The organism is Pseudomonas sp. YQ_5 (assembly GCF_043103305.1).
GTDB classification, from domain to species: Bacteria; Pseudomonadota; Gammaproteobacteria; order Pseudomonadales; family Pseudomonadaceae; genus Aquipseudomonas; species Aquipseudomonas putida_Y.
In genome coordinates this window covers 1-173,753 of record NZ_JBICJS010000066.1, presented here as the reverse complement: position 1 = coordinate 173,753, position 173,753 = coordinate 1, and the positions used below count along the sequence as shown (strand labels likewise).

Here is a 173,753-nt window from a genome sequence, read left to right as displayed (position 1 = left end):
TGCCCGCGAATACGGGCGAAGCCCGTGCCATCCACCGCGGTGTCTTCTTCGCGGGTAAACCCGCTCCTACAGACCGCCAAGACTAGCTTAAGCCTTGCTGATCAGGTTGCCCGCATGCAACCCGCATTCCTTCTGCGTCGACTCTTCCCACCACCAGCGCCCTTCACGCTCATGCTGGTTTGGCAGCACCGGGCGGGTGCACGGCTCGCAGCCAATGCTGATGAAACCGCGCTCGTGCAGGCTGTTGTACGGTAGCTCGAGCATGCGGATATAACCCCATACCTCTTCACTGCTCATCTGTGCTAGCGGGTTGAACTTGTACAGCGTGCGCTCAGGCGTGGAGAAGGCGCTGTCGATCTCCAGTGCCGCCACCTGGCTGCGGGTGCCCGGGCTTTGGTCGCGGCGCTGGCCGGTGGCCCAGGCGCTGACGGTGGCCAGCTTGCGTCGCAGTGGCTCGATCTTGCGAATGCCGCAGCACTCACCATGGCCGTCCTTGTAGAAGCTGAACAGGCCCTTTTCCTTGACGAAAGGGTCGAGCTTGGCGCGGTCTGGGCTTAGGATCTCGATCGGCAGGTTGTACTGTTCGCGTACCTGGTCGATGAACCGGTAGGTCTCCGGGTGCAGGCGCCCAGTGTCGAGGCTGAATACCTTTACCTGCTTGTTCAGCTTCCAGGCCATGTCGACCAGCACCACATCCTCGGCGCCGCTGAAGGAAATCCACAAGTCATCACCGAAGTGCTCGAAGGCAAGCTTGAGAATGTCCTGCGGGGACTTGTTGGCATAGGTCGCGGCGAGGGCGGCGACGTCGAAGGGTTGGCTCATCAGGCGGTTTCCATCTTGGCTGTGGCGCTGTGCGCTCGTAGTAGGGGGATGGTAACAAAAAAATGCGGTCTGGAAGGGCTCACAAGCCCTGCAGGGTCTGCATCAGCACCCGCACTTTGGCTATCGACTCTTCATACTCGGCCTGCCATTGCGAGTCGGCTACCACCGCGCCGCCGCCCCAGCAACTGACCTGGCCATCTTTGATCAGCAAGCTGCGAATGGCGATCGAACTGTCCATTTCGCCGCGTACATCCACATACAGCAGCGAGCCGCAGTACAGTGCGCGGCGCGATGGTTCCAGTTCATCGATGATCTGCATGGCGCGAATTTTCGGTGCGCCGGTGATCGAGCCGCCTGGGAAGCTGTCACCGATCAGGTCCAGCGCATCCTTGCCGCTGGCCAGCTGGCCGGTGATGCTGCTGACCAGATGGTGCACGTTGGGGTAACTCTCCAGGCTGAACAGTTCCGGCACCTTCACTGAGCCGATCTCACACGTGCGCCCCAGATCGTTGCGCAGCAGGTCGACGATCATCAGGTTTTCCGAGCGGTCCTTCGGGCTGTGCAGCAGCTCTTGGGCATTACGCTTGTCTTCAGCCGGGTCGCTGGCGCGTGGGCGGGTGCCTTTGATCGGCCGGGTTTCCACCTGGCCTTGGCTGACGCGGATGAAGCGCTCGGGCGAAAAGCTCAGCAGGGTACTGCCGTCGGCCAGTTGCTGGTAGCCGGAGAAGGGTGTCGGGCAGGCTTGGCGCAGGGCCTGGTAGGCCCGCCATGGATCGCCTTGGCAGGGCGCGCGAAAGCGTTGGGTGAGGTTGATCTGGTAGCAGTCACCGGCCTGAATGTAGCGTTGTACCTGGTCGAACGCTGTTTTGTACTGCTCGGGCGCCAGGTCGCCGGCCATCGGTGCGAGCAGCCGGAAGTCGCCGATGGTAGCGCTTGTGTTCTGGAACAGGCTGATCAGGCGTTCGCGTTCGTCACCTGCCAGGCTCGGATGGAACACCAGCTGGCTGGTGCCAAGCAGATGATCACTGACCAGTGCCCAGGCATACAGCCCCAGTTGTGCGTCAGGCAGGCCGAGGTCGTCCACAGCCAGGCTTGGCAGATGTTCCAGGCGGCGGCCGAAGTCGTAGCTCAGGTAGCCGATCAGGCCGCCGGCGAAGGGCAGTTCTACACCGTTGGGCAAGTTGGCGTGGCCCAGTTGTGCCAGGCCAGCGCGCAGGCGCTGGAGGAAGGCGCGGCCATCTTCATCGGGCTGCGCCTTCAGGTGTTGCAGCGGCCAAGCGCTTATCAGGTCGAAACGACCGCGCTCGGCGCCGGGGCGGGCGCTGTCGAGCAGGATCGCACCGGGTGCCTGGCGCAGGTGGGCGAAATAGGCGGCAGGGTCGGGCTGGTAGGGCAGGGGGTGTAGCGTGCAGGTCGGCATCAGTATGGACGGCGATGTAAAAGCGAGGAGGGCGATTGTAGACCTGTGCAGGAAAAGCGCCTAGCGCTGGGTACGACATTCAACATTGTGTTTGGCCCGTACGCAGCACAAGGTAGCGCCTGCAGGTCGAGCGAAGCGCTTGAACCCAGTGCAGTGCTTGCAGGCGCTACCTTGTGCTGCGATGGGCTGCAAAGCAGCCCTGTATTTCAGCGGTTAGGCACATGCCCGAACAGACCCTGTGCTACCCGTACCCGCTGTTCGGCGTCTTCGGTCACACCGTCCTTGGCCAGTGCTTCGATATGCGCCTCGATGGCATGGGTGCGCTGAGTCAGGCCGCAATCGTTGGCAATCTGGATGTTCAGCCCCGGGCGGGCGTTGAGCTCCAGAATCAGCGGGCCCTTGTCCTGGTCAAGCACCATATCCACGCCGATATAGCCCAGGCCACACAGTTCATAGCAGCCAGCGGCCAGCTTCATGAAACCGTCCCAGTTCGGCAGTTGTACGCTGTCGACCGCGTTGGTGGTGTCCGGGTGCTTGCTGATGATGTTGTTCAGCCAGGTGCCGCGCAGGGTCACGCCGGTGGCCAGGTCGACACCCACGCCGATGGCGCCCTGGTGCAGGTTGGCCTTGCCGCCGGACTGGCGAGTCGGCAGGCGCAGCATGGCCATCACCGGGTAGCCCATCAGCACGATGATGCGGATGTCCGGCACGCCTTCGTAACTGATGCTCTTGAATATCTGGTCCGGGGTCACGCGGTACTCGATCAGCGCGCGGTCGCGGTGCCCGCCGAGGGAGTACAGCCCGGTGAGGATGCTGGAAATCTGGTGCTCGATTTCCTCGTGGCTGATGATCTTGCCCGACACCGTGCGGTAGCGGTCCTCGAAGCGGTCGGCGATTACCAGAATGCCATCACCGCCGGCGCCTTGCGCCGGCTTGATGACGAAATCGCTGCGCCCGCCAATGATCTGGTCGAGCTTCTCGATCTCTTTTTCAGTCTCGATGATGCCGTACATTTCCGGCACATGGATGCCGGCTGCCAGTGCGCGCTCCTTGGTGATGATCTTGTCGTCGACGATCGGGTACAGGCTGCGCTTGTTGTACTTCAGCACGTAGTCCGCGTTACGTCGGTTGATCCCCATGATGCCCCGGGCCTCCAGGGCTTTCCACGTCTTGATCAGACCAAACATCAGGAGTCAGCCTTATTCAGGAAGGCTTTGAAGCGCACGAGCTCGGTCAGGCGGTAGCCGCGATAGCGGCCCATCGCCAGCATGAAGCCCACCAGGATCAGCAGCACCGCCGGGAAGGTGAACACGAAGTACACCAGCTCCGGCACCATCATCAGCAGGTGTGCCAGGGAGGCGGCGAACAAGGTGCCGATGGCCACTTTCATGGCATGGCCGCCACCACGCTCTTCCCAGGTGATCGACAGGCGTTCGATGGTCATGGTCAGGATCACCATCGGGAACAGCGCTACCGACAGCCCGCGTTCAAGGCCCAGCTTGTGGCTGAACAGACTGATGGCGGCAATCAGCACCACGACAAAGGTCAATACCACCGACAGGCGTGGCAGCATCTGCAGCTTGAGGTGTTCCAGATACGAGCGCAGCGACAGGCCCAGGGCAGTGATCACCGTAAACAGCACAATACCGAAGCCCAGCTGGGTTTCGCGGAACGCCAGGGCGATCAGCACCGGGGTGAATGTGCCCAGTGTCTGGATGCCGATCAGGTTGCGCAGCACCAGAATTACCAGCACGCCGATCGGGATCATGACCATGATCATGAAGGTTTGCTGGGTTTGCAGCGGCAGGCCGTACAACGAGTATTCGAGGAAGTCGGCGTCGGTGTTCTCGTCGGTCAGCTTGGCCAGGCGGATGGCGTTCATCTCGCTGTTGTTCATGCTGAAGGTGACGTTGGCCTTCTTGCCGCCATCGATGGTGATCAGGTTGTCGTCACCGGTCCACCACAGCAGGCGGTCGCTCGGCAGGCCTTGCTCACCGGTGTCCGGGTTGAAGTACAGCCAGTCGTCGCCGTTGAAGCTGCGCAGCCACAGTTCCGGGGTTTGCGGGGTGTCGGCCAGCAGGCGGATGGTGTGCACTTTCTCCATCGGCACGTGGGCGATCGACAGCAGCAGGTCGATGACCTGGGCCTTCTTCATCGCCGAAGTGTCGCCGGCCAGCAGCAGCTTGACGTTGTCGTCGTTGAGGTTGTTGACCCGTTTGATGGTCTCGCTGACGAAGGTCTCGACGTCGGCCGAGTGCTGACGTATAGGCGCCATCAGGGCTTCGGCGGCGATCTTTTCGGGGCCTTCGACGGCCAGGCTGTCGCGGAAAGTCGGGCCTTTGACCTTGGTCTTCTCGCTGCTATAGCGTTTGGTCAGTACCAGGCGGTAGTAGAGGGTCTGGTTGCCGCTGGCACGACGTGCCGACCAGGTAACCTTGCGGTTGCCGTCGGCACGGTTGATGCTCACCCCGTAGTTGTTGGAGATGAAGCTCTCGTTGAGGCTGACATAGTCGCGGTTCAGCGGTGGCACGAACATCTGCACCTTGACCGGGTCCTTGCTGTTGGCCACGAACTCGACCTTGGCGTCGATGTTCCACAGGTCGTCGGTTTCATCCTCGGTCACCGGGATGCCGAGCACGAAGATCTGATAAGCCGTGACCGCCACGCCCAATAGCACCAGCACGGTGATCAGGACTTTCAGATGGAGGGTAAGAGAGCGCATCGGGATTACTCTGCTTTGGGAGCGTCGGTGGCACAGGCAGGTTTGCCGGCCGCGTATTTAAGGCTTGGGTCAACCAGTGCATCGAAGTGCTTGAGCGCCTCGGAGCCGATCAGCAGCGGGAACTGGAAGGCGCTGCGGTCGGTGAGGTTGACTTCGATGGTGCGCCTGGCCTGGCCCATGCAGATTTCGAGTTCGATGACCGGGCGGGCCGTGTAGGCCTTGCCCGATTCGGCATCATAGTCGCCGGCTCGGCGCTTGATCTTGCTGACGCGTGCCAGTGGGCGTTCGATCGGGTGCGAATGGGCCGCATCGATGGCGAGGTAGAAGCGTACCCAGCTTTCGCCATTGCGCTTGAACCGCTTGATGTCGCGGGCACTGAGCGACGCGGTCTTGGCACCGGTGTCGAGCTTGGCGGCCACTTCCAGGTCCAGGTCGCCCAAATGCGCGTATTCGTTGAGACCATACACGGTCTTGCCCGCAGCCTGGCCAAGGGCCGGCAGCAGGGTGAGGCACAGCAGCAATAAAACGGGTGTAAGTCTCATATTCCTGGCGCGGTGCATTGCAAGGTTCTAGGCAAGGTTCAGGTCAAGGTGACTGGCAATTACTGCGCAAGCTTCCTCGTTTATCTGTCAGCAAGCATGAATGCATGACAGACAGGCTATCCATACCCCATCGGAGGCGCGGCATTCTATCACGCCGACGTCTTGACGCCAGCGGTGCGCGATCTGACAGCGTTGACGTGGTGTTAGTTCGCGATTAGACGATTGTCGACAATTTTCATTTTGTCTTTGACTTGCTGGTCTTGATTGGCTAGTTTTTGACGAAGAGTTTTAAAAGGTGTCGACAATATGCAGGACCTTTCCACCCCCGGCCCGGTGCTGACAGACGAAACGGAAACCCTCTCCGAAAACGTCTTCCGGCGCATCCAGGCGGCCATTGTCAAGGGTGAGATCGCCCCCGGCAGCAAGATCTCCGAGCCGGAACTGGCGCGCACTTATGGCATCAGCCGCGGGCCGCTTCGCGAGGCTATCCACCGCCTTGAAGGCCAGCGCCTGCTGGTGCGTGTGCCGCATGTGGGCGCGCGGGTGGTATCGCTCAACCACGCCGAGCTGATCGAGCTGTACGAAATCCGCGAGTCGCTCGAAGGCATGGCCTGCCGCCTGGCCGCCGAACGCATGAGCCAGGCCGACATCGACGAACTGCGCCGGGTGCTCGACACCCATGAGCGCGATGCCGCGTTCCAGGCCGGCCTGGGCTACTACCAGCAGGAAGGCGACTACGACTTCCATTACCGGATTATTCAGGGTAGCGGCAACCAGACCCTGGTCAAGATGCTCTGCGGCGAACTGTACCAACTGGTGCGCATGTACCGTATCCAGTTCTCCGCCACGCCCAACCGGCCACGCCAGGCCTTTGCCGAGCACCATCGCATTCTTGATGCCATCGCCGACCGTGACGGCGAACTGGCCGAACTCCTGATGCGTCGCCACATCGGCGCGTCCAAGCGCAATATCGAGCGTCACTACCTGGACGCCCACAACAACAGCACACGAGGTGAGAAATGACAGTCAAGAGCACCCCCGGTCAGCGTTTCCGTGACGCCGTTGCCGCTGAACATCCGCTGCAGGTGGTTGGCGCCATCAACGCCAACCATGCGTTGCTGGCCAAGCGTGCCGGCTTCAAGGCCATCTACCTGTCTGGTGGTGGCGTGGCCGCCGGCTCCCTGGGTTTGCCAGACCTGGGCATCACTGGCCTGGACGACGTGCTCACCGACGTGCGTCGTATCACCGACGTGTGCGACCTGCCGCTGCTGGTGGATGTCGACACCGGCTTCGGTGCTTCGGCCTTCAACGTTGCCCGTACCGTGCGCTCGATGAGCAAGTTCGGCGCTGCCGCCATCCATATCGAGGACCAGGTTGGCGCCAAACGTTGTGGCCACCGTCCCAACAAGGAAATTGTCAGCCAGCAGGAAATGGTCGACCGTATCAAAGCTGCCGTCGATGCCCGCAGCGATGACAGCTTCGTGATCATGGCGCGTACCGACGCGCTGGCCGTCGAAGGCCTGAACGCCGCCCTGGACCGTGCCGAGGCGTGCGTCGAGGCTGGTGCCGACATGATCTTCCCGGAAGCCATCACCGAACTGCAGATGTACAAGACTTTCGCTGATCGGGTGAAGGCACCGATCCTGGCCAACATCACCGAGTTCGGTGCCACGCCGCTATACACAACCGAAGAGCTGGCCTCGGTCGACGTGTCGTTGGTGCTGTATCCGCTGTCGGCGTTCCGTGCCATGAACAAGGCGGCCGAGAACGTGTACACCGCGCTGCGCCGTGACGGCACACAGAAGAATGTGATCGACACCATGCAGACCCGCATGGAGCTCTACGATGCCATTGGTTATCACGCCTTCGAGCAGAGCCTCGATGCACTGTTTGCCCAGAAGAAGGGCTAAGCGCCAGCGCCCGAATTAGCCAGAAAGCATCCATAACAAATTCAAGAAAGGAGAAACACCATGGCCGAAGCAAAAGTACTCAGTGGCGCAGGCCTGCGTGGCCAGGTGGCCGGCCAGACTGCACTGTCGACCGTGGGCCAGGCCGGTGCCGGGCTGACTTACCGTGGTTATGATGTGCGCGACCTGGCCGCCGGTGCCGAGTTCGAAGAAGTCGCCTACCTGCTGTTGTACGGCGAGCTGCCAACCCAGGCCGAGCTGGCCGACTACAAGCACAAGCTCAAGGGCCTGCGTGACCTGCCGCAAGCCTTGAAGGAAGTGCTTGAGCGCATCCCGCGCGATGCCCACCCGATGGACGTCATGCGTACCGGTTGCTCGGTAATGGGCACCCTTGAGCCAGAGCTGACCTTCGAAGCCCAGCGCGACAAGACTGATCGCCTGCTGGCGCTGTTCCCGGCCGTGATGTGCTACTGGTACCGCTTTACCCACCATGGCGTGCGCATCGACTGCACCAGTGATGAAGACACCCTGGGTGGTCATTTCCTGCACCTGCTGCACGGCAAGAAGCCGAGCGAGCTGCACGTCAAGGTCATGAACGTGTCGTTGATTCTCTACGCTGAACACGAATTCAACGCCTCGACCTTCACTGCCCGTGTCTGTGCCTCGACCCTGTCTGACTTGTACTCCTGCGTTACCGCAGCCATCGGCTCGCTGCGTGGACCGCTGCACGGCGGTGCCAACGAGGCAGCGATGGAACTGATCGAACGCTTCCAGAGCCCGCAGGAAGCCACCGCCGAGCTGCTGCGCATGCTCGAGCGCAAAGACAAGATCATGGGCTTTGGCCATGCCATCTACAAAGAGTCCGACCCGCGCAACGAGGTGATCAAGGGCTGGTCGAAACAGCTGGCTGACGAAGTGGGTGACAAAGTGCTGTACCCGGTTTCCGAAGCCATCGACAAGACCATGTGGGAGCAGAAGCGCCTGTTCCCCAACGCCGACTTCTATCATGCCTCGGCGTACCACTTCATGGGCATTCCGACCAAGCTGTTCACCCCGATCTTCGTTTGCTCGCGGCTGACCGGCTGGGCGGCGCACGTCTTCGAGCAACGCGCCAACAACCGCATCATCCGCCCGAGCGCCGAGTATGTCGGCGTCGAGCAGCGCCAGTTCGTGCCGATCGAGCAGCGCTGAATAGCTACAGAGAGGCAGCCCGTTTCCCTTGTGGGAGCGGGCGTGCCCGCGAATGCGCCCGACCGGGCAACCCTATTGCACCTGCTGACGCATTCGCGTGCACGCCTGCTCCCACAGGTACGGTGAAACCTTCCGATTCCTGTGACCGAGCCTGATTCCATGATGAACACTGCATACCGCAAGCACCTGCCAGGCACCGACCTGGACTACTTCGATGCCCGCGCGGCGGTCGAGGCGATCAAGCCCGGCGCCTACGACGGCTTGCCATACACGTCACGCGTGCTCGCCGAGAACCTGGTGCGCCGCTGCGACCCCGCTACGCTCGATGCCTCGCTGAGCCAGCTGATCGAGCGCAAGCGCGATCTCGACTTCCCGTGGTTCCCGGCCCGCGTGGTGTGCCATGACATCCTCGGTCAGACTGCGTTGGTCGACCTTGCCGGCCTGCGTGACGCCATTGCCGACAAAGGCGGCGACCCGGCCCAGGTCAACCCGGTGGTGCCGGTGCAACTGATCGTCGACCACTCGCTGGCCGTCGAGTGCGGTGGTTACGACCCGCAGGCCTTCGAGAAGAACCGCGCCATCGAAGACCGCCGCAACGAAGACCGCTTCCACTTCATCAACTGGACCAAGAAGGCGTTCAAGAACGTCGACGTGATCCAGCCGGGCAACGGCATCATGCACCAGATCAACCTGGAGAAGATGTCACCGGTGGTCCACAGTGACCACGGCGTCGCCTACCCGGACACCTGCGTCGGCACCGACAGCCACACGCCGCATGTCGATGCACTGGGTGTGATCGCCATCGGCGTAGGCGGCCTGGAAGCCGAAAACGTGATGCTCGGCCGCGCCTCCTGGATGCGTTTGCCGGAAATCGTCGGCGTCGAGCTGACTGGCAAACTGGCCCCGAACATCACCGCCACTGACCTGGTCTTGGCCCTGACCGAGTTCCTGCGCAAGCAGAAAGTGGTCGGTGCTTACCTGGAGTTCCATGGTGAGGGTGCACGTGCCCTGACCTTGGGCGACCGCGCCACCATTTCCAACATGGCCCCGGAATACGGCGCCACTGCGGCGATGTTCGCCATCGACCAGCAGACCATCGACTATTTGCGCCTGACTGGCCGTGAAGAGCAGCAGGTCAAACTGGTGGAAACCTACGCCAAGGCCACCGGCCTGTGGGCCGACAGCCTGGGCGCTGCCGTCTATGAGCGCACCCTCAGCTTCGACCTGTCGAGCGTGGTGCGCAACATGGCCGGCCCGTCCAACCCGCACGCCCGTGTCGCCACCAGCGACCTGGCCGCCAAGGGCATTGCCGGCAACTGGGAAGAGGTGCCGGGACAAATGCCTGATGGTGCGGTGATCATCGCCGCCATCACCAGCTGCACCAACACCAGCAACCCGCGCAACGTGATCGCTGCAGGCCTGATTGCACGAAATGCCAACAGGCTGGGCCTGGCCCGCAAGCCGTGGGTCAAGTCGTCGCTGGCGCCAGGCTCCAAGGCCGTGCAACTGTATCTGGAAGAAGCCGGCCTGGAAAAAGAGCTGGAGCAACTCGGTTTCGGCATCGTCGCCTTCGCCTGCACCACCTGCAACGGCATGTCCGGTGCCCTGGACCCGGTGATTCAGCAAGAAATCATCGACCGCGACCTGTATGCCACCGCCGTGCTGTCGGGTAACCGCAACTTCGACGGGCGTATCCACCCGTATGCCAAGCAGGCCTTCCTCGCCTCCCCACCACTGGTGGTCGCCTATGCCATTGCCGGCACCATCCGCTTCGACATCGAGAAGGATGTGCTGGGCGTGGTCGATGGCAAGGAAATCCGCCTGAAGGATATCTGGCCCAGTGATGAAGAGATCGATGCCGTGGTGCGTGCAGCGGTCAAGCCGGAGCAGTTCCGCAAGGTGTACATCCCGATGTTCGCCATCGAGGAAGACCGTGGGCCGAAGGTGGCGCCGCTGTACGAGTGGCGCCCCATGAGCACCTATATTCGTCGCCCTCCCTACTGGGAAGGCGCCCTGGCCGGCGAGCGCACGTTGCGTGGCATGCGCCCGCTGGCGGTGCTGCCGGACAACATCACCACCGACCACCTGTCGCCGTCCAACGCCATCATGCTCGACAGTGCCGCCGGTGAATACCTGGCGAAAATGGGCCTGCCGGAAGAGGACTTCAACTCCTACGCCACTCACCGGGGTGACCACCTGACCGCCCAGCGCGCCACCTTCGCCAACCCCAAGCTGTTCAACGAAATGGTGCGCAACGACGATGGCAGCGTGAAGCAGGGCTCGCTGGCGCGTATCGAGCCGGAAGGCAAGGTTACCCGCATGTGGGAGGCGATCGAGACTTACATGCAGCGCAAGCAGCCGCTGATCATCGTTGCGGGTGCCGACTATGGCCAGGGCTCGTCGCGCGACTGGGCGGCCAAGGGCGTGCGCCTGGCGGGTGTCGAGGCAATTGTCGCCGAAGGCTTCGAGCGCATTCACCGCACCAACCTGGTAGGCATGGGCGTGCTGCCGCTGGAGTTCAAACCGGGCACCGACCGCAAGACCCTGGGGCTGGATGGCAGCGAGACCTATGACGTGCTGGGTGCGCGTACGCCACGGGCGACCCTGACCCTGGTGGTTACCCGCGCCAATGGCGAGCGCCTGGAGGTGCCGGTGACCTGCCGTCTGGACACCGCCGAGGAAGTGTCGATCTACGAAGCGGGTGGGGTGCTGCAGCGCTTTGCCCAGGACTTCCTCGAAGCGACCGCCTAACCAAGAGCAGCGCGGTCCTGTGTAGGCGCGGTCAAACCCGCGCCTACAGAGGCTGTGCAAGACAGGAATTGAACATGGCACATGTACCGCAAGTGAAAATCCCCGCCACCTACATCCGCGGCGGCACCAGCAAAGGCGTGTTCTTCCGCCTGCAGGACCTGCCCGAGCAGGCGCAAATTCCAGGTCCTGCCCGCGATGCGCTGCTGTTGCGGGTAATCGGTAGCCCCGACCCTTACGGCAAGCAGATCGACGGCATGGGCGGCGCCACGTCGAGCACCAGCAAGACCGTGATCCTGTCGCAAAGCATCAAGCCCGAACACGATGTCGACTACCTGTTCGGCCAGGTCAGCATCGACAAGGCCTTCGTCGATTGGAGTGGCAACTGCGGCAACCTGTCCGCTGCGGTCGGTTCGTTTGCCATCAGCAGTGGCCTGGTCGACCCGGCGCGTATTCCACGCAACGGTATCGCCACGGTGCGTATCTGGCAGGCGAATATCGGCAAGACCATCATCGCCCACGTCCCGATCACTGAAGGTGAAGTGCAGGAAACCGGTGACTTCGAGCTGGACGGGGTCACCTTCCCAGCGGCCGAGGTGCAGCTGGAGTTTCTCGACCCTGCAGCCGATGAAGACGGCGGTGGCGGTGCCATGTTCCCCACCGGCAAGCTGGTCGATGACCTGGAAGTGCCGGGGGTCGGCACGTTCAAGGCTACCTTGATCAATGCCGGTATCCCGACCATTTTTGTCAATGCTGCCGATATCGGTTACACCGGTAGCGAACTACAGGACGCCATCAACGGCGACCCGCAGGCGCTGCTTCGTTTCGAGACCATCCGCGCCTATGGCGCCGTGCGCATGGGGCTTATCGACAACGTCGACCAGGCTGCCGGGCGTCAGCACACGCCGAAAGTGGCGTTCGTCGCACCGCCGAGCACCTACACTGCGTCCAGTGGCAAGGCGGTGCAGGCCGGTGATATCGACCTGCTGGTGCGGGCCTTGTCGATGGGCAAGCTGCACCATGCCATGATGGGTACGGCTGCGGTGGCAATTGGCACCGCGGCGGCCATTCCGGGCACGCTGGTCAACCTCGCCGCTGGCGGGGGCGAGCGCAGCGCTGTGCGTTTCGGTCATCCTTCGGGCACCCTGCGGGTCGGGGCCGAGGCGCGCCAGGTGAATGGTGAGTGGACGGTAACCAAGGCAATCATGAGCCGCAGTGCTCGCGTGCTGATGGAGGGCTGGGTTCGCGTGCCTGGCGACAGCTTCTAACGCACCACTGGCGCTCGGCTTTAGTTCGTTGGGGCCGCCAAGCGGCCCTTCGCGGGCTTGCCCGTTCCCACAGGGTAACCACAGGTTCTGAATGCCGTGGTCAACCTGTGGGAGCGGGCAAGCCCGCGAAGGGCTGCACAGCAGCCCCGGCAATTCTGAAGGGAGCTGGATATGAGCGCCAACGTAGACCTCAACGACCGCCCGGATTACGACCGGGTGCTACAAACCCTGGCCGATTACGCCCTCGGCTACCGGGTCGAATCCCGCGAGGCCCTGGACACCGCGCGCAACTGCCTGATGGACACCCTCGGTTGTGGCCTTCTCGCCTTGCGCTTCCCTGAGTGCACCAAGCTCCTTGGTCCTCAGGTGGAAGGCACGCTGGTCCCGAATGGTGCTCGCGTCCCCGGCACCTCTTATTGCCTCGATCCGGTCAAGGCCGCCTGGGACATTGGCTGCACGGTGCGCTGGCTGGACTACAACGATACCTGGCTGGCCGCCGAATGGGCTCATCCCTCGGACAACCTCGGCGGTATCCTGGCAGTGGCTGACCACCTGTCACAGAAGCGTCTTGCTGCGGGTGAAAAGCCACTGCCGATGCGTGACGTGCTTGAGGCCATGGTCATGGCGCATGAAATCCAGGGCGTGCTGGCGCTGGAAAACGCCTTCAATCGCGTCGGCCTCGATCATGTGATTCTGGTGAAGGTCGCCTCGACCGCCGTGTGCGCCAGGCTGATGGGGGCCAATCGTGAGCAGATGCTCTCGGCCTTGTCCCATGCCTTCGTCGACGGCCAGGCCCTTCGTACCTATCGCCACGCGCCCAACGCCGGTTCGCGCAAGTCCTGGGCCGCCGGTGACGCCTCCAGCCGAGGTGTGCGTCTGGCTGACATCGCCTTGCGTGGGGAAATGGGCGTGCCGGGCGTGCTCACGGCTTCGCAGTGGGGGTTCTACGATGTTTCGTTCAGCCATACCAACAAAGACCTGGCGCTCAAGCCCGCCGGGCAGTACGAGTTGCGTCTGCCCCAGGCGTTGGGCAGCTATGTGATGGAAAACGTGCTGTTCAAGGTCAGTTTCCCTGCCGAGTTCCATGCCCAGACCGCCTGTGAGGCAGCAGTCACCCTGCACCCACTTGTGCGTAACCGTCTGCATGAAGTCGACCGCATCGTCATCACCACCCAGGAATCAGCGATCCGCATCATTTCCAAGAGCGGCCCGCTGGCCAATGCCGCCGACCGTGACCACTGTCTGCAGTACATGGTGGCCGTGCCGCTGATCTTTGGCCATCTGGTGGCCGAGCATTATGAGGACGCCTTCCATGCCAATCACCCCAGTATCGACCGCCTGCGCGAGAAGATGGAGGTGGTGGAAGACCCGCGCTTCAGTCGTGAGTACCTGGAGCCGGACAAGCGCTCGATCGCCAACGCACTTCAGGTGTTCTTCAAGGATGGCAGCAGCACCGAGCAAGTGGTGGTGGAATACCCGATCGGGCATCGCCGGCGGCGCGGGGAGGGGATACCGTTGCTGGAGGCCAAGTTCAGGGCCAACCTGGCGACCCGCTTTGCCCGGCAGCGGTGTCAGCAGATTTTCGAACTGTGCAAGGACCAGCAGAAACTGGAAGGCATGGCGGTGCACAGGTTCGTGGATTTGTTTGTGATATGAGGTGGCCTGTGCCGGCCGCTTCGCGGCTAAAGCCGCTCCTACAGGGGCATGCGCAGGTCTGGAGCACCGTGGGAGCCCTGTGGGAGCGGCTTTAGCCGCGAAATGGCCGGCACAGGCCCAAACAACAAAGCCCCGGCATCGCTGCCGGGGCTTTGCTTACAACCTGTAACTCAGCTTACGCCTGGACCACTGGGATCTTGGCGTTGGCTGCCGCTTCGCGGAACTCGGCGATCTGGTCGAAGCTCAGGTAGCGGTAAACGTCGGCAGCCATGCTGTCGATGTCTTTCGCATACTGCATGTACTCTTCGACGGTCGGCAGTTTGCCGATGATCGAAGCGACAGCGGCCAGTTCGGCCGATGCCAGGTACACGTTGGTAGCGTCGCCCAGACGGTTCGGGAAGTTACGGGTCGAGGTGGAGACCACGGTCGAACCGGTCTGCACTCGTGCCTGGTTACCCATGCACAGCGAGCAGCCTGGCATTTCCATGCGAGCACCGGCCTTGCCGTAGATGCCGTAGTAGCCTTCTTCGGTCAGCTGGTGAGCGTCCATCTTGGTTGGCGGAGCCAGCCACAGACGGGTCGGAATGCCACCCTTGACCTTCTCCAGCAGCTTGCCGGCCGCGCGGAAGTGACCGATGTTGGTCATGCACGAACCGATGAACACTTCGTCGATCTTCTCGCCTTGTACCGAGGACAGCAGGCGGGCATCGTCCGGGTCGTTCGGCGCGCAGAGCACAGGCTCTTTGACGTCGGCCAGGTCGATTTCGATGATTTCGGCGTATTCGGCATCGGCGTCAGCCGACAGCAGCTCAGGCTTGGCCAGCCAGGCTTCCATGGCCTGGGCGCGGCGCTCCAGGGTGCGGGCATCGCCGTAGCCTTCGCCGATCATCCAGCGCAGCAGGGTGATGTTGGACTGCAGGTACTCGGCGATGGCCTTTTCCGGCAGCTTGATGGTGCAACCGGCAGCGGAACGCTCGGCCGAGGCGTCGGACAGCTCGAAGGCTTGCTCGACGGTCAGTTCGTCCAGGCCTTCGATTTCCAGGATGCGGCCGGAGAAGGCGTTTTTCTTGCCTTTCTTCTCGACGGTCAGCAGGCCCTGCTGGATGGCGTAGTAAGGGATGGCATGAACCAGGTCACGCAGGGTGATGCCTGGCTGCAGTTTGCCCTTGAAGCGCACCAGGATCGATTCTGGCATGTCCAGCGGCATGACGCCGGTGGCGGCAGCGAAGGCCACCAGGCCGGAACCGGCCGGGAACGAGATGCCGATCGGGAAGCGGGTGTGCGAGTCGCCACCGGTACCTACGGTGTCAGGCATCAGCATGCGGTTCAGCCAGCTGTGGATGATGCCGTCGCCCGGGCGCAGCGACACGCCGCCACGGGTGCGGATGAAGTCTGGCAGGGTGTGGTGGGTGGTGACGTCGATCGGCTTCGGATAGGCCGCGGTGTGGCAGAACGACTGCATGACCAGGTCAGCAGAGAAGCCCAGGCATGCCAGGTCTTTCAGCTCGTCGCGCGTCATCGGGCCAGTGGTGTCCTGGGAGCCGACGGTGGTCATTTTTGGCTCGCAGTAGGCGCCTGGGCGTACGCCCTGGCCTTCTGGCAGGCCACAGGCACGGCCGACCATTTTCTGCGCCAGGGTGAAGCCCTTGCCGGAATCGGCAGGCTGCTCTGGTTTCTTGAACAGGTCGGAAGCACCCAGGCCCAGCTCGGCGCGGGCTTTTTCGGTCAGGCCACGGCCGACGATCAGCGGGATACGGCCGCCAGCGCGGACTTCATCCAGCAGCACTTCGGTTTTCAGCGCGAAGGTGGTGACCAGTTCGTCGCTGTCGTGACGGCGTACTTCACCTTTGTATGGGTAAACGTCGATGACGTCGCCCATGCCCAGGTTGGTGCAGTCGAATTCGATCGGCAGGGCGCCGGCGTCTTCCATGGTGTTGTAGAAGATCGGGGCGATCTTGGTGCCGAAGCAGAAGCCACCGGCGCGCTTGTTCGGCACGTACGGGATGTCGTCGCCGAAGAACCACAGTACCGAGTTGGTAGCGGATTTACGCGAGGAGCCGGTACCGACCACGTCGCCGACATAGGCAACCGGGAAGCCCTTGGCCTTGACGGCTTCGATCTGGGCCAGCGGGCCGACCGAACCAGGCTGCTGCGGTTCGATGCCGTCGCGGGCCATTTTCAGCATGGCCAGGGCGTGCAGCGGAATGTCAGGGCGCGACCAGGCGTCCGGGGCAGGCGACAGGTCGTCGGTGTTGGTTTCGCCAGGCACCTTGAACACGGTCAGGGTGTACTTGTCGGCGATGGCCGGACGCGAGGTGAACCACTCGCCGGCAGCCCAGGATTCCAGGACGGCCTTGGCGTGAGCGTTGCCGGCCTTGGCTTTTTCGGCCACGTCGTGGAAGGCATCGAACATCAGCAGGGTGTGCTTGAGCTGTTCGGCCGCGACGGCGCCCAGTTCGGCGTCATCCAGCAGTGCGACCAGCGTTTCGATGTTGTAGCCGCCCTGCATGGTGCCCAGCAGTTCGGTGGCGTGCTTGCGGTCGATCAGTGGGGACTTGGCTTCGCCCTTGGCGACGGCGGAGAGGAAAGCGGCCTTGACGTAGGCAGCTTCGTCGACCCCTGGCGGTACGCGGTTGGTGATCAGGTCTACGAGGAAGGCTTCTTCGCCGGCCGGCGGGTTTTTCAGCAGCTCGACCAGGCCTGCAGTTTGTTCGGCGTTAAGCGGCTGGGGAACGATACCCAGGGCGGCGCGCTCTTCGATGTGTTTGCGGTAGGCTTCAAGCACAGTTATTTCCCTCATCAGTGGTCCCTAAAGGGGGTCCGGGACGCTTATCCAGCATTCAATGCACCCATGCGCTGCCGCGGCTTTGTGGGCCGCCCAGCCAGGGTCGCAAAGAATCCTTACAGAAGCTGCTTTCAAAGTTTTACGCCTGCAGAACGGGGGCTGATGAGGGCTGGCGCGGGCATGCGAGGGATGCATGGCCCGGGCCAACGCCGTTCTACCGGATCAACTGTGCTCGTGACGCTTTGAAAACAGCTTCCAACGGACATTGTTGCCTTTGAAAAGGCCGGGTGATTCTACGGTAAAAAAAGCCCGAAGGTAAGGCGGTGTACGCGACTTTAACGAGTGACCCTGGTTAGACAAAGGGCTAACATGGGCCTGTGTTCCATCGCCAAGCTGTTGTTTTTCATGTCCAACAAGTCCATCAAGACCCCTTGCGTCGGCCTGTGCTCCACGGTGTACGGAGACACGGTGTGCCGTGGCTGCAAGCGTTTTCACCACGAAGTGATCAACTGGAACGGCTACGACGATACGCAAAAGCGCGCCGTGTGGTTGCGCCTTGAACAGCTGCTGGTGCAGGTGATGATGGCCAAGCTTGAGGTGTTCGACAAAGGTCTGCTGCGCCAGCAACTGGAGCAGCGCTCCATCCGCTTTGTCGAGCAGCAGTCGGAATATTGCTGGGCTTACCAGCTGATTGCCCGCGGGGCGCGGATGATCCGCGACCTGGAGGCCTATGGCATGGCGTTGCTGCCGGAGTTCCGTGACTGGGAACTGCCACAATTGCGCGATGCGATCGATCGCGAGTTCTTCCTGCTTTCAGAGGCGCACTACCAGCGCTACATTGCCCCCGGCTTCCTGCGCGATGCCATGGGCAGCGCGCAAGGCCAGTGAGCCGGGCGAATCAGTCGCCGGTGTATTCGCAACCGCTGGTGCAGGTTTCGTGGATGCGAACCTTGGACAGTTCTGGCATCAGTGGCTTGACCTGGTCCCATATCCACTTGGCGATCACTTCGCTGGTGGGGTTTTCCAGGCCGGGGATGTCGTTCAGGTAGTTGTGGTCCAGCTGATCATAGATCGGCTTGAAGATCGCCTTGACCTCGGCGAAGTCGCGGATCCAGCCCGTGTGCGGATCGAGCGGGCCGGTCAGGTGCAGGCCGACCTTGAATGAGTGGCCATGCAAACGGCCGCATTTGTGCCCTTCAGGGACGTGGGGCAGGCGGTGGGCCGATTCGAATGTGAATTCCTTGAAAATTTCCACGCTGTCATAACTCTGTGTGAATCAATAATGCGCGCAGTCTACCAGCATGGCCGCTACAAGGCTTGCAGGCGTTCATGCAGCCGCCCGGTGGCGGTCAGTTCCAGAAGTTCATCACCCAGGCGCTGGCTTTCGGCGATGGCCTTGTACCAATAGCGCTTGCGCCCTGGCGCATCGCCCATGAAGCGCTTGAAATCGTTGCGGTCGGGCAGTTTGCCGTAGGGCAGAGCGGCCAGGTATTGCGGCGAAGGCGTCATCAGCAGCACGTTTTGCAGGCGGGTGGCATCGCCCTTGCGCCAGGGCAGGGCCTTGTCGAACCAGCCGGGTACCACCTTGTCGGTGAAGTGTGGGTACAGCACCAGGTCGTCACCGCGGTAGGGCAGGTCGAGGTGGTAGTCGAGCAGGCCGCCGTCGCGGTAGGTGCCGGCGCCGGCACCGGGGATGTCTTTCACGCCCTGCATGACCATCGGTATCGACCCGGAAGCGAGCAGGGCATGGCGCAGGTTGGCCAGGTCCAGCGGCAGGTAGCGCGAGGGGAAGTCGGTCAGGGTGTCGAGCGGAGGGGCGGCGCGCCCATCGTGCAGAATGATGCGCTCGAAGTGGCGGGCCAGGCGCGAACGGCCCAGGAGGTTGCTGGCAACCACCGAGCCCAGGCCCAGCCCCAGGCGGCCGCGATGGTCGTGAGCGAGCTGGCCATGGCTTTTCACCACCAGAATGTTCAGGCGGTAGTGCGGGTTGGCCAGCAGTTGGCCGTCGCGGCCTTCCAGCAGGTCATCGAGCATGCGTTGGCAGCTGCGGCTGATTTCGGCCGGAGTGACGCCCTTGGCAAAATCCTGCTCGGTGTACAGCTCGCCCAGGCGGCGGATGCCGGCGATCGGGTCGTCGAGGCAGGCGCTGGCGAAGCGCCAGGCACCGATCGATGCGCCGATCAGGGCACGCTGACGGGGTGCCGAGGGTAGCCACTCGCCGAACAGCGCCAGGTCAAGGCCCTGGATGCCCAGCGGCTTCGGCCCACCCGCCGCGCCCGGCAATACCCCGACATCGGCCGCCTGCAGGCCGCGCTCGCGGATGTGTCGCAAGGCACGCCGGCCGGCCTTGAAGGTGAGGGCGGGGTATTTGATGTGGATGGCGCTCATGGCGGGTCTCTTGGGCATAGGAGCAGCCTTGTGCTGCGAGGGTCCGTTACAGATAACATAACTGCATGTGCCTGTATTGGCCCTTTCGAAGCACAAGGCCGCTCGTTGAAGGTTGCCGAGCCTGGCTAGCGCCGTAACTGCGCTATCATGCCGCCAGCTGTTTTCAGGTTGAATTAAGGACCGGTGGTTAATCTTAACCCCGTAGACAACTTGTACAGTTCTCAGGAGAGAAGAACGATGAAAACCTTGACTGCCCTGATCACCGCCGCTGCCCTCGCCCTGGGCGCCAATGTCGCCTTCGCCAAGGACGTTCAGCCTGACGAAGTGGTGAAACTGGTCAACGCCAAGACCATTAAGTCGCTGGACGAGCTCAAGGCCGCTGCCGTGGCCAAGCACCCAGGCGCCACCGTCACTGACTCGGAACTTGAAGACGAGTACGGCCGCTACATCTACAAGGTCGAGCTGCGTGATACGCAGAACTTCGAATGGGACGTCGACATGGATGCCAAGACCGGTGAGGTGCTCAAGGACGAACGAGACAGCTGATGATCCATGTATCCCGGACGGCACGTTACCTGGCGCTCTCGCTGCTTGCCGTCTGCTCCCTGGCTGTTGCCCGCGACCTGGACCAGGATGAAGCCCTGAAGCTCCGTCAGAAGGGCATCATCCTGCCGCTCGAGCAACTGCTCGAGACCGCCCTGGGGCGTCACCCCGGGGCGCGTCTGCTGGAAGCCGAGCTGGAAGAGGACGATGATCGCTACGAATATGAAGTCGAGTTGCTGACGACTGAAGGTGTGGTGCGCGAGATCAAGCTCGATGCCAGCACCGGCGCCCTGCTCAAAGACGAGGAAGATGACTGAATGCGCCTGTTGCTTGTCGAGGACAACGTACCGTTGGCCGATGAACTGACCGCCGGCCTGCAGCGCCAGGGCTATGCCGTGGACTGGCTGGCTGATGGCCGTGACGCGGTTTACCAGGGGCAAAGCGAGCCTTACGACCTGATCATCCTGGACCTCGGCCTGCCTGGCTTGCCCGGCCTGGACGTGCTGGCCCAGTGGCGCGCGGCTGGCCTGGCCACACCGGTATTGATCCTCACCGCCCGCGGCTCCTGGGCCGAGCGTATCGAAGGGCTGAAGGCCGGGGCCGACGACTACCTGAGCAAGCCCTTCCACCCCGAAGAGCTGCAGTTGCGCATCCAGGCCTTGTTGCGCCGCGCCCGTGGCCTGGCCAATCAGCCGAAGCTGGAAGCGGCCGGCCTGCACCTTGACGAAAGCCGTCAGTGCGTGAGCCGCGAGGGTGTGGATGTGCAACTGACCGCCGCCGAGTTCCGCCTGCTGCGCTACTTCATGCTTCACCCGCAGCAGATCCTGTCCAAAAGCCACCTGGCCGAGCACCTCTACGACGGTGAAACCGAGCGCGACTCGAACGTGCTGGAGGTCCACGTCAACCATTTGCGTCGCAAGCTGGGCCGCAGTGTTATCGAAACCCGACGCGGGCAAGGCTACATCTATGCCGGGAGCGGTGAGTGAAGTCGATCCAGGCGCGCCTGAGCCTGGGCCTGGTGGCGGTGCTGGTGGTGGTCGGCGTGGTGCTGGCGCAACTGACCTTGTGGCTGTTCGAAGCCGGCCTGCAACGTTATCTGGAAAACGGCCTGCGCAAGGAAAGCGAGAACCTTCTGGTGGCATTGGTGCGTGGGCCTTCGGGCCTACAGCTGGATGAGCGGCGCATCTCGGCTGCCTATCAGCGGCCGTTTTCCGGTTACTACTTCCGCATTGACCTCGACCAGGGTACCTGGAGGTCTCGTTCGCTATGGGACCTGGACATGCCCAAGCCCGCAGCGCCCGGGCTTTCCGATAGCCATGAACTCGGCCCGGAAGGCCAGCAACTGCTGACCCTGCGTGCCGACTACCGGCGCCTGGGCCAGGACATTTCGATCAGTGTGGCTCAAGACTACTCACCGGTGCGCGAAGGTTTCCGGCGCTTGCAGCAAATCGGCCTGGGCATGGGGCTGGTGGCGCTGATCCTGATTCTGGTGCTGCAGCGCATCACGGTCACCCGCTCGCTGCGGCCGCTGGAACGGGCACGCCAGCAGATTGCCCAGTTGCAGCAGGGGCAGCGCTCGCAGCTGGATGCCGAGGTGCCCAGCGAGTTGGTACCGCTGGTGGGGCAGATCAACCACTTGCTTAGCCATACCGAAGACAGCCTGCGCCGCTCACGCAACGCCCTTGGTAACCTCGGCCATGCGCTGAAGACGCCGCTGGCGGTGCTGCTGAGCCTGGCTTCCAGTGAGCGCCTGCAGGGGCTGCCGGAGGCACGCGCGCAAATGCGCGAGCAGTTGCAGCAGATTCAGGAGCGTCTGGCGCGCGAGCTGAACCGTGCACGCCTGGCAGGGGATGCGCTGCCGGGCGCGCAGTTCGATTGTGATGCCGAACTGCCGGGGTTGCTCGGGACCTTGGGCATGATTCATGGCGAGGGCCTGCTGTTGGCAAGTGATGTGCCGCCCGGGCTGTTGTTGCCATGGGACCGCGAGGACGTTCTGGAACTGTTGGGCAATCTGCTGGACAACGCCTGCAAGTGGGCTGACAGCGAGGTGCGCGTGGGTATCGCGTCGAACGCCGAGGTCTACCGGCTGTGGGTCGATGACGATGGCCCGGGTATTGCGCAAGACCAGCGGCAGCAGGTGCTGGAGCGAGGTTCACGGCTGGACGAGCAGGTGGCTGGGCATGGGCTGGGGTTGGGCATCGTGCGCGATATCGTCGACGCATGGGGCGGGCGACTGGCCTTGCTGGAGAGCCCGCTGGGCGGCCTGCGGGTGAGCATCGACCTGCCGCGCAAGGCCCGATAATGCCGGGGCCGCTGCGCGCCACGAGGGTGTCAGTACTACAAAAAAATTGCAGTACAGGCGCATTTTTTTGAATTAGCCCAATCCCGCTGCGCCCGGCAGAATCTCCCTCACGAAACCCTGCGGTTTCCATCTCTCCACGGACGGAACCCCTTGTGGTATTGCATGCGCAATACGAGGCCCAGGCCAGCTCGGCTGGGCTTTCTTTTTAATCAGAAAAACCAAAGATCCCGATTGCCCAAATGTCTGCCTCGCGTTCCGAAAGTCGTCTGCAGCGGCTGCTGCCGGCCCCCCTGAACATCCCCCCCAAAGAATGGTTGCGTGCCGGTATCGGTGCGCTACTGGGCCTTTTCCTCGCGGGCTGGCTGACCAGCATGGCCTATGGGCCCAGCATCGCCCTGCACCTGCTCGGCCCGCTGGCTGCTTCAGCGGTACTGGTGTTTGCCGTGCATTCCGGCCCATTGGCCCAACCTTGGCCGGTGTTGGGCAGCTACGCCCTGGCCGGCGCTGTAGGGCTGGCGATGCGCGAAGGCTTCGGCCCCGAGCTGTGGGTGGCTGCTGCGGCGCTCGGTATCTCGATCCTGGTCATGTGCCTGTTGCGCTGTCTGCACCCACCGGGTGGCGGGGTGGCGGTGAGCGCGGTGCTGGCCGACACGGGGTTGACTGCCATGGGCGATCACCTGCTGGAGCCGGTACTGCTCAATGCGCTGATCCTGGTGAGCGTGGCAATCGCCTACAACCGCCTGACGGGTGTGCGCTACCCGAAAGGCGCGGTGCCGCGCAAAGACCTGCACCATACCCATGACCCGCTGCCCGGCGAGCGGGTCGGCATCCGCGGTGAAGACCTGGACCAGGCCCTGGAAGAGCTGGGCGAGTTTGTCGACGTCACCCGCGACGAGCTGGAGCGCATCATCCTTGCGACCGAGCAGCACGCCCTGCAGCGCAGCCTTGGTGGTATCACCGCAGCCTCGGTGATGTCCCGCGATGTGCAGTTCGCCACGCCTGATACCACGCTGGAGCAGGCGTGGAAAATGCTCGCCAGCCATCAGCTGAAAACCCTGCCTGTCCTGCAGCACGGCAAGCTTGTGGGCATCGTCAGCCTTAGCGACCTGGTTGGCCCGGCCATGCAGCGTGGCCGTTGCGGCTGGCGCGGCCTGTTCGGCCGCAAGGCAGTGCGCATGGCGCAAGTGATGAGCACGCGGGTTGTAAGTGTCAGCAGCCAGCACCCGTTGGAACGCCTGCTGCCCTTGTTGTGCGAACAGGGCCTGCACTGCTTGCCGGTGCTTGATGGCGACAAGCTGGTGGGGGTGATCACCCAGACCGACCTGATCGCGGGCCTCAAGCGCCAGTTGCTCAGCAAGACCGAGGCTTCAGATAACCGGGTCCCAGCGTTGTGACCAGTCGCTGGCGCCGGCAGCTACCAGCCGACGCAGGATGGTGAAGGCCTGTTGCAGGGCTTCGCTGTCGCGTTTGCGTGGGTACACCAGGAAGGTCGGGTAGGTGAACTCCGGTGCCTGCGGTACCCGCTCGAACACGCCGCTGTCCAGATAGGCCTGCACCACCCGCGTGCGAAAGTAGCCACTGCCGCCTTGGTCGAGTATGAACTGCAGGGCCAACGGGCCAAGGTTGAAGCTTAACGCCGGGCGCGCGCGGTCGGGCAGGGCCGCATCATGCTGGCGGCGGAAGGCCTCGCCCCAATCGATGTAGATGTATGGTTCGGGCCGATCGACCCGGCGCACGCGAATCAGCTTTTCTTCCATCAACTGCTCCACCTGCAGGCCTGGGCCATAGGCCGGCTGGTAGACCAGCGCGGCGTCCAGCAAGCCCATCTCGACCTTGCGCAGCAGCGACTCTCCATCGCTGACCTCGCTGCGGATGGCATGGCTGGGCAGTTCGCGGTGCAGGGCACTTACCCAGTCGAGCATCATCGGGTTGCCCAGGCTCACCTCACCGCCGACATGCAGCACCTGCTGGCAACCTTCAGGCAACGGCAGGTCGCGGCGCGCGGCTTCCCAGGTTTGCACCAACTGGTTGGCATAACTGACGAACGCTTCGCCATCGCTGGTCAGGCTGGCGCCGCTGCGGCTACGCACGAACAGCTGGCAACCCAGTTGCTGCTCCAGGCGCTGCACGCGCGCGGTGATCGCGGTTTGTGACACGAACAGGCGTTCGGCTGCGGCGACCAGGCTGCCGCAACGCACAATTTCCAGGAAGGTACGGGCCTGATCGATGTCCATGGGCTGCTCGGTGTTTGAGGGGGTGCCTATTCTAGAGGCTTTGCACTGTTATGGGGCGTTATTGCGTTGTCTGCAAATTTGCAGGTCGGTTGTGACTTTAGTCCCATGGCAGGGTGGGTGTAGCGGTCCATACTCAAGTTTCGCCCTTCAATAACAACAAATACCGGGTTTCTGACGACATGAGCTACCAGCACAGCTACGCCCATTCCATTTCCGACCCTGCCGCTTTCTGGGCGGAACAGGCTGCACACCTGGCCTGGCACCGCAAGCCTGCCCTGACCCTGCAAGACAACGCCGACGGGACCCACCGCTGGTTCGCTGATGGCCGCCTCAACAGCTGTTACCTGGCCCTCGATCACCAGATCGAGCAGGGCCGGGGCGAGCAGTTGGCGCTGATCTACGATTCGCCAGTGACCGGCGTGCAGCAGACTTACACCTACAACCAGTTACGTGATGAGGTAGCACGCCTGGCCGGCTTGCTGCGCCAGCTGGGGGTGAACAAGGGCGATGGGGTGATCATCTACATGCCCATGGTGCCGCAAGCGGCCATGGCGATGCTGGCCTGCGCGCGGATCGGCGCGGTGCATTCGGTCGTGTTCGGTGGCTTTGCCGCCAACGAGTTGGCCCTGCGCATCGATGACGCCCGCCCTACCTTGTTGCTGACGGCATCGTGTGGGCTGGAGTTCGACCGGGTCATTGCATACAAGCCGCTGGTTGACCGCGCCCTGCAACTGGCCCGGCACCAGCCGCGCAACGTGTTGGTGCTGCAGCGGCCGCAAGCGCACGCTGAACTGCTGCCAGGCCGTGACCTGGACTGGCAGGCGGCCTTGGCCGGTGCCGAGCCGGTCGCTCCCGTCGAGCTGAATGCCGGCGACCCGCTATACATCATGTACACCTCAGGTACCACCGGTAAGCCCAAGGGTATCGTCCGGGAAAACGGCGGCAATGCCGTGGCGCTGTGTTATGCCATGCGCCATATCTATGGCATGCAGGCCGGCGATGTGTGGTGGGGCATTTCCGACGTCGGTTGGGTGGTCGGCCATTCACTGATCGTCTATGGGCCGTTGATGAGCGGCTGTACCACGGTGTTCTACGAAGGCAAGCCGATCCGCACCCCGGATGCTTCGGCCTATTGGCGGGTGGTGGAGCAGTATCAGGTCAACGCGCTGTTCTGTGCACCGACGGCCATGCGCGCCATCCGCAAGGAAGACCCGGAGGGCGAACTGATCCGCAAACATGACCTCAGCTCGCTGCGGCAACTGTTCCTGGCGGGGGAAAAGCTGGATTCCAGCACCCATGAATGGCTGGAACGGGTGAGTGGCAAGCCGGTGCACGATCACTGGTGGCAGACCGAGACCGGCTGGCCGGTCACCGCGCCTTGCGTCGGGCTGGAGGGCAGCGCGGCGAAGCCAGGGTCGAGCAACCGGGCGGTGCCTGGCTACAACGTTCGCGTGCTGGATGACGAAGGCCACTTGCTCGGGGCCAACCATCAGGGGTCGATCGTGATTGCCCTGCCATTGCCACCCGGTTGCAGTCAGACACTGTGGGGGGATCACGAGCGCTACCTGCAGGCCTATCTGCGCACGTATCCGGGTTACTACCACACGGGCGATGGCGGCTATCTGGACGATGATGGCTTCGTCTACATCATGGGGCGCACCGATGATGTGATCAACGTTTCCGGTCATCGCCTGTCCACCGGCGAAATGGAAGACCTGGTCGCCCGCCACCCGGCGGTCGCGGAGTGCGCAGTGATCGGCGTGCATGACGAGATCAAGGGCCAGGTACCGCTGGCGCTGGTGGTACTCAAGGATGGCGAGGGCATTGCCGAGGCGCAGTTGCTGGTGGAGCTGGTGGGCAGCGTGCGCGAGGAAATCGGCCCGCTGGCCTGTTTCAACCGGGTTCGGCTGGTGAAGCGCCTGCCCAAGACCCGTTCCGGCAAGATTCTACGGGCGGTGCTGCGCAAGATTGCCGATGGGCAGGATTATGTGCCGCCTTCGACCTTGGATGACCCGGCAGTGCTGGGCGAGATCGAAGCGGTGCTGGCGGATTTGCCCAGGGCGGGTTGATGGTTTGACCTCGATGGCCCTTTCGCGGGCGGGACACGCAACGGTGGTTCGGCAGAGGCCGTCGTAGGAGCGGGTTCACCCGCGAAAGGGCCGTCTCAGGCACTGCAGGCTCAGGGGGCAATCTGGTGCAGTTGCCCCAACCGGCTGCGGGTACGCATCAGGTCGGCCAGTGGGCCGCCCAGGCTCTCTTCCAGCGGTCGTTTACCGATCACAACCACCCGCCGATCCTGGTCATACAGCACATCTACCAGGTTGACGAAGCGCTGCTGAGCCGCCAGCGAACACTCCGAGAGGTCATCCAGCCCATCGATGACCCACTCGTCATAGTCCCTGGCCAGCACCAGGTAGTCGATGACCGCGGTGGCCTTCTCGCACAGATCGTCAAAACCAAGCACTACCCGCCGGCCATCGACGGCCAGCGCCCGCAGCGGGCGCTTGTTCACTTCCAGTATCACCGGGTGTTCGTTCGGCACGTTCAGCGCCTGGCGCTGCGCCGCATCACCCGGCCAGACATAATGGCCCTGGGTAAAACGCTGATGCTCGCGGTTGGCCGGCAAGCTTCGAAAATCGGTGTCGCCACCGACTTCGAGCACGTGCATCGAGCTGTTGATCAGGCGAATGACCGGCAGAAAACGCTCGTGATACAGCGGGTTGGGCAGCAACCCTTCGGGCGCGTAGTTAGAGGTCACCAGCACGTACACGCCTCGGGCGAACAAGGCGTTGAACAGCCGGGTGAGCAGCATGGCATCGCCTATGTCATGCACGTGGAATTCGTCGAAGCACAGCACCTGGCAACCGCCCACCAGCTCGTTTAGCGTTGCGCCCAGCGCGTCGTCCAGCGCCTGGTGGCGGTGCATGCCCTGGTGCAGGCGTGCAAAGAAGTCATGAAAGTGCAGGCGCAGCTTAGCGGTTATCGGCACGGCCTGGAAAAAGCCATCGAGCAGCCAGCTTTTACCACGGCCGACCGAGCCATACAGGTACAGGCTGCGCGGTTGGCCTTGTTCAAGCTGCGTCAGTTGTTCGGCCATGCAGTGGATTACCCGCCGCTGACCGTCACTCAACTGATAACCGCGGCTGCGCGCCTTGTCCTCGAACCAGCCGAGCAGCTCGCTCTGTTGATTGGCGGTGCCGCGCAAGCGTTGGCCAAGCTGGCGCAGGGGGGTAGGGATCCAGGCAGACAAAAGCAACGCTCCTTGGGCGATGGTGGGGCAGCCTGCAGCTTGCCCGAGGGCGGCCATTTTGACTAATAGAGAAAGTGCCGGGCAATCATCACTTCTTGCGATAGGTCTGACCGCCTGTTGTACCTGTACAGGCTATGCCTTGCGCTCCAGCTGGCGCTCGATCATGTACTTCACCGCCAGGCGACGCTCCTTGAGGTGGCGCAGGTCTTCGTCGACGAAGTTACCGGCCGAAATCGATTCGGCAGCCAGCACCTGGTTGTCGATGTCCACGTACTCGTCCAGCAGGCGGTCCAGCGCCTTGTCCTGCTGGCGGCGCTGCTGGACGATTTCGCGCGGGTAGTGCAGGTCCTGGTAGAGGTCGTGAGAGACAGGCATGGGGTCCTCCTTGGTCAATGCAATGGGCTTACCTGATTGGAAGTGCGGAATGCGATTGTGTTGAAGCGAGGCAGGCGGAAACCGACGGACGGTCGCTGCACCAGAGCCGAAATGACTAACTCGCTGTTTTTTGGCAATTTTTTTTATCGGGGGGGTTCACAGACCGAAAGTTTGTTGTTAAAGTGCCGCGCATTCCAAGACAACAACCCAGTTGTCACTCACTTGGAATTGTCAGGGCAGCAAATGCTGCATCCGATACAGGGGCGTCGCCAAGCGGTAAGGCAGCAGGTTTTGATCCTGCCATGCGTTGGTTCGAATCCAGCCGCCCCTGCCATTTTTCAGATTCAAACGTATTTCACCCAGTGCCAGGAAAGATGAGCACTGGGTTTTCGCGTTTGTGTGGTTTGCGCGCCACCGCGCCTCCTGAGCGCGGTTCGTGCCGTACCAGGTTACCCGGCAATCCCCAGCATTTCGTTCAGCGCCCTGGCCAGTTCATCAGCCTGCACCGGCTTCTGGATCACCAGGCTGCCCGGCAGTTCCAGCCCCTGCAACTCCGCATAACCGGTAAGAAACACCACCGGCACGTGGGGGTACCGTTCGCGGGCCGCCAGCGCCAGTTGTGCACCGTTGAACTCGGGCATGGCGAAATCAGTCAGCAGCAGGTCGATATCGTCATCCAGCAAGGCCAATGCCTGTTCGCCGCTGTGCGCCTGGCGCACCTGGTAGCCGTATTGGCGTAACACATCACCCAGCATGTCGCGCACCAGATGGTCGTCGTCCACCAATAGCACCGTGCGGTTATGGCCGCTTTCGCTGATCGGCTGACTGACCACTGCTGCTGCAGGTTCGTTCACCATCTCCTCTTTTACCGCTGGCAGGTATACCGCCACTTCGGTACCGCGACCGAGTGTGGTGTCGATGCGCACGCCGCCACCGGACTGCTTGGCGAAGCCGAATACCTGGGCCAGGCCCAGCCCCGAACCTTTGCCGATGTCCTTGGTGGTAAAGAAAGGCTCGAATACCTTGGCCTGCACGTCTTCGCTCATGCCGCACCCCGTATCGCGGATGCTCAGCATCACGTACTCGCCAGGGTCCGGGTCTTCCGGACGTTGCGGGCGCTTGTCGATACGGGTGTTGCGCGTTGTCAGGGTCAGTTGGCCGCCGTCGGGCATGGCATCGCGGGCATTGATCGCCAGGTTGAGGATGATCATCTCGGTCTGGGTGGGGTCGGTCAGTGCCTGCCACAGGGCCAGGTCAAGGTCCAGGCGCACCGAGACGTTGCCGCCCAGGGTGCGGCGCAGCAGCTCTTCCAGGCCGGCCAGGGTACGATTGAGGTTCAGCGGCACCGGCTCCAGACGCTGGCGGCGGGAGAAGGCCAGCAGTTGCGAGGTCAGCTTGGCGCCACGCTCGCCCGCCTCGCGGATATGGGTGAGGCGAGTACGGGCCTTTTCCAGGTCGGCCTTGGCCAGATCGCGCTCCAGAAAGCTGGCACCGGTGAGTATCACCGTCAGCAGGTTATTGAAGTCGTGCGCCACGCCAGCCGTCAGCTGCCCGACCGCTTCCAGCCGCTGCATCTGCTGCAGAGCGGCCTCGATGCGCTCGCGCTCGTTGATCTGTTCGCGCAGCCGGGCGTTGGCATCTGCCAGGCCCAGGGCGGCTTCGCGCTCGCTGGTGATGTCGCGTGCCACCACGTACAGCAGGGTGTCCTCCGGCACCACCACCCACGACAGCCAGCGTTGCTGGCCGCCGGCATGCAGAATGCGACCGACAAAGCGTGCGCTGGTGCGGCCATGGGAGAGGGCGGCCAGTTCGGTGAGTAACTGTTCCTGGTCGTGTTCCGGCAGCAGGTGCAGCAAGGAGGACTGGCTCAGGCGTTCGCGTGAGAAGCCCAGGCTGGCTTCCCAGGCGGGGTTCAGCGCGACCGGGGTCAAGTCTTTGTTCAGCACGGCCAGCAAATCTTGCGACAGCTCCCAGGCACGATCGCGTTCGCGGGTACGGCGCTCGACCCGCTCGCCGAGCATCTCGTTCAGCTGACGCAGCGCCTGGGTAGCCTGGCGTTGCGTGTGGATGTCCTGCAGCACGCCTGAGAAGCGAACGCACTGATCACCGACGAACTGGCTCTGGCCGCTGCTCAGCAACCAGCGGGGCTCCAGGCCATTGGGTTGCGCGATCCGAAACTCCACGCGGTAATGACCGTCGCTTTCCGGGCGCATGGCATGTTCCACCGCCTCGCGCACCAGTGGCAGGTCGTCGGGGTAGATGCCGGCGTAGAACACTTCAAGGCTCATTTCGGTGCTGGTGGGCAGGCCGAACAAGGTCTTGCAGCGGTCATCCCAAAGCAACAGGCCCTCTTGCGGGCGCAGGTCCCAGGTGCCCATGCCGGCGGCGTCGATGGCAATGCGAGCACGTGCTTCGACGTCCGCCAAGGCCTCTTCGGCGCGGCGACGGCGCTGGCGTTCCTGCACTTCGCTCAGGGCTCGGCGCACGGCTTTGGGCAGTAGTGGCAGGTTCTTCTTCAACACATAGTCGGTCGCGCCCAGGCGGATCATTTCCACCGCGTGCTCTTCGCCATAAATGCCGGACAGGAATATGAACGGAATATCGGGTGCCAGGCGTTGGGCGATGGCCAGCACTTCGGTACCGGACGAGCCTGGTAGCACGCAGTCACACAAGATCAGGTCGTAGTGGGCCTGGCGCAGGGCATGTTCGACACCCGCATGGTCGAACACCAGCTGCGACTGTACATGCAGCCCGCTGCGCTCCAGGCGCATCAGGGTCAGCTCGGCGTCCATCGAGCTGTCTTCGACCATCAGTAGTTTCAACGGCGTTTGATGCATCGTCGCGGCGGCCTCAGTTGCTACCGCGACGGTTCAGTCGCAGTGAGCCGGGTGGCGGTTCGTTTAGCACTGCCCAGAATACCCCGAGGTCGGAGATGGCGGCGACGAATTCCTTGAATTCCACGGGTTTGACCACATAAGCGTTTACCCCCAGCTCGTAGGCACGCAACAGGTCGGGCTCTTCGCGCGAGGAGGTCAGCATTACGGTGGGGATGCTGCGCAGTTCGGCAGTGGCGCGCACTTCCTTGAGCACCTCCAGGCCGTCGACCTTGGGCAGTTTAAGGTCGAGTAACAGCACGGCAGGATTGCCGTCATCGCGCTCGGCATAGACGTTGCGGCGCAGCAAGTAGTCGAGCGCATCGGCGCCGTCACGCAGCACGATGACCTCGTTGGCCAACTGGCTGCGCTCCAGGGCCAGCAGGGTCAGCTCCAGGTCTCGGGGGTTGTCTTCGACCAGCAGAATGGGCTTGAGCATGATGGTAGCGATGCCTCAGGTAACAGTGTTTCGGGGTAGGGTGAAGTGGAAGCTGGCGCCCTGGTCGATCTGGCCAGTGGCCCAGACTCGACCGTCATGGCGCTCGATGATGCGGCGTACGCTCGCCAGGCCAATGCCGGTGCCTTCGAAATCTTCCATGCGGTGCAAGCGCTGGAAGACGCCGAACAGCTTGTTGGCGTAGGCCATGTCGAAGCCCACGCCATTGTCGCGGATGCAGACCTCGGTTTCGCCGGGGTGCTGTACGGCACTGATGCCGATGCGAGCAGGGTTGCGGCCGCGGGTGTACTTGATGGCATTGGCTATCAGGTTGTGCAAGGCCATGTTGATGAATGCCGGGTCGCCGATCACCTTGGGCAGCGGGGCGATGTCCCAAACGATTGCGCGGCCTTCGTAATCGGGGGCCAGTTCGCTGCGAATGGCCTCGACCAGGGCGTTCAGGTCGACGTCTGACAGGCGCAAGGCCGAGCGGCCCATCTGCGAGAAGTTGAGCAGGTTGTCGACCAGGCTGCCGGCAAAATGCGCCGCCTCACCGATATGCTGCAGAAAGCGCTTGCCGCGTTCGCTCAGGCCCTCGCCTTCGATTTCGCCAAGCAGTTCGGTATAGCCGGCGATGTGCCGGAGCGGTGCGCGCAGGTCGTGGGAAACACTGTAGGAAAACGCTTCGAGCTCCTTGTTGGAGCGGCGCAACTCGCCAGCCAGTTGTGCCAGTTCTTCGGCCTTGCGCAGGACAATGCCCAGCACAGCGGTGCGCAGCTCCATCACACCCTCGATCACCAGTGGGTCCCACGCCTGACAATAGCCGCGCAGTTCTTCCTGCCAGCGTTCAAAACTGTGCCGCGGGTCGAGGGTGCCCTGTGGCCCGACCTGTTTGGTCGGCTGGCCGGCCCAGTTGACCGTGCGTATCTGCTCGGGACGGAACCACAGCAGGTAGTGCGAGTGGATCTGCGAGATGGCCACCGCCAGCACCCCGCCAGCATGGTTTGCCAGCTCGGGCAGCTCAGTGATGTCGCGCCGCAGGTTGTCGCTGTGGAACACGCTGTCTTCGTCACGTTGGCCGAGCCAGTGCACCAGCGCGGTCACCTGTGCCTCAGGCGGAGTCTGGCCGATCAGGTCACAGCGCTCGGCCGAGATCACCGCCGCGCCCTGGGCGTCGGCAAAGGCCAGCAGCACGTGGGGCAGGTCGCGCAAGCCGTCACTGACACTGTCGTGGTCGGCCATGGACGAGATCATGCGTACGATGTGCTGGCGCAGCGCCAACAGCTTGCGCGTGCTGGTGTGGGACTCGCGGGACTCCACCTGCAACGACAGCACGCTGGCCAACAGTTCGCAGGCCGTGCGGGTGCGCAAGTCCACCGGGCGTGGCTGCTGATGGTGGCAGGAAATCAGCCCCCAGAGCTCGCCGTCGACCACGATCGACAGTGACATCGAGGCCAGCGTGCCCATATTGCGCATGTACTGCAGGTGCACGGGCGACACGCTGCGCAGTACAGCGAAACTCATGTCCAGCGCCTTGCCGGTGCGTGGGTTGGTAGCAGGCAGCAGTGGCGAGGGCTGATAGTTTGCATCCTCGATCACGCGGATACGGTTGACCCGGTAAAGCTCGCGCGCCTGGCGCGGGATGTCCGCAGCCGGGAAGCACAGGCCCGCGTAGCTGGGGTAGCCCGGGTCGGCTACCTCGGCCAGCACCTGGCCGTTGCCTTCGGCATCGAAACGGTAAGCCTTGACGCGCCCAAACCCCGTGATGCGCTTGAGCTGCAACACCGTTTGCTGCAGCAGGTCTTCGATACTGCTGGCCAGTTGCAGACTGGCGACAAAGCTGCGGACCAACGGGTAATAGTCGCCTTGCCCGGCCAGGTCTACTGGCAGGCGGGGTGGTTCGAACTCGGCTATCAGCACCTGATCGTGGCAATGGACCAGCAAGTGCAGCAGGGCACTGACGGGTGCGCCCTGGCGCAAGCACACGTCGCCAATGTGGAACGGGAAGACTTCATCTTCGGGAAGCCGTGAGAGGTGTGCGTGCAGGTCAAAGCCATCGTGAACCAGGTCGGAGAAGTGGCAACCGATCAGTTCACGGGCTGGCAAGCCCAACCAGTGCTCGACATTTTCACTGGCCTGCAGTACGCACAGGTCGGTGGCATCCAGCACCAGCAGAAAGCCGTGAGGCTGGATGCTGCCCGGAACCTGGATCGGTTCCTGGGCACAGCGCTCCATGGCGTCTGCCAGTGAGTTGTCTGCAGTCATGATTGAAAAAGCTCCTGTCATGTCCGTCCGTGTACGGCACAGGTGTCTGGCGCAGGACGAGTACGATTCACCCTAACAGAATCCCGGCCCATTTACCGGCTCCTGGCCATTGGAGGCACGGGTTGGCCATGGGTTCTGTGCAGCACAGGCTTTTTTTGAGGCAACGATACCGCTTTGTCGCTAATACAAAAAAATGGCTTTATGCCACTTCGCTTGTGCCGCCTCACTGCTACGCTCAGTTCAGGACGTCTCGATAAGGATAACAAGGTGACGGAGCGCATGCTGGCCGCGCTGTTCGGCCTGTTGTTCAGCGGAAGTACCGTGGCTGCGGATTTTCTCGTGGAAGTGCGGGTGCTGGTGCAGCGTGGCTGCATGCTGGTCACCCAGACCCGCGATGCGGGAGCCCAGGCCCTGGGGCAAATCGACCTGGGTGCGACGGCGCGCCTGGATGGCCCTGGCGCTCCCTTGAGCGGCGTGCTGCTGACCCAGCACCCGCCGCGCCTTGAGTGCAACCCGGATACGCCCTATCAGGTGCGCGTCGATGGTGGCCAGCATGGTGGCGTCGGCGAGCTGCGCTACCTGGCCAGCCACGACCGCACGGCGCGGCCCATTCCTTATCGCTTGTACCGTGATGCTGCCTGGCGTGAGCCTCTGGCGGTGGGGGTAGCCCTGTCGGCGCGTGTGCCGGGCAGCGGTTCGGCTGAATTGCCGTTGTACGCACGTATCGACAAACTGGCCTGGGTGCCGGATGCAGGGGTTTATGCCGACCTGCTCAAAGTCACCGTCACCTGGTAGGGACGCCACCATGCACAAGGACGCCAGGCCATGAACCGCACTTCGATCCTGTTGCTCACCCTCGGCCCGCTGCTGGTCCCCGGTGGTGTGGCGCATGGCAGCACCACCGGTTTCATCCAGGCGCGGCTGGTGATCAGCGCGTCTTGCCAGATCAGCAGCAACGAGACGCAACCGGCCGTGCTGGGTGATCCAGGCGTAATGGACTTTGGCGAGCGCGGCCCGAACTGGAACCAACCGTTGCGCAGCCAGGTGGACGAAGTGGGTGGAGAGGGCAGCCTGCAGATCAGTTGCACGCCTGAAGTTCGGGCCTTCAACGTGCGTATCAATGGTGGTCTCTATGGCGACGATGGCATACGCCGCCTGAGCAACGGCCGTGAACTGATTCCTTATCAGCTGGCGGTCGACCCAGGTGGCAATAGCCGCTACGGCATCGGCCAGGTGCGGACCTTCACCATTCGCAGCAGCCAGCAAGTACCGATTCCCATCTACGGTGTGGTAGTGGCGCAACCGCGTGCGCTGCCGGCCGGGCTTTACCGCGACACCCTCAGAGTGACCCTGGACTGGTAAACACGCAAGGAGACTCCGATGCGCACGAACCTTTCATGCTGTGTCCTCGCAGGCCTGGGCCTGGCGTTGGCTTCCCAGGCACAAGCGGCCACCACGGTGACCGGGAGTATCAGCTCGACCCTGACGCTGATTGCGGCGTGCCAGGTCAATGGCACGTCGGGCACGTCGGGGCTTGACTTCGGTGCCTTGGACTTCGGTACCCATGATGCCTTGTTTGTCACCGCCGAAGCCCAGGTGCTGGGAGGCGGGGGGGGCGCCATGAGCGTTCTGTGCTCTGCAGGTACGGTGCCTGTGATCAAAGTGCGGGCAGGCCTGCATGACGGCCAGTCTAGTGGTGGCTCCCGTGCGCTCGCCGATGGTTCTGGCAACTATGTGCCGTATGACCTCTATACCGACGCTGGGCGTACGACGTTGCTGGCGGTCGACGACACCATCACCCTGCCGACCAGTACCGGCGCCGCCCAGACCGTCAACCTTTACGGCAAGGCGGGCCTGCCCGCAGGGGTCTACAGCGATACGATCTCGGTCGAGCTGTCGTTCTGACCCATGCGCGGCTGGCTGGCAGGTGGCCTGACTGGCGTAAGCATGCTATTGACCGCGCCATTGGGGGCAGTGACCACCAGTACCTTCACGGTGACGGCGCAGGTTGTCGCCGGGTGCCTGGTGGTAGGTGGTGTCACCAGTTACGGCACGCTCGATTATGGCTCGCAGTCGGCGCTGTCCACGGGGTTGCTCAGCACATCGCTGGGTGGTTCTACCGTGACGTTCCAGTGCACGCCGGGCGTGGCCATGAGCATGAGCCTGGACGGCGGGCAAAACAGTGCCAGTGGTACACGCAACCTGAAGCGCACCAGTGGCACGCAAGTGCTGGCCTACCAGTTGTACCGGGACGCGGCCTATACCCAGGCCTTGGGAATTGGCCAGAGCGTGGCGGTGAGCTATGCCGACCCGACAGCGATCAAGCTACCGGTGTACGGCCGGGTCCAGCTGACCGGTACGCAGCCGGCAGGGACCTACACCGATGTGGTGCAAGTGACGGTGACCTGGTAAACGCCAGCGCCACCCATGACAAGTGTCTAAGGAGAGCTGCATGCGGGCAGGCGCGAAGTGGACGCGTGGTTTGACTGGATTATTGTCGCTGGCAAGCCTGCCGGCCTGGGCGGCCACTTCGGTGCTGATCTGGCCGATCGACCCGGTGCTGGAGGCCGACCAGAAGGCAGGTGCGTTGTGGCTGGAAAACCGTGGCACTGCGCCGGCAAACCTGCAGGTGCGGGTATTCGCCTGGCGCCAGGGTGATTATCAGGAGCAGTACCAGGCGCAGCGCGAGATTATCGGCAGCCCGCCGGTCGCCAACATTGCACCCGGGCAGAAGCAGCTGATCCGCCTGACCCGCACCGGCCCTTCACCTGCCGGCCAGGAGCAGGCGTACCGCATCATCATCGACGAGATTCCGCCTGCCATCCCGGTCGACAAGGCCGAGCCTGGGGCTACGGCGGCCATTCGTTTGCAGATGCGCTATTCGGTGCCGCTGTTCGTCTACGGCGAAGGGCTGTGGGGCAAGGCTGACCCTGAAGGCAAACGCAATGCCGAGGGCGTGGGCAAGCCGCAGCTCAGTTGGCGCCCGGTGACGGTGCAGGGCAAGCCCTACATTGAACTGCGTAACACGGGCCCAGTGCATGCGCGGCTGACCGATGTGGTCGTGCAGCAAGGCAGTCAGAGCAAGCCATTGGCTGAAGGCCTGCTGGGTTATGTGCTGCCGGGTGCAAGCATGCGCTGGCCAGCCCCCGTGGCATCCGGCAGTGGCAGCGTGCTGAAGGGCAGGGTCAATGGTCAGCGCTCGGCGGACGCCATCCGCCAAGGCCAATGAGCCAGCGACCGAATGCAGGGCAGGCGTCAGGGAGGACCCGGCAATGGTTGGAAACCGTGTGTGAAATGGCTCCCGGCGACGACGTGCCGCTGGTGCCTGGGGCTGGCCATGGTCAGCTCCGCGCTGGTGCTGGCCGACGACTTGCCCCCACCGCCCACGGAGATGTCCGCCATCGCCGAGGCTACCCTTTACCTCGACCTGGTGGTGAACCAGATGCCCAGGGGTGACCTGATACCGGTGCAGCAGCGGGCCGGGCGGTTGTTCCTGGACAGCGACGTATTGCGTGCAGCCGGCGTTTCGCTGCCGGGCAACCCCCAGGGGGAGGTGGCCCTGGACAGCATCGCGGGGCTGCACACCGACTACGACAGTCAGAACCAGCGCCTGCTGCTGCAGGTTCCGCCAGCCTGGTTGCCAGAACAGCAAGTGGGTGATCGCAACCTTTACCCGGCCAGCGATGCGCGCAGCAGTTTTGGCGCCTTGTTCAACTACGACCTGTATCTCAACGACACCGATGAAGGCGGTACCTACCTGGCCGCCTGGAACGAGCTGCGCCTGTTCGACAGCTGGGGTACCTTTTCCAGTACCGGCCAGTGGCGCCAGTCTTTCAATGGCGCACAGACGGACGATACGCGGCGAGGCTTCATGCGTTACGACACCACCTGGCGCTTCACCGACGAGCAGCGCCTGCTGACCTACGAAGCCGGTGACTTCGTGACGGGCGCCTTGCCCTGGAGCAGTTCGGTGCGAGTGGGCGGGGTGCAGCTGTCACGCGATTTCGCGGCGCGTCCGGATCTTGTCACTTACCCCTTGCCTGCGTTCGCCGGCGAAGCGGCGGTGCCGACGTCGCTCGACCTGTTCATCAACGGTTTCAAGTCCAGCACCACCGAACTGCAGCCGGGCCCGTACACCCTCACCAACGTGCCGTTCATCAACGGTGCCGGGGAGGCGGTGGTGGTCACCACTGATGCCCTTGGCCGGCAGGTGTCGACCACCTTGCCGTTCTATGTCACCAGCAGCCTGCTGCAGAAGGGCCTGTCGGACTACTCGGTGGCCGCCGGCAGCCTGCGCCGTGATTACGGCGTACGCGATTTCAGCTATGGGCCGGGTATCGTCTCAGGTAGCCTGCGCTATGGGCTCAGTGACATCTTCACCCTGGAAACCCACGCCGAATCGGCTGAATCGCTGGTGCTGGGTGGGCTGGGTGGCAACATGCGCGTGGGCAACTTCGGCGTGCTCAATGCTGCCTTGGCGCAAAGCCGGTTCGAGGGCGACAAGGGCCATCAGGTCGCCCTTGGCTACCAGTACAACAGCCAGCGCATCGGCTTCAGTTACCAGCGCCTGCAACGCCATGGCGACTATGCCGACCTGAGCCGGGTGGGCTTCCCGGATATGCAACTGAGCAAAAGCAGCGAACAGGTCACTCTCAGCTTCAACCTGAACGAGTACGGCAGCATTGGCGCTGGCTACTTCGACGTGCGCGCCGGTGACGGTACGCGTACGCGGTTGATCAACCTGAGCTACAGCAAGCCGCTGTGGGGCAGCAGCAGTGTGTACCTGTCGGCCAACCGTGAAGTGGGTGACAGCCAGTGGGCGGTGCAGGCGCAGTTGGTGATCCCGTTCGACCTGCACGGCACCCTGGCACTGAGCATGGAGCGCAGCAATGAAGGCGAGACCCTGCAACGGGTCAACTACAGCCGTGCGGTGCCAGCCGGTGTCGGCGTCGGTTACAACCTGGGCTATGCCGCAGGCAGCGACCGTGATGCCTATCGCCAGGCCGACGTCACCTGGCGCCTGCAATCGGTGCAATTGCAGGCCGGTGTGTATGGCAGCAGCGGCGACATGACCCGCTGGGCCGACGCCAGTGGGTCTCTGGTGTGGATGGATGCCGGCGTGTTCGCCGCCAACCGTATCGATGATGCCTTCGTGGTGGTCAGTACCGCAGGTTACGCCGATGTGCCGGTGCGTTATGAAAACCAGGAGATCGGCCGCACCGATGCCAAGGGGCACTTGCTGGTGCCTTACAGCAGCGGTTACTACCGGGGCAAGTACGAGATCGACCCCATGAACCTGCCACCGGATGTCCTCGCACCGGACGTTGAGCAGCGTGTAGCGGTGCGACGGGGCAGTGGCTACTTGCTGGAATTCCCCCTCAGGCGCGTCATGGCGGCCAGTGTCGAATTGGTGGATGGCAACCAGCAGGTGCTCAAACTGGGTAGCCGTGTCACCCACGCAGAGAGCGGCACCCAGGCGGTGGTGGGGTGGGACGGGTTGGTGTACCTGGAGAACCTGTCGTCGCATAACCACCTTCAGGTAGTGCTTGACGGGGGTGGAAATTGCGAAGTGGAGTTCGATCTGCCTGAAGCACAAGGCTCGATCCCTTTGATTGGTCCGCTGGTGTGCCGATGAAGGCCTGGCTGCGCGGCCTGGGGGCGAGCGTGCTGCTGTTGCCGAGCGCTTCGGCCTGGGCGCTTTGCTCGTCGGTGGCCACGTTGCCGGCAGCGTTTGGCAGCCTTAATTCAACGCAGGTTCGCAACACCGTACAGACGGCCTCCAGCCTGAACTCCGGGTTGCAGTGCACCGGTTCACTACTGACCTTGCTCAGCAGCGGTGATCACTTCTACGCCACGATCACGCCAGCCTCGGGTGGGCTGGTCGGCCCGACAGGCGATGTCATTCCCTACACGCTCTATGCCGACAACACCACCCGCTACCCGATTACCCGGGGTGTGGCCTACGACTTCGCCCGCAACGGTATCCTCGACTTGCTGGGGCTGCTCGGCGGTACCACGCCCAAGGCGGTGCCGATCTACATGCGCACCCAAATTGGCAGCAATGTCGCGGCCGGGTTGTATCAGGAGGCCCTGACCGTGGCCTGGAGCTGGGATTATTGTTCGGGTATTGGCGCGTTGGGGATATGCCTTGGGCGTGACACCGGCTCGGGTAGCCAGATCTTGAACGTGAGCCTGACGGTGACCAACGATTGCCAGATCACCACCCCTGACATCAGTTTCGCCAGTGCGCCGGTGGTGGCGGGGTTCGGCACGGTGAGCCAGGGCATAAACGTGTCATGCACCAAGGGCAGCAGCTACACGGTAGGGCTGGATGACGGGCAGAACGTTTCCGGTGGGCGGCGGCGGATGAAGTCTTCGGCCAACAACTACCTGGCCTATGACATTTTCAAAAGTGCCGGGACCGTGCGCTGGGGGGCGTCAGGGGCTGCCAGGCGTTCCAGTACGGATGCCGACATCAACCCCGGCGTGGGTACCGGCACGGGTAGCCAGGTGTTCAACTACAACGCCAAGGTCTATACCGATCAGGCGACACCGCCGGCTGCGACCTATACCGACAGTGTGATACTGGATGTGCAATTCTGAACCTGTCGTCCTTCCGGTGGTTCATACCCCCTGAAGGAGCCGCCGTGTGTCGCGACGTGCTGCTCCTGCAGGGGCTGCGCAAGGCGAGGTTCAGCGCAAATCGCCTACCATGCTTGCCAGGGTCTCCAGTACCGCTCCGGCCAGTGCCTTCGAACGCGCCCCCGACCACCCGGTGACGACATCGGGTGCGTCGTCATGGTCCTTGAACGGCATCTCCAGCGTCAGCGACAGGCAGTCATGTGCCATGCCCACCGCATTGCAGGCCAGCGTCGTGTTCGCCTGTCCGGGTTCGTCACGGGTATAGCCATGCACCGTCTGGAAGTCGCGGGTCAGGCTGCACAAGGTGCTACGGAACTGCTCTTCGAGCTTGGCCAACCGAGGGGTGTAACCCGGGTTGCCCTCGCATGCGGCCGTGAACACGTGCGGGATCTCTTCGTCGCCGTGCACGTCGATGAAGGCATCCACACCGTACTGCTTCATCTGCGCCTGTGCAAAGAACACTTCCGGGCTGAATTCGACGCTGGCGTCCTGCCAGGCGCGGTTGAGGTCCTTGCCCTTGAAGTTGGTGCGCAGGTGGCCGAGGAAGGCGCCGTCGGGGTTCATGTTGGGGATCAGGTAAAGGTCGGCCTTGGCCAGTAATTGCTGTATCACTGCGTCGTTGGTCTGCAGGCGGTCGATCACGCCTTCCATGAACCATTCGGCCATGTGCTCGCCCGGGTGCTGCTGGGCAATCAGCCACAGCTTGCGTTTGCCTTCGGCACCGTCACCTGCCCGCAGCAGCGGGATATCGCGGCCCTGAATACTGCGACCGCAGGCCAGCAACTCGACCCCCGGGAGTTGGCGGGCACGTTCGATCAGCTGGTTGTGGCGGGCACGCGGGTAGGGCTCGAAATAGGCGAACCAGATCTGGTCCTGTTCAGCCGTGACCTCGAACGATAGCGCCGCACCGTCGAACTGGCTGGGCACGCGGAACCAGCGCTGCTGGTCGTAGCTGGCGACCGCGTTGTAGCCGCTCCACGCGTTCTTGTACGAGGAGCCAGAAGCGTTGTCCAGGCTGAAGCGATGGACCTGCCCCGGTGTCAGCCCGCTGACCTTGAAGTGGAACCACTGGTAGTGGCCGCTGTGGGTGTCCGGGCGAATGGCCAGGTGTACCTGGGCCGGGTTGCTGGCATCCAGTACCTGTATGTTGCCGGAGTCGAAATCGCAGTCGATCTGCAGGGGGGACAGCGTCACGGTCATGTGCCGGGCTCCTTTGCGGGCATTGTTGTAGGGGTACTGTATACGGCTTGGCGGGGATGCTGTGCAAGATCAGGCAGGGCGAGCCGTTAGCGGCCGCCCTTATGCAGCAAGCTGGTGACCGGTAAATGTGTGGACTTCAGGTTATTTGAAGAACTGGCTGGGCGTGGTACCGAACTGGCGCTTGAACATGCTGGCGAAGGCACTTGGGCTGTCATAACCCAAAGCCCCCGCCACATCGATGATTCGCTCGCCCAGCGCTATCCGCTCCAGTGCCTGCATCAGCCGCGCCTGCTGGCGCCACTGGCCGAAGGTCATACCGGTTTCCTTGCGGAACAACCGCTGGATGGTCTTTTCGTCCACCCCCAGTCGCAGGCCCCAGTCGGCAACGGTGGCGTTATCCTCGGGCTGTTCTTGCAACGCCGTGCAGATCACACTCAGTCGCTTGTCGCTGGGTTGCGACAGCTTCAGCGGCAACGTCGGCAGTACGCAGATTTCGTCGAGGATCAGGCGCATGACCCGGGCTTCTCGCGAGTCCTCGGCAAACGGAGCGGTGAAGCCCACCGAGGTCTTGATCAGCTCGCTGAGCAGCGGCGAGATGCTGATGGCCTTGCTCTGCAGGGGCAGGCCTGCTGCCGCGTCGATGCGCACGAACACACTGCGCATCTTCACGTCGCCGACACAGCGAATGGCATGCACCTGGCCGCAAGGCATCCACACGCCGCGGCTGGGTGGCACAGTCCAGCATTCGTTGCCGGACTCGACGATCATCAGGCCTTTGATGGCATAGATCAGTTGATGCTTGGTATGGCTATGGGGCTCGATGAACCAGTCGCTTGGGTAGTCTGTCGCACGGCTACCGACTTCCCAGGTCCACTCATCGACCTCCACCAACAATTCACGCTGCGGCTTTACCATCGTGACCTCATATCGGAGCAGCCTGGCAGCGCCACTTTAGCAGCAACGACCTGGGCGGGCCCGCGAGTGGGTGGCCGGCAGCAAGGCGGTGGCCAACCCGAGCAGCGGCAGGAACGCGATGGCCTGGTACACCCATTCGATGCCATGCCGGTCGGCCAGTGTGCCCAGGCCGGCTGCACCCACGCCGCTGATGCCGAACATCAGCCCGAACATCACCCCCGAAACCATGCCGACCCGGCCTGGCACCGCCTCTTGGGCATACACCACCAGGGCAGCGAATGCCGAGGACATCACCAGGCCGATGGCCACCGCCAGTACGGCTGTCCAGGCGAGGTTGGCATGGGGCAGGGCCAGGGCGAAGGGCGCCACGCCGAGGAACGAGACCCAGATCACGGCCTTGCGCCCGATGCGATCACCCACCGGGCCACCGGCAAAGGTGCCCAGCGCAACGGCTGCGAGGAACACGAACAGGTACAGCTGGCTGTGCTGCACACTCAGGCCGAAATGCTCGATCAGGTAGAAGGTGAAGAAGTTGGTGAACGAAGCGATGTAGACGAACTTGGCGAACATCAGCACGGCGATCACCACCACCGCGCGCCACATGGCACCCCGCGACAGGCCAGGAGCCTGTTGGCCTGCGAAACTCTTGAGCTGGGCCTGGCCGTGGCGCACGCTCCAGCCCGTCACCCGCAGCAGCACCAGAACAGCCAGCGCAGCGGCCAGCATGAACCAGGCAATGGCCGGTTGCCCGTGCGGAATGATGATGGCAGCGGTGAGCAGCGGGCCGAGGGCCGAGCCGGTATTGCCGCCGACCTGGAAGGTTGACTGCGCGGTGCCGAAGCGCCCGCCGGAGGCCATTCTGGCCACCCGCGAGGCCTCTGGGTGAAAGGTGGCCGAACCCACGCCGACCACGGCGGCAGCCACCAGCAGCATTTCATAGCTGCCAGCAAAGGCGAGCAGGGCGATACCCACCAGCGTCACCAGCATGCCGGCAGGTAACAGGTAGGGTTGTGGGTGCTTGTCGGTGAACATGCCGACCCAAGGTTGCAGCAGGGAAGCGGTTACCTGATACACCAAGGCGATCCAGCCGATCTGGGCAAAGCTCAGCGCGAAATCGCTTTTCAGCATGGGGTAGATCGATGGCAGTACGGCTTGAATCAGGTCATTGAGCAGGTGGGCGAATGCAGCCGCACCGACGATGCGCACGACAAAGCCCTGAGGCTGGTCGGCAGGCGTGGCGGCGGCTATGGAGGCGGCGGAGGTTGTCATGGGCAAGGTTCTTCTATGGCAAGGGAGCAAGGCATTGCCGTAGCAGGTTATCCAGTGCCCAGGTGGCCTGTCTCACGCCGAACAGGCAGCCAATGTCGCGTTTCGGGCATCCTTGCCTGCAGCCTGAAAAGAGAACGGAGGCGCCCGGCATTCCATCATTACAGCGTGAGGAAGACAGAGGTGTATCGGGCGCGGCCCGTGTGCAGGAACGGCCTTGTGTCGCGATGGGCCGCTCCAGCAGGTGATGCGATCAGGCCATATCGGCTGCGGTCCTGCCGGCGACCTTGCTGCGCCCGCCCAGCCATACCAGCAACAGTCCCGCAGCCGCCAGCACACCCCCGGCCATTGGCACGGCGGCGTAGCCCAGGTTCAGGCTGATAACCGCACCACCCAGCGCCGCGCCCACGGCGTTACCCAGGTTGAACGCACCCACGTTGATCGACGATGCCAGGCCCGGTGCCTCGATGGCGGCAGTCATTACGCGCATTTGCAGCGGCGGTACCACGGCGAAGGTGAACATGCCCCAGACCAGCAGGGCGATGGCGGCGCCGATGTGGCTACCCAGTACCAGGGGCATCGCCAGCATGATCAGCGCCAGCACGGCGAGGAAGATCTTCGCCGCGCCATCCAGCGACCAGTCGGCCAGGCGGCCACCCAGGCTGTTGCCAAGGGTGAAGCCAACCCCGATCAGTACTAGCCCCAAGGTTACGAAGCTGTCCGAGGCGCCGGTCAGTTCGGCCAGCACCGGCGCCACATAGGTGTACAAGGTGAACATGGCGCCGGCACCGAGCACGGTGGTGGCCATTGCCAGCAACACGCTGGGGCGGGCAATGACCGCCAGTTCCTTGCGCACATGCGGCACGCTGCCGCGTTCACCCTTGGGCAGGGCGTACCACAGTGCGGCCATGGCCAGCAGGCCGAGTACGGCGGTGCCGGCAAATGCCATGCGCCAGCCAATCTGCTGGCCGATCCAGGTGGCGGCCGGCACGCCGCCGATGTTGGCGATGGTCAGGCCCATGAACATGGTGGCCACGGCGCTGGCCTGTTTCTCCTTGGGCACCACGCTGGCTGCCACCACGGCTCCCAGGCCGAAGAACGCACCATGGTTGAGGCTGGTGACCAGTCGCGAAGCGAGCAGGGTGTAGTAGTCCGGCGACAGCGACGACAGCAGGTTGCCAACGGTGAAGATGGCCATCAATGCCATCAGCGCAGCGCGCCTCCCAAAGCGGCTGAACAGCAAGGTCATGATCGGTGCGCCGACCATCACGCCAATGGCATAGGCGGTGATCAGCATGCCGGCGCTTGGGATACTCACCTCCACGCCCTGGGCGATGACCGGCAGTAGCCCCATCGGGGTGAACTCAGTAGTACCGATGCCAAAGGCGCCAATGGCCAACGCGAAAAGCACGCGGCCGGGTCTCATTGTTTGAGCAGTCATCGGTGTCAGTCCCAGGTTGGCGCCAGGCCGTCAGGGCTGACCTCGCGGCCATTGCGCTCCAGCTTGGCGATGCGTGCCATGTCGTCGCTGTCCAGCTTCAGGCCACGGGCAAGCAGGTTGCTGGCCAGGTTTTCACGCTTGGTCGATGACGGGATCACGGCATAGCCCAATTGCAAGGCCCAAGCCAGGGCGACCTGGGCGACGGTAGCCTTGTGCTTGGCGGCGATCTGGGTCAGCACCGGGTCTTTCAGCACTTTGCCGTAGGCCAGGGTCATGTACGAGGTCACGGTGATCCCTTGTTCCTGGAGGAACGCGGTCAGCTTGCCGTTCTGCAGGTACGGGCTGAGCTCGATCTGGTTGGTGGCGATTTCCCCTTTGCCGACCACGGCAATGGCTTGCCTGGTCAGTTCGATGTTGAAGTTGGAAACGCCGATCTGGCGAGCCAGGCCTTGCTGCTTGGCGTCGGCCAGGGCCTTCATGTACTCGGGCAGCTCTACGCCGTTGCCCGGCGCTGGCCAGTGGATCAGCAGCAGGTCGACGTAGTCGGTGCGCAGCTTCTGCAAGCTGTCACGCAGGCTGGGGATCAGCTTGTCGGCGGCGTAGTTGTCGACCCAGATCTTGGTGGTGATGAACAGCTCGCTGCGCGGCACGCCGCTTTCGGCGATGGCCTGGCCCACTTCGGCTTCGTTCTTGTAGATCTGTGCGGTATCGATGACGCGGTAGCCGACTGCCAGGGCAGACTTGACCGAGTCGATGACGGTTTGGCCGGTGAGGCGGAAGGTGCCGAGGCCGAAGGAAGGAACGCTCATGGGGTTGCTCCTGAATAGGGGGAGGATCATGTGGTGCCCAGTGTGCAGGTTTGAACGGCAGCGAATAAGCCGCTATGGCGCCAAAGTCATTTGACCTGTAGTCACAAATACATTTTCAAGCTGTGCATTCACTACATAAATAGGGCCCGAGGGGATTGGAACCTTGTTCAGCTAGCGCTTTTTTATCAAGCGTTGAGGCTGCCCATGACCCCTTCCGTAATACCTGCCGATTCCATCGATGCGCTGATTGCCCGTCAGCTGCCAGGCTGGCTCAAACGCGCGTCTGCCCAAGAGCTGACAGGGCTGCGCGCCGCTGCTTTGCGCCAACAGCGGGCGCAGGACCAAGTCGACGCCTGGTTAGGGGCCATAACCCCCTTGGATGAGTTCGCCGAGTCGTTGCTCAAAAGAGCACTTGAGGCCCATTCGATCAGGCAGGTAGAGCTGCGCCAGGCACAGCTCAGGCTGGTGACGCTGCAGCCCAAACCGTCGATATCTCCTGCTTTACCAAGCACTTCGACACGCATCGTCAGCACCCAGACCCTGCTCTCGGCGGCACTGCATAACTTCCACGAAAAGGAAATGCAGCCTGGCTGGTTCGCAGCCGGGTCGCAGTTGGTCACTGCTAGCGGGCACCTGCTGCCGCTAAGTGCGCAAGCCTTTGTCCGCCTTTGCAGAGACCTTGATATCGGCAGGCGTTATCAAAGCCATTTGCAAGCGAAGCTTGAAGGCGAGGGGGTGGCCGTCGAGAGCACCCTGGAGGAGGCGATGAGCGCCAACCTGGCGCTTGCTGCAATCGCCGCAAGGATCAAGGGTGAAATCGATGAGCAGACCTGTCAGTGGATCAACCAGGTGGTGGGCACAGCGTCTTTCCTGCCAGCCGACGACACCGTGTTGAAGTGTCACACCCTGAGGCTGTTGGGCAAGGAAGTCATTGGCGCACTGGTGATCGAAGTGCGTCAGAACGCCCGCCTGCTTGGCGTTATCGCGTGGTTGCCTGAGGACCCGTATGCCCCGGTGAGTTGGCACACCAGCTGGGAACTGCTGTACATGACCCTTGGCATACGCTTGCGTAATGAAGCGTATCGGCGCTACTTCCAGCGCTTCGTCGCAGAGCGTGATCGCGTCGCCTTCTGCGTGACGCTGAACGCGCTGCTCAACCACGGTAATACTGTTCTTCCGCTTGAGCTGGATGGCCGCTGTTTTGCGATCGAGGGCGACGTGTTCGTCGCGCTGCGCCAAGCCCGGATCGACAAAATGCGGGATGACGCGCGGGTACTGGCGGTATCGACAGAGGATGAGGATATCGCCGACCGCCGCGCACGTTTGCAGGGTTATCTGGACTTGGGCTTGAGCGTGGCAGGCTTGGCAGCGCTGTTTGTGCCTGTGTTGGGGCAGGCCCTGCTGGGGCTTACGGTGGTGCAACTGGCGGGTGAGGTGTACGAAGGCTACCAGGATTGGCAGTTGGGTGATCGCGACGCCGCATTGGGCCACTTGTTCAACGTGGCCGACACGGTCGTGATAGCGGCGGTGACGACGGCCGGGGCGGCGGCACTTGGCAAGCTGGCACAGCGAGTGGCGCGGGTGGATGCCATGGTGCCGGTAAGCCTGGGCGATGGCCAGTTGCGGCTGTGTGATCCGTCCTTGTCGGGCTATCAGCGTGAGGGCGTCGATCTGATGGTAGGACAGGCCGTGAATGAAACTGGCCGTTCGCTGAGGCGCCTGCACGATGCTGTCTATGAAGTGAGCGAAGGGGACGATGGCGCATGGCGTATTCGTCATCCATCAAGGCCGGGGGCGTATTCACCGGCACTTGAGCACAATGGTGCCGGGGGATGGGTGCATGAGTTCGAGCAACCGCAGCGCTGGCATGACCCCGCCAGCATGGTGCGCCGCCTTGCCAGCCGCACGGCGCAGGTGCCCGATGAGGCGGTATCCGTAGCGCTGCAGGCAACCGGTTTCGATGCTGACTGCCTGCGCCGTTTGTTACTGGAAAATGCGCCCCCGCCGGCACGCTTGCTCGATGCCATCGAGCGCCAGCAATTACACCGTGATTTTCCGGCGTTGCGAGGTGAAGCTTTCGAGGAGGTCTTCAACGAGCGACAGATCAGCCCGCAAGCAGCGGACCGGGTCTTGATGCGGGACTTCCCAGGCCTTTCCCACCGCTGCGCACGGGAAATCGTCGAGGGAGCCAGCAGTGTCGAGATGGAGACCCTGACTGGCGCAGGCCGGGTACCCCTGGCCTTGGCGGAACGTGCACGCTGGGCAATACGCGACAGCCGAATAGACCGTGCCTGTGCAGGGTTGCGCCAGGCCGCTGCAGAAAATGACGATACCGGCAAGCTCGCGCTGGGCCTGATCGATGCCATCGCCCCTTGGTCGACCGGGGTCAACGTTGAGCTGCCTGCCGCGGGCAGGGGTGGGTTGCTGCAGACGTTGAGACAGCAACTGGACAGCCGTCAGCGACAGTTGCTTGGTATGAGCCAGATGACGGATGACGCACTGGGTGAGCGGCTTGGGCGTGAGGCACTCGCAGACCGTGAGTCGGCGGCCCGGATGATTGGGCTGGCCCGTGTGGGGCAGGGGATTCGCCCTCCTGTGCGGTTGTTCGATGGGCGTTTGGGCTACCCGCTCAGTGGCCACCTGACAGGGACCCGCCAGGCACTGCGCCGCACGTTGAACCACGTGTATCCGGTGATGAGCAGTGAGCAACTGGAGGTCTACCTGCAAGACCTGGCGCAGCGGGGGGTGGATCCGTGGAACCATGTCAGCCAACTGCTACAGGCCAAGGTCAGCCTCAAGCAGGCATTGCAAGCCTGGCGAAATGACGCAGGGCTGAACATTGTCCGCCGCCTGCGTCGTATCAAGGTTGTCAGGCGCATTACGGCAAGCTGGCAGCGCTTTACCCCTGGGGAGATGGCGGGTGACTACCACCTGACCCTCGTGGGTGAGCGGGTGGGTGACCTGCCGGCTTTGCCTGAAAATGTGAGCTTTGACCACATCACGCACCTGACCCTGCGCGATATGCAGCTGACGAGCCTTGATGCGGGCTTTATTGGTCGCTTCAGCAAGGTGCGCAACCTGGACTTGCGGAACAACCGGCTGACTCGCCTTCCTGCAGGTATCGAGCAACTGACCGAATTGAAAAACCTGCGCCTTGGCGGCAACCAGATCGTGCTTTCCAGCGAGGATAACCTGCGTTTGAGCCAGCTTGTGGAGCTGCACCGTTTGGAGCTCAACGGCAACCCGGTCGGTTTGCTGCCACCCTTGGCGTCTTTCCCCCTGCTGCGCCGGCTGTCCTTGCGCAACACCGGGCTGGGCGAACTGCCCGCTGATCTGGCCAGGCACGGTAATCTGGAGTTGCTGGACATGCGTGACAACCAGATCCAGACGCTGCCTGAAGCGTTGTCTCTAGTGCCGCTGCGCTTGTTGCGGGGCCTGGAGCTGCACGACAACCCACTCTCGGACGAAACCCTGCAGCGCTTGCAGTTGGCCAGGGCGTCGGCCGGGGCTGCTGAGCGTCGACGTGCAGCTCATGCCACTTCGATCCCGAACGCTGCAGCCCCTTGGTTTTCAGGGTTCACGCCAGCCCAGCGCGAGGTGCGATTGGCGAGCTGGAACCGCTTGAGCCAGGAAGCCGGGGCACAGGATCTGTTCCGCTTTTTCTATGATTTACGCGCCCTGCGTGAATACGACGCACAACCGCGCGACCTTCAGGCGCGGGTGTGGCATATCCTCGAAGCCTGCGAGCAGCACGCTGAAGTACGCGCGAGCCTGTTCGAGCAAGTTGCCCGGCCGCGCAGTTGCAGCGACGAGTTGCTGCTGACGCTCAGCGAGCTGGAGATTGGCGCGATGGTCGTCAGGGCCGGAACAGCCGGTACCGGGTTGCAGAAGGAGCGGGCGCTGGTCAGGCTGGGGCGTTCGTTGTTCCGCCTGGACAAAGTCAACGCAATTGCCGCGCGGCATATTGCGGATTACTTTTCGAACGATCCCGTTGAGGTTTACTTGACCTATCGCGTCAGGCTGGCGGATAGCCTCGACCTTCCCGTGCAGCCCAGCCATCTTTCGTATGAGAGTTTCAGCGGCGTTGGCCGTGAAGACCTGGACGCCGCGCGCAGCGAGGTGCTGCGGCAGGAAACGCCACAAGCCTTGGCTCAGGCGCTGGCAGATCGATCCTTCTGGCAGGACTACCTGCACGAGCAGCAAGCGGCGCGCTTCAGCCGCCTGGACGAGCCTTTTCAGCAGCGCCTGGATGCGTTGCTCGAACAATCGAAAACGCTGAGCGATGGCGACTATTTTGCCCAAGTCGAGCATATCTGCGCAGAGCGTGAGGCAGCGAAACGGCAGCTTTTGCTTGAGTTGAGCCGAGAGGCAATTCAACGCCACGGCCTATGAACGAAACAGCCCGCCGAGAGGCGGGCTGTTCGCTGGGGCGGGACGATCAGCGGCGGCGGAATAGCGGCAGCGGTTCGTCGGTGGCGGCCTGGTAGGTCACCGAGAAGTCCTTCAGGCTTTGCAGCGCGTCTTCCGGGTCCTTGTCGGCACGGATGGCGAATGCGTCGAAGCCGCAGCGGGCCATGAAGAACAGCTGGTCGCGCAGCACATCGCCGATGGCGCGCAGTTCGCCTTTGAACTTGTAGCGGTCACGCAGCAGGCGCGCATTGGAGTAGCTGCGGCCGTCGGTGAATGCCGGGAAGTTCAGGGCGATGACCTGGAAGTGGTGCACGTCTTCGCCGATTTCCTCCGCTTCCTGGTCGCTGTCCAGCCATACACCCAAGCCACCATCGCGGGCCTTGAGCACATGGGCATGGTCGCGCCACATCTGTAGCGGGACGATGTAGTCGTCGCAGTTGGTCAGCTCGTCGAACGAGGTTTCCTTGGGCAGCAGGTGCCAGGTTTCGTCGACGATCTGGTTGTTCTTAATGATTCGCTGCATAGACGCGTTCCTTGAAGGGGTCGATGCCGATACGCTGGTAGGTGTCGATGAAACGCTCTTCCTCGGTACGTTGCTCGACGTACACGGCGATCAGCTTCTCGATCACATCGGCCATGTCATCCTGCGCGAAGGACGGGCCAAGGATCTTGCCCAGGCTTGCGCCGCGCGCGGCGTTGCCACCCAGCGACACCTGGTAGAACTCCTCACCCTTCTTGTCCACGCCGAGGATGCCGATGTGGCCCACGTGGTGGTGGCCGCAGGCGTTCATGCAGCCGGAGATGTTCAGGTCGATTTCGCCGATGTCGAACAGGTAGTCCAGGTCGTCGAAACGGCGCTGGATGGACTCGGCAATCGGGATCGACTTGGCGTTGGCCAGCGAGCAGTAGTCACCACCCGGGCAGCAGATGATGTCGGTCAGCAGGCCGATGTTCGGGGTGGCGAAGCCGCCTTCGCGCAGTTCCAGCCACAGCGCGTGCAGCTGGCGCTGCTCGACGTCGGCGAGGATGATGTTCTGCTCGTGCGAGGTGCGCAGGAAGCCGAAGCTGTAGCGTTCGGCCAGGTCGGCCACGGCGTCCAGCTGCTTGTCGGTCAAGTCACCCGGAGCAACACCGGTCGGCTTGAGTGACAGGGTCACAGCCACGTAACCCGGGCGTTTGTGGGCACGGGTGTTGCGCGAGCGCCAGCGGGCGAACCCTGGGTACTCGGCATCCAGTGCGGTGTAGTCGACGTTGTCGAGTGCGAGGTACTCGGGGTCGACGAAGTGGCGCGATACGCGCTGCACTTCGGCTTCGGTCAGGGTGGTGGTGCCGCCACGCAGGTGGACCATTTCGGCCTCGACCTTTTCGGCGAACACTTCCGGGGTAAGGGCCTTGACCAGGATCTTGATCCGCGCCTTGTACTTGTTGTCACGGCGACCGTAACGGTTGTACACGCGCAGGATGGCGTCGAGGTAGCTGATCAGGTCCTGCCACGGCAGGAACTCGTTGATGAAGGAGCCCACCACCGGGGTACGGCCCAGGCCACCACCGACCAGCACACGGAAGCCCAGTTCACCGGCAGCGTTGCGCACCGGCTCCAGGCCGATGTCGTGCACTTCGATGGCGGCGCGGTCTTCCTGCGAGCCGTTGATGGCGATCTTGAACTTGCGTGGCAGGTAGGCGAATTCCGGGTGGAAGGTGGTCCACTGACGGACGATTTCACACCACGGGCGCGGGTCGACGATTTCGTCTGCGGCCACACCGGCGAACTGGTCGGTGGTGGTGTTGCGCAGGCAGTTGCCGCTGGTCTGGATCGCGTGCATCTGCACGGTGGCCAGCTCGGCGAGGATGTCGGGGATGTCCTCCAGCGCCGGCCAGTTGAACTGCACGTTCTGGCGGGTGGAGATGTGGGCATAGCCCTTGTCGTAGTCGCGAGCGATCTTGGCCAGGGTGCGGACCTGATTGGCGTTCAACTGGCCGTACGGCACCGCGACACGCAGCATCGGCGCGAAACGTTGGATATAAAGGCCGTTCTGCAGGCGCAGAGGGCGGAATTCTTCTTCGCTCAGCTCACCGGCCAGGTAGCGGCGGGTCTGATCACGGAACTGCTTGACGCGGTCCTCGATGATCCGCTGATCGTACTCGTCGTATACGTACATAAAAGTCCTGTCTCAGGCATGCAGCTATTCGCGCGCACGGCCGCGCACTCCGGTACGGAGCCGGGAAACGATATCAGGTTGCGGTTATGCGCTAAAGTGATGTTTTTGCATATGAAAAGAACCAAATGGACTATGTGAGATTGACTGCCATTTGTGCGTTGAGCGTCGCCAGGCGTTTATAATCCGGCGTTTGCTTCGCAGAGATGTGACCCCATGCTCAAGGCCCTGTGCCAAAGCTTGTGCCTAGCCTTGCCACTGGTGGCAAATGCGCAACCGGCTTCGGTAGTGTTCCTCAACCCGGGGCTGTCCACCGAGACATTCTGGACCAGCTATACCCGCTTCATGAAGGCCGCCGCGGACGAGCTGGGCATGTCCCTGCAGGTGCAATACAGCGAGCGCCGTGCCGACCTGATAATGACTCAGGCCCGGACGATCCTGAACGCGCCGCAGCGGCCGGATTACCTGGTACTGGTCAACGAGCAGTACGTGGCACCGGAAATCCTGCGCCTGTCGCGTGGCACCGGGGTGAAACTGCTGCTGGTCAACAATGGCCTGACCGCCAGCCAGCGCCTCAGCATCGAGGCTCAGCCCGACAAGTATGCCGAGCCGCTGGGTACCTTGATAAGCAACGACGAGCAGGCGGGCTACCAGATGTTGCACTCGATGCTCGCACAACTGCCTCGCAACGCAGGGCCGGTGGATCTGCTTGCCTTTGCCGGGGTCAAGACCACCCCGGCCTCGCAGTTGCGCGTTGAGGGCATGCGTCGCGCCTTGGCCGATTTCCCTCAGGTGCGCTTGCGGCAGGTGGTATACGGCGGCTGGAGCCGCCAGCGCGCCTACGAGCAGGCGCAACAGTTGCTGGAGCGTTACCCGGCCACCCGCCTGGTGTGGTCGGCCAATGACCAGATGGCCTTTGGTGCCATGCAGGCGTTCGAGGAGGCCGGGTATACGCCGGGGCGTGATGTGCTGTTCGGTGCCGTCAACAGCTCGGCCGAAGCCTTGCGCGCGCGTATCGATGGGCGCTTGAGCGTGCTGATGGGGGGGCATTTCACCCTTGGCGGTTGGGCCATGGTGATGCTGCACGATGATGCCCATGGGCTGGCGTTGAACCGCGACGGCCTGCGCGAGCGCCGTGTTCCGGTATTGCAGGAAATCGATCAGGCCAAGGCCAGGCGTTGGTTGAAGCTGCTGGAAAGGGACGACTACGGCGTCGATTTCCGGCGTTACAGTGCCGAAGGGCGGCCGCCCGGTTACCGTTACCCGTTTCTTGCGTCACCGGTCGAATATTGAATGACCCTGCTTGAGGGAAGGACATTGCTCGTCTTAACTGCTGGTGGTGAAGTGCATTCCCATAACCACTACAAGAGGCAATGCAATGGGAAACCCAACCAAGGTCCGCAAAGCTGACAGCAGTGTCGACGCCTGGGCGATCCTCTGCCTGATCGTTCTGGTGGTAGTCACTGCCGTGTATTGGGTCAGCCACCAGTGACTTGAAACTCAAGACCGTGATGTAGCAGGAGCGCCTGCGGGAGGGAATCTCGCAGGCGCTTTATTATTGCCTGTGCCCGCCTCTGCGCAGTGGAAACATCTGCCTTGAGAATGACGCAGGACCGTTGTAGGCGCGGGTTTACCCGCGAAGAGGCCGGCACAGGTTAGCGGGTCAGGTGCAGGGCCAACTGCACCAGGCCGATCAAAATCGCGATGAACACCAGGGTGAACAACGCCCCCAGCGCAATGAAGTGGCTGGCTTTGCCGTGGGTGAAGTCGCGTGCGCGGTTTTTGCCGCTTTGCACGCCGAAGGCGGCGGCGAGGATGCTGTGCAGCATCTGCCAGAAGGTCGGGGGTTTGCCCTGGCTGGAATCGTCCATGGTGGCTCCTGGGGAAATCAGAGGCAATCAGGGACAGTGTAGGCAATGGTTGCGAGGTTGCCTGTGTCGGCCTCTTCGCGGGTATACCCGCCCCTACAGGTAAATCACGGCCCTTGAGGCCTGTTTCATACCTGTGTGGGCAAGCCCGCGAAGAAGCCAGCGCAGTCGTTTAGCTGTCATACCCCAGGTTAGGCGCCAGCCAGCGCTCGCTTACGCTGATGTCCTGGCCTTTGCGCGCGCTGTAACGTTCGATCTGGTCCTTGTCGACCTTGCCGACGGCAAAATACTTCGCCTGCGGGTGGGCGAAGTACCAGCCGCTGACCGCCGCCGCCGGGAACATCGCGAAGTGCTCGGTGAGGTACACCCCGCTCGGCCCGGTTTCACCAATGGCGGTGCCATCGAGCAGGCGGAACAGGGTTTCCTTTTCGGTGTGGTCAGGGCAGGCCGGGTAACCAGGAGCAGGGCGGATGCCGCTGTACTGTTCCTTGATCAGCGCCTCGTTGTCCAGGTGCTCGTCGCGGGCATAGCCCCAGTGCTCTTTGCGCACCTGCTCGTGCAGCCATTCGGCACAGGCTTCGGCCAGGCGGTCGGCCAGGGCCTTGACCATGATCGAGCTGTAGTCGTCGCCCTTGTCCTGGTAAGCCTTGGCTACTTCCTCGGCACCGATGCCGGCGGTGGTGATAAAACCACCTACATAGTCGGTCACGCCGCTGTCTTTCGGGGCGACGAAGTCGGCCAGCGACCAGTTGGGCTTGCCGTCCGGCTTGATGGTCTGCTGGCGCAGGTGGTGCAGGGTGGCCAGTGCCTGGCCATCTTCGCCGTAGACTTCGATGTCGTCATCGGCCACCTGGTTGGCCGGCCAGAAGCCGAATACCGCGCGGGCGCTGATCAGCTTCTCGTCGATCAGCTTGTCGAGCATCTCGCGGGCATCCTTGTACAGCGCCGTAGCAGCCTCGCCAACCACCTCGTCGGTGAGGATGCGCGGGAATTTGCCGGCCAGGTCCCAGGAGATGAAGAACGGGGTCCAGTCGATGTATTCGGCCAGGGTGCGCAAATCGATGTCCTCCAGCACCTTGACGCCGGTGAAGGAAGGCACCGCTGGCTGGTAGCCGGCCCAGTCGTATTGCGGCTTGGCGGCGATAGCCTGGGCGTAGCTGAGGCGCTCGGTGCGGGCGCTGCGGTTGGCGGTGCGCTCGCGCACGTCCACGTATTCCAGGCGGGTTTTCTCCACAAAGCCCGGCTTCAGTTCTTTGGACAGCAGCTGGGTGGCCACGCCGACCGCGCGCGAAGCGTCGGTGACGTAGATGACCGCGTCGTTGCTGTACTTGGGCTCGATCTTGACCGCCGTGTGCGCCTTGGAGGTGGTGGCGCCGCCGATCATCAGCGGCAGTTCGAAGCCCTGGCGCTGCATTTCGCGGGCAACGTGGACCATTTCGTCCAGCGACGGGGTAATCAGGCCGGACAGGCCGATGATGTCGCACTTCTGCTCGCGGGCCGTCTGCAGGATCTTCTCCGCCGGCACCATCACGCCAAGGTCGACGATGTCGTAACCGTTACAGCCCAGCACCACGCCGACAATGTTCTTGCCGATGTCGTGGACGTCGCCTTTTACCGTGGCCATCAGAATCTTGCCCTTGGCTTCCGGCTTGTCGCCTTTTTCGGCCTCGATGAACGGGATCAGGTGAGCAACGGCCTGTTTCATCACCCGGGCCGACTTGACCACCTGCGGCAGGAACATCTTGCCTGCGCCGAACAGGTCGCCGACCACGTTCATGCCGTTCATCAGCGGGCCTTCGATCACTTCGATGGGGCGCGCGCACTGCTGGCGGCATTCTTCGGTGTCTTCGACGATGAATGCGGTGATGCCCTTGACCAGCGCGTGCTCCAGGCGTTTTTCCACCGGCAGCGAGCGCCACTCTTCGTTTTCCACTTCCTTGGTTGCGCCGCCGCCCTTGTAGTCGTCGGCGATGGCCAGCAGTGCATCGGTGCCATGCGGGGTGCGGTTGAGCACCACATCCTCGACCTTCTCACGCAGCTGGGCCGGGATCTCGTCGTAGATTTCCAGCTGGCCGGCGTTGACGATACCCATGGTCAGGCCGTTCTGGATCGCGTGATACAGGAACACCGAGTGGATCGCCTCACGCACCGGATTGTTGCCGCGGAACGAGAACGACACGTTGGACACACCGCCCGAGCTCAGGGCGTGGGGCAGGTGGTCGCGGATATAGGCACAGGCTTCGATGAAGTCGACGGCGTAGTTGTTGTGTTCTTCGATACCGGTGGCGACGGCGAAGATGTTCGGGTCGAAGATGATGTCTTCTGGCGGGAAGCCCACTTCGTTGACCAGGATGTCATAGCTGCGCTGGCAGATTTCCTTCTTGCGCGCGGCAGTGTCGGCCTGGCCGACTTCGTCGAAGGCCATGACCACCACGGCAGCGCCATAGCGCTTGCACAGGCGGGCGTGGTGCTTGAACTGCTCGACGCCTTCCTTCATGGAAATGGAGTTGACGATGCCCTTGCCCTGGATGCACTTGAGGCCGGCTTCGATCACTTCCCATTTGGACGAGTCGATCATGATCGGTACACGCGAGATGTCCGGCTCACCCGCGATCAGGTTGAGGAACCGGACCATGGCCGCCTGGGAGTCGAGCATCCCTTCGTCCATGTTGATGTCGATTACCTGGGCGCCGGCCTCGACCTGTTGCAGGGCGACTTCCAGGGCTTCGGTATAGTTCTCTTCGCGGATCAGCCGGGCGAACTTGGCGGAACCGGTGATATTGGTGCGCTCACCGACGTTGACGAACAGCGACTGGCGGTCGATGGTGAACGGCTCCAGGCCCGACAGGCGGCAGGCCTTGGCGATTTCCGGAATCTCGCGCGGCTTGTACTTGGCCACGGCTTCGGCAATGGCCTGGATGTGCCCCGGCGTGGTACCGCAGCAGCCGCCAATGATGTTGAGGAAGCCGCTGGCAGCGAATTCCTCGACCACCGCAGCCATCTCGGCCGGGGTTTCGTCGTACTCGCCGAAGGCATTCGGCAGGCCGGCATTGGGGTGGGCGGACACATGGGTATCGGCCTTGGTCGCCAGCTCTTCCAGGTATGGGCGCAGGTCCTTGGCGCCCAGGGCGCAGTTCAGGCCCACGGAAATCGGCTTGGCGTGACGCACCGAGTTCCAGAACGCTTCGGTAGTCTGGCCCGACAGGGTACGGCCGGAGGCGTCGGTGATGGTGCCGGAGATCATGATCGGCAGTTCGACGTTGTCGTCCTCGAACACTTGCTGCACGGCGAAGATCGCCGCCTTCGCGTTGAGGGTGTCGAAGATGGTCTCGATCAGGATCAGGTCGGCGCCGCCCTCGATCAGGCCGCGGGTGGCCTCGATGTAGTTTTCTACTAACTCGTCGAAGGTGACGTTGCGGAACCCTGGGTCATTGACGTCCGGGGAAATCGAGCAGGTCCGGCTGGTTGGGCCGAGCACGCCGGCGACGAAGCGCGGCTTGTCCGGCGTCTCCAGAGTCTTGGCATCGGCAACCTGGCGAGCGATGCGCGCGCCTTCGACGTTCAGCTCGTAAACCAGCGACTCCATGCCGTAGTCGGCCTGGGAAATCTGCGTGGCGTTGAAGGTGTTGGTTTCGAGAATATCGGCACCGGCATCCAGGTAAGCCTTCTCGATGGCGGCGATCACGTCCGGGCGGCTGAGCAGCAACAGGTCGTTGTTACCCTTCACATCGCTTGGCCAATCGGCAAAACGCGTGCCACGATAGTCGTGTTCCTCTAGACGGTAGCTTTGGATCATAGTACCCATGCCGCCGTCGAGGATCAGGATGCGCTCTTTGAGTGCGTTCTGGAGTGCTTGGAGACGAGCGCTGCGGTCGGACATAGGAACTACCTGGTCGGGCAAATATCAGAAGGTGCCGAATCATAACAAAGCTGCGCGGTTTTTAGGCATGTCGCCCATTTGCATGAAAACTGCTCATGTTGAGCGGGCGCTGACAGCGCAAAGCACCCAGGATGACCAGGCAACAAATCGTGATGGCTTTCAAGAACCAGGACTTTCCGCACATGGTGCATCGTATCCTTGCTGGCGCCTTCGCCCTGCTCATCAGCGGCGTGGCATTCGGGCAAGCCCCCCAGTCGAGCCCGGCCATTTCCTACACCCGGGACATTCAACCGATCTTTACCGAGAAGTGCGTGGCCTGCCATGCCTGCAACGACGCCGCCTGCCAGCTGAAGCTGGAAAGCCCTGAAGGCGCTGTACGCGGGGCCAGCAAGGTCCCGGTGTACCAGGGCGAGCGGAGCAAGGCGGTGCCCACCACGCGGCTGTTCTACGACGCACACAGTGAAGAGCAATGGCGCAAGAAGGGCTTCTACTCGGTGCTCGACAACCAGGGCAGTCAGGCCGCGCTGATGGCGCGCATGCTGGAGTTGGGCCACAAAACCCCGCTTACGCCCAACGCCAAGCTGCCCGAAGAGATCGTCCTGGGCCTGAGCCGCAACAACATGTGCCCGTTGCCCGATGAATTCGACGCCTATGCCGGCGCACACCCCAAGGAGGGCATGCCGTTGGCGGTGACCGGGCTGACCGACGACGAATACACCACCATGCGCCGCTGGCTGGCGGCCGGTGCGCCGGTGGAGTATCAGCCGATCCAGCCTAGCGCGGCCGAGGCCAGGCAAATCGCAGAGTGGGAAGAACTGCTCAACCGCCCGGGTTCCACTGAGGCGCTGGTGGGCCGCTGGCTGTACGAGCACCTGTTCCTGGCACATATCTACTTCGTTGGCGGCGAGCAGGGCCACTTCTTCCAGTGGGTGCGCTCGCGCACGCCAAGTGGCAAGCCGGTCGATATCATTGCCACCCGCCGCCCCAACGACCCGCCGGGCACGGACTTCTACTACCGGTTGATCCCGGTGCAGGGCGTGATCGTGCACAAGACGCACATCACCTACCCGATGGGGCCGCAGAAACTCAAGCGCGTGAAGCAGCTGTTCTACGCTGGCGACTGGCATGCCACCGCGCTTCCGGGCTATGGCCCGCGCCACCGGGCCAACCCGTTTGAAACCTTCGAGGCGATCCCGGCAGTGGCGCGCTACCAGTTCATGCTGGATAACGCCGAGTACTTCGTGCGCACCTTCATCCGTGGCCCGGTGTGCCGCGGGCAGATTGCCACTGACGTGATCCGCGACAACTTCTGGGCGCTGTTCCAGGAGCCGGCCTTCGATCGCTACATCACCGATGCCGAGTATCGGGGCAAGGCTACGCCCTTGCTGGCCATGCCTGGCCAGATCGATGACGTGGGCAGTGTGCTGAGCCTGTGGCACGCCTATCGTGACAAGCGCAACGACTACGAGAAACTGCGCCGTGAAGCCTATGCCGAAATGCCGGCACCGAGATGGTCGACGCTGTGGGCCGGTAACGACAATGCGCTGCTGAGCATCTTCCGCCACTTCGACAGCGCATCGGTGACCAAGGGCCTGGTGGGGGATGTACCGCTGACTGTGTGGTTGTTCGACTACCCGTTGTTCGAGCGCACGTATTACCAGTTGGCGGTCAACTTCGATGTGTATGGCAACGTTTCGCACCAGTTGCAGACGCGCCTGTACTTCGACCTGATCCGCAATGGCGCCGAGATCAACTTCCTGCGCCTGATGCCGGCCGACCAGCGCAAGGCGATCCTTGGCGACTGGTACCAGAACAGTGGCAAGGTGAAGATGTGGATGGATTATGAAGACATCGACACCGACACTCCGAGTGGTATCAAGCTCGACTCGCGCAACCCCAAGCGCGACTTTGGCCTGAAGCTGCTGCAGCGCACCGGCAGCCTGAATGCCGCGCCGGACCCGATCAATCGCTGCCAGGGCGCGTTCTGCTCACGGCCGCAGATCAGCGAAGAGTTCCGCAATGCCGAGCAGTCGCTCAGCCGACTGGTGTCGCGCCCGGCGGCCGGGCTGAAGGTGATCAACCAGTTGCCCGAGGCGACCATGCTGCGTATCGAGGGGCAGGACGGCCAGCGTCAGGTGTACAGCCTGCTGCGCAACCGCGCGCACAGCAACGTGGCGTTCCTGCTGGGTGAGGCGTACCGCTACCAGCCGGGGCTGGATACCCTGACCCTGTACCCGGGTGTGCTCACCAGCTACCCGAACTTCATCTTCAACATCCCGACCAAGGATGTGCCGGAGTTCGTCGAGGACATGGAGTATGCGAAAGATGACGCGGCGAAGTTCGAGCGCATTGTCATGCGCTGGGGGGTGCGCCGCAGTCACCCAGCGTTCTGGCACTACTTCCACGACCTGAACAGCTATATCAAGGAGACCGAACCGGTCGAGGCGGGCGTGTTGGACATGAACCGCTACGAGAACCTCTGATCGGGTTGGCTGACTTTTCCGAGTGCCCTGCGGTCGGAAACGGTGGGTGGTCTTGATCGATTGCAAAGGGGCTGCTTTGCAGCCCTTCGCGGGTATGGCGCTGCCATCAAGGCTGGCGCTGGCCTCTGCACTCGATAAGGGCCTCAATGCACCGCCAAGCGCAGGGTATTCCATGCTGTATTCGCTTCAGGCATTGCGGGCGTTCGCCGCCTGGGTGGTGGTCTGCCACCATTTCATGCAGATCTTCTTCGACTTCCACGCCACCGGCCCCATCGGCCAACTGCTTACCGACCGTGGCGCGGTGGGCGTCGACATCTTCTTCGTCATCAGTGGGCTGGTCATCTACCTGTCGACCCGTGACAAAGCCATCGAACCGCGCCAGTTCCTGCTCAACCGGGCGCTGCGCATCGTTCCTGCCTACTGGTTCTACACCGCCCTGATGGCCATGTTGCTGCTGGCATGCAGCCAATGGATGCCACATCAGGCGTTTACCTGGCCGCACCTGTTGCTGTCACTGCTGTTCATCCCGGCGGAAAACCCAGGTGGCTACGGCCTGTACCCGACCCTGAACGTGGGCTGGACGCTGAACTTCGAGATGTTCTTCTACCTGCTGTTCGGCCTGGCGTTCCTGGTACGCCAACGGCATCACCTGCTGCTGGTGACTGCCGCACTGTTGCTGGTCAGTGAGGTACTGGGGCGCATGGGCGTGGTCAGCCGCTTCTACAACAACGACATCATCTACGAGTTTCTGCTGGGCATTGGTGTCGGCGTACTGTACCGCCGCGGACTGATCCGCCAGGGCCGGTGGTTGCCGCTGGCGTTGCTCGGTGTGGCGGGCCTGGCGATCTACTATCTGGACGCTTCCCAGCGCTTGCTGCACTGGGGTGTGCCGAGCGCGATGATTGTGCTGGCCTTCGTGGCCATGGAGCCGCTGTTCCAGGGCAATCGGCTGCTCAAGGCCCTTGGCGACTGTTCGTACTCGGTGTACCTGATTCATGTGCTGGTGCTGTATGCAGGCTGGTTCGCCAGCCAGCGGCTGCAGCTGAACCCGTTCCTGACATTTGCCCTGTGCGTGCCGTCCATTGGACTAATGTCGTGGTTCAGCTACCAGTGGCTGGAGCGCGGCCTGTACCGGCGAATGCAGGCCTGGCTGACGGCGCAACGGGGGGCGGCCCCGGAATATGCGCTTTCCCGAGTCAATTGCTAGGACTTTGTTCAAGGGCCGGGTTGGCGTACACTTGGCCGCAAGTCTGTGAGGAACCTACATGAGCGCTATAACCATTACCGACGCCGCCCATGACTACCTGGCCGATCTGCTCTCCAAGCAGAATACGCCCGGCATCGGCATTCGCATTTTCATCACCCAGCCGGGCACCCAGTACGCCGAGACGTGCATCGCTTACTGCAAGCCGGGCGAAGAGAAGCCTGACGACACCGCCGTGGGTCTGAAAAGCTTCACCGCCTACCTGGACGCCGTCAGCGTACCGTTCCTGGAAGACGCACTGGTTGACTACGCCACCGACCGCATGGGCGGCCAGCTGACCATCAAGGCGCCGAACGCCAAGGTGCCGATGGTCAACGAAGACAGCCCGATCAACGAACGTATCAACTACTACCTGCAGACCGAGATCAACCCGGGCCTGGCCAGCCATGGTGGCCAAGTGAGCCTGGTGGACGTGGTCGATGACGGCATTGCCGTGCTGCAGTTCGGTGGTGGCTGCCAGGGTTGCGGCCAGGCCGATGTCACCCTGAAGGAAGGCATCGAGCGCACCCTGCTCGAGCGTATTCCGGAGCTGAAGGGCGTGCGCGACGTGACTGACCACAGCCAGAAAGAAAACGCCTACTACTGAGTTGAAGGCGGCTCTCTTAGCAACAAAGTGTTACGGTTTCAACCCCTGCGACAACAGGCCGCAGCCCGTATTCAAAGGGCTGCAGGCCATCCCCGCGTTGGTCGGGTAGAACCCCTCTGGGTGTCATGCCAGAATGCCCCGGTTTTTCGACCGGCCCGTCCCGAGGGCCGGCACCTTCCCTGTAAAGGATGGTTTCATGAATGATCTTTTGACCCGGCGTGCGGTTGTCGCCGGCATGGGCGTTCTCGGGCTTGGCCTGCTGGCAGGCTGCAGCCCGGCCCGGGGGCTCGAGTTCAAGTACGGCAAGAACATGAGCAACGAAATCCTCGGGCGCAAGTTCAGCCTCAAAGACCCGCAAGGTAACGTGCGCACCCTGTCGAGCTTCTACGGCAGCATGCCGATGGTCTTCTTCGGCTTCACCCAGTGCCCGGCTGTCTGCCCGACCACGCTGGCGCGTGCGGCGCAGATTCGCAAGCTGCTGAGGGGCCGCGACCGCGACCTGTTCCAGGTGGTGTTCATCACCCTGGACCCTGAGCGCGACACGCCCGAGGTGCTCGATGCCTACGTCAAGGCCTTCGACCCGACGTTCACCGCGCTGACCGGCACCCCCGAGGAAATTGCCGCGGTGGCCAAGGAATTCAAGGTGTTCTACGAGAAGGTTCCGGCCGGAGACACCTACACCATTTCTCACTCGTCCACCAGCTACGTCTACGATACACGTGGCACCCTGCGCCTGAGCCTGGGCCATTCCCTGAACGCCAAGGAATGTGCCGAAGACCTGGTCACCCTGATGGAGATCTGCTGAATGTCGATGCAACCGATCAAACGCGGTTTGGCTGCCCTGGTACTGATGGGGCTGGCCTTGCCGGCCCTGGCCCAGACCACCGTGAGTGATGCCTGGGTGCGTGCCAGCGTGCCGCACCAGCAGTCCACCGGTGCTTTCATGGTCCTGACCGCCAGCAGCGACAGCAAGCTGGTAGGCGTGGCTTCGCCCGTGGCCAAGACTGTGCAGGTGCACGAGATGACCATGAACGGTGACGTGATGGGCATGCGTGAGGTCAAGGCTGTCGAATTGCCAGCCGGCAAGGCAGTGACCCTGGACCCGAATGGCCTGCATGTCATGCTGATGGGCCTGCACAATCAGGTGAAGGAGGGTGACAAAGTGCCTCTGACCCTGACCATCGAGGATGCCAAGGGCGCCAAGGAAACCCTGGAAGTTCAGGCACAAGTGCGTGCACTCAACGCCGACGCGGGTGGTGGGCATGATCACATGCACATGAGCCACTGACAGATCAAAGGGCCGCGTTCAGCGGCCCTTTTCTTTTTCAACTGTGCCTTTCAGCTACGAAAGCGCGGCAGCGGTCTGTCGAGGGTCAGCGACGTCAAGGTCTTTCGAACCTGAGCCTCATCGGCCTCCAGCGCCTTAAGGCTAGCGCGGATCTTGCCAGCGGCGGGCACATCGCCCTGCCGGTCGATCCAGTCGGCAATCTCCTTGCAGGCACTGCTCAGACAGGCCTGGCGCTGGTTCATCAGCGACAGAAGGGTGGTGAGCTCTCTTTCGGACATGGCAGGATCCTCCATTCAGCCTTGTCAGTGTAGCAGAGGGTTGGCCAGGCCCTTACGGCCTTTGCAAGGCGCGCTGCGACAGCTGCAAGTGGCTGCTCTTGCGGCGCAGTAACAACTCGTTACTTATAAACAGCATGTTTAAAGTTGATGCTCGTGCCGTGCAAGGGATTCAGGGCTCGGTATCTGAAAGTGCCTGTTGAAGCGCTCAACTGCACAATCTGGTAGCTGCTGGCGGGTCTGCATTCTCGAGAGGGCGCTGCCTCTCACGCGCGTAGAGCAGAGTGAACGCAGGCTTGCCGATAGGCCCCCGGGGTCACCCCATAGGCTTGCTTGAACTGCCGGCTCAAATGGCTCTGGTCGGCAAAGCCGAGGTCGAACGCCACTTGCGAAGCGGCCAGGCCGTGCTTCAGCATTTCGCGGGCGCGGGCCAGGCGGCGTTGCTTCAGCCAGGCATGGGGTGGCAGTCCGGTGGCCTGGCGGAACACCCGGGCGAAGTGGAACGGCGACAGGTTGACTGCTGCCGCCAGCGTTTCCAGTGAGGGCGGGTCGGCCAGTTGGCTTTCCAGCAGTTCGCGGGCGCGGGCTACGGCCAGGGGTTCGTGGCCAGGGGCCGAAGGCTCGGCGCACTGCCCGTGCCGCTGCACCAGGGCCAGCACCGCCTGGCGCCAGGCCGTCTGCTGCTGCAAGGCGCTGGCGCTGGCTTCAGACAACTGATGCAGCTGGCTGAAAGCGAGGGCCAGGGCCGGGTCATGGATCACGCTGTCCTTGAAGCTGGGCATGCCGTGGCGGCCCAGTTCCAGTTCGTCAAGCACACCGGTCACCCGCTCGTGCTCGGGATAGAAGCCGCGATAACGCCAGCCGGCTTCATGGGCCGTAGCGCCGGTATGCAGTTCGTCGGGGTTGATCAGCACCATGCTGCCGACCGGTGCCAGGTGCTCGCTGCCGCGGTGCCAGAAGCGCTGGGCGCCCGACTCGATCACGGTGAATACATAGCCCTCGTGCACATGCGGGGCAAAGCGCTGCTGATAGTAGCGAGCGTGCAGCATCTCGACGTCGCCAAGGGCTGGCGCCTGCCAGAGGTGTGTCTGCTCGGGCAAGGGTGTGCTCATGCCAGCCAGCTGCGCAGAAGGAAGAAGATCAACATGCTCACCAGCATGCTCAGCAATACGCTGCGGGTCAACAGCACCAGGGCGATGGCCACAAGGGAGCCCAGCAGGTAGGGGTTGAGCAGGCTCAGGTTGAGCTGGTGGTCAGCCATGAAGATGATCGGGCCGCAGATGGCGGTGAGCATGCCCGGCACGGCAAAGCCGAGAAACTGCCGGGCATTCGAGCTCAGGCGCAAGGGCAGGCGCGGCTCCAGGAATGCGTAGCGGTTGAGGAACACGATGGCACCCATGGCGAAAATCAGGATCCAGGTCATGCGCGGGCTCCGGCAAATTTCTGGCAGATGAACCCGGCGCTCATGCCCAGCAGGCCTGCGACCACCAGGGCGGTTTCCCAGTGCCAGTAGCTGAACAGCACCGAACAGAACAGCGACACGGCTACGCACACCACTGTGGCCAGGTTGCGCACCAGCGGCGCGATCAGGGCGACGAAAGTGGCGACAATGGAGAAATCAAGGCCGAATTGGTCCAGGTGTGGAATGTTCTGGCCCAGCAGTATGCCGGCCAGGGTGAACAGGTTCCAGGCGATGTAGAAGGTCAGGCCCACCCCCAGGGCATACCAGCGGTTGAACTGCTGCTGGTCGTACTGGCTGGTCAGGGCGAAGAATTCGTCGGTCAGCAGAAAGCCCAGGCCGAGCCGCCAGCGCAAAGGCTGGCTGGACAGCACTGGGCGCATCGACAGGCCATACAGTAGGTGCTGCGAAGTCAGCAGCAGGGTGGTGAGCAGGATAGATGCCAGGTTGGCCCCCCCTTTGAGCATGCCAATGGCCACCAACTGCGCGGCACCGGCGAAGACGATGGCTGACAGCCCTTGCCCTTGCCAGGCACTGAGGTTGGCCTCAATGGCCATGGAGCCGGCCAGCAAGCCCCAAGGGGCAACGGCCAGGGACAACGGGATAATGGCAATGGCGCCGTGAAGAAAGGCTTGGCGGGCGATGTGGGGCATGATGGCTGCATTACGGCTACGTGGCAGGCCAGCATGACAGACGGGGCAGGGGATGGCTTGAACGATCTTGCTGGTCGACGTGTGTTCGCCTCAACCTCAGCGGCCACCTGACAACAGGGCCGCAAAGCGGCCCCGAATGCACCTGGGTTATGGGCGGCTGGTCAGCAGCTGTTGCGCCGTTGCGCAGCCATTGATGTCTACGGCTTTCTGCAACAGGCTCGTGCGCTGCTGTGGGTCGAGGTCGCCAAGCAGGCGGTACACCTCGGCCTGGTAGTCGCGCTGTCGCCCCCATAGCATTTCCAGGCCTTGTGGCCGGCTGCGGTTGCAGGCCAGGCGTGTGGCCGGTTGCGGGTAGTAGGGGGCGTACACGGTGGCCATGCTGGGGATGGCCTCCAGCGCTGTACGGTACTCGCTGCTGACGTTGTAGGGCCGGCACCAGGTGGCGATGGCTGGCGCGGGTGCGGCAAACCCCTGCTTGAGGCTGGCTTCGAGCAACGGGCAGGCGGCATCCGGGATTTGCGCGACGGGCAGGTACGTCATGTAGTACAGCGCCAGGCGGTACTGCGCAACCGGGTGGCCAAGCGCTACCGATTTTTTCAGCAGGGCTACCGCTGTCGGCAAAGTGTGGGCCATGGCCTGGCCCTGGCGGCTAAGCTCGGGGTCGCCGCCCACTGCGGTGCGCAGCGTGCTGGCAGCATCGCCCTGGTCATCGGCCTGCTCCAGCAGCGGCAAGGCCTGACGGTAGAGCAAGTCAGCATGAGGGTCAATGCGTACCTCCAGCGCTTGCGCGGCCAGTGGCACCAGCGCAGCCAACAGCGGGGGCAGGCGTCGCACAAGGCTCACAGGCGAACCCCATGGATGGCCAGGTACGGATGGACGGCTTCGGTGTTCATGGCGGTCAAGCGTGCGCCTCGGGCAAATCGTAACGACGACGTATTCTACCCATCCAAGAGGGGTGGCCGAAAGACCACTCGGCAACTGTCAGACGAGCTTGATCGGCGTGACCTTGCGCTGGGCATGTTTTTCCTGGGCCAGCCCAAGCTTGGCGGTGATCACCTTGGCCAAGGCATTGTTGCCCAGATCGTTCAGGTGCAGGCGGTCGATGAACAGGTCGGCGCCGAACACTGGCGAGCTGTCGAGCATGCAGTTCATGTCGTAGCAGGGCACCGGGTCGGCCTGGCTTTTGATGCGGCGGAAAAATGTCGAATGCAACTGTCTGTCGAATGCGCCCTCCAGCAGCCGGTCGAAGTTCGCCGGTTGTTGCTGAAGCGCGGTCAGCATGGCTTGCTCACCGGCGGGCAGAGTATCCCTGCACCAGGGCAGCAAGGGTTGCAGGATGAAGGTGAGCGTGGCGTGGCTGTCTGCTAGCAAGCGGTCCCATTGGCGCAAGGTACGGCCAATGTTGTCGGCGGCACGGGCCAGCCGTTTTTCCGGGGGCGACAGCGGCCAGCTGACCGGGGCCGCGGCCGCAGGAGGCGCCAGCGCCTGGCCGATACGCCGCCACAGCGACTGCCGACGGGGTGGTGCGCAGGGCTGCAGGCCTTCGCTGAAACTGTTGAGAAAGGCCTGGTAGGCCTTGGCATGCTGCGGGTCGTTAGTACCTGTGAGGACTTCACACAGGGCTTCGTGGGCCAGGCTGTTGAGGCCACTGAGCACCACCACATGGCCGAGCTGGCCAAGGCGGTGCTGGTGGGTCAGGAACATCATCAACTCCTGGGTGGCATTGAGCCCGCAGCCGGCCAGGCTCAGCCAGACTTCGCCGGTGAGCATCGACAGGTGCGAGGCCACCGTGTGTTCGTCGGAGCTGGCGCCGATGCCCAGGGCTGTGGAGCCGCCGACCAGCAGGTTGATGCGCGACGCACCACCGTGCTCGGCCGCCGAAAAGCGCTTGCCGGCGCAATGGCTGTAGCGCAAGCCAAGGGCATCGGTGTTGATGGTGCCGGAGCGGTAGCCGGTTTCGTGCACATGCAGGGTATAGGGCGCACGGCGACTGCCCAGCAGGAGAAAACGCTGGTAGTCCTGCTGCAGCGGAGAAGGAGACGGGCGCGTGTCAATCGTGGTCATGGTCTCTCCTTCGCCGATGCCAGGCGCGGTGCAGCAGATTCAGGCCGCCAGTTCCTTGAGGTTGTAAAGCAAGCCGCCGGCGGCGATCAGCAGCAGGGCAACGCCCGAGGCCAGGCTGATGACGCGGTTGCTGCGCTGCGAGGCGATCTTGCCGATGGCGAAGATGTACAGGCTGAGCACGGCGAAATCGATGGCCACCCACAGTAGTGACAGCACCACCATGCTCTTGCCGAATGATTCGGTGATCTGGATGAACTGCGGAAAGAAGGCGATGAAGAAAATGATGTCTTTCGGGTTGGAAATGCCCACCATGAAGCCTTGCATCAGCCCGCCGCGCCCAGCCTTGGGGGCCTCGCTCGCCGCGTCTGACGCGGGTGCGTGCAGGGCGTCCCTCAGCGTGCCGATGGCAATGTAGCCGATGAACAGGCAGCCCAGCAGGCTCATGGTGCTGAGCCATGCCTTGTCGATGGCGGCACTGGTGAGGATGATCCAGGCTGCGGCGCCGATCAGCACCAGTGAAGCCCAGTTGGTGCCGACGGCGGTGAACATGGCCTTGCGCGAGCCGGAGGCGGCCGCAGTGTTGACGATCAGTGCCACCACCGGGCCGGGAGTGGCGATCAGTAGCAGCACGGTGAGGGCATAGGTGGCGGTGAGTGCGGTATTCACGGTCAGTTCTCGATCAGTATGTCGGGTGTCGCCTGGTGTGCGGCATGGGCGTGGAACGGGCAGCGTGACGGGTTGAGCGAGCCTGTCTCCTGCAGTTGATACTGCTTCCACTCGTAGTTGTCGGTATCGCCGAAAAAGCCAAGGGTGTCGGGCACAACGCCGTCGTTGTAGTGATGCACGCGCTCGCGAATGCGCTCGCGGATGCGCTTGCCACTCTCGGTGTTGGCGTTGGCCACTTCGTCGAAGTTCTCCCGCGGGTTGATGACGAAGGTGATGTGCTGGCCCAGATTGCGGCTTTTCATCTGCTGATGACCGGGAAAGTTCATGTTGATGAACAGTGGCATGCCGGCATAGCAGAACGACCAGCCGGCATCGTCGGGATCGGTCGGGATGCTCTGAGGCCAAGGGTGTGGGTCGCGTGCGTGCACGCCGCGCAGTACCTTCCAGGCCAAGGCCTGCTGCTCGGCCAGGCTGCTGCCGGCTGCGGTTTCGAGAAACACCACCAAAGGGCTGCCGATGCGCTGCTTGGGGGCGATCGGTGCGACGGTGCGCACATAATTGGCCAGGCCCTGTGCGATGTCATCGGCCAGTTGCTCGGCGCGGGCGAAGAGAATGTGGCAGGTTTCGCCGTTTACCGCCTTGCGGCCGAACAGGCAGGGGAATTCGGGGTTGGCAAGAATGCTGCGGAAGTGTTCTATGGTTTTGAACGTCCAGTGTTGCATGTTGTAACCATGTTCGGCGGCGAGCTCCAGCGCATCCAGGCGATAGCAATTTCCATATCCCGTAAACATGATTTCCCCAGGCGTTGATTTAAGTGAACGTTCCAGTCACATGCAGGCAGGATCTTGGTGATGTTTGTTATTTAACTGCATTTTCCGAGACGCTCCTGTCGTTGTAAAACGCGTGGAACTATGACCTACTATTAGTCTTACTCATGCTCGGGACGCCGCCATGTCGGAACGGATTCAGGCCTTGCACGCACTGCGTGCCTTCGAGGTGGCCTCTCGCTATGGCTCTTTCACCCGTGCGGCTGAAGAGCTGGCCCTGACCCAGGGCGCCGTCAGCCACCACATCAAGACCCTCGAAGCCCTGTTCGGCTGCGACCTGTTCGAACGTCGGGGGCCGAAACTGAGCCTGACCGAGCACGGCCGCCTGCTGGCGCAAGAGCTGAAGGTGGGCTTCAAGATCATCGAAAATGCCTGCGCACTGCTGCGTCAGGATCGCTACGGCCTGCGCCTGAAGGCGCCGTCCACGCTTACGGTGCGCTGGCTGCTGCGGGCGCTGGATGCGTTCAAGAAGGTCGAGGACAACTGCAGCGTGCAGCTATCCAGTGTGTGGATGGATATCGACAGCGTGGACTTCTATTCCGAGCCCTACGACTGCGCCATTCTCCTGGCCAGCGGGCGTTTTCCCGCCGATATCGAGAGCTTCAAGCTGTTCGATGAATGGCTGATCCCGGTATGTCATCCGGATTACATGACGCAGGCACATCCGCAACTGTCTGACCTGCCCCGATGCGAGTTCCTGCACCCGTCGCCCGACCGGCGTGACTGGCGGCGTTGGCTGGCGCGAATGGATGCGCTGGACATCAGCATCGACCAGGGGCAGGTGTTCGATACCCTCGACCAGGGCATATCGGCCGCCCAGCAAGGCCTGGGCATTTCAGTGGTCGATCTGGTACTGGCCAGTACCGACCTGGCCGCCGGGCGTTTGGTCACGCCTTTCAAACATGCCGTGGCCACCGGCGACGGTTACTACATGACCTGGCTCAAGGCCAGCCCAAAAGCGCGGCAGATGCACAAGCTGCGTGACTTCCTGCTCGGCCGGGTACCGCCGCTGGTCTACAAGGACATCAACTACCTGTACGGTTGAATACCCGATCGAGCATCAGTCGGCGAGGATGCACCGGCTGCGTAACAGGCGCTAAAACACTCATGCCAGGCACGACACAGGTAGAATAACGCCATCTACAGACAATCCAGAGGTCGACGCAGTGGAGTTGCAGCAGGGTTTTGTCCTGACCCGGCACTGGCACGATACGCCGGAAGGCACCTGCGTGGAGTTCTGGCTGGCCACCGATGCCGGGCCGCGGCTGTTGCGGCTGGCGGCGCAGGAGTCGGTGGCTTTCATTCCTCAGGCGCAGGCCGAGCATGCCCGTGTGCTGCTGGCCAACGAGGCAGGGACCAAGCTCAAGCCACTGCGCCTGAAGGACTTCGAGCATCGCCCGATGCTCGGCCTCTATACCCGCCAGCATCGCCAGTTGATGCAACTGGAGCAGCGTCTGCGCACGGCCGGTATCGACGTGTTCGAGGCCGATATCCGCCCGCCGGAGCGTTACCTCATGGAGCGCTTCATCACGGCGCCGGTGCAGTTCACTGGTCAGCCGGATGCGCAGGGCGTTTACCGGGAAGCCCAGCTCAGGCCGCTGCCAGGCTATCGCCCGGCGCTGCGTCTGGTGTCGCTGGATATCGAGACCAGCGAGCGTGGTGAGCTGTACAGCATCGCGCTGGAGGGCTGTGGCCAGCGCCAGGTGTACATGCTCGGCCCGGCCAACGGCGATGCCAGCGGGCTTGACTTCGACCTGGAGTATTGCGCCGATCGCGCCGCCTTGATCACCCGGCTCAACCAGTGGATGGCCAGGCATGACCCGGACGCGATCATTGGCTGGAACCTGGTGCAGTTCGACCTGCGCCTGCTGCATGAGCACGCCAAGTCGTTGCAGGTGCCTCTGGCCCTGGGGCGCAACGGTGCGGTCATGACCCTGCGCAGCCATGCCGGCGGCGGCCATGTCTTCGCCGATGCGCCGGGGCGGCTGCTGATCGATGGCATCGAGGCGCTGCGTTCGGCTACCTGGAGTTTTCCCTCGTTCAGCCTGGAGAACGTTGCCCAGACCCTGCTGGGTGAAGGCAAGGCCATCGACACGCCGTACCAACGCATGGACGAAATCAATCGCCGCTTCGCCGAAGACAAACCGGCCCTGGCGCGCTACAACCTGAAGGACTGCGAACTGGTCACGCGCATTTTCGCCCATACCCGGCTGCTCGACTTCCTGCTCGAACGTGCGTCGGTGACGGGGTTGGCCGTGGACCGCAGCGGTGGGTCGGTAGCCGCGTTCTGTCACTTGTACATTCCACAGATGCACCGCCTTGGCTTCGTCGCGCCCAGCCTTGGCAGCCGCCCGGACGAAGCCAGCCCCGGCGGCTTTGTCATGGACTCGCGGCCAGGGCTTTATGACTCGGTGCTGGTGCTGGACTACAAGAGCCTGTACCCGTCGATCATCCGTACCTTTCTGATCGACCCGGTCGGGCTGATCGAAGGCCTGCGTCTGCCTGACGACGCACATTCGGTCGAGGGCTTTCGCGGTGGGCGTTTTTCACGCACACAGCACTGCCTGCCAGCCATCGTCGAGCGGGTGTGGCAGGGCAGGGAAGCGGCCAAGCGCGAGGGCAATGCGCCGCTGTCACAGGCCTTGAAAATCATCATGAATGCCTTCTACGGAGTGCTTGGCTCCAGCGGTTGCCGTTTCTTCGACCCGCGCCTGGCGTCGTCGATCACCATGCGCGGCCACCAGATCATGCGCCAGACCAGGTCCTTGATCGAGGCGTGCGGCTACGATGTGATCTACGGGGACACCGACTCCACCTTTGTCTGGCTCAAGGGCGCCCATGCCGAGGCAGACGCGGCGCGCATCGGCCGCGAGCTGGTGGCAAAGGTCAACCAATGGTGGCAAGCCCATCTGCACGAAACCATGAACCTTCAGAGTGCGCTCGAGTTGCAGTTCGAGGTGCATTACCGGCGCTTTCTGATGCCCACCATCCGCGGTACCGACGAAGGCAGCAAGAAACGCTATGCCGGCCTGGTGCAGCGGCCCGACGGTGCTGAAGAAATGGTTTACAAGGGCCTGGAATCGGTGCGCACCGACTGGTCACCGCTGGCCCGGCAGTTCCAGCAGGAACTCTACGGCCGTGTGTTCCGCAGCGAGCCCTACCGTGATTACGTGCGCGAGTATGTGCGGCGAACGTTGGCGGGCGAGCAGGACGAACTGCTGGTTTATCGCAAGCGCCTGCGTCGCCCGTTGGCCGATTACCAGCGCAACGTGCCGCCGCATGTGCGTGCCGCGCGCCTTGCCGACGACTACAACAGGCGTCTGCAGCGCCCCCTGCAGTACCAGCGTGGGGGCTGGATCAGTTACGTGATCACCACCGCTGGCCCTGAGCCGCTGGAAAACCTGCAGGCACCGATCGACTACGATCACTACATCAGCCGTCAGCTCCTGCCGGTGGCCGATGCCATCCTGCCCTTTGTCGGTGATGATTTCGCGCGTCTTACCGACCATCAGTTACTGCTGTTCTGAGCGGGTGGTAGATAGCTAGGCGTCAGCATGACGCTGCAGTCTTCAAACTCGGTCCTCCATGTCGTCGCGGAGGCAGAGATGCAGAACAATAGCAGTCAACCATCGGCTGTGGTCGATACCCTTGCCATGGCACAAGCATGCCAGGATCACTACATTGCACAGCGGCTGCCGGCCTGGATGAAGCGGCTGAGCATGGCCGAATTCACCCTGCTGAGCGAGGCGCTGCCTGAACTGCTGGCCTGCCGCGCAGGCTTGTCGTCAGCGCTGGCGCGGCTACGCAACCTGAATGCATTTACCCAGCCCTTGCTGCAGCAGGCGCTCGGTGCCCACGGTGACCTTGACGCCGATCGCCTGTACTTTCGCCAGTGGTACACCTTTACCTCGCCCACGATCCATTATGTAACCAGTCGGCTTCCAGTTGTTGGCAGCGATTACTACGACATCCCTCTGCTCGAGGCCGCCTTAGGCAATTTCACCGCAGAACAGCAGCGCGACCAGCCACAGGGCAATTGCCTGGTCGATGTGCGCGGCGCAAAGCGTAGTGAACTGTCTGCACCGGGCTTCGCCAGGCTGTGTCGAACGCTGGATCTTGGGCAGAAATACCAGGCGCATCTGGATTCGGTACTCCAGCCCGAAGTCAGAGGATTGCTGACACGACGGCAACGCTACAGCATGCTGGTGGATGCCCTGCAAGCCAGGGCTCAGGGCGTATTGAGCGCAGAGGAACTGCAGTGGGTGGTGGCGCTCTGCACCAAGGACACGCTCGGCAAGCTCGAAGGCGCATCGGTTCGCGTGCGACAGTTGGCGGTGTTCGGCTGCCGCTTGCAGCAGATCGTTGTGCTGGACGTAATCGACGCGGGCCTGTTGTTCAACACCAGCAAGCGCGTGTTGGTCTATGTACCGGGTGACCCGCACGGCCCCTGGAGCGTGCGCAGCGACCTGGAAGATTACGCCCGCCGGGTGCTTGGCAAACGCCTGCGCGAAGATGACTACCGGCGTTTCTTCAACCGCTTCGTACGCCGGCGCGATAGCCAGCGATTTTTCTCGGCCGTCAGTGAGCGCCTCGATGACGTGCCCGGCTGGGCAACCCGGGACCTTGATGAGCAGACCTTTGCCTATCGCCTGCCACTGTTCGAACACCTTGCTGACGACTGGATTGCGCGGATCAAGGACGATGCTGCGGTCATCGCCCCGCCCGTGGCCTTGCTTGATCGCGAGGTCCAGGCCGAACACGCCCGCCGTTTGCGCGCTGAAGGCTGGACCCTGTTGGGTGTTGCAGGGTTCTTCGTTCCGGGCATCGGCGCGGTGTTGCTGGGGGTGATGGCCTGGGAACTGCTTGAGCAGACGTTCCAGGCTGTAGGGGACTGGCAGGACAACGAACGCAATGCGGCACTGGCGCATCTGCTGAATGTAGGCAAGGGGCTGCTGGCTGTCGGGGCAACCGTTGCCGTCGTTGCCACGGCCCGGCGCGCCTGGAGCGTGGTGGACAAGCTGGTGCCCGCGCAGCTGGAAAACGGTGAGGAAAAACTGTGGAACGCAGACCTCAGCCCCTATCGCTGCGAAAGCCCGCCAGACACGGCGGAGCCGGACATGGAGGGTATGCACCGCCTGGGCGAGCGCCGCTGGATCAGCATGGACGGGCACTGGTATGAGATGACCTGGCACGACCACGATGAACAGTGGCAATTGCTCCCTTATCAGGGCTATGCGCCGCCGCTGCGTCACAATGGGGCCGGTGCCTGGCGGCTGTGGTGCGAGCAGCCTGCCGAGTGGGGCGACACACGCCAGTTGTTCCGCCGCCTGGGCGGGCCATTCAGCGACCTTGACGATGCGCAGATCGACCGGTCGCTGGCGATCCATGGCCTCGATGATCAGCACCTGCGAGCTTGGCATGTGTATGGCCGACCGCCGGAGGCAGCGTTGGTCGACACCGTCACGCGCGTGCGGCTCGCTGGCAGGATTGATACGTTGGTCAACCAGTTACGCGAGGGCGGTGTAACCGCAGACCCGCAACTGCTGCAGCGGGTCGTGAGCCTTCCACAGGCGGCCGGCAAGAGTGGGGCAGCGTTGGCCGATGTGGCGTGGGCCGGGCGACGAGAACTGCTACAGGCGATGTACGAGGAGCAGAATCCTGACACGGACACTGGCCGCCTCTTACGACAGAATTTTGCCAGCCTGCACCGCTTGGCCGCTGATGAGGTGTTGCGCGATGCCAGCGAGGATGACCTGCAGCTTTTACGTGAGACGGGGCGCGTGCCGTTGCTGGTGGCTGAGGCTGCAAGGTTGCAGGTTGCGCGAATCCGAATGGCGCGGGTGTATGAGGCGCTGTGCATCGATACGCCGCAAAACCTCGATCTGGCGCGTGTGGTCTTGAATATGCTGGTGCATGTGCCGGGGGCTGGCGGGCCCGGGTGGCGGTTGTTCGACGGTGATGCTGGCGAGCCGTTGTTGACGGTCGAGGGATCGGGGCAGACATTTGACGTGCTTCATCGTCATGGGCTGTTCCGCCTGCGTGCCCGAACGCAAACGGATATCGGTGAGACAGGCGAGTTGTTCGAGACCTTGGCCGCAGCCTATGACGGCGCCTCGCAAGCGGCCATCGGCCAAGGCCAGCCCTTTGTGCCTGCGCTGCGCCAGGCGCTGACCAACCTGGCTTTCGACCAACGCCAGACTGTGGTGAATCTGCTCAGGCTGGAGCAGCCGAGCGGCTCGTTTCTCGCGCCGCAACGTCTGGCTGATGGCCGGATTGGTTACCCCATGGCGGGCGGCAGGCTCTGGGGGGCGTCAGGTCGAAACAGGCCAAGGGCGCTTCAGGCCCGGTTGCGAGACCTGTATCCGGCCTTTACCGACGAACAGATCGAGCGCTGGTTGGCCTCAAGTGACGCACAGGCCAGGTTATCTATGCTGGAGCAGCAATATGGGGTGCTCAAGAGGCACTTGACCCAGTGGGCACGCAGTGCCTTGCTGTCACCAGAACTGGCCGCCCGGCGTGAGTTCAGAAAGGGGCTGATCAACTGCTGGCGCTGTCTTGTGCCGGAACTGCAAGGGCAAGCAGCACTGGAGGACGGGCGTTTCATGCTGACCCAGACCATCAGCCGTTTGCGCCAACTGCCGGCCCTGCCCGCGCAAGTAGGCTTTCCCCACGTTTCGATCCTGGCCTTGCGCGCCATGCGTGTGGAGCACGTTCCGGACGAGTTTCTGCGGGCGTTTCCCAACTTGCGCAACCTGGAAATCACCCATTGCCGCCTCACGCGTTTGCCATTGCCTATGATGCTTGCCCAGAAACTGGAGGTACTCGACTTGTCTGGTAACCAGATCTCGCTCGACCAAGGCCAGGCGTTGGTCTTGGCAGATTGCCGGTCCCTGGTGTACCTGAACCTTTCGGACAACCCGTTGCGCAGGGCATTTTCCGTCCAGGCAATGACCGAGCTGAATGCCCTCTACCTGTCGAACACTCAGTTACCCGAGTGCCCCTACGGGCTGATGGACGCGCCAGAACTGCACACCCTGAACCTCAGCGACAACCGTATTTCTGAATTGCCCGAGGGTTTTCATCAGTCGCAGTTGTGGCGTTCGGGCAGGGTCGAGCTTTCCGGCAATCCGCTAGGGGGCGCGCATGACGGGGTTTCAACCTGGCATTTGCTTGAGGCCAATCGCGTGCCTTACCGGTTGCGCATTCTGGATGCGTTGCCTGGCGACCGTCGAGATGAAATGGCTGCACTGTGGGCCCATCTGGAGGCCGAGGAGCAATCGGAAGAGTTTTTCAATACCCTGTCGATGTTGACAGAATCCGGTGCCTTCAGTTTCTCATCGACTGCATCCGCGCTGGCGGCCCGTGTGTTCGACATGCTCCAGGCGATGTCTGAGCATGATGCCCTCAGGCAAGAGCTGTTCGAGCACGCAGCTGCGACCGGTTGCCAGGATAATGCCACCGCGCGTTTCGCCGACTTGGAACTGCGAGTGATGATATGGCGCACGAGGCACAGCGGATCTGCCCGGCCTGAACGGGCCTTGCTGAAGCTCGGTGCCCGGATGTGGCGGTTGGCGGTGCTTGAGCAAATTGCCGCTGAACATGCTTATCGGGTGGGGGCGGGTGCTGAATCGATCGAATTCGCCTTGGCCTATCGAATCGGCTTGAGCAAGTCTCTGGACTTGCCTGCCCAACCCGATGAAATGCTTTATGCAGGGATCCCCGCCTTGAGTAATCAGGACCTTCTCCTGGCCCGTGAAAGGATCCTGGCGCGACAGACTCGGGAGGGCATTGCTGATTACCTGTCACGCCAGTGGTTCTGGCAGGATTACTTGCGCAAGGCCTCCGCGGTTCGCTTGCAAGTGCCCCAATCCATGCACGCTGAGCTGGAACGGCTGATGGCGCTGGGGAATCGGGACGAGGAAATCGCGCGGCTGCAGATCCGCAATCAGCAACGCGAGCATGCGGTGTTGCTGCAGTTGACGCTGGAGGCGCTGGACCGGAACACGGTGCAGCGTCCGCTCCGCTAGCGGGTTGGCGGTTGTCTGAACGCAGGCATTAGCTATATAGCGCCTGGCGGGGAGCAGGCAACTTAGTCTGGCCTCTTTGCATGAAGAGGCCCCCGCTATGGACACCACTTTGCCGTCAGATGCGCAGGCCGCCATCGACGCTTTCCAGGACGGTATCATCGGCAGGCGCCTGCCACCCTGGTTGCGTCATGCACCTGCTGAGCAACTGCCTGAGATCGGCCGGGCATTGGCAAACAGCCTTCGCTGCTGTGAGCAAGTGAACACGGTGCTGCGAGGTATCGAGGGCATCGACAGTTTCGTCGCATCAGCCCTGGGGAAGGCCCTCGACGAGCGTTATGGGCTTGGCCGTAACCCTTACTCGCTCAGGTTTCTGGAAGGCCGCCGGGAAGCTGTGATCAATAGTCAGCCGGTGGGCGCGCACCTGACGGCCGTGGTCTATGAAGAAAAGCCGCTGCTCGAAGTGGCATTGCGCAACTTCACGGCCGCCCAGGCACAGGAAGGTGGCCAGCCGCGCGGTAACCGATTGCTGCTTCCACGCCACGGTACGGTCAAACCCCCTACGAGCATCGAGTTTGCCGGACTGTGTCGTGAGCTGGACCTGGGTGAGCGCTATCAACGTCATCTGGATGCCATCCTCACGCCCGCTGGCAGTGCCGAGCGCCTGGTGTCTCAGCTTGTAGATGCCAGGCGCTACACCATGCTTGTGGACGCCTACAAAGCCAGGCAGGAGGGAACGCTGGATGCCAGCGAACTCAATGTGATGGTTGCTGTGTGCGAGAAGGGTGAGCTGCCGCGCTTGGCGGGCGACCTTGTGCAGGCCAGGCAACTGAAGTTGCTGGGCTGCCAGATTGAGCAGGTGACTGTGTTCGTTGTAGTTGAGCAGGGCGTTTTGTTCAACACGACGCGTCGGGTGTTGCTTTACGTGCCTGGGGACCCTTTTTCGCCTTGGCGCGCGTTCGAGAGCCTCGACAAACTGAACCGCGAACTGGGCCGCCGCTTGCGAGACAAGGCCTATCAGCGCTTCTTCCGCCGCTTCGTGCTGCGGCGTGACAGCCAGGCTTTTTTTGCCCAGGTCGCGGAGCGCTTCGATGATCTGCCGAGCTGGGCTTTTCGCGATCTCGAACCGAGTTTGCAGGCTTACCCGCAGCCGTTGTTCATCAGCCTGGCGCAGGCACGTATCCACCAGATCAAGGAAGATGCGGCGATGATCGCGGTCCCTGTGGCCAGGCTGGATCGTGAGGTTCAGCGTCAGCATGACCTGCGCCTTGCCGCCGAAGGATGGGCGCTGCTCAACCTGGCCAGTTTCTTTGTGCCTGGGGTTGGCCTGGCGCTGCTGGCCGTGACGGCCTGCGAACTGCTGGGCGAGGTCTACCATGGCGTCGAGGCCTGGCAGGAAGGCGATCGCCAGGAGGCGCTCGACCATTTGACCCATGTGGCGACAGACCTTGCCGTGCTGGCGACCACGGTCGCCGGGGTGGGTGTGGCTCGACGGGTTTGGGCACGCTCTGCGAAGGTCGATGCCATGGTGCCGGCTCGGCTGGAGGACGGCACTGAGAAACTCTGGCAACAAGACGTGACCCCGTTTCAAAGCCAGGCACCCGTTGCCGCCTCAAGCCCGGACGCCTTGGGTATTCGGCGTCAGGACGGGCGGGCCTGGATCGAAATGGACGGGCATCACTATCGCGTGACCGAGGCAGGTGATGATCAATGGCAGTTGTATCCAGTCGACGGCCACGGGCCGTTGCTGCGCCACAATGGCGCAGGTGCCTGGCGGTTGTGGAGCGAGCAACCGGCTCGGTGGACTGACAGATACCGCATGTTCCGGCGTTTGGGTGAGCCCTTCAATGGGCTGAATGACGAACAGATTGATCAGGTTCTGCTGTTCCATGGCCTTGATGGCGACGATGTGCGGGGCTTGCATGTACACGCCCAGCCTCCGAGCCCCGGGATGATCGACAGTGTGGAGCGGGTCAGGCTTGATCAACGCATCCGCAGCATGATTGGCCGTCTGCGCAGCGGCGAGCCGGTAGAAGATGCAACAGTGCTCGATCACGCTCGGCGCTTGCCAGGCGCGAGTGGCCTGACAGGTCAGGCACTGGCCGCGCTGGCATGGACGCAACGCCGAACACTGCTGCAGCACCTTTTCGAAGCCTTGCAGCCCAGCGACACCCCTGGCAGCGCGGCGCTGCGTCGGGTGTTCCCGGGGCTGAGCGCGCGCACTGCGCAAGCACTGGTACAGGCCGCCAGCAGCATTGATCGCACGCGGCTGCTGTCCAGTGGCAGGGTTGCATTGGGGCTGGCCGAGGCGGCAAGGGGCAGTGTGCTGGCGACACGCCAGGCTCGGGTATTTGAAGCGTTGTACCTTGATACCCCGCAGCAAGCAGACCTGGCACGGGTGGCCTTGGGCTTGCTGCGGTATCTACCCGGAGGCGACCAAGGTGTGTGCTGGCGTCTGTACGAAGGTAGCCTGGGCGGGCCGATGCTGGCGAAGACTGAGCAAGGGCCGCGGGCGTTCGATCTGGTACACCTGAACGGCAGGTTTCAACTGCATGGCAGCCAGGGCACGGCGCTGGGTGAGGCAGGTGAGTTGTTCGACGTCATGGCGCCTGCCTATACCGAAGTGCAACGGCAGGCGATGGGGATCGGCGATCCATTCGCGCACAACCTCAGGGTGATGCTGGCGCGCGAAGCGGCACGCCATCGTGATGAGATCTGTCGTTTGCTTGGCGCGGTACGCCCAGGTGCTGTCCGAGGGCCCATGCGCTTGGCCGATGGACGTATTGGCTACCCGCTGGGTGGTGGCGGAGTAGGTGGTTTCGCATCAAGGGGCAGTGCCCTGAGGGCAACGCTGCGTGATCTCTTTCCGTGGTTGAGTGATGAGCAGGTCGAGACCTTCGCCGATGACGCCAGGCGTTCAGGACATCAGATTGAACACGTACTGGCTGACCTTCGCAATGAGTTCGCCATCCTGCGTATGACACTGAATACCTGGGTGGCACGAGGGCAGGGCGATGTCAGGGAAGATCGAGAGGCTTTACGCCAGACGTTGTTCAATTGCTGGCGACGGTCGGTAGGCGTGGGGGAACTGCAAATCAATGCACAGGAAAACCTCCATGTCATGTTCTGCAATTTCAGATCGAGCGGCTTGCCCAACATACCCGCACAGGTCAGCTTCAGAGGTGTGACCAGCCTGTCGCTGCTGCACCTTGACCTTCTGGAGGTGCCCAGCAGCCTGTTGCTGGCTTTCCCTAACCTGCAAACCCTCGATCTGGGTGGGAACCTGTTGACACGCCTTCCGCAGCCGTTGCTGCAGATAGCGCAGCTGCGGCATCTGAGCCTGACCAACAACCGGATCGTCCTGAACATTACACAAGCCGCCACACTGGCCAGTTGCACGAGCCTGCAGTCTCTCGACCTGTCCCACAACCCCCTGGGGAGCAGGTTCACGTTGGCGGGCTTGGCTGAGTTGCGTTGGCTGAACTTGCGCGACACACAGATCTCGCAGTTTCCACTGGGCGTGTTCGACAATGCTCAGTTGGTATCCGTTGACTTGCGGGATAACCGGATCAGGCACATTCCAGAGGGTTTCTACCAGTTGCCCGTGTGGCAGCGGCGGCGGTTCCGCTTGAATGCGAACCCCTTGGGCGAGGCCCAGACGTTACGCTTGCAGGCTTCGTTGAGTAGCGTCGATCCGGCCCTCGACGAGGAGCAAGTGCTTCTGCGGCTGCAGCACGCGCGTGAAGTATGGGGGGATGCCGTGGCCCCGGAGCATCGCGGCTTGATGCTTGCTGCCTGGGACTCGCTGGATTCAGGGCAGGACGCCGAGCGTTTCTTCCGGGTGCTTCGCCAGTTGTTGCTGTCCGAAGACTTTCGTGTCAACGCGCGTGCACTGGGCAATCGGGTCATGGCGGTATTGCAAGCGATGGCCATTACGCCAGAGCTGCGGCAGAACTTGCTGTCAGTGGCCAATGATGAGTGGGGGTGCCAGGATGGTGCAACCTGGTGCTTGAGCAACCTTGAACTGAACCTGCTGGTTTGGCAGGTTGAGCACGCGGCTCAGGGAGAAAGCGAACGTGCTTTGCTAGACCTGGGCAGACGTTTATGGCGCCAGGATGCAGTCGACATGTTCGCTACCCGATGGGCGCTACAGCATGGCAGGACGCTGGAAGGAAGCGAGGTGGGGCTGGCTTTCAGGGTCGGGCTGAGGGAGCGTCTCGACTTGCCGCTGCAGGTGGGAGAAATGAGCTTTCTTGCGATCTCAGGCGTCCTGGATGCGGACCTTGTAGAAGCGGAGGCTGCGGTGCGGGATGCAGAAACGCCGGAAGAGGTTGCCCGCTCCATGGTTGACCGTGAATTCTGGCAGGCGCACCTGGAGCGTTCTCACCCTGAGCGATTCGCTGCGGTCGACCTGCCGTTCAGAAGGCAACTTGAAAGCGTGCTTGACGACGAAGCGCTGAGCGAAGGGGCCATGATCGACCAGGCGGATGCCATTCGTGATGCACAGCGCGCTGCACGCAGAGGGCTGATGCTGGATATGACGATTCAAGCGATGGAAGCTGGACCCAAGGGGCCATCGATCGATGTGCGTTGACATGCGCTCAGGGCAAGGGGGGGGGGCCTGGCCCTGCCACAGCGGCTTTGGGCTATGCTCAATCAAGCTGACAGTGGTTTTACCAGCGCCGTAGTCTTGGCTTCAGGTGGCTCGGAAATCGACAGTTACTTTTGCACACCCCTTTCTGGAATGAAGTGGTTTAGGCTCCCTGTCGGATTTTTCTCCGTGATCTGTAGTCATTGGTATATCGAGACAATAAGGAGATACGCATGCTTGTCCGGTCACTGACCCTCGCAACCTTGCTTGCTGTTGCCGGCCCCCTGTTTGCCGCAGACAGTGATGCGCCTCTAGCCAAGGAACTGGGCAAGGCCAGACCATTGGTGGTTATCGCTCCCAGCAGTGCCGACCCGACGTTGCGAGGGTTGAACAAGGCGCTCGAGGACCCGGCCACCCAGGCAGCGTTCAAGGAGCGCAACCTTGTCCTGTACAGCGTCGCCAACATGATGGGCAAGCGAGAGGACAAGAACCTCGAGCAGCAGACCACAATGGCCCTGATTCGGGAGCTGAAGCTGGGTGCGAGCAAGGGTACCAAGGTGATTCTGGTGGGCAAGGACGGTGAGCGGCACATGCTCAAGGACGACGACAGCGGCGAGGCCATCGACCCGCAGGTGATCTTCAAGGCGGTCGATGAACTGCCCGCCAGTGAAAAGGCACTGGCGGCGCCCGAGCCCGTAGCGGCGACCCCGCAAGCCAAGGCCAAGGACAGCAAGCCGGCCAAGCCCGCAGCCCCGCCCAAACCGCTGGAAGACTAAACACGGCTCATGGCCCCAGGGCACCTTGGGGCCCGTTGCCGGGTGGTGTGTATCGCACTGTATCTGCCTGTGCTGCAGACCTACTGCCATACAAAAGCGCGCCTGGCACGATACATCCCCGACAAACCGCAACGGCCTAATGGCTCCACTTTCCAACCCAGTGGAGCTGCATCATGACTCAAGCAAAAAACACCCTCGGCTTGCTCGGCGCCGCCCTGATCGGCAGCATGGCATTGAGCAACAGTGCGTTCGCCGTCGAGCCGCTGGCCCAAGGTTACCAACTGGCTTCGGCCAAAGTGGCCGGCGAGGGCAAGTGCGGTGAAGGCAAGTGCGGCGGCAGCGGCAAGGCTTCCCAAAGCGAAGGCAAGTGCGGTGAGGGTAAATGCGGCGCCGGCGCCAAGGCCGGGGCTGAGGGCAAGTGTGGTGAAGGCAAGTGTGGCGACGCCTCGTTCGCCAAAACCGACAGCAATCACGATGGCAAGGTCTCGCGCGATGAGTTTTTGGCGGTGGCCAAGGACCGTGCCCGTGATTTCGACATGATCGACCGCAACCATGACGGTTTCATCTCCGAGCAGGAAGCGGCGGATCATCTCAAGGCGATTTATCAGGCCAATGGCAAGGCCATGCCTGATGGCTTGTTCAGCCACCTGACCGGCAAGCCCTGACTTTCTACCCCATGAAATGCCACAACGCTCCTCCTGCTGGCCAGGTGGGGCGTTGTGCCTGTTGGAGAGCTTTTATGTTTCCCGCAATGTTGAACATCGGGCTAGGCCTGCGTCGCGGCCTGTTGCCGGAACTGCTGGCCATGGAGGCGGGTGCAGTGGACTTTCTGGAGTGTGCGCCGGAAAACTGGATTGCCGTGGGCGGCGCCTACGGCAAGGGCCTGGCCCAGCTGGCGGAGCGCTTTCCTGTCACCTGTCATGGGTTGTCTTTATCGCTGGGTGGCAGCGCGCCGCTGGACCGCCATTTTCTTGAGCAGACCCGGCAGTTTCTCGACCGATACCAGGTGCGACTGTACAGCGAGCACCTGAGCTATTGCAGTGATGACGGGCACCTGTACGACCTGATGCCCATCCCGTTCACCGATGAAGCCGTACGCCATGTGGCCGCGCGCATACGCCAGGCTCAGGAGCAGCTGGAGCGGCGCATTGCCGTGGAGAACATCAGCTACTATGCCGCGCCGTATCAGGCGATGAGCGAACTCGACTTCATCCGGGCGGTGCTTGATGAAGCTGATTGTGACCTGCTGCTGGACGTCAACAACGTCTATGTCAACGCCTGCAACCATGGTTACGACGCCCGGCAATTTCTTGCAGGCCTGCCCCAGGCGCGCGTGACCGGTATGCACGTTGCCGGGCATTACGATGAAGCGCCGGACCTCAAAGTGGATACCCACGGGGCCGCCGTGAAGGAAGATGTCTGGACACTGTACGCCACCGCTTGTGCGCGCTTCGGCGTACGGCCGACGGTGCTGGAGCGTGATTTCAACTACCCGCCCTTGGCCGAACTGTTGGCCGAGACGGCGCGTATGCGTGCTGTGCAATGCGCTGCCGGAGGGCAAGCAGATGAATGAGACCTTGCGTGCGCAGCAGTATGCCTTGGCCCGTCACCTGCGCGACCCGCAGCGCCATGCCCCGCCGCCCGGCATCGAGGCCCGCCGCCTGAGGGTTTACCGCGAATTGTTCTATGGCGCCATCGAAGGCTTGCTGGCAGGCAGCTTCCCGGTCATGCGCCAGGCGTTGGGCGAGCAGCGCTGGCATGCGCGAGTAGGTGATTTCTACGCCAGTTACCGTTGCCAGACGCCATTGTTTACCGAAATTGCCGAAACGTTCGTCGACTACTTGCAAGGTGTGGCGCTGGACACCCCTTGGCAGCTGGAGCTGGCGCATTATGAGTGGGTCGAGGCGCAGCTGTACCTGAGCGACGCCGAGGACCCGGCGCATGACCCTGATGGTGACCTGCTGGATGGGCAGCCGTTGTTGTCTTGTGTGGCGCGCGTGTTGGCCTATCGTTGGCCGGTGGACAGCATTGGCGTGGACTACCAGCCAACGGCTACCCCGGCGTCGCCAACCTTGCTGCTGGTTTATCGCGATGCCCGGTTGCAGGTGCGCTTTGCCCGGTTGGCCCCTATGGCGTACCGGTTGCTGGTGGAGCAGGGGACTGGAAGAGAGCGGCTGCAGGCATTGGGCGGGGATGTGCAGCAAGGGTTGGCATTGTTGCAGGCATTGCGCGAGCAGGGTGTCATTGTCGGAACCGTTTGAAGGCATTGGGGGCTGCGCAGCAGCCCCCGGTCCTTATCTGCCGAACCGCGTGCCAAGCCAATGATCGAGGCTAAGGCGCCCGGCGCCCTTGAGTAGCAGTGGCAGCAACGCTATCAGGTAGATCAGCGGCAATTTGTAATTGCCGAAGCCCTGGTCGGTAATGGCATAGCCTTGGGCCAGCTCCGCCAGGCCCGACCAGTGCGCCGGCCAGTGCACTGCCGCTATCGCTACAACGGTCACCACCATCAAACCCAGCGATGCCAGCCGGGTACCCAAGCCCAGCAACAGCAGCAGCGGCAGTACCAACTCGGCCCACATCGACAGCTGCCAGTTCAGCTCTGCGGGCAGCAGGTTGAAGGGGAACGGGAAGCTGGACTGCAGGTCGGCGAACCAGTTGCTGCCGTTGAATTTCTCCAGGCCGGATTCGAAAAACTCCCAGGCCAGAAATACCCGTAATGGCAAGTCGGCGCTCCAGCTGCCGATGCGATCAACGGTGGTCAGGGTACGGGTCAAGGTCGTCATGTGCGGTGCTCTCTTCAGGCAAGGGCGCGGGTGCTGCGGCGTTGTTTACGGGCCACTTTGGCGGTGAGCTTGACGGCGATGGCGCTGAACATCAGGGCGAACGCCAGCGGGTACCAGCCCCCCATGGGAATGCGTTTGTAGAACGACAGGCAGAACACCCCAGCCAGTACCCACATGCCGCTGCTGTGCAGCGCTTGCCAGGCACGGCCGCCCAACAGCCGCATGGGCGCCTTGAACGAGGTGGCGGTGAGCAGCAGCAAGAACAGGTAGCCGACCGTACCGGGCAGGCTGGACGTGAGCGTGCGGCCTGCCCAGAACAGTTCGGGGAACTGCTGGGCGTAGCGATAAATCAGCACGCCATGCACGGTGTGGGAGAACGCGAATGCCAACCCCAGGTAGCGTCGCTCCTGAAGGATGCGGCGGCTTGAGGTGCCAGGCAGCAAGGTCACCAGCGACGAGGCCAGGAACGCCAGCAAGAACAGTGCGAACGAGCTGCGTGCGGTGGCACGAATGGCACTGCGCAAGCCGTCCGGGTCAGGTTGGCTGGCCAGGACCACGGCGCTCATCGCCAGGGTCAGGCCGGCAAGGGCGGCGAACAGCTTCCAGCCGGAGGGCAAGGTGAAGGCTTTCATGAGGGTCTCCCGGGGTGTGGTTGTGTGACCGGGAGTGTCTCGAGGCGGGGTATCTGCAGTGTGTCAGGGGGATGCAGTTGTGTATCTGTTTGTAGAGGCGACCTCGCTTTTTACAGGAGCGGCCCGATCGAGATCCAAGGCCGTTCCTGCCAGCGATCGCAGATGCACTTCAGGTGAGTTCGATCTGCGCGCACAATCCGCCCTGTTCGCGGTTGCTCAGTGTCAGCCGCCCCCCCATGGCCTGGATCAGCTGGTGGGCAATGGCCAGTCCCAAGCCGGTGCCACCCGTGCTGCGATTGCGTGAACCTTCCACCCGGTAGAACGGCTTGAGCACTTCATCCAGCTCGTCACCGGGTATCCCTGGCCCGTTGTCGAGCACGCGGATGATGGTGGTACTGCCCTCGCAGGACACATGCAGCTCGGCAGCACCTGCAAACTTCAGGGCATTGTCGACCAGGTTCACCAGTACCCGACGCAGCGCATGCGGGCGGGTTTCCAGCAGGGTACCGCTGTTGCCGTGGCGTTCGACCTGGGCGCCGCTGTCCTGGTAGTCGAATACCAGGCTGTCGAGAAAGGCATCAAGGTTGACCCGGCATGTCGCTTCGGTGCTGCTGTCCATGCTGCGGGCATAAGCCACGCCTTCGCGCACCAGGTGTTCCATTTCATCCAGGTCGTTCCAGAACTTGTCCCTTTCGACCCCCTCATCCATCACTTCGACCCGCAACTTCATGCGAGTGATCGGTGTTTGCAGGTCGTGGGAAATGGCCGCCAGCAACTGCATGCGTTCCTTGAGGTGGGCAGCAATGCGCGCCTGCAGGGCGTTAAAGGCCACGGCAGCGTAGCGCACTTCGCGTGGGCCGCTTTCATCCAGTTGCACGCCGGGCTGGTCCGGGTCGAGGTTGTCCACGGCCTGGGCCAGACGGGTTAGCGGGCCGATGGCCAGGCGTACGGCCAGCCAAGTGCACAGCAACAGCACAGCGAGCTGAATCAGCAGCACCACGGGCAACCAACGGGCTACCGGGACCGGTGTTGGCGTTACGTCGATGGTCAGGGGCGCGCCGTCGGCCAGGTTCAGGTGTGCCTGGAAATGCGCATTGGGCCCAGGGATTTCCAGAAAGGTCAGGCGGTAGTCGCTGCCAATGGCCTTGACGATCGACGCGGCGGTCATCGGTGGGTCACTGCTCGGCATCGCTTCGCCGGCCAGGCCCTGGTCGAGGCGATAGCGATAGGTGCGCCGTTCCAGGCGCGGCAGCCAGGCGGCACGTTCGGCTGCGGGCAGGCGATCAAGGATGGCAACCGAGGTCGCCACGTCCTGCTCGAGGTTGCTGAGCATCATCGAGCGGCTGCTGATATAGCGCTCGTAGGCCTGCAGGCCAAACGACAGACCATAGGCCAACACCAGGCCGGTGAAGAAGATCAGTGCCAGGCGCGAGGCCAGGGTGCGTGGCCATTTCATGAGGGGGACTCGAGCAGTTGCACCGGCAGCGAGAACACGTAGCCCTCGCTGCGCACGGTCTTGATGCAGCTGGGCTCGCGGGCATCGTCACCCAGGCGCTGGCGCAGGCGGCTGACCAGCAAGTCGATGGAGCGGTCGAAGATGTCGGCTTCGCGGCCCTGGGTCAGGTTAAGCAGCTGTTCACGGCTGAGCACCCGCTGCGGGTGGTCGAGGAACACCCGCAGCAGGCGGTACTCGGCGCCGCTCAGGGCCACCAGGGTGCCTTCGCTGTCGAGCAGGTGGCGCGCGGTGGTGTCCAGGCGCCATTGACCGAAACCCAGCAGGCGGCTGCTTTCACTGATGGTCAGGTTGGGTGGCAGCATGCGTGTGCGGCGCAGCACGGCGTTGATGCGGGCGAGCAGTTCGCGGGCCGAGAACGGTTTGGTCAGGTAATCGTCGGCGCCCATTTCCAGGCCGATGATGCGGTCGGTTTCGTCATTGCGGGCGGTCAGCATCAGCACCGGCGTGTTGCGGTGCTTGCCGGCGCGCAGCTCGCGGCACAACAGCAGACCGTCGTCGCCGGGCATCATGATGTCGAGCACGATCAGGTCGACGCTGTTGGCTTCGAGAAAGGCGCGCATCTGCCGGCCATCGGCAACGATGCTGGTGCGCAGGCCGTTCTTCTTCAGGTAATTGCCGACCAGTTCGCGGATCTCGCGGTCGTCGTCGACGATCAGGATGTGATCGACGTGTTCCATGCGCTGGATTCCTGTGCAAAGGGGGTTGGGCGCAGTGTACCGAGCGCGTTCGCCCTTGCCTGCGGGAGTTTGTATTGCAGTGTATCTGGCACGGGCAGGGATACAGCAGGAAGCACATCACAACGCTGGACGACACATGCGCGATACCTGGCAGGCGTGAAATGGCTCTCGACCGGGGAGCAACACTCCCCCCCAATTGTTACTCAGGAGAGATGCCATGAACGTCAAGACTATCGCCAGCGCCAGCCTGTTCGCCGTGCTCAGCTTCGGCGCCATCGCTGCCCAGGCCAGCACTGCCCCGATGCAGGATGGCGGGGTCATGCAGTACCGCTACGGTGAGCCTCTGGATGTGAAGAAAGTGCTGTCGGTTCAGGATGACCAGAGTAACGCCTGTGGCCTGGTGAATACCCGAATGGACTACCTTGACTCCCATGGCCAGCGGCAAAGCGTGCAGTACCGCACCTACGCCACGGGCGGTTGCCATGACAACTGATCGCCGCCGGATGCTCAAGGCAGGCGGTTTTGCGCTGGCGCTGACGGGTCTTGGATTGGCTGGGCACCTGAAGGCCCGCGACAGCTACGGCGCCATGCCGTCGCTGTCCGGCGCCAGCCAGTGGTTGAATTCGGCGCCGCTGGATGCCCCGGGGCTCAAGGGCAAAGTGGTGCTGGTGGACTTCTGGACTTGGGACTGCATCAACTGCCGGCGCAGCCTGCCGCATGTGAATGAGTGGGCGCGGCGCTATGCCGATCAAGGGCTGGTAGTGGTGGGGGTGCATACGCCCGAGTACGACTACGAGCATGATGTCGGCACTTTGCGGAGCAAGGTTGCCCGGTTGGGTATCGGGTATCCGGTGGCGGTAGATAACGACTACAAGGTGTGGAATGCCTGGGGCAACCAGTTCTGGCCGGCGCATTACTTTGTCGACCGCAAGGGGCAGGTGCGCCATGTGCACTTTGGCGAGGGGGATTATGGCGGGCAGGAACAGGTGATACAGGCTTTGCTGGATGAAAAAGAGTGATTCTCCTGTTCCGGCCTCTTCGCGGGCATGCCCGCCCCCACAGGGAGAGTGCAATCAGTAACGTTTTCGCAGTACCTGTGGGAGCGGGCGTGCCCGCGAAGAAGCCAACACTGTTCTATCAGGTGAAACTGGCAAAGTGCGCCTGCATTCGTGCCGCATCCGCCTGCCGCCCGCTGAACAGCTCGAATGCCTTCACCGCCTGGAACACCGCCATGTTGCTGCCATCCAGCGTGCGGCAGCCCAGTGCCCGGGCCGCGCGCAGCAGTTCGGTCTCCAGCGGGAAGTAGATGATCTCGGCCACCCACAGGCGGGCATGCAGCAACTCCACCGGCAGTGGCGTGCCCGGTAGCTTGGCCATGCCCACTGGCGTGGTGTTGACCAGCCCGTCCGCCTCGGCCAGGGCTGTGGCCAGGTCGGTGCCAAGCACGGCGCGCCCTGCGCCGAAATGGCCGTTCAGGTTATCCACCAGCGCCTGCGCACGGGCTGCGTCCACTTCGAACAGCACCAGCCGCTCTACCCCTTCACCCAGCAGGGCATGGGCCACGGCCGAGCCAGCGCCACCAGCCCCCATCTGCACCACCTGGCGCCGTGCCGCACCGGGCAGGCCACGGCGCAAGCCTTCGGCAAAGCCCAGGCAGTCTGTGTTGTGGCCGACTCGCTTGCCGTCCTTGAGCACCACGGTATTTACCGCGCCGATACCACGGGCCTCGTCGGACAGTTCGTCGAGCAACGGCAGGATCGCCTGCTTGAACGGGTAGGTAATGTTCAGCCCGGTGAAGCCGGTATGTTGCGCGGCTTCGAGCAGGCCGGGCAGGGCGCTGTCGTCCAGTTGCAGCTGGTCGGCGTCGATCAGCCGGTACAAGTAGCGCAGGGCCTGGGCGTCGCCTTCGTGTTCATGCAGGGCCGGCGTACGTGACAGTTGAATGCCGCGGCCGATCAGGCCGGCGAGGATGGCTTGCTGGCTCATGCCGTACGCTCCTGCAGCAACTCGGCGAAGTGGCTCAGCGCCATGCGGTAGCCGTGGCTGCCCAGGCCGCAGATGACACCGACGGCGATGGACGATACGAACGACAAGTGACGGAACGGCTCGCGTTTGTGCACATTGGAGAGGTGCACCTCGATCACCGGCAGTTCGCTGGCCACCAGGGCATCGCGGATGGCCACCGAGGTGTGCGTCCAGGCGCCAGGGTTGATCACGATGCCGGCGCAGCGACCACGGGCAGCGTGGATCCAGTCGATCAGTTCGCCTTCGTGGTTGGTTTGGCGAAACTCGATTTCCAGGCCGTGGGCGTGGGCAGTATCGGCACATCCCTGAGCCAGGTCAGCGAGGGTTTCGTGGCCGTACTGGGCAGGCTCGCGGGTGCCCAGCATGTTCAGGTTGGGGCCGTTGAGCACGAGAATAAGGGGCTTCATGACGGGCATCGCTTTGTTGTTGTTGAATGCACGTAGTTTTGTACTGACTGGTTAGTTCCGTCAATTGGACAAGATCGTCGCACCGGGAAAGTGGGCGATTATCGAACTTCTTGGGCGTTCACCGTCCTGTGCCCAGCAGCACAAGGCTGCGCCTGCAAAGCAACGCAGCGCGTCATTACAAAATTGTAATCTTGCCGCCACCGCCCCGATAACAGGCCCTTTCTACAGTCCCTCGCCAATGCTTCGCCGAGAGGACCTGTGTCGTGCCCATCCCCCGCAAGATCGCCTTGCTCTGTCTGTTGCTGGCCAGTGCCACCGGCGCCCAGGCCAGCCAGGCGCTGAGCCTGCCCCAGGCGCTTGCCGCCGCTTTCGCCCAGAACCCGGAGCTGGCTGCAGCCGGCCGTGAAATTGGCATTGCCGATGGCGAATGGCGCCAAGCCGGGCTGATCCCCAACCCGGAGCTGGCCTGGGAGGTCGAGGACACCCGTCGCGACACCAGCACCACCACCGTCACCCTCAGCCAGCCGCTGGAACTGGGCGGGAAGCGCGGCGCGCGTCTCGCCGTGGCGGGGGCCGGCCAGGTCATTGCCCAGCTCGACCTGGAGCGCCAGCGCAACGCCCTGCGGGCCGATGTGGTGCAGGCTTTCCACGCTGCCTTGCGTGCGCAGACCGCGCTGGAGCTGGCGCAGCAGTCGCAGGCATTGACTGAACGCGGCCTGCGGGTGGTGCAAGGGCGGGTTACGGCAGGCCAGTCATCACCGGTGGAGGCCACCCGTGCCCAGGTGCAACTGGCCCAGGCCCAGACCGAAGTGCGCCGCGCGAAAACCCAGCGCAGCGTGGCCTACCAGGCCTTGGCCCGGTTGACGGGCAGCCCGCTGGCAAGCTTTGACCGGTTACAGGCGGCCAACCTTTCGCCAGGCATCGCGCCGGGTGCCGACACCTTGCTTGAACAGGTCGAACAGACCGTTGAATGGCGCCTGGCCGCTGCCCAGGTCGAGCGCGGCGATGCGTCCCTGGGTTCGGAAAAAGCCCAGCGTTTCCCCAACCTCACCGTCAGCCTTGGCAGCCAGTACAGCCGCGAAGACCGGGAGCGGGTGAACGTGGTTGGCCTGTCCATGCCGTTGCCGCTGTTCGACCGCAACCAGGGCAATGTCCTGGCGGCTGCGCGCCGTGCCGATCAGGCGCGCGACCTGCGCAATGCCGTGGAGCTGCGTCTGCGAAGTGAAACCCGCAGTGCCATCAGCCAGTGGGAGACGGCGATGCAGGACGTTGAAGCCTATGACCGCACCATCCTGCCGGCTGCGCAGCAGGCCGTGGACACCGCCACCCGCGGTTTTGAAATGGGCAAGTTCGCTTTTCTCGATGTACTCGACGCCCAGCGCACGCTGATCGAGGCACGCGGGCTGTACCTCCAGGCGCTGGCCTCGGCGACCGACGCGCGCGCACACGTGGAGCGGATCTACGGCGATCTTGATGGCCTGAGCAACAAACCCGATAGCAGGAGCAACAATGACTAACCCACGCAAGCTAGCCCTTCTGGCCACTGCCGTTGCGGCGCTTGGCCTCGCTGGCCTGGCCTGGACCGGCACCCTCGGCCAGGCGTCCAAGGCTCAAGCCCCCCATGACGACCATGGTCAAGACAGCCACGGCCACGCTGCAGAGCAGGCCGCCGAAGGCCCTGCAGAGGAGGGGCATGGCGAAGAAGAGGGCCAGTTGCACCTGTCTGTCGCGCAGATCGAATCGGCTGGCGTGCAACTGGCTGCCGCTGGCCCCCGTGAGTTGGGCACCGCCATCAGCTTCCCGGGTGAGATCCGCTTTGACGAGGACCGCACCGCACATGTGGTACCCCGCGTGCCGGGTGTGGTCGAAGCGGTGCAAGCCGAGTTGGGCCAGGCGGTCAGGCGCGGCCAGGTACTGGCGGTGATTGCCAGCCAGCAGATCTCCGACCTGCGCAGCGAACAGCAGGCCGCCCAGCGTCGTCTGGAACTGGCGCGGTTGACCTTTCAGCGGGAGCAACAGCTGTGGCAGGAGCGAATCAGCGCCGAGCAGGATTACCTGCAGGCGCGCCAGGCCCTGCAGGAGGCCGAGATCGCTCTGGCCAACGCTCGGCAGAAGGTCGCGGCGGTGGGCCCGGCCGGTGCCGGCAACCGCTATGAACTGCGCGCACCCTTCGATGCGGTCGTCGTGGAAAAGCACCTGACCGTGGGTGAGGTGGTCGACGCGACCAGCAACGCGTTCACCCTGTCCGACCTGAGCCGGGTGTGGGCCACCTTCGCCGTGGCCCCTCGTGACCTGGACAAGGTGGTGACCGGCCGCGATGTCAGGGTCAGTGCGCCGGACCTGGGCGCCGAGGTCCAGGGCAAGGTCAATTACGTCGGCAGCCTGCTCGGCGAGCAGAACCGCGCCGCCACTGTGCGCGCCACACTTGCCAATCCCAATGGCGCCTGGCGCCCCGGGCTGTTCGTCAACGTGGCGGTCAGCGTCGACCGCTTCGAGGCCGCCGTGGCGGTGCCGGAAAGCGCCCTGCAAACCTGGGAGGCGCAGACCGTGGTGTTTGCCCGCACTGCGGAAGGCTTCGAGGCGCGCCCGGTGAAGACTGGCCGCCGCGATGCTGGCCAGGTGGAAATCACCAGCGGCCTGGCCGCCGGTACTCAGGTTGCGGCCGCTGGCAGCTTTGTCCTCAAGTCGGAACTGGGCAAGGGCTCGGCCGAGCACAGCCACTGATCACGGGGACACCTGCATGTTCGAACGCCTGATTCAATTTGCCATCGAGCAGCGCCTGGTGGTGATGCTGGCCGTGGTCCTGATGGCCGCGGTGGGTATCCACAGCTACCAGAAACTGCCGATCGATGCTGTGCCGGACATCACTAACGTCCAGGTGCAGATCAACACCGCCGCCCCCGGCTATTCGCCGCTGGAGACCGAGCAGCGCATCACCTTTGCCATCGAAACCGCCATGGCCGGCCTGCCAGGGCTCAAGCAGACCCGCTCGCTGTCGCGCTCGGGCCTGTCGCAAGTCACGGTCATTTTCGATGATGGCACCGATATCTTCTTCGCCCGCCAACTGGTCAACGAGCGCCTGCAGGTGGCCCGCGAGCAATTGCCTGAGGGCATCGAGGCGGGCATGGGGCCGATCTCCACCGGCCTGGGGGAAATCTTCCTGTGGACGGTGGAAGCCCAGGAGGGGGCGCTCAAGGAAGACGGTACACCTTACACCCCAACCGACCTGCGGGTGATTCAGGACTGGATCATCAAGCCGCAGCTGCGCAATGTGCCGGGTGTGGCCGAGGTCAACAGCATCGGTGGCCATGCCAAACAATACCTGATTGCACCAGAGCCCAAGCGCCTGGCGGCCTACAAGCTCACCCTCAACGACCTGATTGCAGCGCTGGAGCGCAATAACGCCAACATTGGCGCTGGCTATATCGAGCGTAATGGCGAGCAGTTGCTGATTCGCGCGCCTGGCCAGGTGGCCTCGGCCGAAGACATTGCCAACATCGTTATTTCCAGCGTCGACGGCACGCCGATCCGCGTCAGCCATGTCGCCCAGGTTGGCCTTGGCCAAGAGCTGCGCTCGGGGGCAGCCACCGAAAACGGTCGGGAAGTCGTGCTGGGCACGGTGTTCATGCTGATTGGCGAGAACAGCCGCACGGTGTCGCAGGCGGTCGCTGCAAAACTGGTCGAGATCAATCGCAACCTGCCCAAGGGCGTAGTGGCAGTGACGGTGTACGACCGCACCCACCTGGTGGAGAAAGCGATCGCCACGGTGAAGAAGAACCTGATCGAAGGTGCAATCCTGGTGATTGCCGTGCTGTTCCTGTTCCTCGGCAACATCCGTGCTGCGCTGATCACGGCCATGGTTATCCCGCTGTCGATGCTGTTCACCTTTACCGGCATGTTCAGCAACAAGGTCAGTGCCAACCTGATGAGCCTGGGCGCGCTGGACTTCGGCATCATCGTCGACGGCGCGGTGGTGATCGTGGAAAACGCCATCCGTCGCCTGGCCCATGCCCAGCAGCGCCACGGTCGCATGCTGACCCGCGCCGAACGGTTCCATGAGGTGTTTGCCGCCGCCCGCGAAGCACGCCGGCCGCTGATCTATGGGCAGTTGATCATCATGGTGGTGTACCTGCCGATCTTTGCCCTGACCGGGGTCGAGGGCAAGATGTTCCACCCCATGGCCTTCACCGTGGTCATGGCCCTGTTGGGTGCGATGGTCCTCTCGGTCACGTTTGTTCCGGCGGCCATTGCCCTGTTCGTCACCGGCAAGGTCAAGGAGGAGGAAGGCCTGGTGATGCGTACGGCACGTCAGCGCTATGCCCCGGTGCTGGCCTGGGTGCTGGGCCGGCGCAAACTGGCGTTTGCTGCTGCCGCTGCCCTGGTGCTGTTGTCCGGCGTGGTGGCCAGCCGCATGGGCAGCGAGTTCATCCCCAGCCTCAGCGAGGGTGACTTCGCCCTGCAGGCCCTGCGAGTGCCGGGCACCAGCCTGTCGCAGTCGGTGGACATGCAGCAGCGTCTGGAGCAGGCGATCATCGCCCAGGTGCCCGAGGTGGAGCGGGTGTTTGCCCGCACCGGCACTGCCGAGATTGCCTCCGACCCGATGCCGCCGAACATTTCCGATGCCTACGTGATGCTGCGCCCGCGCGAACAATGGGTTGACCCGGGCAAGCCACGGGATGAACTGATCGCCCAGGTGCAACGTGCCGCTGCCAGTGTACCGGGCAGCAACTATGAGCTGTCGCAGCCCATTCAGCTGCGCTTCAACGAGCTGATTTCCGGGGTGCGCAGCGATGTGGCGGTGAAGCTGTTCGGAGATGACATGGAGGTGCTCAATCGCACAGCCGCGCAGATCGCCACCAGCCTGCAAGGGGTGCCAGGCGCGTCCGAGGTGAAGGTGGAGCAGACCACGGGCTTGCCGGTACTGACCATCGACATCGACCGCGACAAGGCCGCCCGTCATGGCCTGAATGTGGGCGATGTGCAGGACGCCATCGCCATTGCCGTGGGTGGCCGCACCGCCGGTACGCTGTATGAGGGCGACCGCCGCTTCGACATGGTCGTGCGCCTGTCGGAGACCTTGCGTACCGATGTCGACGGGCTGGCCAGCCTGCTGATTCCCGTACCGGCCAGTGCTGCTGAGGGGGCCGGGCAAATCGGTTTCATCCCGCTGTCGCAGGTAGCCACGCTGAACCTGCAGCTGGGCCCGAATCAGGTGAGCCGCGAGGATGGCAAGCGTGTGGTGGTGGTCAGTGCCAACGTGCGTGGACGCGACCTGGGCTCGTTTGTGCAAGAGGCCGAGCAAGCCCTGATCGACCAGGTGCAGGTGCCACCGGGGTACTGGACGCGTTGGGGAGGCCAGCTCGAGCAGTTGCAGTCGGCGGCCGAGCGCTTGCAGGTGGTGGTACCGGTAGCCTTGCTGCTGGTCATGGCACTGTTGCTGATGATGTTCAACAACCTCAGGGACGGCCTGCTGGTGTTCACCGGCATCCCCTTTGCCCTGACCGGCGGGGTGCTGGCGCTGTGGGCGCGTGATATTCCGCTGTCCATTTCTGCCGGGGTCGGGTTCATTGCATTGTCGGGAGTGGCAGTGCTGAACGGGCTGGTGATGATTGCCTTTATCCGCGGGCTGCGCGAGGAAGGGCGCACGCTGCGGGCGGCGGTCGAGGAGGGTGCGCTGACCCGATTGCGGCCGGTACTGATGACGGCGCTGGTGGCCTCGCTGGGGTTCATTCCGATGGCCTTGGCCACCGGGACCGGTGCGGAGGTGCAACGGCCACTGGCAACGGTGGTGATTGGCGGGATCTTGTCCTCTACAGCGCTGACGTTGCTGGTGTTGCCGGCGTTGTATCAGTGGACGTATCGGCGGGAAGAGCAGCAGGAAGGCTGAGCAGTCGGGGCTGCAAGGCAGCCCCGGAAATTTCAGACGGTGTTTCGGGTTCCGGCCCGCACACCGTCCATGCTCATGTCCTCATGCAAAGAAATCCGCGAAGTTTCCGGCAACGCCAAGCCGCCCACCAACGCCACCAGCGCAATCACCACCAGGTAGAACGCCGGTGCCAGGCTGCTGCCGGTTTGGCCGATGAGCCAGGTTGCCACCAGCGGCGCAGTGCCGCCAAATAGCGTGTAGGCCACGTTGTAGGTAATCGCCGAAGCGGTATAGCGGGTACGTGTAGGGAAACTTTCCGACAGCAATGCTGCGGTAACCACCCCACTGCACAGTGCCCCCACCGCTAGCAGGATCACCCCCAGCAACGCACCCGACATCGAGCCAGAGCTGGCCAGCCAGTACGCCGGGAACACGCTAAGCATCATCCACAGGCAGGTAAAACCGATGGTCTTGCGCCGCCCCACCCGGTCCGAAAATGCACCGGCCAGCGGGCAGCCCACGGCGGCGAACAGCAGGGCCACGGTGGTCACCAGCAGTGACTGCGCGCGGGTCAGGTTGCCGACCAGTTGCAGGTAGGTGGCGAAGTAGGTGGTGAACATGTAGAACGACAACGCGGTCAGCGAAATGAACGCCCCCAGGTTGCGGATGACCCGGCCATGGTGGCGCAGGGTTTCCTTCAGCGGTGAATGCTCGTGCTCCTTGCCTTGGGCGACGGCTTCGCGGAACGCCGGGGTTTCCTCCATGCGCCAGCGCAGGTACAGGCCGACCAGGCCCAGCGGTGCGGCAATCAGGAACGGAATGCGCCAGCCCCAGGCATTCATCGCCTCGGTCGACAGGCTGGCCTCCAGGCCATAAGCGATCACCGCTGCGCAGGCAAAGGCGGAAAAGGTCGACACAGGTACGAAGCTGCCATAAAAGGCGCGCTTGTCGTCAGGCGCGTGCTCCATCAGGTAGGCGCAGGCCCCGGCATATTCGCCACCGGCAGAAAACCCCTGCAGGCAGCGGGCCAGGGTCAGCAGCGCCGGGGCTGCCAGGCCGATGCTGGCATAGGTCGGCAGCAGGCCGATCAACGTGGTGGAGCCGGCCATCAGCAGGATGGTCAGCGACAGGATGCGCTTGCGACCCAGTCGGTCGCCCAAGGCACCGAAGACGATGCCGCCCAAGGGGCGCAGGGCGAAGGCCACGGCGAACACCGCGAAGGTTTTGAGCAAGGCCACGCTGGCGTCTTCGCTGGCAAAGAACTGGCTGGCGATCAGCGTGGCGAGAAAGCCGTACACGGCGAAGTCGAACCATTCGACGAAGTTGCCGATGGCCGAAGCGGCTATCACCCTGCGCAGGGTGGCGGGGGATACCTCATGATGTGCGGACATGCGGGAGCTCTCCGGTTTCCTTTGGCAGCCATGATGAAAGTGGCGCGGTAGGGCCGCGCCATCGTTATTGTGCTTGCCAGTAGATAGCCGGGCGCTGCAAGGCGCTTTGTCGAGGGCGACCTCGGTATACCTGATTCAACCGATGCAGCAGGTTACAGCCGGAGTGGCTCAAAAGGCCTGTCAGGCCGCACGCTCAAGCACATCCAGCAAATCGACAAATTCCAGGGCCAGTTTATGCCGTGGCGCCAAATGCACCAATGGCACCGAGGCATGGTGCGATTCACGCATCTTGATCGAACTGCTCAGGTACACCGGCAGCACCGGCAGGCCTTCGCTGCGCAGTTGATCGACCAGAGTCTGGTGCAGTGCGGTGCGGCCGGCGAACTGATTGACCACCACACCTTCCACCTGCAGCGCGGGGTTGTGGTCCTGGCGCAGTTCTTCGACCTCGGCCATGACACTGTGCAGGGCCTGGCGCGAGAAACTGTCGCAGTCGAACGGAATCAACAGACGCTCGGCCGCCACCAGCGCGCTGAAGGTGTAGAAGTTCAGTGCGGGCGGGGTGTCGATGTAGATCCGCTCGTAGTCCTCGCCCAGCGTCACCAGCAACTTGCGCAGCTTGTTGATCTTGAACTTGCTCTCCAGCTTGCTTTGCAGGTCGCTGAGGTCAGGGCTGGCGGTGACCAGGTGCAGGTTGCTGTAGCGGGTTTCGGTGATTGCCACGCGGTGCTTCTTGCCGGCGGCAGTAACCGGCGACAAGGTCTGGCGGAAGAAGTCGGCGATGCCGGCAGGAATGGTGTCGTTGGCCAGCCCGGTCAGGTAGAAGGTGGCATTGGCCTGTGGGTCGAGGTCGACCAGCAAGGTTCGGTAGCCCTCGGCGGCACTGGCTGCGGCGAGGTTGCAGGCAATGCTGGATTTGCCAACGCCACCTTTCTGATTGAAAACCACACGACGCATGAGACGCTCATCCATGAAGTGAAAATGTCAGGTCGGGGTCAATCCTATGACTGAAACGCTGCAGTTTTATGACAGGAATTGTTACAGGGCAGCGATGCATCGCTGCCTGTATCGGCATTTTCACGGGCGAGCCCGTTCCATGGTGACAACACAAGGCGTTCAGGCAAAAGCGACCCGGTTGCGCCCCTCTTGCTTGGCCCGGTAAAGCGCCCGGTCAGCCTCGCCCAATGCGTTCATGGGCTCGCCGTGCGTCTCGCCATCCCAGTGCGTCACCCCCAGCGAAATTGTCACTGCCCCCACCGGTTCCACCGGCATATCCTGTACGGTCACACGCAACCGTTCGGCCACTGCGGCCGCCACATTCAGGGTTGCCCCAGGCAGCAATATCAAGAACTCCTCGCCGCCGGTGCGACACAACAGGTCGCCCTCGCGGCAACAACGGCGCATGAGCTCCGCCAGCTGGCGCAGCACCTGGTCGCCCACTTCGTGTCCATGGCTGTCATTTATCCGCTTGAAATGGTCGATATCCAGCGCAATGGCTGCAAACTCCCGGTTTTCAGCTTCCAGTAACGACAGGCTGAATTCCAGGCTGCGGCGGTTGCCCAGGCCGGTCAGCGGGTCGGTCTGGGCGTCCCGATTGAGCCGGCCGATGCGTTCTTGCAGCAAGTTCAGGCTGAACAGCAATGCGCGCTTGAGCTCTGCCGCCTCGAAGTACCATGCCCGCACCTGATGCAAGCGTTCGGCGGTACCGGCGCGGTCCATCGTGCGGGCACTCGCGGCCAGTTTCCACAGCGGCCGGGCGATGGTACGAGCCAACCACCACAGCAGCAGGCTGCCAACCAGCGCCAAAGGCGCCGAACTGGCGACCACGTTCAGCACCAGATGGTTCAGCGGCGTCACCGTTTGCGCCAAAGGCTGCTGCGCTACCACGCCCCAGCCGGCGCTGGGTACAGTGGCGAAACCGGCGAGCATTTCCACGCCCAGGCTATTGGTTAGCTGCCGGGTACCGCTGTCCAGTGTCGCCAGCTGGTCAACCAGCGCATTGCCCTCCACCACCGTGCCTACCCGCTCGCTATTGGGGTGGTACAGCAGGCGTCGGTTGCGGTCGACCACATACAGGTACGAACCGTCCTTGTAGAAATGCTCGCCCAGCAGGCTGTTGAGGATGTTGTGTTCACGCAGGTACAGGCTGCCACCCACATACCCCAAGTAGCGGCCGTTGTTGTCGAAAATAGGTTGCGAAAGCACCACCACCAGGTTGTCGGCCGCCGACAGGTAGGGCGTGGAAACCAGTGGACGGCGTTCGTGCAGGGCTTCCTGAGCGCCGGGCGACTGCACGTGGGTGCCGATCAGGTGGCGTAGCGGGGCGGGGGATACTGCCAGCAGTACCCCGTTGGCATCGATCACGAAGGTGGAGTTGAAGGCCATGCTCTGGCCCAGTACGCGGTCAGTCTCTACCTGCAGCGCTGCGGTGTCGCTCAACTGTCGGCTTTGTACACCGGCGCTGAACATCAGTTGCTGCAAGGCGCTGCCAATGAAGGTTTCGGTGATGCTGGCCAGCTTTCTCGCGTACACCCGGTTGGCTTCCAGGGCATTGTCGATCAGTAGCTGGCGCTGCACCCGGTAGCTGGCGAAATAGCTGGCGCACAGCATGACCACTGCGGTCAGGGCGCAGAGCACCAGAATGAGTGTACGTAGATCCAGGCGCAATCCATGCTTGGTGTGTGGCAATCCTGACCTCGGGTGATCGTAAAGGGTTGCTGAACGGGAGTTACCTTAGCGGGTGGCGCTCAAGAGCCTGCCTTGTCCAGTGCATCAAGCTCATCTTCCACCTGTTGCATGCGCTGTTCGACCAAGGCCTGCACGCTCACATCGCGGGCGGTTTCGCGCATCAGCGCGGTGAGTTTTTCGCTCAAGCGTTTGCCGGCTTCGGTGTCTTCCAGGGCGCGCGCTTTGGCGGGGTCCTGGGTGGCGGCGACGATGGTGGCGAATTCGGCGTCGCTGAAGTTCTTTTCGCTGTACAGGCGGAACAGGTCCCGGCGCTGGTCCTCGACGGTCAGGTGCTTGCGCAGTACGTCCTGGATGGTCGCTTGCGACAGCTGCGGGTGAGTGCGGCCCAGCAGCGCGGACATGCGCTCGATGTTGTGCGTGTAGGCGTCCTGCAGCGGCAGCTGGGCGAGGATCTGTTCTTCACGGGAGGGTTTCTGGTCGCAGGCGGTGAGTGCAGCAGCCAGCAACAGCGGTAACAGCAACTTCGGGAGGCGAGGCATGGTGTGGCCTGGTCGGGCAGTGAAGACTGCCGATTATAGCGATGTCCGCCGTGCCGCGACGAGCCCTGTGATTTGCCTTGAGCGGCACACTGCGGTAGAACCGTGCGCTCCCGATCACACTGGCAACCGCCCGATGCCGAACTGGACCCTGCAACCTGTAGCGCGTGACGCCATTGCCGAAGTGCTGGCGTTTGTCGACAGCGCTCGCCGCGCGCTTTTTCCGATGCTCGCCAATGCACCCTTGCCGCGTGACCTTACGCATTTCGCCGACACTTACCTGGACGGCGCGGGTTGTTTTCTGGAAGCCCGTGAGGGTGAGCGGCTGGTCGCGGTGATAGGTTACTTGCCCTATGACCAGCGCTTTGCCCAGCTTGATTACCGCGCAGAGCGGGTAGTCGAGGTGGTGCGGCTGTTCGTGTTGCCGGCCTACCGCAGGCATGGCCTGGCGGCTGCCTTGTTTGGTGCCTTGCGCGAACGGGCGATGCAAGCGGGCGTCGACTGCCTTTACCTGCATACTCATCCGTTTCTGCCGGGCGCCATTGCGTTCTGGGAGCGGCAAGGGTTCACGCTGGTGGATGTGGAGCAAGACCCGGTGTGGCAGACCACGCACATGCAGTTGCGATTACGCTGACCTGTGGGAACGTGCCTGTTGGCAATGACGCAACAGCATGGGCAGGGCTACTTGGTTCAGGGGGCGCGAAAGCGCAGGATGCGCGCGCCGTCGAAAGGGTCGGTGAGGTAGTGGGCGTGGACGCCGAAGGTGCTCAGCAGGCGCTTGGGGGTAAGCACCTCGAAGGGTTTGCCGAGGGCGATCAGGCGGCCTTTGTCAAGAACCGCGACACGGTCGCAGGTCAGCGCCTGGTTGAGGTCATGCAGCGCCACCAGGGTGGTTACCGGCAGCGCCTGCACTTGTTGCAGCAGGCTTAGCTGATGCTGGATGTCCAGGTGGTTGGTCGGCTCGTCCAGTAGCAGCACCTGCGGCCGTTGGGCCAGCGCGCGGGCAATGTGTACACGCTGGCGCTCGCCACCGGACAGCGACCCCCACAGGCGCGTGCGCAGGTGCAGGGCATCGAGGTCGGTCAGGGCTTGCTCGACGATGGCGCGGTCCTGCCGCGAGAACGGTGCCAGGGCCGAGAGCCAGGGTGTGCGGCCCAAGGCAACCGCGTCGAACACGCTGATCGCATCGAGGGTGTCGGCCTGTTGCTCGACCAGCGCCAGCGCTTGGGCAACACGGCGGCGGGGCATCTGTGCCAGCGGTTCACCCAAGAGCTGTACGCTGCCGCAGGCCGGTTTGCGCAACCCTGCCAGCACCTTCAGTAGCGAGGATTTGCCCGAGCCGTTAGGGCCGACGATGCCCAGGGTTTCACCGGCGACAACGCTGAGGTCGATATCGCTGAGCACGGTATTGCCGGCCAGTTGCAGCCCCAGCCCATGGCAGGCCAGCGGAGGGATGCGAACTGCTGTCATGGCGGTCATGGGCGCCCCCGACGGCTGACCAGAATCAGCGCGAATACGGGGGCACCGATCAGCGCAGTCACCACGCCCACCGGGATCACCTGGCCGGTGATCAACGTGCGTGAAAGAATGTCTGCCGCAATCAGGAACAGCGCACCGCCCAGTGCGCTGGCGGGCAACAGACGGCTGTGCCCGGGGCCGAGCAGAAGGCGCAGAGCATGGGGTATAACCAGCCCGACAAACCCGATGGCGCCGACAATGGACACCATCACAGCTGTCACCAGCGCTGCACAACTGATCAGCAGCAACTGGGTGCGCCGCACCGGGATGCCCAGCGAGGCGGCCGAATCGGTACCGAAGGTGAAGGCATCCAGCGCACGGCGGTGCCACAGGCACACCAGCAAACCGAAAATCGCCACCGGCACAGCCAGCCACACCGAAGGCCAGCGCACGCCGCTCAGGTTGCCCAGCAGCCAGAACAGGATGCCGCGCGCCTGCTCGGCGGTGGCCGACTTGGTGATCAGGAAGGCAGTCAGTGCATTGAACAGCTGCGAGCCGGCGATACCGGCAAGGATCACCTGGGCGTTGTTGCTGCTTGGGCCGGCCGCGCGAGCCAGCACCAATACCAAGGCGAATGCGGCCACGGCACCGATGAAAGCCCCTGCGGACATGCTTAATGCCAGGCTACCCAGGCCCAGCAGGCCGACGAGTACCGCGCCGGTCGAGGCACCGGCAGACAGCCCCAGCAAGTAGGGCTCGGCCAGTGGGTTGCGCAACATCGCCTGCAGGATGACACCGCAGGTGGCCAGCCCGGCGCCACAAGCGGCTGCGACCAGGGTGCGGGTCAGGCGGTAGTTCCAGACGATGCCGGCGTCGATCGGGTCCACCGGGAAGTCGGCTTGCCACAGGTGGTTGGCCAGCACCTGGCCGACCACGCTGGGCGACAGGCTGGTTTCGCCGATGGCGGTGCCGGCCAGCAGGGCAGCCAACAGGGCGGCCAGGGCAACGGCGATGCAGGGTAACAGGCGAATCATCACTGGGCTGCTTTACCGCTGGCGAAGGCCGTGGACAGCGTTTGAACGCCGCGGAACAGGCGGATACCGGCCTGCATGGCGTCGGCGTCAAGGATAATGATGCGGTCGTGCTTCACTGCGTCCATGTTGCGGGTTACCGGATCACTGCGCAGGAATTCGAGCTTTTTCTGGTAGTCGTCGGCGGGGAAACGGCGGCGGTCCATGCGCGCGATGATCAGCCAGGTCGGATTGGCCTTGGCCAGGGTTTCCCACCCTACGCTTGGCCATTCTTCGCTGGACTCGACCACGTTGCGCACACCAAGGGTGCGCAGCATGAAGTCGGCGACACCCTGGCGGCCGGCCACATAGGGGTCGATGTGAAGGTCGGCGCTGGAGAACCAGAACAGCGCCGAAGTTGCCGACAAGTCCTTGCCGGCCAGCCGCGCCCTGGCGCTGTCCAGATGCCCTTGCAACTCGGCGTTCAGGGCCGCACCGCGGTCCTGAACGTCGAAGATCTCGGCCAGTTGACTGACGCTCTTGTAGATGCTGTCTACCTGGAACGCTTGCAGGCGGGTGCCGTCTGCACCGACCAGGTTGTCCTTGCCTTCGCAGTCCGATGGCAGCACGTAGGTGGGGATCTTCAGTTCATCGAACTGCTCGCGGGTGGCGACCGAGCCCTGGGCACCGACCATCCATTCGAACTGCACCGCGACCAGCTGCGGGTGCTTGCCGACCACCGCCTCGAAGCTGGGTTCGTTGTCGGCCAGGCGTGGAACCTTGGCGTTCACTGCCTGGTATTCAGGCAATACGTTGTTGAACCACAGCGCGGTGCCCGCCAGCTTGTCACCCAGCCCCAAGGCATAGAGCAGCTCGGTACCGGCCTGGCCGATGGTGACGGCGCGCTGCGGTGCCTGAGCAAAAGTCTGCGGCTTGCCGCAGTTGTCGACCGTCAGCGGGTAGTGGGTGGCAGCGGCCTGGGCCAGGCCGGTGAGGCCTAGGCCCGCGAGCAGGGTGGCGAAACGGGGCAGCATGCTGGGCGATCTCCTATCGGACAGTTCTGGTGAGGAACGCACGGACAGGCATCGCCGAGCCCCAGCGGGTGGCTGGGGCAACACTGACGGCCAATCCCGGACACCCCGCCGGTTGGTGAATGCAGGCCGGCAGGTCTCCTGACTGGTGCGTCATGGCCTGGCTCCGGCCTTCCCGGGCGGTAGGCCCAGTGGCATGGGTGGAGCAGGCTCGGCACCTACAGTTGCGGGGGCAGTTCCGTTTGGCCCGTATTGGCGGGCCTGGGATTCCCTGTTAGTTCCGTGGTGGAAACCGGCGGCCCGCATGGTAGACCATCGCGGCGCCGGGGGAAAACGCTTTTCAGAAGTACTTCATCCAGCTGATGTCGCGGCGGCGCTGCTTCAGCCGGGCGAACCCGCGCACCGGCAGGTACAGCGAAACCGCCAGCAGTACCGCGCCCAGCCACACCGCTGCAATACCGTCGAAACCGAAGTAGTCGCCATGGTTGAGCCCGAACAGCGCCACGCAGGCCAGGTACAGCAGCTTCAGCACATACAGGTGCAGCAGGTAGAAGAACATCGGTGCCGCACCGAACACCGCCAGTGCCGTGATCCAGCGCACTTGGCCGGCCCGCTCGAAGGCGCGTAACAGCAGCAGGCCACAGCCCAGGGTCAGGGCCAGGAACAGAAGCGACGGTGGGTACTTGGTGATGTTGAAGAAGCTCATCAGGGTTTGCGTGAAGGTTGGATAACCGCTCCACGGCGCCTCACCGTAACCGTTGAACATGCGCAGCAGGGCAAAGCCAAGCAGCGCGAGCAAACCGGCTACCAGCAGGTGTTGCTGGCGTTGTCCGGCATCGCTGCCACGGGCGAACCAGGGCCCCAGGCCGTAACCCAGGGCGATGACGCCGATCCACGGCAGCACCGGGTAAGACGTGCGCAGGTGCAGGGTCTCGGAAAACACCAGCCAGCCACGATCATGCAGGATTGCCCACGGCACATGCAGGGCTGACTCTGTGCCAAAGTGCACCCCGTCGAGCAGGTTGTGGCCGGCGATGATGATGGCGCCCAGGGCGAGCAGCGCGGCGCGTGGCAGCCACACCAGCAGCGACAGGGCGATCATACTGACGCCGATGGCCCAGATCACTTGCAGGTAGATCACGCTGGGGGGCAGCTGGAAGGTCCAGGCGAAGTTGACCAGGGTGAACTCCAGCACCACCAGGAACAGCCCGCGTTTGAACAGGAACGCCGAGACGTCGCCACGGCCCTGATACTTCTCGCCATACAGCCAGGCCGACAGGCCGGTCAGCAGGACGAACACCGGCGCACACAAGTGGGCGAGGGTGCGGCTGAAGAAAAGCGCCGGTTCCGTGGTGTCGATGGCCATGGGGTCGCTGACCTGGTGGTGCAGGAAGAAAGTCTCGCGGACGTGGTCCAGGAGCATGAACAGGATCACCAGGCCGCGCAGGGCATCGATGCTCTGCAGGCGCTGGGTGATCAGCGTGGGCGTGGCGCTGGCACTTGTCATGGGGTATCTAACAGGAATTAATTTCATGTGAAACGTTATCGTATAACATGGAGATAAAAGGGGACAGAGGTTTTTGTGTGGCCTGTGCCGGGCTCTTCGCGGCACAAGCCACCCAGATCAGAAGCTGTAATCCAGCGTCGCGAAGTACGACCGCGGCATCCCCATCAACCACTGCTGCCCGCTGAACGCCGACTGCACATACTCGCGATCGAACAGGTTGTTCAACTGCACCCCCAGCTTCACATCCGGCAACACCTGCCAGGCGATGTTGGCATCGACCACGGTGTAGCCGGGGGCGTTGTGGTTATTGGCGGTATCGGCATAACGCTCATCCACATAACGCGCCCCCAAGCCGGCCTCTACCTGCTGGCCGAAGCCTTTGCTCAACCAAAGGTTGGCGGTACGCCGTGGCACGTTGGCCGGCCGGTTGCCTGCGCGGTCCTGCGGCAGACCGCCGACCATTTCGTCGAAGTCGTCGTACTTGGCGCGTACCAGCGATGCATTGGCCGACACCTGCCACTGATGGGCCAGGGCCAGCTCCAGCGTCGCTTCCAGGCCATCGGAGGTCTGCTGCCCGGCTTGTTGCTTCTCGTGCGTGATCGGGTCGTCGACCAGCAGCTTTTTCTTGACGATGTGGTAGGCGGCAAGCGTCCATTCGCCACGCCCCTCCCAAAAGCGCTGCTTGATGCCGGCCTCGGTCTGCTTCGCCTTGGTCAGGTCATAGTGCATCTGCGCGGGGCTGAGGCTGATGAGGTTGTTGACCCCGTCCTCGCTGGTTGAGTACTGGCCGTACAACGACAGGTCGTCGTTGAGTGCATACACCAGCCCCACGCGCCAGTTGCCACCTTGCAGGCTACGATCGCTGCGGCTGTCGTTGGTCAAGTTGTTGCGGTCGATGTGGTTCTGGTCGCGACGCACGCCGGTAACCAACGACAGGCGATCGCTCAATTGCAGGCGGTTTTCGGCAAACAGGGCAAAGGTATGGGTGGTCGAGAGCGTTTGCGGCCGCAACGGCGAGGCGCTATGGAACCCGCCGGGCTGTGGCTGCCACGGGTCGACGTAGTCGCCGCCGACATCGTTGTAGGGGGAATTGCTGTCGACGTTGAAGCGCACCTTGTTGTACTCGGCACCGAGCACGGTCTTGCTGGCCAGGCCGAACAGGGTGTGGTCGAAGGTGAAGGTCTGGCGGTCGCCGAACTGCTCCTGGTTGTGCTTGATCTCCAGGTAGCTGCCGCGCAGCAGTTGCTGACGCTCTGCGTCCCAGCTGTAGTCCTCGGCGTTGCGCCAGTGGCGGCGGCTTTTGATGTAGTACAGCTGGTTGCTGGCGCTGATCTGGTCGTTCAGCGCCCAGTCGGTTGTCAGCCGGGTCCATTCATCAACGTACTGCTGCACGTCGTTCTGTACGTTGTAGTTCTTTTTGCGCAGGCTGCTGCGGTAGTGGCCGTCGATCAGCGGGGTGCCATAGTAGTTGGCAGGTTGTGCATCGCCGCGGTCATGGGCCAGCGTGAAGCTGAGGTCATCACTGGCATCGAAACGCAGCGCGGCGCTCATGGCCAGGCTACGTGAAGCGGTGCGGTCGACCCAGCCATTGCCGGCCTGCTGGTTCAGCGTCAGGCGGTAGCTCAGGCGCTCGCTGAGGCTGCCGCCGCTGTCCAGGCCGAGCTGCTGGCGGTCCCACGAGCCGTAACCCAGGCGCAGGTGGTTGCGCACTTCGCCGGCAAAAGGTTTTTTCGGGATCACGTTGATCACCGCGCCGGTGGCGCCTTCGCCATGCAGTACCGAGGCCGGGCCGCGAATCACCTCGATGCGTTCGACCATCCACGGGTCGACCGGGAAGGTTTGGGTGCCGGCACCGGTGTACAGGCGCGCGCCGTCGAACAGGGTCATCACCGAGCTGTGGCCGGCAAAGCCGCGGGCAGACAAGCCTGTACCGCCGTCCCCCGGGGAGCCGACGAAGGTAATGCCCGGCGAGCGGGTCACTGCATCCTGCACTGTGAGGTTGTTGCGCTGCTGAATCTGCCGTTCGCTGATACTGCTGGTGCTGGCCGGCGTCTCCAGGGCACTGAGGCCAAGGCGCGAGCCGGCCTGGGTCGGCGTGGCCAGGTCGATGGTGCGGCTGTCGAAGGTGTCGGTGATGGCCGTGGAAGGCAGGGCCAGAGGCTGCGGGTCGCGGTCATCAGCCAGCGCCGGCAGGGTGACGGCCAGGCAGGCCGCCAGAGGGTGAAGCTTGAACATACGGGACATGTCGTTCCACTGCTGCAGGAATGAATGGATCCCGGTGGAAAACACGCAAAGGCGAACCATGCAGGCAGGCGCGCGCACGGATTCCGGCCTGCGCCCGCCCACCGCGGGTTGCCAAGTGAAGCTCCAGGCCGGTCTCCGGGCTTGCGAGGGGCATGAAACCTTCACCTTCCCATGCCTGAGCACAGTGGTATCTCGAAGGGTTCGCTCGCTTACCGTTGCGGGGGCAGCACCGGACTTGTCGTGGGCAACACGACGCACCGGTTTCCCGTTTCACCCTGCGCGCGGCGGCGCAGGGCACCTGAAACTGGCGCGCATCTGACCATTGAAAGGCTGGGGCGTCAAATGTGGGTGTGCTGTGAGTGTCGCGAAAAAATCAGGTTGTGAGTTTGAAGGCAGGTTTGCCTGAACAGGCTAGCGCCCGCGGCGCCGCGATACCCGTGCCTCGATGTTCTTGCGCCCGATCAGCAGCGGCGGCTTCTCCACCACCGGCTCATCCGCCAGCCATTTGTACATCACCAGGCAGTCCACCAGCCCCAGGCGGGCATGACGGTAGGCCTTGGGCAAACGGCCGACTGTTTCAAAGCCCAGCTTGTGCCATAGCGCCACGGCCACTGCGTTGGTGGCTACCACCGAGTTGAACTGCAATGCCAGAAAGCCTTCCTGGCGCGCCAGCTTTTGCGAGTGCTCGCACATCAAGCGCGCCACGCCCCGGCCGCGCGCCTGTTCGCAGACCATGTAGCCGCAATTGCCTACATGCGCACCAGGCCCGGCAGCATTGGGCTTGAGGTAATAGGACCCCAGTAGCTCGCCATCTTCTTCGGCCAACAGCGTGTGCAAGGGCAGCTCCAGCCACAGCTGGCGGGCCTGCTCGAAGCTCAGCGCCGGGTCGAAAGCGTAGGTTTCACGGGCTTGGACAATGGCCTGGAAGGTGGGCCAGAAACGATCAAAATCGTCCGGCATCATGGGGCGAATGTGGATCATGCGGGTTCCTGCGCGGGGTGAGCCGCCCAGTCTGGGTGGCGCGGCGCCGTCGCGCAAGGGCGACGACGCCGTTTGTGCTCAACCGTTGGCCTTGCCCACCGCGTCCATTGCGCGGGCCGAGTACACCAGCGCGGCACCGGCGTTCATGGCCACGGCCACGCCGAGGGCCTCGGCAATTTCCTCGCGGCTGGCACCCTCTTTGACGGCTTGCTGCGAATGCACGGCGATACAGCCGTCGCAGCGGGTGGTCACAGCCACGGCCAAGGAGATCAGCTCGCGGGTCTTGGCATCCAGGTGGTTGGTTTTGGCGCCTGCACCGCTGGCGGTCATGTAGCCGGCTACGGTGTCGGGTGAGAGTTGCTTGAGATCGCCGATGCCGGCCATCAACTGCTTACGGTAGGCGTCCCAGTCCATCATGCTCATCGTCTTCACCTTGGGGTGGTTGCAAGTGGAGCTTTCAGGCTAGTCGAAGAGTTGCACGTGTGAGGCGGTACTTTGGTTGGTAAACGCAGGTCACTCGTACAGTGGCCTGCGTTGAGCCTTCAGATGTAGATGAACACCAGCACCAACGCCGCGACCACTGCCCATTTTTCCAGGTAGTAGCGCATGCGGTTGCGCTTTTTCAGCGCCTTGCCACGCTCGCGGATCTTGTAGATGCGGGTGAACAGGCGGTTGATGCCACCGGTCTTGTCGCTGGCGTCGTTGGGCGCAGCGGCAGCGGCCATCACGTTGCGGCTGAACCAGCGGTTGAACGCAGTTGCCCAGCGGTACTTGAGCGGGCGTTCGACGTCGCAGAACAGGATGATGCGGTTGTGCTCGGTGGTGTTGGCCGCATAGTGGATGTAGGTTTCGTCGAAGATGACCCCCTCACCATCGCGCCACGCGTATTTCTCGCCGTCCACATCGATGTAGCAGCCGTCGTCATTCGGTGTGTCCAGGCCCAGGTGGTAGCGGTAGGAACCGGCATACGGGTCACGGTGGCGCACCAGCTTGGCACCAGGTGGCAGGGTGGCGAACATGGCCGCCTTGACCGTGCCGATGCCTTGCAGCAGCTCGGTCGTGCGTGGGCAAAGGGCCATTGCCGACGGGTGGCTTTCGCCATACCACTTCAGGTAAAAGCGCTTCCAGCCGGTCTTGAAGAACGAGTTGAAACCGACGTCATCATAATTGTCGGACTTCTTGATTTCACCCACGTGCAGCAACTGGCGGCCTTCCTCGCGGATCTCCTGCCAGTGGTCCTGCAGCGGTTTCAGTTCTGGAAAGGCCTCGACCGGCAGGTAAGGCTTGGCCGGGTGTTTGGAGAACAGGTACAGGAAGCTGTTGATCGGGGCCAGGAAGCTGGAGTGGTCGCCCAGCTGGCGAGTCAGCTTGTGGCGAACCCGACCGCGCAGGTGAACATAGGCGATCGAGAGGACGAAGATGAGTACGAGTGCAATTTTCATGGACGTTTACTGGTCGAAGAATGGCCATGCGCCATGGCATGAGCCCGCCAGCATAAACAATCATGGGGGTAGTTTGTACTGATTGTTACGAAACTGTGGGGCGACATTGGTGTAATACCCTACAGTCTTGCGCAAACGTTTCATGTCAGGGAGTTGGTATGGTTCAGGATATACGCCCCAGTGGTAGTCCGTTCAAGCGGCTGTTCTTCGCCTTGCCGGTCAGCGACGCCCAGCGCCGTGACCTGGCCCAGTGGCGGCGAGGGCTGAACCTGCGCAGCGGCAAACCGGTGCCGGCAGCCAACTTCCACGTCACGCTGCTGTTCCTCGGTGATGTGGACACCGCGCAGGTGCCTGCGATTTGCGCGGCCGTCGACCAGCTGGCGCTGCCAGCCTCAGCGCCGCGGCTGTTGCTCGACCGTTTGCAGGTGTGGCAGCGGGCCAGCGCCCTGGTGCTGGAGGCGCAGCAGGTACCGCCTACCCTGTTGCAACTGGTGTACGGTTTGCAGCAGGCGCTGCTGCCGTTGGGGATGGAGGCGGCCAAACGTGAGTATCGACCGCACCTGACGCTGTCCAGGGATTACCGCGGGCAGCCGCCCGAGGCCAGCAGCGCGCCGGAGTTTTACCTCACCGCACGACACTTCACGCTCTACGAGTCGCGCAAGGGGGCTTACTGGCCCTTGGCGCAGTGGCCGCTGGTGGACTGACCTGCAGGGGCCGTCCAGGTCAAGCAACTACACCGGCAAGCTCTGGTAAGGCAATTCATCCCCCGGGCTACGTTCGAACTGGCGCTTGTACTCGCGACTGAACTGCGAGGTGCTCTGATAGCCCACCCGGTGCGCAGCCTGTGCCACGCCCAGGCCTTCGCCGATCAGCATCTGCTGCGCCTTGAGTAGCCGCAAGCGCTTGAGGTACTGCATCGGTGCCATGTCGGTGCAGCGCTTGAAGTGTTCGTGGAAGGTCGAAACGCTCATGTTGGCCCGCGCGGCCAGTGCCTCCACGCTCAGCGGCTCGGCGTAATGCTCGCGCAGGTGGGCGAGGGCGGCGCCGATGCGGGCGAAGTGCCCCTGTTGCTCCACCAGTGCTCGCAACACACCGGCCTGCGGGCCGCGCAGCGCGGTATACAGCACCTCGCGTACGCGCGCCGGGCCCAGTACCTTGGCGTCAAGCGGGTCCTGCAGGCAGTGCAGCAGTCGTTCCACGCTTTCGCGCATGGGCGCATCGAGTGCCGCCGACGTCATCGATTGCGGGGTTTGCGCCTGCACTTCAGCGTCCGGTGCCAGGCCCATGCTCTGCACCAACTCGCCCAGCACGCCACGGTCGATGCCCACCGCCACACCCAACAGCGGCGCCTCGCGGGTGGCAAAGGTTTCACACATGAACGGCACCGACAACGCCTGTACCAGGTAATGCCCTGCACCGTACTCCAGCGTACGCGGCCCCAGGCGCGCCAGTTTGCTGCCCTGGGCCAGGATCATCAGGCTGGGTTCGTAGATCTGCGGGCTGCTGGCCACATAGTGGTCCCAGCTCAGCACCTGCACCTGGGGCAGGTGCGTGGGCACAAAGCCTGGGCGCGTGGCGAGGCTGCGGATCAGTGCGCAAAGCGGCGCATTGGCATCGACGTGACGGGTCAGTTGCATGGTGGACCAAGGGCAGAGAATCAGACAGCTTGATCATCGCAGATTGAGGGCGTGGCGCCAGCTACGGGTCGGCATCTTCGTAGAATCAGGCATGCATGCCGGAGAATCAGCCGTGGGCGAGGCGGCAAACGGCGCGCAGAATGCGTCGCCTGAATCGTTTCACTTCACTGCGAGGCCCTGCATGTATACCGCCATCGGTTACGCCGCTCAAACCCCCACCAGCCCCCTGGCCCCCATGACGTTCCAGCGCCGCAGCCCGCGCCCAGACGACGTCGCCATCGACATTCTGTACTGCGGCGTGTGCCACTCCGACATCCACCAGGCGCGCAACGAATGGGGCATTGCCGTGTACCCGCTGATGCCGGGCCACGAGATCATCGGCCGGGTCACGGCGGTGGGCGACAAGGTCACCGCGTACAAGGTCGGTGACCTGGTGGGCGTTGGCTGCATGGTCGACTCGTGCCGTACCTGTGAAGCCTGCGCCAAGAATCTGGAGCAATACTGCCTGGAAGGCCCGACCATGACCTACGCCACCCCGGACCGGGTCGATGGCAGCAACACCATGGGGGGGTATTCCAGCAGCATCGTGGTCAGCGAGCACTTCGTGGTGCGCATACCAGCCGGCATGGACCTGCCCAGCGCTGCGCCTATCCTGTGCGCCGGCATCACCACCTATTCGCCGCTCAAGCACCACGGCGTGGGCCCGGGCCACAAGATCGGCATCCTCGGCATGGGCGGCCTGGGCCACATGGGCATCAAACTGGCCAAGGCGCTGGGTGCGGAAGTGACCCTGTTCACGCGCTCCCAGGCCAAGGCCGAGGAAGCGCGCCGCCAGGGGGCCGACCATGTGATCGTCTCCACCGATGCCGAGCAGATGCGCGCCGCTGCCGGCCGTTTCGATTTCCTGCTCGACACCATTCCGGTGCAGCACGACCTCAACCCGTACCTGGAAACGCTGAAGTTCGACGGGGTGCACATCCTGGTCGGCCTGATCGAACCGATCGACCCGGCATTGCATGCGGCCAACCTGGTGATGAAGCGCCGGGTGCTGGCGGGGTCGTTGATCGGGGGGATTGCCGAGACTCAGGAAGTGCTGGACTTCTGCGCCGAGCACGACATCCGCTGCGATATCGAGATGCTGGATATCCGCAACATCAACCAGGCCTATGAGCGGATGATTGCCGGTGATGTGAAGTACCGGTTCGTGATCGACATGGCCACGCTACAGGGCTGATTGATCGGTTGCCTGTACGGGCCCCTTCGCGGGCAAGCCCGCTCCTGCACAGGGGTGATGCAGGGCTTGCCCGCGGTGGGGGCAGTACAGGCAGCAACGATGCAGCCGTTTTACCAGGCCATTGGCTTGTCCCAGCCCTTCCAGAACAACCATCGCCGCACCTCGCCGTGCGCCCCGGTACCGATCTGCCACTCGGGCCGCCCGCTATCCAGCGCAATCACCGAAATAACCCCCGCATGGCTCGCCGCCACCAGTGTTTGCCCGTCGGCGCTGATATCCATCGCACTGATGGTCGATCCCAGGTAATGCTGCCAATGCTCCGTACCCTCTTCGCCAAACGCCCGCAGGTAGCCATAGGCATCACCCACAATGTACTCGCCACCGCGCGCTACCCCCGCATACACCCTTGCGCCATCCTGCACCAGCGGGGTACGCGGGTCCTGGCTGTAGTAATCGGTATCCAGCCCCTGCAGGTCTGCCACCCTCACGGCCAGCGTGGCACCGCTGTAGAAATGGCAGGCATTGACGATCAACTGGTCACCGGCGCGGTTGAACAAGGCAAAGTGCGGGTATTCGCTGCCCGGGCCAATGTGCGCCAGCGGCTTGAACTGTTCGTCCAGAACAAGGTGCCGGCTGCCTTGCTCACCCACGACGATCAGCCGGCCATCCGCCGACACCGCACCATGCTCCATGCTCAGCCCCAGGCTGATGTCGTCAGGGTCGGTGCCCTCGGCCAGCTCATCGAGCACGCGTGCTTGCTGTGGCAGCAGGCGGGTCGCACCTTGGGTGGCCAGCACAAAGATACCTTCGGCACTCACCAGCAGCACGCGCTGGCCGTCGGGGAAGGGGATCAGCGCGGTCGGTGTGGGCGGCAGGTCGAACGGCTCGAACGGGTAACCTGGCGGCAACCCCTCCAGCCCCGTGGGCCAGGCCAGACGTTGCACCTGCGGGCCACCCCAGCCATCGGTCACACGTACGCCCTCGGCATTGGCCAGGGCGAAATAGCGCCGCGCCGGGCAGCGGCCAAAGTGTTCGACACCGATGACCGGGGTTACCCCATGGTGGTCTATACGCACCACCTGGCCCTTGTCGTAAGGCATGCCGATACGTGCCAGCAGGCTGCCATCTTCCAGCAGCAGGACACTGCCGATGCCTTGGCCGTGCGCTTCGAGCAACGGTACCAAGGGCTGGTGCGCGGGTGGCCAGGCCTCACGGAATGCCTGGCGCTGCAGTTCGTCGACGCCAGGGTGGTTGGCTGCCTGCAGGGCTGTCAGCCAGGCGTCGAGCAGGTGTTCGGTGGCGGGTGCCTGCGGCTCTTCGAGGTTGTCCCAGCCGTGCGCACGGCCCTGCGCGACGTAGTCGTTGACGGCCTGGGCATAGGCGGTAACTGCCTGCTGCCACTGCTGCTGGGGGTGCTGCTTGTCCATGAGCGGATCGGGCTCCTTGTTGCACACGCGTTTCACACAAAGCGTGCATGGTACTCCTTCTGCCTGCCCTGCGGTTGTGAGGCCCCAGCTTGACGCGTACCATGCCGGGCATTCCTATCCATAACAAAACGTACGTTGGCACCCCTGCAAGCGGGTCGCTGGCGTGCGACTTGTTGCGTTGCCTGCGGAGAAGCAGTTTCCACCCATGAACGAACCCATCCCCACACACCTGCCGCCCACAACGGGCAGCGGCAGCTGGCTGAGCGTCATCGCCCTGGCCTTGGCGGCCTTCATTTTCAACACCACCGAGTTCGTCCCGGTGGCGCTGCTCAGTGACATTGGCCGCAGCTTCGACATGAGCACTGCCCAGGTCGGCCTGATGCTGACCATCTATGCCTGGATCGTGGCGCTGGCCTCGTTGCCCATGATGTTGCTGACCCGCAACATCGAACGGCGGCGTCTGCTGCTGTTCGTGTTCCTGGTGTTCATTGTCAGCCACTTGCTGTCGTGGCTTTCGCAGAGCTTCGCCATGCTGCTGGTCAGCCGTATCGGCATTGCCCTGGCGCATGCGGTGTTCTGGTCCATCACTGCCTCGCTGGCGGTGCGTGTGGCGCCGCCGGGCCAGCAGGCCAAGGCGCTCGGCCTGCTGGCCACCGGTACTACCCTGGCCATGGTCCTGGGCATCCCGCTGGGCCGCGTGGTGGGCGAGGCACTGGGCTGGCGCATCACGTTCCTGAGCATCGCCGGGGTAGCGCTTGCCACCATGCTGTGCCTGATGAAATCGCTGCCGCTGCTGCCCAGCCAGAACTCCGGTTCGTTGCGCAGCCTGCCGGTCCTGTTCAAGCGCCCGGCACTGGTCATTACCTACCTGCTGGTGACGCTGGTCATTACCGCGCAGTTCACGGCCTACAGCTACATTGAACCGTTCGCCCTGCACGTAGCGCAGATCGGCGGCGACCGTACCACGCTGTTGCTGCTGTTGTTCGGCGGTGCCGGGGTTTTTGGTTCGTTGTTGTTCAGCCGCTACAGCGACCGCTTCCCGCATGGCTTTCTGGTGGGGTCGATCGGGTTGCTCGCCGCGTGCCTGTTGCTGATGTTGCCGCTGTCGGGCAACTTCCATGTGTTCGCAGTGCTGAGCATGTTCTGGGGCGTGGCAATTCTCAGCTTCAGTCTGTCGCTGCAGTCCAGGACCCTGAAGCTGGCGTCCGACGCCACCGATGTGGCCATGGCGCTGTTCTCGGGTATCTACAACATCGGCATTGGCGGTGGTGCGCTGCTGGGCAGTATCGTCAGCAGCCAGATGAATGTGGCGCATATCGGCCTAGTGGGCGGTAGCGTGGCAGTGGTCGGGCTGGTACTGGCCGTTGCCAGTACCCGGCGCTTTCGCGAGGCGCTGACTCGCTGAGCCGAGGCCGTTCAGGCCACTTGCAAGCCAAGTAGCGACTCAGGCCAATACTGCAGCCCATGCCGATATCAACAAAACCCCCGCCAACACCTGGTTGAACACCCGCAACCGCCCCGGTGCCTGCAGCCACCGGGCGCTCCCCACCCCCAGCAGCGCCCACGTTGCCATGCTCGGCAGAGCGATCAGCAAAAACACCAGCGCCAACTGCCACACTGGCAACGACGGCGCGGCAAATACCCCGACCACCGCCACGGCCATCAACCACACCTTGGGGTTCACCACTTGCAACGAGGCCGCGCTGAGCGCACTGAAGCCTGGCGCCGTGGTCGTGTGGAGCGGGGCGGCGGCACTGCGCAGCATCTTCCACGCCAGGCTGCTGAGCCACAGCACCCCGGCCCAGCTCATCAGCTGTTGCGCCAGGGGGTAGCGCAGCAGCAGTTCGCCCAGCCCCAGCCCGACGAGCAGCACAATGGCTGCAGCCGCGCCACACGCCGCCACGATCGGCGCCAGGCTTGCGCGCAGGCCCCGGTGGGCGCCATGGGCCAGGATCAACAGGTTGGTCGGCCCCGGGCTGATGCTGGACACCAGGGCGAACAGAATGAAGGGCAACAACGACTGCGACATGGTTCAGGGCTCCGTAACATTGAAGCACCATGCTCGCTGCCCGCCGGCCCTCAGTCTGGAAGGTTTGAGCAGCGCCTGCGGTAGTCGGCCGGGGTCAACTGGTAGGCGCGGCGGAACCAGCGCCCCAGGTGGCTCTGGTCGGCAAAGCCCAAGGCCACGGCCACTTCGGCAGGTGTCTGGCCCAAGGCGAGCAGGCGCCGCGCCCGGGCCAGGCGCAGCTGGATCAGGTAGGCATGCGGTGCAATGCCAAACGCTGCCTTGAACGCACGCGTCAGGCGAAAGCGGTCAATGCCGCATGCCTGGGCCAGGTCCTCCAGGCCGATGTCGCGCTCCAGATTGGCATGCAGGAAGTCCCGGGCGCGCTGTGCGGTCAGCGGCAGGCGCGGGTCGGGGTTGATGCGGCGGCGCCAGTGCAGGTGGCGGGTCAGGCAGGCCAGCAAATCGTCCATGGCCGTTTGCCTGACGATACGCAAGTCCTGGCCATGCACGGCCCTGAAGGCCAGGGCGGTGGCCCGCGCCAGGCGTTCGTCGTGGCACAGGGTGTCGGCAAAGCTGGGCAGGCTGTCGCCCGGCGCGTGCTCGTACAGCGCGCGCAGCTGTTGGTCGAGCCAGGCGGGCTCCAGGTACAGCGTCGAATAGGTGAAGCCTTCTTCGGTGGGCGCCAGGCCGTCGTGGATGTCGCCAGGCTCAAGTAAAAATACCTGCCCCGGCGTGCTGCGGTGCCGCACCCGACGGCAGTTGAACTGCTGCACGCCCTGCTCGGTCACGCCGACCAGGAAGCTGTCGTGCCAGTGGGGGTCATAGGCATGCCCGACAAAATGCGCACGGACCGACTCGATGCCGGTGTCGGCGTCTTGTTTGAAGTCGATCCAGTTGCTCATGGACGTGTACCGTGGGGTAAATCGCAACCTTAGCGCAATGCCCCCGACTCAGTCTGGAACGATTGTGCAGCCGTTGGTCAGTGCCCGGGCGCGCAGGGCCTCGAAGCGTTCGCGTAGCCACAGGTGCAATTGCGTCACGGCAGGCGTGAGTTGCTTGCGATGAGGGCAGACCAAGGTGAGCGGGGTAGGTTCGCCGAGCAATTCGGGCAGGACGATTTCCAGTTCACCGGCCGCGATGTTGGCGCTGACATCCAGCCACGACTTGTAGACGATACCTTCCCCCTGGATGGCCAGGCGGCGGATGACGTCGGCGTCGTCACTGACCAACGGCCCACGCACCTGCACCGTGCGATTACCCAACTGCCACTTGTCGTACACCCGGCTGTGCTGCATGTACAGCAGGCAGGCATGCTGCAGCAGCGCGTCGGGGGTGAGCGGGCGGCCGTGGCGCGCCAGGTAGTAGGGCGAGGCCACCAGTACTCGGCGGTTCCATTCGGCCAGCGGCAGGGCGATGTAGTTGGCATCCTGGTTGAGGCCATAGCGGATGGCCACATCCACAGGGTCGCGGTTGAGGTCGGCCATCTGGTCGGACAGAAAGAAGCGCAGTTGCAATGCCGGGTGGTCGTGGCGAAAGGCGCTGAGCCAGGGCAGCAGCATGTTGCGGCCCATGTCGGAAGGGGCCGACACTTGCAGGGTGCCGCGCAGGCTATTGGGGTTGCCATGCAGATCTTCATGGCCCTGGCGCAGGCTTTCCAGCACATTCAGCGCGGTTGGCAGGTAGCGCTCGCCCTCGGCGGTCAGGCGCAGGCTGCGGGTGGTGCGGGCGAACAGGCGTACGTCCAGGTCGCGCTCCAGGCGTTTGATCGCGGCAGCCACCTGGCCCGGCAGCAGGCCTGCTTCATGGGCGGCGGCAGTGAAGCTCCCCAGCACGCTGCTGCGGGCAAACAGTTCGAGGTCGGTGATGCGCAGCATTTTCATTCCAGGGATGAAAGTGTTGTTACATTGTGCCGCTTTTTCTTTTTTGCTGGGAAGATAAGATGCGCGGCACATCCACTGTTCATTCCGGAGTTGTCGCATGGATACCGTATCGCTGGCCAAGCGCCGTTACACCACCAAAGCTTACGATGCCTCACGCCGCATTCCCCAGGCCACTGTCGACGCCCTGCTCGAACAACTGCGCCACAGCCCGTCGTCGGTCAATTCCCAGCCCTGGCATTTCATTGTCGCCGACACGGCCGAAGGCAAGGCCCGCCTGGCCAAGAGCACGGCGGAAGGTTATGCCTACAACACGCAGAAGCTTCTCGACGCCTCGCATGTGATCGTGTTCTGCACCCGTACCGAAATGACTGAAGAACACCTGAACGCCGTGCTCGATCAAGAGGCTGCCGATGGCCGTTTCCGTGATGAGCAAGCGCGCGCCGGGCAAAACCAGAGCCGCCGTCACTACGTCAACCTGCACCGCTTCGACCAGAAGGACGTGCAGCACTGGATGGAAAAGCAGACCTACCTGGCGTTGGGTACTGCCTTGCTGGGGGCGGCGGCGCATGGGCTGGATGCCACGCCGATCGAGGGCTTCGACAGCAAGGTACTGGATGCCGAACTGGGCTTGCGTGAGCGTGGCTTTACCAGCGTGGTGATCCTGAGCCTGGGTTACCGCAGCGAGACGGACTTCAATGCCGGGCTGAACAAGTCGCGGTTGCCGGCATCGCAAGTCTTCACCTTCCTGTGAGGTTCCGGGGCCGCTCTGCGGCCCTGGCAATGCTGGCGGTCAATCTGGCAAAGCCCTGGCTTCGATTGCCCGCCCCGGCAAACTGGCAATGACCCGGCATATACCGCATACTTGTCGGCAAATGCCGAGATGGAGCGTGCCATGCTTGCCGAAGTGCTTCGCGACAACGGTTACCACAAGTACCGGGCGCGCCTGCAGGCGCTGCTGGACATTCCCGAGCTTGCCAGCGACTTCGAAATTCACACCCGCATCACCGATGGTTTTGCCGCCACTTGGTTGGTAAAGCTGACCGAACGCGGTGTGCTCACGCCGGTGGAGCGCGACCAGATCATCCCGCTGCGGACGCTCAAATCCCGTATCGAGCGTGACCAACCGCTGACCGTGGATGAGAGCGATCGGTTGTTCCGCTCGGCCCACATCACCGCCATGGCCGAGGCCGTGTTCGGTGAAGCGGGCAAGGCCAAGCGCTGGCTGTCCAAGCCCAAGGAACGCTTCTCGGGGCTGACGCCGATGCAGATGCTCACCACCCAGCAAGGCACCACTCAGGTCGAAGAAATGCTGCTGCAGATTGCCGAGGGCTATGGCCTGTGATTTTGTGGCGAATCAGCGCCTATGCAGACTTGAGCGGCACGGGGGGCTTGCGTGTAAGCGGCCGCTGGCACCAGGCGGGTCGGCCGGTGGTGTATGCCGCCACCAGCCCTCCCGGGGCGATGCTGGAGGTGTTGGTGCATCTGGAGATCGACCCCGAGGATTTCCCTACCACCATGCGCTTGCTTCGCATCGAACTGCCTGACACGGTTTCCCAGGCGCAGTTGCCCGCTTTGCAGCCCGGCTGGTCTGCCCAGCCTGAGTTGACCCGTACGCTGGGCAATCGCTTTCTGGATGACTGTTCGGCATTGCTGCTACCGGTGCCAAGCGCGATCATGCCCAGCACTACCAATTACCTGTTCAACCCACGGCACCCGCAGGCGCAGAGCGCGAAAATCCTGGTTGAGGATTTCACGCCGGACAGCCGCCTGTTTTAGGGCGTGGTCACCACAGTGCTGCCGATGCTGACGCCAGCACCCGGCCAAACACTTCGAGCGCCTTGTCCACGTCAGCCTCGGTGCTGAAACGGCCGAGGCTCAAGCGCACACTGTTGCGTGCCTGGCGCTCATCCAGCCCCAGTGCCAGCAGCACATGCGAGGCAGCGTTGCTCGCCGAGTTGCAGGCCGAGGTGGTCGACAAGGCCAATTCGCTGGCCAGCGCCGTGCTGTTGAAGCCCTTGCTGTCGATGCACAGGTTCAAGGTATGGGGAATACGTTGCTTGGCGCAGCCATTCAGGGTAACGCCGGGCATGGCCAGCAGGCCTGTGCGCAGGCGTCTTGCCAATTGCTCAAGGCGCTGGTACTCGCTGTCGCCGGGTTGGCCGGCCAAGGCAAAGGCGCTGCCCATGCCTGCGATCTGGTGGGTCGCCAGGGTGCCGGAACGCAGGCCTTGCTCATGGCCGCCGCCGTGCATCTGTGCACGCATCAGCGCGCGGGCGCGCGGCCCTGCATACAGCGCACCGATGCCTTTTGGCCCGTAGACCTTGTGCGCCGAAAAAGACATCAGGTCCACGGCCATTGTATGCAGGTCGATAGCCAGCTTGCCCACAGCCTGCGCGGCGTCCACGTGCAGCAGGGCACCGTGGGCACGCACCTGCTCGCCGATCGCGGCAAAGTCGGTGACCGTACCCAGTTCGTTGTTGACCGCCATCAGCGATACCAGGCGGGTGTCAGCGCGCAACGCTGCCTGTACGCTTGCGGGCTGGATCAGGCCGGCGGCATCCGCCGCCAGGCGAGTAACGGCCCAGCCTTGGCGCTCCAGTTCGGCCACGGTGTCGAGCACGGCCTTGTGTTCCAGCTGGCTGGTGATCAGGTGTCCGGGCTGGCCGATGCCTTGGGCAATACCCTTGAGCGCCAGGTTGTTGGACTCGGTCGCGCCCGAGGTCCATACCAGGTGCTCGGCGTGCGCGCCGACGCACTCGGCGACTTGCTGGCGCGCCTGCTCCACGGCGTGCCGTGCAGCCTGGCCGAAGGCGTGGCCGCTGGACGCCGGGTTGCCGAAGTTGGCCTGGTTACCCAGGCAGGCGAGCATGGTTTCGATAACCCGGTCGTCGACTGGGGTTGTGGCGGCGTAATCGAAGTAGAGTGGGGCGCTAGGCATTGAGGGCGGGTCCGTGTCAGTGGCCGTGAAGTCGGCGATCATTGACGTAAGCGTACCTGCCAGCAGCGGTGTTTTTTTCGTTTCCCTCAGGTCGATTCGCGATTGTTTTAGAAAAAAATTCTCTATCGAAGATCTTTCATGGGATTTTCTACTTTGCCTGGTGAGGGGCCATTAATGGCACCTCACCGGCACCTTCAGGCGTGCTCCAGAGCCTTTTCTTCCTCTGCCACCACGCGCTCGCACAATTCGGTGATCTGTTCGCGCATCCAGCGGTTGGCCGGGTCCTGGTCGGTGCTTTCATGCCAGTACAGGTGCGTTTCCAGTGCAGGCACCTCCACCGGCAGCGCCTGATAACGCAACTGATGGCGACGGGCGAAGCGCTCGGGAACCGTCATGGCCATGTCGGTCTGCTGCAACACCTGCGACGCCATGAGGTAGTGCTGCGAACGCAGGGCGACCTTGCGTTGCACACCCATCTTGCCCAGCGCCAGGTCGACGTAACCCAGGCCGTTGCGTCGGCTGGAAATATGGATATGGGTCATGCCCAGGTAGCTGTCGAGGGTCAGCTTGCTGTCGGCCAGCGGGTGGCCCTGGCGCAGGGCGCAGACATAGCGGTCCTGCATCAGTTTGATGTGGCGCACCTGCGGGTCGGTGTTCAGTGGCGCGTCGATGGCAAAGTCCAGGCGGCCGGCCGCGAGTTCCTTGGTGGTCTCGCGGCGCTTGCACAGGAAACTCTCGATCATTACCGCCGGCGCCAGGCGGCGCAGGCGCTGGAACAGCGGCGGCAAGATGACCGCCTCGGTCAGGTCGGTCATGCTGATGCGGAAGGTCTTGTTGGCCTGCTGCGGATTGAACGTGCGGCTTTCCTGCACCGAGGTCCGCAGCAGCGCCAGTGCGTTGCGCACCGGGCCGATGATGTTCTGCGCCATGGGTGTGGGCACCATGCCTTGCGCGGTGCGCACGAACAGCGGGTCATTGAAGGTTTCGCGCAGACGCGACAGGGCATTGGACACTGCCGGCTGAGTAATGCCGACGATCTGCCCGGCGCGGGTCAGGTTGGCTTCGGTGTAGATCGCATCGAACACGATGAACAGGTTGAGGTCGACCTTGCTGAGGTTCATGGGCGCCGCTCTTTGTTGGAGTTATCGGTCGATCATATATCGGTTATGAATGTTTATACACGCGGAAAATAGACTAGGTGGATGGAGCAATGCTGCTCTAGGCTCTGCTCCACGTACTCCGAACTGTGAAGGTAGCCCTGATGGATTTCGCCTATTCACCCAAGGTCCAGGCACTGCGCGAGCGTGTCACTGCGTTCATGGACGCCCATGTCTACCCTGCCGAAGCCGTGTTCGAGCGCCAGGTCGCCGAGGGTGACCGCTGGCAGCCCACTGCAATCATGGAGGAACTCAAGGCCAAGGCCCGCGCCGAAGGGCTGTGGAACCTGTTCTTGCCAGAGTCGGAATACGGCGCCGGCCTGAGCAACCTGGAGTACGCACCGCTGGCAGAGATCATGGGCCGCTCGTTGCTCGGGCCGGAGCCGTTCAACTGCTCGGCGCCGGACACCGGCAACATGGAAGTGCTGGTGCGCTATGGCAGCGAGGCACAGAAACGCCAGTGGCTGGAGCCGCTGCTACGCGGCGAGATCCGCTCGGCGTTTGCCATGACCGAACCGGACGTGGCCTCCTCGGACGCCACCAACATGGCTGCTACCGCCATACGGGACGGTGACGAGTGGGTAATCAACGGCCGCAAGTGGTGGACTTCCGGCGCCTGCGACCCGCGCTGCAAGGTCATGATCTTCATGGGCCTGTCCGACCCTGAAGGCCCACGCCACCAGCAGCATTCCATGGTGCTGGTGCCGACCGACACGCCGGGCGTGAAGATTGTCCGCCCGCTGCCGGTGTTCGGTTATGACGATGCGCCCCATGGTCATGCCGAAGTCCTTTTCGAGAATGTGCGGGTGCCGTACGAAAACGTGATCCTTGGCGAAGGCCGCGGCTTCGAAATTGCCCAGGGCCGACTGGGCCCAGGCCGTATCCACCACTGCATGCGCTCGATCGGCATGGCCGAGCGCGCGCTGGAGCTGATGTGCAAGCGCTCGGTGGAGCGCACTGCCTTTGGTCGGCCACTGGCACGCTTGGGCGGCAACGTCGACAAGATCGCCGACTCGCGCATGGAAATCGACATGGCCCGACTGCTGACGCTCAAAGCGGCCTACATGATGGACACCGTCGGCAACAAGGTGGCTCGTAGCGAGATCGCCCAGATCAAGGTGGTGGCGCCGAACGTGGCCTTGAACGTGATCGACCGGGCTATCCAGATACATGGCGGGGCAGGGGTAAGCGGCGATTTCCCGCTGGCCTACATGTATGCCATGCAGCGCACCCTGCGCCTGGCTGACGGGCCGGATGAAGTGCACCGGGCGGCGATTGGCAAGTACGAAATTGGCAAGTATGTGCCGGTGGAGATGTTGCGTAGCGGGCGGTGAACGCGTCAGCCTGCCCCGGCCCATTCGCGGGTGAACCCGCGCCTGCAGTGATTGCGCAAAGTCCTGCAACTTGTAGGACGTATCTGAATTTTGGCTGATGCCACTTGTATCTCCCTTGCTGGTGATAGGTTTCCAACCTGAGTCAAGTACAGGGAGTTCATATATGCGCGTCAATCTAGAGGGAAAAGGTCAGGCGGTAGATGGCGATATCACCACAACGGGTGCTGTCTGTATTGCGACCGGGGCCGGCTACCTAGATGAAGGCCGAATGGTGCTCCGTGAAGGCGACCACACCACGCCATGCCCTCTTTGTGGGCAGGCGGGAACTGTCGCCGAAGGTGTGGATCACTTTATTTCAGATGGCCAGCGGGTGGCTATGGATGGTGCGTTGGTTGTCTGTGGCTGTTCGCCGGGCACCAACCGGGTAGTCGCGCCCTTGTATGAGGCTCCGCCGTCCATGCACTCCATTGCAGGGCGTGCCAATACCCACGCTGCCGAGCTGTCACCCACCTTCAACCCCGAGCGCTTCTCCCAACCGGTAATAGGTGCACTGCCTGGCACGCTGGAGCCTGGCTTCTACGTGGTTCCACGACGCATGTCGTTTCCCCAGATACTGCTTCAACTGGCCGGTCACGATTCCACGTTGCCGATCTCACGGTTACAGCGGCTCAACCCCACGTATGCGCAAGGGTTCAAAGCTGGGGAAATTTTCGTTATCGGTGATCCTGACAATGGAAATGCCTGCACGCGCGAAGAGGGAGAGCTTATGGCGGCGGCGCAGCATGCGCGGCGTGCGCTGGAAGCACTCGACTACGTCGAAGCGGATTTCATGATGCAGCACCAGGCCGAAATCGCCGGCTTGCTCAACAACGCCAGTCTGTCCATGGGCGTGGGCAAGGACATGCTGGATCAAGGCTTGAAACAAGTAAGCAATACCTTGACCAGCATCGAGCAATTGCACCAGCGTGAGTTCATGCACAATGGCCATTTGAATAGTCCGGGTTTCTTCGCCGAGCGCAGGCGGTTGTTGCAGCAACTGGATGGCCAGTTGAAAGCGGCGTTGCTTAATAAGCAACTGAATCTGGGGAGCTATGAGCGGCTGAAGAAGAGCTTGAATATCTCTACCAAGAGCCTGGTGCACCATTGGTCGAAAGCGGGCGGACCGGGGCAGATTCCGGGGTATGCGACACATCTTGAGAAGGTGGCGCGGTTAAGTAAGTACCTTCAATACGGAGGGTATGCAGCGATTGGGCTGGGCGGGACCTCGTCTTATCTGAAAGTAAAAGAAGTCTGTCGGGCCGGGGAGACTCGTGCTTGTCGAAAGGTTCGGTTTACTGAAGCGGGAAATTTTGCAGGAGGTCTAACGGGAGGGTTGGTAGGCGCCTCTGGTGGAGGTGCTGCAGCAGCTGCGTTATGCGGTATTTTTGCGGTGGGTACCGGTGGGTTTGGTGCAGTGTGCGGGATTGCGATCGTTGGCGCCGCCTCTTCTGCAAGCGCTATTGGTATTGGCGCCCTCGGAGAGCGGACCGGTGAATTCCTTCATGAGGTGACTGATGATTGACTTTGACAATTGGTCCCCATTGTTGCAAATAGTATTCCTGAGTGCGCCTTTCGTCCTGGGCCTTGCGGGGATCGCTATCAATGTGAAAATTGCTTTGTCGAGTGATTTTGATGTCGCCCTTTCAGCGATCACGAGCAACCCCTATCTTGAGCAGATGAAACCCGTATGGGGCGGACGAAACCTAAGGCATCGATGTCTACTGATGAGTACAGTAAGCGCTTTGGTCACATTCCCAAGGCTACATTTACGCCTCGGATGGTTGAACGAAGCGGAGCTTGACAATTTCCCCCCAAAGTTGAGGCGAGATATGGGAGCAGCCCTTTGGTTGATCTTGATTGCCTCACTTTGGGGAGCGGTTGGTTACTTCATCATCAAGCAATGATTGCAACTCAGACCCGTAACTGTGGGTCATTCTTTTTTTGTCCCGTTGTTTTCTTATCGTTAGCTGCTTTTTCTATCGTCTTGTCGTCTTTATTCAACGTCTGCCCCCGCGTCTTGATCAACGAAATCACCACCCCACCCAGCAACAACCCGAATGTCACGCCCAGTGACAGCAGCGCCGGCACCTTGCCCACCATGCCGTGGTAGAAAATCTTGCAGCCAATGAAGATCAACACCAGTGCCAGTGCGTACTTGAGGTAGACGAACCGGTGCATCAGCGCCGCCAGCGCGAAATACAGCGAGCGCAAGCCGAGGATGGCGAAGATGTTGGAGGTGTAGACGATGAACGGGTCCTGGGTGATGGCGAAGATCGCCGGCACGCTGTCGACGGCAAACACCAGGTCGGCCAGTTCGATCAGTACCAGTGCCAGAAACAGCGGGGTGGCATAACGCAGCGCCTTGCTGTGCCCGGCCGGGGTGTGGCGTACGAAGAAGTGCGAGCCATGGATCTGGTCGGTAACCCGCATGTGCCGCCGCACGAACTTGAGGATCGGGTTGTTGGCCAGGTCCGGGCGGCTGTCTTCCTTCGACAGCGCCATTTTCACCCCGGTAAACAGCAGGAAGGCACCGAAGATGTACAGGACCCAGGCAAAGTTCTGTACCAGCGCCGCGCCCACGCCGATCATGATGGCCCGCAGGAACACCACGCCCAGGATACCCCAGAACAGCACGCGGTGCTGGTAGCAGCGGGGGATGGCGAAGTAGCTGAAGATCATCGCCATGACGAACACGTTGTCCATCGACAGCGACTGTTCGACCAGGAAACCGGTGTAGAACTCCAGCGCCGACTGCGCACCCAACTGGTACCAGACCCCCGCGCCGAACAGCACACCGACACTGAAATAGCCCGAATACAGCAGCAGGCTCTCGCGCATTTCAATTTCCCGGTCGTGGCGGTGCAGCACGCCCAGGTCGAGGACCAGCAAACCGATGACGATGGCCATGAACACCAGCCACAACCAGGCGCTGGTACCGAGGACAGGTGTTGTGAGGAATGCTTGCAGAGCTGTCATGAGCCCCTCCTTGAATGTCGACGTTGCATGGCAACAGTGATCCGACATGGCGGCTTGGCAGCCGTCAGAGGGGCCCGGTATCACATGAGCTTGAGCCTAGACCCGTTTGCCAGTGGTGCCGAATGGGTAGCTGTTACATTTCTTTGCCAGTGCAGCGCTCAAGCCCGCAATCCTTTGCTCAGCCCTTTCCCTTCTATTAAATAACCCCGGTTATAGCCAAAACCAATCGAAAGCATGAGCTTTGCCAATGAGCCTTCCGCGGGATGATTAGTTAGGATTCTATCCATCAACTGATTCCAACCCCATGAAGGAGCGTCTCTCATGCCAATCATCAACAGCCAGGTCAAACCCTTCAACGCCACCGCCTACCACAAAGGCGAGTTCGTTCAGGTCAGCGAAGCCGATCTGAAAGGCAAGTGGTCTGTCGTGTTCTTCTACCCGGCCGACTTCACCTTCGTTTGCCCGACCGAGCTGGGTGACCTTGCTGACAACTACGCCGAGTTCCAGAAGCTGGGCGTGGAAATTTACGGTGTTTCCACCGATACCCACTTCACTCACAAAGCCTGGCACGACACTTCCGACACCATCGGGAAGATCCAATACCCGCTGATCGGTGACCCGACTCACGTCATTTCGCGCAACTTCGACGTGCTGATCGAAGAAGCCGGCCTGGCCGACCGCGGTACCTTCGTGATCAACCCGGAAGGCCAGATCAAGATCGTCGAGCTGAACGACGGTGGCGTAGGCCGTGACGCTGCTGAACTGCTGCGTAAGGTCAAGGCTGCCCAGTACGTTGCCGCTCACCCAGGCGAAGTGTGCCCGGCCAAGTGGAAAGAAGGCGAAGCCACTCTGGCGCCGTCGCTGGACCTCGTAGGCAAGATCTAAGGTCATGCCCATAACGCGGGCGGTAAGCAGCCGCCAAAGCTGAAATACCTACCGCCCCGTCAAACGCCCGGGCGACCTCGCCTGGGCGTTTTTGTATCCGAGTTTTGAAAAAGGAATCGCCCGTATGTTGGACGCCACGCTTAAATCGCAACTGAAAACCTACCTGGAGCGGGTCACCCAGCCGATCGAGATCGTTGCCTCCCTCGACGACGGCGCGAAGTCCCGCGAATTGCACGACCTGCTGGTGGAAATTGCCGGCCTGTCGAACCTCATTACCTTCAGCGCGGACGGTACCGATGCCCGTCGCCCTTCGTTCTCGCTGAACCGCCCGGGTGCCGATATCAGCCTGCGCTTCGCCGGCATCCCCATGGGCCACGAGTTCACCTCGTTGGTGCTGGCGCTGCTGCAAGTCGGCGGCCATCCGTCAAAGGCCAGTGCCGAAGTGATCGAGCAGATCCAGGCCCTGGAAGGCGAATTCAACTTCGAAACCTACTTCTCGCTGTCGTGCCAGAACTGCCCGGACGTCGTCCAGGCACTGAACCTGATGGCGGTACTCAACCCCAACGTGCGCCATGTGGCTATCGACGGTGCGCTGTTCCAGGAAGAAGTGGAATCGCGCAAGATCATGGCGGTACCGAGTATCTACCTCAACGGTGAAGTGTTTGGTCAGGGCCGTATGGGCCTGGAAGAAATCATTGGCAAGATCGACACCAACGCCGGCGCCCGCCAGGCCGAGAAGATCAACGCCAAGGATGCCTTTGACGTGCTGGTTGTCGGCGGTGGCCCCGCTGGCGCCGCTGCTGCCATCTACGCTGCCCGCAAGGGCATCCGCACCGGTGTTGCTGCCGAGCGCTTCGGCGGCCAGGTGCTGGACACACTGGCCATCGAGAACTTCATCTCGGTGCAGGAAACCGAAGGACCGAAGCTGGCCACGGCGCTGGAAGAGCACGTCAAACAGTACGACGTCGACATCATGAACCTGCAGCGCGGTGAAGCGCTGATTCCTGCTGCCGAGGGCGGTCTGCACGAAGTGCGTCTGGCGGGGGGCGCTTCGCTGAAGGCCAAGACTGTGATCCTGGCCACCGGCGCCCGCTGGCGCGAAATGAACGTGCCAGGTGAGCAGGAGTACCGCGGCCGCGGCGTGGCCTACTGCCCGCACTGTGACGGCCCGCTGTTCAAGGGTAAACGCGTGGCGGTGATTGGCGGCGGCAACTCGGGTGTGGAGGCGGCCATCGACCTGGCCGGTATCGTCGCCCAGGTGACGCTGATCGAGTTCGACAGCCAGCTGCGTGCCGATGCGGTGTTGCAACGCAAGCTGCACAGCCTGCCGAACGTCAACGTGATCACCAGCGCGCTGACCACCGAGGTGCTGGGCAATGGCGAGAAGGTGACCGGCCTGCGCTACAAGGACCGCACCACGGATGAACAGCACGAAGTGGCACTGGAAGGCATCTTCGTGCAGATTGGCCTGTTGCCCAATACTGACTGGCTGAAGGGCACCGTCGAGCTGTCGCCGCGTGGCGAAATCATTGTCGACGCCAAGGGCCAGACCAGCATCCCGGGAGTGTTTGCAGCAGGTGACGTGACTACCGTGCCGTACAAGCAGATCGTCATTGCGGTGGGTGAGGGGGCCAAGGCATCGCTGGCGGCCTTTGACCACCTGATTCGGACTTCGGCACCGGCGTAAGCCTGTACCGGCCCTTTCGCGGCTAAAGCCGCTCTCGCAGGACTGCGCAGTTGTTGAAACTGTGAAAATCCCTGTAGGAGCGGGTTTACCCGCGAAAGGGCCGGTTCAAGCAAAGCAGCATCTGAAGGTGTCTATGCTTACAGCAGACCTCTCAGGAACCACACCCATGACCCTGATCAGCCGCGAACCCTGGTGGCTAGTCCCCCCAAAGCCCGGGGAGCAAGAGCAGGACCTGCACTGGGGCTACCTGGAAATCTACGCCGACGGTCGCGCTGTGTTCGTCGACCAGCGCCCCACTGACCGGGAACTGGCCGAGCGCAAGAGCTGCCGCAATTTCCCCGACCCCGAGCCGTGACGGCTCAGCCTTCCAGCTCGGCCAGGCGCGCTTCCAGCGCCGCAATGCGGGCTTCGAGGGCTTCGATGCGGTCTTCTGACACACTGCCGCCACTGTTGCGCGCGCCGCCTTCCTGTTGGCGTGCAGCGAGAATCGCCTCGATTTCCGCCGGGTCGCCCAAGGCATGGGTGTAGCGGTCTTCACGCTGGCCGGCCTGACGTGGCAGGTGCAAAGCCAGGTCCCGCGAGATCAGGCGCTCCAGCTGATGCTGGATCTGCTCGGTGTCGTCAAAGTCGTGCAGGCGGTTGCTACGGGTCAGCAGTTCGTTGAGGGTTTGCGGGCCCCGCAGGAACATCAGGCCCATCAGCACCAACTGTGCTGGCACCAGCTCCAGTGCCTTGTCTACCCGATGTTCCCAGCGGTCGGCACGGCTGCCCATCTGCAGGCGGGTCATGCCCTGACCTTCGAGGGCGCGCAGCGCCTGGCCGACCTGGCCTTGGGTGAGGTTCATCACCGGCTCGCGGCTGGTCTTCTGGTTGCAGGCCAGGACCAGGGCATTGAGGGTCAGCGGGTAGCTTTCCGGGCTGGTGGCCTGCTTTTCGATCAGCGAGCCGAGAACGCGGATCTCGATGCTGTTGAAGCGGCCTTCACCTGCGGTTTCGTGTTCTGACATGGCCCTGTCTCGTGGCTGGGGAAAGGCCACTAGGGTAGGTAATGCCATCGCGTAAGGCAATTGGGGCCGCATTGCGGCCCCGGCGCGCTTAGCCGTTACGCCGCTCTTCAGCCTGACACGCCGCCGCAGTGAACAGCACATCGGTCGAAGAATTCAGCGCCGTTTCGGCCGAATCCTGCAACACGCCAATGATGAAGCCCACCGCCACTACCTGCATGGCAATTTCACTTGGGATGCCAAACAGGCTGCACGCCAGCGGAATCAGCAGCAGCGAACCCCCGGCCACGCCCGAGGCGCCGCAGGCGCACACTGCCGCCACCACGCTGAGCAGCACGGCAGTTGGCAGGTCCACCTGGATACCCAGGGTATGCACTGCGGCCAGGGTCAGCACGGTAATGGTGGTTGCCGCGCCGGCCATGTTGATGGTTGCGCCCAGCGGGATCGACACCGAGTAAGTGTCTTCATGCAGGCCGAGGCGTTCCGACAATGCCATGTTGACCGGGATGTTGGCGGCCGAGCTGCGGGTGAAGAACGCAGTAATGCCGCTTTCACGCAGGCACAGCAGCGTCAGTGGGTAGGGGTTGCGGCGGATCTTCCAGAACACGATCAGCGGGTTCATCACCAGCGCCACGAACAGCATGCAGCCAATCAGTACCGCCAGCAGGTGCAGGTAGCCGAGCAGGGCGTCCAGGCCAGACTGTGCCAGGGTGGAGCTGACCAGGCCAAAAATGCCCAGCGGGGCGAAGCGGATGACCATGCGCACGATCAGGGTGACGCCATTGGACAGGTCTGCGACCACGGTGCGGGTGGTTTCGCCGGCATGGCGCAGGGCCACGCCCAAGCCGACGGCCCAGGTCAGCACGCCGATGAAGTTGGCATTGAGCAGGGCATTGACCGGGTTGTCTACCGCGCTCAGCAGCAGGTTCTGCATTACCTCGGCGATGCCGCCTGGCGCGCTCAGCGTGGCTTCGCTGGTGCTTAGCGCCAGGTGCGAGGGGAACAGCATGCTGGCGACCACGGCCACCACTGCAGCGGCAAAGGTGCCCAGCAGGTACAGCCAGAGGATCGGGCGAATGTGGATTTCCTGGCCGTGACGATGGTTGGCGACCGAAGCCATGACCAGGATGAACACCAGCACAGGCGCAACCGCCTTCAGGGCACTGACGAACACCTTGCCAAGAAAGGCCAGGTCACGGGCGATTGCAGGTGCCAGCAGGGCGAGGGCGATACCGGCGAGCAAGCCGATGACGATCTGGGTCACCAGGCTGGTGCGGTTGAGGAGGCGGAGAAAAGGGGTCATGTGCAGCGGTATCTCGGAATCTGGAAAGGGCGGACTTTACCATAGAGCACCTATGGCGCATGCCGGGCTGTGTTCGTAGTCAATCAGGCTTTTACGGCTACCAGTGAAACAACTCCCGCCGCGCACCCTCGGTAATCGCCACGATCCCTGGGTGCTTGACCTTGCGCTCCACCGAAATGGCATAGAACGATTCGTGCACGGCTTCGGTCTGCCCGATCAGTTGCACGCCATACTGACGGCACACCTCTTCGGCGATTACGCTGGGAGCAACGAAAATGCCGCTGCCCGACTGACCGAACGCTTGCATCAAGGCACTGTCATCGAACTCCCCTACGATCCGTGGCTGCACCTGCTGCTCGCCCAGCCACCGCAGCAGGCGGCTGCGTACCACGGTCTCCTGGCCGGGAACAAGCAGCGGAGCATCCTGCAGACACGCTGGAAAAGGACCGTCCAGCCGTTGTACCAGCGCCGGGGTGGCGAAGAAGCTCAGCCCGCACTCGCCCAGCTTCTGGCTGTAGCCCTTGATGTCCAGGTGGGTAGGCATGGGGCTGTCGGAAATCACCAGGTCCAGGCGCTGGATAGCCAGGTCTGCCAGTAACCGCTCAAGTTTGTCCTCGCGGCAGTTGATGCGCAGCACCTCCTCCAGATCCATGGTCGGCGCCAGCAGGCGGTAGACAATGGATTTGGGCACCACGTCAGCCACCCCCACACGAAACAGGATCTGCTCCTGAGGGCCGGCGCGCAGCATGGCTTCAAGCTCGCTGCCAATCTGAAACATCTGTTCTGCATACACCAGGGCCTGGCGGCCGGTTTCGGTCAGTTCCAACTGCCGGCCGGCGCGCTGGAACAGTTCCAGGCCGTAGGTTTGCTCGAACAGGGAGATCTGCCCGCTGATGGTTTGCGGCGTGAGGTTCAGCTGTTGGCTGGCGCGGGTGATGCTGCCCGTCTTGGCCACGGCCCAGAAGTAATGCAGCTGGCGATAGTTAAGCACCGTCGGTCGTTCCGATTCGTAAAAACCGAAGTATATGCCATGAAAATACGAATTTTCCTGAACTATTGCCGTCTCTAGAATGCACGGCTACCAGGCGCCATGCGCCGCCGGGTTATTTCAAGCGAGGACACCATGCTGCAATTCAAATCCATTGGCACCCCGTTGGTGCTGGCTTTGGCCCTGTTCACCCTGGCAGGCTGCGACCAGGCCGAGAAATCCGCCCAGCAGATGCTCGACCAGGCCGCGCAGTCGGCCAAGCAGGCCATCGACGACACCAACAAGGCTGCCCAGCAGGCGCTGAGCGAAGCCATCGGCAGCGAAGGGCACAAGCCCAAGGATGCCGAGAAGAAAGAAGAAACCCAGGAAATCTGACCCCAACCGACGCTGCAGGATTTGAACAATGGAATATTTGCTGGAACTCGCCGCTAGCCCGACCGCCTGGGTTGCCCTGGCTACGCTGGTGGCCATGGAAATTGTACTGGGCATCGACAACCTGATCTTCATCTCGATCCTGACCAACAAATTGCCGGTGGAGTACCGCTCCAAGGCGCGACGTATCGGGATCAGCATGGCCTTGGTCATGCGGCTGGCCTTGCTCAGCACCGTGGCCTGGATCGTTCAGTTGACCGATCCGGTGTTCGAAGTGTTCGGCAACGCCTTCTCGTGGAAGGATGTGATCCTGATTGCCGGTGGTCTGTTCCTGCTGTGGAAGGCGACCAAGGAGATTCACGAAAACGTCGACCCGCATGGCGCCAAGGAGGAAGCCAAAGTCTCCTCCACGGTTACCCTGGGCTTTGCTGCGGCGATCTTCCAGATCCTGCTGCTGGACATCGTCTTCTCGGTCGACAGCATCATCACCGCCGTGGGCATGACCGAGCACCTGCCTATCATGATTATCGCCGTTATCACTGCTGTGATCGTGATGATGGTGGCAGCCGATCCGCTGGCCAATTTCATCAACGACAACCCGACCGTGGTCATGCTGGCGCTGGGCTTCCTCATCATGATCGGCATGACGCTGATCGCCGAAGGCTTCGGCGCCCATGTACCCAAGGGCTATGTGTATGCCGCCATGGCGTTCTCGACGGCTATCGAGGTCCTCAACATCCTGGCCCGCCGGGCGCGTTTGAAGCGTGAGGCGGCTGAAGGTTGATGTAAAAAAGGGGCGCTTTGCGCCCCCCTCGCGGACAAGCCCGCTCTTACAGGTACCTCGCGTCCCACTGGCATTGCGAAATACCTGTGCAGCGGGCTTGTCCGTGAGTGGGCTTCAGAAAATCCTGAGGTTAGCTCACCCCGGCATGCCGCCGCGCCCGTGATACCGGCTGTGGCCTTGGCGGGGCCTGCGGTGGCAGGTGGTGATGGTGTGCATGACGCCGCACGATACGCAGTACACCCCACAGCATGGCGGCTGCGACGCTTAGCCACATGCCTACCAGCATGAGTATTGCCATGGTCAGGCTCATCTGTGCCTCCATCTCTACGGCAAGCGCTTGATTGGCCCGCGTTTACCTTCCAGACACTGCTTTAGTCTAGCCCTTCGCCTGTGACGTTCCATCGAACAATGGTCGATCTCTAGTGCCGATTCGCTCCAAGGCGCTGTCGGACTATACCCGCGCGGCTGTCGGACCTATGATCGGTGGCCAGAGCCGGGCGCTGCCTGCCTGGCGTAGGAACAAGCGAGTGTCCATGGAGCAACATTCCTTCAAGGCTGCCCCCCGGCGGCTACTGGCCGCCTGTCTGCTGGCTGCCACCCTGGCCGGCTGCGCCAGCGCACCGCCCGGTAACCTCAAGGGCCTGCCGCAGCGGGTCGAAATCAGCAGCGTGCCGTTCTACCGTGGCAACGCCAACCACAGCGGGGCCATGGCGCTGGCGGCAGTGCTGTCGCAGCAGGGGGCGCCTATTACGCCGGGCTTGCTGGATAAGCCGCTGAACCTGCCTCAGGGCGCCGAAACGCTGGATACCGCTATTCCCCGTGTGGCGCGGGACTACGGCAGGGTGGTGTACCCGCTGGACAAGCAACTGGGAGCGCTGCTGACCCAAGTGGCGGCGGGCAACCCGGTGCTGCTGCGTTACGAGGAAGGTTCGGCCTGGTGGAGCGAGCCGCGCTATGCGGTGTTGATGGGGTATGACCGTTACAAGCAGCGGGTGCTGCTGCGCTCGGGCATGCACCGGCGGCAGATGATGGCATTCGATGACTTTGCATCGGCGTGGGCGAAGCAGGGGAGTTGGGCGGTGCTGGTGCAGCCACCTCGGCAACTGCCGGCTCAGGTTGATCGCCAGCGGTGGTTGCATGCTGCGGATGAACTGTCCAAGGCGGGGCAAGAGATTGCGGCGAAGCAGGCGGTAAATAGCCTGAACAAATAGCGCTGCCAGTGCCTGCCCCTTCGCAGGTAAGCCCGCGCCCACACGGACTGTGCAAATAGCACAAATCCTGTGGGCGCGGGCTTGCCTGAATCAGAAGCCCAGGCGATCGCGCAGGCTGTAGTACCAGGCACCGATGGCGCTGAAGGGTACGCGCAGCATCTGGCCACCCGGGAACGGGTAGTGCGGCAGGCCGGCAAAGGCGTCGAAGCGCTCTGCCTGGCCGCGCAGGGCCTCGGCCAGTACCTTGCCCGCCAGGTGGGTATAGGTCACGCCGTGGCCCGAGCAACCCTGCGAGTAGTAGATGTTGTCGCCGATCCGGCCAACCTGTGGCAGGCGCGACAGGGTCAGCAGGAAGTTACCGGTCCAGGCGTAGTCGATCTTCACGTTCTTCAGCTGCGGGAAGGCCTTGAGCATTTTCGGGCGGATGATCGCCTCGATGTTGGCCGGGTCACGCGCGCCGTACACCACGCCGCCACCGAAAATCAGGCGCTTGTCGCTGGTCAGGCGGTAGTAGTCGAGCAGGTAGTTGCAATCCTCGACGCAGTAGTCCTGCGGCAGCAGGGTGCGTGCCAGTTCTTCGCCCAGTGGCTCGGTGGTGATCACCTGCGTGCCGCATGGCATGGACTTGGCGGCCAGCTCGGGTACCAGGTTGCCCAGGTAGGCGTTGCCGGCAACGATGATGAACTTGGCGCGGACCTTGCCCTGCGGGGTATGCACGACCGGGTTGGCGCCACGTTCGATGCGCACGGCCGGGGTTTGCTCATAGATGATGCCACCCAGCGACTCGACCGCGGCAGCTTCGCCCAGGGCCAGGTTCAGCGGGTGGATGTGGCCGCCGCTCATGTCGAGCATGCCGCCAATGTAGCTGTCGCAGGCAACCACTTCGCGGATGCGCTTCTGGTCCATCAGCTCCAGCTGATTATGGCCAAAGCGTTCCCACAGGCGCTTTTGCGATTCCAGGTGGCCCATCTGCTTGCTGGTAAGGGCGGCGAATACGCCACCATCTTTCAGGTCGCACTGAATGTTGTACTTGGCCACGCGCTCACGAATGATGCGCCCGCCCTCGAAGGCCATGTGGCCCAGCAGTTGTGCCTGCTTGGGGCCAACGGTGCGTTCGATGACATCAATGTCGCGGCTGTAGCTGTTGACGATCTGGCCGCCGTTACGGCCCGATGCGCCAAAGCCGACCTTGGCCGCTTCGACGATGCTTACCTTGAAACCGTTCTCCAGAAGGAACAGGGCGCTGGACAGGCCGGTGTAGCCGGCACCGATGATGCACACATCGGTTTCCACCTCACCCTGCAGCGCCGGACGTGGCGGCACCGGGTTGGCCGAGGCGGCGTAGTAGGACTGGGGGTAGGGGGTGTTAGCCATGCTGCAGGAACCTCGTGTTTTATATTTTTAACGAATGTACCGATGCTATCAATAATAATAAACACCCGCTAGTCGTCTGGTGAAAATCCTTTACGGGATACCCTTCAGCTCGCCTTTATATAAAGAGTTTAAGATTCAGTAGGTTAGCGCGAAAAAAAGTGTTGACAGGGTTTTTGTAATGCGTAGAATGCGCACCACACGACAGGCGCATAGCTCAGTTGGTTAGAGCACCACCTTGACATGGTGGGGGTCGTTGGTTCGAGTCCAATTGTGCCTACCAAATCGAAAAAGGGGTGATCCGAAAGGGTCACCCCTTTTTTCATTGTCCATTGCCATGCGGGTCGAAAACCGCGGTATGGGCACGAAGCGCTTGCATGCGAAAGTTTTTGATTTTTCTCAAAAAAAAGCTTTACAGGTGCGCATCTGATCACTAATATGCGCACCACACGACAGGCACATAGCTCAGTTGGTTAGAGCACCACCTTGACATGGTGGGGGTCGTTGGTTCGAGTCCAATTGTGCCTACCAAATCGCCCGTAGAAGATACGGGGCTTAGAGGGGAATCCGAAAGGGTTCCTCTTTTCGTTTTCCCTGAGAAAACGTTCACAATCTATAGCCTTCGTTCACATCCTGCAATGTGTACCTACTTTCCTGCTCTGTGGGCATTCACACCTGATTTGTGTGAACGGGAAGGCAAGGCTAACCCTCATTCACAGCAGAAATTGTGAACGAACCCTCTCAAGCCATTGATCTTAAAGGGCAAACCTCTACCTAGTGAAGGTGGTGCTCATTGGTCGTGGCCTCCCAATGGCGTGCTCCTAACCAACTGAGCTATGTGCCTGTCAGGTGCTCTATCTGCTCGCATACGATGCGTATTCATGAACGCCATGGGCGATGTACACCGGACGCTGAAGCGAGACAGCAGGCCAGCTTGTGTGCGCTTGTGGGGTGAGCCTAGGCATGGCTGTCTGAGAATCCTGGGCTTGACGCCAGTGGGGTAGGGAGGGGGTGTAGGGGAGGCTTCCTATGTCTGCAATGCCGCTCAAGATTTTCTAGCAGAAATAGTGGCTTTCTGATATCCATTTAGGTATTCATCAGGAGGTATTATGAAGCGTGACCTTGATTTGGTTCGAAAGATTCTCATTCAGTATGAAGAAAAAGAAAATGACTCAATGGATCAAGTATTGGTCGTTGAGGGTTATACGCAATCGTTGGTCAACTATCATTTACTATTGATGGATGAGGCGGGTTTACTTCGTTGCGAGAAGTCATTTTCAAGTTCTACGCCCAGCAGAGTTATTAGGGTGTACCCATTTTCTTTGACGTGGGCGGGGCATGAGTTTTTGGACGCTGCCAGGGATAATACAATCTGGAGCAAGGCTAAGAATACATGCTTGGAAAGAGCCGGTGCTTTGTCATTTGAGTTGGTGAAGGACTTACTGATTCTGATGGCTAAAGACAAGCTTGGAATTCAGGGGTAGGCATGTTTGAGTTAATGACTCCATCTCAGTTGGAATTCTGATCCTGCCTATAGATAAATGTATAGCATGGGGTATTTGACAGAGTGGAAGGTTACGCCTAGAATTCGCAGGATGGGCAAACGGGCCTAGCGTTGCTGAATTGTACGTCTCAGAGAGCGAGACGCCTTGAAGTGGGTAGTCCTAGAGCGAACCTTGAATGGTGTAGTGATGGGGTGACAGCTTAAAGGACCGAGCCGGTGGTTTATAAACAGGTCGAGGTGCCACCCTCAGATGTGGAACGCATAACCCTACTGGCGTTATTAGTAGGGCAGGTAACTGGTAGCTGAACTATCAGGCACAGTAGGCGTAAGCCCCTGTGAAGAACGGCCTAGCAGGTAACTGTTAGCGCACCCTAAAAGGGCAGTTAGAGAAATCTAACGCATTATGTCAGAAGTGGTTACGCCTTCTGAAAGTCAATGCATACCCTTTGTCTTAATAAATAATTCCTATTAATTTACCACCTTCAATGGTTTGACTTGGTTAAGTCTGTCAATGTCTTTCTGGTAGTCAGCCGCAATCCTAGCCTCAATCGCAATGTGCCTATCGACTTCTGATTTAGGTGGTCTACCTACTGGTCGAGTAATGCCTACCGCTTTAAGTAGCTCCTTAACCGCAGAGTAGTTATGTTCCTCGGTTCCTTTCTTCAATACTTCAATGGCTACATCTTGCCAGTAGAGCTTGTGTTCAATATCCCAAGCGTTATCTTTGGCATGACTGTCTAGCGTAATAAGACTAACTCCCCACTCCTTCGCTAGAAGGCTATGGGAGTAAGCTTCAATGTATTTCTGTTTTCCATCTTCTGGTATCTTCATTTTATTTTCTCTTGTTTGGTTGTAGTAAGTGGTGCCTCAAGCCGGCAGGGGCTTTGCTCCGCAAGGGTAAAGCAAGAGCACGTCAGCAAGCTGACACGCCCTACCGGGCTGACGCATGAAAAGAGAAGAGCGTTAACTACTCGCTATGGTTAGGTGTGCCGACGTATCGTCGGATTCCTCCTAACGTTAAATACTTCTTTTCGAGCGTTCAGAAATTAGTGCGAGTAATGATGTGTGAGTGTAACGAACGTTAAGGGTCACACGGAAACCATAGCTAGAGAATCTAGTATTGTTTCCAATCATGCTCTTCCATTGATAGGAAGCCTTATAGGTAATGCCTTGGTATACACTGCCTATAGGGCTAAGCAATCTCCTGGCTAAGCGTTCATCTGTAGATGGTGGTCTAGTAATCTGGCTTAGCGTATTGGCAGCAATGGTTGATCCTGGTAGATCAACAATCGTCCAAGGAGTTTTTAAGAGTGTGTAAAATGTCTTAAAGTATCTTTAAGGTAAATTACACAGTCTGCTTCAGCCATAGGCTGACTGTCCTATTGCTTACATTCATCATGCTAGCAATCTTCCTTGCTGATAGACCTTCACTAGAAAGTTCCTTCGCCATAGTAATTTTTGCTTCAAGCTTATTGCTATGAGCTGAGATAGGAGGTTCTCTTGTCAGTTCCTTGTTGACAAGGCTACAGCCCTTAAGATCAAAGGCAAGCTGTAACCCAGCTTCTTCAGTAGGCACAAAGTGAGCGGTAGGTCTATCGTTATTAAACGTTCTGATGCTGCTACGCGTTGCTACCTGGAAGATGAGTTCTCGGTATCGCTCATTACGCATAGCTTGCTTACCTATGTCTGACTCAATTCCCATCTTATCTAGCATCTCACTATTGTTCTGATCTTCAATTGGCGTTGGATTACCATGAATCAATGATAAGGTGTGATAGACGTCTGAGTAGTTGTTCAGTCCTCTAGCGTCAAACGGAATGCGAATAGCATTTGGGTAGTCATCGAAAGGGAATTTACACCAATCATGTACTTGAATAAGGATGGGTTCGCCGTTGACAAATTCAAGCGCATTAAGAATTGGGATGTTTCCGTATACCTTGTCATTCCAATCTTCAGAGATACTGCCGTCAGGCATGGTCAATAGCATATTCTTGCTAACCTTCTTGCCCGCAATCAAAGGGTAGATGTTGCTGATAAATTTGTAGCGCCTAAATTCTGGGGTGAACTTAGACTCCTCAATTTTGTACCCTTTGCTTAACGCATGTTGATAGGCCAGCGTTCCTGTCACATTAGCGCCTAGAATGTGCGTCTCTTTGGCATGTTCAAAGACTGAGCTAAGATCGAAGTAATCAATCATTCTCACCTTCCATTTCCACTTCCCAGCGTTTCTGTCTAGAAAGCTACTGATGAATACATCAGCTTTACCTCTAAGTAGGGCTCCAAGGCAGCTAGCAATGGTTGACATCCCTTTGTCAGTGACCACATCAGCGTAGGTACTGCGTGCTTCCTTGGCCATTCCATGTTTGATAGAGGCTCTGGTAGAAGCGTCATCCACTTCAATAAACTTCTCCAGAAAGTTTGAATAGGCGTGGTCGCCAATATCTCGGGTTAGATTGTTGGCTACCGTCGGCACCTCATCAATCACGACAATCCAGTCTTGAAGGTAGCAAGGGTCAATGTCTAGTAGCGTTTTGTGGGTGATGAGCAATACCTTAGGGTCTTCCTCAAGTAGCGTGCACTCTACGGCTTCGCTGACGTGCTTATGTGTGTCGGAGTTGATAACGTAAACATGGTTAATGTCGATGGCTTGGATTCGTTTCAGCACATCCTTGGTCAGAACCTTGGTTGGCACTGCATACAGATAGCGCTTGTATGGGTCCGCGTCTAATTGCTTGAGGAATGATTCAGTCTTACCCGTTCCGGGCAATGCTTCAGCTACATAAATAGTTTTATTGGTCATGCGTCCTTGTTCTTTAATGAGCTTCTGCAAGCTCCTATAAGCGTGTATGAGAGGCGGAGAGCGTCACCCTATGGGGTTGCCTAGGGTTAACCTATAACAGCTTGCAGAATGGAGATTAGGAAGGTTGCTGCAGTGATTAAAAAGGCTGTCACGCTAGCAAGGCAGATAATGGAAATTACCCAGCGACGGAATAAATTACTTATCTGTCTTCACCTTTGCTTTAACTGGTGTTCCGTCAGCTTCTAGCTTGTCAATGATGGAGTGTAGAATCTGTGTGGATGTGAACGCACCGTCAAGCTTGCTAGAGCTAGGAAGGTCAAGGCATACATAGTTACCACGCTGATTCATTTGATAGCGCACCCCTTTGTACTCCTTGACCTCTCCGACTAGCAGTGAATTTTTAATAAGAATGTCGGCTGCTGTCTGCTGAGCTTGTGCTTTACGCTCAGCAAGGTACTGTGCTTCAGCGTCTGAGTAGTAGGCTTCTCGAAGGCTCATTCTGTTACCCCGTATTGCTTATAGATGTTCTTTTTAATTTCTTTCATAAGTGCTGTCTGATTCTTAACGGTAGCGCTGGTGCCTGATACTACAGATTGTTTGATGCCAAACAGGTTGCCTTGCTCATCGTAATTGAAATTGTTCTGCTCCACTTTCTTACCCTTGCTAGCCTCAATGGCAAGCTGAGCATCAATACCTTCTCGGATACCTGGGTCTGACTTGTACAGGCGTGCAATGGTCTCTTGTCTGAGTTGCCGCATTAGGGTCACTGCATCAGCAGGATTGCCCATTACACTAGCTCGTTGACTAGAGGGCGCTTGGTTAGAAGTACCATCGGTAATTACCCAGCCTTCTTTAGCTGCAATGTCTAGGATTTCAGCAGGGGAGCGCCCAGTGGACTTGGAGAGTTCAAGAATATCATGGGGGTTAAGGGTCTTGGTCATGATAGGTTCCTTACAGTTCGATGATTCGATATTCGTTAGTGGAGTTAGGGCGTTCTTTTTCTTGCTTCTGCTCAATGAGTCCGCAAGCCTTCAGCTTTCGAATGACTTTGAAGACTGCCCTAGTAGTCATGCTAGTGGCTGACGCAAACTCAGAAGCGCTAATCGGAGACCAGCCTTCATCGTTAGATTTGTTTTTAATCATCAGGTAAATGATTTTGGTGGAGAGGTTTTTGATTTCTTGGTGTTGTAGTTCTTTGATGTCTTCAAGGGTGAACATGTGTATTAATCCTTGGTTTTATTTTCTAGGTTAAATGTTGAGGTGTTGCTATCGCGTTACGTGTTTATGACTTCCTTTTCCTTTGATTCTCCTTTGGGGTATCTACGGGCTATATGAATAATTTTCTTGTATACTTATATATACTGGTGCTTCCTTGGAACGACTACGAAGGAAATTCATTAGGCGAAAAAAAAGGCCCTAGGTTGATTCTCCTAAGGCCTTGGGGGTACTAGCTGTGTGCTCAGTCTATGAGATGGAGGACGTCTTTAGCGTTGAGGTGTGAGTACCTAGCTACAGACCTTGTATCCCTATGCCCAGATACAATCATTATCTGAGCGTTGTTGAATCCCTTCTTAGCTACGTTAGTGATGCGGGTATGCCGTAACTGGTGGAGCTTCACTGACTTATCTAGGCCTGCTCTGTTTCTAGCCTTCCTGACAGCCTGTGAGACGCTGTGAGGGCGTACAGTGAATAACCTACCCTTGGGTATGCGCTCCGCATAAGCTAAGCGTATGGCCTCTTTTAGAAGCTCTATGGCTCGCTTGGTGAGAGGTACAGACCTTGTGCCGTTCTTGCCATCCACTACATCCGCAATGCGTTGTTCTAGGTGCAAGCAATTGACGGTGAGCTTGAGTATCTCGGAGCGTCTCATTGCCGTTTCATACGCTAGCTCCGCTATGAGCGCCATGGTAGGTGTTAGCTCCTTCAACATCAGATTCAATTCATACGCACTGACTACCTTGTCGCTAGGCTTCGATGGCTTAGGAAGCGACACCTCAGTAACAGGGTTGGCAATGTTGATTAGGAGTTCACGTTTCGCATACTTGAAGAACCTAGACATGAACGCTAGCTGAGTCCTACAGGTTGCTGGCTTAACAGATTCCAGGCGCTTCAATTTGAAATCGTTCACATCCTTAGGGGTGATTTGCTTGATTGGTTGTGGGAATGCGTGAGCTAGCTGCTCAACGATCTGGATGGCATGGGCATAGCTACCCTTGCCCTTGAGAAGGGATTCACAGTAGGACATGCCTAGCGTGTAGATGGTGTGCTCTCGGTGTTGCTTGGTGACAGCCTCAAGCTTGTCAGCCCATGCCTGAGCTTCTTCCTGAGTCTTGAAGGTCTTGGACTGAGGGGGTTTACCCTTGAGTCTGACTTGAACGTTCCAGTTACCAGAGGGGAGAGAGCGGATGGTTGCCATGATGACGCCTCAGATGTGAATGGGCGTTCTCTCAAGGGCTTGATCTAGAAGGGCTGAGCCTTCGGGTTCCTCTTGTTGACATGGTGGGGGTCGTTGGTTCGAGTCCAATTGTGCCTACCAAATCGAAAAAGGGCGATCAGAAATGATCGCCCTTTTTGCATTTGCGCCCGAAGCAGCGTGTAACGTTTGGTCGCGGTTCGGGCATACCCCGGCGTGCTAGAATCCGCCCCTTCGAATCTGGAGGTACACGCGTGCGCAAACTGGCTGTGGTAATGGCAGTGCTCGCCCTGGCGGGCTGTGAGAACGAGGTCGAAGGCGTGCACAAGCAGGTGGCCGAACACCTGCACAACCCCAAGACCGCCAAGTTCGGCAACGTGCGGATCGACACCCAGGGCACCATCTGCGGTCAGGTCCGCGGCAAGGACGATGCCGGGCAGTACGAAGCCTACCGCAGCTACGTGGCGATCAAGCGCGATGGCCAATACGACATCATCGTCGACGATACCGGCAATAACCTGCGTATCCGCGAGCTTTGCGGCGGCGCCGATCTGCAGCGGCGTGCCGAGGCCCTGGCAGGCCAGCCGGCGCCCCAGGGTTGGGATGTGGAAGTGGTGCAGGGCGCCAACATGGGGGCGCTCAGCGACATGACGGCGCGCCTGATCGAAAAGGGCATCCCGTCTTCGGTGGAGTACCGCGACGGCAAGCCGGTGGTGCTGCTGGGGCCGTTCCCCACCCGCGAAGAGGCGCAAGCGCGCAGGGACGAAGTGATGGCCAAGCTGGGTACCGATTCAGTGGTCATCCAGCACGGCGCATCACGCTAGGGCCTGTTTTCAACGCGGCATAAACAAGTATCAAGGCTTTTCCTTCAGAGCCTAAGCCTGGGCAGAGGCGCCGCCGCCAAGGCTTGTGTCAGGCGCCTTTCACACAAGTTTGGCTATGCTTGGGTGGGTAGCTGCCAAACGGGGAGGGCCTCATGTCTACACTGGAGCGGGCCATTGCCGTGGCCGCCAGGGCGCATGAAGGGCAATACGATAAGGGTGGGGCGGCTTATATCCTCCACCCGTTACGCGTGATGATGCGGGTTTCCACACCTGAACAGCGGATTGTGGCGGTGCTTCACGATGTGATCGAAGACACCCCGCTGACCCTGTCCGACCTGGCGCGTGAGGGCTTCGCGCTGAAAATCCTGGCCGCGTTGCTGGCGCTTAGCCGCCGCGAGGGCGAGCCTTACCAGGATTTCGTGGCGCGCCTGGGCGATGACCCGTTGGCGCGCACCGTCAAGCTGGCCGATCTGGCCGACAACAGTGATCTCTCGCGCATCCCCTGCCCGGGCCCCGCTGACCTGGCGCGGCTGGCCCGTTACCGGGAAGCCAGCGCCTACTTACAAACGCTGGCCTGAGGATCAACCGCACGCCTTGAGGTTGACCGGCCCCACGAACGCGTTTCCCCGCCCCATCACGCAGGCGACCTGTTGGTTGCGTTGCCGCTCCCAGGCTTGCGGCGGGTAGGTCTTGTTCCAGGCCTCGAAAAGCTGGCGGTCCTGTTTGGACAGGCGCAGGTTGTACTGCTTGCTCATGTAGAAGTAGGTGCGGGCGATCATGCCGCGGATCGACGGGCGCGGCATCACCTTCCTCGCCTTGAAGTCGACCTGGGTCAGGCAGCGGCCATACTGGCCGCGTTGCTCCGGAAGCCAGCCGAAACTGAAGTTGCTGCGGTCGCCGTTGACCTCACCGATGCTTGGCACCAGGTTGTGCAGGTCGGCTTCGGCGCGCTGGTAGACTTCGTCATGCTGCGAGCACTGCTTGCGCCCGCCACTCTGCCAGCATTGGCGCTGATGGCCGATCTGCCAGGCGGGTACGATGTGTTCCCATTCGATGCGCGAGGCGCGCCGGGCATTCTTGCGTGGGGTATAGCCGCATGACGCCAGGTCGACCTTGTTGCCCTTGTATTTGCACCCGCAATAGAACTCGGTCGATTGCGGTGCATAGAGCTTCCAGGCGACCTTCTTGGCCTCCTGGAAAGTGCGCGGGGCGTCGGCTTGAGCAAACGGCGTGGTCAGTAACAGGCAAGCGGCTGCGAAAAGCGAAACTCTCATGCGCAGTCAGTCTTCCTTTGGTACGGTCCAGAAAATCTGCACGCCGCCATCGTCACGGTGGGCGAGGGTGACGTTGTCGTTCTCGGCAATCTCCTGAAGCAGGGTTTCCCAGTCATCCGGGCTTTCCTGTTCCAGGCGGAAGATCAGTGCCGCGCGGCTGCGCTGGGCGGTGGGGCTGTTGATGATCTTCTGGATGCGTACACCCAGCTGTTCATAGCTGCTCGGGGTGGCGGAGGCGGTGCTGGACACAGGAATTTCCTTGTTTTTGCTGTATGCACGTACAGTATTTCACTGTAAGTAAATTCGCAACAGCTTGTCAGGAGAAATCCAGCGTTGGCCTGTAAACCATGAGGCCGGTCAGAAAGGTAAGCGATGTCGCCGGTTTTTTACCCTCAGTGTCTGTGCGGTTCAGGCGAGGGCAGTGAGGCCCTCAGAGCCGGCGCACCGGCCCTGAGGGGGAGCACTCAGTATTCCCAGAAGATGCGCTGCAGCTCCTTGCTGTCCTGGGTCTTGGTCATTGCCACCATCGCCAGGATCCGCGCCTTCTGCGGGTTCAGGTCGTGAGCCACGACCCAGTCGTTTTTGTCATCCGGCTGTTCGGCGTTGCGCAGTACGAAACCACCCTGGTTGACATGCGACGAGCGGATGATCTGCACGCCGTTCTTGCGCAGTTCCTGCAGCGCCGGGACTACCCGCGACGATACCGAACCGTTGCCGGTACCGGCATGGATCAGCGCCTTGGCGCCGTTCTGCGCCAGCGCCTTGTAGGCGGTGTCGGTGACGTTGCCATAGCCATAGGCAATGTCCACCTGCGGCAGGCTGCTGATCTGCTTGATGTCGAACTCGGAATTGACCGTATGGCGCTTGGCCGGCAGGCGGAACCAGTACGATTTGCCTTCCACTACCATGCCCATCGGGCCCCAGGCGCTCTTGAAGGCTTCGGTCTTGATGTTGACCGCCTTGCTCACGTCGCGGCCGGACTGGATCTCGTCGTTCATGGTCACCAGCACGCCTTTGCCACGCGACTGTTTGTCGCTGGCTACGGCCACGGCGTTGTACAGGTTGAGCATGCCGTCGGCGGACATGGCGGTACCCGGGCGCATCGAGCCGACCACCACGATTGGCTTGTCGGTCTTCTCTACCAGGTTGAGGAAGTAGGCGGTTTCTTCGAGGGTGTCGGTGCCGTGGGTGATGACGATACCGTCGACGTCCTTGCTTTCGGCCAGCTCGGCGACGCGCTTGCCCAGTTTCAGCAGGTCGTCATTGCTGATGCTCTCGGAGGCGATCTGCATCACTTGTTCGCCGCGTACGTTGGCGATGTCGGCCAGTTCTGGCACGCCGGCGATGAGCTTGTCGACGCCCAGCTTGGCAGCCTGGTAAGTGGCGCTGTTGGCAGCGCTGGCACCGGCCCCGGCAATGGTGCCGCCGGTGGCGAGGATGACCACGTTGGCCAGCTTTTGTTGGGTTTCGGCTTCCTTGGCCGAGGCGCTGGTTGGCAGGATCAGCAGCAGGGCGAGTGCGCTGGGGGCGAAGGTTTTCAGTGCGGCATTCATCGTTATTGTTCTCGCTTCCTAGTGAGATAGTTATTGAGTCGCGCTCGGCTACACGCACTTTTCGTACCAAGGCGCCACGTGCGCCAGGGTTGGGACGGCCGTGCGCTGCAATGGGCTGTGTAGCAGCCCCGGCAATGCGTGGTGTTGCACCGAGTCGAGGGCGCCGCGCGACGCATTCGTGACGCGAGACCGCGCCTGCAAAAAGGGGGGACTGCATTCGCAATTCCGAACAAAAAAAGGTAAAGGTGTTCGGTTTTTCGGAAAATCTGCATAATCGGTCTCAGCGGCACTCTGGCCTCCGATAGCCAAACGGATTTGACAAACAACGGTCCTGTTACCATAGTTGGTCAACGCAAACGTTTGCGATCCGATAAAAAACACAAGATTCGGAGTCATCGTCCATGAAGCTGCCGTTCGCCGGTCGTCTGCTGGCCCTCGCTGTCATTTCCTCGCTTAGCCTCGCCTTGCCATTGTCTGCTGCCCACGCCGAAGACAAGCCCAAAGTCGCCCTTGTCATGAAGTCGCTGGCCAACGAATTCTTCCGCACCATGGAAGACGGCGCCAAGGACTACCAGAAGACCCATGCCGACGAGTTCGACCTGATCGCCAACGGCATCAAGAACGAAACCGACACTGGCGAGCAGATCCGCATCGTCGAGCAGATGGTCAATGCCGGCGCCAAGGCCCTGGTCATTGCGCCGGCTGACTCGAAGGCACTTGTGTCGGCGGTGAAGAAGGCCATGGACCAGGGGGTGGTGGTGATCAATATCGACAACCGTCTGGACCCTGATCTGCTCAAGAGCAAAGGCATCAGCGTTCCCTTCGTCGGCCCCGACAACCGCAAGGGCGCGCGCCTGGTTGGCGATTACCTGGCCAGCCAGAAGCTCAAGGCCGGTGACCAGGTGGGCATTATCGAAGGGGTGCCGACCACCACCAATGCCCAGCAGCGCACCGCTGGCTTCAAGGACGCCATGAATGCCGCGCAGATGAACATCGTCTCGGTGCAAAGCGGCAATTGGGAGATCGACAAAGGCAACGCCGTCGCAGCCTCCATGCTCAACGAATACCCCGACCTGAAGGCCTTGCTGGCCGGCAACGACAGCATGGCCCTGGGCGCTGTGTCCGCCGTGCGTGCCGCTGGCAAGACCGGCCAGGTGCAAGTGGTGGGCTATGACAACATCAATGCCATCAAGCCAATGCTTGCAGACGGTCGCGTGCTTGCCACCCTCGACCAGGCCGCCAGCCAGCAGGCGGTGTATGGCATTCAGGCGGCGCTGAAAATGGTCAAGGGCGAAAAGCCTGATGTGGATGCCAACAACGTCATCCAGACCCCGGTCGAACTCATCACCAAGAAGCCCTGATGCTGCCAGGAGAATCGGCCATGCCTGCATCGGCCAATGAAGTGGTGCTCGCCGCCAGCGGCCTGGGCAAGACCTACGCCCAGCCCGTGCTCGGCGAGGTCAGCCTGAACCTGCGCGCCGGTGAAGTGCTGGCCCTGACCGGCGAGAACGGCGCTGGCAAGAGCACGTTGTCCAAGCTCATCGGTGGCCTGGAGCTGCCCACCACCGGGCACATGACCTACCGCGGCCAGGCCTACGCGCCCGGCAGCCGCAGTGAGGCCGAACGCCTAGGTGTGCGCATGGTCATGCAGGAGTTGAACCTGCTGCCGACGCTGACCGTGGCGGAAAATCTGTTTCTCGACAACCTGCCCAGCCGCTTTGGCTGGATCAGCCACAAGCGCCTGCGCCAACTGGCAATGGCCGCCATGGCCCGGGTCGGGCTCGACGCCATCGACCCGGACACCCCGGTCGGCGAGCTGGGCATCGGCCATCAGCAGATGGTCGAGATTGCCCGCAACCTGATCGGTGACTGCCATGTACTGATCCTGGACGAACCCACGGCCATGCTCACTGCGCGCGAGGTGGAGTTGCTGTTCACCCAGATCGAGCGCCTGCGTGCGCGTGGCGTGGCCATTGTTTATATCTCGCATCGCCTGGAAGAGTTGCAGCGCGTGGCGCAACGCATCGTTGTGCTACGCGATGGCAAACTGGTGTGCGACGAGCCGATCCAGCGCTACAGCAGCGCCGAACTGGTCAACCTGATGGTCGGCCGCGAGCTGGGCGAGCATATCGACCTGGGCCGGCGGCAGATAGGTGCACCGCTGCTCAAGGTTGACAAGTTGTGCCGCGGAGACAAGGTGCGCGAGGTGTCGTTCGAAGTCAGGGCAGGGGAAATTTTTGGTATCTCCGGTCTGATCGGCGCCGGCCGTACCGAGCTGTTGCGCCTGATCTACGGTGCCGATCGCGCCGACAGCGGCTGTATCGCGCTGGGCCAACCGCCGCAGGCGGTAAACATCGACTCGCCCAAGGCTGCAGTGCGGGCCGGTATCGCGCTGATAACCGAAGACCGCAAAGGCGAGGGCCTGCTGTTGACGCAGTCGATCAGCGCCAACATTGCGTTGGGCAACCTGGGCGCAGTATCGCGGGCCGGCGTGCTTGATGGCGAGGCGGAAAAGGCTTTGGCCGAACGCCAGATCCAGGCCATGCGCATTCGCAGTGCAGGCGCGCAGCAAGTGGTGGGCGAGCTGTCTGGCGGTAACCAGCAGAAGGTGGTGATTGGCCGCTGGCTGGAGCGCGATTGCCAGGTGCTGCTGTTCGACGAACCCACGCGTGGCATCGATGTGGGCGCCAAGTTCGACATCTATGGCCTGCTGGCCGAGCTGGCGCGTCAAGGCAAGGCCTTGGTGGTGGTATCCAGTGACCTGCGCGAACTGATGCTGATTTGCGACCGCATCGCCGTGCTGTCCGCCGGCCGCCTGATCGACACCTTCGCGCGTGATCATTGGAGCCAGGACCAGTTGCTTGCCGCCGCCTTCGCCGGTTATCAGAAACGTGACGCACTGCTGCATGATGCAGCCCCCAGGATGGATGCATGAAAACCACCCCGCTAAACAACCAGGGCGCCGCCCCCATGCGCCGCAGCGGTACGTACTTTGGCCTGGGCACCTACCTGGGCCTGGCTGGCGCCTTGCTGGCGATGATCGTGCTGTTCTCGTTCCTCAGCAGCCACTTCTGGTCGTATGGCACCTTCAGCACGCTGGCCAACCAGATCCCGGACCTGATGGTGCTGGCGGTGGGCATGACCTTTGTGCTGATCATCGGCGGCATCGACCTGTCGGTGGGTTCGGTGCTGGCGCTGGCCGCCTCGACGGTTAGCGTGGCGATACTCGGCTGGGGCTGGGGCGTGCTGCCCTCGGCGCTGCTAGGTATGGCTGTGGCCGCATTGGCCGGCAGCATTACCGGTGGCGTCACCGTGGCCTGGCGCATCCCGTCGTTCATCGTTTCGCTTGGTGTGCTGGAGATGGCCCGTGGCCTGGCCTACCAGTTCACCGACTCGCGCACCGCCTATATCGGCGACGCCTATGCCTGGTTCTCCAACCCGGTCGCCTTTGGTGTTTCGCCGGCGTTCATCATCGCCTTGTTGGTGATCGTGCTCGCCCAGTTGGTCCTGACGCGTACGGTGTTCGGTCGTTACCTAATCGGTATCGGCACCAACGAAGAGGCCGTGCGCCTGGCCGGTATCGATCCGCGCCCCTACAAAGTGCTGGTGTTCGCCCTGATGGGCCTGCTCGCCGGCCTGGCCGCGCTGTTCCAGATCTCGCGGCTGGAAGCGGCCGACCCCAATGCCGGCTCTGGCCTGGAGCTGCAGGTCATTGCCGCCGTCGTGATCGGCGGCACTAGCCTGATGGGTGGACGTGGCTCGGTCATCAGCACCTTCTTTGGCGTACTGATCATTTCCGTATTGGCCGCCGGGCTGGCGCAGATCGGTGCCAGCGAGCCGACCAAACGCATCATCACCGGGGCGGTGATCGTCATCGCCGTGGTGCTCGACACTTACCGTAGCCGGCGTGCAGGCCGGCGGAACTGACAACATGGCAACCATCAAAGACGTCGCGGCACTGGCGGGTATTTCGTACACCACCGTGTCTCATGTACTCAACAAGACCCGGCCGGTCAGCGAACAGGTGCGGCTGAAAGTGGAAGCCGCCATCATTGAGCTGGATTACGTGCCCAGCGCGGTGGCGCGCTCGCTGAAGGCGCGCAGCACGGCCACCATCGGCCTGTTGGTGCCTAACAGCGTCAACCCGTACTTCGCCGAGCTGGCGCGGGGTATCGAAGACGCCTGCGAGCGCAACGGCTATTGCGTGATCCTGTGCAACTCCGACGACAACCCGCAGAAGCAGCGCAGCTACCTGCGCGTGCTGTTGGAAAAACGCATCGACGGCCTGGTGGTGGCCTCGGTGGGCCAGGACGACGACCTGCTGCAAAGCCTAGCCAGTGTGCGCACGCCAATGGTCATCGTCGACCGTGAACTGGAAGGCGTCGATGCTGACCTGGTGCGCATTGACCACGAGCAGGGGGCGTATCTGGCCACCCAGCACTTGCTGGGGCTTGGCCATCGCGATGTTGCCTATATCGGCGGCCCCGCCGAAACCGGGGTTACCCAGCTGCGCCTGAGCGGCTTCCGCCGTGCCATGGCCGAAGCCGGGGCGCCTGTGCTGGGCAGCCGTGTACTGCACTGCGACTTCACCAGCCCGGGTGGCCATGCAGCGGCGGCGCAGGTGCTGGAAGGCAAACGGCCCTCGGCGATTTTTGCCGGCAACGACATGATCGGCTTTGGTGTGCTGCGTGCTGCAGCCGAACGCAATATCAGCGTACCCGGCGAGCTGTCGGTGATCGGCTTCGACGACATCGAACTGAGCCGCTACGTGTACCCGCCGCTGACCACAGTGGGCCAGTCGATTCGCGAGCTGGGCGAGAGCGCTGCCTCGTTGCTGCTGACGCGTATCGCTACACCCCGGCAAGGCGCGGCGGAGCAGCGCATTGTCGCCCCGCGTATCGTTTTGCGTGAGTCCACCGGGCCGCGCCCGGACCTGTTCAATGATTACCGCTAACGCTAAGGAAATGTCATGAATGCCAAGGTTGTGGTGGTCGGCAGCCTCAATATGGACCTGGTGGCCCGCGCCCAGCGCCTGCCACGGGCCGGCGAAACACTCCCCGGCGATAGCTTTTTCACGGTGCCGGGCGGCAAGGGTGCCAACCAGGCCGTGGCGGCTGCGCGGCTGGGCGGCAGCGTGGCGATGATCGGCAATGTTGGGGATGATGATTACGGTCGGCAACTGCACCGGGCCTTGTATGTCGAGGGGGTCGACTGTCAGGGCGTCAGCACCTGCCCAGGCGTGTCCAGCGGTGTGGCGCTGATCACGGTGGATGCCGCCAGCCAGAACTGTATTGTCATCGTTCCCGGCGCCAACGGCCTGCTGACGCCGCAGTCGGTGCTGCGCTTCGATGCACTGCTGCAGGCTGCCGAGGTGGTCATCTGCCAGCTGGAAGTGCCGACTGACACTGTGGCTTGCACACTGGCCAGGGCGCGCGAACTGGGCAAGCAGGTCATCCTGAACCCGGCGCCTGCTACCGGCCCCTTGCCAGCGGACTGGTTTGCGCATATCGATTACCTTACCCCTAACGAAAGCGAGGCCGAAGCCTTGACCGGTGTGGCGGTGACCGATCAGGACAGTGCCCGGCGCGCCGGCGAGTGCTTGCTGCAGCTGGGGGCAGGCAAAGTGATCATTACCTTGGGTGCGCAAGGTGCCTTGCTGGTTACCGCCCAAGGCCATCAGCACTATCCTGCGCCGCACGTGCAACCGCTGGACACCACCGCTGCCGGCGATACCTTCATTGGTGGCTTTGCTGCCGGCCTGGTACGTGGGTTGGAGGAGGGTGAGGCGATCATCTTTGGTCAGCGTGCCGCAGCATTGTCGGTTACCCGTGCCGGTGCCCAACCGTCGATTCCCTACCTGGCGGAGCTGACGCCGTGAAGAAAACCCCACTGTTGAACGTTGCCCTGTCGCGGGTCATTGCCGGCATGGGGCATGGCGATATCCTGGTGATCGGCGATGCCGGGCTGCCGGTGCCGCCGGGGGTGGAATTTATCGACCTGGCCATTACGCCTGGCCTGCCGGACTTCGCCAGCGTGCTGCGAGTGGTGCTGAGCGAATTGCAGGTTGAGCGGCACGTGCTGGCTGAAGAAATGCAAAAAGTAGTGCCACCCGCGCTGGTCGAAATCGAGCGATTGAAGGGCAAGCTGGGCAAGCGCGAATGGCTGGCCCATGAGGATTTCAAAGTGCTGTCGCGTAGTGCCCGTGCGGTGGTGCGTACAGGCGAGTGTCAGCCCTACAGCAACATCGCCCTCATCTCCGGCGTCACCTTTTAGCCGGTTCCACAAAAGACACCGGGGGGGCAAACGAATAATTCATAGGCAACAGGAGTGCCACCCATGCTCAAGTCCCTGCTACAAGGAATCGTCTTCATGGCCACAGCCTCGACCCTCCAGGCCGCCCCCATCGACCTGATCATTGACACCGATCCCGGCGCCGACGATGTGGTTGCGCTGTTTCTGGCCATGGCTTCGCCCAAAGAGCTCAATATCCGCGCCATCACCACAGTGGCCGGCAACGTGCGCCTGGACAAGACCTCGCGCAATGCCCGCCTGGCCCGCGAATGGGCCGGGCGCGAAGACATCCCGGTGTACGCCGGTGCCGGCCGCCCATTGGTGCGCACGCCGATCTATGCCGCCGATGTTCATGGTGAAGAAGGCCTCACCGGTGTCCAGGTGCACGAGCCGAAAGCCCCCCTGGCCCAGGGCAATGCCGTGCAATACTTGGTCGATACCCTCGGCGCAGCCAAACCGCACAGCATCACCGTCGCCATGCTTGGCCCGCAGACCAACCTGGCCCTGGCGCTGATCCAGCGCCCAGGCATCGTCAAAGGCATCAAAGAGGTGGTGGTCATGGGGGGAGCCCATTTCAATGGTGGCAACATCACCCCGGTGGCGGAGTTCAACCTCTACGCCGACCCGCATGCCGCCGAAGTGGTGCTGGCCAGCGGCGTGCAGCTGACCTACCTGCCGCTGGACGTCACCCACAAGCTGCTGACCAGTAACGCCCGCCTGACGCAACTGGCAGCCGTGAACAACCAGGCCAGCAAGCGCGTGGTGGACATCCTCAATGCCTACATTACCCACGACATGGACCTGTACGGCATGCCCGGCGGCCCTGTGCATGACGCCAGTGTCATCGCTTACCTGTTAAAACCCGAGCTTTTCAGTGGTCGGCGCATCCACATGAGCATCGACAGCCGCGAAGGGCCCACTTTCGGCCAGACAATTGCGGACTGGTACGGCGTGCTCAAGCAGCCAGCGAATGTGCTGTGGGTGGAGCAGGGTGATGCCCAGGGGCTGTTCGACCTGCTCAGTGCCCGCCTGGCGCGATTGGAATAGCCGCGTGCGGCGCGTAGCGCTCGAACACCTGGTCGATGAAGCTGCGTGCCGCCTCGGCGCCGTTATCGCGCACCAGCAGGTCGATGGCGATCAACAGCAACTCTTCCGGTGTGCCAGGGCTGTACGCACTCTGGCCCTCGGCCCATTTGACCTTGATATCGGCATCGATGCTGTGGGTGCTCATGAAAAGCTCTCGCTGGGGGCCCGGAACGAAGAGGAACACCTGGCCCTGGTGTTCGATGGAGGCGGGATGCGCTCCACTTCTTGCAGCAAATCATGGCTTTGCGCCGGTGACCGTGCGAGCTAAGCATATGGCAAACACAGCACGTTGTGCAAAATCCGGTCACGATTGCTTTTCGTCTTGCTGCTACAGTTCAGGCAGACTTGACCGGTTTTGCAACAAATGATGAGCGGAGCTGTCGGATCAGGCAGTTCCCGGACCGATTTAGGAGGCTTCATGTTCCGTACCCGTGCTTACCTGGCAACTCTGGCTGTGGCTGCTGTCCTGGCGGGTTGCAGCACTGGTGGCAATGCTGATGGCGGTGCTGCGCCGGCCGCGCCAGTGGGCAACGATGGCCGCTGCGAAGCCAGTGGTGCCGACTTTGCCATGGGCAAGCAGGCCAGCGCCGAATTGCTGGAGCAGGCACGCAAGGCCAGCGGCTCGCAGATGGCGCGCATTCTCAAGCCGCACGATGTGGTCACCCTGGAGTACCGCTCCGAGCGCCTGAACCTGAACGTGGACGAGCAGGGCAGGGTAACCCGCGTCAACTGCGGTTGATGCACGCGGGGTAACTGCCTTGCGCAAAATGTGAAAAGCCTGCGCAGTCGCCAGTAGGGGCGGGTTCGCTCGCGAACACGGGCGAAGCCCGTGCCGTTCACCCTAAAGTCTGTTTTGCAGGCAATCCCGCCCCTTCAGATGATGCATCACCCATAAAAAAACCCGCCACAAGGGCGGGTTTTTTTACAGCTATCCGAATTACTCCGGACGAACCTGTGCAGCCTGCATGCCCTTCTGGCCGCGCTCGGCGACGAAGGAAACAGTCTGGCCTTCTTTCAGGCTCTTGAAGCCGTCAGATTCGATGGCTTTGAAGTGTACGAACAGGTCGTCGCCGCCGCCTGCTGGGGTGATGAAGCCGTAGCCTTTCTCATCATTGAACCATTTGACGGTGCCTTGTTGGCGATTGGACATGGGTGAATCTCCAGAACATTTAGTTTTTTCAGTGGTGCAATGCGGCCGAGGCTACGGAGCACGGGATACATCATAGTCTAATTCTGCGCATCTAGCGCCTTTTACCTTCGCAGGATATTGATCCAGCTCAAAGAATGGCTGGTCGCCGCTGACTTTAAGGTTTCAGCTCTTCGGTGCACAGGCCTGTTTCACCACCATCTGCGCCCTCTGCATCAGCTTGGCGTCAACGCCGTCCTTGCTGTCGAGGTCGGCAATCTCGGCGTCGGTGAAGTTCTTTTTGATGGCTTGCGCGCCGCATTCGCAGTGCTTTTTCGCGGTGGCAGCGTCAACGCCCTGGCCGCTGGCCACTTGCGTGCACTGGGTCATGTAGCCGGCCTCCTTCCCAGGGGGGAAGTTGCCGGCGTTCGCAGCCACGGGCAGCAGCAGGGCGCCAGCGGCCGCCAGGGCCAGAAGAGACGGAACTCGCATCACCAGTTACTCCTTGGGTTAAGGTCTCATCAAGAGTAGGTTGCTTCCCAAAGTCTGAGCGGTATTTTTCCGCGTTAGTTCACCGCTGTGGTGCAATTTCCAAATATTTCTGCCTGGGGTGCAACCCGCGTGCTAGCATGCCCGGCCTGCGGTCGCGCTGTTGCCGGCTGCAGCTATCTTTTTTCTTTCCAGTCACTCTGGTTCGTCCCTGACAAGCCGAAAGGCTTCTGCCACTGTGGGGCAGGCTTCCTTTTACCGGAAGGCAGGTCGGATCTTGTACTGGCTCATCCCAACCCACGTGACCTTTGGTAGGGGTCACCACTAGGAGAGGAGGCGCCATGCCCGTTATTACTCTTCCCGATGGCAGTCAACGTTCGTTCGATCACGCCGTATCCGTAGCCGAAGTAGCTGCTTCCATCGGCGCTGGCCTGGCCAAGGCCACTGTGGCCGGCAAGGTCGACGGCAAGCTGGTCGATGCGTGTGACCTGATCAGCAACGACGCCACCCTGCAGATCATCACCCCTAAAGATGAAGAGGGACTGGAGATCATCCGTCACTCGTGCGCCCACCTGGTTGGCCACGCCGTGAAGCAGCTGTACCCGACCGCCAGGATGGTGATCGGCCCGGTGATCGACGAAGGCTTCTATTACGACATCGCCTATGAGCGCCCCTTCACGCCAGAAGACATGGCCGCCATCGAAAAGCGCATGATGGAGCTGATCGAAAAAGACTACGACGTGGTCAAGAAAATGACCCCGCGCGCCGAAGTCATCGAGGTGTTCAAGGCTCGTGGCGAAGACTACAAGCTGCGTCTGGTCGAAGACATGCCGGATGAACAGGCCATGGGCCTGTACTACCACGAAGAATACGTCGACATGTGCCGTGGCCCGCACGTGCCGAACACCCGCTTCCTCAAGGCATTCAAGCTGACCAAGCTGTCCGGCGCCTACTGGCGTGGCGATGCCAAGAACGAGCAGCTGCAGCGCGTGTACGGCACGGCCTGGGCTGACAAGAAGCAGCTGGCTGCGTACATCCAGCGCATCGAAGAAGCCGAAAAACGCGACCACCGCAAGATCGGCAAGCAGCTCGACCTGTTCCACCTGCAGGAAGAAGCCCCGGGTATGGTGTTCTGGCACGCCAACGGCTGGACCGTCTACCAGGTACTCGAGCAGTACATGCGTGGCGTGCAGCGCGAAAACGGCTACCAGGAAATCAAGACCCCGCAGGTTGTCGACCGCATCCTGTGGGAGCGTTCCGGCCACTGGTCCAACTATGCCGAAAACATGTTCACCACTTCGTCGGAAAGCCGTGACTACGCGGTAAAACCGATGAACTGCCCGTGCCACGTGCAGGTGTTCAACCAGGGCCTGAAAAGCTACCGCGACCTGCCGCTGCGTCTGGCCGAGTTCGGTGCCTGCCACCGTAACGAGCCCTCCGGCGCACTGCACGGCATCATGCGCGTGCGTGGCTTCGTACAGGACGACGCGCACATTTTCTGCACCGAAGAACAGGTGAAGAAAGAAGCCGCCGACTTCATCAAGCTGACCCTGGACGTTTACAAGGACTTCGGTTTCAGCGACATCGCCATGAAACTGTCCACTCGCCCGGCCAAGCGTGTCGGTTCCGAAGAGTTGTGGGACCGTGCTGAAACCGCGCTGGCCGATGCCCTGAACGAATCCGGCCTCGAGTGGGAGTACCAGCCTGGCGAGGGCGCCTTCTACGGTCCGAAAATCGAGTTCACCCTGCGCGACTGCCTCGGCCGTAACTGGCAGTGCGGTACCCTGCAGTACGACCCGAACCTGCCAGAGCGTCTGGATGCCAGCTATATTGCCGAAGATAACAGCCGAGTTCGCCCGGTCATGCTGCACCGCGCCATCCTTGGTTCGTTCGAGCGCTTCATCGGCATGCTGATCGAACACTACGCTGGCGTGTTCCCGGCGTGGCTGGCCCCAACCCAGGCGGTGATCATGAATATCACCGACAAACAGGCCGATTTTGCCCTTGAGGTTGAGAAATCTCTGAACGGAAGCGGTTTCCGTGCCAAGTCGGACTTGAGAAATGAGAAGATCGGCTTTAAAATCCGCGAGCATACTTTGCTCAAGGTCCCGTACCTTTTGGTTATAGGGGACCGCGAAGTCGAAACGCAAACCGTCGCTGTGCGTACTCGCGAAGGCGCAGACCTGGGCTCCATGCCCGTCGCCCAATTCGTTGAGCTTCTGACACAAGCGGTTTCCCGGCGTGGTCGCCAAGAATCGGAGTAATGACTATTAAGCGTGAAATGAGAAACGATAAGCGTGCTGTACCGAAGGCCCCGATCAACGAGAATATCTCGGCCCGCGAGGTTCGGTTAATTGGCGCAGACGGCGAGCAGGTTGGCATCGTCTCGATTGATGAAGCGCTGCGTATCGCTGATGAAGCGAAGCTGGACCTGGTAGAAATCTCTGCAGACGCGGTACCACCCGTCTGCAAGGTCATGGACTACGGCAAGCACCTCTTCGAGAAGAAGAAGCAGGCTAACGAAGCCAAGAAAAACCAGAAGCAGATCCAGATCAAAGAAATCAAGTTTCGTCCAGGGACGGAGGATGGGGATTACCAGGTAAAACTACGCAACCTGGTACGTTTCCTTACCGATGGGGACAAGGCCAAGATCTCTCTGAGATTCCGTGGTCGTGAGATGGCCCACCAGGAGCTGGGCATGGAGCTGTTGAAGCGGGTCGAAGCCGACCTCGCCGAATACGGCACCGTTGAGCAGCATCCGAAGATGGAAGGACGCCAGCTTATGATGGTCATCGCCCCCAAGAAAAAGAAGTAATCTCCCGGGCACGGCAGGCCTGATGATTATGTGTAATTTTATCGAATGCGGAGTTCCAACATGCCAAAAATGAAAACCAAGAGCGGTGCTGCGAAGCGCTTCCTGAAGACAGCTTCGGGCTTCAAGCACAAGCACGCTTTCAAGAGCCACATCCTGACCAAAATGTCGACCAAGCGTAAGCGTCAACTGCGCGGTGCCAGCTTGCTGCACCCGTCCGACGTCGCAAAAGTCGAGCGCATGCTGCGCGTTCGTTAATTCTGGTTAAGATAGAGGAAGTTACTCATGGCTCGTGTTAAGCGCGGCGTTATCGCTCGTAAGCGTCACAAAAAAATTCTGAAACTGGCTAAAGGTTACTACGGCGCACGTTCGCGCGTATTCCGTGTAGCCAAGCAAGCGGTCATCAAGGCAGGCCAATACGCCTACCGCGACCGTCGCCAGAAGAAGCGTCAGTTCCGCGCACTGTGGATCGCTCGTATCAACGCCGGTGCCCGCACCAACGGTCTGTCCTACAGCCGTCTGATTGCTGGCCTGAAAAAGGCTTCGATCGAAATCGACCGTAAGGTTCTGGCTGATCTGGCAGTGAACGAAAAAGCGGCGTTTGCTGCGATTGTCGAGAAAGCTAAAGCCGTTCTGGCTTAAGTACCCGCGACAATCACCCGGCGGTGCTAGCGCTGCCGGGCATTGAACGTCATCGATAGGGGAAGAGCCTTCAAAGCTCTTCCCCTATTTTCGTATCTGGAGTCTGTACATGGAAAACCTGGATGCGCTGGTCTCCCAAGCCCTAGAGGCCGTGGAACGCGCTGAAGACATCAACGCCCTGGAACAGATCCGGGTTAATTATCTCGGCAAGAAGGGCGAGCTGACCCAGGTGATGAAGACCCTGGGCAACCTGCCAGCCGAAGAGCGGCCGAAAGTCGGCGCGCTGATCAACGACGCCAAAGAGCGCGTCACCGTTGTGCTCAATGCCCGCAAGGCTGCCTTTGAGGAAGCCGAGCTCAGCGCTCGCCTGGCTGCCGAATGCATTGACGTCACCCTGCCAGGCCGCGGCCAGGCCACCGGTGGCCTGCACCCGATCACCCGTACACTCGAGCGCATCGAGCAGTTCTTCACCCATATTGGCTACGGCATTGCCGAAGGCCCAGAGGTGGAAGACGACTACCACAACTTCGAAGCGCTCAACATCCCTGGCCACCACCCGGCGCGGGCGATGCACGACACCTTCTACTTCAATGCCAACATGCTGCTGCGTACCCACACCTCGCCGGTGCAGGTGCGGACCATGGAGTCCACCCAGCCGCCCATCCGCATTGTGTGCCCGGGCCGCGTATACCGCTGCGACTCGGATATCACCCACTCGCCGATGTTCCACCAGGTCGAAGGCCTGCTGATCGATCGCGATATCAACTTCGCCGACCTCAAGGGCACCATCGAAGAATTCCTGCGCGTATTCTTCGAGAAAGAACTGGCGGTCCGTTTCCGCCCATCGTTCTTCCCCTTCACCGAGCCGTCTGCAGAAGTCGATATCCAGTGCGTGATGTGCTCCGGCAATGGCTGCCGCGTGTGCAAGCAAACTGGCTGGCTGGAAGTGATGGGCTGCGGCATGGTGCACCCGAATGTGTTGCGCATGTCCGGCATCGACCCAGAAGAGTTCCAGGGCTTTGCCTTCGGCATGGGTGCCGAGCGCCTGGCCATGCTGCGTTATGGCGTCAACGATTTGCGTCTGTTCTTCGACAACGACCTGCGGTTCCTAGCCCAATTCCGCTAGGCCCAATCGACGCAACTTTCAGGAGAACAGCATGAAATTCAGTGAACAGTGGCTGCGCGGTTGGGTCAACCCGCAAGTCTCCCGTGACGAACTGGTCGCCCGCCTGTCCATGGCCGGCCTCGAAGTTGACAGCGTTACCCCCGCTGCCGGCCAGTTCAGCGGCATCGTCGTGGGCGAAATTCTCGCCACCGAACAACACCCGGACGCCGACAAGCTGCGCGTGTGCCAGGTAAGCAGCGGCCAGGAAACCTTCCAGGTTGTGTGCGGCGCCCCTAACGCCCGCCCGGGCATCAAGATCCCGTTCGCCATGATCGGTGCCGAGCTGCCAGGCGACTTCAAGATCAAGAAGGCCAAGCTGCGCGGTGTCGAGTCCTTCGGCATGCTGTGCTCGGCTGCCGAACTGCAGATCAGCGAAGAAAACGACGGCCTGCTGGAGCTGGCTGCCGACGCTCCGGTTGGTGAAGACATTCGCACGTACCTGAGCCTGGATGATGCCAGCATCGAAATCGGCCTGACCCCGAACCGAGGCGACTGCCTGTCCATCGCCGGCCTGGCCCGCGACGTCAGCGCCCTGTACGACACCCCGGTCACCCGCCCGGTGGTGCCAGCCGTAGCGGCCGCCCATGACGAAGTGCGCCCGGTCGAAGTCAGCGCCCCGGCTGCCTGCCCGCGCTACCTGGGCCGCGTTATCCGTAACGTCGACCTGAGCAAGCCAACCCCACTGTGGATGGTCGAACGCCTGCGCCGCAGCGACGTACGCAGCATCGACGCTGCCGTCGACGTCACCAACTACGTGATGCTCGAACTCGGCCAGCCGATGCACGCCTTCGACCTGGCAGAAATCAACGGCGGCATCCGCGTGCGCATGGCCGAAGAGGGCGAAAAGCTCGTCCTGCTCGACGGCCAGGAAGTGGCCCTGCGTGCCGACACCCTGGTCATCGCCGACCACACCCGCGCTCTGGCCATCGCCGGCGTCATGGGTGGCGAGCACAGCGGTGTGAACACCGAAAAAACCCGCGATCTGTTCCTGGAAAGTGCCTTCTTCGAGCCGATTTCCGTCGCTGGTAAAGCCCGTTCCTATGGCCTGCACACCGATGCCTCGCATCGCTACGAGCGCGGCGTCGACTCGCAACTGGCCCGCGAAGCCATGGAGCGCGCCACGCAGTTGCTGCTGGACATCGTTGGCGGCGAAGCCGGCCCTGTGGTCGAAGCGGTCAGCGAACAGCACCTGCCACAAGTAGCCCCGGTCACCCTGCGCGCCGAACGCATCACCCAGATGCTTGGCATGGAAATGGACCCAGCCCAGGTCGAGCAGTTGCTCAACGCCCTCGAGCTGACCACGACCAAGAGCGGGGAAGGGCAGTGGACCGTCAGCGTGCCAAGCCACCGCTTCGACATCAGCCTGGAAGTGGACCTGATCGAAGAGCTGGCCCGCCTGTACGGCTACAACAACCTGCCTGTACGCTACCCGCAAGCCCGCCTGGCCCCACAGGGCAAGCCGGAAACCCGCGGTGACCTGCCGACCCTGCGCCGGCTGCTGGTTGCCCGCGGCTACCAGGAAGCCATCACCTACAGCTTCATCGACCCGAAACTGTTCGAACTGTTCAGCCCGGGCGTAGAGCCGCTGCTGCTGGCCAACCCCATCTCCAGCGACATGGCCGCCATGCGCGCCTCGCTGTGGCCGGGCCTGGTCAAGGCACTGCAGCACAACCTGAACCGCCAGCAAGACCGTGTGCGCCTGTTCGAAAGCGGCTTGCGCTTTGTCGGCCAACTGGGTGACTTGCAGCAGCAGCCAATGATTGCCGGCGTCATCACCGGCAGCCGCCTGCCAGAAGGCTGGGCCAACGGCCGCGACGGCGTCGATTTCTTCGACGTGAAAGCCGACGTGGAAGCCCTGCTGGGTTACTCCGGCGCCCTGAGCGACTTCACCTTCAGTGCCGGCAAACACCCAGCCCTGCACCCAGGCCAGACCGCTGCCATCGAGCGCGACGGCAAACTGGTCGGCTACCTCGGCGCCATCCACCCAGAGCTGGCCAAGGCCCTGGGCCTGGACCGTCCGGTGTTCCTGTTCGAGCTGGTGCTGGGCGATGTGGTCGAAGGCCGCCTGCCGAAATTCAGCGAACTGTCCAAGTTCCCGGAAACCCGTCGTGACCTGGCTTTGATCGCAGGACGTGATGTGGCTTCTAGCGCGGTGCTTGAATTAATTCGTGACAATGCAGGCGAATGGCTCACAGACCTCAGGCTGTTTGATGTGTACCAAGGTAAAGGCATTGATCCTGATAGAAAAAGCCTTGCCGTCGGCTTGACCTGGCAGCATCCATCGCGCACTCTTAACGACGATGAGGTGAACACTACCCTGCAAAACATCCTCACCTCGCTCGAACAAAGGTTGAACACCACGTTAAGGAAATAACGGCATGGGTGCTCTGACGAAAGCTGAGATGGCCGAAAGGCTGTACGAGGAGCTGGGGCTTAACAAGCGTGAGGCCAAGGAGCTGGTCGAGCTGTTTTTTGAAGAAATTCGGCACGCACTTGAAGAGAACGAGCAGGTCAAGCTGTCCGGTTTCGGCAACTTCGACCTTCGCGACAAACGCCAGCGGCCGGGCCGCAACCCCAAGACTGGGGAAGAGATCCCGATCACCGCGCGGCGCGTCGTCACCTTTCGTCCAGGGCAGAAGTTGAAGGCCCGGGTTGAGGCCTATGCTGGAACCAAGCCATAACGACGAACTGCCCCCCATACCGGGCAAACGCTACTTCACCATTGGTGAAGTGAGTGAGTTGTGTGCCGTAAAGCCACACGTGCTGCGGTATTGGGAGCAGGAGTTCGACCAGCTGAACCCTGTGAAGCGGCGGGGGAACCGGCGGTATTACCAGCGGCAGGATGTGCTGATGATCCGTCAGATTCGTGCGTTGCTGTATGACCAGGGGTTCACCATTGGCGGGGCGCGGTTGAGGCTCTCCAGTGATGAGGCTAAAGATGAATCCAGCCAGTACAAGCAGCTGATTCGGCAGATGATTGTTGAATTGGAGGATGTATTGGTGGTTTTGAAGAAGTAAGCTGGGTTTCTGATGAGTGGAAATTTTTTTGAGAAAAAGCTTTCATTTATCAGAGGGTTAGGGTACATTCTTCAACGTTCTCGGCAAGATTGAGAACATGCTTCAAAGCCCAGTCGGGGCGTAGCGCAGCCCGGTAGCGCACTTGCATGGGGTGCAAGGGGTCGAGTGTTCGAATCACTCCGTCCCGACCATTATTCCTGAGTAAAATCAGACACTTAAGCCGGTTAGCTCAACCGGCTTTTTTGTGCGTGCGCAAAACATGCGCAAAATAGGCGCAAAACTACCTGGCGAATTCGCCAATATCTAGGTCTGCTTCGACCTCGGACCACACCACATCTTCGTGTCCTTTCTGATAGTTTCTGGTCATCCCTTCCGTGGTATGACCTGCGATCTTCTGACCGTCCTTGCCAGCTCGCTTGTACAGATGAAGGGAAAGGGCGCGCACTTCATGAAACCCCGGCATCTCCTCTTCTTTGAGATCGCTATAGCAGCCGGCGGCATCCCTCGCATCCTTGAAGGCCCGAGTGAGAAATCTCTCGTCAACCTTCGTCCAATGATCCTTCCCTTCGCGTTTCTTCTTCCGCTCCGGGCGGCGGTGGACCAGGTAGGGAGACAGGATGTCGTCCCTACAGCGATTGAGCACCTCGCTCAGTTGGTCGGTGACTTTTATCTTCAGCCAACCAGCATCTGAAGCCTTTTCTGTCTTGTTCTGCACGACATACAGATATCCGTCGCGCACGTCCTCGAACTTCATGTCGAGGATGTCGCCGCGCCGTTGCGCGGTAATCAGCGCAAGATCAATGGCGTTCTGCAGCCAGCGCGGGGACTTATCGCGAATTGCTTTAAGGCCTTCTACAGTGTGCCGCTTGCGCTGCTTCTTCTCTATTTTTGGAATCGTGTTGGCCGCAGGGTTATCCGGACACAGGCCTTTTGCGGCGGCATGGTTGAACAGATCGATCAGGATTGCGCGAGCTTGGTTGCTCGCCCTCGGGGTTAGCGGCTCAAGAAACTCAGCAATCATTCTGATGGTGATCTGGTCGATAGGCCGTTCGCTGAAAGTGACCCTAATCTGCTTAAACCTGACCGCATACAGATCTAACGTTGCCTTTGCGAGCTCCCGAGGGGGTAGCACATCGCGCTCATAAGTGATTAGGAATTCGCCCAACGTCACGGTGCTCTCGCCAAGAACTTCCGCCACCAAGTCACCCCCACATAGGAATGCGGTGTTGAGCTGCGCGGCTGCATCTATGGCTCGACCACGGTCTGAGCCGAACTGAAACCACTTCCCATCGGTGGGGCGTCGATATCTATAGGTGCCCCGCCGAGCGTCAAAGTAGAGGTTCATGGGCAGGCCTTTATTGGCCTTGTTCCTTGGTCGAGGAACCATCACGCGACTCCTTTAAGCACCATATCAACCAGGTTGTTGCCGGTGGTTCGTTGGTAGGCGGCCCAATCAACGTACCAAATGTTGCCTATCCGCTCGCCTGGGATCTTGCGGTTCCGGATGTGATTGCGAATTGCCTGTGAGCATAGTGGCGTGCCGTTCTCACCCCATTTCCGGCGCTGAAATTCGCTGATCTTGATCAGTTCTTTCTTCATTGTGGTCTCCACGCCGCCGGCGGCGGCAGGTTGGTGGTTAGGCGGGGACTTTCTCGAGCACAGCGTCGGCGACCTTGAGCGCCGCCTGGGCATCATTGACGTAGGCCGGATCGAATCCGCCGGCGTAGTGGATCACCCGCTGGCAGGTGTCCAGTTCTTTGCGGGCCAAGTGGAGTGCCTGAATCAGTTCTTCCTGCAGTGCGCCCTCGGCCCGGCCGATATCCCAGAATCGCTGGCCCCAGTGCCCCGCGGGCGGCTCGTTATTGTTCTGCTTCCCGGCCGCCATTGCCCCTACGGCTACATCGCATACCCCGCGCTTGTAGGCGTTGTCGCCATCAAGGCTCAGGGCGGCACGCCGGCGCAGGGTGTTCACGACCTCATCAGCAGCAACACCAGGGCCCATCAGGACGATGTCTTGCTCAGGTTCGCCTGGTACGTAGATCGCCAGGGTGAGCTTGGCTCCTGGCTCCAGATTGTCGCTGATCTGTACCAGGGCATCGTTGGCTACTTCGTGGAAACGGTTTATTGCGGACATAGGTGATCCTCGACCGGCAGCCATTGCCGCCGGCCTTGAGTGGAAGAGGGGAGTTACTTGGTCAGTTCGTGGCCGAACGGCACGCGGAAGCCGGAAGCGTTGCGGTGGCCACCACCGCCGTACTGCTTGGCGATCTCCGACACATCCATGCCCTCGTCGGTGCTGCGCAGGCTGAATACGCGGCCATCAGGGGTGTCCCAGTAGCAGGCGGCGAATGGTTCGCCCTGGGCCATGAGGTGACCCGCATCGCTCGTGAGCGTGTATGGCAGACTGGCCACCGGCACATCGTGACCGGCGATGACTAGGCGGCGCTTGGTCACAGCCACCAGCTCTGCAACGTCCTTCTGATGTTTTCGCTCAATCGCGGCGCCGTCCGAGCGGAGGCTGTCAGCGTCGGCGGCCATCAACTTGTCCCAGACGCCGAAGTCATAGGGGTAGCTGAACAGGTTGGCTTGAATCTCGCGGGTGCCGTCCAGCTTGAACAGCCAGAGGTCGCGGTCTTGAATGTGCCGCAGCAGCTTCGGCGGTTGCTGCCCGGGATGGAAGTGGTCCCAGGCCAGCATGGCGCCACTCCGGTGCATGTCGAAGCAGACCGCGACCCGCGGTGCCCCGCGCTCGGAGGCGATAGCAATCGCCGTTTCCCATCCAAGCTGCTTCGGCGACCCGGGGAAGTCAGTGCGATCGGTACGCACGCCTGCCTCGAATGGATCGAAGCAATCGAGATCGGCCTGAGCCGTTTTGTGGTGGTCGAGCACCAAGACCGTCTTGGCGACTTTGCCCATATCGGCCAGCACGTCGCGCTTGTAGCTGAAGTCGACAATGATAACGTCGAAATTGGTCACATCTGGCGGTGCGTCGCCATGCTTGGCGGCCACGAACTCGACACTGTCGCCCAAGGCCTTGCGGACCGCCCAGGCGGCGCCGAAACCGTCCGCGCAGTTGCCGTGGTAGATGCACATCGTTTTATGTTCAGACATTGGTGTTCCTCCCCGCGCGGTGCCGGCGGGCTTGCTGGATGTTTGAGGATACCCACTTTGGCGCTGTCACCGAAATGGTGCTGCCGTGCGGCGGGCTGAGTTGTAGGGGGCGGGGTTAGGCTTTGTACTGCTGGCGGATGCGGCGGGCGATGTCGCGCAGTTGGAAGTCCATTTCGAACATTTCGCTGTTGTCCCTGCGCGATACGACTGGCGATCTGGTGACGTTGCGACCACCGAGGATCCAGGCGGCCAGCAGGATCAGGCCGGATTCGAGTTGGCGCCGGAACCAGCCTTTGCGGGGGATCATCGCGGCCCCCTGGAGGCCATGTAGGCGAGGGCGATCATGGCAGTAGCTCCTTTGGTACCCGCACGATCGGCCCAAGCTCTGAGTGAACCAGGGAACGGCAGAAGGCAATAAGGGGGGTAGGTCCGGAAAGCCAGGTCGAGTTGAGCGGGCCTGCGCTCCAGCCACATGGCCCGCCTGACAAATACCGGTCATGGCTCAACCCTGCCTGGTGCTTTTCGAGCAGCGGGCCGCCGTGCTCCCAGTTGTTGGAAGGGCGATAGCCGAAGCCATCAGCCGCGCCGCGGATGCTGACGCTGGTAGGGTCAGTCCGGCTGCGCCAGATTGTGGTCCTGCACTCAGGGTCAGTGCCGAAGCCTTCGGCCATGGCCACCGCCCAGTCAAGCGGTGCACCGATGAGGTTGGATACCCTCACTTCGATCAGATCGGTCATGGCGACACCTTCTCGGCTGGAAGGAGTTGTGCTGCCAGCTCTGCAGCGAGACTGACTGGCCACCAATAGCGGGGGCGTTGATGCTCCGGGTAGCTGGATTCGCGCATGACAAGGCCTTTTCTCTCCAAAACCTTGAACGTGCTAAGCACCGAAGCTGCTGGTAGGTTGAGTCGAGAGCCGACCTGGTAGCTCAGCCCTCCCATTCCAAAGGCGCAGGCTTGATCGCCGGCAGCCAACTTCTTGCAGTCTTTCTCGTACAGGTACGGGGCTTTTTCCCGGTACCGCACTGCATTGGCACGGGAGATTTCGCGCAAAGCATCGAGTACACGCTGCTGGTTGTCGGTCAGTTTCACAGCTGATACCTCTCATCAATCCAGCGCCCAGGCGCCAGTGCGGGTGTAGGTTCGGGTTGTGTTTCGTGCGGGGAGAGCTGGCGCTGGTTGTCGGCTACTTGCGGCATCCAGACCTTCACGCAGCTGATGGCCAGGCCGTTCAGTTCGTAGCAGACGACGCCGCGCGGCTTGTCTTCGAAGGAGCGGACATTGGCTGGAAGATCTCCCGCGCTGGCGCCGGTGGCCAGCAGCAGGAGGCAGAGGGCGAGGCGGGTCATGGCTGAGCCCCAGCTAGCGCGGCTAGTAGTACGTCTTCCTTCGTAATGGTGTGGGTGTCCATCTTCTCGATGGTGAAGAAGTTGGGTTGGCAGAACTGGCGGGCCCAAGCCTGCAGCGGCTTCATGGCTTGCTCAAGGGCAGCCTTCGCCTCGTCGTCAATGTCCGGGTAGTTGTCGACCCATTCCCCCGCGTCGCTTCCGGCGGCGGCCTCGAACATGTGATTGAGCAGGTCATCGGCATCGGGGAGGAAGCTGGCAGGGTCTGCCTTGCAGACTGTTCCGGTATGTACAGTGTCGCCCACCTTGAGGCCGTTGCCCCGGCCTGGGCCGAAGCTGGTGCTATCCGCTGCGCTGCCGAAGTTGTCACGAATCAGCGCGGTAAGGTTCGGGTAGTCCCACGATCCGTCATCGCCACTCACTGACCAGGCTTCCTCGGCCTTCCGCCTCGCCCAGCTGACACACGGGCCATCCTCTGTATCGAAGATCCCGAGCAGAAACCATTCAGGCCCCGGGCATTCAGGCTCCCAGCCGAGGCAGTGGCACTCGCGGTCGTCGTAAGGGTGGTGGTCGCCGATATCCGAATCCATGTGCCACTGCTTCAGCTCCAGCCCCTGTTGTAAGAGCCAGGCTTTGAAGGCGGCGTAGTCTTCGTCGAAGTCCGGCTCATCGGGGTGACTCCACCAGCCGTCTTCATCGCGCTCGACGGCCACACGTTGGATCAGCTTAATTTCTTCAGGCATGACGATTCCTTGGCCGCCATATCGCGGCAGTGAATAGAGGGGAGAGGGGTTACAGCTGGGTGGAGTACTTTTGTACTCCGAATGTCATGATGGCTTGCAGGTGACGTTCGGCTGGAGAGCAAGACCCTTCACGGCCTCGCTGTAGATGAATTTGATCTGTTCCCATGGGATGGTGTAGCGCTGCGCGTATTCGCCCTCACCGTCGCAGATCTCGCAGCCCTCTAAAGGCTCGTCCAGTTCCAGGCATTCGGGGCACTCGCGCGTTACCTCCAGCTTGAACTCGCCAAGCAGCAGGGCTTTGGCTCCGTTCTCGGCAGTGAGTCGCCTTGGCATGAGGCAGTAACCCTCGGGGATCGATACAGCCGGCTCGCCCTGGTGCTGCTCGGCTCTCGCATTCCACAACTCGACCGCCTTGTCGCGGCCTGGCTGCTCCTCACCTTCATTCTGCGCCACGCCCACTGGGCCACGGGCCAGACAGGCCTCATGCGGTCCGGTCACAATCGTGATCGGTGGCCGCAGCTACACCCTCAAGCCCACCCTGGACGCGGCATTGCTCATCGAATCCCGCTTCGGTGGGCTGCGTGCGGCGCTGGAATCCATGAGGCTTATGAGCATCGCCGCCTGTGCGGACATCATCATCGCCGGCGCCAATCTCAAGCCCGACGAGCACGCGGTCATCGCGGGCGATGTGTTCCGCACGGGCGTAGCCAAGGTGTCGGGGCAACTGACCGACTTCATTACCGTGCTGCTCAACCCGGTACCGCCGAGCGTGGCCGCCCGGGGAAAGGACGAGGCGGCCAGCACAGCGCAGTGAAGAACGGGAGCTACGTTGACTACCTGTTCGGCGTGGCTACCGGCTGGCTTGGCTGGCCGCCCGATACCGCTTGGCACACCCCGATCCCACACATCATGCTCGCGCTCGATGCCCGGCTCGATTGGACAGGGCGTGGCCAGGCACAAGGCCAGGCTATCGCCGCGAAACCACCGACCCGGCAGGGCGTGGCGGAAAAATTGAAAAGCTTCCTGCGAGGGCGGCCCAAACAGTAGACGGCGTTCCTTTCGCCGGCGCGACCAAACAGGCTACCAGGTTTATCAGTAGCGGCCCCTACTACTGCGTGGCGAGGATCTTTATCGCGATAGGATCGGGTGAGTTCGCTGCTAGCACGACCTTTTCACGCTCGCTCGGGCAAGGGATCATGGATGATATGTCTTCGCCAGGCTCGCCATTCCCGGCTCGCGGGAGCATGCAAGCGCACATGGATGGCGCATATGGTGCAGCCGGAGGCATCTACTTCATGGCCTGCGACGCTGCGCGCACCACGATGATTTACAGCACTACTGCTGCCACCAGCTATTTCGACATCCCCACCGATCGATACCCGCAGGCGCTCGTCATCAAGACGGACAACCTGCCATTCCCATTCAACTAATCGGAGCATCCTATGCCCTGGTACAGGACAGGCACGGTCGCGATCACGGCTGGCCAAACAACGGTGACCGGTACCGGCACCAACTTTTCCGCGAATGCCCGGGTGGGCGATGCTCTGCTGGGGCCGGACGGCAACTGGTACGAGGTGACCAACATTGCCAGCGGCACGGTGCTCAGCATCCTGCCGGCATATAAGGGGGCAACAGTAGCCGGCGGCACCTATGCAATCGTGCCGGTGCAGGGCTACACCAAGACCCTGGCCGACAAGTTCAACGACATCGCCAACACCTGGGGTTCGACGTTGGCCGGGCTGGGCTCGGTATCGACCGAGAATGTGGTGCCAGTGAACAAGGGTGGTACCGGTGGCAATACGGCGGCCTTAGCCCGTAGCGGACTCGGGCTGAAATCTGCGGCTGTGGCGGATATCGTCGGAACGGTGAGCCAAAGCGGCGGCGCCCCGACTGGTGCAGTCATGGAGATTGGCAGCAACGCGAATGGTCATTACGTAAAGTTCGCATGCGGCCTCATGATCTGTTTCGGAACCGGAACCTACACAGGTGGTGTATCAACCGCAGCCGGCGGTCAATACATTTCTCCCGGCGGTGCAACTATCACCTGGCCGGTTGCCTTCGCGGGCAGCGCACCAGTTGAACTGAGTGGCGGAGTTACAGAGGGCGTGTACAGGGTGATATGTATTCCCTATCGAGCCAATGCCGGTAACGGAACGCTAACGTTCCAGTTATATGTCGCATCCACGGCAGATATTGTTTTCTCGTGGAAAGCAGTCGGGAGGTGGTTCTAATGCTTATCAAGCTTTCACCAGTTCGCTCTGATGTGAGCCTGTCTGTATCCAAATCGGGCGATACGTTGGAGGTCAACGGCGTAGCGTTGGACTTTTCCCGCTTGCCCGATGGTGCGACCCTGCCCGCTGAGGCCGTTGGCTGTGAGTTCGTAATTGCCCCGGTCCAGCGCATCAACGGTGGCTTGGTGCTGACCCTGATGCTGCCGCACGCCGCCGATGCGGCGCAGGGTGCGCGTTTCCCGGTCGACCTTTATCCGGCTGACGGCCAGGTGCAGTTGCCAGGCCTTGAACTGGGCAACCATCTGGACGCAACTCCCGGGGTGATCGACTGGTCGCAGGTCATCACTGCTGAAGCAAAGGCACAGGAGGCTGCCGAGCAGTTGCTTGCTTCTGTGGCTGCCGATCTCACCCAGCGGCGCGCTGTCGCCGATGCTGCCATCGCGCCGTTGCAGGATGCTGTCGAGCTCGAAGAGGCAACCGAGGCTGAGGCCACCCTACTGATCAAATGGAAGCGCTACCGCGTTGCACTCAGCCGCCTGTCTGAGCAGGAAGGCTACCCCAGCGAGGTCGATTGGCCTGCGCCACCGGCGTAATACATCGAGATCAAGCCCACCATTCCAGATGGGTGCCGGAAACCGCTTTTCGGCATGATGGCATGTTGCTACATTGTGCGCCGCAATTTTCCTAAGGATAGAAGCACGCATGAAACACCTGATTCTCATGTCAGTTATTGCTGTCAGCTCTGCTTTGAGTGGCTGCGTTGTTCAGAGCTCGTACAGCAAGACCATTGCAGTTACCAAGGACGCTGACGGTAAAGTTCTTCAGACGGTTGAATCCGAAACCGTCGTACAGCCCGGCCAGGGCTACCCGATGCGTCTTCAGCTGATCAAAGGCATACAGCCAAACTGATTAGCGAATTGCACAGAGCCCGCTTCGAGCGGGCTTTTTTTCGCCTGGAGAAAACCCATGGTGGAGCTTCCATACCCAACCTGCGACACGCTGCTGATGACTCGACTGGCCACCGATGCGGTCGGGCGGATTTTCATGCCCGGGTTCCGCTACAGCAAGGCCGAGGTGCTGCTGATGGACCTGCGGCAACCAGGTGAGTTTTCAGAGGATTTGTTCGCGCTCAAGCAATCGGTGGCATGTGACCGGCTGATGCAGGTGATGGATGACATCAATCAGCGCTGGGGGAGGGGGGCAATGCGAGCCGCCAGCGTGCCGGCGACACCGGACTGGGGGATGAGGAGGGAGATGATGAGTCAATCCTATACGACGCGGATTGATCAGTTGTGGACGGTGAAGTGTTGAACCTGCCATCGGCATGGCTAGCTGAACTCAATGATCAGTCTGCCCTGGTGGCCGATCCCGACGGCCGAGCGGCAGTGCTTGCAGAGCTCGCGATTTCCGCGCACCGACGCAGCGATGTTGATTCAGCCAAGTTGGCTGACATGCTGGAGTTCACCGAGGCGACCAGGCTGTGGGCGCTGATCGAGCATGAGGAGGTCGCTTGAGCCGCCTTGTGTGAACAACGGTTATGAAAAAAACCAGGGTAGTCAGTGACAGCTATCGACCCAGGCTGTGTGAAAACTCGCGGAATGCGTTGAAGGTCGTGGCTATCTAGGGGC

General features: G+C 61.9%; 166 protein-coding genes, 4 tRNA genes, 1 pseudogene and 2 riboswitches. Of the genes and pseudogenes, 87 read left to right on the top strand and 84 right to left on the bottom strand.

Annotation, left to right across the window (positions count from 1 at the left end; all coding sequences use genetic code 11):
* Nucleotides 1-87 precede the first annotated feature (87 nt).
* From ACF8EA_RS16995 to ACF8EA_RS16975, 5 genes are all read right to left on the bottom strand, one after another.
* Nucleotides 88-822: a phosphoadenylyl-sulfate reductase gene (locus ACF8EA_RS16995; protein ID WP_003250299.1), complete on the bottom strand. Its 735-nt coding sequence runs from the start codon at nucleotides 820-822 to the stop codon at nucleotides 88-90.
* A 79-nt stretch (nucleotides 823-901) separates the two neighbouring features.
* Nucleotides 902-2,242 carry an aminodeoxychorismate synthase component I gene (gene pabB / locus ACF8EA_RS16990; protein ID WP_392522693.1) on the bottom strand — a complete coding sequence of 447 codons (1,341 nt, stop codon included), beginning with the start codon at nucleotides 2,240-2,242 and terminating at the stop codon, nucleotides 902-904.
* A gap of 206 nt (nucleotides 2,243-2,448) precedes the next feature.
* A complete protein-coding gene (locus ACF8EA_RS16985) occupies nucleotides 2,449-3,429 on the bottom strand; it encodes an alpha-L-glutamate ligase-like protein (protein WP_021782883.1) in 981 nt (326 codons plus the stop codon).
* A complete protein-coding gene (locus tag ACF8EA_RS16980; RefSeq protein WP_392522692.1) occupies nucleotides 3,429-4,964 on the bottom strand; it encodes an inactive transglutaminase family protein in 1,536 nt (511 codons plus the stop codon). The genes ACF8EA_RS16985 and ACF8EA_RS16980 overlap by 1 nt, the downstream gene beginning before the upstream one ends.
* Nucleotides 4,965-4,969: 5 nt before the next feature.
* Nucleotides 4,970-5,506 carry an ATP-dependent zinc protease gene (locus ACF8EA_RS16975; protein ID WP_021782881.1) on the bottom strand — a complete coding sequence of 179 codons (537 nt, stop codon included), beginning with the start codon at nucleotides 5,504-5,506 and terminating at the stop codon, nucleotides 4,970-4,972.
* 306 nt (nucleotides 5,507-5,812) lie between these two features.
* On the opposite strand from ACF8EA_RS16975, the gene ACF8EA_RS16970 reads away from it, so the two are divergent.
* The 6 genes from ACF8EA_RS16970 (at nucleotide 5,813) to prpD (ending at nucleotide 14,276) form a co-directional block, all read left to right on the top strand.
* The gene (locus ACF8EA_RS16970) at nucleotides 5,813-6,529 is read left to right on the top strand and encodes a GntR family transcriptional regulator (RefSeq protein WP_021782880.1); all 717 of its coding nucleotides are present in this window, start codon (nucleotides 5,813-5,815) and stop codon (nucleotides 6,527-6,529) included.
* The gene (gene prpB, locus ACF8EA_RS16965; protein ID WP_012053054.1) at nucleotides 6,526-7,416 is read left to right on the top strand and encodes a methylisocitrate lyase; all 891 of its coding nucleotides are present in this window, start codon (nucleotides 6,526-6,528) and stop codon (nucleotides 7,414-7,416) included. Before ACF8EA_RS16970 ends, prpB begins: the two co-directional genes overlap by 4 nt.
* A gap of 60 nt (nucleotides 7,417-7,476) precedes the next feature.
* Complete coding sequence (gene prpC, locus ACF8EA_RS16960; protein ID WP_021782879.1) at nucleotides 7,477-8,604, top strand: 2-methylcitrate synthase; 1,128 nt, start codon at nucleotides 7,477-7,479, stop codon at nucleotides 8,602-8,604.
* 162 nt (nucleotides 8,605-8,766) lie between these two features.
* A complete protein-coding gene (gene acnD / locus ACF8EA_RS16955) occupies nucleotides 8,767-11,355 on the top strand; it encodes a Fe/S-dependent 2-methylisocitrate dehydratase AcnD (RefSeq protein WP_103444071.1) in 2,589 nt (862 codons plus the stop codon).
* A gap of 74 nt (nucleotides 11,356-11,429) precedes the next feature.
* Nucleotides 11,430-12,620 carry a 2-methylaconitate cis-trans isomerase PrpF gene (prpF, locus tag ACF8EA_RS16950; RefSeq protein WP_021782877.1) on the top strand — a complete coding sequence of 397 codons (1,191 nt, stop codon included), beginning with the start codon at nucleotides 11,430-11,432 and terminating at the stop codon, nucleotides 12,618-12,620.
* A 171-nt stretch (nucleotides 12,621-12,791) separates the two neighbouring features.
* Nucleotides 12,792-14,276, top strand: coding sequence for a 2-methylcitrate dehydratase (prpD, locus tag ACF8EA_RS16945; protein WP_103444073.1), 1,485 nt, complete (start codon nucleotides 12,792-12,794; stop codon nucleotides 14,274-14,276).
* 175 nt (nucleotides 14,277-14,451) lie between these two features.
* On the opposite strand, the gene acnB is transcribed toward prpD, so the two are convergent.
* Nucleotides 14,452-17,061: a bifunctional aconitate hydratase 2/2-methylisocitrate dehydratase gene (gene acnB / locus ACF8EA_RS16940; protein ID WP_021782875.1), complete on the bottom strand. Its 2,610-nt coding sequence runs from the start codon at nucleotides 17,059-17,061 to the stop codon at nucleotides 14,452-14,454.
* Between the two features lie 405 nt (nucleotides 17,062-17,466).
* Here acnB and ACF8EA_RS16935 point away from each other — a divergent pair, with 405 nt between their 5' ends.
* A complete protein-coding gene (locus tag ACF8EA_RS16935) occupies nucleotides 17,467-17,949 on the top strand; it encodes a DUF1289 domain-containing protein (protein ID WP_181004865.1) in 483 nt (160 codons plus the stop codon).
* A 10-nt stretch (nucleotides 17,950-17,959) separates the two neighbouring features.
* On the opposite strand, the gene queD is transcribed toward ACF8EA_RS16935, so the two are convergent.
* Together queD and ACF8EA_RS16925 are read right to left on the bottom strand one after the other, a co-directional pair.
* Nucleotides 17,960-18,316: a 6-carboxytetrahydropterin synthase QueD gene (gene queD, locus ACF8EA_RS16930; RefSeq protein ID WP_003250327.1), complete on the bottom strand. Its 357-nt coding sequence runs from the start codon at nucleotides 18,314-18,316 to the stop codon at nucleotides 17,960-17,962.
* Between the two features lie 53 nt (nucleotides 18,317-18,369).
* Entirely contained in the window at nucleotides 18,370-19,449 is a 1,080-nt protein-coding gene (locus ACF8EA_RS16925; RefSeq protein WP_392522691.1) for a patatin-like phospholipase family protein, read from the bottom strand.
* 237 nt (nucleotides 19,450-19,686) lie between these two features.
* Here ACF8EA_RS16925 and ACF8EA_RS16920 point away from each other — a divergent pair, with 237 nt between their 5' ends.
* The 5 genes from ACF8EA_RS16920 to ACF8EA_RS16900 all read left to right on the top strand — a co-directional run bounded on the left by ACF8EA_RS16920 (nucleotide 19,687) and on the right by ACF8EA_RS16900 (nucleotide 23,688).
* A complete protein-coding gene (locus tag ACF8EA_RS16920) occupies nucleotides 19,687-19,995 on the top strand; it encodes a PepSY domain-containing protein (protein ID WP_021782871.1) in 309 nt (102 codons plus the stop codon).
* On the top strand, nucleotides 19,995-20,309 hold the full coding sequence (locus tag ACF8EA_RS16915) for a PepSY domain-containing protein (RefSeq protein ID WP_003250344.1): 315 nt from the start codon (nucleotides 19,995-19,997) through the stop codon (nucleotides 20,307-20,309). The genes ACF8EA_RS16920 and ACF8EA_RS16915 overlap by 1 nt, the downstream gene beginning before the upstream one ends.
* Nucleotides 20,310-20,978 carry a response regulator transcription factor gene (locus ACF8EA_RS16910; protein WP_003250345.1) on the top strand — a complete coding sequence of 223 codons (669 nt, stop codon included), beginning with the start codon at nucleotides 20,310-20,312 and terminating at the stop codon, nucleotides 20,976-20,978.
* Entirely contained in the window at nucleotides 20,975-22,294 is a 1,320-nt protein-coding gene (locus ACF8EA_RS16905) for a sensor histidine kinase (protein ID WP_330508151.1), read from the top strand. The genes ACF8EA_RS16910 and ACF8EA_RS16905 overlap by 4 nt, the downstream gene beginning before the upstream one ends.
* A 239-nt stretch (nucleotides 22,295-22,533) precedes the next feature.
* The gene (locus ACF8EA_RS16900) at nucleotides 22,534-23,688 is read left to right on the top strand and encodes an HPP family protein (protein ID WP_330508150.1); all 1,155 of its coding nucleotides are present in this window, start codon (nucleotides 22,534-22,536) and stop codon (nucleotides 23,686-23,688) included.
* On the opposite strand, the gene ACF8EA_RS16895 is transcribed toward ACF8EA_RS16900, so the two are convergent.
* Nucleotides 23,662-24,528: a LysR family transcriptional regulator gene (locus tag ACF8EA_RS16895; RefSeq protein WP_274148355.1), complete on the bottom strand. Its 867-nt coding sequence runs from the start codon at nucleotides 24,526-24,528 to the stop codon at nucleotides 23,662-23,664. The two genes, ACF8EA_RS16900 and ACF8EA_RS16895, sit on opposite strands and share 27 nt — an antisense overlap.
* Nucleotides 24,529-24,707: 179 nt before the next feature.
* On the opposite strand from ACF8EA_RS16895, the gene ACF8EA_RS16890 reads away from it, so the two are divergent.
* Entirely contained in the window at nucleotides 24,708-26,597 is a 1,890-nt protein-coding gene (locus ACF8EA_RS16890; RefSeq protein ID WP_367250933.1) for a propionyl-CoA synthetase, read from the top strand.
* A gap of 110 nt (nucleotides 26,598-26,707) precedes the next feature.
* Here ACF8EA_RS16890 and zapE read toward each other — a convergent pair whose 3' ends face one another.
* Together zapE and ACF8EA_RS16880 are read right to left on the bottom strand one after the other, a co-directional pair.
* Nucleotides 26,708-27,778 carry a cell division protein ZapE gene (zapE, locus tag ACF8EA_RS16885; protein ID WP_367250932.1) on the bottom strand — a complete coding sequence of 357 codons (1,071 nt, stop codon included), beginning with the start codon at nucleotides 27,776-27,778 and terminating at the stop codon, nucleotides 26,708-26,710.
* Between the two features lie 132 nt (nucleotides 27,779-27,910).
* On the bottom strand, nucleotides 27,911-28,153 hold the full coding sequence (locus ACF8EA_RS16880) for a hypothetical protein (protein ID WP_020193386.1): 243 nt from the start codon (nucleotides 28,151-28,153) through the stop codon (nucleotides 27,911-27,913).
* Between the two features lie 259 nt (nucleotides 28,154-28,412).
* Here ACF8EA_RS16880 and ACF8EA_RS16875 point away from each other — a divergent pair.
* Nucleotides 28,413-28,487: transfer RNA gene (locus ACF8EA_RS16875), tRNA-Gln, on the top strand.
* Nucleotides 28,488-28,602: 115 nt separating this feature from the next.
* Here the strand turns inward: ACF8EA_RS16875 and ACF8EA_RS16870 are convergent.
* Genes ACF8EA_RS16870 through ACF8EA_RS16860 form a run of 3 tightly spaced genes read right to left on the bottom strand, consistent with a single transcriptional unit; the run spans nucleotide 28,603 to nucleotide 33,727 of the window.
* A complete protein-coding gene (locus tag ACF8EA_RS16870) occupies nucleotides 28,603-30,990 on the bottom strand; it encodes a hybrid sensor histidine kinase/response regulator (protein ID WP_103469229.1) in 2,388 nt (795 codons plus the stop codon).
* A gap of 13 nt (nucleotides 30,991-31,003) precedes the next feature.
* On the bottom strand, nucleotides 31,004-31,465 hold the full coding sequence (locus ACF8EA_RS16865; protein WP_021782864.1) for a response regulator: 462 nt from the start codon (nucleotides 31,463-31,465) through the stop codon (nucleotides 31,004-31,006).
* A gap of 15 nt (nucleotides 31,466-31,480) precedes the next feature.
* Nucleotides 31,481-33,727: an ATP-binding protein gene (locus tag ACF8EA_RS16860; RefSeq protein WP_392522688.1), complete on the bottom strand. Its 2,247-nt coding sequence runs from the start codon at nucleotides 33,725-33,727 to the stop codon at nucleotides 31,481-31,483.
* A 267-nt stretch (nucleotides 33,728-33,994) separates the two neighbouring features.
* Here ACF8EA_RS16860 and ACF8EA_RS16855 point away from each other — a divergent pair, with 267 nt between their 5' ends.
* From ACF8EA_RS16855 to ACF8EA_RS16825, 7 genes are all read left to right on the top strand, one after another.
* Nucleotides 33,995-34,522, top strand: coding sequence for a spore coat U domain-containing protein (locus ACF8EA_RS16855; RefSeq protein ID WP_135192343.1), 528 nt, complete (start codon nucleotides 33,995-33,997; stop codon nucleotides 34,520-34,522).
* A 30-nt stretch (nucleotides 34,523-34,552) separates the two neighbouring features.
* A complete protein-coding gene (locus ACF8EA_RS16850) occupies nucleotides 34,553-35,089 on the top strand; it encodes a spore coat U domain-containing protein (RefSeq protein ID WP_392522687.1) in 537 nt (178 codons plus the stop codon).
* Nucleotides 35,090-35,107: 18 nt separating this feature from the next.
* Nucleotides 35,108-35,632 carry a spore coat U domain-containing protein gene (locus ACF8EA_RS16845; protein WP_392522686.1) on the top strand — a complete coding sequence of 175 codons (525 nt, stop codon included), beginning with the start codon at nucleotides 35,108-35,110 and terminating at the stop codon, nucleotides 35,630-35,632.
* A 3-nt stretch (nucleotides 35,633-35,635) separates the two neighbouring features.
* Entirely contained in the window at nucleotides 35,636-36,139 is a 504-nt protein-coding gene (locus ACF8EA_RS16840) for a spore coat U domain-containing protein (protein ID WP_135192346.1), read from the top strand.
* Between the two features lie 40 nt (nucleotides 36,140-36,179).
* Nucleotides 36,180-36,956 (top strand): molecular chaperone, encoded by a 777-nt coding sequence (locus ACF8EA_RS16835; RefSeq protein WP_274148359.1) that lies wholly within the window; start codon nucleotides 36,180-36,182, stop codon nucleotides 36,954-36,956.
* 108 nt (nucleotides 36,957-37,064) lie between these two features.
* Nucleotides 37,065-39,362: a fimbria/pilus outer membrane usher protein gene (locus tag ACF8EA_RS16830; protein WP_367250946.1), complete on the top strand. Its 2,298-nt coding sequence runs from the start codon at nucleotides 37,065-37,067 to the stop codon at nucleotides 39,360-39,362.
* Nucleotides 39,359-40,330, top strand: a complete 972-nt coding sequence (locus ACF8EA_RS16825; RefSeq protein WP_021782856.1) for a spore coat U domain-containing protein — start codon at nucleotides 39,359-39,361, stop codon at nucleotides 40,328-40,330. Before ACF8EA_RS16830 ends, ACF8EA_RS16825 begins: the two co-directional genes overlap by 4 nt.
* A gap of 90 nt (nucleotides 40,331-40,420) precedes the next feature.
* Here ACF8EA_RS16825 and ACF8EA_RS16820 read toward each other — a convergent pair whose 3' ends face one another.
* From ACF8EA_RS16820 to dkgB, 5 genes are all read right to left on the bottom strand, one after another.
* Complete coding sequence (locus ACF8EA_RS16820; protein WP_021782855.1) at nucleotides 40,421-41,569, bottom strand: M14-type cytosolic carboxypeptidase; 1,149 nt, start codon at nucleotides 41,567-41,569, stop codon at nucleotides 40,421-40,423.
* A 141-nt stretch (nucleotides 41,570-41,710) separates the two neighbouring features.
* On the bottom strand, nucleotides 41,711-42,484 hold the full coding sequence (locus tag ACF8EA_RS16815; protein ID WP_392522684.1) for an AraC family transcriptional regulator: 774 nt from the start codon (nucleotides 42,482-42,484) through the stop codon (nucleotides 41,711-41,713).
* Between the two features lie 36 nt (nucleotides 42,485-42,520).
* Complete coding sequence (locus ACF8EA_RS16810) at nucleotides 42,521-43,753, bottom strand: MFS transporter (RefSeq protein ID WP_021782853.1); 1,233 nt, start codon at nucleotides 43,751-43,753, stop codon at nucleotides 42,521-42,523.
* Nucleotides 43,754-44,003: 250 nt separating this feature from the next.
* Nucleotides 44,004-45,176 (bottom strand): MFS transporter, encoded by a 1,173-nt coding sequence (locus ACF8EA_RS16805; protein ID WP_392522697.1) that lies wholly within the window; start codon nucleotides 45,174-45,176, stop codon nucleotides 44,004-44,006.
* Between the two features lie 20 nt (nucleotides 45,177-45,196).
* Nucleotides 45,197-46,000, bottom strand: a complete 804-nt coding sequence (gene dkgB / locus ACF8EA_RS16800; protein ID WP_367250926.1) for a 2,5-didehydrogluconate reductase DkgB — start codon at nucleotides 45,998-46,000, stop codon at nucleotides 45,197-45,199.
* Nucleotides 46,001-46,204: 204 nt separating this feature from the next.
* On the opposite strand from dkgB, the gene ACF8EA_RS16795 reads away from it, so the two are divergent.
* Entirely contained in the window at nucleotides 46,205-50,392 is a 4,188-nt protein-coding gene (locus ACF8EA_RS16795) for an NEL-type E3 ubiquitin ligase domain-containing protein (RefSeq protein ID WP_392522681.1), read from the top strand.
* Between the two features lie 46 nt (nucleotides 50,393-50,438).
* Here ACF8EA_RS16795 and ACF8EA_RS16790 read toward each other — a convergent pair whose 3' ends face one another.
* Nucleotides 50,439-50,933 (bottom strand): DUF934 domain-containing protein, encoded by a 495-nt coding sequence (locus tag ACF8EA_RS16790; protein WP_003250391.1) that lies wholly within the window; start codon nucleotides 50,931-50,933, stop codon nucleotides 50,439-50,441.
* On the bottom strand, nucleotides 50,917-52,569 hold the full coding sequence (locus ACF8EA_RS16785; RefSeq protein WP_104962115.1) for a nitrite/sulfite reductase: 1,653 nt from the start codon (nucleotides 52,567-52,569) through the stop codon (nucleotides 50,917-50,919). The genes ACF8EA_RS16790 and ACF8EA_RS16785 overlap by 17 nt, the downstream gene beginning before the upstream one ends.
* Before the next feature lie 213 nt (nucleotides 52,570-52,782).
* Here ACF8EA_RS16785 and ACF8EA_RS16780 point away from each other — a divergent pair, with 213 nt between their 5' ends.
* Complete coding sequence (locus tag ACF8EA_RS16780; protein WP_103462711.1) at nucleotides 52,783-53,859, top strand: ABC transporter substrate-binding protein; 1,077 nt, start codon at nucleotides 52,783-52,785, stop codon at nucleotides 53,857-53,859.
* A gap of 362 nt (nucleotides 53,860-54,221) precedes the next feature.
* Here ACF8EA_RS16780 and ACF8EA_RS16775 read toward each other — a convergent pair whose 3' ends face one another.
* Both ACF8EA_RS16775 and metH read right to left on the bottom strand, forming a co-directional pair.
* Nucleotides 54,222-54,437 carry a DUF2970 domain-containing protein gene (locus ACF8EA_RS16775; protein ID WP_021782846.1) on the bottom strand — a complete coding sequence of 72 codons (216 nt, stop codon included), beginning with the start codon at nucleotides 54,435-54,437 and terminating at the stop codon, nucleotides 54,222-54,224.
* 169 nt (nucleotides 54,438-54,606) lie between these two features.
* Nucleotides 54,607-58,314, bottom strand: coding sequence for a methionine synthase (gene metH, locus ACF8EA_RS16770; protein WP_392519961.1), 3,708 nt, complete (start codon nucleotides 58,312-58,314; stop codon nucleotides 54,607-54,609).
* 182 nt (nucleotides 58,315-58,496) lie between these two features.
* Between metH and ACF8EA_RS16765 the strand changes: the two genes are divergently transcribed.
* From ACF8EA_RS16765 to ACF8EA_RS16745, 5 genes are all read left to right on the top strand, one after another.
* Nucleotides 58,497-60,797 carry a fatty acid cis/trans isomerase gene (locus ACF8EA_RS16765; protein ID WP_392522696.1) on the top strand — a complete coding sequence of 767 codons (2,301 nt, stop codon included), beginning with the start codon at nucleotides 58,497-58,499 and terminating at the stop codon, nucleotides 60,795-60,797.
* Between the two features lie 172 nt (nucleotides 60,798-60,969).
* Nucleotides 60,970-62,004 carry an acyltransferase family protein gene (locus ACF8EA_RS16760; protein WP_392522679.1) on the top strand — a complete coding sequence of 345 codons (1,035 nt, stop codon included), beginning with the start codon at nucleotides 60,970-60,972 and terminating at the stop codon, nucleotides 62,002-62,004.
* A 58-nt stretch (nucleotides 62,005-62,062) separates the two neighbouring features.
* Nucleotides 62,063-62,647, top strand: a complete 585-nt coding sequence (gene nfuA, locus ACF8EA_RS16755) for a Fe-S biogenesis protein NfuA (RefSeq protein ID WP_003250416.1) — start codon at nucleotides 62,063-62,065, stop codon at nucleotides 62,645-62,647.
* A gap of 196 nt (nucleotides 62,648-62,843) precedes the next feature.
* Nucleotides 62,844-63,452 (top strand): SCO family protein, encoded by a 609-nt coding sequence (locus tag ACF8EA_RS16750; RefSeq protein WP_003250418.1) that lies wholly within the window; start codon nucleotides 62,844-62,846, stop codon nucleotides 63,450-63,452.
* Nucleotides 63,453-63,935, top strand: a complete 483-nt coding sequence (locus ACF8EA_RS16745) for a copper chaperone PCu(A)C (protein WP_103462709.1) — start codon at nucleotides 63,453-63,455, stop codon at nucleotides 63,933-63,935. It begins immediately after the preceding gene.
* Nucleotides 63,936-63,985: 50 nt separating this feature from the next.
* On the opposite strand, the gene ACF8EA_RS16740 is transcribed toward ACF8EA_RS16745, so the two are convergent.
* The 8 genes from ACF8EA_RS16740 to ACF8EA_RS16705 form a co-directional block, all read right to left on the bottom strand.
* Nucleotides 63,986-64,213 carry a hypothetical protein gene (locus ACF8EA_RS16740; protein ID WP_003250422.1) on the bottom strand — a complete coding sequence of 76 codons (228 nt, stop codon included), beginning with the start codon at nucleotides 64,211-64,213 and terminating at the stop codon, nucleotides 63,986-63,988.
* 263 nt (nucleotides 64,214-64,476) lie between these two features.
* Nucleotides 64,477-65,322, bottom strand: a complete 846-nt coding sequence (locus tag ACF8EA_RS16735; RefSeq protein ID WP_392519960.1) for an AraC family ligand binding domain-containing protein — start codon at nucleotides 65,320-65,322, stop codon at nucleotides 64,477-64,479.
* Nucleotides 65,319-65,633, bottom strand: coding sequence for an AzlD domain-containing protein (locus ACF8EA_RS16730; RefSeq protein WP_020193370.1), 315 nt, complete (start codon nucleotides 65,631-65,633; stop codon nucleotides 65,319-65,321). Before ACF8EA_RS16730 ends, ACF8EA_RS16735 begins: the two co-directional genes overlap by 4 nt.
* Nucleotides 65,630-66,322, bottom strand: a complete 693-nt coding sequence (locus tag ACF8EA_RS16725) for an AzlC family ABC transporter permease (RefSeq protein WP_021782839.1) — start codon at nucleotides 66,320-66,322, stop codon at nucleotides 65,630-65,632. Before ACF8EA_RS16725 ends, ACF8EA_RS16730 begins: the two co-directional genes overlap by 4 nt.
* 147 nt (nucleotides 66,323-66,469) lie before the next feature.
* On the bottom strand, nucleotides 66,470-67,165 hold the full coding sequence (locus ACF8EA_RS16720; protein WP_392522677.1) for a sel1 repeat family protein: 696 nt from the start codon (nucleotides 67,163-67,165) through the stop codon (nucleotides 66,470-66,472).
* A 138-nt stretch (nucleotides 67,166-67,303) separates the two neighbouring features.
* Complete coding sequence (locus ACF8EA_RS16715) at nucleotides 67,304-68,386, bottom strand: hypothetical protein (RefSeq protein WP_392519958.1); 1,083 nt, start codon at nucleotides 68,384-68,386, stop codon at nucleotides 67,304-67,306.
* Nucleotides 68,387-68,425: 39 nt separating this feature from the next.
* Entirely contained in the window at nucleotides 68,426-69,052 is a 627-nt protein-coding gene (locus ACF8EA_RS16710) for a LysE family translocator (protein ID WP_392519957.1), read from the bottom strand.
* A gap of 2 nt (nucleotides 69,053-69,054) precedes the next feature.
* A complete protein-coding gene (locus tag ACF8EA_RS16705; protein WP_392522675.1) occupies nucleotides 69,055-69,843 on the bottom strand; it encodes a YqcI/YcgG family protein in 789 nt (262 codons plus the stop codon).
* A 160-nt stretch (nucleotides 69,844-70,003) separates the two neighbouring features.
* Here ACF8EA_RS16705 and ACF8EA_RS16700 point away from each other — a divergent pair, with 160 nt between their 5' ends.
* The 8 genes from ACF8EA_RS16700 to ACF8EA_RS16665 all read left to right on the top strand — a co-directional run bounded on the left by ACF8EA_RS16700 (nucleotide 70,004) and on the right by ACF8EA_RS16665 (nucleotide 85,531).
* Complete coding sequence (locus tag ACF8EA_RS16700) at nucleotides 70,004-70,924, top strand: LysR substrate-binding domain-containing protein (RefSeq protein WP_021782834.1); 921 nt, start codon at nucleotides 70,004-70,006, stop codon at nucleotides 70,922-70,924.
* A 121-nt stretch (nucleotides 70,925-71,045) separates the two neighbouring features.
* Nucleotides 71,046-73,406 carry a DNA polymerase II gene (locus ACF8EA_RS16695; RefSeq protein WP_392522674.1) on the top strand — a complete coding sequence of 787 codons (2,361 nt, stop codon included), beginning with the start codon at nucleotides 71,046-71,048 and terminating at the stop codon, nucleotides 73,404-73,406.
* 78 nt (nucleotides 73,407-73,484) lie between these two features.
* Nucleotides 73,485-77,906 carry an NEL-type E3 ubiquitin ligase domain-containing protein gene (locus ACF8EA_RS16690; RefSeq protein ID WP_392522673.1) on the top strand — a complete coding sequence of 1,474 codons (4,422 nt, stop codon included), beginning with the start codon at nucleotides 73,485-73,487 and terminating at the stop codon, nucleotides 77,904-77,906.
* A gap of 97 nt (nucleotides 77,907-78,003) precedes the next feature.
* A complete protein-coding gene (locus ACF8EA_RS16685) occupies nucleotides 78,004-82,497 on the top strand; it encodes an NEL-type E3 ubiquitin ligase domain-containing protein (protein ID WP_392522671.1) in 4,494 nt (1,497 codons plus the stop codon).
* A gap of 230 nt (nucleotides 82,498-82,727) precedes the next feature.
* The gene (locus ACF8EA_RS16680; protein WP_252459286.1) at nucleotides 82,728-83,270 is read left to right on the top strand and encodes a DUF4174 domain-containing protein; all 543 of its coding nucleotides are present in this window, start codon (nucleotides 82,728-82,730) and stop codon (nucleotides 83,268-83,270) included.
* Nucleotides 83,271-83,443: 173 nt separating this feature from the next.
* The gene (locus ACF8EA_RS16675) at nucleotides 83,444-83,935 is read left to right on the top strand and encodes an EF-hand domain-containing protein (protein WP_325948257.1); all 492 of its coding nucleotides are present in this window, start codon (nucleotides 83,444-83,446) and stop codon (nucleotides 83,933-83,935) included.
* A 74-nt stretch (nucleotides 83,936-84,009) separates the two neighbouring features.
* Nucleotides 84,010-84,843 (top strand): DUF692 domain-containing protein, encoded by an 834-nt coding sequence (locus ACF8EA_RS16670; protein WP_274148376.1) that lies wholly within the window; start codon nucleotides 84,010-84,012, stop codon nucleotides 84,841-84,843.
* Nucleotides 84,836-85,531: a putative DNA-binding domain-containing protein gene (locus ACF8EA_RS16665; RefSeq protein WP_319297917.1), complete on the top strand. Its 696-nt coding sequence runs from the start codon at nucleotides 84,836-84,838 to the stop codon at nucleotides 85,529-85,531. Before ACF8EA_RS16670 ends, ACF8EA_RS16665 begins: the two co-directional genes overlap by 8 nt.
* Nucleotides 85,532-85,564: 33 nt before the next feature.
* Here ACF8EA_RS16665 and ACF8EA_RS16660 read toward each other — a convergent pair whose 3' ends face one another.
* The 4 genes from ACF8EA_RS16660 to ACF8EA_RS16645 all read right to left on the bottom strand — a co-directional run bounded on the left by ACF8EA_RS16660 (nucleotide 85,565) and on the right by ACF8EA_RS16645 (nucleotide 88,878).
* On the bottom strand, nucleotides 85,565-86,053 hold the full coding sequence (locus ACF8EA_RS16660; RefSeq protein WP_021782826.1) for a DoxX family protein: 489 nt from the start codon (nucleotides 86,051-86,053) through the stop codon (nucleotides 85,565-85,567).
* A gap of 14 nt (nucleotides 86,054-86,067) precedes the next feature.
* Entirely contained in the window at nucleotides 86,068-86,685 is a 618-nt protein-coding gene (locus tag ACF8EA_RS16655) for a ferric reductase-like transmembrane domain-containing protein (protein WP_021782825.1), read from the bottom strand.
* A gap of 169 nt (nucleotides 86,686-86,854) precedes the next feature.
* Nucleotides 86,855-88,141 (bottom strand): sensor histidine kinase, encoded by a 1,287-nt coding sequence (locus ACF8EA_RS16650; RefSeq protein WP_392522668.1) that lies wholly within the window; start codon nucleotides 88,139-88,141, stop codon nucleotides 86,855-86,857.
* Nucleotides 88,138-88,878, bottom strand: a complete 741-nt coding sequence (locus ACF8EA_RS16645; protein ID WP_003250463.1) for a response regulator — start codon at nucleotides 88,876-88,878, stop codon at nucleotides 88,138-88,140. The genes ACF8EA_RS16650 and ACF8EA_RS16645 overlap by 4 nt, the downstream gene beginning before the upstream one ends.
* Nucleotides 88,879-89,095: 217 nt before the next feature.
* On the opposite strand from ACF8EA_RS16645, the gene ACF8EA_RS16640 reads away from it, so the two are divergent.
* Complete coding sequence (locus ACF8EA_RS16640; RefSeq protein ID WP_021782823.1) at nucleotides 89,096-89,371, top strand: DUF2790 domain-containing protein; 276 nt, start codon at nucleotides 89,096-89,098, stop codon at nucleotides 89,369-89,371.
* A 10-nt stretch (nucleotides 89,372-89,381) separates the two neighbouring features.
* Nucleotides 89,382-89,897: a thioredoxin family protein gene (locus ACF8EA_RS16635; RefSeq protein ID WP_135192375.1), complete on the top strand. Its 516-nt coding sequence runs from the start codon at nucleotides 89,382-89,384 to the stop codon at nucleotides 89,895-89,897.
* A gap of 118 nt (nucleotides 89,898-90,015) precedes the next feature.
* Here ACF8EA_RS16635 and ACF8EA_RS16630 read toward each other — a convergent pair whose 3' ends face one another.
* Both ACF8EA_RS16630 and aroQ read right to left on the bottom strand, forming a co-directional pair.
* A complete protein-coding gene (locus ACF8EA_RS16630; RefSeq protein ID WP_392522667.1) occupies nucleotides 90,016-90,864 on the bottom strand; it encodes a shikimate dehydrogenase in 849 nt (282 codons plus the stop codon).
* The gene (gene aroQ / locus ACF8EA_RS16625; protein WP_021782820.1) at nucleotides 90,861-91,310 is read right to left on the bottom strand and encodes a type II 3-dehydroquinate dehydratase; all 450 of its coding nucleotides are present in this window, start codon (nucleotides 91,308-91,310) and stop codon (nucleotides 90,861-90,863) included. The genes ACF8EA_RS16630 and aroQ overlap by 4 nt, the downstream gene beginning before the upstream one ends.
* Nucleotides 91,311-91,573: 263 nt before the next feature.
* Between aroQ and ACF8EA_RS16620 the strand changes: the two genes are divergently transcribed.
* From ACF8EA_RS16620 to ACF8EA_RS16610, 3 genes are read left to right on the top strand one after another with little or no spacing between them, the layout of a single operon-like run.
* Nucleotides 91,574-92,827 carry a TolC family protein gene (locus ACF8EA_RS16620; protein WP_392522666.1) on the top strand — a complete coding sequence of 418 codons (1,254 nt, stop codon included), beginning with the start codon at nucleotides 91,574-91,576 and terminating at the stop codon, nucleotides 92,825-92,827.
* Nucleotides 92,820-94,034, top strand: a complete 1,215-nt coding sequence (locus ACF8EA_RS16615) for an efflux RND transporter periplasmic adaptor subunit (RefSeq protein ID WP_392522665.1) — start codon at nucleotides 92,820-92,822, stop codon at nucleotides 94,032-94,034. The genes ACF8EA_RS16620 and ACF8EA_RS16615 overlap by 8 nt, the downstream gene beginning before the upstream one ends.
* Before the next feature lie 16 nt (nucleotides 94,035-94,050).
* Nucleotides 94,051-97,197 (top strand): efflux RND transporter permease subunit, encoded by a 3,147-nt coding sequence (locus tag ACF8EA_RS16610; protein WP_392522663.1) that lies wholly within the window; start codon nucleotides 94,051-94,053, stop codon nucleotides 97,195-97,197.
* 32 nt (nucleotides 97,198-97,229) lie between these two features.
* On the opposite strand, the gene ACF8EA_RS16605 is transcribed toward ACF8EA_RS16610, so the two are convergent.
* The 4 genes from ACF8EA_RS16605 to ACF8EA_RS16590 form a co-directional block, all read right to left on the bottom strand.
* The gene (locus ACF8EA_RS16605; protein ID WP_021782816.1) at nucleotides 97,230-98,567 is read right to left on the bottom strand and encodes an MFS transporter; all 1,338 of its coding nucleotides are present in this window, start codon (nucleotides 98,565-98,567) and stop codon (nucleotides 97,230-97,232) included.
* A 180-nt stretch (nucleotides 98,568-98,747) separates the two neighbouring features.
* Nucleotides 98,748-99,524: a ParA family protein gene (locus ACF8EA_RS16600; protein WP_392522662.1), complete on the bottom strand. Its 777-nt coding sequence runs from the start codon at nucleotides 99,522-99,524 to the stop codon at nucleotides 98,748-98,750.
* Between the two features lie 159 nt (nucleotides 99,525-99,683).
* Nucleotides 99,684-101,255 (bottom strand): diguanylate cyclase, encoded by a 1,572-nt coding sequence (locus ACF8EA_RS16595; RefSeq protein ID WP_392522660.1) that lies wholly within the window; start codon nucleotides 101,253-101,255, stop codon nucleotides 99,684-99,686.
* Between the two features lie 59 nt (nucleotides 101,256-101,314).
* Nucleotides 101,315-101,794 carry a hypothetical protein gene (locus tag ACF8EA_RS16590; RefSeq protein WP_392522658.1) on the bottom strand — a complete coding sequence of 160 codons (480 nt, stop codon included), beginning with the start codon at nucleotides 101,792-101,794 and terminating at the stop codon, nucleotides 101,315-101,317.
* A gap of 133 nt (nucleotides 101,795-101,927) precedes the next feature.
* Between ACF8EA_RS16590 and ACF8EA_RS16585 the strand changes: the two genes are divergently transcribed.
* Nucleotides 101,928-102,425 carry a GNAT family N-acetyltransferase gene (locus ACF8EA_RS16585; protein WP_392522656.1) on the top strand — a complete coding sequence of 166 codons (498 nt, stop codon included), beginning with the start codon at nucleotides 101,928-101,930 and terminating at the stop codon, nucleotides 102,423-102,425.
* 56 nt (nucleotides 102,426-102,481) lie between these two features.
* Here ACF8EA_RS16585 and ACF8EA_RS16580 read toward each other — a convergent pair whose 3' ends face one another.
* From ACF8EA_RS16580 to lpxO, 8 genes are all read right to left on the bottom strand, one after another.
* Nucleotides 102,482-103,270: an ABC transporter ATP-binding protein gene (locus tag ACF8EA_RS16580; protein ID WP_392522654.1), complete on the bottom strand. Its 789-nt coding sequence runs from the start codon at nucleotides 103,268-103,270 to the stop codon at nucleotides 102,482-102,484.
* Nucleotides 103,267-104,283: a FecCD family ABC transporter permease gene (locus ACF8EA_RS16575; protein ID WP_392522652.1), complete on the bottom strand. Its 1,017-nt coding sequence runs from the start codon at nucleotides 104,281-104,283 to the stop codon at nucleotides 103,267-103,269. Before ACF8EA_RS16575 ends, ACF8EA_RS16580 begins: the two co-directional genes overlap by 4 nt.
* Entirely contained in the window at nucleotides 104,283-105,293 is a 1,011-nt protein-coding gene (locus tag ACF8EA_RS16570) for an ABC transporter substrate-binding protein (protein ID WP_103444105.1), read from the bottom strand. Before ACF8EA_RS16570 ends, ACF8EA_RS16575 begins: the two co-directional genes overlap by 1 nt.
* A 110-nt stretch (nucleotides 105,294-105,403) precedes the next feature.
* Nucleotides 105,404-105,602, bottom strand: a riboswitch (cobalamin riboswitch).
* Between the two features lie 28 nt (nucleotides 105,603-105,630).
* Nucleotides 105,631-106,797 carry a DUF1624 domain-containing protein gene (locus tag ACF8EA_RS16565; protein WP_392522650.1) on the bottom strand — a complete coding sequence of 389 codons (1,167 nt, stop codon included), beginning with the start codon at nucleotides 106,795-106,797 and terminating at the stop codon, nucleotides 105,631-105,633.
* Nucleotides 106,798-106,914: 117 nt separating this feature from the next.
* Nucleotides 106,915-109,041 carry a TonB-dependent receptor gene (locus ACF8EA_RS16560; RefSeq protein ID WP_392522648.1) on the bottom strand — a complete coding sequence of 709 codons (2,127 nt, stop codon included), beginning with the start codon at nucleotides 109,039-109,041 and terminating at the stop codon, nucleotides 106,915-106,917.
* A gap of 108 nt (nucleotides 109,042-109,149) precedes the next feature.
* A riboswitch (cobalamin riboswitch) is annotated at nucleotides 109,150-109,358 on the bottom strand.
* A 94-nt stretch (nucleotides 109,359-109,452) separates the two neighbouring features.
* The gene (locus tag ACF8EA_RS16555; protein WP_101196547.1) at nucleotides 109,453-110,022 is read right to left on the bottom strand and encodes a GNAT family N-acetyltransferase; all 570 of its coding nucleotides are present in this window, start codon (nucleotides 110,020-110,022) and stop codon (nucleotides 109,453-109,455) included.
* Between the two features lie 78 nt (nucleotides 110,023-110,100).
* Nucleotides 110,101-110,445: a carboxymuconolactone decarboxylase family protein gene (locus ACF8EA_RS16550; RefSeq protein ID WP_101196548.1), complete on the bottom strand. Its 345-nt coding sequence runs from the start codon at nucleotides 110,443-110,445 to the stop codon at nucleotides 110,101-110,103.
* Nucleotides 110,446-110,564: 119 nt separating this feature from the next.
* Nucleotides 110,565-111,464, bottom strand: coding sequence for a lipid A hydroxylase LpxO (gene lpxO / locus ACF8EA_RS16545; RefSeq protein WP_021782806.1), 900 nt, complete (start codon nucleotides 111,462-111,464; stop codon nucleotides 110,565-110,567).
* 158 nt (nucleotides 111,465-111,622) lie between these two features.
* Between lpxO and thpR the strand changes: the two genes are divergently transcribed.
* Entirely contained in the window at nucleotides 111,623-112,168 is a 546-nt protein-coding gene (thpR, locus tag ACF8EA_RS16540; protein WP_021782805.1) for an RNA 2',3'-cyclic phosphodiesterase, read from the top strand.
* Between the two features lie 27 nt (nucleotides 112,169-112,195).
* Here thpR and ACF8EA_RS16535 read toward each other — a convergent pair whose 3' ends face one another.
* The gene (locus ACF8EA_RS16535) at nucleotides 112,196-113,101 is read right to left on the bottom strand and encodes an AraC family transcriptional regulator (RefSeq protein WP_274148386.1); all 906 of its coding nucleotides are present in this window, start codon (nucleotides 113,099-113,101) and stop codon (nucleotides 112,196-112,198) included.
* Nucleotides 113,102-113,282: 181 nt separating this feature from the next.
* Between ACF8EA_RS16535 and calA the strand changes: the two genes are divergently transcribed.
* Nucleotides 113,283-114,335, top strand: a complete 1,053-nt coding sequence (gene calA, locus ACF8EA_RS16530) for a vanillin reductase (protein ID WP_101196128.1) — start codon at nucleotides 113,283-113,285, stop codon at nucleotides 114,333-114,335.
* Between the two features lie 110 nt (nucleotides 114,336-114,445).
* Here the strand turns inward: calA and ACF8EA_RS16525 are convergent, their stop codons facing one another.
* Nucleotides 114,446-115,762, bottom strand: coding sequence for a hypothetical protein (locus ACF8EA_RS16525; protein WP_392522647.1), 1,317 nt, complete (start codon nucleotides 115,760-115,762; stop codon nucleotides 114,446-114,448).
* 205 nt (nucleotides 115,763-115,967) lie between these two features.
* Here ACF8EA_RS16525 and ACF8EA_RS16520 point away from each other — a divergent pair, with 205 nt between their 5' ends.
* Nucleotides 115,968-117,167 (top strand): sugar transporter, encoded by a 1,200-nt coding sequence (locus ACF8EA_RS16520; protein WP_392522645.1) that lies wholly within the window; start codon nucleotides 115,968-115,970, stop codon nucleotides 117,165-117,167.
* Nucleotides 117,168-117,206: 39 nt separating this feature from the next.
* Here the strand turns inward: ACF8EA_RS16520 and ACF8EA_RS16515 are convergent, their stop codons facing one another.
* From ACF8EA_RS16515 to ACF8EA_RS16505, 3 genes are read right to left on the bottom strand one after another with little or no spacing between them, the layout of a single operon-like run.
* Nucleotides 117,207-117,791 carry a LysE family translocator gene (locus ACF8EA_RS16515; RefSeq protein WP_101196126.1) on the bottom strand — a complete coding sequence of 195 codons (585 nt, stop codon included), beginning with the start codon at nucleotides 117,789-117,791 and terminating at the stop codon, nucleotides 117,207-117,209.
* Nucleotides 117,792-117,841: 50 nt separating this feature from the next.
* Nucleotides 117,842-118,672 carry an AraC family ligand binding domain-containing protein gene (locus tag ACF8EA_RS16510; RefSeq protein WP_392522644.1) on the bottom strand — a complete coding sequence of 277 codons (831 nt, stop codon included), beginning with the start codon at nucleotides 118,670-118,672 and terminating at the stop codon, nucleotides 117,842-117,844.
* 48 nt (nucleotides 118,673-118,720) lie between these two features.
* On the bottom strand, nucleotides 118,721-119,644 hold the full coding sequence (locus tag ACF8EA_RS16505) for a LysR family transcriptional regulator (protein WP_392522642.1): 924 nt from the start codon (nucleotides 119,642-119,644) through the stop codon (nucleotides 118,721-118,723).
* A 103-nt stretch (nucleotides 119,645-119,747) separates the two neighbouring features.
* On the opposite strand from ACF8EA_RS16505, the gene nfsB reads away from it, so the two are divergent.
* The 3 genes from nfsB to ACF8EA_RS16490 all read left to right on the top strand — a co-directional run bounded on the left by nfsB (nucleotide 119,748) and on the right by ACF8EA_RS16490 (nucleotide 121,426).
* The gene (gene nfsB / locus ACF8EA_RS16500; protein ID WP_103469209.1) at nucleotides 119,748-120,401 is read left to right on the top strand and encodes an oxygen-insensitive NAD(P)H nitroreductase; all 654 of its coding nucleotides are present in this window, start codon (nucleotides 119,748-119,750) and stop codon (nucleotides 120,399-120,401) included.
* A gap of 141 nt (nucleotides 120,402-120,542) precedes the next feature.
* Nucleotides 120,543-120,992, top strand: a complete 450-nt coding sequence (locus tag ACF8EA_RS16495) for an antitoxin Xre/MbcA/ParS toxin-binding domain-containing protein (protein WP_252460572.1) — start codon at nucleotides 120,543-120,545, stop codon at nucleotides 120,990-120,992.
* The gene (locus ACF8EA_RS16490) at nucleotides 120,989-121,426 is read left to right on the top strand and encodes an RES family NAD+ phosphorylase (RefSeq protein WP_209965002.1); all 438 of its coding nucleotides are present in this window, start codon (nucleotides 120,989-120,991) and stop codon (nucleotides 121,424-121,426) included. The genes ACF8EA_RS16495 and ACF8EA_RS16490 overlap by 4 nt, the downstream gene beginning before the upstream one ends.
* A 7-nt stretch (nucleotides 121,427-121,433) precedes the next feature.
* Here the strand turns inward: ACF8EA_RS16490 and ACF8EA_RS16485 are convergent, their stop codons facing one another.
* Nucleotides 121,434-122,588 carry a cysteine desulfurase family protein gene (locus tag ACF8EA_RS16485; RefSeq protein WP_392522640.1) on the bottom strand — a complete coding sequence of 385 codons (1,155 nt, stop codon included), beginning with the start codon at nucleotides 122,586-122,588 and terminating at the stop codon, nucleotides 121,434-121,436.
* A 194-nt stretch (nucleotides 122,589-122,782) separates the two neighbouring features.
* Nucleotides 122,783-123,709: a LysR family transcriptional regulator gene (locus ACF8EA_RS16480; protein ID WP_010953387.1), complete on the bottom strand. Its 927-nt coding sequence runs from the start codon at nucleotides 123,707-123,709 to the stop codon at nucleotides 122,783-122,785.
* A gap of 140 nt (nucleotides 123,710-123,849) precedes the next feature.
* Here ACF8EA_RS16480 and ACF8EA_RS16475 point away from each other — a divergent pair, with 140 nt between their 5' ends.
* From ACF8EA_RS16475 to ACF8EA_RS16465, 3 genes are all read left to right on the top strand, one after another.
* Nucleotides 123,850-125,079, top strand: coding sequence for an acyl-CoA dehydrogenase (locus tag ACF8EA_RS16475; RefSeq protein WP_020192828.1), 1,230 nt, complete (start codon nucleotides 123,850-123,852; stop codon nucleotides 125,077-125,079).
* A gap of 163 nt (nucleotides 125,080-125,242) precedes the next feature.
* Nucleotides 125,243-126,640: a PAAR domain-containing protein gene (locus tag ACF8EA_RS16470; RefSeq protein WP_392522638.1), complete on the top strand. Its 1,398-nt coding sequence runs from the start codon at nucleotides 125,243-125,245 to the stop codon at nucleotides 126,638-126,640.
* Nucleotides 126,633-127,022, top strand: a complete 390-nt coding sequence (locus tag ACF8EA_RS16465) for a hypothetical protein (RefSeq protein WP_021782794.1) — start codon at nucleotides 126,633-126,635, stop codon at nucleotides 127,020-127,022. Before ACF8EA_RS16470 ends, ACF8EA_RS16465 begins: the two co-directional genes overlap by 8 nt.
* Nucleotides 127,023-127,029: 7 nt before the next feature.
* Here the strand turns inward: ACF8EA_RS16465 and ACF8EA_RS16460 are convergent, their stop codons facing one another.
* Entirely contained in the window at nucleotides 127,030-128,094 is a 1,065-nt protein-coding gene (locus ACF8EA_RS16460) for a TerC family protein (RefSeq protein ID WP_392522636.1), read from the bottom strand.
* A gap of 321 nt (nucleotides 128,095-128,415) precedes the next feature.
* On the opposite strand from ACF8EA_RS16460, the gene ahpC reads away from it, so the two are divergent.
* The 3 genes from ahpC to ACF8EA_RS16445 all read left to right on the top strand — a co-directional run bounded on the left by ahpC (nucleotide 128,416) and on the right by ACF8EA_RS16445 (nucleotide 131,021).
* Nucleotides 128,416-128,979, top strand: coding sequence for an alkyl hydroperoxide reductase subunit C (gene ahpC / locus ACF8EA_RS16455; RefSeq protein ID WP_004375926.1), 564 nt, complete (start codon nucleotides 128,416-128,418; stop codon nucleotides 128,977-128,979).
* Between the two features lie 124 nt (nucleotides 128,980-129,103).
* Nucleotides 129,104-130,666 carry an alkyl hydroperoxide reductase subunit F gene (ahpF, locus tag ACF8EA_RS16450; RefSeq protein WP_392522635.1) on the top strand — a complete coding sequence of 521 codons (1,563 nt, stop codon included), beginning with the start codon at nucleotides 129,104-129,106 and terminating at the stop codon, nucleotides 130,664-130,666.
* A gap of 166 nt (nucleotides 130,667-130,832) precedes the next feature.
* Nucleotides 130,833-131,021, top strand: a complete 189-nt coding sequence (locus tag ACF8EA_RS16445) for a hypothetical protein (protein ID WP_021782791.1) — start codon at nucleotides 130,833-130,835, stop codon at nucleotides 131,019-131,021.
* Nucleotides 131,022-131,025: 4 nt separating this feature from the next.
* On the opposite strand, the gene ACF8EA_RS16440 is transcribed toward ACF8EA_RS16445, so the two are convergent.
* From ACF8EA_RS16440 to nhaR, 3 genes are all read right to left on the bottom strand, one after another.
* Complete coding sequence (locus ACF8EA_RS16440; protein WP_021782790.1) at nucleotides 131,026-131,673, bottom strand: YceH family protein; 648 nt, start codon at nucleotides 131,671-131,673, stop codon at nucleotides 131,026-131,028.
* An 88-nt stretch (nucleotides 131,674-131,761) separates the two neighbouring features.
* On the bottom strand, nucleotides 131,762-132,973 hold the full coding sequence (gene sstT / locus ACF8EA_RS16435) for a serine/threonine transporter SstT (RefSeq protein ID WP_021782789.1): 1,212 nt from the start codon (nucleotides 132,971-132,973) through the stop codon (nucleotides 131,762-131,764).
* 97 nt (nucleotides 132,974-133,070) lie between these two features.
* A complete protein-coding gene (gene nhaR, locus ACF8EA_RS16430) occupies nucleotides 133,071-133,964 on the bottom strand; it encodes a transcriptional activator NhaR (RefSeq protein ID WP_392522634.1) in 894 nt (297 codons plus the stop codon).
* Nucleotides 133,965-134,096: 132 nt separating this feature from the next.
* On the opposite strand from nhaR, the gene ACF8EA_RS16425 reads away from it, so the two are divergent.
* Both ACF8EA_RS16425 and ACF8EA_RS16420 read left to right on the top strand, forming a co-directional pair.
* On the top strand, nucleotides 134,097-134,336 hold the full coding sequence (locus tag ACF8EA_RS16425; RefSeq protein ID WP_021782787.1) for a hypothetical protein: 240 nt from the start codon (nucleotides 134,097-134,099) through the stop codon (nucleotides 134,334-134,336).
* A gap of 28 nt (nucleotides 134,337-134,364) precedes the next feature.
* Nucleotides 134,365-135,117 (top strand): TerC family protein, encoded by a 753-nt coding sequence (locus tag ACF8EA_RS16420; RefSeq protein WP_252460631.1) that lies wholly within the window; start codon nucleotides 134,365-134,367, stop codon nucleotides 135,115-135,117.
* Nucleotides 135,118-135,247: 130 nt separating this feature from the next.
* On the opposite strand, the gene ACF8EA_RS16415 is transcribed toward ACF8EA_RS16420, so the two are convergent.
* A complete protein-coding gene (locus ACF8EA_RS16415) occupies nucleotides 135,248-135,427 on the bottom strand; it encodes a hypothetical protein (RefSeq protein ID WP_021782785.1) in 180 nt (59 codons plus the stop codon).
* Between the two features lie 166 nt (nucleotides 135,428-135,593).
* Between ACF8EA_RS16415 and ACF8EA_RS16410 the strand changes: the two genes are divergently transcribed.
* Nucleotides 135,594-136,328 (top strand): peptidase C39 family protein, encoded by a 735-nt coding sequence (locus ACF8EA_RS16410; protein WP_392522695.1) that lies wholly within the window; start codon nucleotides 135,594-135,596, stop codon nucleotides 136,326-136,328.
* A 90-nt stretch (nucleotides 136,329-136,418) separates the two neighbouring features.
* Here ACF8EA_RS16410 and ACF8EA_RS16405 read toward each other — a convergent pair whose 3' ends face one another.
* Complete coding sequence (locus ACF8EA_RS16405; RefSeq protein WP_003250557.1) at nucleotides 136,419-137,702, bottom strand: FAD-binding oxidoreductase; 1,284 nt, start codon at nucleotides 137,700-137,702, stop codon at nucleotides 136,419-136,421.
* A 203-nt stretch (nucleotides 137,703-137,905) separates the two neighbouring features.
* Between ACF8EA_RS16405 and ACF8EA_RS16400 the strand changes: the two genes are divergently transcribed.
* The 3 genes from ACF8EA_RS16400 to ACF8EA_RS16390 all read left to right on the top strand — a co-directional run bounded on the left by ACF8EA_RS16400 (nucleotide 137,906) and on the right by ACF8EA_RS16390 (nucleotide 139,183).
* Nucleotides 137,906-137,982: transfer RNA gene (locus ACF8EA_RS16400), tRNA-Val, on the top strand.
* 171 nt (nucleotides 137,983-138,153) lie between these two features.
* Nucleotides 138,154-138,230, top strand: a tRNA-Val gene (locus tag ACF8EA_RS16395).
* 578 nt (nucleotides 138,231-138,808) lie between these two features.
* Nucleotides 138,809-139,183, top strand: a complete 375-nt coding sequence (locus tag ACF8EA_RS16390) for a DUF2513 domain-containing protein (RefSeq protein ID WP_392522632.1) — start codon at nucleotides 138,809-138,811, stop codon at nucleotides 139,181-139,183.
* Nucleotides 139,184-139,671: 488 nt separating this feature from the next.
* Here the strand turns inward: ACF8EA_RS16390 and ACF8EA_RS16385 are convergent, their stop codons facing one another.
* The 6 genes from ACF8EA_RS16385 to ACF8EA_RS16360 form a co-directional block, all read right to left on the bottom strand.
* Entirely contained in the window at nucleotides 139,672-140,034 is a 363-nt protein-coding gene (locus tag ACF8EA_RS16385; protein ID WP_392522630.1) for a hypothetical protein, read from the bottom strand.
* A 514-nt stretch (nucleotides 140,035-140,548) separates the two neighbouring features.
* Entirely contained in the window at nucleotides 140,549-142,003 is a 1,455-nt protein-coding gene (locus tag ACF8EA_RS16380) for a DEAD/DEAH box helicase (protein WP_392522628.1), read from the bottom strand.
* 195 nt (nucleotides 142,004-142,198) lie between these two features.
* On the bottom strand, nucleotides 142,199-142,501 hold the full coding sequence (locus ACF8EA_RS16375; RefSeq protein WP_392522626.1) for a hypothetical protein: 303 nt from the start codon (nucleotides 142,499-142,501) through the stop codon (nucleotides 142,199-142,201).
* On the bottom strand, nucleotides 142,498-142,944 hold the full coding sequence (locus ACF8EA_RS16370) for a hypothetical protein (protein WP_392522624.1): 447 nt from the start codon (nucleotides 142,942-142,944) through the stop codon (nucleotides 142,498-142,500). Before ACF8EA_RS16370 ends, ACF8EA_RS16375 begins: the two co-directional genes overlap by 4 nt.
* 10 nt (nucleotides 142,945-142,954) lie before the next feature.
* Nucleotides 142,955-143,221: a hypothetical protein gene (locus ACF8EA_RS16365; RefSeq protein WP_392522623.1), complete on the bottom strand. Its 267-nt coding sequence runs from the start codon at nucleotides 143,219-143,221 to the stop codon at nucleotides 142,955-142,957.
* A 241-nt stretch (nucleotides 143,222-143,462) separates the two neighbouring features.
* Complete coding sequence (locus ACF8EA_RS16360; protein WP_392522622.1) at nucleotides 143,463-144,419, bottom strand: tyrosine-type recombinase/integrase; 957 nt, start codon at nucleotides 144,417-144,419, stop codon at nucleotides 143,463-143,465.
* Between the two features lie 251 nt (nucleotides 144,420-144,670).
* Between ACF8EA_RS16360 and ACF8EA_RS16355 the strand changes: the two genes are divergently transcribed.
* Together ACF8EA_RS16355 and ACF8EA_RS16350 are read left to right on the top strand one after the other, a co-directional pair.
* Entirely contained in the window at nucleotides 144,671-145,240 is a 570-nt protein-coding gene (locus ACF8EA_RS16355; RefSeq protein ID WP_021782783.1) for an SPOR domain-containing protein, read from the top strand.
* 152 nt (nucleotides 145,241-145,392) lie between these two features.
* The gene (locus tag ACF8EA_RS16350) at nucleotides 145,393-145,818 is read left to right on the top strand and encodes a GTP pyrophosphokinase (RefSeq protein ID WP_392522621.1); all 426 of its coding nucleotides are present in this window, start codon (nucleotides 145,393-145,395) and stop codon (nucleotides 145,816-145,818) included.
* 3 nt (nucleotides 145,819-145,821) lie between these two features.
* Here the strand turns inward: ACF8EA_RS16350 and ACF8EA_RS16345 are convergent, their stop codons facing one another.
* From ACF8EA_RS16345 to ACF8EA_RS16335, 3 genes are all read right to left on the bottom strand, one after another.
* Entirely contained in the window at nucleotides 145,822-146,514 is a 693-nt protein-coding gene (locus ACF8EA_RS16345) for an endonuclease (protein ID WP_103462684.1), read from the bottom strand.
* 6 nt (nucleotides 146,515-146,520) lie between these two features.
* Complete coding sequence (locus ACF8EA_RS16340; RefSeq protein ID WP_004574330.1) at nucleotides 146,521-146,763, bottom strand: DUF1654 domain-containing protein; 243 nt, start codon at nucleotides 146,761-146,763, stop codon at nucleotides 146,521-146,523.
* Nucleotides 146,764-146,978: 215 nt separating this feature from the next.
* Nucleotides 146,979-148,067, bottom strand: coding sequence for an asparaginase (locus tag ACF8EA_RS16335; RefSeq protein ID WP_021782780.1), 1,089 nt, complete (start codon nucleotides 148,065-148,067; stop codon nucleotides 146,979-146,981).
* Between the two features lie 401 nt (nucleotides 148,068-148,468).
* On the opposite strand from ACF8EA_RS16335, the gene ACF8EA_RS16330 reads away from it, so the two are divergent.
* The 7 genes from ACF8EA_RS16330 to ACF8EA_RS16300 all read left to right on the top strand — a co-directional run bounded on the left by ACF8EA_RS16330 (nucleotide 148,469) and on the right by ACF8EA_RS16300 (nucleotide 155,405).
* Nucleotides 148,469-149,428: a sugar ABC transporter substrate-binding protein gene (locus tag ACF8EA_RS16330; RefSeq protein ID WP_392522618.1), complete on the top strand. Its 960-nt coding sequence runs from the start codon at nucleotides 148,469-148,471 to the stop codon at nucleotides 149,426-149,428.
* Between the two features lie 20 nt (nucleotides 149,429-149,448).
* Entirely contained in the window at nucleotides 149,449-151,002 is a 1,554-nt protein-coding gene (locus ACF8EA_RS16325; protein WP_392522617.1) for a sugar ABC transporter ATP-binding protein, read from the top strand.
* Entirely contained in the window at nucleotides 150,999-151,994 is a 996-nt protein-coding gene (locus tag ACF8EA_RS16320; RefSeq protein ID WP_103462683.1) for an ABC transporter permease, read from the top strand. Before ACF8EA_RS16325 ends, ACF8EA_RS16320 begins: the two co-directional genes overlap by 4 nt.
* A gap of 4 nt (nucleotides 151,995-151,998) precedes the next feature.
* Nucleotides 151,999-153,021, top strand: coding sequence for a LacI family DNA-binding transcriptional regulator (locus ACF8EA_RS16315; protein WP_021782776.1), 1,023 nt, complete (start codon nucleotides 151,999-152,001; stop codon nucleotides 153,019-153,021).
* 15 nt (nucleotides 153,022-153,036) lie between these two features.
* Nucleotides 153,037-153,945: a ribokinase gene (gene rbsK, locus ACF8EA_RS16310; RefSeq protein WP_252460019.1), complete on the top strand. Its 909-nt coding sequence runs from the start codon at nucleotides 153,037-153,039 to the stop codon at nucleotides 153,943-153,945.
* Nucleotides 153,942-154,340 carry a D-ribose pyranase gene (gene rbsD / locus ACF8EA_RS16305; protein WP_021782774.1) on the top strand — a complete coding sequence of 133 codons (399 nt, stop codon included), beginning with the start codon at nucleotides 153,942-153,944 and terminating at the stop codon, nucleotides 154,338-154,340. Before rbsK ends, rbsD begins: the two co-directional genes overlap by 4 nt.
* A gap of 63 nt (nucleotides 154,341-154,403) precedes the next feature.
* A complete protein-coding gene (locus tag ACF8EA_RS16300; RefSeq protein WP_021782773.1) occupies nucleotides 154,404-155,405 on the top strand; it encodes a nucleoside hydrolase in 1,002 nt (333 codons plus the stop codon).
* Here ACF8EA_RS16300 and ACF8EA_RS16295 read toward each other — a convergent pair.
* On the bottom strand, nucleotides 155,377-155,589 hold the full coding sequence (locus tag ACF8EA_RS16295; protein WP_021782772.1) for a hypothetical protein: 213 nt from the start codon (nucleotides 155,587-155,589) through the stop codon (nucleotides 155,377-155,379). The two genes, ACF8EA_RS16300 and ACF8EA_RS16295, sit on opposite strands and share 29 nt — an antisense overlap.
* 273 nt (nucleotides 155,590-155,862) lie before the next feature.
* Between ACF8EA_RS16295 and ACF8EA_RS16290 the strand changes: the two genes are divergently transcribed.
* Nucleotides 155,863-156,183, top strand: a complete 321-nt coding sequence (locus ACF8EA_RS16290; RefSeq protein WP_014591556.1) for an I78 family peptidase inhibitor — start codon at nucleotides 155,863-155,865, stop codon at nucleotides 156,181-156,183.
* 198 nt (nucleotides 156,184-156,381) lie between these two features.
* Here the strand turns inward: ACF8EA_RS16290 and ACF8EA_RS16285 are convergent, their stop codons facing one another.
* Complete coding sequence (locus ACF8EA_RS16285; protein ID WP_003250656.1) at nucleotides 156,382-156,594, bottom strand: cold-shock protein; 213 nt, start codon at nucleotides 156,592-156,594, stop codon at nucleotides 156,382-156,384.
* Between the two features lie 162 nt (nucleotides 156,595-156,756).
* On the bottom strand, nucleotides 156,757-157,062 hold the full coding sequence (locus ACF8EA_RS16280; RefSeq protein WP_103462679.1) for a hypothetical protein: 306 nt from the start codon (nucleotides 157,060-157,062) through the stop codon (nucleotides 156,757-156,759).
* 338 nt (nucleotides 157,063-157,400) lie between these two features.
* On the opposite strand from ACF8EA_RS16280, the gene thrS reads away from it, so the two are divergent.
* The 9 genes from thrS to ACF8EA_RS16235 all read left to right on the top strand — a co-directional run bounded on the left by thrS (nucleotide 157,401) and on the right by ACF8EA_RS16235 (nucleotide 164,887).
* Entirely contained in the window at nucleotides 157,401-159,323 is a 1,923-nt protein-coding gene (gene thrS, locus ACF8EA_RS16275; RefSeq protein WP_021782770.1) for a threonine--tRNA ligase, read from the top strand.
* A complete protein-coding gene (infC, locus tag ACF8EA_RS16270; protein ID WP_012052879.1) occupies nucleotides 159,323-159,874 on the top strand; it encodes a translation initiation factor IF-3 in 552 nt (183 codons plus the stop codon). Before thrS ends, infC begins: the two co-directional genes overlap by 1 nt.
* Before the next feature lie 60 nt (nucleotides 159,875-159,934).
* Nucleotides 159,935-160,129 carry a 50S ribosomal protein L35 gene (rpmI, locus tag ACF8EA_RS16265; protein WP_003250667.1) on the top strand — a complete coding sequence of 65 codons (195 nt, stop codon included), beginning with the start codon at nucleotides 159,935-159,937 and terminating at the stop codon, nucleotides 160,127-160,129.
* Nucleotides 160,130-160,156: 27 nt separating this feature from the next.
* Nucleotides 160,157-160,513 (top strand): 50S ribosomal protein L20, encoded by a 357-nt coding sequence (rplT, locus tag ACF8EA_RS16260; RefSeq protein WP_003250671.1) that lies wholly within the window; start codon nucleotides 160,157-160,159, stop codon nucleotides 160,511-160,513.
* Between the two features lie 109 nt (nucleotides 160,514-160,622).
* Complete coding sequence (gene pheS, locus ACF8EA_RS16255) at nucleotides 160,623-161,639, top strand: phenylalanine--tRNA ligase subunit alpha (protein WP_003250674.1); 1,017 nt, start codon at nucleotides 160,623-160,625, stop codon at nucleotides 161,637-161,639.
* A gap of 31 nt (nucleotides 161,640-161,670) precedes the next feature.
* Entirely contained in the window at nucleotides 161,671-164,052 is a 2,382-nt protein-coding gene (pheT, locus tag ACF8EA_RS16250) for a phenylalanine--tRNA ligase subunit beta (protein WP_021782769.1), read from the top strand.
* 4 nt (nucleotides 164,053-164,056) lie between these two features.
* The gene (gene ihfA / locus ACF8EA_RS16245; protein ID WP_003250679.1) at nucleotides 164,057-164,359 is read left to right on the top strand and encodes an integration host factor subunit alpha; all 303 of its coding nucleotides are present in this window, start codon (nucleotides 164,057-164,059) and stop codon (nucleotides 164,357-164,359) included.
* Nucleotides 164,340-164,696, top strand: a complete 357-nt coding sequence (locus ACF8EA_RS16240) for a MerR family transcriptional regulator (protein WP_003250681.1) — start codon at nucleotides 164,340-164,342, stop codon at nucleotides 164,694-164,696. The genes ihfA and ACF8EA_RS16240 overlap by 20 nt, the downstream gene beginning before the upstream one ends.
* 114 nt (nucleotides 164,697-164,810) lie before the next feature.
* Nucleotides 164,811-164,887: transfer RNA gene (locus tag ACF8EA_RS16235), tRNA-Pro, on the top strand.
* Between the two features lie 89 nt (nucleotides 164,888-164,976).
* On the opposite strand, the gene ACF8EA_RS16230 is transcribed toward ACF8EA_RS16235, so the two are convergent.
* From ACF8EA_RS16230 to ACF8EA_RS16185, 10 genes are all read right to left on the bottom strand, one after another.
* Nucleotides 164,977-166,083, bottom strand: a complete 1,107-nt coding sequence (locus ACF8EA_RS16230; RefSeq protein WP_392522614.1) for a phage integrase Arm DNA-binding domain-containing protein — start codon at nucleotides 166,081-166,083, stop codon at nucleotides 164,977-164,979.
* Nucleotides 166,083-166,295, bottom strand: a complete 213-nt coding sequence (locus tag ACF8EA_RS16225; protein ID WP_021782767.1) for a hypothetical protein — start codon at nucleotides 166,293-166,295, stop codon at nucleotides 166,083-166,085. The genes ACF8EA_RS16230 and ACF8EA_RS16225 overlap by 1 nt, the downstream gene beginning before the upstream one ends.
* A gap of 37 nt (nucleotides 166,296-166,332) precedes the next feature.
* Nucleotides 166,333-166,830, bottom strand: coding sequence for a hypothetical protein (locus tag ACF8EA_RS16220; RefSeq protein WP_392522612.1), 498 nt, complete (start codon nucleotides 166,828-166,830; stop codon nucleotides 166,333-166,335).
* 53 nt (nucleotides 166,831-166,883) lie between these two features.
* Nucleotides 166,884-167,807 carry a phosphohydrolase gene (locus tag ACF8EA_RS16215; protein WP_031322171.1) on the bottom strand — a complete coding sequence of 308 codons (924 nt, stop codon included), beginning with the start codon at nucleotides 167,805-167,807 and terminating at the stop codon, nucleotides 166,884-166,886.
* 115 nt (nucleotides 167,808-167,922) lie between these two features.
* Nucleotides 167,923-168,114, bottom strand: a complete 192-nt coding sequence (locus ACF8EA_RS16210) for a hypothetical protein (RefSeq protein ID WP_392522611.1) — start codon at nucleotides 168,112-168,114, stop codon at nucleotides 167,923-167,925.
* Between the two features lie 34 nt (nucleotides 168,115-168,148).
* Nucleotides 168,149-168,544: a phage protein NinX family protein gene (locus ACF8EA_RS16205; protein WP_021782763.1), complete on the bottom strand. Its 396-nt coding sequence runs from the start codon at nucleotides 168,542-168,544 to the stop codon at nucleotides 168,149-168,151.
* Nucleotides 168,541-168,897, bottom strand: coding sequence for a hypothetical protein (locus ACF8EA_RS16200; RefSeq protein WP_392522610.1), 357 nt, complete (start codon nucleotides 168,895-168,897; stop codon nucleotides 168,541-168,543). The genes ACF8EA_RS16205 and ACF8EA_RS16200 overlap by 4 nt, the downstream gene beginning before the upstream one ends.
* Nucleotides 168,894-169,154 carry a hypothetical protein gene (locus tag ACF8EA_RS16195; RefSeq protein ID WP_392522608.1) on the bottom strand — a complete coding sequence of 87 codons (261 nt, stop codon included), beginning with the start codon at nucleotides 169,152-169,154 and terminating at the stop codon, nucleotides 168,894-168,896. The genes ACF8EA_RS16200 and ACF8EA_RS16195 overlap by 4 nt, the downstream gene beginning before the upstream one ends.
* Entirely contained in the window at nucleotides 169,151-169,894 is a 744-nt protein-coding gene (locus ACF8EA_RS16190) for a hypothetical protein (RefSeq protein ID WP_392522606.1), read from the bottom strand. The genes ACF8EA_RS16195 and ACF8EA_RS16190 overlap by 4 nt, the downstream gene beginning before the upstream one ends.
* A gap of 84 nt (nucleotides 169,895-169,978) precedes the next feature.
* Entirely contained in the window at nucleotides 169,979-170,392 is a 414-nt protein-coding gene (locus ACF8EA_RS16185) for a hypothetical protein (protein WP_392522604.1), read from the bottom strand.
* Between the two features lie 4 nt (nucleotides 170,393-170,396).
* Here ACF8EA_RS16185 and ACF8EA_RS16180 point away from each other — a divergent pair, with 4 nt between their 5' ends.
* The 8 genes and pseudogenes from ACF8EA_RS16180 (at nucleotide 170,397) to ACF8EA_RS16145 (ending at nucleotide 173,639) form a co-directional block, all read left to right on the top strand.
* Nucleotides 170,397-170,708, top strand: a complete 312-nt coding sequence (locus ACF8EA_RS16180; protein WP_392522602.1) for a hypothetical protein — start codon at nucleotides 170,397-170,399, stop codon at nucleotides 170,706-170,708.
* Nucleotides 170,705-170,941: a hypothetical protein gene (locus ACF8EA_RS16175; RefSeq protein ID WP_321141978.1), complete on the top strand. Its 237-nt coding sequence runs from the start codon at nucleotides 170,705-170,707 to the stop codon at nucleotides 170,939-170,941. Before ACF8EA_RS16180 ends, ACF8EA_RS16175 begins: the two co-directional genes overlap by 4 nt.
* A gap of 149 nt (nucleotides 170,942-171,090) precedes the next feature.
* A complete protein-coding gene (locus ACF8EA_RS16170) occupies nucleotides 171,091-171,324 on the top strand; it encodes a hypothetical protein (protein ID WP_392522599.1) in 234 nt (77 codons plus the stop codon).
* A gap of 12 nt (nucleotides 171,325-171,336) precedes the next feature.
* On the top strand, nucleotides 171,337-172,125 hold the full coding sequence (locus ACF8EA_RS16165; RefSeq protein ID WP_321141969.1) for a phage tail protein: 789 nt from the start codon (nucleotides 171,337-171,339) through the stop codon (nucleotides 172,123-172,125).
* A complete protein-coding gene (locus ACF8EA_RS16160) occupies nucleotides 172,125-172,718 on the top strand; it encodes a tail fiber assembly protein (protein WP_392522597.1) in 594 nt (197 codons plus the stop codon). Before ACF8EA_RS16165 ends, ACF8EA_RS16160 begins: the two co-directional genes overlap by 1 nt.
* A 109-nt stretch (nucleotides 172,719-172,827) precedes the next feature.
* Nucleotides 172,828-173,034: a hypothetical protein gene (locus ACF8EA_RS16155; RefSeq protein WP_084850497.1), complete on the top strand. Its 207-nt coding sequence runs from the start codon at nucleotides 172,828-172,830 to the stop codon at nucleotides 173,032-173,034.
* 57 nt (nucleotides 173,035-173,091) lie between these two features.
* A pseudogene (locus ACF8EA_RS16150) lies at nucleotides 173,092-173,436 on the top strand (DUF4113 domain-containing protein); the annotation flags it as partial.
* Nucleotides 173,430-173,639: a hypothetical protein gene (locus ACF8EA_RS16145; RefSeq protein WP_321141961.1), complete on the top strand. Its 210-nt coding sequence runs from the start codon at nucleotides 173,430-173,432 to the stop codon at nucleotides 173,637-173,639. The pseudogene ACF8EA_RS16150 and the gene ACF8EA_RS16145, both read left to right, overlap by 7 nt.
* Nucleotides 173,640-173,753: the final 114 nt, after the last annotated feature.

Bases quoted from the DNA above. Each gene is read 5' to 3' on its own strand.
- ACF8EA_RS16995 (WP_003250299.1), bottom strand. From the start codon at position 822: ATGAGCCAACCCTTCGACGTCGCCGCCCTCGCCGCGACCTATGCCAAC.
- pabB (WP_392522693.1), bottom strand. From the start codon at position 2,242: ATGCCGACCTGCACGCTACACCCCCTGCCCTACCAGCCCGACCCTGCC.
- ACF8EA_RS16985 (WP_021782883.1), bottom strand. From the start codon at position 3,429: ATGTTTGGTCTGATCAAGACGTGGAAAGCCCTGGAGGCCCGGGGCATC.
- ACF8EA_RS16980 (WP_392522692.1), bottom strand. From the start codon at position 4,964: ATGCGCTCTCTTACCCTCCATCTGAAAGTCCTGATCACCGTGCTGGTG.
- ACF8EA_RS16975 (WP_021782881.1), bottom strand. From the start codon at position 5,506: ATGAGACTTACACCCGTTTTATTGCTGCTGTGCCTCACCCTGCTGCCG.
- ACF8EA_RS16970 (WP_021782880.1), top strand. From the start codon at position 5,813: ATGCAGGACCTTTCCACCCCCGGCCCGGTGCTGACAGACGAAACGGAA.
- prpB (WP_012053054.1), top strand. From the start codon at position 6,526: ATGACAGTCAAGAGCACCCCCGGTCAGCGTTTCCGTGACGCCGTTGCC.
- prpC (WP_021782879.1), top strand. From the start codon at position 7,477: ATGGCCGAAGCAAAAGTACTCAGTGGCGCAGGCCTGCGTGGCCAGGTG.
- acnD (WP_103444071.1), top strand. From the start codon at position 8,767: ATGAACACTGCATACCGCAAGCACCTGCCAGGCACCGACCTGGACTAC.
- prpF (WP_021782877.1), top strand. From the start codon at position 11,430: ATGGCACATGTACCGCAAGTGAAAATCCCCGCCACCTACATCCGCGGC.
- prpD (WP_103444073.1), top strand. From the start codon at position 12,792: ATGAGCGCCAACGTAGACCTCAACGACCGCCCGGATTACGACCGGGTG.
- ACF8EA_RS16935 (WP_181004865.1), top strand. From the start codon at position 17,467: ATGTCCAACAAGTCCATCAAGACCCCTTGCGTCGGCCTGTGCTCCACG.
- ACF8EA_RS16925 (WP_392522691.1), bottom strand. From the start codon at position 19,449: ATGAGCGCCATCCACATCAAATACCCCGCCCTCACCTTCAAGGCCGGC.
- ACF8EA_RS16920 (WP_021782871.1), top strand. From the start codon at position 19,687: ATGAAAACCTTGACTGCCCTGATCACCGCCGCTGCCCTCGCCCTGGGC.
- ACF8EA_RS16915 (WP_003250344.1), top strand. From the start codon at position 19,995: ATGATCCATGTATCCCGGACGGCACGTTACCTGGCGCTCTCGCTGCTT.
- ACF8EA_RS16910 (WP_003250345.1), top strand. From the start codon at position 20,310: ATGCGCCTGTTGCTTGTCGAGGACAACGTACCGTTGGCCGATGAACTG.
- ACF8EA_RS16900 (WP_330508150.1), top strand. From the start codon at position 22,534: ATGTCTGCCTCGCGTTCCGAAAGTCGTCTGCAGCGGCTGCTGCCGGCC.
- ACF8EA_RS16895 (WP_274148355.1), bottom strand. From the start codon at position 24,528: ATGGACATCGATCAGGCCCGTACCTTCCTGGAAATTGTGCGTTGCGGC.
- ACF8EA_RS16890 (WP_367250933.1), top strand. From the start codon at position 24,708: ATGAGCTACCAGCACAGCTACGCCCATTCCATTTCCGACCCTGCCGCT.
- ACF8EA_RS16880 (WP_020193386.1), bottom strand. From the start codon at position 28,153: ATGCCTGTCTCTCACGACCTCTACCAGGACCTGCACTACCCGCGCGAA.
- ACF8EA_RS16870 (WP_103469229.1), bottom strand. From the start codon at position 30,990: ATGCATCAAACGCCGTTGAAACTACTGATGGTCGAAGACAGCTCGATG.
- ACF8EA_RS16865 (WP_021782864.1), bottom strand. From the start codon at position 31,465: ATGCTCAAGCCCATTCTGCTGGTCGAAGACAACCCCCGAGACCTGGAG.
- ACF8EA_RS16860 (WP_392522688.1), bottom strand. From the start codon at position 33,727: ATGACTGCAGACAACTCACTGGCAGACGCCATGGAGCGCTGTGCCCAG.
- ACF8EA_RS16850 (WP_392522687.1), top strand. From the start codon at position 34,553: ATGAACCGCACTTCGATCCTGTTGCTCACCCTCGGCCCGCTGCTGGTC.
- ACF8EA_RS16845 (WP_392522686.1), top strand. From the start codon at position 35,108: ATGCGCACGAACCTTTCATGCTGTGTCCTCGCAGGCCTGGGCCTGGCG.
- ACF8EA_RS16840 (WP_135192346.1), top strand. From the start codon at position 35,636: ATGCGCGGCTGGCTGGCAGGTGGCCTGACTGGCGTAAGCATGCTATTG.
- ACF8EA_RS16835 (WP_274148359.1), top strand. From the start codon at position 36,180: ATGCGGGCAGGCGCGAAGTGGACGCGTGGTTTGACTGGATTATTGTCG.
- ACF8EA_RS16830 (WP_367250946.1), top strand. From the start codon at position 37,065: ATGGTCAGCTCCGCGCTGGTGCTGGCCGACGACTTGCCCCCACCGCCC.
- ACF8EA_RS16825 (WP_021782856.1), top strand. From the start codon at position 39,359: ATGAAGGCCTGGCTGCGCGGCCTGGGGGCGAGCGTGCTGCTGTTGCCG.
- ACF8EA_RS16820 (WP_021782855.1), bottom strand. From the start codon at position 41,569: ATGACCGTGACGCTGTCCCCCCTGCAGATCGACTGCGATTTCGACTCC.
- ACF8EA_RS16815 (WP_392522684.1), bottom strand. From the start codon at position 42,484: ATGGTAAAGCCGCAGCGTGAATTGTTGGTGGAGGTCGATGAGTGGACC.
- ACF8EA_RS16810 (WP_021782853.1), bottom strand. From the start codon at position 43,753: ATGACAACCTCCGCCGCCTCCATAGCCGCCGCCACGCCTGCCGACCAG.
- ACF8EA_RS16805 (WP_392522697.1), bottom strand. From the start codon at position 45,176: ATGAGACCCGGCCGCGTGCTTTTCGCGTTGGCCATTGGCGCCTTTGGC.
- dkgB (WP_367250926.1), bottom strand. From the start codon at position 46,000: ATGAGCGTTCCTTCCTTCGGCCTCGGCACCTTCCGCCTCACCGGCCAA.
- ACF8EA_RS16795 (WP_392522681.1), top strand. From the start codon at position 46,205: ATGACCCCTTCCGTAATACCTGCCGATTCCATCGATGCGCTGATTGCC.
- ACF8EA_RS16790 (WP_003250391.1), bottom strand. From the start codon at position 50,933: ATGCAGCGAATCATTAAGAACAACCAGATCGTCGACGAAACCTGGCAC.
- ACF8EA_RS16785 (WP_104962115.1), bottom strand. From the start codon at position 52,569: ATGTACGTATACGACGAGTACGATCAGCGGATCATCGAGGACCGCGTC.
- ACF8EA_RS16780 (WP_103462711.1), top strand. From the start codon at position 52,783: ATGCTCAAGGCCCTGTGCCAAAGCTTGTGCCTAGCCTTGCCACTGGTG.
- ACF8EA_RS16775 (WP_021782846.1), bottom strand. From the start codon at position 54,437: ATGGACGATTCCAGCCAGGGCAAACCCCCGACCTTCTGGCAGATGCTG.
- metH (WP_392519961.1), bottom strand. From the start codon at position 58,314: ATGTCCGACCGCAGCGCTCGTCTCCAAGCACTCCAGAACGCACTCAAA.
- ACF8EA_RS16765 (WP_392522696.1), top strand. From the start codon at position 58,497: ATGGTGCATCGTATCCTTGCTGGCGCCTTCGCCCTGCTCATCAGCGGC.
- ACF8EA_RS16760 (WP_392522679.1), top strand. From the start codon at position 60,970: ATGCTGTATTCGCTTCAGGCATTGCGGGCGTTCGCCGCCTGGGTGGTG.
- nfuA (WP_003250416.1), top strand. From the start codon at position 62,063: ATGAGCGCTATAACCATTACCGACGCCGCCCATGACTACCTGGCCGAT.
- ACF8EA_RS16750 (WP_003250418.1), top strand. From the start codon at position 62,844: ATGAATGATCTTTTGACCCGGCGTGCGGTTGTCGCCGGCATGGGCGTT.
- ACF8EA_RS16745 (WP_103462709.1), top strand. From the start codon at position 63,453: ATGTCGATGCAACCGATCAAACGCGGTTTGGCTGCCCTGGTACTGATG.
- ACF8EA_RS16740 (WP_003250422.1), bottom strand. From the start codon at position 64,213: ATGTCCGAAAGAGAGCTCACCACCCTTCTGTCGCTGATGAACCAGCGC.
- ACF8EA_RS16735 (WP_392519960.1), bottom strand. From the start codon at position 65,322: ATGAGCACACCCTTGCCCGAGCAGACACACCTCTGGCAGGCGCCAGCC.
- ACF8EA_RS16730 (WP_020193370.1), bottom strand. From the start codon at position 65,633: ATGACCTGGATCCTGATTTTCGCCATGGGTGCCATCGTGTTCCTCAAC.
- ACF8EA_RS16725 (WP_021782839.1), bottom strand. From the start codon at position 66,322: ATGCCCCACATCGCCCGCCAAGCCTTTCTTCACGGCGCCATTGCCATT.
- ACF8EA_RS16715 (WP_392519958.1), bottom strand. From the start codon at position 68,386: ATGACCACGATTGACACGCGCCCGTCTCCTTCTCCGCTGCAGCAGGAC.
- ACF8EA_RS16705 (WP_392522675.1), bottom strand. From the start codon at position 69,843: ATGTTTACGGGATATGGAAATTGCTATCGCCTGGATGCGCTGGAGCTC.
- ACF8EA_RS16700 (WP_021782834.1), top strand. From the start codon at position 70,004: ATGTCGGAACGGATTCAGGCCTTGCACGCACTGCGTGCCTTCGAGGTG.
- ACF8EA_RS16690 (WP_392522673.1), top strand. From the start codon at position 73,485: ATGCAGAACAATAGCAGTCAACCATCGGCTGTGGTCGATACCCTTGCC.
- ACF8EA_RS16685 (WP_392522671.1), top strand. From the start codon at position 78,004: ATGGACACCACTTTGCCGTCAGATGCGCAGGCCGCCATCGACGCTTTC.
- ACF8EA_RS16680 (WP_252459286.1), top strand. From the start codon at position 82,728: ATGCTTGTCCGGTCACTGACCCTCGCAACCTTGCTTGCTGTTGCCGGC.
- ACF8EA_RS16675 (WP_325948257.1), top strand. From the start codon at position 83,444: ATGACTCAAGCAAAAAACACCCTCGGCTTGCTCGGCGCCGCCCTGATC.
- ACF8EA_RS16670 (WP_274148376.1), top strand. From the start codon at position 84,010: ATGTTTCCCGCAATGTTGAACATCGGGCTAGGCCTGCGTCGCGGCCTG.
- ACF8EA_RS16665 (WP_319297917.1), top strand. From the start codon at position 84,836: ATGAATGAGACCTTGCGTGCGCAGCAGTATGCCTTGGCCCGTCACCTG.
- ACF8EA_RS16660 (WP_021782826.1), bottom strand. From the start codon at position 86,053: ATGACGACCTTGACCCGTACCCTGACCACCGTTGATCGCATCGGCAGC.
- ACF8EA_RS16655 (WP_021782825.1), bottom strand. From the start codon at position 86,685: ATGAAAGCCTTCACCTTGCCCTCCGGCTGGAAGCTGTTCGCCGCCCTT.
- ACF8EA_RS16650 (WP_392522668.1), bottom strand. From the start codon at position 88,141: ATGAAATGGCCACGCACCCTGGCCTCGCGCCTGGCACTGATCTTCTTC.
- ACF8EA_RS16645 (WP_003250463.1), bottom strand. From the start codon at position 88,878: ATGGAACACGTCGATCACATCCTGATCGTCGACGACGACCGCGAGATC.
- ACF8EA_RS16640 (WP_021782823.1), top strand. From the start codon at position 89,096: ATGAACGTCAAGACTATCGCCAGCGCCAGCCTGTTCGCCGTGCTCAGC.
- ACF8EA_RS16635 (WP_135192375.1), top strand. From the start codon at position 89,382: ATGCTCAAGGCAGGCGGTTTTGCGCTGGCGCTGACGGGTCTTGGATTG.
- ACF8EA_RS16630 (WP_392522667.1), bottom strand. From the start codon at position 90,864: ATGAGCCAGCAAGCCATCCTCGCCGGCCTGATCGGCCGCGGCATTCAA.
- aroQ (WP_021782820.1), bottom strand. From the start codon at position 91,310: ATGAAGCCCCTTATTCTCGTGCTCAACGGCCCCAACCTGAACATGCTG.
- ACF8EA_RS16615 (WP_392522665.1), top strand. From the start codon at position 92,820: ATGACTAACCCACGCAAGCTAGCCCTTCTGGCCACTGCCGTTGCGGCG.
- ACF8EA_RS16610 (WP_392522663.1), top strand. From the start codon at position 94,051: ATGTTCGAACGCCTGATTCAATTTGCCATCGAGCAGCGCCTGGTGGTG.
- ACF8EA_RS16605 (WP_021782816.1), bottom strand. From the start codon at position 98,567: ATGTCCGCACATCATGAGGTATCCCCCGCCACCCTGCGCAGGGTGATA.
- ACF8EA_RS16600 (WP_392522662.1), bottom strand. From the start codon at position 99,524: ATGCGTCGTGTGGTTTTCAATCAGAAAGGTGGCGTTGGCAAATCCAGC.
- ACF8EA_RS16590 (WP_392522658.1), bottom strand. From the start codon at position 101,794: ATGCCTCGCCTCCCGAAGTTGCTGTTACCGCTGTTGCTGGCTGCTGCA.
- ACF8EA_RS16585 (WP_392522656.1), top strand. From the start codon at position 101,928: ATGCCGAACTGGACCCTGCAACCTGTAGCGCGTGACGCCATTGCCGAA.
- ACF8EA_RS16580 (WP_392522654.1), bottom strand. From the start codon at position 103,270: ATGACCGCCATGACAGCAGTTCGCATCCCTCCGCTGGCCTGCCATGGG.
- ACF8EA_RS16575 (WP_392522652.1), bottom strand. From the start codon at position 104,283: ATGATTCGCCTGTTACCCTGCATCGCCGTTGCCCTGGCCGCCCTGTTG.
- ACF8EA_RS16570 (WP_103444105.1), bottom strand. From the start codon at position 105,293: ATGCTGCCCCGTTTCGCCACCCTGCTCGCGGGCCTAGGCCTCACCGGC.
- ACF8EA_RS16565 (WP_392522650.1), bottom strand. From the start codon at position 106,797: ATGACAAGTGCCAGCGCCACGCCCACGCTGATCACCCAGCGCCTGCAG.
- ACF8EA_RS16560 (WP_392522648.1), bottom strand. From the start codon at position 109,041: ATGTCCCGTATGTTCAAGCTTCACCCTCTGGCGGCCTGCCTGGCCGTC.
- ACF8EA_RS16555 (WP_101196547.1), bottom strand. From the start codon at position 110,022: ATGATCCACATTCGCCCCATGATGCCGGACGATTTTGATCGTTTCTGG.
- ACF8EA_RS16550 (WP_101196548.1), bottom strand. From the start codon at position 110,445: ATGAGCATGATGGACTGGGACGCCTACCGTAAGCAGTTGATGGCCGGC.
- lpxO (WP_021782806.1), bottom strand. From the start codon at position 111,464: ATGAAAATTGCACTCGTACTCATCTTCGTCCTCTCGATCGCCTATGTT.
- thpR (WP_021782805.1), top strand. From the start codon at position 111,623: ATGGTTCAGGATATACGCCCCAGTGGTAGTCCGTTCAAGCGGCTGTTC.
- ACF8EA_RS16535 (WP_274148386.1), bottom strand. From the start codon at position 113,101: ATGCAACTGACCCGTCACGTCGATGCCAATGCGCCGCTTTGCGCACTG.
- calA (WP_101196128.1), top strand. From the start codon at position 113,283: ATGTATACCGCCATCGGTTACGCCGCTCAAACCCCCACCAGCCCCCTG.
- ACF8EA_RS16525 (WP_392522647.1), bottom strand. From the start codon at position 115,762: ATGGACAAGCAGCACCCCCAGCAGCAGTGGCAGCAGGCAGTTACCGCC.
- ACF8EA_RS16520 (WP_392522645.1), top strand. From the start codon at position 115,968: ATGAACGAACCCATCCCCACACACCTGCCGCCCACAACGGGCAGCGGC.
- ACF8EA_RS16515 (WP_101196126.1), bottom strand. From the start codon at position 117,791: ATGTCGCAGTCGTTGTTGCCCTTCATTCTGTTCGCCCTGGTGTCCAGC.
- ACF8EA_RS16510 (WP_392522644.1), bottom strand. From the start codon at position 118,672: ATGAGCAACTGGATCGACTTCAAACAAGACGCCGACACCGGCATCGAG.
- ACF8EA_RS16505 (WP_392522642.1), bottom strand. From the start codon at position 119,644: ATGCTGCGCATCACCGACCTCGAACTGTTTGCCCGCAGCAGCGTGCTG.
- nfsB (WP_103469209.1), top strand. From the start codon at position 119,748: ATGGATACCGTATCGCTGGCCAAGCGCCGTTACACCACCAAAGCTTAC.
- ACF8EA_RS16495 (WP_252460572.1), top strand. From the start codon at position 120,543: ATGCTTGCCGAAGTGCTTCGCGACAACGGTTACCACAAGTACCGGGCG.
- ACF8EA_RS16485 (WP_392522640.1), bottom strand. From the start codon at position 122,588: ATGCCTAGCGCCCCACTCTACTTCGATTACGCCGCCACAACCCCAGTC.
- ACF8EA_RS16480 (WP_010953387.1), bottom strand. From the start codon at position 123,709: ATGAACCTCAGCAAGGTCGACCTCAACCTGTTCATCGTGTTCGATGCG.
- ACF8EA_RS16475 (WP_020192828.1), top strand. From the start codon at position 123,850: ATGGATTTCGCCTATTCACCCAAGGTCCAGGCACTGCGCGAGCGTGTC.
- ACF8EA_RS16470 (WP_392522638.1), top strand. From the start codon at position 125,243: ATGCGCGTCAATCTAGAGGGAAAAGGTCAGGCGGTAGATGGCGATATC.
- ACF8EA_RS16465 (WP_021782794.1), top strand. From the start codon at position 126,633: ATGATTGACTTTGACAATTGGTCCCCATTGTTGCAAATAGTATTCCTG.
- ACF8EA_RS16460 (WP_392522636.1), bottom strand. From the start codon at position 128,094: ATGACAGCTCTGCAAGCATTCCTCACAACACCTGTCCTCGGTACCAGC.
- ahpC (WP_004375926.1), top strand. From the start codon at position 128,416: ATGCCAATCATCAACAGCCAGGTCAAACCCTTCAACGCCACCGCCTAC.
- ahpF (WP_392522635.1), top strand. From the start codon at position 129,104: ATGTTGGACGCCACGCTTAAATCGCAACTGAAAACCTACCTGGAGCGG.
- ACF8EA_RS16445 (WP_021782791.1), top strand. From the start codon at position 130,833: ATGACCCTGATCAGCCGCGAACCCTGGTGGCTAGTCCCCCCAAAGCCC.
- ACF8EA_RS16440 (WP_021782790.1), bottom strand. From the start codon at position 131,673: ATGTCAGAACACGAAACCGCAGGTGAAGGCCGCTTCAACAGCATCGAG.
- sstT (WP_021782789.1), bottom strand. From the start codon at position 132,973: ATGACCCCTTTTCTCCGCCTCCTCAACCGCACCAGCCTGGTGACCCAG.
- ACF8EA_RS16425 (WP_021782787.1), top strand. From the start codon at position 134,097: ATGCTGCAATTCAAATCCATTGGCACCCCGTTGGTGCTGGCTTTGGCC.
- ACF8EA_RS16420 (WP_252460631.1), top strand. From the start codon at position 134,365: ATGGAATATTTGCTGGAACTCGCCGCTAGCCCGACCGCCTGGGTTGCC.
- ACF8EA_RS16415 (WP_021782785.1), bottom strand. From the start codon at position 135,427: ATGAGCCTGACCATGGCAATACTCATGCTGGTAGGCATGTGGCTAAGC.
- ACF8EA_RS16410 (WP_392522695.1), top strand. From the start codon at position 135,594: ATGATCGGTGGCCAGAGCCGGGCGCTGCCTGCCTGGCGTAGGAACAAG.
- ACF8EA_RS16405 (WP_003250557.1), bottom strand. From the start codon at position 137,702: ATGGCTAACACCCCCTACCCCCAGTCCTACTACGCCGCCTCGGCCAAC.
- ACF8EA_RS16390 (WP_392522632.1), top strand. From the start codon at position 138,809: ATGAAGCGTGACCTTGATTTGGTTCGAAAGATTCTCATTCAGTATGAA.
- ACF8EA_RS16385 (WP_392522630.1), bottom strand. From the start codon at position 140,034: ATGAAGATACCAGAAGATGGAAAACAGAAATACATTGAAGCTTACTCC.
- ACF8EA_RS16380 (WP_392522628.1), bottom strand. From the start codon at position 142,003: ATGACCAATAAAACTATTTATGTAGCTGAAGCATTGCCCGGAACGGGT.
- ACF8EA_RS16375 (WP_392522626.1), bottom strand. From the start codon at position 142,501: ATGAGCCTTCGAGAAGCCTACTACTCAGACGCTGAAGCACAGTACCTT.
- ACF8EA_RS16370 (WP_392522624.1), bottom strand. From the start codon at position 142,944: ATGACCAAGACCCTTAACCCCCATGATATTCTTGAACTCTCCAAGTCC.
- ACF8EA_RS16365 (WP_392522623.1), bottom strand. From the start codon at position 143,221: ATGTTCACCCTTGAAGACATCAAAGAACTACAACACCAAGAAATCAAA.
- ACF8EA_RS16360 (WP_392522622.1), bottom strand. From the start codon at position 144,419: ATGGCAACCATCCGCTCTCTCCCCTCTGGTAACTGGAACGTTCAAGTC.
- ACF8EA_RS16350 (WP_392522621.1), top strand. From the start codon at position 145,393: ATGTCTACACTGGAGCGGGCCATTGCCGTGGCCGCCAGGGCGCATGAA.
- ACF8EA_RS16345 (WP_103462684.1), bottom strand. From the start codon at position 146,514: ATGAGAGTTTCGCTTTTCGCAGCCGCTTGCCTGTTACTGACCACGCCG.
- ACF8EA_RS16335 (WP_021782780.1), bottom strand. From the start codon at position 148,067: ATGAATGCCGCACTGAAAACCTTCGCCCCCAGCGCACTCGCCCTGCTG.
- ACF8EA_RS16330 (WP_392522618.1), top strand. From the start codon at position 148,469: ATGAAGCTGCCGTTCGCCGGTCGTCTGCTGGCCCTCGCTGTCATTTCC.
- ACF8EA_RS16325 (WP_392522617.1), top strand. From the start codon at position 149,449: ATGCCTGCATCGGCCAATGAAGTGGTGCTCGCCGCCAGCGGCCTGGGC.
- ACF8EA_RS16320 (WP_103462683.1), top strand. From the start codon at position 150,999: ATGAAAACCACCCCGCTAAACAACCAGGGCGCCGCCCCCATGCGCCGC.
- ACF8EA_RS16315 (WP_021782776.1), top strand. From the start codon at position 151,999: ATGGCAACCATCAAAGACGTCGCGGCACTGGCGGGTATTTCGTACACC.
- rbsK (WP_252460019.1), top strand. From the start codon at position 153,037: ATGAATGCCAAGGTTGTGGTGGTCGGCAGCCTCAATATGGACCTGGTG.
- ACF8EA_RS16300 (WP_021782773.1), top strand. From the start codon at position 154,404: ATGCTCAAGTCCCTGCTACAAGGAATCGTCTTCATGGCCACAGCCTCG.
- ACF8EA_RS16295 (WP_021782772.1), bottom strand. From the start codon at position 155,589: ATGAGCACCCACAGCATCGATGCCGATATCAAGGTCAAATGGGCCGAG.
- ACF8EA_RS16290 (WP_014591556.1), top strand. From the start codon at position 155,863: ATGTTCCGTACCCGTGCTTACCTGGCAACTCTGGCTGTGGCTGCTGTC.
- ACF8EA_RS16285 (WP_003250656.1), bottom strand. From the start codon at position 156,594: ATGTCCAATCGCCAACAAGGCACCGTCAAATGGTTCAATGATGAGAAA.
- ACF8EA_RS16280 (WP_103462679.1), bottom strand. From the start codon at position 157,062: ATGCGAGTTCCGTCTCTTCTGGCCCTGGCGGCCGCTGGCGCCCTGCTG.
- thrS (WP_021782770.1), top strand. From the start codon at position 157,401: ATGCCCGTTATTACTCTTCCCGATGGCAGTCAACGTTCGTTCGATCAC.
- infC (WP_012052879.1), top strand. From the start codon at position 159,323: ATGACTATTAAGCGTGAAATGAGAAACGATAAGCGTGCTGTACCGAAG.
- rpmI (WP_003250667.1), top strand. From the start codon at position 159,935: ATGCCAAAAATGAAAACCAAGAGCGGTGCTGCGAAGCGCTTCCTGAAG.
- rplT (WP_003250671.1), top strand. From the start codon at position 160,157: ATGGCTCGTGTTAAGCGCGGCGTTATCGCTCGTAAGCGTCACAAAAAA.
- pheS (WP_003250674.1), top strand. From the start codon at position 160,623: ATGGAAAACCTGGATGCGCTGGTCTCCCAAGCCCTAGAGGCCGTGGAA.
- pheT (WP_021782769.1), top strand. From the start codon at position 161,671: ATGAAATTCAGTGAACAGTGGCTGCGCGGTTGGGTCAACCCGCAAGTC.
- ihfA (WP_003250679.1), top strand. From the start codon at position 164,057: ATGGGTGCTCTGACGAAAGCTGAGATGGCCGAAAGGCTGTACGAGGAG.
- ACF8EA_RS16240 (WP_003250681.1), top strand. From the start codon at position 164,340: ATGCTGGAACCAAGCCATAACGACGAACTGCCCCCCATACCGGGCAAA.
- ACF8EA_RS16230 (WP_392522614.1), bottom strand. From the start codon at position 166,083: ATGGTTCCTCGACCAAGGAACAAGGCCAATAAAGGCCTGCCCATGAAC.
- ACF8EA_RS16225 (WP_021782767.1), bottom strand. From the start codon at position 166,295: ATGAAGAAAGAACTGATCAAGATCAGCGAATTTCAGCGCCGGAAATGG.
- ACF8EA_RS16220 (WP_392522612.1), bottom strand. From the start codon at position 166,830: ATGTCCGCAATAAACCGTTTCCACGAAGTAGCCAACGATGCCCTGGTA.
- ACF8EA_RS16215 (WP_031322171.1), bottom strand. From the start codon at position 167,807: ATGTCTGAACATAAAACGATGTGCATCTACCACGGCAACTGCGCGGAC.
- ACF8EA_RS16210 (WP_392522611.1), bottom strand. From the start codon at position 168,114: ATGATCCCCCGCAAAGGCTGGTTCCGGCGCCAACTCGAATCCGGCCTG.
- ACF8EA_RS16205 (WP_021782763.1), bottom strand. From the start codon at position 168,544: ATGACCGATCTGATCGAAGTGAGGGTATCCAACCTCATCGGTGCACCG.
- ACF8EA_RS16195 (WP_392522608.1), bottom strand. From the start codon at position 169,154: ATGACCCGCCTCGCCCTCTGCCTCCTGCTGCTGGCCACCGGCGCCAGC.
- ACF8EA_RS16190 (WP_392522606.1), bottom strand. From the start codon at position 169,894: ATGCCTGAAGAAATTAAGCTGATCCAACGTGTGGCCGTCGAGCGCGAT.
- ACF8EA_RS16170 (WP_392522599.1), top strand. From the start codon at position 171,091: ATGGATGATATGTCTTCGCCAGGCTCGCCATTCCCGGCTCGCGGGAGC.
- ACF8EA_RS16165 (WP_321141969.1), top strand. From the start codon at position 171,337: ATGCCCTGGTACAGGACAGGCACGGTCGCGATCACGGCTGGCCAAACA.
- ACF8EA_RS16160 (WP_392522597.1), top strand. From the start codon at position 172,125: ATGCTTATCAAGCTTTCACCAGTTCGCTCTGATGTGAGCCTGTCTGTA.
- ACF8EA_RS16155 (WP_084850497.1), top strand. From the start codon at position 172,828: ATGAAACACCTGATTCTCATGTCAGTTATTGCTGTCAGCTCTGCTTTG.